204 protein-coding genes, 3 pseudogenes and 1 riboswitch (2 of these 208 only partly in view) are annotated in these 224662 nt (G+C 73.1%); of the genes and pseudogenes, 106 read left to right on the plus strand and 101 right to left on the minus strand.

Going from position 1 to position 224662, the window contains the following annotated elements:
* Window positions 1-253, plus strand: partial view of an NADPH-dependent F420 reductase gene (locus tag AB5J54_RS03820; RefSeq protein WP_369142444.1) — the 3' portion only. The gene continues 221 nt to the left of window position 1, outside the view; 253 of the gene's 474 nt are visible here — the last part of the coding sequence; its start codon lies beyond the left edge, outside the window; it ends in the stop codon at window positions 251-253.
* Between the two features lie 90 nt (window positions 254-343).
* Here the strand turns inward: AB5J54_RS03820 and AB5J54_RS03825 are convergent, their stop codons facing one another.
* Together AB5J54_RS03825 and AB5J54_RS03830 are read right to left on the minus strand one after the other, a co-directional pair.
* The gene (locus AB5J54_RS03825; RefSeq protein ID WP_369142445.1) at window positions 344-1552 is read right to left on the minus strand and encodes a pyridoxal-phosphate dependent enzyme; all 1209 of its coding nucleotides are present in this window, start codon (window positions 1550-1552) and stop codon (window positions 344-346) included.
* A 45-nt stretch (window positions 1553-1597) separates the two neighbouring features.
* A complete protein-coding gene (locus tag AB5J54_RS03830; RefSeq protein ID WP_369142446.1) occupies window positions 1598-3589 on the minus strand; it encodes a hypothetical protein in 1992 nt (663 codons plus the stop codon).
* Window positions 3590-3768: 179 nt separating this feature from the next.
* Between AB5J54_RS03830 and AB5J54_RS03835 the strand changes: the two genes are divergently transcribed.
* Window positions 3769-5244: a PP2C family protein-serine/threonine phosphatase gene (locus tag AB5J54_RS03835; protein ID WP_369142447.1), complete on the plus strand. Its 1476-nt coding sequence runs from the start codon at window positions 3769-3771 to the stop codon at window positions 5242-5244.
* 75 nt (window positions 5245-5319) lie between these two features.
* Here the strand turns inward: AB5J54_RS03835 and AB5J54_RS03840 are convergent, their stop codons facing one another.
* Window positions 5320-6810, minus strand: a complete 1491-nt coding sequence (locus AB5J54_RS03840; protein WP_369142448.1) for a hypothetical protein — start codon at window positions 6808-6810, stop codon at window positions 5320-5322.
* Window positions 6811-7043: 233 nt separating this feature from the next.
* On the opposite strand from AB5J54_RS03840, the gene AB5J54_RS03845 reads away from it, so the two are divergent.
* The 3 genes from AB5J54_RS03845 (at window position 7044) to AB5J54_RS03855 (ending at window position 12811) form a co-directional block, all read left to right on the plus strand.
* Window positions 7044-8171 carry an aminoglycoside phosphotransferase family protein gene (locus AB5J54_RS03845; protein ID WP_369142449.1) on the plus strand — a complete coding sequence of 376 codons (1128 nt, stop codon included), beginning with the start codon at window positions 7044-7046 and terminating at the stop codon, window positions 8169-8171.
* Window positions 8172-8532: 361 nt separating this feature from the next.
* On the plus strand, window positions 8533-10452 hold the full coding sequence (locus AB5J54_RS03850) for an N-acetylmuramoyl-L-alanine amidase (RefSeq protein WP_369149206.1): 1920 nt from the start codon (window positions 8533-8535) through the stop codon (window positions 10450-10452).
* A 160-nt stretch (window positions 10453-10612) separates the two neighbouring features.
* A complete protein-coding gene (locus AB5J54_RS03855) occupies window positions 10613-12811 on the plus strand; it encodes a germacradienol/geosmin synthase (RefSeq protein ID WP_369142450.1) in 2199 nt (732 codons plus the stop codon).
* A 52-nt stretch (window positions 12812-12863) separates the two neighbouring features.
* Here the strand turns inward: AB5J54_RS03855 and AB5J54_RS03860 are convergent, their stop codons facing one another.
* The 7 genes from AB5J54_RS03860 to AB5J54_RS03890 all read right to left on the minus strand — a co-directional run bounded on the left by AB5J54_RS03860 (window position 12864) and on the right by AB5J54_RS03890 (window position 18479).
* On the minus strand, window positions 12864-13229 hold the full coding sequence (locus AB5J54_RS03860; RefSeq protein WP_369142451.1) for an RNA-binding S4 domain-containing protein: 366 nt from the start codon (window positions 13227-13229) through the stop codon (window positions 12864-12866).
* 17 nt (window positions 13230-13246) lie between these two features.
* Entirely contained in the window at window positions 13247-13747 is a 501-nt protein-coding gene (locus tag AB5J54_RS03865; protein WP_369142452.1) for a hypothetical protein, read from the minus strand.
* A 229-nt stretch (window positions 13748-13976) separates the two neighbouring features.
* Window positions 13977-14387 carry an ACT domain-containing protein gene (locus tag AB5J54_RS03870; RefSeq protein ID WP_369142453.1) on the minus strand — a complete coding sequence of 137 codons (411 nt, stop codon included), beginning with the start codon at window positions 14385-14387 and terminating at the stop codon, window positions 13977-13979.
* A 32-nt stretch (window positions 14388-14419) separates the two neighbouring features.
* Window positions 14420-15586, minus strand: coding sequence for a thiolase domain-containing protein (locus tag AB5J54_RS03875; RefSeq protein ID WP_369142455.1), 1167 nt, complete (start codon window positions 15584-15586; stop codon window positions 14420-14422).
* Window positions 15579-16631 carry a thiolase domain-containing protein gene (locus tag AB5J54_RS03880; protein WP_369142457.1) on the minus strand — a complete coding sequence of 351 codons (1053 nt, stop codon included), beginning with the start codon at window positions 16629-16631 and terminating at the stop codon, window positions 15579-15581. Before AB5J54_RS03880 ends, AB5J54_RS03875 begins: the two co-directional genes overlap by 8 nt.
* On the minus strand, window positions 16628-17587 hold the full coding sequence (locus tag AB5J54_RS03885; RefSeq protein WP_369142458.1) for a Zn-ribbon domain-containing OB-fold protein: 960 nt from the start codon (window positions 17585-17587) through the stop codon (window positions 16628-16630). The genes AB5J54_RS03880 and AB5J54_RS03885 overlap by 4 nt, the downstream gene beginning before the upstream one ends.
* A gap of 91 nt (window positions 17588-17678) precedes the next feature.
* On the minus strand, window positions 17679-18479 hold the full coding sequence (locus AB5J54_RS03890) for a crotonase/enoyl-CoA hydratase family protein (RefSeq protein ID WP_369142459.1): 801 nt from the start codon (window positions 18477-18479) through the stop codon (window positions 17679-17681).
* 172 nt (window positions 18480-18651) lie between these two features.
* Between AB5J54_RS03890 and AB5J54_RS03895 the strand changes: the two genes are divergently transcribed.
* Window positions 18652-20286, plus strand: coding sequence for an acyl-CoA synthetase (locus AB5J54_RS03895; RefSeq protein ID WP_369142460.1), 1635 nt, complete (start codon window positions 18652-18654; stop codon window positions 20284-20286).
* Between the two features lie 36 nt (window positions 20287-20322).
* Here the strand turns inward: AB5J54_RS03895 and AB5J54_RS03900 are convergent, their stop codons facing one another.
* Window positions 20323-21843, minus strand: coding sequence for an alpha/beta fold hydrolase (locus AB5J54_RS03900; protein WP_369142461.1), 1521 nt, complete (start codon window positions 21841-21843; stop codon window positions 20323-20325).
* A 131-nt stretch (window positions 21844-21974) separates the two neighbouring features.
* On the opposite strand from AB5J54_RS03900, the gene AB5J54_RS03905 reads away from it, so the two are divergent.
* Window positions 21975-22790 carry a pentapeptide repeat-containing protein gene (locus tag AB5J54_RS03905; protein WP_369142462.1) on the plus strand — a complete coding sequence of 272 codons (816 nt, stop codon included), beginning with the start codon at window positions 21975-21977 and terminating at the stop codon, window positions 22788-22790.
* A gap of 3 nt (window positions 22791-22793) precedes the next feature.
* Here AB5J54_RS03905 and AB5J54_RS03910 read toward each other — a convergent pair whose 3' ends face one another.
* Window positions 22794-23798 carry a zinc-dependent alcohol dehydrogenase family protein gene (locus AB5J54_RS03910; protein WP_369142463.1) on the minus strand — a complete coding sequence of 335 codons (1005 nt, stop codon included), beginning with the start codon at window positions 23796-23798 and terminating at the stop codon, window positions 22794-22796.
* A 148-nt stretch (window positions 23799-23946) separates the two neighbouring features.
* Here AB5J54_RS03910 and AB5J54_RS03915 point away from each other — a divergent pair, with 148 nt between their 5' ends.
* Window positions 23947-24288, plus strand: coding sequence for an ArsR/SmtB family transcription factor (locus AB5J54_RS03915; RefSeq protein WP_369142464.1), 342 nt, complete (start codon window positions 23947-23949; stop codon window positions 24286-24288).
* A 5-nt stretch (window positions 24289-24293) separates the two neighbouring features.
* Here AB5J54_RS03915 and AB5J54_RS03920 read toward each other — a convergent pair whose 3' ends face one another.
* The gene (locus tag AB5J54_RS03920) at window positions 24294-25073 is read right to left on the minus strand and encodes a GNAT family N-acetyltransferase (protein ID WP_369142465.1); all 780 of its coding nucleotides are present in this window, start codon (window positions 25071-25073) and stop codon (window positions 24294-24296) included.
* A 67-nt stretch (window positions 25074-25140) separates the two neighbouring features.
* The gene (locus AB5J54_RS03925) at window positions 25141-26562 is read right to left on the minus strand and encodes a family 2B encapsulin nanocompartment shell protein (RefSeq protein WP_369142466.1); all 1422 of its coding nucleotides are present in this window, start codon (window positions 26560-26562) and stop codon (window positions 25141-25143) included.
* A gap of 302 nt (window positions 26563-26864) precedes the next feature.
* Here AB5J54_RS03925 and paaK point away from each other — a divergent pair, with 302 nt between their 5' ends.
* Together paaK and AB5J54_RS03935 are read left to right on the plus strand one after the other, a co-directional pair.
* A complete protein-coding gene (gene paaK, locus AB5J54_RS03930; RefSeq protein WP_369142467.1) occupies window positions 26865-28151 on the plus strand; it encodes a phenylacetate--CoA ligase PaaK in 1287 nt (428 codons plus the stop codon).
* 53 nt (window positions 28152-28204) lie between these two features.
* Complete coding sequence (locus AB5J54_RS03935) at window positions 28205-28588, plus strand: VOC family protein (RefSeq protein ID WP_369142468.1); 384 nt, start codon at window positions 28205-28207, stop codon at window positions 28586-28588.
* Here AB5J54_RS03935 and AB5J54_RS03940 read toward each other — a convergent pair.
* The gene (locus AB5J54_RS03940; protein ID WP_369142469.1) at window positions 28579-30090 is read right to left on the minus strand and encodes a fatty acyl-CoA synthetase; all 1512 of its coding nucleotides are present in this window, start codon (window positions 30088-30090) and stop codon (window positions 28579-28581) included. The genes AB5J54_RS03935 and AB5J54_RS03940 overlap by 10 nt on opposite strands.
* A gap of 156 nt (window positions 30091-30246) precedes the next feature.
* Between AB5J54_RS03940 and AB5J54_RS03945 the strand changes: the two genes are divergently transcribed.
* Window positions 30247-32655, plus strand: a complete 2409-nt coding sequence (locus AB5J54_RS03945) for a penicillin acylase family protein (RefSeq protein ID WP_369142470.1) — start codon at window positions 30247-30249, stop codon at window positions 32653-32655.
* On the opposite strand, the gene AB5J54_RS03950 is transcribed toward AB5J54_RS03945, so the two are convergent.
* Both AB5J54_RS03950 and AB5J54_RS03955 read right to left on the minus strand, forming a co-directional pair.
* A complete protein-coding gene (locus AB5J54_RS03950; protein ID WP_369142471.1) occupies window positions 32645-33751 on the minus strand; it encodes a calcium:proton antiporter in 1107 nt (368 codons plus the stop codon). The genes AB5J54_RS03945 and AB5J54_RS03950 overlap by 11 nt on opposite strands.
* 42 nt (window positions 33752-33793) lie before the next feature.
* A complete protein-coding gene (locus AB5J54_RS03955) occupies window positions 33794-34198 on the minus strand; it encodes a MarR family winged helix-turn-helix transcriptional regulator (protein ID WP_369149207.1) in 405 nt (134 codons plus the stop codon).
* 153 nt (window positions 34199-34351) lie between these two features.
* On the opposite strand from AB5J54_RS03955, the gene AB5J54_RS03960 reads away from it, so the two are divergent.
* The gene (locus tag AB5J54_RS03960) at window positions 34352-35185 is read left to right on the plus strand and encodes a nitroreductase/quinone reductase family protein (protein ID WP_369142472.1); all 834 of its coding nucleotides are present in this window, start codon (window positions 34352-34354) and stop codon (window positions 35183-35185) included.
* Window positions 35186-35191: 6 nt separating this feature from the next.
* On the opposite strand, the gene AB5J54_RS03965 is transcribed toward AB5J54_RS03960, so the two are convergent.
* On the minus strand, window positions 35192-35848 hold the full coding sequence (locus tag AB5J54_RS03965; protein WP_369142473.1) for a hypothetical protein: 657 nt from the start codon (window positions 35846-35848) through the stop codon (window positions 35192-35194).
* Between the two features lie 128 nt (window positions 35849-35976).
* Here AB5J54_RS03965 and AB5J54_RS03970 point away from each other — a divergent pair, with 128 nt between their 5' ends.
* Entirely contained in the window at window positions 35977-36624 is a 648-nt protein-coding gene (locus AB5J54_RS03970) for a DNA alkylation repair protein (protein WP_369149208.1), read from the plus strand.
* Here AB5J54_RS03970 and AB5J54_RS03975 read toward each other — a convergent pair.
* Both AB5J54_RS03975 and AB5J54_RS03980 read right to left on the minus strand, forming a co-directional pair.
* Complete coding sequence (locus AB5J54_RS03975; RefSeq protein WP_369142474.1) at window positions 36621-38171, minus strand: acyl-CoA synthetase; 1551 nt, start codon at window positions 38169-38171, stop codon at window positions 36621-36623. The two genes, AB5J54_RS03970 and AB5J54_RS03975, sit on opposite strands and share 4 nt — an antisense overlap.
* Entirely contained in the window at window positions 38168-39280 is a 1113-nt protein-coding gene (locus AB5J54_RS03980; protein WP_369142475.1) for an NAD(P)H-dependent flavin oxidoreductase, read from the minus strand. The genes AB5J54_RS03975 and AB5J54_RS03980 overlap by 4 nt, the downstream gene beginning before the upstream one ends.
* Before the next feature lie 117 nt (window positions 39281-39397).
* Between AB5J54_RS03980 and AB5J54_RS03985 the strand changes: the two genes are divergently transcribed.
* Window positions 39398-41197 carry a serine hydrolase gene (locus AB5J54_RS03985; protein WP_369142476.1) on the plus strand — a complete coding sequence of 600 codons (1800 nt, stop codon included), beginning with the start codon at window positions 39398-39400 and terminating at the stop codon, window positions 41195-41197.
* A 225-nt stretch (window positions 41198-41422) separates the two neighbouring features.
* Here AB5J54_RS03985 and AB5J54_RS03990 read toward each other — a convergent pair whose 3' ends face one another.
* The 5 genes from AB5J54_RS03990 to AB5J54_RS04010 all read right to left on the minus strand — a co-directional run bounded on the left by AB5J54_RS03990 (window position 41423) and on the right by AB5J54_RS04010 (window position 47129).
* A complete protein-coding gene (locus tag AB5J54_RS03990; RefSeq protein ID WP_369142477.1) occupies window positions 41423-41863 on the minus strand; it encodes a subtilase-type protease inhibitor in 441 nt (146 codons plus the stop codon).
* A gap of 298 nt (window positions 41864-42161) precedes the next feature.
* Window positions 42162-43070 (minus strand): LysR family transcriptional regulator, encoded by a 909-nt coding sequence (locus tag AB5J54_RS03995; RefSeq protein ID WP_369142478.1) that lies wholly within the window; start codon window positions 43068-43070, stop codon window positions 42162-42164.
* Between the two features lie 26 nt (window positions 43071-43096).
* Window positions 43097-44296 carry a glycine C-acetyltransferase gene (locus AB5J54_RS04000; RefSeq protein ID WP_369142479.1) on the minus strand — a complete coding sequence of 400 codons (1200 nt, stop codon included), beginning with the start codon at window positions 44294-44296 and terminating at the stop codon, window positions 43097-43099.
* A 3-nt stretch (window positions 44297-44299) separates the two neighbouring features.
* Complete coding sequence (gene tdh / locus AB5J54_RS04005) at window positions 44300-45334, minus strand: L-threonine 3-dehydrogenase (protein WP_369142480.1); 1035 nt, start codon at window positions 45332-45334, stop codon at window positions 44300-44302.
* Between the two features lie 211 nt (window positions 45335-45545).
* Window positions 45546-47129, minus strand: a complete 1584-nt coding sequence (locus AB5J54_RS04010) for a phytoene desaturase family protein (protein ID WP_369142481.1) — start codon at window positions 47127-47129, stop codon at window positions 45546-45548.
* A gap of 62 nt (window positions 47130-47191) precedes the next feature.
* Here AB5J54_RS04010 and AB5J54_RS04015 point away from each other — a divergent pair, with 62 nt between their 5' ends.
* A complete protein-coding gene (locus AB5J54_RS04015; RefSeq protein WP_369142482.1) occupies window positions 47192-47854 on the plus strand; it encodes a M15 family metallopeptidase in 663 nt (220 codons plus the stop codon).
* 21 nt (window positions 47855-47875) lie between these two features.
* On the opposite strand, the gene AB5J54_RS04020 is transcribed toward AB5J54_RS04015, so the two are convergent.
* Together AB5J54_RS04020 and AB5J54_RS04025 are read right to left on the minus strand one after the other, a co-directional pair.
* On the minus strand, window positions 47876-50113 hold the full coding sequence (locus tag AB5J54_RS04020) for a tetratricopeptide repeat protein (protein ID WP_369142483.1): 2238 nt from the start codon (window positions 50111-50113) through the stop codon (window positions 47876-47878).
* Window positions 50095-51009, minus strand: coding sequence for an oxygenase MpaB family protein (locus AB5J54_RS04025; RefSeq protein WP_369142484.1), 915 nt, complete (start codon window positions 51007-51009; stop codon window positions 50095-50097). The genes AB5J54_RS04020 and AB5J54_RS04025 overlap by 19 nt, the downstream gene beginning before the upstream one ends.
* A gap of 62 nt (window positions 51010-51071) precedes the next feature.
* On the opposite strand from AB5J54_RS04025, the pseudogene AB5J54_RS04030 reads away from it, so the two are divergent.
* The 8 genes and pseudogenes from AB5J54_RS04030 to AB5J54_RS04065 form a co-directional block, all read left to right on the plus strand.
* Window positions 51072-51359 (plus strand): annotated as a pseudogene (locus AB5J54_RS04030) (hypothetical protein); the annotation flags it as partial.
* 96 nt (window positions 51360-51455) lie between these two features.
* Window positions 51456-52364, plus strand: a complete 909-nt coding sequence (locus tag AB5J54_RS04035) for a potassium channel family protein (protein WP_369142485.1) — start codon at window positions 51456-51458, stop codon at window positions 52362-52364.
* A gap of 27 nt (window positions 52365-52391) precedes the next feature.
* Window positions 52392-52961 (plus strand): YciI family protein, encoded by a 570-nt coding sequence (locus tag AB5J54_RS04040; RefSeq protein ID WP_369142486.1) that lies wholly within the window; start codon window positions 52392-52394, stop codon window positions 52959-52961.
* 139 nt (window positions 52962-53100) lie between these two features.
* Complete coding sequence (locus tag AB5J54_RS04045) at window positions 53101-53382, plus strand: pyrimidine/purine nucleoside phosphorylase (RefSeq protein WP_369142487.1); 282 nt, start codon at window positions 53101-53103, stop codon at window positions 53380-53382.
* Between the two features lie 161 nt (window positions 53383-53543).
* A complete protein-coding gene (locus AB5J54_RS04050) occupies window positions 53544-55019 on the plus strand; it encodes an FAD-dependent monooxygenase (RefSeq protein ID WP_369142488.1) in 1476 nt (491 codons plus the stop codon).
* A gap of 235 nt (window positions 55020-55254) precedes the next feature.
* Window positions 55255-56115 carry a ScbA/BarX family gamma-butyrolactone biosynthesis protein gene (locus AB5J54_RS04055; RefSeq protein WP_369142489.1) on the plus strand — a complete coding sequence of 287 codons (861 nt, stop codon included), beginning with the start codon at window positions 55255-55257 and terminating at the stop codon, window positions 56113-56115.
* A gap of 17 nt (window positions 56116-56132) precedes the next feature.
* Window positions 56133-56975 carry an SDR family oxidoreductase gene (locus AB5J54_RS04060; protein ID WP_369142490.1) on the plus strand — a complete coding sequence of 281 codons (843 nt, stop codon included), beginning with the start codon at window positions 56133-56135 and terminating at the stop codon, window positions 56973-56975.
* 213 nt (window positions 56976-57188) lie between these two features.
* Window positions 57189-58031 carry a hypothetical protein gene (locus AB5J54_RS04065; protein ID WP_369142491.1) on the plus strand — a complete coding sequence of 281 codons (843 nt, stop codon included), beginning with the start codon at window positions 57189-57191 and terminating at the stop codon, window positions 58029-58031.
* 15 nt (window positions 58032-58046) lie between these two features.
* Here AB5J54_RS04065 and AB5J54_RS04070 read toward each other — a convergent pair whose 3' ends face one another.
* From AB5J54_RS04070 to AB5J54_RS04085, 4 genes are all read right to left on the minus strand, one after another.
* Window positions 58047-58925 (minus strand): hypothetical protein, encoded by an 879-nt coding sequence (locus AB5J54_RS04070; protein ID WP_369142492.1) that lies wholly within the window; start codon window positions 58923-58925, stop codon window positions 58047-58049.
* 136 nt (window positions 58926-59061) lie between these two features.
* Window positions 59062-59586: a hypothetical protein gene (locus AB5J54_RS04075; protein ID WP_369142493.1), complete on the minus strand. Its 525-nt coding sequence runs from the start codon at window positions 59584-59586 to the stop codon at window positions 59062-59064.
* A 182-nt stretch (window positions 59587-59768) separates the two neighbouring features.
* Window positions 59769-60947 (minus strand): acyl-CoA dehydrogenase family protein, encoded by a 1179-nt coding sequence (locus AB5J54_RS04080; protein WP_369142494.1) that lies wholly within the window; start codon window positions 60945-60947, stop codon window positions 59769-59771.
* A 175-nt stretch (window positions 60948-61122) separates the two neighbouring features.
* Window positions 61123-61323 (minus strand): hypothetical protein, encoded by a 201-nt coding sequence (locus AB5J54_RS04085; RefSeq protein WP_369142495.1) that lies wholly within the window; start codon window positions 61321-61323, stop codon window positions 61123-61125.
* Between the two features lie 159 nt (window positions 61324-61482).
* On the opposite strand from AB5J54_RS04085, the gene AB5J54_RS04090 reads away from it, so the two are divergent.
* On the plus strand, window positions 61483-62328 hold the full coding sequence (locus AB5J54_RS04090; protein ID WP_369142496.1) for a siderophore-interacting protein: 846 nt from the start codon (window positions 61483-61485) through the stop codon (window positions 62326-62328).
* A 15-nt stretch (window positions 62329-62343) separates the two neighbouring features.
* Here AB5J54_RS04090 and AB5J54_RS04095 read toward each other — a convergent pair whose 3' ends face one another.
* Complete coding sequence (locus AB5J54_RS04095) at window positions 62344-65760, minus strand: BTAD domain-containing putative transcriptional regulator (RefSeq protein ID WP_369142497.1); 3417 nt, start codon at window positions 65758-65760, stop codon at window positions 62344-62346.
* 317 nt (window positions 65761-66077) lie between these two features.
* On the opposite strand from AB5J54_RS04095, the gene AB5J54_RS04100 reads away from it, so the two are divergent.
* On the plus strand, window positions 66078-68162 hold the full coding sequence (locus AB5J54_RS04100) for a SpoIIE family protein phosphatase (protein ID WP_369142498.1): 2085 nt from the start codon (window positions 66078-66080) through the stop codon (window positions 68160-68162).
* A gap of 10 nt (window positions 68163-68172) precedes the next feature.
* A complete protein-coding gene (locus AB5J54_RS04105; RefSeq protein ID WP_369142499.1) occupies window positions 68173-69201 on the plus strand; it encodes a PHP domain-containing protein in 1029 nt (342 codons plus the stop codon).
* Window positions 69202-69213: 12 nt separating this feature from the next.
* Here the strand turns inward: AB5J54_RS04105 and AB5J54_RS04110 are convergent, their stop codons facing one another.
* The 4 genes from AB5J54_RS04110 to AB5J54_RS04125 all read right to left on the minus strand — a co-directional run bounded on the left by AB5J54_RS04110 (window position 69214) and on the right by AB5J54_RS04125 (window position 73528).
* On the minus strand, window positions 69214-70611 hold the full coding sequence (locus AB5J54_RS04110; protein ID WP_369142500.1) for an NADP-dependent succinic semialdehyde dehydrogenase: 1398 nt from the start codon (window positions 70609-70611) through the stop codon (window positions 69214-69216).
* Window positions 70612-70739: 128 nt separating this feature from the next.
* On the minus strand, window positions 70740-71906 hold the full coding sequence (locus AB5J54_RS04115) for a low temperature requirement protein A (protein WP_369142501.1): 1167 nt from the start codon (window positions 71904-71906) through the stop codon (window positions 70740-70742).
* A 124-nt stretch (window positions 71907-72030) separates the two neighbouring features.
* Window positions 72031-72450: an SRPBCC family protein gene (locus AB5J54_RS04120; protein WP_369142502.1), complete on the minus strand. Its 420-nt coding sequence runs from the start codon at window positions 72448-72450 to the stop codon at window positions 72031-72033.
* Window positions 72451-72517: 67 nt separating this feature from the next.
* Window positions 72518-73528 carry an aldo/keto reductase gene (locus AB5J54_RS04125; RefSeq protein WP_369142503.1) on the minus strand — a complete coding sequence of 337 codons (1011 nt, stop codon included), beginning with the start codon at window positions 73526-73528 and terminating at the stop codon, window positions 72518-72520.
* A 128-nt stretch (window positions 73529-73656) separates the two neighbouring features.
* Here AB5J54_RS04125 and AB5J54_RS04130 point away from each other — a divergent pair, with 128 nt between their 5' ends.
* Window positions 73657-74172: a cupin domain-containing protein gene (locus AB5J54_RS04130; RefSeq protein ID WP_369149209.1), complete on the plus strand. Its 516-nt coding sequence runs from the start codon at window positions 73657-73659 to the stop codon at window positions 74170-74172.
* Here AB5J54_RS04130 and AB5J54_RS04135 read toward each other — a convergent pair.
* The gene (locus tag AB5J54_RS04135; protein WP_369142504.1) at window positions 74114-74806 is read right to left on the minus strand and encodes a ThuA domain-containing protein; all 693 of its coding nucleotides are present in this window, start codon (window positions 74804-74806) and stop codon (window positions 74114-74116) included. The two genes, AB5J54_RS04130 and AB5J54_RS04135, sit on opposite strands and share 59 nt — an antisense overlap.
* 134 nt (window positions 74807-74940) lie before the next feature.
* Between AB5J54_RS04135 and AB5J54_RS04140 the strand changes: the two genes are divergently transcribed.
* A complete protein-coding gene (locus tag AB5J54_RS04140) occupies window positions 74941-75756 on the plus strand; it encodes a DUF3626 domain-containing protein (RefSeq protein WP_369142505.1) in 816 nt (271 codons plus the stop codon).
* A gap of 14 nt (window positions 75757-75770) precedes the next feature.
* Here the strand turns inward: AB5J54_RS04140 and AB5J54_RS04145 are convergent, their stop codons facing one another.
* Both AB5J54_RS04145 and AB5J54_RS04150 read right to left on the minus strand, forming a co-directional pair.
* A complete protein-coding gene (locus AB5J54_RS04145; protein ID WP_369142506.1) occupies window positions 75771-76127 on the minus strand; it encodes a winged helix-turn-helix domain-containing protein in 357 nt (118 codons plus the stop codon).
* Window positions 76124-76870 carry a hypothetical protein gene (locus AB5J54_RS04150; protein WP_369142507.1) on the minus strand — a complete coding sequence of 249 codons (747 nt, stop codon included), beginning with the start codon at window positions 76868-76870 and terminating at the stop codon, window positions 76124-76126. Before AB5J54_RS04150 ends, AB5J54_RS04145 begins: the two co-directional genes overlap by 4 nt.
* 182 nt (window positions 76871-77052) lie before the next feature.
* Here AB5J54_RS04150 and AB5J54_RS04155 point away from each other — a divergent pair, with 182 nt between their 5' ends.
* A complete protein-coding gene (locus tag AB5J54_RS04155; RefSeq protein ID WP_369142508.1) occupies window positions 77053-77859 on the plus strand; it encodes a class II aldolase/adducin family protein in 807 nt (268 codons plus the stop codon).
* Here AB5J54_RS04155 and AB5J54_RS04160 read toward each other — a convergent pair.
* Complete coding sequence (locus AB5J54_RS04160; protein WP_369142509.1) at window positions 77823-78485, minus strand: TetR/AcrR family transcriptional regulator; 663 nt, start codon at window positions 78483-78485, stop codon at window positions 77823-77825. The two genes, AB5J54_RS04155 and AB5J54_RS04160, sit on opposite strands and share 37 nt — an antisense overlap.
* A 101-nt stretch (window positions 78486-78586) precedes the next feature.
* Between AB5J54_RS04160 and AB5J54_RS04165 the strand changes: the two genes are divergently transcribed.
* From AB5J54_RS04165 to AB5J54_RS04180, 4 genes are all read left to right on the plus strand, one after another.
* Window positions 78587-81328 (plus strand): FHA domain-containing protein, encoded by a 2742-nt coding sequence (locus tag AB5J54_RS04165; RefSeq protein ID WP_369142510.1) that lies wholly within the window; start codon window positions 78587-78589, stop codon window positions 81326-81328.
* A 63-nt stretch (window positions 81329-81391) separates the two neighbouring features.
* Window positions 81392-82048 carry a hypothetical protein gene (locus AB5J54_RS04170; RefSeq protein WP_369142511.1) on the plus strand — a complete coding sequence of 219 codons (657 nt, stop codon included), beginning with the start codon at window positions 81392-81394 and terminating at the stop codon, window positions 82046-82048.
* Window positions 82045-83037, plus strand: coding sequence for a serine/threonine-protein kinase (locus AB5J54_RS04175; protein WP_369142512.1), 993 nt, complete (start codon window positions 82045-82047; stop codon window positions 83035-83037). The genes AB5J54_RS04170 and AB5J54_RS04175 overlap by 4 nt, the downstream gene beginning before the upstream one ends.
* 97 nt (window positions 83038-83134) lie before the next feature.
* On the plus strand, window positions 83135-85186 hold the full coding sequence (locus tag AB5J54_RS04180; protein WP_369142513.1) for a hypothetical protein: 2052 nt from the start codon (window positions 83135-83137) through the stop codon (window positions 85184-85186).
* A 75-nt stretch (window positions 85187-85261) separates the two neighbouring features.
* Here AB5J54_RS04180 and AB5J54_RS04185 read toward each other — a convergent pair whose 3' ends face one another.
* Complete coding sequence (locus AB5J54_RS04185) at window positions 85262-86500, minus strand: beta-ketoacyl synthase (protein ID WP_369142514.1); 1239 nt, start codon at window positions 86498-86500, stop codon at window positions 85262-85264.
* Window positions 86501-86567: 67 nt separating this feature from the next.
* On the opposite strand from AB5J54_RS04185, the gene AB5J54_RS04190 reads away from it, so the two are divergent.
* Complete coding sequence (locus AB5J54_RS04190) at window positions 86568-87185, plus strand: TetR/AcrR family transcriptional regulator C-terminal domain-containing protein (RefSeq protein WP_369142515.1); 618 nt, start codon at window positions 86568-86570, stop codon at window positions 87183-87185.
* A 90-nt stretch (window positions 87186-87275) separates the two neighbouring features.
* Window positions 87276-87542 (plus strand): hypothetical protein, encoded by a 267-nt coding sequence (locus AB5J54_RS04195; RefSeq protein WP_369142516.1) that lies wholly within the window; start codon window positions 87276-87278, stop codon window positions 87540-87542.
* Window positions 87543-87549: 7 nt separating this feature from the next.
* On the opposite strand, the gene AB5J54_RS04200 is transcribed toward AB5J54_RS04195, so the two are convergent.
* On the minus strand, window positions 87550-88878 hold the full coding sequence (locus AB5J54_RS04200) for a streptophobe family protein (protein WP_369142517.1): 1329 nt from the start codon (window positions 88876-88878) through the stop codon (window positions 87550-87552).
* Window positions 88879-89250: 372 nt separating this feature from the next.
* Between AB5J54_RS04200 and AB5J54_RS04205 the strand changes: the two genes are divergently transcribed.
* On the plus strand, window positions 89251-90474 hold the full coding sequence (locus tag AB5J54_RS04205) for a DUF6777 domain-containing protein (protein WP_369142518.1): 1224 nt from the start codon (window positions 89251-89253) through the stop codon (window positions 90472-90474).
* A 13-nt stretch (window positions 90475-90487) separates the two neighbouring features.
* On the opposite strand, the gene AB5J54_RS04210 is transcribed toward AB5J54_RS04205, so the two are convergent.
* Together AB5J54_RS04210 and AB5J54_RS04215 are read right to left on the minus strand one after the other, a co-directional pair.
* Complete coding sequence (locus AB5J54_RS04210) at window positions 90488-91030, minus strand: universal stress protein (RefSeq protein ID WP_369142519.1); 543 nt, start codon at window positions 91028-91030, stop codon at window positions 90488-90490.
* Window positions 91027-91209, minus strand: coding sequence for a hypothetical protein (locus tag AB5J54_RS04215; protein ID WP_369142520.1), 183 nt, complete (start codon window positions 91207-91209; stop codon window positions 91027-91029). The genes AB5J54_RS04210 and AB5J54_RS04215 overlap by 4 nt, the downstream gene beginning before the upstream one ends.
* A 111-nt stretch (window positions 91210-91320) precedes the next feature.
* Between AB5J54_RS04215 and AB5J54_RS04220 the strand changes: the two genes are divergently transcribed.
* Together AB5J54_RS04220 and AB5J54_RS04225 are read left to right on the plus strand one after the other, a co-directional pair.
* Window positions 91321-92790, plus strand: coding sequence for a PLP-dependent aminotransferase family protein (locus AB5J54_RS04220; RefSeq protein WP_369142521.1), 1470 nt, complete (start codon window positions 91321-91323; stop codon window positions 92788-92790).
* A 76-nt stretch (window positions 92791-92866) separates the two neighbouring features.
* A complete protein-coding gene (locus AB5J54_RS04225; RefSeq protein ID WP_369142522.1) occupies window positions 92867-93370 on the plus strand; it encodes an FBP domain-containing protein in 504 nt (167 codons plus the stop codon).
* 88 nt (window positions 93371-93458) lie between these two features.
* Here the strand turns inward: AB5J54_RS04225 and AB5J54_RS04230 are convergent, their stop codons facing one another.
* Window positions 93459-94640 carry an acyl-CoA dehydrogenase family protein gene (locus AB5J54_RS04230; RefSeq protein ID WP_369142523.1) on the minus strand — a complete coding sequence of 394 codons (1182 nt, stop codon included), beginning with the start codon at window positions 94638-94640 and terminating at the stop codon, window positions 93459-93461.
* A gap of 178 nt (window positions 94641-94818) precedes the next feature.
* Between AB5J54_RS04230 and AB5J54_RS04235 the strand changes: the two genes are divergently transcribed.
* A complete protein-coding gene (locus AB5J54_RS04235; protein ID WP_369142524.1) occupies window positions 94819-96000 on the plus strand; it encodes a CaiB/BaiF CoA transferase family protein in 1182 nt (393 codons plus the stop codon).
* 66 nt (window positions 96001-96066) lie between these two features.
* The gene (locus tag AB5J54_RS04240) at window positions 96067-96747 is read left to right on the plus strand and encodes a GntR family transcriptional regulator (RefSeq protein ID WP_369142525.1); all 681 of its coding nucleotides are present in this window, start codon (window positions 96067-96069) and stop codon (window positions 96745-96747) included.
* Between the two features lie 30 nt (window positions 96748-96777).
* Here AB5J54_RS04240 and AB5J54_RS04245 read toward each other — a convergent pair whose 3' ends face one another.
* On the minus strand, window positions 96778-98172 hold the full coding sequence (locus tag AB5J54_RS04245; protein ID WP_369142526.1) for a hypothetical protein: 1395 nt from the start codon (window positions 98170-98172) through the stop codon (window positions 96778-96780).
* A 173-nt stretch (window positions 98173-98345) separates the two neighbouring features.
* Here AB5J54_RS04245 and AB5J54_RS04250 point away from each other — a divergent pair, with 173 nt between their 5' ends.
* From AB5J54_RS04250 to AB5J54_RS04280, 7 genes are all read left to right on the plus strand, one after another.
* Window positions 98346-98444, plus strand: coding sequence for a putative leader peptide (locus tag AB5J54_RS04250; protein WP_369142527.1), 99 nt, complete (start codon window positions 98346-98348; stop codon window positions 98442-98444).
* Window positions 98445-98627: 183 nt separating this feature from the next.
* Window positions 98628-99752, plus strand: coding sequence for an LLM class flavin-dependent oxidoreductase (locus tag AB5J54_RS04255; protein WP_369142528.1), 1125 nt, complete (start codon window positions 98628-98630; stop codon window positions 99750-99752).
* 119 nt (window positions 99753-99871) lie between these two features.
* Entirely contained in the window at window positions 99872-100648 is a 777-nt protein-coding gene (locus tag AB5J54_RS04260) for an ABC transporter permease (protein ID WP_369149210.1), read from the plus strand.
* A gap of 75 nt (window positions 100649-100723) precedes the next feature.
* Window positions 100724-101767, plus strand: coding sequence for a glycine betaine ABC transporter substrate-binding protein (locus AB5J54_RS04265; RefSeq protein ID WP_369142529.1), 1044 nt, complete (start codon window positions 100724-100726; stop codon window positions 101765-101767).
* 22 nt (window positions 101768-101789) lie between these two features.
* The gene (locus AB5J54_RS04270) at window positions 101790-102530 is read left to right on the plus strand and encodes an ABC transporter ATP-binding protein (RefSeq protein WP_369149211.1); all 741 of its coding nucleotides are present in this window, start codon (window positions 101790-101792) and stop codon (window positions 102528-102530) included.
* Window positions 102531-102597: 67 nt separating this feature from the next.
* Window positions 102598-103191, plus strand: coding sequence for a TetR/AcrR family transcriptional regulator (locus AB5J54_RS04275; RefSeq protein WP_369142530.1), 594 nt, complete (start codon window positions 102598-102600; stop codon window positions 103189-103191).
* Window positions 103192-103332: 141 nt separating this feature from the next.
* Window positions 103333-105402: a discoidin domain-containing protein gene (locus AB5J54_RS04280; protein WP_369142531.1), complete on the plus strand. Its 2070-nt coding sequence runs from the start codon at window positions 103333-103335 to the stop codon at window positions 105400-105402.
* A gap of 67 nt (window positions 105403-105469) precedes the next feature.
* Here the strand turns inward: AB5J54_RS04280 and AB5J54_RS04285 are convergent, their stop codons facing one another.
* Window positions 105470-106720, minus strand: a complete 1251-nt coding sequence (locus AB5J54_RS04285; protein WP_369142532.1) for a YncE family protein — start codon at window positions 106718-106720, stop codon at window positions 105470-105472.
* 153 nt (window positions 106721-106873) lie between these two features.
* Between AB5J54_RS04285 and AB5J54_RS04290 the strand changes: the two genes are divergently transcribed.
* On the plus strand, window positions 106874-107491 hold the full coding sequence (locus tag AB5J54_RS04290) for a CBS domain-containing protein (RefSeq protein ID WP_369142533.1): 618 nt from the start codon (window positions 106874-106876) through the stop codon (window positions 107489-107491).
* An 81-nt stretch (window positions 107492-107572) separates the two neighbouring features.
* Here AB5J54_RS04290 and AB5J54_RS04295 read toward each other — a convergent pair whose 3' ends face one another.
* From AB5J54_RS04295 to AB5J54_RS04305, 3 genes are all read right to left on the minus strand, one after another.
* Window positions 107573-107872: a dsRBD fold-containing protein gene (locus tag AB5J54_RS04295; protein WP_369142534.1), complete on the minus strand. Its 300-nt coding sequence runs from the start codon at window positions 107870-107872 to the stop codon at window positions 107573-107575.
* Window positions 107873-107974: 102 nt separating this feature from the next.
* Entirely contained in the window at window positions 107975-108802 is an 828-nt protein-coding gene (locus AB5J54_RS04300; protein WP_369142535.1) for a maleylpyruvate isomerase family mycothiol-dependent enzyme, read from the minus strand.
* A gap of 50 nt (window positions 108803-108852) precedes the next feature.
* Window positions 108853-109287 carry a MerR family transcriptional regulator gene (locus AB5J54_RS04305; RefSeq protein ID WP_369142536.1) on the minus strand — a complete coding sequence of 145 codons (435 nt, stop codon included), beginning with the start codon at window positions 109285-109287 and terminating at the stop codon, window positions 108853-108855.
* 64 nt (window positions 109288-109351) lie between these two features.
* On the opposite strand from AB5J54_RS04305, the gene AB5J54_RS04310 reads away from it, so the two are divergent.
* Window positions 109352-110125 (plus strand): methyltransferase domain-containing protein, encoded by a 774-nt coding sequence (locus AB5J54_RS04310; protein WP_369142537.1) that lies wholly within the window; start codon window positions 109352-109354, stop codon window positions 110123-110125.
* 78 nt (window positions 110126-110203) lie between these two features.
* Here the strand turns inward: AB5J54_RS04310 and AB5J54_RS04315 are convergent, their stop codons facing one another.
* The gene (locus AB5J54_RS04315; protein ID WP_369149212.1) at window positions 110204-111154 is read right to left on the minus strand and encodes an NADP-dependent oxidoreductase; all 951 of its coding nucleotides are present in this window, start codon (window positions 111152-111154) and stop codon (window positions 110204-110206) included.
* Window positions 111155-111243: 89 nt separating this feature from the next.
* On the opposite strand from AB5J54_RS04315, the gene AB5J54_RS04320 reads away from it, so the two are divergent.
* From AB5J54_RS04320 to AB5J54_RS04330, 3 genes are all read left to right on the plus strand, one after another.
* Window positions 111244-112215: a GlxA family transcriptional regulator gene (locus AB5J54_RS04320; protein ID WP_369142538.1), complete on the plus strand. Its 972-nt coding sequence runs from the start codon at window positions 111244-111246 to the stop codon at window positions 112213-112215.
* Between the two features lie 22 nt (window positions 112216-112237).
* On the plus strand, window positions 112238-113179 hold the full coding sequence (locus tag AB5J54_RS04325) for a LysR family transcriptional regulator (protein ID WP_369142539.1): 942 nt from the start codon (window positions 112238-112240) through the stop codon (window positions 113177-113179).
* 74 nt (window positions 113180-113253) lie between these two features.
* Complete coding sequence (locus tag AB5J54_RS04330; protein WP_369142540.1) at window positions 113254-113616, plus strand: DUF952 domain-containing protein; 363 nt, start codon at window positions 113254-113256, stop codon at window positions 113614-113616.
* 7 nt (window positions 113617-113623) lie between these two features.
* Here AB5J54_RS04330 and AB5J54_RS04335 read toward each other — a convergent pair whose 3' ends face one another.
* Window positions 113624-114271 (minus strand): response regulator, encoded by a 648-nt coding sequence (locus AB5J54_RS04335; RefSeq protein WP_369142541.1) that lies wholly within the window; start codon window positions 114269-114271, stop codon window positions 113624-113626.
* On the minus strand, window positions 114256-115569 hold the full coding sequence (locus AB5J54_RS04340; RefSeq protein ID WP_369142542.1) for a sensor histidine kinase: 1314 nt from the start codon (window positions 115567-115569) through the stop codon (window positions 114256-114258). Before AB5J54_RS04340 ends, AB5J54_RS04335 begins: the two co-directional genes overlap by 16 nt.
* Window positions 115570-115719: 150 nt before the next feature.
* On the opposite strand from AB5J54_RS04340, the gene AB5J54_RS04345 reads away from it, so the two are divergent.
* The 4 genes from AB5J54_RS04345 to AB5J54_RS04360 all read left to right on the plus strand — a co-directional run bounded on the left by AB5J54_RS04345 (window position 115720) and on the right by AB5J54_RS04360 (window position 120145).
* Complete coding sequence (locus tag AB5J54_RS04345; protein WP_369142543.1) at window positions 115720-116154, plus strand: hypothetical protein; 435 nt, start codon at window positions 115720-115722, stop codon at window positions 116152-116154.
* 120 nt (window positions 116155-116274) lie between these two features.
* Window positions 116275-117744 carry a multicopper oxidase family protein gene (locus tag AB5J54_RS04350; protein ID WP_369142544.1) on the plus strand — a complete coding sequence of 490 codons (1470 nt, stop codon included), beginning with the start codon at window positions 116275-116277 and terminating at the stop codon, window positions 117742-117744.
* Between the two features lie 78 nt (window positions 117745-117822).
* Window positions 117823-119211: an FAD-binding oxidoreductase gene (locus AB5J54_RS04355; protein ID WP_369142545.1), complete on the plus strand. Its 1389-nt coding sequence runs from the start codon at window positions 117823-117825 to the stop codon at window positions 119209-119211.
* Window positions 119212-119299: 88 nt separating this feature from the next.
* Window positions 119300-120145, plus strand: a complete 846-nt coding sequence (locus AB5J54_RS04360) for a slipin family protein (protein ID WP_369142546.1) — start codon at window positions 119300-119302, stop codon at window positions 120143-120145.
* Between the two features lie 44 nt (window positions 120146-120189).
* Here AB5J54_RS04360 and AB5J54_RS04365 read toward each other — a convergent pair whose 3' ends face one another.
* Window positions 120190-120660, minus strand: a complete 471-nt coding sequence (locus AB5J54_RS04365) for a VOC family protein (protein ID WP_369142547.1) — start codon at window positions 120658-120660, stop codon at window positions 120190-120192.
* 315 nt (window positions 120661-120975) lie between these two features.
* Between AB5J54_RS04365 and AB5J54_RS04370 the strand changes: the two genes are divergently transcribed.
* The 3 genes from AB5J54_RS04370 to AB5J54_RS04380 all read left to right on the plus strand — a co-directional run bounded on the left by AB5J54_RS04370 (window position 120976) and on the right by AB5J54_RS04380 (window position 123357).
* The gene (locus AB5J54_RS04370; RefSeq protein WP_369142548.1) at window positions 120976-121500 is read left to right on the plus strand and encodes a GtrA family protein; all 525 of its coding nucleotides are present in this window, start codon (window positions 120976-120978) and stop codon (window positions 121498-121500) included.
* Between the two features lie 81 nt (window positions 121501-121581).
* Window positions 121582-122154: an antibiotic biosynthesis monooxygenase gene (locus tag AB5J54_RS04375; RefSeq protein ID WP_369142549.1), complete on the plus strand. Its 573-nt coding sequence runs from the start codon at window positions 121582-121584 to the stop codon at window positions 122152-122154.
* Window positions 122155-122226: 72 nt separating this feature from the next.
* The gene (locus AB5J54_RS04380) at window positions 122227-123357 is read left to right on the plus strand and encodes a PP2C family protein-serine/threonine phosphatase (RefSeq protein ID WP_369142550.1); all 1131 of its coding nucleotides are present in this window, start codon (window positions 122227-122229) and stop codon (window positions 123355-123357) included.
* Window positions 123358-123365: 8 nt separating this feature from the next.
* Here AB5J54_RS04380 and AB5J54_RS04385 read toward each other — a convergent pair whose 3' ends face one another.
* Both AB5J54_RS04385 and AB5J54_RS04390 read right to left on the minus strand, forming a co-directional pair.
* Complete coding sequence (locus AB5J54_RS04385) at window positions 123366-124766, minus strand: FAD-dependent oxidoreductase (protein ID WP_369142551.1); 1401 nt, start codon at window positions 124764-124766, stop codon at window positions 123366-123368.
* Window positions 124767-124791: 25 nt separating this feature from the next.
* Window positions 124792-125448, minus strand: a complete 657-nt coding sequence (locus tag AB5J54_RS04390; protein ID WP_369142552.1) for a UdgX family uracil-DNA binding protein — start codon at window positions 125446-125448, stop codon at window positions 124792-124794.
* A 214-nt stretch (window positions 125449-125662) separates the two neighbouring features.
* Here AB5J54_RS04390 and AB5J54_RS04395 point away from each other — a divergent pair, with 214 nt between their 5' ends.
* The 4 genes from AB5J54_RS04395 (at window position 125663) to AB5J54_RS04410 (ending at window position 128978) form a co-directional block, all read left to right on the plus strand.
* Window positions 125663-126781, plus strand: a complete 1119-nt coding sequence (locus AB5J54_RS04395) for a YbdK family carboxylate-amine ligase (protein ID WP_369142553.1) — start codon at window positions 125663-125665, stop codon at window positions 126779-126781.
* Window positions 126782-126786: 5 nt separating this feature from the next.
* Complete coding sequence (locus AB5J54_RS04400) at window positions 126787-127491, plus strand: HemK2/MTQ2 family protein methyltransferase (protein WP_369142554.1); 705 nt, start codon at window positions 126787-126789, stop codon at window positions 127489-127491.
* Window positions 127492-127557: 66 nt separating this feature from the next.
* Window positions 127558-127917, plus strand: a complete 360-nt coding sequence (locus tag AB5J54_RS04405; RefSeq protein ID WP_369142555.1) for a CDGSH iron-sulfur domain-containing protein — start codon at window positions 127558-127560, stop codon at window positions 127915-127917.
* The gene (locus AB5J54_RS04410) at window positions 127914-128978 is read left to right on the plus strand and encodes an iron-containing redox enzyme family protein (protein ID WP_369142556.1); all 1065 of its coding nucleotides are present in this window, start codon (window positions 127914-127916) and stop codon (window positions 128976-128978) included. Before AB5J54_RS04405 ends, AB5J54_RS04410 begins: the two co-directional genes overlap by 4 nt.
* A 104-nt stretch (window positions 128979-129082) precedes the next feature.
* On the opposite strand, the gene AB5J54_RS04415 is transcribed toward AB5J54_RS04410, so the two are convergent.
* The 4 genes from AB5J54_RS04415 to AB5J54_RS04430 all read right to left on the minus strand — a co-directional run bounded on the left by AB5J54_RS04415 (window position 129083) and on the right by AB5J54_RS04430 (window position 131319).
* Window positions 129083-129817, minus strand: a complete 735-nt coding sequence (locus AB5J54_RS04415; protein WP_369142557.1) for an SOS response-associated peptidase — start codon at window positions 129815-129817, stop codon at window positions 129083-129085.
* A 35-nt stretch (window positions 129818-129852) separates the two neighbouring features.
* Window positions 129853-130422, minus strand: a complete 570-nt coding sequence (locus AB5J54_RS04420) for a hypothetical protein (protein WP_369142558.1) — start codon at window positions 130420-130422, stop codon at window positions 129853-129855.
* 16 nt (window positions 130423-130438) lie between these two features.
* A complete protein-coding gene (locus tag AB5J54_RS04425; protein WP_369142559.1) occupies window positions 130439-130999 on the minus strand; it encodes a hypothetical protein in 561 nt (186 codons plus the stop codon).
* 122 nt (window positions 131000-131121) lie between these two features.
* The gene (locus AB5J54_RS04430; RefSeq protein ID WP_369142560.1) at window positions 131122-131319 is read right to left on the minus strand and encodes a hypothetical protein; all 198 of its coding nucleotides are present in this window, start codon (window positions 131317-131319) and stop codon (window positions 131122-131124) included.
* 147 nt (window positions 131320-131466) lie between these two features.
* Here AB5J54_RS04430 and AB5J54_RS04435 point away from each other — a divergent pair.
* Window positions 131467-131928, plus strand: a pseudogene (locus tag AB5J54_RS04435) (SRPBCC family protein); the annotation flags it as partial.
* Between the two features lie 175 nt (window positions 131929-132103).
* Here the strand turns inward: AB5J54_RS04435 and AB5J54_RS04440 are convergent.
* The 3 genes from AB5J54_RS04440 to AB5J54_RS04450 form a co-directional block, all read right to left on the minus strand.
* Complete coding sequence (locus AB5J54_RS04440; RefSeq protein WP_369142561.1) at window positions 132104-134521, minus strand: SpoIIE family protein phosphatase; 2418 nt, start codon at window positions 134519-134521, stop codon at window positions 132104-132106.
* A 121-nt stretch (window positions 134522-134642) separates the two neighbouring features.
* Window positions 134643-134825 (minus strand): CsbD family protein, encoded by a 183-nt coding sequence (locus tag AB5J54_RS04445; RefSeq protein ID WP_369142562.1) that lies wholly within the window; start codon window positions 134823-134825, stop codon window positions 134643-134645.
* Between the two features lie 116 nt (window positions 134826-134941).
* The gene (locus AB5J54_RS04450; RefSeq protein WP_369142563.1) at window positions 134942-135997 is read right to left on the minus strand and encodes a magnesium and cobalt transport protein CorA; all 1056 of its coding nucleotides are present in this window, start codon (window positions 135995-135997) and stop codon (window positions 134942-134944) included.
* A gap of 287 nt (window positions 135998-136284) precedes the next feature.
* Between AB5J54_RS04450 and AB5J54_RS04455 the strand changes: the two genes are divergently transcribed.
* Window positions 136285-137175, plus strand: coding sequence for a DUF4436 family protein (locus tag AB5J54_RS04455; RefSeq protein ID WP_369149213.1), 891 nt, complete (start codon window positions 136285-136287; stop codon window positions 137173-137175).
* A gap of 6 nt (window positions 137176-137181) precedes the next feature.
* Here AB5J54_RS04455 and AB5J54_RS04460 read toward each other — a convergent pair whose 3' ends face one another.
* The 3 genes from AB5J54_RS04460 to AB5J54_RS04470 form a co-directional block, all read right to left on the minus strand.
* On the minus strand, window positions 137182-138774 hold the full coding sequence (locus AB5J54_RS04460; protein WP_369142564.1) for an alpha/beta fold hydrolase: 1593 nt from the start codon (window positions 138772-138774) through the stop codon (window positions 137182-137184).
* Window positions 138771-140129, minus strand: coding sequence for an alpha/beta fold hydrolase (locus AB5J54_RS04465; protein ID WP_369149214.1), 1359 nt, complete (start codon window positions 140127-140129; stop codon window positions 138771-138773). Before AB5J54_RS04465 ends, AB5J54_RS04460 begins: the two co-directional genes overlap by 4 nt.
* Before the next feature lie 705 nt (window positions 140130-140834).
* Entirely contained in the window at window positions 140835-142706 is a 1872-nt protein-coding gene (locus AB5J54_RS04470) for a potassium transporter TrkA (protein ID WP_369142565.1), read from the minus strand.
* Window positions 142707-142910: 204 nt separating this feature from the next.
* Between AB5J54_RS04470 and AB5J54_RS04475 the strand changes: the two genes are divergently transcribed.
* Window positions 142911-143366 (plus strand): tellurite resistance TerB family protein, encoded by a 456-nt coding sequence (locus AB5J54_RS04475; protein ID WP_369142566.1) that lies wholly within the window; start codon window positions 142911-142913, stop codon window positions 143364-143366.
* A gap of 17 nt (window positions 143367-143383) precedes the next feature.
* On the opposite strand, the gene AB5J54_RS04480 is transcribed toward AB5J54_RS04475, so the two are convergent.
* Complete coding sequence (locus AB5J54_RS04480) at window positions 143384-144313, minus strand: M56 family metallopeptidase (protein WP_369142567.1); 930 nt, start codon at window positions 144311-144313, stop codon at window positions 143384-143386.
* 5 nt (window positions 144314-144318) lie between these two features.
* Complete coding sequence (locus AB5J54_RS04485; RefSeq protein ID WP_369142568.1) at window positions 144319-144792, minus strand: BlaI/MecI/CopY family transcriptional regulator; 474 nt, start codon at window positions 144790-144792, stop codon at window positions 144319-144321.
* A 249-nt stretch (window positions 144793-145041) separates the two neighbouring features.
* On the opposite strand from AB5J54_RS04485, the gene AB5J54_RS04490 reads away from it, so the two are divergent.
* Window positions 145042-145662, plus strand: a complete 621-nt coding sequence (locus AB5J54_RS04490) for a hypothetical protein (RefSeq protein WP_369142569.1) — start codon at window positions 145042-145044, stop codon at window positions 145660-145662.
* A gap of 217 nt (window positions 145663-145879) precedes the next feature.
* Window positions 145880-146650 carry a methyltransferase domain-containing protein gene (locus AB5J54_RS04495; protein WP_369142570.1) on the plus strand — a complete coding sequence of 257 codons (771 nt, stop codon included), beginning with the start codon at window positions 145880-145882 and terminating at the stop codon, window positions 146648-146650.
* Between the two features lie 55 nt (window positions 146651-146705).
* Here AB5J54_RS04495 and AB5J54_RS04500 read toward each other — a convergent pair whose 3' ends face one another.
* Genes AB5J54_RS04500 through AB5J54_RS04510 form a run of 3 tightly spaced genes read right to left on the minus strand, consistent with a single transcriptional unit; the run spans window position 146706 to window position 153274 of the window.
* The gene (locus AB5J54_RS04500; protein WP_369142571.1) at window positions 146706-148466 is read right to left on the minus strand and encodes a glycoside hydrolase family 15 protein; all 1761 of its coding nucleotides are present in this window, start codon (window positions 148464-148466) and stop codon (window positions 146706-146708) included.
* Window positions 148463-151483, minus strand: coding sequence for an FAD-binding and (Fe-S)-binding domain-containing protein (locus AB5J54_RS04505; protein ID WP_369142572.1), 3021 nt, complete (start codon window positions 151481-151483; stop codon window positions 148463-148465). The genes AB5J54_RS04500 and AB5J54_RS04505 overlap by 4 nt, the downstream gene beginning before the upstream one ends.
* Before the next feature lie 3 nt (window positions 151484-151486).
* Window positions 151487-153274, minus strand: a complete 1788-nt coding sequence (locus AB5J54_RS04510) for a thiamine pyrophosphate-requiring protein (RefSeq protein WP_369142573.1) — start codon at window positions 153272-153274, stop codon at window positions 151487-151489.
* Between the two features lie 322 nt (window positions 153275-153596).
* Here AB5J54_RS04510 and AB5J54_RS04515 point away from each other — a divergent pair, with 322 nt between their 5' ends.
* Window positions 153597-153875, plus strand: a complete 279-nt coding sequence (locus tag AB5J54_RS04515) for a hypothetical protein (RefSeq protein WP_369142574.1) — start codon at window positions 153597-153599, stop codon at window positions 153873-153875.
* Between the two features lie 145 nt (window positions 153876-154020).
* Entirely contained in the window at window positions 154021-155106 is a 1086-nt protein-coding gene (locus AB5J54_RS04520; protein WP_369149215.1) for a YbdK family carboxylate-amine ligase, read from the plus strand.
* Window positions 155107-155175: 69 nt separating this feature from the next.
* On the opposite strand, the gene AB5J54_RS04525 is transcribed toward AB5J54_RS04520, so the two are convergent.
* Window positions 155176-156015 (minus strand): class II glutamine amidotransferase, encoded by an 840-nt coding sequence (locus AB5J54_RS04525; protein WP_369149216.1) that lies wholly within the window; start codon window positions 156013-156015, stop codon window positions 155176-155178.
* Window positions 156016-156270: 255 nt separating this feature from the next.
* On the opposite strand from AB5J54_RS04525, the gene AB5J54_RS04530 reads away from it, so the two are divergent.
* Complete coding sequence (locus tag AB5J54_RS04530) at window positions 156271-156426, plus strand: DUF6131 family protein (RefSeq protein ID WP_369142575.1); 156 nt, start codon at window positions 156271-156273, stop codon at window positions 156424-156426.
* Window positions 156427-156626: 200 nt separating this feature from the next.
* On the opposite strand, the gene AB5J54_RS04535 is transcribed toward AB5J54_RS04530, so the two are convergent.
* The 3 genes from AB5J54_RS04535 to AB5J54_RS04545 are packed head-to-tail and all read right to left on the minus strand — an operon-like array spanning window position 156627 to window position 158217.
* Window positions 156627-157409, minus strand: coding sequence for a metallophosphoesterase (locus AB5J54_RS04535; RefSeq protein WP_369142576.1), 783 nt, complete (start codon window positions 157407-157409; stop codon window positions 156627-156629).
* On the minus strand, window positions 157406-157657 hold the full coding sequence (locus AB5J54_RS04540; protein ID WP_369142577.1) for a hypothetical protein: 252 nt from the start codon (window positions 157655-157657) through the stop codon (window positions 157406-157408). Before AB5J54_RS04540 ends, AB5J54_RS04535 begins: the two co-directional genes overlap by 4 nt.
* A complete protein-coding gene (locus AB5J54_RS04545) occupies window positions 157654-158217 on the minus strand; it encodes a DUF6328 family protein (RefSeq protein ID WP_369142578.1) in 564 nt (187 codons plus the stop codon). Before AB5J54_RS04545 ends, AB5J54_RS04540 begins: the two co-directional genes overlap by 4 nt.
* A gap of 178 nt (window positions 158218-158395) precedes the next feature.
* On the opposite strand from AB5J54_RS04545, the gene AB5J54_RS04550 reads away from it, so the two are divergent.
* Entirely contained in the window at window positions 158396-159406 is a 1011-nt protein-coding gene (locus tag AB5J54_RS04550; protein WP_369142579.1) for a DNA topoisomerase IB, read from the plus strand.
* A 44-nt stretch (window positions 159407-159450) separates the two neighbouring features.
* Here AB5J54_RS04550 and AB5J54_RS04555 read toward each other — a convergent pair whose 3' ends face one another.
* From AB5J54_RS04555 to AB5J54_RS04570, 4 genes are all read right to left on the minus strand, one after another.
* A complete protein-coding gene (locus AB5J54_RS04555) occupies window positions 159451-159687 on the minus strand; it encodes a DUF6480 family protein (RefSeq protein WP_369142580.1) in 237 nt (78 codons plus the stop codon).
* A 5-nt stretch (window positions 159688-159692) separates the two neighbouring features.
* The gene (locus AB5J54_RS04560; protein WP_369142581.1) at window positions 159693-160361 is read right to left on the minus strand and encodes an HAD family hydrolase; all 669 of its coding nucleotides are present in this window, start codon (window positions 160359-160361) and stop codon (window positions 159693-159695) included.
* A gap of 10 nt (window positions 160362-160371) precedes the next feature.
* Window positions 160372-161337, minus strand: coding sequence for an LLM class F420-dependent oxidoreductase (locus AB5J54_RS04565; protein ID WP_369142582.1), 966 nt, complete (start codon window positions 161335-161337; stop codon window positions 160372-160374).
* 129 nt (window positions 161338-161466) lie between these two features.
* A complete protein-coding gene (locus AB5J54_RS04570) occupies window positions 161467-161940 on the minus strand; it encodes a hemerythrin domain-containing protein (protein ID WP_369142583.1) in 474 nt (157 codons plus the stop codon).
* A 250-nt stretch (window positions 161941-162190) separates the two neighbouring features.
* Here AB5J54_RS04570 and AB5J54_RS04575 point away from each other — a divergent pair, with 250 nt between their 5' ends.
* The 3 genes from AB5J54_RS04575 (at window position 162191) to AB5J54_RS04585 (ending at window position 165844) form a co-directional block, all read left to right on the plus strand.
* A complete protein-coding gene (locus AB5J54_RS04575; RefSeq protein ID WP_369142584.1) occupies window positions 162191-162874 on the plus strand; it encodes a nucleotidyltransferase family protein in 684 nt (227 codons plus the stop codon).
* Between the two features lie 61 nt (window positions 162875-162935).
* Window positions 162936-165398, plus strand: coding sequence for a molybdopterin oxidoreductase family protein (locus AB5J54_RS04580; RefSeq protein ID WP_369142586.1), 2463 nt, complete (start codon window positions 162936-162938; stop codon window positions 165396-165398).
* A 98-nt stretch (window positions 165399-165496) separates the two neighbouring features.
* A complete protein-coding gene (locus AB5J54_RS04585; protein ID WP_369142587.1) occupies window positions 165497-165844 on the plus strand; it encodes an STAS domain-containing protein in 348 nt (115 codons plus the stop codon).
* A gap of 69 nt (window positions 165845-165913) precedes the next feature.
* Here the strand turns inward: AB5J54_RS04585 and AB5J54_RS04590 are convergent, their stop codons facing one another.
* The 7 genes from AB5J54_RS04590 to AB5J54_RS04620 all read right to left on the minus strand — a co-directional run bounded on the left by AB5J54_RS04590 (window position 165914) and on the right by AB5J54_RS04620 (window position 172606).
* Entirely contained in the window at window positions 165914-166468 is a 555-nt protein-coding gene (locus tag AB5J54_RS04590; protein WP_369149217.1) for an isochorismatase family cysteine hydrolase, read from the minus strand.
* A 474-nt stretch (window positions 166469-166942) separates the two neighbouring features.
* The gene (locus AB5J54_RS04595) at window positions 166943-167209 is read right to left on the minus strand and encodes a DUF4235 domain-containing protein (RefSeq protein WP_369142588.1); all 267 of its coding nucleotides are present in this window, start codon (window positions 167207-167209) and stop codon (window positions 166943-166945) included.
* Window positions 167206-167604 carry a DUF3618 domain-containing protein gene (locus AB5J54_RS04600; RefSeq protein ID WP_369142589.1) on the minus strand — a complete coding sequence of 133 codons (399 nt, stop codon included), beginning with the start codon at window positions 167602-167604 and terminating at the stop codon, window positions 167206-167208. The genes AB5J54_RS04595 and AB5J54_RS04600 overlap by 4 nt, the downstream gene beginning before the upstream one ends.
* Window positions 167601-168014, minus strand: a complete 414-nt coding sequence (locus AB5J54_RS04605) for a phage holin family protein (RefSeq protein WP_369142590.1) — start codon at window positions 168012-168014, stop codon at window positions 167601-167603. Before AB5J54_RS04605 ends, AB5J54_RS04600 begins: the two co-directional genes overlap by 4 nt.
* A gap of 157 nt (window positions 168015-168171) precedes the next feature.
* Window positions 168172-169218 carry a YihY/virulence factor BrkB family protein gene (locus tag AB5J54_RS04610; protein WP_369142591.1) on the minus strand — a complete coding sequence of 349 codons (1047 nt, stop codon included), beginning with the start codon at window positions 169216-169218 and terminating at the stop codon, window positions 168172-168174.
* A 247-nt stretch (window positions 169219-169465) separates the two neighbouring features.
* Entirely contained in the window at window positions 169466-171964 is a 2499-nt protein-coding gene (locus AB5J54_RS04615) for a DUF6185 family protein (RefSeq protein ID WP_369142592.1), read from the minus strand.
* A gap of 234 nt (window positions 171965-172198) precedes the next feature.
* Window positions 172199-172606, minus strand: coding sequence for a TetR family transcriptional regulator C-terminal domain-containing protein (locus AB5J54_RS04620; RefSeq protein ID WP_369142593.1), 408 nt, complete (start codon window positions 172604-172606; stop codon window positions 172199-172201).
* Between AB5J54_RS04620 and AB5J54_RS04625 the strand changes: the two genes are divergently transcribed.
* On the plus strand, window positions 172593-173318 hold the full coding sequence (locus AB5J54_RS04625) for a serine hydrolase (RefSeq protein ID WP_369142594.1): 726 nt from the start codon (window positions 172593-172595) through the stop codon (window positions 173316-173318). The genes AB5J54_RS04620 and AB5J54_RS04625 overlap by 14 nt on opposite strands.
* Before the next feature lie 348 nt (window positions 173319-173666).
* On the opposite strand, the gene AB5J54_RS04630 is transcribed toward AB5J54_RS04625, so the two are convergent.
* Window positions 173667-174374 carry a helix-turn-helix transcriptional regulator gene (locus AB5J54_RS04630; protein WP_369142595.1) on the minus strand — a complete coding sequence of 236 codons (708 nt, stop codon included), beginning with the start codon at window positions 174372-174374 and terminating at the stop codon, window positions 173667-173669.
* Window positions 174375-174471: 97 nt separating this feature from the next.
* Here AB5J54_RS04630 and AB5J54_RS04635 point away from each other — a divergent pair, with 97 nt between their 5' ends.
* The 3 genes from AB5J54_RS04635 to AB5J54_RS04645 all read left to right on the plus strand — a co-directional run bounded on the left by AB5J54_RS04635 (window position 174472) and on the right by AB5J54_RS04645 (window position 178344).
* On the plus strand, window positions 174472-174969 hold the full coding sequence (locus AB5J54_RS04635; protein WP_369142596.1) for a hypothetical protein: 498 nt from the start codon (window positions 174472-174474) through the stop codon (window positions 174967-174969).
* Between the two features lie 243 nt (window positions 174970-175212).
* Window positions 175213-176541, plus strand: coding sequence for an FG-GAP-like repeat-containing protein (locus AB5J54_RS04640; RefSeq protein ID WP_369142597.1), 1329 nt, complete (start codon window positions 175213-175215; stop codon window positions 176539-176541).
* Between the two features lie 369 nt (window positions 176542-176910).
* Window positions 176911-178344: an FG-GAP-like repeat-containing protein gene (locus AB5J54_RS04645; protein WP_369149218.1), complete on the plus strand. Its 1434-nt coding sequence runs from the start codon at window positions 176911-176913 to the stop codon at window positions 178342-178344.
* Window positions 178345-178788: 444 nt separating this feature from the next.
* Here AB5J54_RS04645 and AB5J54_RS04650 read toward each other — a convergent pair whose 3' ends face one another.
* The 3 genes and pseudogenes from AB5J54_RS04650 to AB5J54_RS04660 all read right to left on the minus strand — a co-directional run bounded on the left by AB5J54_RS04650 (window position 178789) and on the right by AB5J54_RS04660 (window position 180724).
* Window positions 178789-179448, minus strand: a complete 660-nt coding sequence (locus tag AB5J54_RS04650) for a hypothetical protein (RefSeq protein WP_369142598.1) — start codon at window positions 179446-179448, stop codon at window positions 178789-178791.
* A 178-nt stretch (window positions 179449-179626) separates the two neighbouring features.
* A pseudogene (locus tag AB5J54_RS04655) lies at window positions 179627-179755 on the minus strand (cation transporter); the annotation flags it as partial.
* A 15-nt stretch (window positions 179756-179770) separates the two neighbouring features.
* A complete protein-coding gene (locus AB5J54_RS04660; RefSeq protein ID WP_369142599.1) occupies window positions 179771-180724 on the minus strand; it encodes a helix-turn-helix domain-containing protein in 954 nt (317 codons plus the stop codon).
* A 248-nt stretch (window positions 180725-180972) separates the two neighbouring features.
* Here AB5J54_RS04660 and AB5J54_RS04665 point away from each other — a divergent pair, with 248 nt between their 5' ends.
* From AB5J54_RS04665 to AB5J54_RS04675, 3 genes are all read left to right on the plus strand, one after another.
* Complete coding sequence (locus AB5J54_RS04665; protein WP_369142600.1) at window positions 180973-182097, plus strand: MFS transporter; 1125 nt, start codon at window positions 180973-180975, stop codon at window positions 182095-182097.
* 139 nt (window positions 182098-182236) lie between these two features.
* Window positions 182237-183259, plus strand: a complete 1023-nt coding sequence (locus AB5J54_RS04670; RefSeq protein ID WP_369142601.1) for a zinc-dependent alcohol dehydrogenase family protein — start codon at window positions 182237-182239, stop codon at window positions 183257-183259.
* Window positions 183260-183565: 306 nt separating this feature from the next.
* Entirely contained in the window at window positions 183566-184801 is a 1236-nt protein-coding gene (locus AB5J54_RS04675) for a PP2C family protein-serine/threonine phosphatase (RefSeq protein WP_369142602.1), read from the plus strand.
* 56 nt (window positions 184802-184857) lie between these two features.
* On the opposite strand, the gene AB5J54_RS04680 is transcribed toward AB5J54_RS04675, so the two are convergent.
* The gene (locus AB5J54_RS04680; RefSeq protein ID WP_369142603.1) at window positions 184858-186183 is read right to left on the minus strand and encodes a calcium-binding protein; all 1326 of its coding nucleotides are present in this window, start codon (window positions 186181-186183) and stop codon (window positions 184858-184860) included.
* A 727-nt stretch (window positions 186184-186910) separates the two neighbouring features.
* Here AB5J54_RS04680 and dhaK point away from each other — a divergent pair.
* The 9 genes from dhaK (at window position 186911) to AB5J54_RS04725 (ending at window position 194772) form a co-directional block, all read left to right on the plus strand.
* Window positions 186911-187903 carry a dihydroxyacetone kinase subunit DhaK gene (gene dhaK / locus AB5J54_RS04685; RefSeq protein ID WP_369142604.1) on the plus strand — a complete coding sequence of 331 codons (993 nt, stop codon included), beginning with the start codon at window positions 186911-186913 and terminating at the stop codon, window positions 187901-187903.
* 28 nt (window positions 187904-187931) lie between these two features.
* Window positions 187932-188552, plus strand: a complete 621-nt coding sequence (dhaL, locus tag AB5J54_RS04690; RefSeq protein WP_369142605.1) for a dihydroxyacetone kinase subunit DhaL — start codon at window positions 187932-187934, stop codon at window positions 188550-188552.
* A complete protein-coding gene (locus AB5J54_RS04695; RefSeq protein WP_369142606.1) occupies window positions 188549-188956 on the plus strand; it encodes a PTS-dependent dihydroxyacetone kinase phosphotransferase subunit DhaM in 408 nt (135 codons plus the stop codon). The genes dhaL and AB5J54_RS04695 overlap by 4 nt, the downstream gene beginning before the upstream one ends.
* A gap of 80 nt (window positions 188957-189036) precedes the next feature.
* A riboswitch (cobalamin riboswitch) is annotated at window positions 189037-189243 on the plus strand.
* A gap of 28 nt (window positions 189244-189271) precedes the next feature.
* A complete protein-coding gene (locus AB5J54_RS04700; RefSeq protein ID WP_369142607.1) occupies window positions 189272-189970 on the plus strand; it encodes an energy-coupling factor ABC transporter permease in 699 nt (232 codons plus the stop codon).
* Entirely contained in the window at window positions 189967-190356 is a 390-nt protein-coding gene (locus AB5J54_RS04705; protein WP_369142608.1) for an energy-coupling factor ABC transporter substrate-binding protein, read from the plus strand. Before AB5J54_RS04700 ends, AB5J54_RS04705 begins: the two co-directional genes overlap by 4 nt.
* Before the next feature lie 5 nt (window positions 190357-190361).
* Window positions 190362-191111 (plus strand): cobalt ECF transporter T component CbiQ, encoded by a 750-nt coding sequence (gene cbiQ / locus AB5J54_RS04710; RefSeq protein ID WP_369142609.1) that lies wholly within the window; start codon window positions 190362-190364, stop codon window positions 191109-191111.
* A complete protein-coding gene (locus tag AB5J54_RS04715) occupies window positions 191108-192073 on the plus strand; it encodes an ATP-binding cassette domain-containing protein (protein WP_369142610.1) in 966 nt (321 codons plus the stop codon). Before cbiQ ends, AB5J54_RS04715 begins: the two co-directional genes overlap by 4 nt.
* A gap of 97 nt (window positions 192074-192170) precedes the next feature.
* Complete coding sequence (locus tag AB5J54_RS04720) at window positions 192171-194186, plus strand: FAD-dependent oxidoreductase (RefSeq protein ID WP_369142611.1); 2016 nt, start codon at window positions 192171-192173, stop codon at window positions 194184-194186.
* A 46-nt stretch (window positions 194187-194232) separates the two neighbouring features.
* Window positions 194233-194772: a PadR family transcriptional regulator gene (locus AB5J54_RS04725; protein ID WP_369142612.1), complete on the plus strand. Its 540-nt coding sequence runs from the start codon at window positions 194233-194235 to the stop codon at window positions 194770-194772.
* Between the two features lie 197 nt (window positions 194773-194969).
* Here the strand turns inward: AB5J54_RS04725 and AB5J54_RS04730 are convergent, their stop codons facing one another.
* Complete coding sequence (locus AB5J54_RS04730; protein WP_369142613.1) at window positions 194970-196976, minus strand: heavy metal translocating P-type ATPase; 2007 nt, start codon at window positions 196974-196976, stop codon at window positions 194970-194972.
* A gap of 107 nt (window positions 196977-197083) precedes the next feature.
* Between AB5J54_RS04730 and AB5J54_RS04735 the strand changes: the two genes are divergently transcribed.
* Both AB5J54_RS04735 and AB5J54_RS04740 read left to right on the plus strand, forming a co-directional pair.
* Window positions 197084-197473 (plus strand): ArsR/SmtB family transcription factor, encoded by a 390-nt coding sequence (locus AB5J54_RS04735; protein WP_369142614.1) that lies wholly within the window; start codon window positions 197084-197086, stop codon window positions 197471-197473.
* A 23-nt stretch (window positions 197474-197496) separates the two neighbouring features.
* Window positions 197497-198888: an FAD-dependent oxidoreductase gene (locus AB5J54_RS04740; RefSeq protein WP_369142615.1), complete on the plus strand. Its 1392-nt coding sequence runs from the start codon at window positions 197497-197499 to the stop codon at window positions 198886-198888.
* Between the two features lie 33 nt (window positions 198889-198921).
* Here AB5J54_RS04740 and AB5J54_RS04745 read toward each other — a convergent pair whose 3' ends face one another.
* Window positions 198922-200262, minus strand: coding sequence for a DUF2252 domain-containing protein (locus AB5J54_RS04745; RefSeq protein ID WP_369142616.1), 1341 nt, complete (start codon window positions 200260-200262; stop codon window positions 198922-198924).
* Between the two features lie 183 nt (window positions 200263-200445).
* Here AB5J54_RS04745 and AB5J54_RS04750 point away from each other — a divergent pair, with 183 nt between their 5' ends.
* Complete coding sequence (locus AB5J54_RS04750) at window positions 200446-201204, plus strand: GntR family transcriptional regulator (protein WP_369142617.1); 759 nt, start codon at window positions 200446-200448, stop codon at window positions 201202-201204.
* 77 nt (window positions 201205-201281) lie between these two features.
* Here AB5J54_RS04750 and AB5J54_RS04755 read toward each other — a convergent pair whose 3' ends face one another.
* The gene (locus AB5J54_RS04755; protein ID WP_369142618.1) at window positions 201282-202811 is read right to left on the minus strand and encodes an amino acid permease; all 1530 of its coding nucleotides are present in this window, start codon (window positions 202809-202811) and stop codon (window positions 201282-201284) included.
* Window positions 202812-202888: 77 nt separating this feature from the next.
* The gene (locus tag AB5J54_RS04760) at window positions 202889-203863 is read right to left on the minus strand and encodes a hypothetical protein (protein WP_369142619.1); all 975 of its coding nucleotides are present in this window, start codon (window positions 203861-203863) and stop codon (window positions 202889-202891) included.
* A gap of 302 nt (window positions 203864-204165) precedes the next feature.
* Between AB5J54_RS04760 and AB5J54_RS04765 the strand changes: the two genes are divergently transcribed.
* From AB5J54_RS04765 to AB5J54_RS04785, 5 genes are all read left to right on the plus strand, one after another.
* Window positions 204166-205647, plus strand: a complete 1482-nt coding sequence (locus AB5J54_RS04765; protein ID WP_369149219.1) for an FGGY family carbohydrate kinase — start codon at window positions 204166-204168, stop codon at window positions 205645-205647.
* Entirely contained in the window at window positions 205644-207068 is a 1425-nt protein-coding gene (locus AB5J54_RS04770; protein WP_369142620.1) for an FAD-dependent oxidoreductase, read from the plus strand. Before AB5J54_RS04765 ends, AB5J54_RS04770 begins: the two co-directional genes overlap by 4 nt.
* The gene (locus AB5J54_RS04775; protein ID WP_369142621.1) at window positions 207065-208270 is read left to right on the plus strand and encodes an FAD-dependent oxidoreductase; all 1206 of its coding nucleotides are present in this window, start codon (window positions 207065-207067) and stop codon (window positions 208268-208270) included. The genes AB5J54_RS04770 and AB5J54_RS04775 overlap by 4 nt, the downstream gene beginning before the upstream one ends.
* 60 nt (window positions 208271-208330) lie before the next feature.
* Window positions 208331-208807 carry an NUDIX domain-containing protein gene (locus AB5J54_RS04780; protein WP_369142622.1) on the plus strand — a complete coding sequence of 159 codons (477 nt, stop codon included), beginning with the start codon at window positions 208331-208333 and terminating at the stop codon, window positions 208805-208807.
* A 62-nt stretch (window positions 208808-208869) separates the two neighbouring features.
* A complete protein-coding gene (locus AB5J54_RS04785; RefSeq protein ID WP_189806716.1) occupies window positions 208870-209115 on the plus strand; it encodes a hypothetical protein in 246 nt (81 codons plus the stop codon).
* Between the two features lie 60 nt (window positions 209116-209175).
* Here the strand turns inward: AB5J54_RS04785 and AB5J54_RS04790 are convergent, their stop codons facing one another.
* Both AB5J54_RS04790 and AB5J54_RS04795 read right to left on the minus strand, forming a co-directional pair.
* Window positions 209176-210381, minus strand: a complete 1206-nt coding sequence (locus tag AB5J54_RS04790) for a cytochrome P450 (protein ID WP_369149220.1) — start codon at window positions 210379-210381, stop codon at window positions 209176-209178.
* Between the two features lie 203 nt (window positions 210382-210584).
* Window positions 210585-212483, minus strand: a complete 1899-nt coding sequence (locus AB5J54_RS04795; protein ID WP_369149221.1) for an NAD-binding protein — start codon at window positions 212481-212483, stop codon at window positions 210585-210587.
* A gap of 364 nt (window positions 212484-212847) precedes the next feature.
* On the opposite strand from AB5J54_RS04795, the gene AB5J54_RS04800 reads away from it, so the two are divergent.
* Window positions 212848-214116, plus strand: coding sequence for a D-alanyl-D-alanine carboxypeptidase family protein (locus AB5J54_RS04800; protein WP_369142623.1), 1269 nt, complete (start codon window positions 212848-212850; stop codon window positions 214114-214116).
* A 156-nt stretch (window positions 214117-214272) separates the two neighbouring features.
* A complete protein-coding gene (locus AB5J54_RS04805; RefSeq protein WP_369142624.1) occupies window positions 214273-214893 on the plus strand; it encodes a DUF6058 family natural product biosynthesis protein in 621 nt (206 codons plus the stop codon).
* 58 nt (window positions 214894-214951) lie between these two features.
* On the opposite strand, the gene AB5J54_RS04810 is transcribed toward AB5J54_RS04805, so the two are convergent.
* Both AB5J54_RS04810 and AB5J54_RS04815 read right to left on the minus strand, forming a co-directional pair.
* Window positions 214952-217339: an ATP-binding cassette domain-containing protein gene (locus tag AB5J54_RS04810; RefSeq protein WP_369142625.1), complete on the minus strand. Its 2388-nt coding sequence runs from the start codon at window positions 217337-217339 to the stop codon at window positions 214952-214954.
* Between the two features lie 88 nt (window positions 217340-217427).
* A complete protein-coding gene (locus tag AB5J54_RS04815) occupies window positions 217428-217673 on the minus strand; it encodes a DUF5133 domain-containing protein (protein WP_369142626.1) in 246 nt (81 codons plus the stop codon).
* Window positions 217674-217816: 143 nt separating this feature from the next.
* On the opposite strand from AB5J54_RS04815, the gene AB5J54_RS04820 reads away from it, so the two are divergent.
* Complete coding sequence (locus AB5J54_RS04820) at window positions 217817-218854, plus strand: NAD-dependent epimerase/dehydratase family protein (protein ID WP_369142628.1); 1038 nt, start codon at window positions 217817-217819, stop codon at window positions 218852-218854.
* A 58-nt stretch (window positions 218855-218912) separates the two neighbouring features.
* On the opposite strand, the gene AB5J54_RS04825 is transcribed toward AB5J54_RS04820, so the two are convergent.
* Window positions 218913-219779: a glutathione S-transferase C-terminal domain-containing protein gene (locus tag AB5J54_RS04825; protein ID WP_369142629.1), complete on the minus strand. Its 867-nt coding sequence runs from the start codon at window positions 219777-219779 to the stop codon at window positions 218913-218915.
* A gap of 459 nt (window positions 219780-220238) precedes the next feature.
* Here AB5J54_RS04825 and AB5J54_RS04830 point away from each other — a divergent pair, with 459 nt between their 5' ends.
* The 4 genes from AB5J54_RS04830 to AB5J54_RS04845 all read left to right on the plus strand — a co-directional run bounded on the left by AB5J54_RS04830 (window position 220239) and on the right by AB5J54_RS04845 (window position 224016).
* A complete protein-coding gene (locus AB5J54_RS04830; RefSeq protein WP_369142630.1) occupies window positions 220239-220694 on the plus strand; it encodes an Rrf2 family transcriptional regulator in 456 nt (151 codons plus the stop codon).
* 160 nt (window positions 220695-220854) lie between these two features.
* On the plus strand, window positions 220855-222201 hold the full coding sequence (locus AB5J54_RS04835) for an acyl-CoA dehydrogenase (RefSeq protein WP_369142631.1): 1347 nt from the start codon (window positions 220855-220857) through the stop codon (window positions 222199-222201).
* Window positions 222202-222342: 141 nt separating this feature from the next.
* The gene (locus AB5J54_RS04840; RefSeq protein ID WP_369142632.1) at window positions 222343-223215 is read left to right on the plus strand and encodes a universal stress protein; all 873 of its coding nucleotides are present in this window, start codon (window positions 222343-222345) and stop codon (window positions 223213-223215) included.
* A 138-nt stretch (window positions 223216-223353) separates the two neighbouring features.
* On the plus strand, window positions 223354-224016 hold the full coding sequence (locus AB5J54_RS04845; protein WP_369142633.1) for a CAP domain-containing protein: 663 nt from the start codon (window positions 223354-223356) through the stop codon (window positions 224014-224016).
* 18 nt (window positions 224017-224034) lie between these two features.
* Here AB5J54_RS04845 and AB5J54_RS04850 read toward each other — a convergent pair whose 3' ends face one another.
* Window positions 224035-224662, minus strand: the 3' portion of a protein-coding gene (locus AB5J54_RS04850; protein WP_369142634.1) for a sigma-70 family RNA polymerase sigma factor. The gene runs 848 nt beyond the window's last position; only the last 628 of its 1476 coding nucleotides appear in the window; the start codon falls outside the window, past its right edge; its stop codon occupies window positions 224035-224037.

Genomic DNA, 224662 nt, shown 5'->3' on the forward strand with positions numbered 1-224662 from the left:
GGACTCCCTGGCGGGCCCCAGCACCGTGTTCCTCTCGGGCGAGGACGCGGAGGCCAAGACGACGGTGCGAGGCCTGCTCGCCGATCTGGGCTGGCCCGACGACTCCGTCCTCGACCTCGGCGGCATCGCCACGGCCCGCGGTCAGGAGCACTTCGCGGACCTGTTCGTCGCGATCGCCCGGGCGACGGGGACCTACGAGTTCGGCATCCGGGTGGTACCCCCGGCGGCGGGCCAGGGCGCGCCGGGCGCCTGAACCCCGCCGGGGCCAGGACCGCCGGCCCGCCGCCGTGGACGTCGTCCTCGGCGGCCACCGCCGGGGGATCGTCGGCCCGGGACCGGACGGTCAGCGCGCCTGGGTGTCCCGGGCCGTCAGTGCCGCCTTGATCGGCTCCCAGTCCGAGGCCGTCGGTTCGAAGGACTCCTTCGCCGTGGCGATGTCCTTGTAGCCGCTGGAGGTGACCACGCAGACCACCGGGCCGTCGGCCTCGCGCGGCCCGTGGGCGCGCAGGCCGGCGAGGCCGGCGGCGGATGAGGTCTCGCACCAGATGCCCTGCGCCGCCAACTCATCGCGCGCGACCGCCATCTGATGGTCCGTCACCGTGCGGGCCGCTCCCCCGGTCGTACGGACCGCCAGGACGCCCCGGTAGCTGTTGACCTCGCAGTCGATGGCGTACGCGGTGGTCGGCCCGACGGGGACGCGCGCGACGGGCCGGCCGGTGCGCAGGGCCTCGGTGAGGGCGCCGGCCGCGGCGGGCTCGGCCGCGTAGACACGGGGGACGGAGTCGGTGACGCCGAGCCGCGCCAGCTCCTGGAAGCCCTTGGCCACACCGAACAGCAACTCGCCGTACCCGGTGGGGAGATGCACCTCCGCCGGCGCGCGTCCCAGGTCGAGTGCGAGCTCGTACGCGAGGGTCTTGTACCCCTCGGGTCCGAAGGGGTGCCCGGTGTGGGCGGTGTCCGTGACGCTGCTGACGCTCTGGAAGCCGAGCTCGTCGACGATGCGGCGCATCAGGGGACGCACCGACTCGTACGGGACGGTCAGCACCGTCGCACCGTAGGCCCGGAGGTGGGAGGCGACGGCGGGCGGTGCGTACGGGGAGGTGAACACGGCGCACGGGAGTCCGGCACGGGCCGCGTACGCGGCGGCCGCCGCACCGTGGTTGCCGGACGAGGAGACGACGATGCCCCGCGCCCCCGAGGCGACGGCGGCACTGACGGCGACCCGGTTGAGCCGGTCCTTGTGGCTCCAGGTGGGGTTGCGCGACTCGTCCTTGATCCAGACGCCGTCGGGGAGTTCGACCAGGGGCGTGTTGCCCTCTCCGAGGCCGGGCGCGGCGAGGGGCGGGAGCAGCGGGGCCCACCGCTCCAGGCCGTGGGCGGCCGGGCGCGTGAACAGGTCGGCGGGGACCTGGTCGTAGGCGTAGTCGATGTCGAGGGGGTACGCGACCTCCTCGGTGGACGTGAGGGGGCAGCCCCGGGTGAGCGGCGGCCACAACGGGTGCCGTACGGACGGATCGGCGAGCGAGCGCTGGGCGGTGGCGAGCGACGTCATGCGACGGGCCTTTCGAAAACGGGGACTGCGGACTGTCCGGGCCCTTCAGCCCATGCGGCGGGTGAGGGCCGCCAGCGCGCCGGGCCGACGGCCCGGGACCCGTTGCCGGGTCGCGATCAGGGTGGGGCCGAGGGCCTTGGCCCGGTCGCGGTCGGCGATCTGCTCCCACTGGTGGTGCGCCCGGTCCACCGCCTCTTCGACGTCGGGGTCGTCCGGGCGCTGGCCGAGGCCGAGCCGGGCCTCTGCGGCGGCGAGCCAGAGTTCGCAGCTGCGGGCCGGTTCCCCGGCGAGGCGGGCGAGGTCGGCCCGCACCTCCGTCCAGTGCACGGCCTCGATGGACCGGGGTCCGTGGCGGCGAAGGGCGTCGTGCTCCCAGGCCGCCGCGACCGCCGCCGCCTCCCCGTGCCGCCCGGCCATGGCGGCGGCGAGGATCGTGGGGTGGGGGTCCTCGACGACCACCGGCCTGGCCGCACCGACGGGCCCCGGCGGCGGAGGGGCGACGGGCACGAACCCGGGAGGAAAGGCGGGCAGGGGGGTGGGATGGGTCTTGGGCACGGGCGCCGATACGGGGGCGGGGCGGGCACCGGGCACGGGTGCGGGTCCCGCAGCGGGCGCGGGGCGGATCCCGGACGCGGGTGCGGGTGCGGGTCCGGTCGCGGGTGCGGGTGCGGGTCCGGACGCGGGTGCGGGTCCGGACGCGGGTGCGGGTCCGGACGCGGGTGCGGGTGCGGGTCCGGACGCGGGTGCGGGTCCGGTCGCGCGCTCAGCCGCCCAAGCGGGCGCAGTCGCGGGGCCGGTGGCGGACGCGGACGCCGGAGGAGGAGCCGGTGCGGTACGGGGCGCCGACGGGGGCACCACGGCAGGAGCAGGAGCAGGAGCAGTGCCGGTCGCAGGCACGGCTGCCGAAGCCGGGGCAGGCGTGCTCCCGGTCACGGGCCCCGGCAGGGACCCCGCATCCGGCACGAACGGCGGGACGGGCGCGGGCGCGGGACCAGCCAATGTCCCCGGTGCGGGCCCGGATCCCGGCACCGTCACCGAACCGCCCACAGGCCCCGGCCCCGGCCCAGCCGCCGAACCCGGATGGGGCGCCGGGGCGGGCGCAGGTGCGAGGCCCGTCGTCGAGCCCGCCATCGGACCGGCTCCCGGCGCTGCCGCCGCCCCCCGTGCCGGCGCCAGTTCCGGTGCGTACCCGGGCGTCAGGAACACCGGTTCCGGCGTCGGCGCCACCGTCATCGCCCGGGCCGCGGCCTCCGCGTGCGCGGCGGACGGTGTCAACCGGGCTCCGGAGCGCCAGAGTTCGGCCCAGGCCCGCAGGTACTCGGGCGTCGTGGGCTCGCCCCTGCGCGGGGCCGGCACCACGCGCGCGTAGAGCAGGGGGCCCGGCCCCGGGTGCAGCAGACCGGGCGTGGCGGTGAGGCGCTGCCAGACTTCATGGTCGGCTGCCAGGTCCGCGACGACGGTCGTGGTCCCGGGCTGCCGTACGCCGAGTTCGCCGACGAGCCAGTGCCAGGGCAGTGCCGTGTAGCGGAGGGTCGCCGGGGTGGTGCGGGCGAGCGCGAGATGGGGCAGTTGCTGGCGGCGGTCGAGGTGGAGCTGGCCCGCGAGGCAGACGACCAGGGGGCCGGGGCTCGCGGCCGCCGCGCGGAGCCGGGTGAGGACGGTCTGCGGGTCGAGCGGGTCGGCGAGTTCGACGACCGTGGCGGCCGTGGTGCCGGTGAGGACCCCGGGCGGTACGGCGGCGAGCGCCGGCAGGACGGAGGCGGCGTCCATCGCGCGGCCCCGTCCGGCGGGCGCGGCCGCGAGGAGCACGGCGGTACCCACCGCGGTCGTGGTCGACGCGGCCGAACCGGCCCCGGCACCCACGCCGGTGGCCGCCGCGCCCGAACCCCCGGTCACCGCGCCCGCCGCCCGAGCCCCCGGCTCACGGCTTCCCCGCTCCCCCACGTCCGCCCCCGTACGCATGTCCGACTCGCCCGTCACCACCCCGCTCGTGGCCGTCGTCGCCGCGCCCACCGTGCCGTTTTCGTCGTCGTTCACCACCCCAGCACCGTAACGGGTCGCGCCCTGTCCGATAATCGCCGGGCCTTTGGCATATGCCATAAGCACCACCGGATCGAGTGTTGCCAAATCCCTTACGGGCTCTCCCGGGCTGTGCAACAGTCGTCTACGGGCCACCTTCCACACTTGGCCGCGCCGCGCCTGTATCGGAGTACGACATGCCGTCCCCTCTCTTCGCGGACCGCCCCGCCCAGCCGCCGGAGCCGGGCGCGGTGGACGCGCTGATCTCACAGACCCGCCGCCTGCGCGGCGAGGTGGACGCCGTCCGCCGGGACGCCGTGGCGGACGAGGACGATCCCCAGCAGCGCTGGCAGCGCGCCCTGTGCGACCTCGCGGTCCATCAACTCGACGATCTGGGCGCCCAGTTGGGTCAGCTCCGGGCCGGCGTCCCGGCGAGCGCCGCCCCCGCCGACGAGGCCGAGGACGTCGTCGTCGACACCTCGCTCGCGACCGCCCCTGGCACAGCGTACGGCGTGGCCGCCCCGCCCCGGACCGGCTCGCTGCTCTCCCGGGTCGGCTCCGCCGAGTGGAACCTGCTCACCGACGAGGTCAGCTGGTCGGAGGAGCTGTTCCAGATCTTCGGGCGGTCCCGCGAGAACGGCCCGTTGTCGCTCGACGAGATGCCCACCATGGTCTTCGCCGAGGACCAGCCGGTCCTGCAGTCGATGGTGACGGACTGTCTGATCGACGGGAAGCCGATCGACGGCGAGTTCCGGATCGTGCGGACGGACGGCCGCGTGCGCACGGTGCACATGACCGGCGAGCCCGTCCTCGACACCGACGGCTGCACCGCCTCCATGTGGGCGGTGCTGCGGGACGTCAGCGAACTGCGCCGCAGCGAGCGGGCGGTCCGCGAGAGCCGGGACAGCCTGGAGCGCAGCCGCCACATCGAGATCACCGAGCGGCGGGTCGCCGTGGAGCTTCAGGAGGCGGTCCTCCCGCCCTGGCGCGGCTCCCTCCGCTTCGCCCACGACGGCCCGGCGCCGCTCGACGTGGCCGCGCACTACCTTCCGGCCGCCAGCACCGGCCTGATCGGCGGCGACTGGTACGACGCGCTCGCACTGCCCGACGGGGACGCGCTCCTGACCGTCGGCGATCTGACGGGCCACGGGGTCGCCGCGACCTCCTCCATGGCCATGCTGCTCGGGGCGCTCCGCGGCATGGCCGTCGCCGGCATCCGCCCCGCCGCGCTGATGGGCCACCTCAACCAGCTGCTCGAGACCTCCGTACAGCCCGCGCTCGGCAGCGCGATGTGCTGCAGGTACGACCCGGTGGCCCAGACCCTGGCCTGGGCGCAGGCCGGCCACCCCGCCCCGCTGCTCTTCCGCGACGGGACGGGGCACGCACTCCGGCGGCCCGAGGGCGTCCTGCTCGGGGCGACGACCGGCGCCGTGTACGGCGAGGCCGAGACCCGGCTGCTCCCGGGCGACCTGCTGGTCCTGCACACCGACGGGCTGACCCGCGGCGGTGGCCCGGCCGACGACGACACGGGCGCGCGACGACTGCTCGCCCTCGGCCCCCGGCTCGCGGCGGCACGGGACGCCCAGGACGGCGTGCGCGCGGTGGTGGAGGAGTTCGGCGAGGAGTCACGCGAGGACGACGCCTGCGTGATGGTGGTCCGGGTCACCGGCTGAACGCCGGCGCCGGCCCCCGACCCGCCGACAGGACAAGACCCTCCCGAGCCTCCCGGTCCCGCAGGACCGGGAGGCTCAGGCCTGGCCGGTCCTGGGGCGGTTGACGGGGGACCTGGGGAGGGCCAGCTCGATCTCCTCGCGCAGGTTCTCGATCCTCGAGTACCCCGCGTACTGGCCGGTGAGCCGGTACATCTCCCGCAGCCGGTCCCAGGTCCGGTGGGACGAGGTGTCCCCCATGGACATCAGGGCGAGCCGGGCGTACCGGTCGGCCTGCTCCGGGTCGTCGGCGATGAAGCAGGCCGAGGCCATCGAGATGTGGTCGAAGAGCTTCGACCGGTCGTGCCCGCCGCGCCGCAGTTCGAGCGCCATCTTGGCGTGGCGCTGCGCGGGGACCGCCGCTGCCGGGTCGTGCTCGGCGAGGGTGCGGTAGGCGAGGGCCTGCATGCCGTGCATGTCGGCCTCGTCGAAGTTCTGCATCCAGCTCGGCTTCTCGTCCTGCCGGTCGGACACGAACAGCTCCTCGGCCTCGCCGAGGGTGCGGCGCATCGCCTGGCCCCGGCCCATGGACGCCTGCGCCCAGGCCTCGATGGTGTGGAACATGGCCTGCGTGCGGGGCAGCACCCGCTCGCCCGAGCCCTCCTTGGCGAGCTTCATGAGGTCGAGGGCGTCGTCGGGACGGCCCAGGTGCACCATCTGACGGGCGGCCCGGGACAGCGCCTCGCCGGCCCGGGGCCGGTCGCCGCCCTCGCGGGCCGCGTGGGCGGCGATGACGAAGTACTTCTGCGCCGTCGGTTCGAGACCGACGTCGTGGGACATCCAGCCCGCGAGGACCGCCAGGTTGGCGGCGACGCCCCACAGGCGCCGCTGGAGGTGGTCGGCGTGACGGTAGGCGAGCATGCCGCCCACCTCGTTGAGCTGGCCCACGACCGCCTTGCGCTGGAGTCCGCCACCCCGGGAGGCGTCCCAGGCGCGGAACACCTCCACCGAGTGCTCCAGAGCCTCGATCTCCTCCGACCCGATGGGGGCGGCCTCGTAGCGGTCGAACCCAGCGGGGTCGGCGTGGAGGGGATCGGTGGCCCGCGGGGCGGCGCCCTTGCGTGCGGGGTCGGTCTGCAGCCAGTCGTGCATGGCGTTGCTGAGTACGGAGCCGGCGGCAAGCGCGGCACCCGCGCCCACCAGGCCGCGTCGGTTGAGCATGAGGTCCATTCCCGTGAATTCGGTGAGGACCGCCGCCGTACGATCGGGTGCCCAGGGCAGCCCGTCAGGGTTCTCCGTCTTCCTGACGTCCTGCTTCTTTCCGGCGCGCCCGTGTCGTACGAACCCGAGGTCCTCGATGGTCACGACACGGCCGAGTCGCTCGGTGAACAGTGCTGCCAGCACCCGGGGGACGGGATCGCGCGGGGTCTCGCCCCGGTCGATCCACCGCCGCACCCGCGAGGTGTCGGTCGCCAGCTGGGGGTGGCCCATGGCCGCCGCCTGCCGGTTGACGAGTCTCGCGAGTTCGCCCTTGGACCAGCCGGCCAGGCCGAACAGGTCTGCCAGGCGGGTGTTGGTTTGTCCGGTCACGTCTAAGCCCCCAGGTTCTCGGCTGAGTTGACAGTAGCCCTCTGTCATAGGCCTGGCGACAATTCGCCAGGCTTCGCCAGGGTGCGCGAGATGTTCCGCCACCCGCGCCCGGGTGTCAGGTAGGAACGCGCCACCCCGCCCCGCCGACCGGCCCTCATTCCCCAGGGTGCGGACCGGGGGCGGGCGGGGCGACGCACGCAACTCGTCGGCGCACGAAGGGATCTGTCACCTCCATGTACACAGCATCGTCCTCCGTGTCCGCCCCGCCCCGGCCGCAGCACCGCATCGTCCCGGCCGGTGCCGGACCGTACCTGGCCCCCGCTCCCCAGGCCGTCCGGCCGAGGCGCTGGGCGGGCGGCACCGGTACCCAGCCGGTCAGCGGGAGAATCGATCTGTCCGGCCCCCAGGGGGCGCAGTTGAAGATGGCGATCGCGTCCGTCCACCGGATCTGCCCGGAGTTCAACCCCGTGCAGGTGCTGCGGCGCAGTGGCCGTTCCGTACTGATCGTCGGGACGACCGGGCGGACCACGGCGGTCGCGAAGTGTTTACTGGACCACTCCCCCGCGTGGGTCGAGCGGTTCCGGCACGAAATAGCGTCCTACCGCTCCTTCGTCCGCCACCGTCCGCCGGTGCGGGCGCCGCGGCTGATCGCCGCGGACCCGGAGAACTGCACCCTGGTGATCGAGCGGATGCCCGGGCGGGCGGCGGCGCTGTCCCGCCACCCCGTCGAGGCCCCGCCGCGGGCGGACGTGCGGGCCGCGCTCGGTGCGATCGCCCGGCTCAACGCCTGGCGGCCGCCGGCCGGGACCTTCGACGCCCCGCTCGACTACGGCGCCAGGATCGCCCGCTACCACGAGCTCGGTCTGTTCACGGACCGGGACCGGGACGATCTGCAGAAGCTGCTGCACGGTCTGGCGCAGGCCGGCGGGCGACAGGGCATGGGCCAGTTCTGTCACGGTGACGCCCTGCTCTCCAACATCCTGCTCTCCCCGGCAGGACCGGTCCTCGTCGACTGGGAGCACGCCGGCTGGTACCTGCCCGGCTACGACCTGGCGACCCTGTGGGCGGTGCTCGGTGACGCGCCGCTGGCCCGGCGCCAGATCAGTGGGCTGGCGCAGCAGGCGGGCACGGCCTCGCGGGACGCCTTCCTGGTGAACCTGATGATCGTGCTGACGCGGGAGATCCGTACGTACGAGACGGCGGTGCAACGCACCATGAAGGAGGCTCCGCCGGCCGGTTCCGTGCCGGTGCCGTCGGGGGCGCTCGCGCCCGGCGAGGAACAGCGGCTGCTGCTGAGGCGGCTGCACGACGACTGCGCCATGGCACGGCGGGCCGTGCGCGCGGCGGTCGGGACGCGCTGAAGGGGCGGGTCCGGCCGACCACACGGGGGCGGTGCGCCGTGAGCCCGGTGCCGACACACCGGGACGCGGCGCACCGGCTTGTCCGCGCCCGGGTTTCCCGGAAGCCGCCTCCAATGGTCCACTCCAGTGACGCGTCCCAGGCCCGGGACCCGTCTCCGCGAAACTCCGCCCGATGGCCTCCATTCCCGCCCTGACGTGGGAACTTCCTTTCACGCAGGCGTGATTGACGGAACGTCCGGGAGCCGATACCCCTGTACGGGTCCGGCCCCGCACGCCCCCGTGTCACCCCCTGCCTCTGGAGGCCGCCTTGCTCCGTTCCGTATCGCGCAGACGTCCGTCACCGATCCGTGCGCCGGGGGCGGTGGGCGCGCTGGCGTCCGTCGCCCTGCTGCTTCCGCTGCTGTCCGCCGCCCCGCCCGCCGGCGCCGACGTGCCCGAGGCGGGTGTCCTGCAGGGGCAGTTCGCGCGGGCGGCCGACCGTCAGGGCGTCCCCGAGAGCGTGCTGCTCGCCGTCTCGTACCTGCAGTCGCGGTGGGACGCCCACGGCGGTGCGCCGAGCGTGACCGGCGGCTACGGGCCGATGCACCTCACGGACGCGGTGACCGCGCTCGCCCGGACCGCCCCGCACCACTCGGAGGGCGAGGAGGACGCGCGCGGCGACTCCTCGCGCCCGGCCCGCTTGGGTGCGGAGGTCCCGGTCCCCGCGCCGGAGGAGCTGCCGGAGCGGCTGCGGACCCTGGAGCGGGCGTCGGCGCTGTCCGGGATCCCGGCCGAGGAGCTGCGGACGGTGGCTGCCGCGAACATCGAGGGCGGTGCGGCGCTGCTCGCGGCGGCGCAGCGGGAGGCCGGGCTTCCGGCGAGCGCGGATCCGGCCGACTGGTACGGGGCGGTGGCGCGGTACTCCGGTGCGGACGACGCGGCGACGGCCGCGGCGTACGCGAACGACGTCTTCGACGTGATCAGGACCGGGGAGACGCGGACGACGGACAGCGGGCAGGTGGTGACGCTCCCGGCCGCCCCCGCGGTGGCGCCCGCCACCGGTCAGGTGGACGCGCTGGGGCTGCGCCGGCCCGCCGCCGGTCCGGTGGAGTGCCCGGCCTCGGTGGCCTGCGAGTGGATCCCCGCGCCGTACGAGGAGTTCGGCGACGGCGACTACGGCAACCACGACCTGGCGAACCGGCCCTCCTCCCAGTCGATCGACTACATCGTCATCCACGACACCGAGGCCGACTGGAAGACCACTCTGAAGCTGGTCCAGGATCCGACGTACGTGTCCTGGCAGTACTCGCTGCGCTCCTCCGACGGGCACATCGCCCAGCACCTCTCCCTCAAGGACGTCGGCTGGCACGCGGGGAACTGGTTCGTGAACGCCAAGTCGGTGGGTCTGGAGCACGAGGGCTTCCTCACCTCCCCGGACTCCTGGTACACGGAGGCCATGTACCGGTCGTCGGCGCGCCTGGTGCGGTACCTCGCCGCGCGGTACGACATCCCGGTGGACCGTCAGCACATCCTGGGCCACGACAACGTGCCGGGGACGACGGCGTCCACCATCAAGAACATGCACACGGACCCGGGCCCCTACTGGGACTGGGCGCACTACTTCCGGCTGCTCGGCCGGCCGATCACCCCGAGCGCCGGTCCGCACGCGGGCGTGGTGACGATCCGGCCCGACTACGAGTCCCACCGGCCGGTCTACACGGGCTGTGCGACGGCGGGGCAGGCCTGTGTGCCGCACGGCAGCGGGGCGGTGCGGCTGCACACCGCGCCGAGCGCCGACGCGCCCCTGGTGAAGGACATCGGTCTGCGGCCGGGCGGGCAGGACTCCACGACCGGGGTCAACGACACCGGGGCGCGGGCCTCGACGGGGCAGAGCTTCGCGGTGGCGGAGCGCCGGGGCGACTGGACGGCGATCTGGTACCTGGGGCAGAAGGCGTGGTTCGAGAACCCGGTGAAGGAGCCGACCGCGGTGAACGCGCGGGGTCAGGTCCTGACGCCCCGCGAGGGTCTGGCGGAGGTGCCGGTGTACGGGCGGGCGTACCCGGAGGCCTCGGCCTATCCGGCGGGTGTGCCGGTGCAGTCGGTGTCGCCGCTGCCGTACAAGCTGCTCGCGGGTCAGCGGTACGTGGTGGGTGGCCGCACCCCGGGCGAGTACTACTTCGCGCCGGTGTTCGACCCGAGCGGGCACACGGTCGTCCGGGGCCAGGAGGAGTACTACCAGATCCAGTTCGGCCATCGGGTCGCCTTTGTGAAGGCCGCTGACGTGCGGGTTTCCCAGGGCTGACGGAGGACTGTCCAAAAGGTGGGGGGGTGGTGCCGGACCCGGGGTCCGGCACCACCCCTTCGGCGTTCATCAGACTATTCGGGAGATCGCGTGCGCCGTCCGGGCGACGGGTAAGGCTGGGCCGGTCAAAGGCCCAGCTCACCGGAAGGCCCCCCAGGAAATGGCTCAGCCCTTCGTCATGCCGGATTTCTATGTTCCGTATCCGGCCCGGCTCAATCCCCATGTGGAGGCCGCCCGCACGCACACGCGTGCCTGGGCGCGGGAGATGGGGATGCTGGAGGGCTCGGGCGTCTGGGAGCAGCACGACCTCGATTCCCACGACTACGCGCTGCTCTGCTCGTACACCCACCCCGACTGCGACGAGGAGGCGCTCGACCTCGTCACCGACTGGTACACCTGGGTCTTCTTCTTCGACGACCACTTCCTGGAGGTCTTCAAGCGCACCCAGGACCGGGCCGGCAGCAAGGCCTATCTGGACCGGCTGCCGCTCTTCATGCCGGCGGACCCGGCGGCCGGCATGCCCGAGCCGACCAACCCGGTCGAGGCGGGACTCGCGGACCTCTGGCGGCGGACGGTCCCCTCGATGTCCGAGGGATGGCGGGTGCGGTTCGCGGAGGCGACCGAGCACCTGCTGTACGAGTCCCTGTGGGAGCTCGACAACATCAACGACGGACGGGTCGCCAACCCCCTGGAGTACATCGAGATGCGCCGCAAGGTGGGCGGCGCGCCCTGGTCGGCCGGTCTCGTGGAGTACGCGGCGGGGGCGGAGGTCCCCGCCCGGGTGGCGTACTCCCGGCCGCTGCGGGTGCTCAGGGACGCCTTCTCGGACGCCGTGCACCTGCGCAACGACCTCTTCTCGTACCAGCGCGAGGTGGAGGAGGAGGGCGAGAACAGCAACGGCGTCCTCGTCCTGGAGCGGTTCCTCGGCTGTACGACCCAGGAGGCGGCGAACGCCGTCAACGACCTGCTGACCTCGCGGGTCCAGCAGTTCGAGAACACCGCGCTGACCGAAGTACCGCTGCTCGCCGCCGAGAAGGGCCTCGGCCCGGAGGAGTGCGCGGCCGTCGCGGCCTACGCGAAGGGGCTCCAGGACTGGCAGTCCGGCGGTCACGAGTGGCACATGCGCTCCAGCCGGTACATGAACGAGGGCATGGTCGGCGGCCCTTCGCACCTGGACGGGATCATCGGCACCTCCGCCCTCGACATCCGCACCCTCTTCGGCCGTCCCGCCGCCGCCCGGCACCGCGCGCTCACGCACGTCCCGCACCAGCACGTCGGGCCCTCGCTGCTGCCGGAGTTCGACCTGCCGTACCCGCTGGCGCTCAGCCCGCACCACGCCGAGGCCCGCCGGATCTCCCTGGACTGGGCCGAGTCGATGGGTCTCCTGGACGACATCTGGGACCGGCCGATGGCGGAGGGCTTCGACCTGGCCCTGTGCTCGGCGGGACTCGACCCGGACGCCACCCCGGAGGAGCTGGTCCTCAGCGCCCAGTGGCTGACCTGGGGGACGTACGCGGACGACTACTACCCCCTCGCCTTCGGCCGCTCGCGCAACCTCCCGGGTGCCAAGGAGCAGACCGACCGGTTCAAGTCCTGCATGACCCTGGACGATCCGGCGGCGGGGGCGGCGCTCGCCCGGAACCCCATGGAGCGCTCGCTCGCCGACCTGTGGGCGCGGACCGCCGGCCCCATGGCGCCGGAGGCCCGCGCCCAGCTGCGCGCCGCGATCGACGCCATGCTGGACAGCTGGCTGTGGGAGCTGCACAACCAGGCGCAGCACCGGGTGCCCGACCCGGTGGACTACATCGAGATGCGTCGCAGCACCTTCGGCTCGGAGCTGACCCTGCTGATGTCCAGGCTGCGGCGGACGGAGGTGCTGCCGCCGGAGCTGTACCGCTCGGGGACCGTGCGTGCCCTGGAGAACGCGGTGATGGACTACGGGGCGCTGATCAACGACCTCTTCTCGTACCAGAAGGAGATCGAGGTCGAGGGCGAGGTCCACAACGGGGTCCTGGTGCTGCAGAAGTTCTTCGACTGCGACTACCCGACGGCGGTGGCCATGGTCCACGACCTGATGCGGGGCCGGCTGCGCCAGTACGAGCACCTGAAGCAGCGTGAAGTGCCGCTGCTGTACGAGGACTTCGGCCTCGGCCAGGAGGGCCGGGCAGCCTTCGAGGCGTATCTGCGGGAGCTGGAGGACTGGCTCGCGGGGATCCTCAACTGGCATCGGGGGGTGCGGCGTTACCGCGCCGAGGACGTCCGCGCGGGCAGCGGCACCCCGCTGATCGGCCGGGGGCCGACCGGGCTCGGCACCTCGGCCGCAAGGGTGGCCGAGCTGCTGGGGTCGGCCGCGCGCTGACGTCACGACGACGGCCCCGGAAGCCGCTCCCGGGGCCGTCGTCGACCGAACGTCAGGGGCGCCGGCCGCGCAGTTCGTCGAGCTCGCGGCGTTCGCGCTTGGTGGGGCGTCCCGCGCCCCGGTCGCGCACGGCGGCCACGGCGACGTGCTCGCGGGGCGGCGGGGGCGGGCTGTTGTCCACGTACGCCTCGGCGGCGACCGGCGGGCCGACGCGCTTGATGTGGAGCTCCTTGATCTCGACGATCCGCTCCCGGCCGCCGTGGAAGATCCGGACCTCGTCGCCGGGCTTCACGGCCTGGGCGGGCTTGACCCGCTCGCCGTTGACCTTGACGTGCCCGGCCCGACAGGCGGCCGCGGCCTGTGAGCGGGTCTTGGTCAGACGGACCGCCCAGATCCAGGCGTCGACGCGTGCGCTCATCGGCCCCCGCTCCTCCGTCAGCCCTGCTGGAACAGCTCGGCGGGCAGCGGCTTGAGCAGAGCGTACAGGTCGTCGGTGATCGGCCGGTCCCAACTGGCGATCGTCACGAGGACGTTGTCGCTGCGGTCGAACTGGACGCAGGAGATGCGGCTCTCGGAGAGCTTGAGACGGCGCACGATGAGGAGGTTGTCGCCCTGCATGACGGGCATGTCCTCGGTGTCGAGGACCTCGACCGGCTCGTCGTTCTCCAGGGCGGCGAGGAGCTGCGCCACCTCGAAGGGGATCTGGCCGTCGGCGAGCTCGCGCGCCGGGGAGCCGGCCGGGAGGTTGCCGATGATCATCGCAGGTCCGCGGCCGCCGAACAGGTCGTAGCGGAGGAACACGCCCTGGCAGGAACCGTCGGGGGCGGGCAGCAGACCGGCGCCGAGATTGCCGGGCCAGTCCCCCGGATCCATGGCCAGGACGTCGAAGTCCGGGCCCGCGGGTGTGGCGGCGCTGCGGCGGCGGAGGAAGGACATACGGCCATGGTACGTGCCCCGGCACGTACCGCGACGCGCCGGGGAGCCGCCTCGGGCGAGCCCCGGCCGGCGGCGGCCCGCTCACAGGCGGTGAGCGTCTCCGTACCGGCCGGGCGCCCGGGCGGGGGTGCGGTCGGGGCCCCTGCGCGCGGAGGGGCTCACAGGCCTCGGATGTCACCCGGAGCACCCGGCCGGTCGCGCGGTGCGCACGGCGCTCCCGCCGGGGTCGTCAGTCGACCGGACCGGCCGACCGCTCCGACAGCGCGCTCAGCACGGCCAACGCCTCGCCCGCGCGGTCGTGTTCGACGAAGAGGTGGTCGTGATGGAATCCGGCCACCACGTTGCAGCTCATGCCCGCCGCGGCCAGCTCGGTCGCGACGGCCGCCGTGAGCCCGACGGCGTCGAGCGCGGAGTGCACCCGGAGCGTGATCCGGCCCGCCACGTAGTCGTACGCGAGCCCGGCCGCGTCCGCCTCCTCCTGCCGTACGACGAGGGTGAGGCCCTCGGTCTCGGCGACGGTGACGACGGGGGCGACCCCGGCCGGGGCGGGGCCGTCCACCGTGGTGAAGACGTAGCGGCCGGGGTCGAGTTCCGGGCGCATCCCGGCGAGGAGCCTGGTCAGGTCACGTTCCGCGTTCATGGAGGTCAGGGTAGGCGTCTCCCGGGGCGGGCTCAGCCGGTGGGCGGGGTGTCCCCCACGAGCCACATGGAGAAGAACTGGGCGCCTCCTCCGTATGCGTGTCCGAGCGCCCGGCGGGCGCCCTCGACCTGGTGGGCGCCGGCGTCCCCCCGCACCTGGAGCGCGGCCTCGGCGAAGCGGATCATCCCGGAGGCTCCGATGGGGTTGGTGGAGAGCACCCCGCCCGAGGGGTTCACGGGGAGGTCGCCGTCGAGTTCGGTCACGCCGGCCTCGGTGAGCTTCCAGCCCTCGCCCTCCGCGGCGAAGCCCAGGTTCTCCAGCCACATCGGTTCGTACCAGGAGAACGGCACGTACATCTCGACGGCGTCGATCTCCCGCCGGGGGTCGGTGATGCCGGCCTGCCGGTAGACGTCGGCGGCGCAGTCCCGGCCGGCCCGCGGGGAGACGAAGTCCTTGCCCGCGAAGAGCGTGGGTTCGCTGCGCATGGCCCCGCCGTGCACCCAGGCGGGCGGCCGCGGCGGCCGTTCGGCGCCCGCGCGGTCGGTGAGGATCATGGCGCAGGCGCCGTCCGAGGAGGGGCAGGTCTCGGAGTAGCGGATCGGGTCCCAGAGCATCGGGGAGGCCTGGACCTTCTCCAGGGTGAGGTCGTGCTCGTGGAGGTGGGCGTACGGGTTCTTGAGCGCGTTGCGCCGGTCCTTGTACGCGACGAGGGAGCCGATCGTGTCGGGGGCGCCGGTGCGGCGCATGTACGCGCGCACGTGCGGGGCGAAGAATCCGCCGGCGCCGGCGAGCAGCGGCTGCTGGAAGGGGACGGGCAGGGAGAGGCCCCACATGGCGTTGGACTCGGACTGCTTCTCGAAGGCGAGGGTGAGGACGGTGCGGTGCACGCGCGCGGAGACCAGGTTGGCGGCGACGAGGGCGGTGGAACCGCCGACGGAGCCCGCCGTGTGCACCCGGAGCATGGGTTTGCCGACCGCGCCGAGCGCGTCGGCGAGGTACAGCTCCGGCATCATGACGCCCTCGAAGAAGTCGGGGGCCTTGCCGATGACGACGGCGTCGATGTCCGCCCAGGTCAGCTCGGCGTCGGCCAGGGCGCGGAGGGCGGCCTCGCGGACGAGTCCGGCGATCGAGACGTCCCTGCGGGCGGCGACGTGCTTGGTCTGGCCGATGCCGACGACGGCCACGGGCTCCTTAGGCACGGGGTTCTCCTTCCAGGACGGCGACCAGGTTCTGCTGGAGGCAGGGTCCCGAGGTCGCGTGGGCGAGGGCGCGGTCGGACTCCCCGCGGTGGATGCGGGCGGCGGCCTCGCCGAGCCGGATGAGGCCCGCGGCCATGACGGGATTGGCGGCGAGGGCGCCGCCGGAGGGGTTGATCGTCACGCCGGTGTCGAGCCCGAGGGCCTTCTTCAGGACGACTTCCTGGGAGGTGAAGGGCGCGTGGATCTCGGCGGTGTCGACGGGCCGCTCGAAGGCTCCGGCGCGTTCGGCGGCGAGGCGGGTGGACGGCGAGTCGGTGAGGTCGCGGACGCCGAGGGAGTGGGCCTCGATCCGGTGGTCCATGCCCCGGATCCAGGCGGGGCGCTCGCACAGCTCGCGGGCCCGGTCGCCGACGGCGAGGATGACGGCGGCGGCGCCGTCGCCGATGGGCGGGCAGTCGCCGGTGCGCAGGGGCTGGACGGCGTATGCGCCCTGGGGGCGGGCGCCCGGCAGCTGGGCGTGGGGGTTCGTGCGCGCGTCCTCGCGGCTGCGGGCGGCGATCGCGGCGAGGGCGGGTTCGTCGGTGTCGCCGGCGTCGACGAGGGCCTGGGCCTGGAGGGCGGCGAGGGCGACGGAGTCGGGCCAGAGCGGGGCGAGGTAGTACGGGTCGAGCTGGCGGGTGAGGACGTCGCGGACGGAACCCGGCGAGGACTTGCCGTACGAGTAGACGAGCGCCGTGTCGGCCTCTCCGGTGAGGAGCTTCACCCAGGCCTCGTAGAGCGCCCAGGCGCCGTCCGTCTCGACGTGGGACTCGGAGATCGGCGGCCAGGCGCCGACGCCGTCGAGTGCCATGGTGAAGGAGAAGGCGCGTCCGGCGAGGTAATCGGAGGAGCCGGAGCAGGTGAAGCCGATGTCGGAGGCCTTCAGGCCGGTCTGCCGCTGTACGTCGTGCAGGACGGGCATCACCATCTCGACCTCGGAGAGGTCGTCGGTGTGCCGCCGGTGGTCGCTCTGGGCGAAGGCGACGATCGCCACGTCCCGGCTCATAGCAGCTCCTTGTACGTGTCGTAGTCGGCGTCGGGCTCACCGGTGGGCCGGTAGTGGTCGGGGTAGCGGCCGTCCTCGCTCCACACGGGTTCGACGCGCAGGCCCATGCGGACCTGGTCGTAGGGGATGCCGGCGATGCGGCCGTGGAGGGCGAGCCCGGCGCCGTCGAGGGCGATGTGGGCGTAGACGTACGGGACCTCGATGTCGAGGTTCTTCGCTTTGATGTTGACGATGCAGAACGTGGTGACGGTGCCGCGGGGCCCGACCTCGACCCGGTCGGTGGTGGCCACGCCGCAGGTGGGGCAGGCGCCGCGCGGTGGCACGTACACCTTGGCGCAGGAGGGGCAGCGTTCGCCGACGGTGCGGCGCTCGGCGAGCCCCTGCAGATAGCGGGTCTGGGCGCGTCCGGGGCTGTACGTGTAGTCGAGGCGGGCGGGGGCGACGATGCCGGTCACCGGGTCCTCGAACCGGCCGTCGTGGGCCGTGGTTTCGTTCCCCGCGGTGCTCTCGTACGGCTCGAAGCAGGCGATGTCCGTGATGGCGCCAGCCCGTTCGGCGGCCCAGCGGATCCGCACCCGCAGGCCGGTGCGGACGGCGTCGGGGCCGGGGGCGTCGAGGGCGTGGAGGAGGGCGGTGTCGGCGCCGTCGAGGCGGACCAGGACCCAGGCGAAGGGGGTCGAGAGGGGCTGCCCGGGGCGGGGCTCGGGGTTCCAGGCCCAGGTGGTGACGGTGCCGGTGGCGGCCACCTCGACGAGCTCGCGGAGCTCGGCGGCGGTGGCGGGGTCGTACTCGACGGGCGGGACGAGCACCGCACCCGCCTCGGTGCGCACGCCGAGGACGGTGCGCTCGCGGAGTCCGGTGAGGAAGGCGGACTGGACCGGGCCGAGGGAGCGGGTGAAGGGGAACTCGACGACGAGGGGGGCGCGGAGGGCTTCCGGCGGTTCGGTGACGGTCATGCGGGGCTCCTTGGTGGGGTGGGCGGGGGTCGGGTGGGGGGGCGGGGCGGCTGGGCGGGGCGTCACCCCGGCCCCTGCATGAGGGCACACCTCACTCCCGGCGATACACCGGCGCCCGCTTCTCGGCGAACGCCCTCGCCCCCTCCTTCGCGTCCGCCGTGTCGAAGATCGGCCACCCCCTCTTCAGCTCGGCGGCGAGTCCCTCCGTCTCGGTCAGCTCCGCCGTCTCGTAGACGGACGCCTTGACCGCCTCGACGGCCAGCGGCCCGCACGCGTTGATGCGTTCGGCAATGTCGAGGGCGGCCTCCAGGGCGGTGCCGTCGGGGACGACGCGGCCGACGAGGCCGATGGCGGCGGCTTCCTCGGCGCTGTACGGGCGGCCGGTGAGGAGCATTTCGAGGGCGTGGGTGCGGGCGATCTGGCGGGGCAGGCGGACGGTGGAGCCGCCGATGGGGAAGAGGCCGCGCCGGACCTCGAAGAGGCCGAAGGTGGCGGAGGCGGCCGCGACCCGGATGTCGGTGCCCTGGAGGATCTCGGTGCCGCCGGCGACGCAGTACCCCTCGACGGCCGCGATGACGGGCTTGCGGGGCCGGTGGTGGCGGAGCATCGCCTTCCAGTGCAGGTCGGGGTCGGCCTTGAGCCGGTCCCGGTACTGCTCGCCCTCCATGCCCTTCCCGGCGAGGGCCTTGAGGTCCATGCCCGCGCAGAAGGAACCGCCCGCGCCGGTGAGGACGATCGAGCGGACGCCGTCGTCGGCGTCGGCCTCCAGCCAGCCGTCGTACAGGCCGACGAGCATCGGCAGTGAGAGGGCGTTCTTGGCCTCGGGCCGGTTCAAGGTGAGGACGAGCGTGGCGCCTTCGCGCCGGACGCTGAGGTGTTCGGTGCCGCCCATGGGGGTCTCCCGTCTCCAGTTCTGGAACAGGTTGCAGGAGCCGGGGATCCAGTTCAATAGTTTTCTGACACTCAGTCAGATTCTTCTGCGCACCCCCTTCCCCCCGTGACCGGTCGGCGCTCTAATGACCGCCACGTCCGTGTGAACCAGCGAACCGGGGTCAGGAGGAACGGTGGAGTACAACCTTGCCGACCTGTTCGAATCGGTCGTCGACGTGGTCCCCGACCGCGAGGCGCTGGTGTACGTCGACCATCCCGGCACGGGCGCGGAGCGGCGGCTCACCTACGCCGGGCTCGACGCCGCCGCCAACCGGATCGCGCACCACCTGATCGACGCGGGCATCCGGCCCGGCGAGCACCTCGGACTCCACCTGTACAACGGCGTCGAGTACCTCCAGACCGTCCTCGCCTGCCTCAAGGCCCGGATCGTGCCGGTCAACGTCAACTACCGGTACGTGGAGGAGGAGCTCGTCTACCTCTACCGGGACGCCGACCTGGCGGCGCTCGTCTTCGACGCCGAGTTCACGGGCCGGGTCGCGGCGGCGCTGCCGCAGACGGAGAAGCTGCGGCACCTCGTGCGGGTGGGGACCCCGGACGAGGACGCCCCGGCGCTCGACTGCGTGCCGTTCGCGGAGGCGGAGGCCGCCGGGTCACCCGACCGCGGCTTCGGCCCCCGCTCCCCCGACGACCTGTTCATCATCTACACCGGCGGCACGACCGGCATGCCCAAGGGCGTGCTGTGGCGCCAGGAGGACCTGTTCTTCGCGGGCCTCTTCGGCGGCGACCCCTCGGGCGAGCCGGTGAAGCGGCCCGAGGAGCTGGCGGAGCGGGTCGCGGCCGGCGGCGCCGGCATCACCTTCTTCCCCGCGCCGCCGCTGATGCACGGGACGTCCACCCTCACCGCGTTCATCGCCCTCAACTACGGGCAGCGGGTGGTGCTGCACCGCAAGTACGTGCCCGAGGAGGTGCTGCGCACCCTGGAGAAGGAGAAGGTCTCCAGCATCTCCCTGGTGGGGGACGCGATGCTGCGCCCGCTCGTCGACGCGCTGCGCGGACCGCTCAGGGGCACCGACCTCTCGGCGCTCTTCAGCCTCTCCTCGTCCGGCGCGATCATGTCGGAGACGGTACGGGCCCAGCTCCAGGAGCTGATGCCGAACGTCCTGCTGCTCAACAACTTCGGCTCCACCGAGTCCGGTTCCAACGGGCGCGCCACCGACGACTCCGGCCCGGCCAAGGGCTTCCGGCTGCACGTCAACGAACGCACCCAGGTCGTCGACCCGGCCACCCGGATCCCCGTCGCACCGGGCGGGACCGGCCGCCTCGCCCAGCGCGGCCACGTCCCGCTCGGCTACTACAACGACCCGGCCAAGACCGCCGAGACCTTCTTCGAGCGGGACGGGGTGCGGTGGGTACTGCTCGGCGACATGGCGACCGTGGACGAGCAGGGCGTCGTGACCGTCCTGGGCCGCGGCTCGCAGTGCATCAACACGGGCGGCGAGAAGGTCTACCCGGAAGAGGTGGAACAGGCCCTGAAGTCCCACCCCGACGTGTACGACGCCCTGGTCGCCGGTGTGCCGGACGCGAAGTGGGGCAACCACGTGGCCGCCGTCGTCCAGCTCCGGACCGGGGCCGGGCCACTGGACCTGGAGGCCCTCCAGACCCACTGCCGCCAACAGCTGGCGGGCTACAAGGTCCCCCGCCAGCTGGTCCTCACCGACCGCATCCAGCGCTCGCCCAGCGGCAAGGCGGACTACCGCTGGGCCCGCGCGGTGGCGGTGGAGGCGGACGCGGATCGCCGCCCGAGGTGACACCGCCCGAGGTGACACCGCCCGAGGTTTCACCGACTAGAGCCCGAACTCCCGGATCGCGGCCAGGAATTCGGCCGGGCGGGCGTTGTGGATGAGGTGGCCCGTCTCGATCGTGACGAGGCGGGCGTCGGGGATGGCGGCGGCGAGGACGGAGAGCTGGTCCTGGGGGACGTGGCTGGTCGGACCGCCGGCGAGGACGAGGGTGGGGGCCGTGATCGCGGAGAGTTCTTCGCGCCAGGCCGGGTCCGGGGCGTTGAGCTCGGCGTCGGTGGTCGTGACGATGCCCCAGTCGAAGGGCAGGGGCCCCTCGGGGCGCTCGGCCACCGGGCGCGGCGGGTCGAGGGGGACGAAGGCCGGAGCCTCCTCAAGGACGAGGCGGCCGACGAGCCCGGGGGCGCGCTGGGCGAGGAGGTACGCGGCGGCGGCGCCCATCGAGTGGGCGACGACGGTGGCACCGGTGAGGCCGAGCGCCTTGAGGAAGCCGCCGAGTTCGTCGCGGAAGTCCTCGAAGCCGTAGGCGCCGGGGCGGTCGCTGAGTCCGTGGCCGCGCAGGTCCACCGCGTACACCCGGTGGTCGGCGGCCAGGTCCGCGCCGATCTCCGTCCAGGTCGTGCTGTCGTTGCCGCGGCCGTGGACCAGGACGACGGGCCGGGCGTCCTCGGGTCCGGCGACCCGGTAGGCGATCCGTACGCCGTCCACGGTGACCGTGGAGACGTCGGGGTCGAGGAAGGCGGCGAGCGGGCGGACGAAGGCGTCGGCGTCGTCGACCCAGGGGAAGTGTCCGGCGCCCGGCTGGACGACGAGCTCCGCGTGCGGGAAGAGGGCCGCGGCCTCGGCCGCCTTGGCGGGCGTCGGGCTCGCGTCGTACTCGCCCGCCAGGATCAGGACGGGTGCGGTGAGCGCGCCGAGCGCTCGGCGGGTCGGCTCCGGGTCGTAGGCGCCCTCGCCGTGGTAGGCGGAGGCGGCGTCCCAGTTGGTCTCGCGCCCGTTGGCCGCCGCGTGCTCCTGGGCGGCTGCGTCCCAGCGGCCGTACGCGAAGGGGGCGGCGATCTCGTGGACGCGCCGCAGCGGGGTGTCAGGGCCGATCGTGTCCAGCGCGGCCCTGGCCTCCGGGTACCAGGGCCGGTCGGCGAAGACCTCGACGGCCTTGTCCCATTCCTCGTCGGTGGTCCCGACGCCGAGGGCGCGCCCGAGGGAGGTGACGAGGACGAGGGAACGGATCCGCTCGGGGTGGGCGGCGGCGTAGAGGACGGCGAGGTTTCCGCCCGCCGAGTGGCCGAGGAGGTCGATCCGCTCCAGGCCGAGATGGACGCGGAGCGCCTCGACGTCGCCGACCTGGCGGTCGCAGCGGTACGTGCCGGGGTCGGCGGGTTCCGCGCTCGCGCCGGTGCCGCGGGCGTCGAGGAGGACGAGGGAGCGGTGGGCGGCGAGCCCGCCGAGGTCCCCGAGGTAACCGGCGTCACGCATCGGTCCGCCGGCCAGGCAGATCAGCGGTTCCCCCTCCCCCTGGACGCGGTAGGCGAGTTCGGTCCCGTCATATGTGGTGATCGTCGGCATGCCGCCGATCCTCACGGGTCCCGGTGGATCACCGCAATCGGTTTCGCCGTGAGCGCCATGGCGGGGAGCGGCGGGACGGCGGCGCGATACGGTGGAGGACCGTCCCCGAACTGCGAAGGAACCGTTCCACCGTGCCCGAGATCCGGGATTCCGCCCTGCGGGGCGACTGCGCGAACTGCTTCGGTCTGTGCTGCGTGGCGCTGCCCTTCGCCAAGTCGGCGGACTTCGCCGTGAACAAGTCGTCGGCCGAGCCCTGCCGGAACCTCCAGGAGGACTTCCGCTGCGGCATCCACACCCGGCTGCGGCCGAGCGGTTTCCAGGGCTGCACGGTGTACGACTGCTTCGGCGCCGGCCAGCAGGTCTCCCAGGTGACCTTCGGCGGCGTGTCCTGGCGCGAGGCGCCGGAGACGGCCCGGCAGATGTACGAGGTCTTCCCGGTGGTGCGCCAGCTGCACGAGCTACTGCGCTACCTCACGGAGGCCCTGGCGCTGCGGACGGCCCGCCCGGTCCACGGCGAGCTGCGGGCGGCGCTGGCCCGTGTCGAGGAGCTCACCGGGGCCACGCCGGACGCCCTGGAGAAGCTGGACGTGGCCGCGGTCCGCGCCGAGGTCAACCCGCTGCTCCTGCGGACGAGCGAGCTGGTCCGCGCCACGGCCGGCGGCCGTCCGAAGAGCCGGCGCGGGGCGGACCTGATCGGCAAGCGGCTGCGCGGGGCGAAGCTGCGGGGCACGGACCTGCGCGGGGCGCTGCTGATCGCCGCCGACCTGACGGGGGCGGACCTGTCGCTCGCGGACCTGATCGGCGCCGACCTGCGCGACGCCGATCTGTCGGGCGCGGACCTCACCGGCGCGCTCTTCCTGACGCAGCCCCAGCTGAACTCGGCGCGCGGGAACGCCGCGACGCGTCTCCCGGAGGGCTTCGACCGCCCCGCGCACTGGACGGCCTGACACCTACCGGGGCACGGTCACGACGATCTTGCCCACCTGGTGGCCGGCCTCCATGGCCTGGTGCGCGGCGACGATGTCGTCGAGCGCGAAGGTCCGGTCGACGGCCGCTTCGACGTACCCGGTGCGCAGCCCGGACTCGACGAAGGCGCGGGCCCGGCGCAGCCGCTCCGGGTCCCTCGTCGTCTCCGGCATCGTGTAGGTGCGGAGGGAGACGGCGGGCATTCCGAGCTCGAAGCCGGGGTACGGGGTGGGCAGCCCGCTCACGGCTCCGTAGACCAGCACGGTGCCGCCGGGGGCGACGGCGCTGACGAGGCCGGTGAGACCGGGTCCCGCGACGCCGTCGAAGGCGAGGTCGGCGCCGCGCCCGCCGGTGAGGTCCCGGACGCGCTCGGCGACGTCCTCCTCGTCGGTGACGATCACCTCGGCCGCCCCGGCCTTGAGCAGGGCGTCCTTCTTGGCCCGGGTGCGGGTGGTGGCGACGGGTGTGGCGCCGATGCGGTGCGCGGTCCTGATCGCGGCCAGTCCGACGCTGCTGGAGGCCCCGGTGAGGACGACGGTGTCGCCCGCGCGCATCCCGCCGACCTCGACGAGGCCGCCGTACGCCGTGACGTACGGCATCCACACGGCGGCACCCTCGACGGGGCCGAGCCCCTCGGGGCGGGGGACGAGGGAGGACGCGGGGACGATCGCGCGCTCGGCGTAGACGCCGTGGTCGTTCATGGAGAAGGAGGGCACGACGCTGACCGACTGCCCGGCCGTGAACCCGACCACGCCCTCTCCGACGGCTTCGACGACTCCGGCGGCCTCGAGTCCGATGCGGGCGGGGAAGCTTCGGGCGGGCTCGATGTAGGTGCCCGACCGGAAGAGCGCCTCGGCACGGTTGAGGCCGATGGCCTCCACGCGCAGCAGAACCTCACCGGGGCCCGGGTCGCCCACCTCCAGGTCCTCGATCCGGAGCACCTCCGGACCGCCGTACTCGTGGAACCGCACCGTCCTGGCCTTGCTCATCGGGCTTCCCCTCCCCGCTCGGTGACGGCGGCGGGCGGACCGCTCCGCCGCCGTGCCCCAGCCAAGCGCAAGGTTCGACCGCTGTCAAACTTCGACGGTCATGGAACTTTGACGCCTGTCGTACGATGCTCCCGGAGGCGACACGACGATGAGAGCAGAGACAGGCACCGGCCGACGGGACCGCGTCCCACCCCACCCCGACCTGGGCGAGATCGGCCTGCAGCAGGTCCTGGAGGCGCTGGTCGACCCGGTCAGGCGACGGATCGTCGCCGAGCTGTACGCGGCGGGCGAGGAGCTGGCCTGCGGGACCATCGAGCTCCCGGTCGGCAAGTCCACGGCCACCCACCACTTCCACGTCCTGCGCGAAGCCGGCCTCATCCGCCAGCACTACGCCGGCACCTCACGCATGAACTCCCTGCGCCACGAGGAGTTCGAGGAGCGCTTCCCGGGACTCCTGCGGGCCGTGGTGACCGCTCACGACCAGGGGTAGGCGACTCAGACCTCGTACACGTACGGCGTCGTGGTCGTCAGCGTCAGGAAGCCGAGGCGGTGGAGGATGGGGCGGCTGGTGTCCGCCGCGTCGACCTGGACGTAGCGGAAGCCCCGGGCGGCCGCGATCCGGGCGCGGTGGGCGACCAGGGCGCGGTAGAGGCCCCGGCCGCGCCAGCCCTCGACGGTGCCGCCGCCCCAGAGGCCCGCGAAGTCCGTGCCCGGGTACAGCTCCAGGCGGGCGGCGCTGACGGGCTCCCCGGCGGCGAGGGCGACGACGGCGGTGACCGTGTCGGGGTCGGCCGCGAGCCGGTCCAGAAGCTGGCGGCCGATGTCGGAGCTGTCGGTGCCGAAGGCGCGCTCGTGGACCTCGACCACCTGGCGGACCCCGGCCTCGTCGGTGACGGCGCGCAGCTCGACGCCCTCGGGGAGCGGGACCTCCCCGGGCAGGGCGGTGGCCGCCTCGGCGGCCATCAGGGTCTCGGGCTCCTCGGGGGTGAAGCCCGCCGCGCGGAGCCGGTCGCCGAGGTCGGCGGGGGTGTCGTGCCCGTACAGCTTCCACTCGAAGGACAGCCCGGCGGCGCCGTAGTGCCGGATCTGTCCGGCGATGGCGCGGTCGGCGTCCTCGGTGTCGACGCCGGACCAGAGGACGCCGTTCCACGCGTGCGCGGGGCCGGTCTGCCGGACGACGGCGCCGTCGCGCTCGACGCGGCAGCCGGGGCCGTCGGGGCGGGCCTCCTGCCGGAGCTGGAGGTCGTACAGGTCACGCAGGTGCTGGGGTTCCATGCCGGCCACTCCAGCATCGGTGTCCGGCGCCGGGCAACGGGTTTTGCCCGGCGCCGGACACCGGCCGTCATGCGCGCGGACGCACCTCGACGTTCTCGAGGATTCCGACCGCGTCGGGCACGAGGATGGCGGCCGAGTAGTAGGCGGAGACCAGGTAGGAGATGATCGCCTTCTCGTCGATGCCCATGAAACGGCAGTTGAGGCCGGGCTCGACCTCGTCGGGCAGACCGGTCTGGTGGAGGCCGATGACGCCCTCGTTGTTCTCGCCGGTGCGGACGGCGATGATCGAGGAGCTCTGCCGGTCGGTGACCGGGATCTTCCCGCAGGGCAGGAGGGGAACCCCGCGCCAGGCCGGCAGGTCACGTCCCTCGACGTCGACGGTGCCGAGCGTGAGGCCCCGCTTGTTGCACTCCTTGCCGAAGGCGGCGATGGCCCGGGGGTGGGCGAAGAAGTAGTCGGTGTCGCGGCGCATGCTGAGCAGGTCGTCGAGGTCGTCCGGGGTCGGCGGGCCCGAGTGGGTCTGGATGCGCTGGTCGAAGTCGGTGTTGTGCAGCAGCCCGAACTCGGGGTTGTTGACGAGCTCGTGCTCCTGGCGCTCACGGAGCTCCTGGATCGTCAGACGCAACTGCTGCTCGGTCTGGTTCATCGGCTGGTTGTAGAGGTCCGCGACGCGGGTGTGCACCTTCAAGACGGTCTGGGCGACGCTGAGTTCGTACTCGCGCGGCTTGAGCTCGTAGTCCGCGTACGCGCCGGGCAGGGCGGCCTCGCCGACGTGGCCGGCACTGAGCTCGATGGCGGCCTCGCCGGCCCGGTTGACGGGGCGGGGGTGGCCGTTCGAGCCGGCGTTCAGCACATGGTCGCGGAGGTTCCCGTGCTGCTCGGCGACGGCCAGGTAGGCGGTGCGGGGCAGTGCGAGGAGGGTGACGGCGGTGACGGCCTTGGCGGTGAAGTCCCAGGCCCCGTCCCCGGCGAGCACCTGTCCGCCGAAGGTGTCGCCGTCGCCGAGCCGCCCGAGGACGGTCTCGTCGCCGTACTGCCCGGTGCCGAGCTTCTCGATCTTGCCGTGGGCGATGAGGTAGACCTGGTCGGCCGGCCGGCCGGCGTGCACGACGACCTGGCCGGGCTCGAACTCCTGCTGGACGAAGCGGTCGGCGAGGGCGCCGAGCGCGGTCGGATCGTCGAAGCCGCGGAGCAGCGGGAGTTCGGCCAGCTCGGCGGGGATGACCTCGACCCGGGAGCCGCTCTTGACGAAGGTGACGCGGCCGTCGCCGACCACGTACGAGAGGCGTCGGTTGACCCGGTAGACACCGCCGGGGGTGTGGACCCAGGGGAGCTTGCGGAGCAGCCAGCGGGAGCTGATGCCCTGCATCTGGGGTTCGGACTTGGTGGTGGTGGCGAGGTTGCGGGCGGCCTTGGTGCTGAGGCTGAGCTGGACCTGGCGGATCTCGACGGCGGGCGGGGTGGCCGCGGGCTCGGTGTCGACCGACATGGGGGACTCGCTTTCCGGGGGGCTTGCGGACTCGCGTACGTGACTCTCCGCGTCCAGATGTAACGCACAGTGGTGTACGTCATCCGGGTGCGGCGCGGGCGGGCGGGAGCGCCGGACGGCGATGGCCGCCCCGCGAGCGCCCCGCGCGCTCCGCCGTCCGGGCGGCCGCACGGACGGGAAAAGTTCGCCCGCCCCCTTGCCAAGCCCCGGGTACCTCCGGTTTTACTGACCCGGAACGGATCAACCGAATGATCGGTAGTCCGTTTTACGACGGCATTGACGACGGCGGAGGTGCGGCGCGCATGACGGAACTGCTGGACAGCGGCGAACGGCTCGGACGCGAGGAGCTGGCGGCCCTCCAGCTGGAGCGGCTGCGCGCCACCCTGCGTCACGCGTACGAGAACGTGGACTTCTACCGGCGTTCCTTCGACGCGGCCGGACTGACCCCGGACGACTGCCGTACGCTCGCGGACCTGGCCCGCTTCCCGTTCACCGCCAAGTCGGACCTGCGCGAGCACTACCCCTTCGGCATGTTCGCCGTCGACCAGTCCAGGATCCGGCGGATCCACGCCTCCAGCGGCACCACCGGCCGGCCGACCGTCGTCGGCTACACCGAGGCCGACCTGGACATGTGGGCCGACGTGGTGGCCCGCTCCCTGCGCGCCGCCGGGGCGCGCCCCGGACACAAGGTCCATGTGGCGTACGGATACGGCCTGTTCACCGGGGGCCTGGGCGCGCACTACGGGGCGGAGCGCCTGGGGTGCACGGTGATCCCGGCCTCCGGCGGCATGACGGCCCGCCAGGTGCAGCTCATCCAGGACTTCCGGCCCGAGATCATCATGGTGACCCCCTCGTACATGCTGACGCTGCTCGACGAGTTCGAGCGGCAGGGCGTGGACCCCCGCTCGACCTCGCTGAAGGTGGGCGTCTTCGGCGCGGAGCCGTGGACGGAGGAGATGCGCAAGGAGATCGAGGAGCGGTTCGCGATCGACGCGGTCGACATCTACGGCCTGTCGGAGGTCATCGGCCCGGGCGTGGCGCAGGAGTGCGTGGAGACCAAGGACGGCCTGCACATCTGGGAGGATCATTTCTACCCGGAGATCGTGGACCCCTTCACCGGCGAGGTGCTGCCCGACGGCGAGGAGGGCGAGCTGGTCTTCACCTCGCTCACCAAGGAGGCCATGCCGGTGATCCGCTACCGGACCCGTGACCTCACCCGGCTCCTGCCGGGGACCGCGCGGGTGTTCCGCCGGATGGAGAAGGTCACCGGGCGCAGCGACGACATGATCATCCTGCGTGGGGTGAACCTCTTCCCCACCCAGATCGAGGAGATCGTGCTGCGCACCCCGGGCGTGGCCCCGCACTTCCAGCTGCGGCTGACCCGGGAGGGCCGGCTCGACCGGCTGACGGTGCGGGCCGAGGCCCGTCCGGACGCGACGCCCGAGGAGCGCGCGGAGGCGGCCCGGGCGGTCGCGGCGGCGGTGAAGGACGGGGTCGGGGTCTCGGTGGGCGTGGAGGTGGTCGACCCGGAGACGCTGGAGCGCTCGGTGGGCAAGATCAAGCGGATCGTGGACCTGCGCGAGGGCTGAGAGGGAGCGCCGGGCCCGGCCGCTGCGTAGCCTGGAGGGAGGAGGTGGTAGCGATGCTGTCGGACTCCCCCATAGCCGCGATCATTCCGGTCAAGGACTTGGCCCGGGCCAAGCAGTTCTACTCGGAGACCCTCGGACTTCCGCTCGTGAAGGAGACCCCCGAGGACACCAGGTACGAGTGCGGTGGCACGACGATCGGCCTGTACGAGACCCCGCTGGGCGGCGAGGCCGGCCACACGCTGGCGAGCTGGAAGGTCGACGACCTCGACGGCGAGATGAAGGAGCTGCGCGACAAGGGCGTCACCTTCGAGGACTACGACCTGCCCGGCATCAAGACGGTCGACGGCGTGGCCGAGACGGAGACCCTGCGCGGCGCCTGGTTCAAGGACACTGACGGCAACATCCTCTGCGTGGTGGAGGAGAAGGCTCAGGGCTGAGGGGCGAAGCGGTCCCTCAGGTCGCGCTTGAGGATCTTTCCGCTGGCGTTGCGGGGAAGCGCGTCCACCAGGAAGACGCGCTTCGGCGCCTTGAAGTGGGCGAGCTTCTCGCGTGCGTGGTCGAGGAGTTCGGCCTCGGTGACCTCGCCGCGCGGGACGACGACGGCTGTGACCGCCTCGATCCACCGGTCGTCGGGGAGGCCGATGACGGCCACCTCGGCGACCCCGGGGTGGGTGTAGAGCGCGTCCTCGACCTGGCGCGAGGCGACGAGCACACCACCGGAGTTGATGACGTCCTTCACCCGGTCGACGATCGTGAGATAGCCCTCGGCGTCGCGGACGGCGAGGTCGCCGGAGTGGAACCAGCCGCCCCGGAACGCCTCCTTCGTCTCGTCGGGCTTGCGCCAGTAGCCCTCGCAGAGCTGCGGGGAGCGGTAGACGATCTCCCCCGGGGTGCCGTCGGGGACGTCCTCGCCGTCCTCGCCGACGACGCGCGCCTCGACGTGGCGGACGGGGCGGCCGCAGGAGTCCATGCGGCCCTCGTGCTCGTCCGGGCCGAGGACGGTGGCGAGCGGGCCGATCTCCGACTGGCCGAAGCAGTTGTAGAAGGCGAGCTCGGGCAGCCGGGCGCGCAGCCGCTCCAGGACGGGTACGGGCATGATCGAGGCGCCGTAGTAGGCCTTGCGCAGGGCGGAGAGGTCGCGGGAAGCGAACTCGGGGTGGTTGGCGAGGGCGATCCACACGGTCGGCGGGGCGAAGAGGCTGTCGGCGCGGCCCGCCTCGACGAGGTCGAACAGGACGGCCGGGTCGGGTCCGTCGACGATGGTGTTCTCGGCGCCGACGGCGAGGTAGGGCAGCAGGAAGACGTGCATCTGCGCCGAGTGGTAGAGCGGCAGCGCGTGCACCGGGCGGTCGTCCTCGCTCAGGTCGAGGGCCTCGATCGCGCTGGCGTACTCGTGGGCGAGGGCGAGGTGGGTCATCACCGCGCCCTTGGGGAGTGCGGTGGTGCCCGAGGTGTAGAGCAGCTGGGCGACGTCGCGAGCATCGCGGTCGGTGAGGTACTCGTCCGGCTCGGCGAGGGCGTCGAGCAGTGAACCGGGCGCGTCCCGCAGCGCCTTGACCGCGAATCCCCCGGGGATCCGGTCGGCGAGGGCGGGGTCGGCGAGCACGAGGGAACTGTCCGACTGCTCCAGGAGGTACGCCAGGTCCTCGCCGGTCAGATGGTGGTTCACGGGTACGTGGATCAGGCCGGCCCGGGCGCAGGCGAGGAACGCGATGAGGTAGGCGTCCGAGTTGTGGCCGTACGTGGCGACCCGGGCGTACTCCGGCAGGGCGATCCCGTGCTCCGGCTCGCGCAGGACGGCGGCGGCCGTGGAGACGGCGGCGTCCAGCTCCGCGTACGTCCAGGTCCGGTCGGCGTAGCGGAGGGCGATCCGGTCGGGCACGCGCCGGGCGCTCGCGCGCAGGAAGCCGTCGACGGTGCGGCTCAGGAGTCGGTCCATGCGGTGATCCTCGGCGCGGAGCGGGCGGCAGGTCAAGTACCGCGCGGCGCGCCGTACATACCCGGACCTCGGATACCGAACGGGATGTTGACAAGGGGCCGTGCAACTGCGTGCATGGTCCAACCCGTCGTGCTCATCCGTCCGTTGGGAGGCATCTTGCACCTCCGTACCCGTCTGAAACACCTCGCGCTCACCGGCGCGGCCCTCGCCGTCGTCACGGCCTCGCTGCCCGGCGCGGCGGCCGCCGACTCCGGGGACCGGGACCGTCATCCGTCCGACCGGGGCCTGTCGGCCGTCATCCGCTACACCGAGTACGGCATCCCGCACATCGTCGCGAAGGACTACGCGAACCTGGGGTTCGGCACGGGCTGGGCCCAGGCCGCCGACCAGGTCTGTGTGCTCGCCGACGGCTTCCTGACCGTGAACGGTGAACGCTCCCGGTACTTCGGCCCGGGCGCCGCCCCGGACGGCTCCCTCTCCTCCGCCACGACGAACCTCTCCAGTGATCTCTACTTCCGTGGCGTGAAGGACGCGGGCACGGTCGAGGAGCTCCTCGAAACCCCGGCGCCGACCGGTCCGAGCCGGGAACTGAAGGAGCTGATGCGGGGCTGGGCGGCCGGCTACAACGCCTGGCTGCGGAAGAACCGGATCACCGATCCGGCCTGCGCGGACGCCGACTGGGTCCGTCCCGTGACCGCGCTCGACGTGGCCCGGCGCGGCTTCGCCGTCTCGGTGCTCGGCGGCCAGGGCAGGGCCGTGGACGGCATCACGGCCGCCGCGCCGCCGGCCGCCGCGCCCACCTCGGCCGCCCGCTCGGGCGGCACCGGTCCGGAGGGCCCCGACCCCGCCCGTACGGCCGAGGCGGCGCGCGAGCTGTTCGCTCCCGAGAACGCCACCATGGGCTCCAACGCCGTCGCGTTCTCGGGGGCCACGACGGCGAACGGGCGCGGGCTGCTCCTGGGGAACCCGCACTACCCGTGGCAGGGCGGCCGCCGGTTCTGGCAGTCGCAGCAGACCATCCCGGGCGAGCTGAACGTCTCCGGCGCCTCGCTCCTCGGCACGACCGTCGTCAACATCGGCTTCAACGACAAGGTCGCCTGGAGCCACACCGTCGCCACCGGGGTGCCGCTCAACCTGCACCAGCTGACGCTCGCCCCCGGCGACCCGACGTCCTACCTGGTGGACGGCCGGCCGGAGCGGATGACCGCGCGCGAGGTGACCGTGGCGGTCAAGGACGGCGCCCCCGTCACCCGTATCCAGTGGTGGACCCGGTACGGCCCCGTCGTCGGCGGCCTCGGCGCGCAGCTGCCGCTGCCCTGGACCGCGACCACGGCGTACGCGCTGAACGACCCCAACGCCGCCAACCTGCGCGGCTCCGACACCGCGCTCGGCTTCGGGAAGGCCCGGTCCGCGCAGGACATCGCCGACACGCTGGCGCGCACCCAGGGGCTGCCCTGGGTCAACACGATCGCGGCGGACTCCGCGGGGCACTCCCTCTTCACCCAGTCCCAGGTGCTCCCCCGGATCACCGACGAGCTCGCCGCGCGCTGCTCCACCCCGCTCGGCCGGGCCACCTACCCGGCCTCGGGCGTCGCCGTGCTCGACGGCTCGCGGTCGGACTGCGCGCTCGGCTCCGACCCGGACGCGGTGCAGCCGGGGGTCTTCGGCCCGGCGCGGATGCCCGTCCTGCGGGACACCCCGTACGTGGAGAACTCCAACGACAGCGCCTGGCTGGCCAACGCCGACCGGCCGCTGACCGGTTACGAGCGGATCTTCGGCACGATCGCCGTCCCGCGCTCGCTGCGCACCCGGGGCGGGATCGAGGACGTGTCGGCGATGGCGGACCGGGGCGCGCTCACGGTGGCCGACCTCCAGCGCCAGCAGTTCGCGAACCGGGCGACCGCCGGTGACCTCGCGGCGGGCGACGCGGCGAAGGCCTGCGCGTCGGTGCTGCCGGAGGACCCGGAGGTCTGCCGGGTGATCGGGGACTGGGACCGGACGGTGAACACCGACAGCCGGGGCGCGCTGCTCTTCGACCGCTTCTGGCGGAAGTTCACCGCCACGGTGCCGCCGGCCGACCAGTGGAGGGTGCCGTTCTCCGCGGCCGACCCGGTCCGCACCCCGCACACCCTCGACACGGGGGCGCCCGGCTTCGCGCAGGCCCTCAAGGCCGCGGCGGCGGACCTGCGGGCGGCGGGCATCGCCCTGGACGCACCGCTCGGCGCCCACCAGTTCGTCGTACGGAACGGGGAGCGGATCCCGGTGAGCGGCGGGACCGAGTCGCTGGGCGTCTGGAACAAGACCGAGCCCGTGTGGAACGCGGCGGGCGGCGGCTATGTGGAGGTCGCGCACGGGACGAGCCATGTGCAGGCGGTCGGCTGGGACGGGAGCCGGTGCCCGGTGGCCCGCACCCTGCTCTCGTACTCCCAGTCCTCGAACCCGGCTTCGCCGCACTTCAGTGACCAGACCCGGCTGTTCGCGGGCGAGCGCTGGGTGACCTCCCGCTTCTGCGAGAAGGACATCCTGCGCTCGCCCGGCCTGAAGGTGGTCGTGGTCAGGGGCTGAACGACAGGAACACGAAGGCGGCGAAGATCGAGAGGTGGACGCTGCCCTGAAGGAGGGTGGCCCGTCCCGGCACCACCGTCAGGGCGCCCACCACGGCCGTGAGCACGAGCAGCACCATGTGGAGGGGCCCCAGGCCGAGGATCAGGGGCCCGTCCAGCCAGATCGAGGCGAGCGCGATCGAGGGGATCGTCAGGCCGATGCTGGCGATGGCCGAGCCGTAGGCCAGGTTCATGCTGGTCTGCATGCGGTCCCGGCTCGCCGCGCGCACGGCGGCGAGCGTCTCGGGAAGCAGCACCATCAGGGCGATGACGACACCGACGACCGCCTTGGGCAGGCCCGCGGAGGCGACGGCGTCCTCGATGGTGGGCGAGACGAGCTTGGCGTTGCCGACGACGGCGACGAGCGCGACCACGAGCAGGCCGAGGCTGAACCAGGCGTCGCGGGCGGTGGGCGGCGCGGCGTGCTCGTCCTCCGACTCCGGGATCCCCCGGTCCGGCCGTGGCACGGGCAGGAAGTAGTCGCGGTGCCGGACGGTCTGCACGGCGACGAACACCCCGTAGAGGATGAGCGAGGAGACCGCGGCGAAGGCGAGCTGTGCGGCGGAGAACTCGGGGCCGGGGTGGCTCGTCGTGAAGGTCGGCAGGACGAGCGTCATGGTCGCGAGGGTGCAGACGACGGCGAGCTCGCCTCCGGAACCCTCCGCGTTGAAGACCGCGACCCGGTTCCGCAGGGCGCCGACGAGCAGGGAGAGGCCGACGATGCCGTTGCAGGTGATCATGACGGCGGCGAAGACCGTGTCGCGGGCGTAGCTCGTCGCCTTGTCCCCGCCTCCGATCATCAGCATGACGATCAGTCCGACCTCGATGACGGTCACGGCCACGGCGAGGACGAGGGAGCCGAAGGGTTCGCCGATGCGGTGGGCGATGACCTCGGCGTGATGCACGGCCGAGAGCACCCCGGCGAACAGGCAGACGACGACGATCGCCACCGCGAAGCCCGGGAGCTCACGCCCCCAGGCGAGGGCGAGCACAAGCGCCGCCACCACCGGCCCCCAGGTGGTCCACTGCCGTGCCCTTGCCGTCACCGTCGAACTCATGATCCGCATATTGCCACAAGAGGGCCTTTACGCCCGATTCGCTCAGCCCTCGGGATCGGCAAGGCCGTTCTCGTACGCGGCGAGGGTCTCGACGAACATCCGCCGTTCGGCCGGGCCGAGGGGTGCGAGGGCCGCGCGCCAGGCGCCGGCGCTGCGGCCCAGCCAGCCGTCGATGGCGGGGCGGTGCGCCTCGGCGATGGAGACGATCTTCCGCCGGCGGTCGGCGGGGTCCTCGGTCCGCTCCAGGACGCCCTTCTTTGCGAGGTCGCCGACCATCAGGCTCACGGTGGTCGGGGCGACCTCCAGACGGGCGGCGAGCTCGTTGACGCCGAGCGGCCCGTCGAAGAGGAGGTAGGCAAGGAGGGAGAGGTGACGGGGCGCCAGGGTGAGGGACTGCAGCTCGTCGGGGATCCTGATGCGCTTGACCCGTCCGACCATCCGGGGCATGAGCAGCAGCAGCGTACGGACGGCGTCGTCGACGTCCGGCCCGTCGGCGCTCCGGTCGCCGTGGTCCGCGATTGACACCCTGCACCCTCCGATTTAGCTTTGCTTTCAAAGCAAATAGATCTGCCGTGATCGATGCTACCGAAGGGCACCGTCATGTCCGAGTTCAATCAGCGGGTCATCTTGGAGTTCCGCGCCAACGGCGGCCGCGTGGGCGGGATGTTCGAAGGCGCCTCCTTACTCCTCCTCACCACGACCGGCGCCCGCAGCGGACGGCCCCACACCAACCCCGCCGTGTACGTACGCGACGGGGCCCGGCTCCTCGTCTTCGCGTCGAACGCCGGCGGACCGAAGCACCCGGCCTGGTTCCACAACCTCCGCGCCGACGCGCACGTCACCGTCGAACTCGGCACACCCGACGGGACCGTCGAGCGCTTCGCGGCGAGGGCGGTGGTGACGGAGGGCGAGGAACGGGACCGGCTGTACGCGCAGCAGGCCGCGCGCGATCCCGCGTTCGCCGGCTACCAGGCCGGCACGGACCGGGTCATCCCCGTCGTCGCCCTGCACCGCGTCGACCTCACCGACCCCGCGCGGCACCGGGCGATCGCCGCCCACCTCGTCGAGGTCCACGACGAACTCCGGGCCGAACTCGCCGCGCTCCGCGAGGGCCTGGGCGCCCCGGCGCCCACGCTCGGCAGGCAGCTCGCCCGGCACTGCCTCGGCCTCTGCGGCGCACTCCACGCCCACCACCACAACGAGGACGGCGTCTTCGACCTCCTGGAGCGCCAGTTCCCGGACCTCGCCGACTCCCTGGACCGGATGCGCCGGGAGCACCGGGTGGTCGCCCGCACGGTCGACGAGCTGGAGGCCCTGCTGGCCTCCGACGCCGACCCGGCGACCCTGCGCACCGAGGTCGACCGCCTGGCGACGAGCCTGGAGGAGCACTTCGCCTACGAGGAGTCCCAGCTGCTTCCGGCCCTGGCGCCGTAGCACCGGTCAGACGCGCCAGTCCTCGCAGTACTGGAGGTGCAGGGCGCCCGGCACGTTCCGGCGGGTCCGGGGCCGGGTCCAGGGGCCGGAGCCGAACTCCACGCAGAAGTGTCCGGCGCCCGGATGGCGGTACCGGTGGGACGGGGCCTCGTCGAGGAGCCCGCGCAGCACGGTCCCGTGCTCGCGGAACGCGGTGGCGCTGCCCACGACGAAGAGCGTGTGCGCCGCGATGTCGAAGCCGAGGTGGTCCCGGTACGTGGCGTGGTGCCGGCGCTCGTGGTCGATGGCGCCCTCGTCCGGGAAGTCACGCTCCGGGGTGGCGGCGGTGTGCGGCCGGCCGGTTCCGAGCCGGGCCCGGACCCGCTTCCACGCGGCGGTGGGGAACTGCAGACTGTGGTGGACCAGGACCAGGTCGAGCGCCACCGGTTCGCCCTCCCCCATGACGCCGTCGGGGGCGGGGTTGGCCCGGAGCGGGAGGTGGACCAGGGAGCGCGCGGAGCGGGCGGCCAGTGCCCACAGCGCGGTGAGCCGCTCGGCGCCGTCCCGGTCCGCGTACATCGACAGCCAGTGGCCGTCGTCGCGCAGGGCGAGCCGCGCCGGGGCGGGGTCCGGTCTGACGACCCTGACCTCGTCGCCGCCCAGCCGCACCTTGTGCACCCGCACCCGCTGTTCCACACGCCCCCCGCATCGTCGATCCGCCGCACCCTAACCCGGCGCGTGTCCGGCATAGGCTGCATTTCACAGGCGACGGACAGGAGGACGAGGTGGCGGAGACGGCGTTGGCCGGGGTGATGGCCGAGCTGGCGGAGCTCGACGACCCGAAGGCACGCGAGGTCAACGAGCGGCACGGCGACGACCACGGCGTGAACCTCGGCAAGCTGCGCGCGCTCGCGAAGCGGCTGAAGACACAGCAGGAGCTCGCGGTCCGGCTCTGGGAGACGGACGACACCGCCGCCCGGCTCCTCTCCCTCCTGGTCTGCCGCCCGAAGGCGTTCGAGCGGGACGCCCTCGACCGCATGGTGCGCGAGGCCCGCGCCCCCAAGGTGCACGACTGGCTCGTGAACTACGTGGTGAAGAAGAACCCGCACGCCGAGGAGCTGCGCCTCGCCTGGCTCACCGATTCCGATCCGGTGGTCGCGAGCGCCGGCTGGGCACTGACCACCGCGCGCGTGGCGAAGCAGCCCGAGGGCCTCGACCTCCCCGGGCTGCTCGACGTCGTCGAGGCGGAGATGAAGGACGCGCCCGACCGCCTGCAGTGGGCGATGAACCACTGCCTGGCCCAGATCGGGATCGAGCACCCCGAGTACCGCGCCCGCGCCGTGGACATCGGTGAGCGGCTCCAGGTGCTCAAGGACTACCCGACCTCCCCCGGCTGCACGTCCCCGTACGCCCCCGTCTGGATCGGCGAGATGGTGCGCCGCAAGGAACAGGGGAACTAGAGCGGGCGCTCCCTGCCCTCCCAGTACGGGTCGCGGAGGCGGCGCTTGTACAGCTTGCCGTTCGGGTCCCGGGGCATGGCCGCGACGAAGTCGACCGACTTCGGGCGCTTGAAGCCGGCGAGGCGGTCCCCGCAGTGGGCCAGGATCTCGGCGGCGAGCGCGGGCCCCGGCTCGTACCCCTCGGCCGCCTCGACGACCGCCTTCACCTCCTCGCCCCAGTCGGCGTGCGGGATGCCGAAGGCGGCGGCGTCCGCGACGGCGGGGTGGGCGAGCAGCGCCGCCTCGATCTCGGCGGGGTAGATGTTGACCCCGCCGGAGATGATCATGTCGATCTTGCGGTCGCGGAGGAAGAGGTAGCCGTCCTCGTCGAGGATGCCGAGGTCGCCGACGGTGAAGAAGTCGCCGATGCGGTTCTTCGCGGTCTTCGCCTCGTCCTTGTGGTACTGGAAGCCGCCGGTGTTCATCTTGAGGTAGACGGTGCCGAGTTCACCCGGCGGCAGCCGCTTGCCGTCGTCGTCGAAGACCGCGAGTTCGCTGATGGGCCAGGCCCGGCCGACCGTCCCGGGCCGCTTGAGCCACTCCTCGGCGGTGGCGAAGGCGCCGCCGCCCTCGCTGGCCGCGTAGTACTCCTCGACGCACCGGCCCCACCAGTCGATCATCGCCCGCTTGACGTGCTCGGGGCAGGGGGCGGCGCCGTGGATGGCGTGGCGCATGGAGGAGACGTCGTACCGCTCCCGTACCTCGGCGGGGAGGGCGAGCAGGCGGTGGAACTGGGTGGGGACCATGTGGGTGTGGGTGCAGGCGTACCGGTCGATGAGGCGGAGCATCTCCTCGGGCGTCCACCGGTCCATGAGGACCAGCGGGTGGCCGATGTGGAGGGCGGCGGCCGCGAACTGGAGCACGGCGGTGTGGTAGAGCGGCGAGCAGACGAGATGGACGTTGCCGTCGGCCGGCCGGATGCCGAAGATGCCGAGGAAGCCGCCGAGATGGGTCTCCTCGGGGAGCTTGCCGGGGAGCGGGCGGCGGATGCCCCGGGGCCGGCCGGTGGTGCCGGAGGTGTAGTTCATGACCCAGCCGAGGGTGCGGTCGGCGGGCGCGGATCCGTCCTGTCTGTCGAGGAGTTCGGCGTACGGGCGGAAGCCGGGGACCGTGCCGACCGCGTACCGGTGGGTGGGCGCGAGTCCGGCCTCGTCGGCGGCGAGGGTCACGGCCTCGGCGAACCGCTCGTGGGCGACGAGGACCTTGGCGCCGGAGTCGGCGACGATCCAGGCGATCTCGGGGCCGACGAAGTGGTGGTTGACGGGTACGAGGTAGAACCCGGCCTGGGTGGCGGCGAGATGGGCGGTGAAGAACTCGGGGCCGTTGGGCAGGACGACGGCGAACGCGTCGCCGCGTTCGAGGCCGGCGGCGCGCAGGCCGCGGACGAGCCGGTTGGCCTCGGCGTGCAGCCGGCCGGCGGACCACTCCTCGCCGTCGGGTGCGACGAGGACGGTGCGGCCGGGTTCGGCGGCTGCCTGGGCCCAGAATCCGGTGGGTCCTTGTGTCACTGGGTGCTCCGTCCGGCGATGCGGTTGATGCGGTCGACGGCCTTCTCGAAGCCGCGGGTGAGCTCGTCGACGACCTGCTGGACGCTGCGCTCGGAGTTCATCCGGCCGACGATCTGCCCGACGGGGGTGCCGAGCAGCGGCTCGACCTCGTACTTCTGGATACGGGAGACGGCCTCGGCGACCAGGAGTCCCTGGAGCGGCATGGGGAGCGGTCCCGGCCCCGCCGGGTCGTCCCAGGCGTCGGTCCATTCGGTACGGAGCTGGCGGGCGGGCTTGCCGGTGAGGGCGCGCGAGCGGACCGTGTCGCCGGAGCCCGCCGCGAGGAGCTTGGCGGTGAGGGCGCGGGAGTGCAGTTCCGCCTCGGTGGTGGTGAGCCAGATCGAGCCGAGCCAGACGCCCTGGGCGCCGAGGGCGAGTCCGGCGGCGATCTGCTCGCCGCTGCCGATGCCGCCGGCGGCGAGCACGGGCAGCGGGGAGACGGCGTCGACGACCTCGGGGGTCAGGACCATGGAGGCGATCTCGCCGGTGTGGCCGCCCGCCTCGTACCCCTGGGCGACGACGATGTCGATGCCGGCGTCTGCGTGGTGGCGGGCGTGGCGGGCGCTGCCGGCGAGGGCGGCGACGAGGACGCCGTGGTCGTGGGCGCGGGCGACGACGTCGGGCGGTGGTGAGCCGAGGGCGTTGGCGAGGAGTCTGATCGGGTAGTCGAAGGCCACGTCGAGCTGGCTGCGGGCGACCTGCTCCATCCAGCCGGTGATCCGCCAGCCGGAGGCCTCGCCCTCGGCCAGTTCCGGGACCCCGTGCTTGGCGAGGGTGGCGCGGACGAACGCCCGGTGCTCCTCGGGGATCATCGCCTCGATCTCGGCCTCGCCGATCCCGTCGACCGCCTTCTTCGCGGGCATCACGACGTCGAGGCCGTAGGGCAGGCCGTCGGTGTGCTCCTGCATCCAGTCGAGGTCGCGGGCGAGGTCCTCGGGCGCGGTGTAGCGGACCGCGCCGAGGACGCCGAAGCCGCCGGCTCTGGTGAGTGCGGCGGCCACCGCGGGGAAGGGCGTGAAGCCGAAGATGGCGTGCTCGATCCCCAGTGTGCGACTCAGCTCCGTCTCCATGGGCGGCAGGATGCCGCAGCGGCGCGGCGGAGGGAAGAGGTTTTCTGACGCAACGTCAGATTCTTTGGGGCCGGTGCGTCTGCGTTTCGCCGCCGCGCCCGGTGGGAGAGGGTGGGCATGACGGAGCGAGCGAAACGAGACGGAAGGCCGAGCCGCCGCGCGTTCGGCGGCGGGGTGCTGGTCCTGGGAGGGGCGCTGATGACCGGTGCGGTGCCGGGGGCGGCGGCCGCGGAGGGCCCGCGGCCCGGGGCGGGGCCGGGAGCCGCGGACGGTGCGTCGTCCGCCGCGCGGCGGACCACACTGCGGCGCGGGTCCGCGGAGCGGGCCGGGCTGCTCGCGCCGCACCTGGACGGACTCGTGGCGGAGGCCGAACGCTTCCTCGGGCCTTCCCCCACGCACCCCTGGTACGCGGGCGCCGTCCTGCTCGCCGGGCGGGGCGGGACCGTCGCCCTGCACCGGGCGATCGGCTCGGCCGTGCGGTACGCGGCGTACGACGAGAAGACCGACACCGGTGTCGAGCTGCCGCCGGAGCGGCAGATCCCGATGACCGAGGACACGGTCTTCGACCTGGCCTCGGTCTCCAAGCTGTTCACCTCGATCCTGGCGGTGCAGCAGATCGAGCGCGGGGCCCTTGAGCTGGAGGCGAAGGTCACCGCGTACCTGCCGGAGTTCGGCGGGGGCGGGAAGCAGGACGTCACCGTGCGGCAGCTGCTCACCCACACCTCCGGCTTCCGGTCGTGGATCCCGCTCTACCGGGAGCCGACGCGGGAGGGGAAGCTGCGGCTGCTGTGGGCCGAGACCCCGGCGAACCCGCCGGGGACCGCGTACCTCTACTCCGACCTCAACCTGATCTCGCTCCAGCTGATCCTGGAGGAGATCACCGGTCTCGGTCTGGACATCCTGCTCCACGACGAGATCACCGCTCCGCTCGGGATGCACCGCACACGGTTCAATCCCCCGCCCTCCTGGCGACCGGAGATCGCCGCCACCGAGGACGCCCGGAAGCCCTGGTCCGGCCTCGACCGGGGCATGGTGTGGGGCGAGGTCCACGACGAGAACGCCTACGGCCTCGGCGGCGTCGCCGGCCACGCCGGGATCTTCTCCCGTGCCTGGGACCTCGCGATCCTCGCCCGCACGCTGCTCAACGGCGGGGCGTACGGCCGGGCCCGGATCCTCTCCCCCGCGTCGGTGGAGCTGATGTTCAGCGACTTCAACACCGCCTTCCCCGGCGACGAGCACGGACTCGGCTTCGAGCTCCACCAGCACTGGTACATGGGCGCGATGGCCACCCCGCGGACGGCGGGGCACACCGGCTTCACCGGCACCAGCCTCGTCCTCGACCCGACGACCGACTCGTTCCTGATCGTGCTCGGCAACTCCGTGCACCCGGTGCGGTCCTGGCGCTCCGGCTCCGCGCCGCGCGTCGCCACGGCGGACCGGCTGGCCAGGGCCGTGCCCGTGCGCCCGGTCCGTGGCCGCACGTCCTGGTTCTCCGGCATGGCGAGCGCCACGACCGTCACCCTGACGCTCCCTCATGTGCCGGGCGCCGCAGTCCTGGAGTGCGCGCTGTGGTGGGACACCGAGCCGGGCGCCGACCGGGTCTCCCTGGAGGCCTCGACCGACGGCGGCACGACCTGGCGGCCGGTGCCCTTCACCACCGACGGGCGCACCGAGCACCCGACGGGCACGGTCGGCGGCTGGTCCGGCCGCGTCTGGCACACCGTGTCCGCGGCGCTGCCGGAACCGAACGCCCTGCTGCGCTGGCGGTACGCCACGGATCAGCGGTACGTGGGGCGGGGCGTGTACGTCGACGGGCTGCGGCTTCTCGACGGGTCCGGGCTGCCGCTGTTCGACGAGGCGCGACCGGCGGACGGAGCGCGGATCGAGGCGAACGGCTGGGCCAGGTCCGCCGATTGAGCCCGAGCCGACGAACCGCCCGAGACGGAGCTGCGCCGCCCGCGCACCTCCGACACGCGCGTCAGTGCTCCCGGCGAGGCAGGCAACCACGCGATCATCCACGGCGGAGCGCAGCTGGGAACCTGTCCGGTCGCGACGCACGGGACGGCCGGTACCCGGGCGGGCACCGGCCGTCCTCCCGGAGCCGCGCCGCCGGGGGACGGCACGGCTCCGGGCCCCGCGCCGTCAGAAGGCGAGGGCCGCCACCGACGCCGTGCGGGCGTGCTGCTCACAGGCGTTGCCGTACGTCTCCGACCAGGAGATCCGCCGCCCCTGCCAGACGCCGTCGCCGGTGATCGTCACCGGCGCCCACTCGCGCGTGCAGGGCCGGTCGCCCGACCGGACCGTCAGGGCGCCCAGGTCACCGCCGGACGCGGCCAGTTCGGCGCACGCGGACGCGGGGCTGGGGTGCGTGCCGCCGGGCGTGGGGGCGCAGCTCAGGGTGACGGCGCGGACGATCCGGGCCGTCTCGGGGCTGTCCCCCTGCCCGAGAGTGAGGACGAGCGCCGACGGCGGGTAGAGGCGTTCGGGGGCGGCCTGGGCGGTGCCGATGAGGGCCGTGCCGATGAGGGCGAGGCCGGCGGCGGTGGCGAGCGCGGTGGCGCCGAGGGTACGGACGTGACGCACGGGGGTGTCCCTTCGCGTGGTTTCAGGAGTGCGAGCCGATCGACTGCGGAGGGGAGTCTCGTCGACGCGCAGAGTGATCGCACATCTGTCCGCACTTTCCGGCCGTCGCCGCGCAGCGGACCCGACCGATTGGTCGTTCGGGAAGCTGAGAGGGGGTGCGGGCCGTCTCCCGGCGGCCCTTCGGAGGCTGCCACCGGAGGGTCGTACAAGCTTGCACAACGCTTCCACCTGCGGCGATCCAAGACATGTTCGAGAGTGAACCACCTGAAAAGGAGCTTGATCGTCCGGAACTCTGCCGTCAGGCCCGGGGTCCGGCCGCGGCGCCGAGCGCCCCGAGGACGGGGCTGATGAGGGGGTGGTCCTCCGCTCCGCGCCGGACGGCGGCGAAGACCCGGCGGGTCGGGGCGACGCCCTCGATCGGGCGGACCTCCACGCCCGTGAGTTCCATCCCGCGCAGGGCCGAGCGCGGCACGAGCGCCACGCCGGCGGACGCCGCCGCCAGGGCGACGACGGCGCGGAAGTCGTCGGAGGAGTGCTCCGGGTTCAGGGTGAACCCGGCGTACTCGCAGGCCAGGACGGTCACGTCATGGCAGGGGTTCCCCTCGGACTGGCCGATCCAGGTGTCCTTGGCGAGGTCGGCGAGCGCGACCCGTGCGTCGCCGGCGAGGGGGTGACCGGGCGGCAGGACCGCGTCGAACGGCTCGGCGTACAGCGGGACACGGGTGAGCCGGGCGTCGTCCTCGCCCGGCGCGCCCCGGTACTCGACCGCGACGGCCACGTCGACCTGCCGATCCAGGACCATGAGCAGGCTCTCGTCGCCCTCCGCGTCGCGGACCCGGACCCGGATGCCGGGCGCGGTGCGGGCGAGCGCCGTGATGGCGGGGGCCACGACGAGCCCGATGCCGGTGGCGAACGCGGCGACCGTGACCGTACCGGCGTCTCCGGAGCCGTAGGCGGCGAGCTCGGCCTCGGCGCGCTCCAGCTGGGCGAGCACGGCGTTGGCGTGGCTCAGCAGGATCTCGCCGGCCGGGGTGAGGCGCGCGCCGCGCGCGCTGCGGTCCACCAGGCGGTGGCCGGTCTCCTGCTCCAGGGCGGCCAGCTGCTGGGAGACGGCGGAGGGGGTGAGATAGAGCGCGGCGGCCGCCGCCGTGACCGTGCGGTGGTCGGCCACCGCACGGAGGATGTGCAACCGCCGCGCTTCGATCATTCCCCTAGTGTCTCAGCCTGCGGACACTAGCCGCGCAGGGCTGCGCGGGCGTCGACGAAAGCGTCGACGGCCCGGTTCACGTCCTCCGTCGAGTGGGCGGCGGAGAGCTGGACGCGGATGCGGGCCTGGCCCTGGGGCACGACCGGGTACGAGAAGCCGATCACGTACACACCGCGCTCCAGGAGCAGCTCGGCCATCCGGCCGGCCTCGGCGGCGTCGCCGATCATGACGGGGGCGATGGCGTGGTCGCCGGGGAGGATGTCGAAGCCCTCCTCGGTCATGCGGGAGCGGAACAGCGCCGTGTTGGCGTTGAGGCGGTCGCGCAGGTCGCCGGCGGACTCCAGGAGGTCGAGGACCTTGAGGGAGGCGGCGGCGATGACCGGGGCGAGGGTGTTCGAGAAGAGGTACGGGCGGGAGCGCTGGCGCAGCAGGGCGACGATCTCGGCGCGGGCCGCGACGTAACCGCCGGAGGCGCCGCCGAGGGCCTTGCCGAGGGTGCCGGTGATGATGTCGACGCGGTCCATGACGCCGTGCAGCTCGGGGGTGCCGCGCCCGCCGGGGCCGACGAAGCCGACCGCGTGCGAGTCGTCGACCATGACCATGGCGTCGTACTGCTCGGCCAGGTCGCAGATCTCGTCGAGCGGGGCGACGTAGCCGTCCATGGAGAAGACGCCGTCGGTGACGATCAGCTTGCGGCGGGCGCCGCCCTCGACGGCCGCCTTGAGCTGCTGCTCCAGGTCGGCCATGTCGCGGTTGGCGTAGCGGAAGCGGCGGGCCTTGGAGAGGCGGATGCCGTCGATGATCGAGGCGTGGTTGAGGGCGTCGGAGATGACGGCGTCCTCGGGGCCGAGGATCGTCTCGAAGACGCCGCCGTTGGCGTCGAAGCAGGAGGAGTAGAGGATCGTGTCCTCCTGGCCGAGGAAGGCCGAGAGGCGGGCCTCCAGCTCCTTGTGCACCTCCTGCGTGCCGCAGATGAAGCGGACGGACGCCATGCCGTAGCCCCAGCGGTCGAGCGCCTCGTGGGCGGCGGCGACGATCTCGGGGTTGTCGGCGAGGCCCAGGTAGTTGTTGGCGCAGAAGTTGAGCACCTCGCCGGGGCGGCCGCCCGCGGTGACCTCGACGGTCGCGGACTGGGGGGTGCCGATGACCCGCTCGGGCTTGTGCAGTCCGGCCTGCTCGATCTCTTCGAGGGTGGCGCGGACGGAGTCGCGTACGGAATCGAACATGGGTCAGGCTCCCGTGGTCCAGTCGAGGATGATCTTGCCGCTCTTGCCGGAGGCCGCGTCGTCGAAGGCGGCTTCGAAGTCGGTGTAGTCGTAGCGGCCGGTGATGACCGGGCTGAGGTCGAGCCCGCCCTCCAGGAGCACCGACATCGCGTACCAGGTCTCGAACATCTCGCGGCCGTAGATGCCCTTGATGGTGATCATGGAGGTGACGATCTTCGCCCAGTCGACGGCGAAGTCCTCGGCGGGCAGGCCCAGCATGGCGATCTTTCCGCCGTGGGTCATGTTGGCGATCATGTCGCGCATCGCGTGCGGGTTGCCGGACATCTCCAGGCCGACGTCGAAGCCCTCCTTGAGCCCGAGGGTGCGCTGGCCGTCGGCGATGGTCTGCTCGGCGACGTTGAGGGCGAGCGAGACGCCGGTCTTGCGGGCCAGGGCGAGGCGCTCCTCGCTGACGTCGGTGATGACGACGTTGCGGGCGCCGGCGTGCTTGGCGACGGCGGCGGCCATGATGCCGATGGGGCCGGCGCCGGTGACGAGGACGTCCTCGCCGACGAGCGGGAAGGACAGGGCCGTGTGCACGGCGTTGCCGAACGGGTCGAAGATCGCGGCGACGTCGAGGTCGACGGGGACGCGGTGGACCCACACGTTGGAGGCGGGCAGCGCGACGTACTCGGCGAAGGCGCCGTCGCGGCCGACGCCGAGGCCGATGGTGGAGCGGCAGAGGTGGCGGCGGCCGGCCAGGCAGTTGCGGCACTTGCCGCAGACCAGGTGGCCCTCGCCGCTGACCAGGTCGCCGACGTTGATGTCGGCGACGTCACGGCCGACGGAGACGACCTCGCCGACGAACTCGTGGCCGATCGTCAGCGGCGTGGCGATCGTCTTCTGCGCCCAGCCGTCCCAGGAGCGGATGTGCAGGTCGGTCCCGCAGATACCGGTCCGCTTGACCTTGATGAGGACGTCCCCGGGACCCGTCTCCGGCTCGGGCACGTCCGTGAGCCAGAGTCCCGGCTCCGCGTTCAGCTTGACCAGCGCCTTCAATGCAACGGCTCCCGACGTGCGTGTCCTGTGATGTGGGGGCGCGGGCACGACTGAGTGCCCAAGATCCCTGGAAGAGAATCTTCCGTACGCGAGGCTTGCGGTCCATCGAGGATTTCTTAAGCGCGCTCGCAGATCAGCTTCACACCCCAGGCGGGAAGGCGGCGACGTCAACGGGGCCGAACGGAGATACGGCCCCGTCGACGTCGGGTCACTACCGCCCCAGGGCCGCCATCGCCGCGTTGTGGCCCGGGATGCCGCTCACTCCGCCGCCGCGGACCGCGCCCGCTCCGCACAGGAGGACGTTGGCGTGCGAGGTCTCGACGCCCCAGCGGCCGGTGTTCTCGTCCCCGTACGGGAAGGAGAGGTCGCGGTGGAAGATGTGGCCGCCGGGGAGCCGGAGTTCGCGTTCGAGGTCGAGGGGGGTCTTCGCCTCGATGCAGGGGCGGCCCTCCGCGTCGAGGGCGAGGCAGTCGGCGATCGGCTCGTCCAGGTGGGCGTCCAGCTGGGCGAGGGTCGCCGCGAGGAGCTTCGCGCGCGTGCCCTCGTTGTCGGCGGCGAACAGCCGGGCGGGGGTGTGCAGGCCGAAGAGCGTGAGGGTCTGGTGGCCCGTCGCGGCCAGTTCCGGGCCCAGGATCGTCGGATCGGTCAGGGAGTGGCAGTAGATCTCGGACGGTGGGGCGGAGGGCAGCCGCCCGGCGGCGGCCTCGGCGTGGGCGGTGGCCAGCTGTCCGTACCCCTCGGCGATGTGGAAGGTGCCGGCGAAGGCCTCGCGCGGGTCGACGGAGCGGTCGCGGAGCCTCGGCAGCCGGGTCAGCAGCATGTTGACCTTGAGCTGGGCGCCCTCCGCGGCGGGCGGGGGCGTCTCGCCGAGCAGGGCGGCGAGCTCCTGCGGGGAGGCGTTGACGAGGACCTGCCCCGCCTCGACGGTGCCTTCGCCGTCGGCGGTCCGGTAGGTGATCGCCGCGTGCTGCCCGTCGGTCTCGATCCGAAGGGCCTCGTGCCCGGTGGCGATGCGGGCTCCGGCCGCGCGGGCGGCCGCGGCGAGGGCGTCGGTGAGCGCGCCCATGCCGCCGACGGGCACGTCCCAGTCGCCGGTGCCGCCGCCGATGACGTGGTAGAGGAAGCAGCGGTTCTGGAGGAGCGTGGGATCGTGCGCGTCGGCGAACGTGCCGATGAGGGCGTCGGTGAGGACCACGCCCCGGACCAGGTCGTCGGCGAAGGTCTTCTCGACCGTGACGCCGAGGGGCTCCTCGAAGAGCATGCGCCAGGTCTCGGCGTCGTCCACGCGGGCGCGCAGCTCGGCGCGGGTGGGCAGGGGCTCCGTCAGGGTGGGGAAGAGGCGGCGGGCGGCCTCGCCGGTGCGTCCGTAGAAGGCCTGCCAGGCCTCGTACGCCCGGTCGGAGCCCGTGAGCGCCGCGAACGAGGCCCGGGTACGCCCGGGTCCGCCGCCGACCAGGAGGCCGCCGTCGCCCTTCGGGGTGTACGAGGAGATGGACCGTTTCCGCACGGCGAACCGCAGCCCGAGCTCCCGCACGATCTTCTCCGGGAGGAGCGAGACCAGGTACGAGTACCGGGAGAGCCGGGCGTCGACCCCGGCGAACGGCCGCGTCGACACGGCCGCCCCGCCGGTGGAGGCGAGGCGCTCCAGGACGAGGACGCTGCGTCCGGCACGGGCCAGATAGGCGGCGGCGACGAGCCCGTTGTGCCCGCCTCCGACGACGACGGCGTCGTACTGGGCGTCCCCTGGGGGGAGGGCGGTGGCCGGGGCCTCGGGGAGGGGATCACGGGCGCTCATGGCTCATGCTCACACGCGCCCGCGTGCCGGGGGAAGACCGCCGCATGCGTCATGATCACCACATGAATGAGATCGTTCTGATGTCGGATCCGAGGGTCGCCGCGATACCCGTGGCGGAGTGCGGCGAGGGCCTCGTCGACGTCCGCGGCGTCGGCTCCCTGCTCGTCGACACCCGCAAGCAGGACCCCGCGGACGCCTTCGCACACCTGCGGGAGGGCGTCGTCGAGCGCCTCCTCGCGGCGCAGGAGCAGCTGCCGGAAGGTCTGCGGCTGCTGTTCGTCGAGGGGTACCGGCCGCCGTCGCTCCAGCGAGCGTACTTCGAGGAGTACGCCGACAGCCTCCGCGCACTGCACCCCGAGTGGCCCGAGGAGCGGATCCGTACGGCGACGAGCCGGTACGTGTCCCCGCCCGAGATCGCCCCGCACAGCGCCGGCGCGGCCGTCGACCTCACCCTGGCCGCGGCCGACGGGCGGGAACTGGACCTGGGGACCCGGATGAACGCGGACCCCGAGGAGAGCGGCGGCGCCTGCTACACCCACGCCGAGAACATCGGCGAGGAGGCCCGCGCCCACCGGGAGCTGCTCGGCTCCGTGCTCACCGCGGCGGGCCTGGTGAACTACCCGACGGAGTGGTGGCACTGGTCCTTCGGCGACCGCTACTGGGCCCTGGCGACCGGCGCGGCGGCGGCCCCGTACGGCCCCAAGGAGCTCGCGCCGGCCCACTGAGCGACATGCCTCCGCGGGCCGTCACGCCCCCGGCGCCGAGGCCGCCTTGATGAGGAGCTCGGCCGCTTCGGCGTGGCGGCCGAGGCGCTCCAGGCTCTGGGCCTCGTCGTCGAGGGCGGCGAGGGTGTCGGGGTGCGCGGGACCGAGCAGGCGCGTGCGGGCCGTGGCGATCGCGCGGTGGCACTCCAGCGCCTCCTCCCAGCGGTCGAGCCGGCCGAGGGCGACGGCCGTCTCCCACCGGCTGAGGAGCGTGTCCGGATGGTCGGCGCCGAGTACCCGCGCGCGATCGGCGTGCACGCCCTCGGACTCGGCGAGCGCCTCCGTCCAGCGGCCGAGCCGGCCGAGGTTGACGGCGAGGGCCTGTCGGGCGCGCAGCGTCTCGGGACCGTCGGGGCCCTGGGCGCGGGTCCGGGCGGCGACGAGGTCGCGGCAGACGGCGAGGGCGTCGGCGGCCTGGCCGAGCCGGCCGAGACAGACCCCGGTCTCGTAGCGGGCGGCGAGGGTGTCCGGATGGTCGGCGCCGAGGGCGGCGGCGCGCGCGTCGGCGACCGCCCGGTACTGGACGAGCGCCTCCTGTCCGCGTCCGAGCCGGGTGAGGGTGAACGCGACCTCGTGGCGGGTCAGGAGGGTGTCGGGGTGGTCCTCGCCGAGCAGCCGGGCCCGGGACTCCGCGACCTCGTGCGCCGTGCGGTACGACTCCTCCAGGCGGCCGAGGCTGCCGAGGGTGAAGGCGAGGTTGTGGCGGCAGCGCAGGGTGTCGGGGTGGTCGGCGCCGACGGTGCGCTCGCGGGCGGCGAGGACCTCGGCGTACACCTCGTACGCCTCGGGGTGCCTGCCGAGGCGGCCCAGGGCGTAGGCCCGCTCCTGACGTGCCGCCAGGGTGTCGGGGTGGTCGTCGCCGAGCACGCGGGCGCGGGCCTCGGCGACCTCGCCGAAGACGTGCAGGGCGTCGGCGGGGCGGTCGAGGCGGGCGAGGGCGAAGCCGACCTCGTAGCGGCTGGTGAGGGTGTCGGGGTGGTCCTCGCCGAGGGTCCGCGCGCGGTCCCGGGCGACGGACCGGTGCACGGACTCGGCCTCGTCCCAGCGGCCGAGGCGGCCGAGGCCCATCCCCGCCCGGAACCGGCCGGCGAGCACCGCGATGAGCTCCGCCGGAGGCGCGGCGGCGGGTGACGGGGGGCTGTCGGGGGCCGAGGTGGTCCACTCGGTGGTGAGGACGGCCGCGGCGGGATCGTGGGCGGCCGGGCGCGGCCCGGTGAGGGCCGCCGGGCGGTGCCCGCCGCTCATCCCCCGGACCCACGCGGGCGCGGGGGCGCTCTCACCTGCCGGGGGCTCGGGCGGGGGTACGGGCATGGGCACCGTGACCGGCAGCGCGGGCGTCTCGGCGGGCGGCGGGAACGCGGGCGCGCCGAAGCGGCCCGAGACGATGCGGCGGCGCAGGTCACCGGCGTCGGCCGGCCGCTCCTCGGGCACCTTCGCGAGCAGGTCGACGACGATCCGGTCGAAGTAGTCGGGCAGCTCGGCGCGGAGCGCGCGCGGCGGGCTCGGCACCGTGTCCCGGTGGCCGATGAGGATGGCCCAGGAGTCGCCGAGGTCGAAGGGCGGGGCGCCGGTGGCCAGCTCGTACAGCACGCACCCCAGCGAGTAGAGGTCGCTGCGGTGGTCGATCTCCCCGCCGCCGCCGATCTGCTCGGGGGACATGTAGTGCGGCGTCCCCATCGCGATGCCGGTCCCGGTGAGCTTGGAGGTGAAGCCCATGTCGGTGCCGAGTCGCGCTATCCCGAAGTCGCAGATCTTCACCGTGCCGTCCCGCAGCCGCATGATGTTCGCGGGCTTGAGGTCGCGGTGGACGATCCCCTGCCGGTGGGTGTACGCGAGGGCGTCGGCGACCTGGTCGGCGATCTCGACGACGTCCTCGACGGGCAGCGGCTGCTGGTCGTTGGAGACGAGCAGCTGACTGAGGTTGCGCCCCTCCAGGAGCTCCATGACGAGGAACAGCACGCCCTCGTACTCGCCGAAGTCGTGCACGACGGTGATGCCGCGGTGCTGGAGCGCCGCCGCCACCCGGGCCTCGCGGCGGAAGCGCTCGCGCACCACGGTGAGGACCTGCGGGTCCTGCTGCGGTCCGAGCGGTTTGAGGCACTTCACGGCGACACCGCGCCCGAGCGCCTCGTCGGTGGCGCGCCACACCTCGCCCATGCCCCCGCGACCGATGACCTCGTGCAGGCGGTACCGGCCCTGGATCAGTCTGGAGTCCCCCATCGTGTGCTGCCGCCCCCGTCGATTCCGTACTGCCTCCTCGGCTCCTCCAGTATGGCCGCCGGGTCGGACAGTGAATACGGGGCGGGGTACGCGTACGGGTCGGGGCGGGTCTCCGGGCCGAGCCGGTCCATGGCGCGCAGGATGTGCCGGGGCGGCAGCCGCCAGCGCAGGCGTGCGGGGACGCAGCGCAGGAGGTTGGCCGTCGCGACGAGCCGGCGGGTGACGGTCTCCGGAGGCGGGGCGGGGCGGCCGTAGAGGGCATGGGCGTACGGGGGCAGGGTGTCGTAGGCGAGTGCGCTGACGCGCCGCCAGATCACCTCGCGCGCCGGGACGAGGACGGGTTTCACGGGCGGGCGGCGCAGGAAGTCCGCGACGGCCCGGGCGTCCGGTCCGGCGGCGAGGCCGGGGCGCACCGCGTCGAAGTAGGCGGCGAGCTCGGCCGTGGACGCCGGGACGGTGTCCGGGTCGAGGCCGACGAGCCGGGCGGAGGTGCGGTGCTCGTCGACGTACCGGTCGGCCTGGGCGTCGGTGAGCGGGATCCCGGAGCGGCGCGCGACCGAGAGGTACGAGTCGGTCTCGGCGCAGTGGACCCAGAGCAGCAGTTCCGGGTCGTCCACGGCGAGCAGCCGGTGGATGCGCCGGACGCGGGCGCCGGCCGCCTCGGCGGCCTCGCCGGTCCCGTAGCTGAGGGTCCCGACGAAGTTCGCGGTCCGCATCAGCCGGCCCCAGGGGTCCTCCCGGAAGCTGCTGTTGATCATGACGCCGCGGACGGCGACGGGGTGCAGCGCCTGCAGCCAGAGGGCACGGACTCCGGCGATCCACATCACCGGATCGCTGTGCACCTGCCAGGTGACGGAGCGGGGACCGAAGAGCCCGGGGTCGGCGTCCTGCCTCATGGCGCTCAGGCTACGCCGGAACCGTCCCCTCGGAACCGGTCGGGAGGCGTCGTCTTCGGCGCCGGCTCCCCGCCCGCGGCGCGCTCGGCCTCGCCGCCGAGGCCGCGGTCGACGAGGGCCACGCCGACGCCGTCACCGGCTTCCGTACGGAGGCGTCGAGCGCACGGACGCGGACGCGGGCGCGGACACCGGCGCGGACACCGGCGCAGGCGCAGCAGCGGAGGTGGACGCGGCCAAGGACGCGGGCGCCGGCGATCGCCGGCGACCACGAGTCCGCCGAGCGCGTCGAGCTCGTGCTCCCCGAGACCGGGGTCTGCGGCGGCGCCGGCCTCTTCGACCGGCCGCCGTCCCCGTGCGGGGCGGCGCCCGGCCGCGCATGCTCGAAGCATGTCCTGCAAGCGTGACGACCGGTCCGCACGGACGGGCGCGGGACGGGCGGTGCCGGGATGACGTGGCCGCTCGTCCTCGCCGGAGCGGCCCTGATCCTGTTCATCCTGCGGGACGTCTTCCACACCATCTGGCACCCCACCCGGCACGGCGGGCTGAGCAGGCTGGTGATGCGTCGCGTGTGGCGCCTCTCGGCCCATCGAGGGGCGCGGTGGCGGCCCGTCGGTCTGGCGGGGCCGGTGGGCATGATGACGGTCGTCACCATCTGGGCGTTCGTCATCGCCGTCGGCTGGGGGCTCATCTACTGGCCGCACATGCCGGACGACTTCTCGTACTCCACCGGGCTCACCCCCTCCGAGCACGCGGGCCCCGTCGACGCGCTGTACGTCTCGCTCGTCACCCTGGCCACCCTCGGTCTAGGCGACATCGCGCCGGCCTCGGGGTGGCTGCGCATGCTCGCGCCGATCGAGGCCCTGGTGGGCTTCGCCCTGCTCTCGGCGACCGTCGCCTGGGTCCTCGGCGTCTACCCGGCCCTCGCCCGCCGCCGGGCGCTCGCCCTGCGCCTGTCCCATCTGAGCCGCAGCGACGGCACGACCGAGGCCCTCGACTCCGCCGGGGGTGCCGCGATCCTGGACGGGGTCGCCTCGGCGCTCTCGACCGTCACCGTCGACTTCCTGCAGTACGCCGAGTCGTACTACTTCTACGACGGGGACGAGAACATCTCCCTGGCCGGACGGCTCGAATTCGCCGTCGTCCTGGCGGACCGGGCGGAGCGCGCCCGCCATCCGGACGTCCGGCTCTCGGCCTCGGTCCTGCGCACCGCACTGGAGGACCTGGCCACCGTCCTCGACGAGCGCTTCCTGCGGAAGGGAGGGACTCCGCGGCAGGTGTTCAGGGTGTATGCGGCGGACCACGGACGTCCCTGGAACGGCGCGGGTGGCGACGAGGACGATATCCCCTCGACATGATCACTCCGGCGGCACATCCTGAGCCCCATGGAATTCCTCTGTTACCACCGTGACCGGTCCGGGTCCATGCCCCTGCGGCAGGCCCTCCTGGAGGCGCACTGGGCGTACATGGACGGCTTCGCGAAGCAGCTGATCGCGCGCGGGCCGACCTTCGACGCGGCGGGCGAGACGTGCACCGGGAGCGTGCACATCGTGGACCTGCCCGATGCCGCCGCGGCCCGGGCGTTCGCCTTCGACGAGCCCAACTACCAGGCCGGGGTGTACCGGGACGTCCTGCTGCGGCGGTGGCGCAACACGCTGGGCCGGACGATGTGGGAGTTCCCCGGCGGCCGCGAGGGCGGCAACCGGTACCTGGTCCTGGGCCTCGGGGAGGGCGAGCCCGTCGACCTCACCCCGCCGGCCGGCCCCGCGGACGGGGACGACCTGATCGCCTACGGCCCCCTGCTGTCGGACGACGGCACCACCTGGGTGGGCACGGCGGCCCTGGTGCGCGCCCCGGACGCGGCGACGGCGGCGGCCGTCCTGCGGACCCCCGGCCGGTACGCCGACATCGAGGTCCACGACTGGTCCTTCGGCGGCCGCCCGCCGACGAGCTGACCAGCGCCGACCCGGTCCCGTCCAGCACGTGAGACCGGCCGTGGAGACGGCCCGCACCGCGGCTAAGGTGCCCCTGCCCGTGGCCGGTGCACGAGGTCCGGGCCACCCCTTCCGCTCGATCTCCACGAGGACGACGCCCATGTTTACGGTCAACGAGTACTTCGACGGCGCGGTCAAGTCGATCGCGTTCACCCAGGAGCAAGGCCCGGCGACCATCGGCGTCATGGCTCCGGGTGAGTACGAGTTCGGCACGGCCGCTCCGGAGGTCATGCACGTGGTCAGCGGCGCCCTGACGGTCCTGCTGCCGGGCGCCGCCGAGTGGGCGACCTTCGCCGCCGGGGAACAGTTCGAGGTCCCCGGGGAGAGCAGGTTCCAGCTCAAGGTGGCGGTGGACACCGCCTACCTGTGCGAGTACCGCTGACCGTCCGGGGACCCTGACCACCGAACGCAGCCGTCCTGCCACTAGATTCGACCATGACGGCTGAACGGGAGTCCCGGAGAAGGCCCGGCGGAACGGCCGGAACCACGAGGGAAGGGCCCGCCACCGCCGTACCCATCGATCGGCGGAGGAGCGAACCTGCCATGCGCACTACTACGCACACCGAGATAGTCGTCGTCGGAGGCGGGCCGGTCGGCATGCTGATCGCCGCCGAGCTGGGGGCGTACGGGATCGACGTCGTGGTGCTGGAGGAGAAGCGGGCGACGCCCGATCAGCCCAAGGCCGGGACCGTCCACGCCAGGGCCGTGCAGGCGCTGGCCCGGCGGGGCTACCTCGGGCTGCCGCGGTTCTCGGACGCTCCGGTGACCGAGCAGTTCCACTTCGCCGGAATGCCCGGGCTGACGATCACGGTTCCCGCGGCCGAGCCGGAGCCCGTCCTCAAGCGCGCACAGGCCGATCTGGAGCGGGAGTTCGAGGAACGGGCCCGGGATCGCGGGGTGACCGTGCTCCGCGACCACCGGGTGACCGCGCTGCGCCAGGGGCCCGACGGGGTCGAAGTGGTGGCCGAAGGGCCCGGGGGCGAGCACACGTACAACGCCGGCTTCCTGGTCGGGGCCGACGGCGCGCGCAGCACCGTGCGCCGGGAGGCCGGCTTCACCGAGGACACCCACCCCGCGACGGTCTCGGCGATGATGGGCCTGGTCCGGCTGATCGAGCCCGACAAGGCGCCGCGGGGCTGGTGCCGTACCGAGCGGGGCTGGGTCGTCGCGAAGCCCGTTCCCGACGGGCACTCGCTCGTACGCACGCTCGACTGCGACGGGCCCCATCCTCACCGGCGCACACAGGCGACCGTGCAGGAACTGCAGGCCGAGGTGTCCCGGATCGCCGGATACGACATCCCGATGGAGGATGCGCTCTCCGTGACGCGGTTCAGCGACTTCACCCGGCTGGTGCGCCACTACCGCAAGGACCGCGTGTTCCTGGCGGGGGACGCCGCGCACGTGCACTTCCCGATCGGGGGGCAGGGGTTGAGCACCGGACTGGTCGACGCGCTCAACCTGGCCTGGAAGCTGGCCCACGCCGTGCGCGGAACGGCGGGCGAGGGGCTGCTCGACACGTACGACGACGAGCGCAGACCCGCCGCGCAGCGGGTCATCGACAACACCCGCGTCCAGCTGACCCTGATGCGTCCCGCCCCCGAATTCGACCCGCTCCGCGCGATGGTCTCCGAGCTGCTGACGCTGGAGCAGACCCAACGGCACATGGGCGACTTGATCAGCGCGCAGGAGACGGTGTACCCGGCTCGCTCGGGCTTCGCCTCCCGGTGGGAGGGGCGGTTCCTGGAGAACGTCACGGTGACGGACGGCGCGGAGCCGCAGGACGTCACGGGGCTGCTGTCCGGCAGCCGGCCCCTGCTTCTCCTGTCCGGCGAGCAGGCTGCGGCGTACGGCGAGTCGGCCCGGGGCTGGGCCCATGTCCTGAACACCGTCACCGCCTCACCGGATGCCGCCCTCCCGTGCGACGCGGTGCTGGTGCGTCCTGACGGCCATATCGCCTGGGCACCGGACGCGGGTGACCTCACCGACGCGCTGCGCCGGTGGTTCGGCGAGCCCCGGTAGGCGCCGGCGGGCGGCAACCCGTCTGCGGATCGAGCCCCGGTCGCCCGTGACGTGGATCTCCTCGTCGAGCAACGACATGATCGACACAGGAGATCACCGTCTGGTTGGATCTTGTTCCGGGCGCGGTTCGCCTGTCGCCGCGCCGGAAACCACGGGGGATTTCATGAACACGACGACGATCGACGAGGGAAGCCTCCGGTCGCCCAGCGGGCCGTTTCCCGCGTCACTGGCTCAGGTGCATCGCGCCAGGGAGGCCGACGCCTTCCCGGTCAGCTGGACGCGGACGGGGGACGACCACTACTCGGTCATCGCCCACTGGCCCGCTGAACACCCTTACTTCATACCGGCACACGGGCACCGCTACGATCCGCTGCTCGTCACCGAGACCATGCGCCAGGCCACCCTGCTCGTGTTACACGCCGGGTACGGCGTCCCGGTGGGACACCACTTCCTCCTGGAGGAACTGCAGTTCACCTGCCGCATGGACGAGCTCGCCATCGACGACGGGCCCGGGGAGGTGGAGGTGCGGGTGGTCTGCTCCGATGTGAAGCGGGCCCGTGGGCACGTCTCCCGGCTCAGGGTCGACATGGTCGTGCGCCGCGCGGGATCGGTCGCGTCCACGGGCGTCATCCTGGGGCGGATCATCGGCCCGGAGGCCTACCGGCGCATACGGGGCGACCGTGCCGTCCCGGGATTCGAGGTCCCGCGGACACCTCCGGTGACGGCCTCGCTCGTCGGCCGGTCGTACGCGGAGGACGTCCTGCTCTCGCCCACGCCGCAGGACCGGATGTGGCGGCTGCGGGTCGACACCAGGCACCCGATCCTGTTCCAGGGCGAGAAGGACCACGTGCCCGGGATGCTGCTCCTCGAAGCAGCCAGGCAGGCGGCCGAACTGGGGACGCCGTCCCAGCCGTTCGTCCCGTCCTCGGGACGTATAAGCTTCCAGCGCTACGCGGAGTTCGGTACCCCCTGCTGGATACGGGCCCAGGCCCTGCCCCCATCGAGCGCCGGAACGACCGGCGTCACCATCACGGGGAGCCAGGACGACGGCGCGGTGTTCCTCGCCGAGCTCTCCTCCTCCCTTCCCGCCTGCTGACGGACGGTAACGCAGACATGATCCTTGTCACCGGAGCAACCGGCACGGTGGGGCGCGAGGTCGCCCGCCTGCTCGCCCCCAGCCGACCGCTGCGCATCCTCACGAGGCGGCCCGAACTCGCCGGCTTCCAAGGGCCCGACGTCACCGTGGTCCGCGGCGGCTTCACGGACCCCGAAAGCCTCCACCGGGCGCTCACGGGAGTCCACGCCGCCTTCCTGGTCACCAACCGGGTGGCGGAGGAGGACGACGCGCGGTTCATCGACGCGGCCCGGGCCTGCGGCGTACGGCACCTGGTCAAGCTCTCCGCGGCAGCCGTGGAGGATCCGGAGGCGGACGACCTCATCACCCGCTGGCAGCGCGACAACGAGCGGGCCGTGCGGGAATCGGGACTGGCGTGGACCTTGCTGCGCCCCCGGTCCTTCATGTCCAACACGCTGTCGTGGGCGCCGGCCATCCGTTCCGAGGGCGTCGTCCGCGCGCTCCACGGGGAGTCCGCCAACACCTGCGTGGACCCGCGCGACATCGCCGAGGTGGCGGTGCACGCGCTGACCCAGGACGGGCACGAGGGCCGCGTGCACACGCTGTCCGGTCCGGAGGCGGTCACCGCGCTCGAACAGACCGCGGTGCTCTCGAAGGTCCTGGGGCGACCGCTGCGCTTCGAGGAACTCGGTCCGGAGCAGGCCCGCTCCGCCCTGCTGCGCCGCTATCCCGAGGCGATCGCCGAAGCGCTCCTGCACAGCGCCGAGCGCCAGCGGGCCGGCGCGAAGACACGGGTGGAGTCCGCGGTGCCCGCGGTACTGGGACGCCCCGCACGGACCTTCGCCGCCTGGGCGGCGGACCACGCGCAGGCGTTCGCCTGACCGGTCCGCCCCCGCCACGACGGTACGGGCCGGCCGCACTCCTCGACGGAGCGGCGCGAGCACCCGCGGGGAGGACCGGCCCGCGCATCCCACGCCCCAATCGAGTGCGGCACACGCGGAGTGTCCGGGGCCGTCGCTCTCCCCCTCGCTGTGAGGATGGTGCCGTCGGCCCGGGGACCTCTTCGCCCCGCCCTGTCCTCTCCCCCTCCCGCTGTGCGAGTCGCCGTGATCGCTCTCCTCGTCCTCCTGACTCTGCTGTTCCTGTGGACCGTCGTGTCCGACCGGCTGGCGCGGTGGAGCATCACCGCCCCGATCGCCTTCGCCCTGGCCGGGATCCTCCTCAGCGGTCAGGACCACCCGGTCGTACCGCTCGACATGGACACCCACACCTTCCAGCGGACCATCGAACTCGTCCTTGCGGTGATGCTCTTCACCGACGCCACGGAGGCCCGGGACTACGCCCGCCTGCGGGGCCCGGTCGGCGAGGGAAGACTCCTCGGAATCGCCCTGCCTGCCTCGGTCGTGCTCGCGACACTGGCGGGTGCCCTCGTCTTTCCCGGCAGGAGCTGGTGGCTGCTGGCCGTCGCGGCCCTCGTCGTCATGCCCATGGACCTCGCCCCGGTCCTGATGATCCTGCGTGACGAGCGCGTGCCGCTGCGGGTGTGGGCCGCGCTCAACATCGAGGGCGGGTTCAACGACGGTCTGATCTCCCCGCTCTTCGTCTTCTGCGTCGCCAACCTGGTCTCCGCCGGGGGCGAGACCTTTGGCGACCTCCTCCTCAACGCCCTCAAGGGCGCGGTGTACGCGGCGATCATCGGCAGCGTCCTCGGGTATCTGGCCTGTCTTCGCGGTCCTCGCGTACCTCCAGCTCCCCAAGGAGGAAGCGGACTTCGTGGTGAACGTGACCGCCGCGACGGTCCTGCTCAGCGTGATCCTGCACGGCGTCTCGGCGGAACCGCTCGCCCGCTGGTTCGCACGGCATCCGCAGCCCGAGGAGCCGGCGGCTCCGACTGTCCCCGGCCGATGAGGATCCTGGAGGCATCAAGCAGCCCATGATCAGCCCGGCTGCGGTCATCCCGCCTCGGATCGAGCCGGGGTGGTCTGTGGACGGGTGACCTGGGCACGGTTGCGGGCCCGGACAGCCCGGCGCTCCCCGGCCTCGGCGAGCATCGCCGCTCTGGCTTCCTCTCCGGCGTCGAACGCCGCCGGAGAGAAGCGGTCGTCGGCTCTGACGTGCCGTTCCCATGCGTCCTGCCAGAACTCCACCGTCCAGCCCGGCCACACCTCTGGTACTCGGTAAGCCTGTGGCGAGGAGTAGAGGGACCACCAGCCCAGGTGGCGGCGTTCCGGGTCGAGGTGGATGCCGGAGTTGACGTGCAGGTGGCAGCCTCCGTGCCCGGGGGCGTCGGCCAGACGGTCGAGCAGGGCGGCACCCTCGTGGACAGGGTGGTCGAAGGCGTCAGAGGCGACGTGGCAGCGGCCGGTGCTGACCGTGATCACCACACCGCCTGGGTCGGGCCCGGCCAAGTCCTCGTCGTCGGGGGCGAGGAACGGGGCCGAAGAAGGGTCCGAATCGCGGCAGCGGACGTGCTCCGGGTCCAGTCCGACGTACTCACGCAGTTCGGCCGGGCCGTCGTACAGCCAGCGGACCTCCCAGCCCGGCCACGCGGCTCGGATCAGCTCGAACATGGCCGCGCGGTGGCCGAGCTCAGTGCTGGGCCCCTCCCAGGCGAAGAACAGGAGCGCCTTCCGGCCGAGGTCGAGCAGTATCCCGCCCTGGGCCATGGTGTCGTCCAACCACCAGCCGTCCTGGCGGAGTCCGGGAAGCATGGCGAGAAACGGCGTCGGCCCTTCCAGCAGGTCGAGGTCGATTCCGACCGCCCAGCCGGTCCGGTACAGCTCATGTGTGCCGTCCTCGCGGACCACGATGACGTTGGCTCTGTCTCCCATCGGGTCAGGATGACCGGGCGGAAGGATGTCGGCCATCCGTTTTCTGCCGGTGCCGGCCAGCAGCGCAGGTCGCCCCACACGAGCACGATCGGACCCATCTGACTTGGCATCGCGCGCCAACTCGGCCGCTCGGCTCTCAGGGCACCAGGTTGCAGCGTCGCGCGATTGCCTTGAGGCGTTCGAGTTCGCGTCGCGCTGCCGTCGGGTGGGCGAGATCAAGGGCCATCCCGGCGCGGGCCGAGATGTAGAGGATGTCCTGGCGCGTGGCGGCGTCGAGGCCGGGGGCGGCCTGGAGGCGGCGGCCCGCGACAAGCAGGTAGATCGCGATGCTGTCGAGATCCTCGCGCAGCTGCACGGGAAGCACGTGCCGCAGTTCGTCCTTGGCGTAGTCGCGCGCCTGCGAGTCCGCCGTGCAGGGTCCGGGCTGCACGGGAGCCCAGTGAAGGCCGGCGTCCCGGGCGTCGTCGTACATCTCCGTCACCAAGGCGCGTGCAGACGCGAGATCGCCCTCGGCGGCTGCCTCGCGAGCCGACTGCAACGTGGAGCACAGTCGCGCACGGACCTGGGGATCCTCGCCGGTCCGGGCGTTCAGATAGCCGGACCACACGTCGAACGCCTTACTCAACTCGGCATCCAGCATGATCTTGTACACGTCCGGCACTCGGCCGCCCCTTCGTCGAGCCCGTCCCGGCATGGACGGCAGCGGAAAGGATAGGACGACCGCCGGACGGGATGCCTGGAATTTACCCAGTGCAGCGTGCAGGAGCCCCCGTGCCGACCGAAATGCGTACTGCTGCCGAGCCACGTGCGTAGCTGCCGACCAAGCAGCTCAGTCTCATCGGGTTAGCGGCGGACGCGGGGCATGCCCAGGCCGATCCAGGAGATGATCTCGCGCTGGATCTCGTTGTTGCCGCCGCCGAAGGTGAAGATGACGGCCGAGCGGTAGCCGCGCTCCAGTTCGCCGTGGAGGACCGCGCCCGCCGAGCCCTCCTTCAGGGCGCCCGCCGAGCCGACGACCTCCATGAGGGCGGCGTAGGCGTCGCGGCGGGCCTCGGAGCCGTACACCTTGACGGCGGAGGCGTCCTGCGGGGTGAGGGTGCCGTGCTGGACGGCGTTCACCATCTGCCAGTTGAGGAGCTTCATCGCGTCGAGGCGGGCGTGGGTGCGGGCCAGGGAGCGGCGGACCCACGGGAGGTCGATGACGCGGCGGCCGTCGGAGAGCGGGGTGCCGGCGGCCCAGCGCTGGACGTCGTGGAGGGCGCGGATCGCCATCGTGCCGTGGGCGGCGAGGGTCACGCGCTCGTGGTTGAGCTGGTTGGTGATGAGCCGCCAGCCCTTGTTCTCCTCGCCGACGCGGCGGGAGACGGGGACGCGGACGTCGTCGTAGTAGCTCGCGGTGGTGTCGTGCGAGGCGAGCGTGTTGATGATCGTGCAGGAGTAGCCCGGGGCGCTCGTCGGCACGAGGAGCATGGTGATGCCCTTGTGGGGCGGGGCGTCGGGGTCCGTGCGGACGGCGAGCCAGACCCAGTCGGCGGTGTCGCCGTTCGTCGTCCAGATCTTCTGGCCGTTGACGACGTACGTGTCGCCCTCGCGCACCGCGCGGGTCTTGAGGGCCGCCAGGTCGGTGCCCGCGTCGGGCTCGCTGTAGCCGATCGCGAAGTCGATCTCGCCGGAGAGGATCCGGGGCAGGAAGTACGTCTTCTGCTCGTCCGTGCCGTACCGCATGATCGTCGGGCCGACGGTGTTCAGCGCCATCAGCGGCAGCGGTACGCCGGCCTGCGCGGCCTCGTCGAAGAAGATGAACTGCTCCATCGGGGTCAGCCCGCGGCCGCCGTACTCGGTGGGCCAGCCGACCCCGAGCCAGCCGTCGGAGCCGAGGCGTCGCACGGTCTCGCGGTAGAAGCGCTTCTGGGCGGCCGGGTCCTCGTAGCGGGTGTGGACGTCGTCCGGGACCAGCTCGGCGAAGTACGCCCGCAGCTCGGCGCGGAGGCTGTTCTGTGCGGGCGTGTACTCGAGGTGCATGGCGTCCTCCCGTGGCGGCGTCCTGCGGCGGCCGCGGCGTCCTCGTCCGCGACGCGCGACGGCGCACACGGTAGAACGTGTTCCACAAATGCGGAAGGCTCGCGACTCCGCCGGAACGCCCGCGACCCCGGTTCGGAACGACCGATCCGGGGCCCACGAGAGGATGGCGTGCGTCCTACGGCAGGAGCTCGTCCATGCAGGCACGTCCCTTCTCGGCCATGCGGCGTTCCGCCCAGGCGAGATTCTTCGGATTCAGGTCACGGCCGGAGGCGAGGACCACGTCCTCCGGACCGTATTCGCCCTCCGACCCGGTGTGCAGCAGCCGGTCGGGCGTCGGGATGTCCCCCGGGGACGTCTTGTCGGGCTCAGCGTTCATGCCGCCTCCTACGTGTTCGTCCGGCACTCGCCATTCTCGTGTCCGGTCCCCGTGAGCGCATCCGGGGCCGCCGTCGCCCCCTGTCGACGCGGTGTCGGTGGCGTGTCGACCGGGACGGGGACGGTAGGACCCGGCCCCGCCGTCCCCGAGGAGTACCCGATGCCCCAGCCCCTCCCCCTGCACCGCCTCCACGTCACCGCCGTCCGCCCGGTGACCCCGCGCATGCGCCGGGTCACCCTCGGCGGCCCGAGCCTCGACGGCCTCGTCCTGGCGGGCCCCGACCAGCAGGTGAAGCTGTTCTTCCCCCGGCCGGACCAGGCCGAGCCGGTCCTGCCGGTGCCCGGGCCCGACGGTGACGCGATGCGCTGGTACGGGGCCTACGCGGCGCTCCCCGAGGAGGAACGGCCGTGGATGCGGAGCTACACCCTCCGGGCGCACGACCCGGGCGCCGGGACGGTCGACATCGACTTCTTCCTCCACGGGGACGCCGAGGACGCGGGTCCCGCGACCCGCTGGGCGCGGTCGGCGCGGCCCGGGGACGTCCTGGGCATGTTCGGTCCTTCGGCGGAGTTCGCGGTCCCCGTCGATCCGGGCGCGGGCGACTGGACGCTGCTGTACGCCGACGCCTGCGCGCTCCCCGCGCTCGCCACGGTCGTCGCCGCACTGCCTCCGGGGCAGCGGGCCCTGGCGTACGTCCAGCTGCCCGACGCGGCCGAGGAGCAGCCGCTGCCGACGGCCGGGGACCTGACCGTGCGCCACCTTCGTGACGGCGCCGCGCCGGCCGAGGCCGTACGGGCGGACACCCTGCCCGCCGGCCGGCCGTACGTCTGGCTCGCGGGCGAGGCCTCGGCCGTGCGGGGGCTGCGGCGGCACCTCGTCGAGGAGCGGGGTGTCGACCGGCGCTCGGTGCACTTCACCGGGTACTGGCGCCGCCGCCTCACCCAGGACGACGCGCCGACCCCGGAGGACCTGGCCGAGGCACGCGAGCGCCTGTCGCTCGGCTAGGGGGCGTCCTGTCGATCAGGCCGGATCGGGGTCGGCCAGGCCCTGGCCGCGGACGAGGGTGGCGGCTTCCCTGAGGGAGAGCCCGGCGCCCTCCTCGTACCGGCGGGTGTACGTCTCCGCCGGCAGGGCCCGGCGGAGCACCTCCTCGGCGCGGGCCCGGATCGCGGCCTCGGTCTGCGGGGTGAAGGGGCGGAAGCCGCCGCCCGTGTCGGAGCCGACGTGGGCGTCGTACCCGCCGAGGAGCCGCGCTCCCGTCTCGGCGTCGTCCGGTCCGCCGAGGCCGCCACGGGCCCAGGCGGCGGTCGCGAACTGGGCGACGACCAGGTGCGGGGCGACCAGGTGGGCGAGGGTCTCCACGTCCGCGACGGCCCGGGCGAGCCGCTTCAGCGCCCGGTCGTAGGCGCCGTCGAGGCAGTCGAGCCACGCCCAGGTACCGCCGACGAGACCCCAGAAGAGCGCCGGGGTGACCTCCCCGAACTCTCCCTCCAGGAGGGAGAGCTGCGCGCGTGCGAGGCGGGTGCGCCCGGTGTGGCCGTAGTGCTGGGCGAGCAGCAGCCGGCCGGCGCCGGCGGACTCGGCGCCCCACTGCCCGGCCTCGTCGGCGGCCTCGGCCAGCAGGCGTTCGGCCTCCGGGTCTCCCGCCGGGGCGAGCCGGAGCCGTACGGCCGCGAGGCGGGCCGTGAAGACGGGCACCTGGGAGCGCGCGCCGACGCGGGCTGCGGCGTCGGTGGCCCGCTCGAAGTCGGCGGCGGCCTCGGCGAGCCGGCCCGCGCGCTCGTTGGCCTCGCCGCGCGCGGCGAGGGACTCCGCGATCCCCCAGGAGTCCCCGGCCGCCTCGAAGAGGGCGAGCGCCTCGGCCGCGTCGCCGCCGTGGCCGGCGAGCTTGGCCCGCATGAGGAGCGCGAAGCCCAGGTCCCAGCCGGGGCCGTGCGCGCGGCAGGCGTCGACGATCAGGGTCAGGGTCTCGTCGAGACCGGTGAGCTCCCCGGTCATCAGCCGGGCGAAGTACCACATCGTGCCCGGCTGGCGGCAGGTCTGCGGGAGGCCGGGGCGGTACGCGGCGACGAGGGCGGTGAGGCGGGTGCGGGTCTCGGGCCGTTCGAGGGCGGTGGCGCCGCCGTCGCCGCCCTCGGTCGCGAGCGCGTACAGACGGCCGCCGCGCCGGGCCTCCCACAGCCGCTCGCCGGTCCACGGCGGGGGCACGTCCACGCACCGGCCGTCCAGCGGCTCGGCGGGGCGCACGGGCTCCTCGAACGGGTCGGGGCCGAGGCGGCCGGTCTCGGCGGCCCAGGTGCGGGCGTCGACCTGGTGGTTGCGGAGCTGCCAGAACCAGCTCAGCACATGGACGAGGCAGAGCAGCTCCTGCTCGTCGCCGAGCGCCACGGCGGTCCGGAGGGCGCCGCGCAGATTGCCGTGCTCCCGCTCGAAGCGGGCGATGGCGGCGATCTGACCGGGACCGCGCAGCTCCGGATCGGTCCGGCGGGCGAACTCCCGGTAGTACGTGAGGTGCCGGCGCGCGACGGCCACGCGCTCCCCGGCCTCGTCGAGCCGCTCCCCCGCGTACTCAGCGACGGTCTCCAGCAGCCGGAAACGCATCCCGCCGTCGTCCGGGGCGGTCACCACGAGCGACTTGTCGACCAGGGCGCCGAGGACGTCGAGGACGTCGGCACCGGATACGCCGAGTCCGTCGGCCCCGGACACGCCGGGACCGTCGGCACCGTGCCACGGCGGCGCACCGGCGCCGGGCCCACCCGGCACGCCGCCGCCCGGCTCGCCCGGCTCGCCCGGGGCAGCGGCGTCCGGCGTCGTCCCGGCCCCGCACACCGTCTCCGCCGCCGTCAGGTCGCAGCCGCCCGTGAAGACCGCCAGGCGCCGCAGTACCGCCCGCTCGGGCTCGTCGAGGAGGTCCCAGGACCAGTCGACCACCGCGCGCAGGGTCTGCTGGCGCGGCAGTACCGTGCGGGCGCCCGAGGTCAGCAGGCGGAAGCGGTCGTCGAGGCGGTCCGCGATCTGGCGGGCCGACATCATCCGCAGCCGCGCCGCCGCCAGTTCGACGGCCAGCGGCAGCCCGTCGAGCCGGCGGCAGATCTCCTCCGCCGCCTCCGGGTCCTGCGCCACGTCGAAGCCCGGGCGCGCGGCCGCGCCCCGTTCCCCGAGGAGCCGGAGCGCCATGTCCACCGGCAGCGGGCCCAGGGGCCGCACCTCCTCCCCCGGCACCCCCAGCGGCTCCCGGCTGGTGGCGAGGACGGTCACGCCCGGGCAGCGGGTGAGGAGCGCCTGCGCGAGTTCCGCCGCCTCGGCGACGACGTGTTCGCAGTTGTCGAGGACGAGCAGCATCCGGCGCCCGGCGCAGTGCTCGACGAGACCCGCGAAGCGGTCCTTCGGTCCGGCCGGGGCGACGGCCGGGGTCGGCCAGAGCTGGGTCTCACGGGCGCCGAGTGCGGTGAGGACGGCGGCGGCGACCGTGGACTCCTCGCGTACGGAGGCGAGTTCGGCGAGATGGACGGGGCCGTCGTACGTCCCGGCCGCCTCCAGGGCGAGCCGGGTCTTGCCCACGCCGCCCGGACCGGTGAGGGTGACGAGCCGGCGTCCTTCCCAGGCGGCGGCGAGCGAACCGAGTTCCTCGGCCCGGCCGATGAACGACGTCAGGCGGGCGGGAAGGGTCCGGGGCGGGGCGGGTACGGGCCCGTCCTCCGCGAGCAGTTCGGCGTGCAGGGAGCGCAGTTCAGGCCCCGGGTCCGTGCCGAGCCGCTCGGCGAGGGCCTCGCGCACCTCCTCGTACGCCGCGAGGGCCTCGGCGGGCCGCCCCGCCGCGCGCAGGGCGCGGATGCGCAGGGCCTGGAGGGGTTCGTCGAGGGGCTGTCCGGCGGCGAGCGCGGCGAGGGGCGCGAGGACGTCGGCGGCCCGCCCGAGGGCCAGGTCGGCGGCGAGCCGGTCGCGGCGGGCCTGGGCGTGCCGCTGTTCGACCCGTACGACCAGGGGGTCGGTGTCCCGGCCGGGCAGGTCCGCGAGCGCCGGCCCGCGCCAGAGCCCGAGGGCCTCGTCGAGGAGCGCGGCCGCCCGCTCGGCGTGGCCGTCGGCGAGCGCGGCGGCGCCTCCGGCGGCGAGCCGTTCGAAGACGTGCAGGTCGACGGCGTCCGGCCCGGCGGCGAGCCGGTAGCCGCCGGGCTCCGAGACGACGGCTTCGCGGCCGAGGGCGCGGCGCAGGCGGCCGACGAGGGCCTGGAGCGCCGCCGTACGGTCCTGGTCGTCGGCCGGGTCGCCGTCGGCCCAGACCTGGTCGATCAGCGCGCCGGGTCCCACCGCGCGTCCGCCGGCGGCGGCGAGGGCGGTGAGGAGGGCCCGGAGCCTGGCACCGCTCAGGGCGACCTCCGTCCCGTCGTCGGTACGGAAGGCCTGGCACGGACCGAGAACACGGTAGGGCGGCTGCACCGGCCCATTCTGCCCCGGCACGGCGGCCGTGGTCCCACGGGTCCGGGCACCGGGGTCTCCTGGGTCCGGCACCCTGGTCCCCCGGGTCCGGCACCCTGGTCCCCCGGGTCCGACACCGCGGTCCCCCGGGTCCGGGCACCCGCTGGAGACGGGCCGGCCGGGGGGAGGCCCGCCCCGCAGCGTCCGCGCCGAGTCCGGGAAGGGCCCGCGCGGCCGGCTGCCGGTGGTCGTCTCCGAAGCCGCCCGTCGCGGCGAACTCGCGCCACGCCGTGTCACCGCCATGGCGTCCGCGGGGTGCGGGTTCGACAATGGGGAGGATGACCGATGACGACCGGCGTACGCGCAGTGGCGAGATCGGGCCCGCCGAGTGGCTCGCCATGAACCGGACCGGCAGCTTCGACTGGGATCTCGACACGGGCACCATCGATGTCGACGAGTCCGGGCTGCTGATCTTCGGCGTGTCCCCGGACGCCTACGACGGGCGACCGGGGTCGATCGTGACGCGGCTGGCCCCCGATGAGCGGGAGAAGCTGGACGGCGTCGTACGGCAGGCCGTCAAGAGCGGCGCGGCCTCGTACACGACCCACTTCCCCATCCCGCAGGCCGACGGCTCACCCCACTGGACGCATGTGCAGGCGCGGATCCTGCGCTCGCCAGACGGCCGGGCCCGGCGGATCGTCGGCGTCGTGCGGGACACGACGGCCGAGGTCGCCCACTTCGCCTTCGTGCAGGAGCTGGAGAAGCGGCGCGAGGTCCAGACGAGCATCGTCGAGCGGACGACGAACGCGCTGTCGCGCGCGGTGACCGTGGACGACGTGACGGCCGCCCTGACCGGCCCGGGCGGTCTCGCCCGGCTGGGCGCGGACGGTCTCGCGCTCGGTCTCGTCGAGAACGGCTCGCTCAACATCATCGCGCTGAGCGGTGAATCCCTCGACGTGCTCAACGACTTCCGCAGCCGCCGCCTCGACCGGAAGCTGCCGCTGGCCGAGACCGTGCTGAGCGGGCGGCCCCGGTTCGTGTCCTCGTTCCCGTCCCTGGGGCGGGACTTCCCCGAACTCGCCCCTTATCTGTCCCGCCTCGAGTTCCGGGCCGCCTGCTACCTGCCGCTGGTCGCGCAGGCGCGTTCGCTCGGCGGGATGGCCCTCTTCTACCGGGGCCGCACCTCGTTCAACGCCGACGAGCGCAACCTCGCCCTCGGTCTCGCCGCGATCGTCGCCCAGTCGCTCCAGCGGGCGATCCTCTTCGACGAGGAGCGGGAGCTGGCGACCGGACTCCAGGCGACGATGCTGCCGCGCCGGATCCCGCAGTTCACCGGCGGCGAGATCGCCGTCCGCTACCACGCGGCGTGGAGCGGACGACAGGTCGGCGGCGACTGGTACGACGTGATCCCGCTGCCCCGCGGCCGGGTCGGGATCGTCGTCGGCGACGTCCAGGGCCACGACACGCACGCCGCCGCCATCATGGGGCAGCTGCGGATCGCCCTGCGCGCGTACGCCGGAGAGGGCCACGCCCCGTCGACCGTCCTCGCCCGCGCCTCCCGCTTCCTCGCCGAGCTGGACACCAACCGCTTCGCGACCTGCACGTACGCGCAGGTGGACCTGGCGAGCGGCACCCTGCGCGCCGTACGGGCCGGGCATCTGGGTCCGCTGATCCGGCACACCGACGGCCGGGTCGGACAGCCCAAGCTGCGGGGCGGGCTCCCGCTCGGTCTGGCGACCGTGTTCGGGGACGAGGAGTTCCCGGAGACGCGGCTCGACCTCGTGCCCGGCGAGACCCTGGTGCTCTGCACGGACGGGCTCGTCGAGCAGCCCGGCTCGGACATCGAGTCCGGTCTCGCCGCCCTGTCGGGCGCCATCAGCAGCGGCCCGCCGCAGGCGGAGGCGCTCGCCGACCACCTCTCCGAGCGGCTCTGGGAGCGGTGGGGCTCGGGCGACGACGTGGCGCTGCTCGTACTGCGGCGCAGCCCTGACCCGGGCACGCCCAGGGCGCCGCGGATCCACCAGTACATCCACCAGGCCGACCCGCAGGGCCTCTCGGACGCGCGCGCGGCCGTCGGGCTGGCGCTCCGCGACTGGGGCATGCCGGAACTCGTCGACGACGCCGAGCTGTTGACGGGCGAGCTGCTCGTGAACGTACTGCTGCACACCGAGGGCGGAGCGGTCCTGACTCTGGAGGTGCTGCCGGAGCCGGTGCGGCGGGTACGGCTCTCGGTGCAGGACCGGTCGAGCGCCTGGCCCCGGCGGCGTACTCCCGGCGAGGCCGCGACATCGGGCCGGGGGCTGCTCCTGATCGACGCGCTGGCGTCCCGGTGGGGGGTGGAGCCGCGCGGCGAGGGCAAGGCGGTGTGGTGCGAGATCGGGCCGGAGCCGGTGGCGGCCGAATCCGCCTCCGGCGGTGGGTGAGGAGGGCGTCGTGGACCCCGTGGCCGCCCTGAACCGCATCGCGTTCCTCCTTGAGCGCGGCCAGGCGCCCGGCTACCGGGCGCGCGCCTTCCGCACGGCGGCTTCCGCCGTCGCGGCCCTGCCGGAGGGCGAGGCGGCCCGGCGTGCGGCGGCGGGCACCCTGGAGTCCCTGAAGGGCGTCGGACCGAAGACGGCGGCGGTGGTGCGCGAGGCCCTGGAGGGGCGGGTTCCGGAGTATCTGGCACATCTGGAGGAGGAGTTGGAGGCCTCGCTGGGCCCGGGAGAGTCGGACGGCCACCTCGGCGAGGAGCTGCGGGCGGCGCTGCGCGGCGACTGCCACCTGCACTCGGACTGGTCGGACGGCGGCGCCACGATCGAGGCCATGGGGCGTACGGCCGCGGCGCTCGGGCACGAGTGGGCGGTGCTCACCGACCATTCGCCCCGGCTGACGGTGGCGCGGGGCCTGTCCCCCGAGCGGCTGCGGGAGCAACTGGACCTGGTGGCACGGCTGAACGAGGAGTGGGCGCCCTTCCGGCTGCTCACGGGAATCGAGTGCGACATCCTGGAGGACGGCTCGCTCGACCAGGAACCGGAGCTGCTCGACCGGCTCGACCTGGTGGTCGGTTCGGTCCACTCGAAGCTGCGGATGGACGCCCGGTCGATGACCCGCCGGCTCGAACGGGCCGTGCGCGATCCGCTGATGGACGTGCTCGGGCACTGCACGGGACGTCTGGTGGCGGGCGGGCGGCTGCGGCCGGAGTCCGAGTTCGACGCGGAGCGCGTCTTCGCCGCGTGCGCCGAGTCGGGTACGGCGGTGGAGATCAACAGCCGTCCGGAGCGCCTCGATCCGCCGCGCCGGCTGCTGCGGCAGGCCGTCGCCGCGGGCGCCTACTTCGCCGTCGACACGGACGCCCACGCGCCCGGCCAGCTGGAGTGGCAGATCCTGGGCTGCGCGCGGGCCGAGGAGTGCGGGGTTCCGCCGGACCGGGTGATCAACACCTGGCCGGCGGAACGGCTGTTGGAGTGGACGGCGGGCTGAGCCCCCGATGGGTCAGGCCCGCTGCCAGACCGTCGTCGCGTTGCAGAACTCGCGGATGCCGTGGCCGGAGAGCTCGCGCCCGTACCCCGAGCGCTTGACCCCGCCGAAGGGGAGCGCCGGGTGCGAGGCCGTCATGCCGTTGACGAAGACACCGCCGGCCTCCAGGTCGCGGACGAAGAACGCCACGTCCTCCTGGGAGCGCGTCCAGACGTTGGAACTGAGTCCGAACGGCGAGTCGTTGGCGACCGCCACGGCCTCCTCGATGTCGCTGACCGGGTAGACCGTGGCGACCGGGCCGAAGGCCTCCTCCTGGTGGATCCGCATCTCCGGGGTGATGCCGGTGAGGACCGTGGGCCGGTAGTACCAGCCGTTCCGGAGCGCCGGATCCTCGGGACGGTGTCCGCCGCACAGGACGGTGGCGCCCCGCCCCACGGCGTCGTCGACGAGCACCTCCAGGTCGGCCCGGCCCTGCTCGGTGGCGAGGGGGCCGACGTCGGTGGACTCGTCGAGGGGGTCGCCGACGGTGAGGGCGTTCATGGCGGCGGTGAAGCGCTCCGAGAAGTCGTCGTACACGTCCTGGTGGACGATGAACCGCTTGGCGGCGATGCAGGACTGCCCGTTGTTCTGCACGCGCGCGGTGACGGCGGTCTTCACGGCCCCGACGACGTCGGCGGAGGGCATGACGATGTACGGGTCGCTGCCGCCGAGCTCCAGGACGGTCTTCTTCACCTCGTCGCCCGCGACGGCGGCGACGGACCGGCCGGCCGGCTCGCTGCCCGTGAGGGTGGCGGCCACCACCCGGGGGTCCCGGAGCACGCCCTCGACCTCGCGGGAGCCGATGAGGAGGGTCTGGAAGCAGCCGTCGGGATATCCGGCGCGGCGGAAGAGGTCGCCCAGGTAGAGCGCGGTCCTCGGCACGTTGGAGGCGTGTTTGAGGAGGCCGGTGTTGCCCGCCATGAGCGCGGGCGCGGCGAAGCGGATCACCTGCCAGAGCGGGAAGTTCCACGGCATGACGGCGAGGACCGGGCCGAGGGGCCGGTAGTGGACCCGGGCCATGTCGGCCCCGGAGTCCTGGACGTCGCTCTCGGCCGGGTGCTCGTCGGCGAGCAGCTCCTCGGCGTGCTTGGCGTACCAGCGCATGGCCTTGGCGCACTTGCCGGCCTCCGCGCGGGAGGCGGCGATCGGCTTGCCCATCTCGATGGTCATGGTGCGGGCGATGTCCTCGGTGTCCTCGTCGAGGAGGGTCGCGGCGGCGCGCAGGAGCCGGGAGCGTTCGGCGAAGGAGGTCGTGCGGTACTGCCGGTACGCCTCGTGGGCGGCGGCGATGCGCCGCTCGACCTCCTCGGGCCCGTGGGCCTCGTACGTACGCAGCGTCTCGCCGGTCGCGGGGTTCACGGTGGCGATGCCCATGACGTGCCTCCTCCTGCCATCGGCCCCCGTCTTCCTGCTGTCGGCCCCCGTCCGTAACCTTCCGCTCTCCCGGGGGCGGGGCGCAACAGGGGTGACGCGGTGGGGTGACCCGGCCACCACCGGTCCGCTCAGGTCCCCTCGGCAACCGGCATCGTGACGAGGACCTTGCGGTGCACCTGTTCCAGTACGAGGACGAGCACGACGAGGATCGCGTCCAGGATGAGCACGGAAACCAGCGGCGGCAGCCACCGCGCCGCGACTCCGCCGATGGCGCAGGCCAGGCAGGCGAGCAGCCGGGTGCCCCAGGCCTGTCCGGTGGAGGTGTAGTACCACCAGGCCTGGGTGATCACGTACAGGATCGGCCCGCCGAACAGGAGGAGGCCGACTGCGGTGCTGCCGTGGCCGGTGGGGTGGCTGATGGCGAGTTCGGCGCCGACGGCGAGGGCGACGAGCCCGGCCAGGGTGGAGTACTGGCCGCTGACGGCGTGGCGGACCGGCAGCAGAGGATCGGCCGTGGTCGCGACGTGCCGCGCCAGGATGTCCTCACCGCCCCTGAAGTAGCTGCCGCACAGGCACACCAGCGCGACGAACACGCCGAGGCCGGCGGTCACGGTGGCGGCGTCGACCGGGGCGGCGGAGATCGCCGTGCCGATGGTCAGGACGGTCTCGCCGAGCTGCAGGATGATGAACAGCCGGATCCGTTCCACCATGTGCTCGGCGTCGAAGACGAGGTTCCGGGAGGACAGGACGTCCCGGGGCAGGGGGTGCGCCAGCCACACGCCGGTCATGTCGACGGCCGCGGCGGCGGCCCACCAGGTGAGCCTCGGCCCGTGGTCCGCGGCGGCCCCGAACAGCCACAGTGGGACCGAGACGGCCGCCCACACCGTCACACGGCGGTAGTGGTGACGCAGGAAAGGCGTCGGGGCGGTCACGGCGGCGGTGATGTCGGTCAGGAGGAGGATGGCGACCAGCGGCACCACGAAGGCCCACGGCCGGTCCGCGAAGGCGTGCGGGATCTGGGCGTTCATGAAGAGTCCCAGACCCATCACCAGCAGGACGAGCCGCCGGGTGAGGGGCCGCTCGACGTCCAGGAAGGTGGCGTCGAAGCTGGTCAGCGCCCAGGTGCTGAGCACCGCCACCAGCATCACCGTGGTCTCCGCGGCGCCGCGCCAGGAGAGTTCGGCGTGCAGGTGCTCCGCCAGCTGGCCGACGGCGAAGACGAAGACCAGGTCGAAGAACAGCTCCAGCGGGGAGACGGCCCGGCGCAGGCGGGACGGCGGCGCGGTGCTCGACATGCGTTCACGATCCGGCCGCGGGACGGGGTGCGCAATCGGGGGCCACGCACGAGGACCCACGACACGCCCGACGGCCGGCCGGAGGCGCGTGGGGCGCGCCCGGGCCGGCGGTCGTGAGGGGGTGTCAGGCGGAGAGGGCCTGGTGGAGGGCTTCGAGGCCGTCACGGTAGATGCCGGCGAACAGCTCCTCGGCCTCGGCGTCGGTCACGGTGTCCGGGTTGAAGCGGCCGGACCACTGGACCTCGGAGACGTCCTCGCGGCCGGGGACGGCGTGGACGCGGAGGGTGGAGACGTAGCCGGTGACGGGGAACGGCGCTTCGAGGATGGCGTAGCTGTAGCGGCGCTCGGTCTCGTTGAAGTCGACGAGGCGCTCGATGATGACGTCGCCGTCGGGGTTGGTCAGGCGGCGGACACGGCCGCCTTTGAGCGCGGTGCTCTGCGGGATGTAGGGAAGCCAGTCGGGCAAGGCGTCGAAGCCGCCGATGAGGTCCCAGACCTTCTGTGGCGTTGCGGGGACGACGCGGCTGACGGACGTGGAGGCCATGGTTCTTCTCCTGCTGTGGTGTGGGGGGATGCGCTGTGGGGGATGCGCGGCGTGGGGGTGGTACGGGTCAGGCGTTGTTCGGGAGCAGGGCGGCCGGGCTGACCAGGCCGGCGGCGCGGAGGTCCGTCCAGAACGCGGCCGGGACGGCCTCGTTCAGGGCGGCGGTGTCCTCGGCGATGCGGCTGGGCCGGGTGGCACCGGGGATGACGGCGGCGGAGGCCGGATGGGCCAGGGAGAACTGCAGGGCGGCGGCCTTGATGGAGACGCCGTGCTTCTCGGCCAGGGCCTTCAGCTTCCCGACGCGCTCGATGATCTCGGCCGGGGCCTGCTGGTACTCGAAGTGGGTGCCGCCGGCGAGGATGCCGGAGCTGTACGGGCCGCCGACGACCATGTCGACGCCCTGCGCCTGGGCCATGGGGAGCAGCCGGGTCAGGGCGTGCTCGTGGTCGAGGAGCGTGTAGCGGCCGGCGAGGAGGAAGCCGTCGGGCTGCGGCTCGTCGAGGCCGAGGGTGAGCTCGATCGGCTCGGTCTTGTTGACGCCGAGGCCCCAGGCCTTGATGACGCCCTCGTCCCGCAGCCGGGACAGGACACGGAAGGCGCCGGTGCGGGCCTCCTCGAACTTGCCGAGCCAGGCGTCGCCGTGGAAGTCCTGCGCGATGTCGTGGACCCAGACGATGTCGAGACGGTCGGTGCCGAGGCGCTTGAGGCTGTCCTCGATGGAGCGCTCGGTGGCCTCGGCGGTCCACTCGTGGAGCATCTTGTTCGGGTTGCCGTGCTCGAACAGGCCGCCCTTCTCACCGAGGTCGCGGGCGGCGCTCTCGTGCTCGTCGAGGATCACGCGGCCGACCTTGGTCGACAGGACGTAGGAGTCGCGGGGCTTGGTGGCGAGGACCTCGCCGAGACGTGTCTCGGCCAGGCCGGCGCCGTAGAAGGGGGCGGTGTCGTAGAAGCGGATCCCGTGGTCCCAGGCGGCCTCGACGGTGTCGCGGGCCTCCTCGTCGGGGATCGCGCGGAACATGTTGCCGAGGGGGGCGGTGCCGAAGCCGAGACGGCCGGGAAGGATGTTCTTGAGCGACATGACAGTGCCTTTACGGGGGATGACCGGCGGAAAGGGACCACCGGTTGCGCGAGCGCCGCACCCGAACCATCTAGATGCAAGCGCGCCTTACTTCCATAGACAATATTTGCATGCGCGGGCTAATGCAAATGCCTCCGCTCAGGACCCCTCCCGGACGCAGCGCGCTTCTCGTCGGGGGCCGGTTCTCCTCCGGGTACCGCGTGCGGGAACTACTGCCCGACCGACCGCCCCCGGTCATCCACATCCCGGCCGACTCGCCGCACGCGGAGACGGTGCGGTGGGCGCTCGCCGCGATCGAGCGGGAGCTCGCCTGCCGGGCCCCGGGTCGTCGGCTGCTGGGCCGTCGACCGGCCCAGGACCTGCGGCCTCGTCACCGAACAGCGCGCCGTCGTCATGCTCGTCCACGTCCCGCGCCTGCACCTCGCCCGCGAGCCGCAGGCCGTGACGGGGTGGCTCGCCGGCCTCGCCGACCCGGTGACGGCCACGGCCCTGACGGCTCTGCACCGGGCCCCGGCGCGGGCATGGACCATCGAAAGCGCGCCGAGCGTCGCCTTCGAGCGCGTCATGGGCGCACCCCCCGGGCGACTACCGAAGGCGTCCGTTGCCGTCGTGATCGGCCGTCAGCCAGGTCAGGGCTCCCCTGAGGTGGGCCCGGAGGACGGGAGTGCCGTACGCCTCCGGCGCGTGACCCAGGGCGGTGAAGAAGACGCGGCCCCGGTCGATCCCCCGGCACCAGACCAGCGGGTGGTCGGCGCCGTGCGTGCCGCCCCGGTAGGTGGTCTCGTCGGCCCGGGCGAGGACCCGTACGGAACCGCCCGAATCCCGGGGGTGCGAGGTGAAGTTGTACCACTCGTCCGTCCAGAGCCAGCGCTCCGGGAGCGGCGCGGTCGCCGGGTGGTCCCGGTCGTCCACGAGCACCGCGCCCGGCTGGACCTCCGGGTGGCCGTCGAACCGGGTGCCGAGCAGTTCGCCGTAGAAGGGCCAGTCGGGTTCGGCGTTGGCGGCGGCGTGCACGGCGAGGAGCGAGCCGCCGCCCCGGAGGTAGGCCTCGAAGGCGGTGCGCCCCTCGGGCGTCAGGACGTTCCCGGTGGTGGACAGCAGGACGACGGCGGCGCACCGGCCGAGCCGCTCGGGGGTGAAGACGGCCGGGTCCTCGGTGATCTCGGCCGCCCTCCCGAGCTCCTGGGCGAGCTCCGTGAGGGCGGTGGCGCCGGCGGGGATGGAGTCGTGGCGGTATCCCGCCGTGCGGGTGTAGATCAGGACGTCGGCGGTGGGCACGCGGTGGACTCCAGGGGCGGTACGGGACGGGCCGGGCGGCGGGACAGCAGGGAGAAAGCGCTTTCTCCACCACCTCGACCGTAGCCACCGAAAACCCCGGGCCGCAACCCCCGCCGCTCCGGCACACTGCCCCGATGACACCCCTTCATGATCACGCCCTGAGGGCCCTCGCCCATGTGACCGACCGCTCCACGGGGGAGCCGCTCGCCCCGGACCTGCGGGTCACCCTCAACTTCCACCCGCATTTCCTGCCCCGGCTCGCGGACGAGGGGGTCTACCGCTCCCAGTTCGCCACCGGCACCAGCAACGGCGGCCTCACCGCCCGTCCCGGTGGGGACCGCTGGCGGTGGGAGAGCCGCATCTTCGGCGGGGCGTACGACGCGGCCCCGGCGGAGACGCGCCCGGTGTACGGCGCCCTCGACTTCCGCCGCCGCCCCTTCGGTGCCGCTCCCCGCTTCGGCTCGGCCCATCTGCGGCTCACGGCGACCGCCCTGCACCGGGCGACCTTCTGCTACCCGGACAGCTTCCTGGAGCCGGAGGACTTCGGCGTCGCCACCCGGATGCGGCTGATCGCGCTCGCCGAGGCCGACGCGAAGGATCCGCTCGACGACTACATCGAGGCCCAGGTTCACGGCCCGGTCGTGATCGGGCGGGACGTGGAGGCGCTGGTCCTGGACCCGAGCCACCGGGGCACGGAGGTGGAGGAGGCGGCGCGGCGGCTGCCGTGCCCCGTGGAGTGGCACGGCGGTTTCCGCGTCTCCGTCGACGAGCTGTGGCGGTACCCCGAATTCCGGGGACCGGAGTACGTGGAGCTCGCGGCCCGGATCGCGGTCGACGGCCTCCTGGACGCCCGGATCGTGCAGGAGGCGGACCTGTCGGGGCGGTACGACCGGCAGGACGTGAAGAAGGTCTGGCACTACCTGGCCCGCTTCGGAGCGCCCACCGTCTGACCCCCGTCCTCCGCTCAGGACTCGGGGGCGGATCCCCCGTGTTCGATCCGGTGGATGAGTCGCTTGAGCTGGGTGACCTCGTCCTGGAGGGCGCGACCGCCGGCGGGGGTGAGGGAGAGCCAGGTGCGGGGGCGTCTGCCCTCGTACCCCTTCTCGATCTCGACGAGTCCGGCCTGCTCCAGGACGGCAAGGTGCCGGCTGAGGTTTCCCGCGGTGAGGCCGAGGGCCGTGCGCAGGAAGCCGAACTCGACGCGGCGCGCCTGGTGGGCGACGGTGAGGATGCCGAGGCGGACGCGCTGATGGACGACGTCGTCCAGGCCGATGGCGGGGTGCTGGTCGGCCGGTCCGGCCGTTTCGTTCTCGTGGTTCACGGGCGGGTGCCCCTGTCGGACCGCTCGGCCAGGCGGAAACCGAGGGCGCCGAGCAGGAGCAGCACGCCGGGCACGCCGAGGGCGGGCAGCGCGGACCACGGCGAGGAGGCGGCGATCCCCGACCAGCCGCTCGTGAGCGGCACCAGCTCGATGGCCAGGTACGCGACGGCGAGCAGCAGCAGGGCCCGGCTGCGTTCCACCCAGGACAGCACGAGCAGCGGCAGGCCCACGGCGGTCGCCGGGCCGACCATCCGTGTGAGGAAGGCCGTCACCCCGGAGGCGGGGTCGAGGCGCAGACCCCACAGGTCGACCGTCTCGCCGGGCTGCGGCGTCCCCTGGCGGAGGGTCCAGAGGGTGGTGGCGGCCCCCAGGCCGACCAGGGCGATCCCGGTGAGGACGTACGGCCCGACCGGTGTGCCGACGCCGCGCTTGCGGGAGCGGCGGATGTAGAAGAAGGCCGTCGCGGCGTAGGCGAGGGCGAGACCGAGCGTCCAGTAGACGGGTGAGCCCTGACTCGTCAGGGTGCATCCGTCGGCCGCGGCGGCGCGGCCCGGCGGGCAGGGCACGGTCTCGACCCGGAAGGTGAGGCGGCCGACCAGGATGCCGCCCATCGTGAGTGCGCCGAGGAGCAGGAGCGGGAACCAGGTGCCGCGCTGGGCGGCGCGGACCCGGCGGGTCAGTTCACCGAGGCCGGCGAGGACTTCCTGGGGCGTGCCCGGCGAGGGCACCGATGCGTTTGCCATGCGCATCAGCTTTGCATCGCAAACCAGTTGGGGCAAGAGACTCCGCGAAGGCGGTTCGGATCCGTTGTCGCATCGGATACATCTCTGTATCTTTTGGCGCGCCGTACGCGTCCGCCCGTACGCGTCCGCCCGTGCCCGCCCGCCGTGCGCGCCCGCCCGCAGAAGCCCATCGAGGAGCCGTCATGAGCACCGTGCCGCCCGCCATCGCCGCCGCCGTCGGGCCGCTGCCCGAAGGCGCGATCGTGCCGCTGCCGCCCACCTTCGATTCGGTCGAGGAGGAGCGCCGCCACCGCAAGGAGCAGCTCGCCGCCGGGTTCCGGATCTTCGGGAGGTTCGGCTTCTCGGAGGGCGTCGCCGGGCACATCACCGTGCGCGATCCCGGCGACCCGAACGCGTTCTGGGTCAACCCGTTCGGCATGAGCTTCACCCAGATCAAGGCCTCGGACCTGATCCTGGTGGACCACGAGGGGAACGTCCTGGAAGGGCGCCGGCCGGTGAACCGCGCGGCGTTCGTCATCCACTCGCGCGTGCACGCGGCCCGCCCCGACGCGGTCGCCGCCGCGCACTCGCACTCCCTGCACGGGAAGGCCTTCTCCAGCCTCGGCGTCCCGCTCGACCCGATCACCCAGGACGCCTGCGCGTTCTTCGAGGACCACGGGATCTACGACGACTACCGGGGCGTCGTGAACGAGACCGAGGAGGGCGAGCGGGTCGCCAAGGCCCTCGGCGACTTCAAGGCCGTCATCCTGAAGAACCACGGGCTGCTCACGGTCGGCCACTCCGTCGCCGAGGCCGTGTGGTGGTTCGTCACCATGGAGCGTTCCTGCCAGGCGCAGCTCCTGGCGATGGCGGCGGGCACCCCGCAGCTCATCGACCGCGAGACGGCCCTGCTCACCCGGGGGCAGATCGGCGGGCACCTGGCCGGCTGGTTCCAGGCACGCCCGCTGTGGGATCAGATCACCGCGTCGGACCCCGACCTGTTCGACTGAGCCGCGGGCCCCCGGCCGGGGATCTCGCGCGTCGTCGCCTCCAGGAGCGGAGCGAGGAACTGCCGCTCCAGGGTGCCGGGCGGCAGCTCGTCCGGCTCCACGTAGCTCTGCGCGAGTCCGCCCTCGCGCAGGGCGATGAGGAGGCGTGCGAACCGGTCGGCCTCCACGGTCAGCTCGCGTCCGGCCCGGCGCAGGACGAGGGTGAGGCCGCGGGCGATCTCGGCCCGCAGCCGCTCGTCGTGGCGCGCGAGCACCCAGGCGGCCTGGGGGTCGCGGATGGCGTGCAGGGTGAACTCGGTGGTGACGAGGTACCACTCCCGCTCGTCCGGTTCGACGCGGGCGGCGAGCTCCGCGAGCCGGGTCAGGGTGTACTCCTCGGGGGTGAGCGCGTCGATGGACTCGGCGAGGCGCCGTACGGTCCGCTCGCTGTGCTCGTCGAAGAGGGCGAGGAAGAGCTCTTCCTTGCTCGCGAAGTTCGAGTAGTACGCGCCCCGCGTGTAGCCGGCGCGCTCGCAGATCTGCTCGATCGTCGTCGCGTGGAAGCCGTGCTCGGCGAAGGTCTCCAGGGCTGCCTTCAGGAGCGCCGCGCGGGTGCGGGGCCGTCGCCTGGTGACACCTTTCGGCACGGGTGCGTCCTCCTCGTTCGGGCCGCTCGCGCGGCGGACGCCCACCTTACCGGCGTCCTCTTCCCGGGCGGCGATCAGCACCGGCGGATAAAATTCGACGCATGGCAGAGCGGCCCTTCGTGCCCGCGGCGCCCGATCTGGTCCTCGAGATCGACGGGGACGCGACGCTCATGAACCCGAGCCGCGTCTATCGCATCGGGCGCGACCCCACCAGCGACATCGTGCTCGCGGACGCCCGGGCGTCCTGGCACCACGCGGTGCTGAGCGCCGCCGGCGGCCACTGGACACTTGCGGACGAGGGCAGTACGAACGGCACCTTCGCGGACGGTCTGCGGGTGGCCCGGCCGCGGGAGGTCGGTCCCGGCACGGTCGTACGGTTCGGGCATCCGGTCGACGGGCCGCGCGCGGTCCTCCTGACCGGCGCCCCGGCAAAGCCCCGTGCCGTACCGGAGGTCCCTCCCGAGTTCCCGCCGGAGCCCGTACCGGAACCCTGGCCCGTGCCGGAGCCGGAGGCCCCGCCCCTGCTGCCTCCGCCACCACCCCCGGAGGCCGTACGGGACCTGCCGCCCTCGCCACCCCCGGAGGCCGTACAGGACCTGCCGTCCTCGCCGCCGCCGGAGGCCGTACAGAACACTCCGCCGCCACCGCCCCCGGAGGCCGTACAGGAACTTCCGCCTTCGCCCGACGCCGTACCCGACCTGCCGCCGGAAGCCGCGTTCGCGCCCCTCCGGGAGCCCGCGCCCGAGGCCCCGCCGCCGCTGCCCCTGCCGGAGCCTCCCGGGACGGGTCCCGGCCGCCCCGTGACGCCGCGGCCGCCCTCCGTGGAGCATCCGGCCGCGACCGGCACCTTCCGGCAGCCGACCGCCGTGCGGCCGCTGCCCACCCACAGCATCCGGATCGGGCGCGCCCCCGACAACGACGTGGTCGTCGCCGACCTGGTCGTCTCCCGGCGGCACGCCGAGCTCCGCGCCCACCCCGACGGCACGTACTGGATCCACGACCTCGGCAGCCACAACGGCACGTTCCTCAACGGCGCCCCCGTCGTGGACGCCCGGGTGACGACGGAGGACATCGTCGGCATCGGCCGGGCCGCGTTCTGTCTGATCGGCGGGCAGCTCGTCGAGTTCACCGACACCGGCGAGGTGTCCCTCGACGTCCGCTCGCTCGCGGTGACCGTCGACCACGGGCGCAAGACCCTCCTCGACGAGGTGTCGTTCCCGGTGGGCCAGAAGTGCCTGCTCGCGGTCGTCGGCCCGTCCGGCGCCGGGAAGTCGACCCTCCTGGGCGCGCTCACCGGTCAGCGCCCGGCCGACCGGGGCACGGTGCTCTACGACGGCCGTGACCTCTACCGGGACTACGCCGAGCTGCGCCAGCGCATCGGGCTGGTCCCCCAGGACGACATCCTGCACCTCCAGCTCACCGTCCGCCGGGCCCTCGGCTACGCGGCCGAACTCCGCTTCCCCGAGGACACCGTGGCGGCCGAACGGCGGGCCCGGGTCGACGAGGTGATCCGGGAGCTGGGGCTCGTGGAGCGCGCCGAGCAGCCGATCCACAGCCTCTCCGGCGGTCAGCGCAAGCGGGTGAGCGTCGCCCTCGAACTGCTCACCAAGCCGTCCCTGCTCTTCCTCGACGAGCCGACCTCGGGTCTCGATCCGGGCATGGACCGCTCCGTGATGCACATGCTGCGCGGGCTCGCGGACGACGGCCGCACGGTCGTCGTGGTCACGCACAGCGTGCTCAGCCTCGACGTGTGCGACCGGCTGCTCGTGCTCGCTCCGGGCGGCCGGGTCGCGTACTACGGCCCGCCCGCCGACACCCTCGGCTTCTTCGGCTTCGAGCAGTGGCCGGAGGCCTTCGAGGCCTTCGAGAACGACAAGGACCGCGACTGGGCCGAGCAGTACCGGACCTCCCGCTTCCACCGCCGGTACATCGCCGACCCCATGGCCCACCCCGACGTCCCCGCGCCCGCCGGCGCCCCCGTGCGCGCCGCCGGACGGCCCGCCGTGGAGCCCGCACCGCCGCCGAAGGCGCAGAGCTGGGGCTCCCAGCTGCGGACGCTCGTACGCCGGTACGCGGCGGCGCTCTCCGCCGACCGGACCTTCCTCGCCATCATGATCGCCCTGCCGTTCGTGATGGGCGCGATGGCCCGGGCCCTGTCCGAGGGCAGCCTCAACCCCGAGTCGACGCTGAACGTGCTGCTGATCCTCTGCGTCGGCGGTGTCCTCACCGGCGCGGCGAACGCCGTGCGCGAGCTGGTCAAGGAGCGCACGATCTACCGGCGCGAGAGAGCCGTCGGCCTGTCCCGCTCCGCCTACCTCGCCTCCAAGGTGGTGGTGCTCGGTCTGATCACGGTCGTGCAGGCGGTGGTCCTCACCCTGGTGGCCCTGATCGGCGTGCCGCTGAACGTGCCCGGCGGCAAGGGTGTCCTGATGCCGCCGCTGGTGGAGATCACCCTCGCGGTGGCGCTCCTCGCGTTCACGGCGATGATGCTCGGCCTGCTGGTCTCGGCGCTCGTCCGCAAGGAGGAGGTGACGATGCCGCTGCTCGTCCTCCTCGCGATCGTGCAGGTGGTGTTCTGCGGGGCGCTGCTCAAGGTGCGCGGCACGCCCGTCCTGGAGCAGCTGGCCTGGCTGGTGCCCTCGCGGTGGGCGTTCGCGGCGATGGGCGCGACGATCGACATCGGGAAGATCGCGCCGAGCGAGAAGACCGCCGATCCGCTGATGCGGCACACGGCGGAGGCCTGGCTGTTCGACATGGGCATGATGGTGGTGCTCTGTCTCGTCCTCGGCCTGATGGTGGCGCGGCTGCTGCGCCGCCACGAGCCGGTCGTCATGCGGAGGTAGGCCGGTGAGCGTTCCCGAGGCGGAGGTGAAGCCGGTGAGCGTCCCCGTGGTGGAGGTGAGGCCGTGAGCGTTCCCGTGCCCGAGTACGTGCCGGACTTCCGGCCCACCCATGTGGTGCCGCGTTCCGGGCTGCCCGCCTGGGAGGCGCCCGATCCGGAGCTGCCCACGGTGCCCCTCGACGCCTTCCTGCCCGTACGTCTTGAGGAGCGGACCGGCGACTGGGGCCGGGTGCTGTGCTCCAACGGCTGGACGGCGTGGGTCGACGCGCGCCTGCTGGTGAGCGTGCCGGAAGACCCTCCGGCGGCGGGCCGGCCGCTCACCAGGACCGCCGATCCCCGGCCGCTCATCGCCCGCGCCGAGGACGCGCTGGGCCGCTACCGGCGGGCGGCGGAGGAGCTGGGCGCGGGCCGGCTCGACGGCGAGGGCTTCCGGCTGCGGACGCGGGGGCTGCGGGTCGGCATGGTCGTCGACGGCGAGTCGGTGTGGCTGTACGACGCGGAGCACGAGCGCTGGGTGTACTGCGACGGGGTCGGGCTCAGTACGTACGCGGCGTCGGCGGCGCCCTCCCCCGAAGCCGACCGGACGGCCGAGGAGCCCGCGGCGGCGCCTCCCGGCTACGAGCCGACGCAGGTCGTGCCCCAGGTGGACCCGGCGGGTTCGGCCGGGCCGCCGCCGACGCAGGTCGTGGGGCCGTCGGGACCGGCGGGTGACGAGCGATGACCACCGGTGGGGCGCACGGGGACCCGGAGATCCCGGCGGGCCGGCCCTCGGGGCTGCTCGGCAAGGAGATCGCGGGCTACCGCGTGGAGAGCGAGATCGGTCGCGGCGGCATGGCCGTCGTGTACCGGGCGCGGGACCTGCGCCTCGACCGGACGGTGGCGCTGAAACTCCTCGCGCCCGAGCTGGCCCGCAACGACACCTTCCGCAAGCGCTTCGCGCACGAGTCGCGGGTCGCCGCCTCGATCGACCACCCGCACATCGTGCCGGTCTTCGACGCGGGCGAGACGGAGGGCGTCCTGTACATCGCGATGCGGTACGTGGCGGGGCAGGACCTGGTGGCCCTGCTCGACCGCGAGGGGCCGCTTCCGCCGGTGAAGGCGGGGCGGATCGCGGTGCAGGTGGCCTCGGCCCTGGACGCGGCGCACGCGCACGACCTGGTGCACCGGGACGTGAAGCCCGGGAACATCCTGGTCGCGGAGGGCACCGACGGCGACCACCCGGAGCATGTGTACCTGACCGACTTCGGGCTGACGAAGAAGTCGCTGTCCCTGACGGGTTTCACGACGGTGGGCGAGTTCGTCGGGACGCTCGACTACGTGGCGCCCGAGCAGATCTCCGGCAAGCCGGTGGACGGCCGGTGCGATGTCTACAGCCTGGCGTGCGTGGTCTTCGAGACCCTGGTGGGGGTGCCGCCGTTCCGCCGCGACACGGACTGGGCGGTGCTGTGGGCGCAGCAGTATGATCCGCCGCCCCCGCTGTCCGAGGTGCGGCCGGGGCTGCCGGCGGCGGCGGACGCGGTGTTCGCCAAGGCGCTGGCGAAGACGCCCGAGGAGCGGTACGGGACGTGCCTGGAGTTCGTCGCCGCGCTGCGCGCCGTCCTGGCCGACGCGGGCGGCGGCGGTCCGGTGGTGCCTCGGGGGCCGCGGCGGCTCGGCGCGCCGCCCGCCCCGCCCGCCTGGGCGCGGCCGGTCTTCCGGGAACTGGACTAGCACGTCTCGCGGGGCTGTCGGTGGCGTGTGCGAGGGTGATCGTCGAGGGCGTCGTTCCACACGCCCGGAAGGCCCGTACGTCCAGGGGGAGCAGCACATGGCCAGTCGTCGCGCGCGTTCGGACCTCGCCGGGGTCAAGGCGTGGTGGCGGACGCTCGGCGCAGACGGGTTCGTGGTCCTTCCGCCGCCGACGCGGAGCCGGTACACCCAGAGCGACGGGCACGAGGACGCCGCCGAGCTGATCGGGACCCGGGGTCTCGGCGACGGGACGTCGTTCGCGTACTGGCACTGGCAGGCCCATCAGGCCTTCGACCGGTCCGGGGCGCTGACCCGGGAGCTGATGCTGTACTGGGGCGGCGACCACGCGACCGTCGCCGCCGGGCTCGGCGACGGGCCGGCCGGGTTCCGTGTCGTCGACGGCGGGCCGCAGGGGGCCTTCCGGCTCGACCGGGTGTCGGGTCGGGACGAGGCGGGGCTGCCCGACCCCGCGGATCCCACCGGGGTACGGCAGTTCCTCGACGGCCTCGACGAGCCGCTGGACCGCGGCGAGTACCCCCTCCGCCGCCGTCCGCTGACTGCGGCCGAAGCCGGCTGGCTGCACGAGCGGCTGCGGGACCCCGTGGAACTGCCGGGCGCGGCCCGGTTCGTGACCTGCCTCGAACGCCGGGACGGGCTCTCGTACGAGGAGACGGTACGGCTCTCGCGCGCCTGGCTCGCGGCGTACGAGGGGCGGCTGGCGGAGTGGGACGGCTGGCGGGCGCTGCTCCACGCGCTGCTGCGCCACGACCGCGCCGAGGCCTGGGACGCGGTCGCCGCAATCGGGAGCCGGGCGGCCGAGGTGGTGCGCGAGGTTCCGTCCGAGCGGGGGCTCGCCGTGCTGCGGGAGTTCGCGCAGGCCGGGGACCGTGCCGCGATCGGCGCCTGGCTCGCGGTCCACCGCGCGGTCCGCGAACCCGACGCGGTCCTGGCGGCGGCCGCGCTCGCCGCGGAACTGGACGCGCACCAGGCCCCGGAGGCGTCGCTGCGAGGTCTGTCCGGGGCGCTCTCCGCGGCCGTCACGGCCGACCGGCGGCGGGAGTCGGGGGTCGGCCACCGGGCGGGCCTGTCCTTCGCCGCGCTGTCGGCGGTCCGTTTCTCCACCGACGCACGTCTGCCGCGCGCGCTGCGCGTGCTCGCCGCCGACACGGCACGCGACCAGGTCGCCCATGTACGGGAGGAGGCCCGTCGGCTCGGCCCCGGCTACGCCGACGTCACCGGTGTCGACGCGGCGGACGCGCTGGCCGCCGCCGACCGCTACGAGGCCGTCCGCGACGAACTGCTGGCCGGCTCCGGCCCCGACCTGACCGCCTACGAGGGCTCGCTGTGCGACGTCCTCGACCGGTACCGGACCCTCACCGAGTCCGACGTCCACTGGCTGCGGGCGCGGGTGGCCGACCCCGGCACCGGCATGCAGGGGCTCGGCTTCTGCCTGGAGCTGCTGTACGCCCACGGCTCGGCCGGCGCGGCGGAGGTCGAGGCGCTGCTGCCCCGCTGGAAGAAGGACCTCACCAAGCGGTACCGGACCACGTACACGGAATGGCGCCATCCACTCGTCACCCTCACCTGTCTGGCCCTCGACCTGGGGCACCCGGCCGCCGGGGAGCTGCTGGCCTGGTGGGCCAGGCCGCGGCCGCTGTGGAAGGACGAACTCCGGCTGCTCACCCACCTGGGGGCCCCGGACGAGGCCAAGGCGGCCGAGCTGTGGGACTTCGTCACCTCGGGCGCCCATGACGTCGGACAGCTCCTCACCTGGGTGCTGGTCCGTGCCCGGCTCGACGGCGAGCCCCCGCTCCTCGTGGCCGACCGCCTGCTGCGCGCGCGGGACCTCCCCGCGCATGTCGCGCGGCGACTGCTCCTCGCGGCGGTGGACCCGGCGCAGCCGCTGTGGCACTACTCCTTCGATGGGCTGCGCCGCAGCTGGTGGCAGCGCGCGAGGGAGGTCGCGGACCATCCGGGGCTCTCCCCCGAGGCCCGTGCGATCGGCCTGCGGGCGGCCCGGGAGCACGATCTGATCCGCCGTCCGGACCAGGTGCGCCCCGCCGCGACCGAGGCCGAGCGGACGGCGGCCCGCGCGTGGCTCGACGGGCACGCGGACACCGACGTGGCCTGACCGCTCCGGCCCGGGGGCGACGGGGGCTCGGCCGCCCCGGCCCTCCCTGATCCGGCCTGATCCGAAAGCCAGGCCCTAGCCGCGGTGCCGTGCGTCGGTGACGACGAGTGAGACGTTCTGTCCGCCGAAGCCGAAGGAGTTGCTGAGCACGGCTTCCTGGGGGACGTCCCGTCGCGCGGTGACGACATCGAGGTCGATGTCGGGACCGACGCCGGCCGCCGTGAGGTTGCGGGTCGGCGGGATGACGCCGTGCTCAACGCTGAGGACGGCGATGAGCGCCTCGATCGCACCGGCCGCGCCGAAGAGATGACCGAGTGCCGCCTTGGGGGCCGTCACGGTGGCGCGTCCGAAGACCTCCCTGATCGCGTGTGCCTCGGCGACGTCGCCGACGGGGGTTCCGGTGGCGTGGGCGTTGATGTGGCCGATCCGCTCGGGAGCCAGACCGGCCTGCGCGAGGGCCTTCCGCATGGCGGAGACCTGACCGGAGCCGTCGGGGGCGGGGGCCGTGATGTGGTGCGCGTCGGCGGCGATGCCGGCGCCCGCGAGCACCGCGTGGACGTGCGCGCCTCGGGCGGCGGCGTGCTCGGCGCTTTCGAGCACCACGACGGCGGCGCCCTCGCTGAGGACGAATCCGCTGCGGTCCGCGGCGAACGGCCGTGACGCCGAGGCCGGTTCGTCGGCATGCCGTGACAGTGCCTGCGCCTGGACGAAGCCGGCGACGGTGATCGGGGTGATCGCGGCCTCGGTACCGCCCGCGATGACCACGTCCGCCTCGCCGGCACGGATGAGCCTGGCGCCCAGGGCGATCGCCTCGGCGCCGGAGGAGCACGCCGAGACGGGCGTGTAGACCCCGGCCCGTGCGCCGTATTCGATGCTGATCAGCGCCGCCGCAGCATTGGGCATGAGCATCGGGACCGTGCGGGGCGAGACGCGCCGAGTGCCGGCCGCCTCCAGCGCGTCGTCCTCCTTCAGCAGCGTCCGTACGCCACCGATGCCCGTGCCGATCGCGGATGCGAGCCGGTCCGGGTCCACCTGCGGGGCGCCCGCGTCGGCCCAGGCCTCGGCCGCCGCGACGAGGGCCGCCTGCTGCGAGCGGTCGAGCCGCCTGGCCCGCACCGGCGGCAGCGACGCGGCCGGGTCGACCGCCATCGTCCCCGCGACGGTGTCGGGAAGGCCGGGGTCCTCGTGGCCGCGCAGGGCTCCGCCGTGAATGCCGGACTCGCCGGCGAGCAGGGCCTCCCATGTGGACAGCACGTCTCCGCCGAGTGGCGTGATCGCGCCGAGTCCGGTCACGACGACTTCCGTCCGGTGCATGAGCTTCCACCTTTCTTGTATGCGATACAAGTCAACAGGGCCATGTTGTATCACATACAATTGCGGCGTGGAGAAGAAGCCGACCGAAGCCCGATCGACCTCGGCCCGGTCGCGTGACCGCGGTCGCGCGACGAGGCGCCGACTGATCGAGGCGACCGCACAGCTCTGCGAGGAGCGGCCCGGCGCGGAGGTGAGCGTCGCGGAGATCGCGCACGCGGCAGGCGCCTTCCCGAACCAGGTCACCTACTACTTCGGCTCCAAGGACGCGCTGCTCGTGCACGCCGCCTTCCTCGGCCTGCTGCACGACGCCCGGCGGATCGAGCGCATCGGCCGCCAGGCCTCCGACGCGGCCACGTTCCGGCGCAACATCGCCCGCGCCGTGCTGGCCATGCCCTCACTCCCGTCGGTCGCGCGAGCACTCGCCGCCGGGATCTCCAAGCCCGAACTCGCCCCCGTGGTGGACCGACACCTCCAGCTGCTGTTCCGGCAGTCCGAGCGCTTCGTGGGCCGACTCGTCGAAAGCCGCGGCTGGAAGGCCCGACGCCCGCTCGCCGCGGAGGTCAGGACGTTCTGGAGCACCGCGCTCGGCGCGGTCCTCCTCGTCCGCGCCGGGGCCCACGGCACGGTCGCCGACCTCGACCTGGCCGGAGCCCTGACCCTCCACGACGAGACCGAGCGCGACTAGCGTCGTCGCAGGTCAGCGGCGTCAGGCCGTTCGGTCCCGGCCGGCGGGCGTGTTCGTCGGAAACGTTTGCCCTGCGTGTACGGTCAGCCCATGGATGCCAGCCACCAGCCGACGCTCGACGAGATCGAAGAGCGCTTCGTCGGGCTTGTCGAGGGTCGTCTGCCCCGGGAAGAGGCCGATCGCTGGGCCGGGCGGTGGGTGGTCGACGACGGGCTCGACTGGGACGACGTCTCCTGGTGGGCACTGAGCCTCCTCCACGGAATCGACCTTCCCGCAGACGAGAGCGGCGCCTACCTGCACGACGACGAGCAGCTGCGTTCATGGCTCGCCGAGCTGAGAAGACGCCGGACGATGTGACGCGGCCCTAGGGCTGGTCGACGACCTCGCCCCTGCGGTGGACGCGGGAGGCGAGGAGGCCGCCGAGGAAGCCGAGGGCCAGGCCCCAGAGCAGTGCGAAGCCCGTCGTCTTCCAGACGTCCGGGCGGAGCACCACCTCGCCGCCGAGCGAGGCGAGGTCGCCGATGCCGAGGACGGAGAGGCCGAAGCGGGCCTCGACCAGGGTGAGCGGTGCGGCGACCAGCATGGCGAGTGCGAAGGCGATGCCCAGGTGCAGGGAGTGCTGCCAGAGAGAGATGCGGGCCGGGGAGCGGACGGCCGCCACGAACGCGGCGGCGAGCACCAGGACGGCGGCGACGGGCAGCAGCCACCACGCGCGCGTGTCCTGCGCTGCGAGCGAGGACAGGTCGACCGTGGAGAGGTCCGGACTGTCGCCGTTGCCCCGCAGGACGGCGTCGAGGATCTGCGGCATGGGAAGACCGAAGGGCCCTTCCGCCTTGCCCTGCCAGGAGCCGCCGATGCCCACGCCGAGGGCGAGCCAGGTGATGTTGGGGAGGCCCAGGAGGAGCACGGCGAGGGTCTCCGCGGTGTGGCCCTTGGTCGCGGCGACGACGATCCCGATGACCAGGCCCACGACGACGTACGCGAGGAGGAGCAGGAGCATCGCGAAGGCCGCGGGCCGGACGGGCTCCTGGTAGCGGACGAGCCGGGGCGGCAGCGGGGTCCTGCGGGAGACGAGGAGGGCCACGACGAGCACGCCGAGGATCCACAGGAGCCCGTAGAAGAGCGTGGGCCCGAGGTCGGTGCGGAAGCCGACGGTCGGGTTCGTGGCGTCCAGGAGCTCGCCGAAGATTTCCATGAGGGACCCTTCGGAGGTGCCGCCGCCGAGGGTGAGCGGGAAGTCGTGGCGGGCGAGGGCCGAGAGGCCCGCGAGCGCGACCAGCCAGAGCACGGTGACGCTCGCCGCGCGGAGCAGGAGTGAGCGCGTACTGGTCACCGCGTGGTGCCGCAGGGGGCGCAGGAAGCAGTAGCCGGTGACCAGTGCGCCCACCAGGGTGACGGTGAGCGGCATGGCGGCCAGTTCGGCCTGGGTGCCGGCGAGGGCGCCCGCGTCGCCGGAGAGTTCGATCTTGCCGCCCGAGGCCATGACGACGACCGCGGCGAGGACGGCGGTGAAGCCGCCGGGGAGGTCGGCGGCGCCCGCGGCCCAGAGGCCGAGCCCGGCGACGACGGCCATCGCGACGAACCCGGCGATCACGGCGGCCAGGGCCTGGAGGACGACACGGGCGTAGGGCCCGGTCGGGGTCGTGGATGTCCGCGCGGAGGCGGGGAGCCGACTGCTCGTCACCCGGCCCACGCTAGTACCGGGGCCGGTGCTCCGCTTGCGGACGGGTACCGTTCGGCGCACACAATGGGCGCGGAACGGAAGAAAGGGAAAAAAGTGACTTCCCACCCGCCGTCCGGCCCTCCGTCGGTTCCCCCCGCAGGTCCCCCCTCGGGCCCCCTCTCGGGTCCGAGCACACGCCCGGGAAGCGCCGGCCCTCCACCACCGCCCGGACCGCCCCACGGCGGTCCGGGGGGCGGCGGTTCGTCCGGCGGCGGCTCGTCCGGCGGCGGCTCCGGCCCGGGCGGCGGCTCGTCCGGCGGCGGCGAGGGGCCGGGCGGGGACGGGGGCGGTGGAAAGGGCGGTGGCGGCCCCTGGTGGCGCTCCGTCCCGAAGGTCGCCTCGGTGACCGCCGTACTCGTCGCGGCGGCGGCGCTGGCCGTCGTCCTCACCAACCGCCCCGACGGCACGAGCGACACCACGGGTTCCGGCGGCGGCGGCGAGGTCTTCCTGCAGAACGCCGCCGCGACCGGTCCGGACCCGTTCACCCGTTCGACGGCACGCGCCGACGGCGGCTCCGCCCCACCGGCGTCCCTGCCGCCCCGTACCGCCCCGGCCCTACCGGAGGTGTCCGGGTCGACACCCGGCCTGTACGGCGGGACGAAGTCGGTGTCGAGCTGCGACGTCGAGCAGCAGGTCCGCTACCTCTCCGGCGAGCCCGCCAAGAACACGGCCTTCGCCAAGGTCGTCGGTGTCTCGCCGAACGACGTGCCGGGCTATCTCCGCTCCCTCACCCCGCTCCAGCTCCGCGTCGACACCCGGGTGACGAACCACGGCTTCCGCGACGGCGCGGCCACCTCCTACCAGGCGGTGCTCCAGTCCGGGACGGCGGTCATGGTGGACGGCCACGGGGTGCCCCGGGTGCGCTGCGCCTGCGGCAATCCGCTGACCGTCCCGGTGGCGCAGAAGGCGCCCCGCACGACGGGTACGCCGTGGCAGGGGTACAGCTCCCAGCAGGTGGTCGTGGTGGCGCCCTCGGTGACGGTCGTGAACGTCTTCGTGGTGTACGACCCCCAGGACGACGGCTGGTTCGCGCGGATCCACGGCGACACCGGCAAGCACGACAAGCCGGCTCCGCCCCCTCCCCCGCCGCCCACGATCCCCCCGTCCACCCTCGTGCCGCCCTCGGCGTCCACGTCCAGCTCGTCCCCGTCGGTCTCCCCGTCGTCGCCGGTGCCGTGCGTGACGGTGACGGGCACGGAGACCCCGACGCCGAGCAACGGGATCACCCCGTCGCCGTGCCCCTCGACGCTCTCCCCCTCCGCGTCGACGTCCTCGCCGGAGTCCCCCTCCGACTCCCCTGGTCCCTCGGACTCGTCGCCGTCGACGGCGTCGTCAAGCCCGGAGTCGGGGCCCGCGTCGGACGGTTCGTCGGACGGTACGAGCGGGCCGCCGGACCAGCAGGCCGACCGGCAGAACCAGTCGGCCGCGGCCGACTCCCTCTCCCCGCCGGCATCGAAGGTGCCGTCGGGTTCGGCCTCGGCTCCGGCCTCGGCGTCGCGGTCCTCCTCGGCCTCCGCCTCGGTCTCGGCCCCCGCGCCCGGCCCCGGGTCCGCGCCCGTCGTCTGATCGCGGTCGCCCGTCAGGGCGTGCAGGCGGTCCTTCCCTCCGGTACGGAGGTACGGGCGTTCCGCCGCAGGACGCGGGCCTCGCCGGGAAACAGGAGCGGGCCCGGCACGGTCAGCACCGGCCCGGTCGCGCGGCGCAGGACCGCGCGCAGCACCGGCCGCCGCCGGAGTCGTGCGAACCGGCCCCGGCCCGGGGCCGAGCCGAGGACCGGCAGGTCCCCCGGGCGGTCGGCCAGCGCGCACAGCGCCGAGGCGGGGGCGCCCCTGACCACCCTGCCCTCGAAGGCGAGGCCCGGCGGGACGCCGCCGAGCCCGTCGACGAGCGCGTCCTCCAGGCGCCGCCGGGCGTCGTCGCCCCACAGCCGCGCCCAGGCCCGGTCGGGCATCCGGGCGAACAGCCCCTCTCCTTCCGGGGGCTCCCAGACCAGCACCGCGAGAAGCGGTCTGTTCTCGCGGCGGGCGAGGGCGGTCGCGTACCGCAGGGCGGCGAGCGAGGCGAGCGAGCCCGTCACCCCGACGACGACCCGGCCACCGCCCTGCGGCAACGGGCCGCTCATGCCGGTTCGCAGGCGTGGGCGCGAGGCGCCGGCTTCGCGGCGGCGTGCTCCACGCGGGTGCGTGCCGCCCTGCGGCGCAGGGCCCGGAACCATGCTCCGATCGGCAGGGGGCGGGCCGCCCGCTCCTCGGCGCGCTGCTGCCACATCCGCTCGTCACGGTCGGTGAAGTGTCCGGACATCGGTCGTCTCCCTTCCCTGAAGACCATCTGAAGACCATGGCCACCAGGCCACTGGGAAGGAGTCTGTAACCTTATTGGCCCGGACAGCAGAGCCAATAAGGAGTGATTGGCATGGCAGTGGCACGTGTGGTCCATACAGCGGACCGGACCCTGACGGGCCGCCAGCTCGCATCGCTCCTCACCCCGCCCCCGGAGGGCCGCTTCGGGTACCGGGAGCTGGCGCGTGCCGTGCGGGAGGCGCTGCTCGACGGCCGGGTGGCGCTGCGTCTGCGGCTGCCGGCCGAGCGGGAGCTCGCCGCCGTCCTCATGGTGAGCCGGACCACCGTGACCGGGGCGTACGACCTGCTGCGGGAGAGCGGGTACGCGCACAGCCGGCGCGGCGCCGGTACGTGGACGGCGCTGCCGGACGGGCAGGCGCCCACCGTGCTCGGCGCCTTCCACGACGACGCGGGCGAGACGATCGACCTGGCCCTCGCCGCGCCGCACGCGCCCGAGGAGGAGCTGTCCGCGGCCCTCGCGGCGGCCGCCGCGGAGCTGCCGCGCTACGCCGGTGCGCAGGGCTACCACCCGTACGGGCTGCCCGCGCTGCGCGCCGCGATCGCCGAGCGCTACACGGCCCGCGGCCTGCCGACCCTCCCGGACCAGATCCTCGTCACCACCGGCGCGCAGCAGGCCGTCTCGCTGGTGCTGACGCTGCTCGGCCGGGCCGGCGACCGGGTGCTCGCCGAGAACCCCTCGTACCCCAACGCCCTCGACGCGATGCGCGGGCGCATGCTCCGCGTCACGCCGGTGCCGGTGACCGAGACCGGCTGGGACAGCGGGCTCGTCGACGCGGCGCTCCGGCAGACCGCGCCGCGGCTCGCCTATCTGATCCCGGACTTCCACAATCCGACCGGGCGGCTGATGCCCGCGGAGCAGCGCCGGGAGCTCGCCCGCTCGGCGCGGGCCACCGGGACCTGGCTGGTGGTCGACGAGACGCTGACGGACATGGCCCTGGACGTACCCGCGCCGCTGCCGTTCGCGGCGGCGGCCGGCGGGGGCGACGGCGAGCAGATCGTGTCCGTCGGCTCGCTGAGCAAGAGCTGCTGGGGCGGGCTGCGGGTCGGCTGGGTGCGGGCCGCGTCCCGTGTCGTGACCGAGCTGGCCCGGGTCCGCATCACCGCCGACCTGTCCGGTTCCGTACTCGACCAGCTGGTGGCCGTCGCCCTGCTCGACCGCCTGGGCGTGATCCTGCCCCGGCGCCTCGACGAGCTGCGGCAGCGCCGGACCGCGCTCACCGAGGCGCTCGCCCGCCATCTGCCGGAGTGGCGGTGGACGGAGCCGCCGGGCGGGATGTGCCTCTGGATCGACCTGGGCCGGCCGGTCGCCTCCTCCCTCGCGTCCCGGGCGCTGCGGCACGGGGTACGGGTGGAGGGCGGCGCCCGGTTCGGCGTGGACCCCGGCACGCACGAGCACCGGCTGCGGATCCCGTTCACACTGCCCGTGGACGTCTACGAGCCGGCGGCCGAGCGCCTGGCCGCGGCCCTGAACGGCGCCCCTGGCCACGTCGCCGACCCGGCCCAGCCGGACTGGGTGGCCTGAGACGCGCGGGGTGGGCGGGGCCGGTGGGACCCATATTCGGATGCCCGCCCCCGGCGGTCCGTGTACGGTCCACCGAGTGGAACCACTGACCGACAAACAGATCCGCTCGTCCTTCGTGAACTGCACCAAGGGCGAGGCGGCGCGACTCAAGCTGCCACTCGACTTCGCCGAACTCCCCTGGGACGACCTGGACTTCCTCGGCTGGGTGGACCCGGGTGCGCCGCTGCGGGCGCACCTGGTCGTGCCGCGCGAGGAAGGGCCGCTCGGTGTGACCCTGCGGGTCCCGGCCACGAGCCGGACCAGCGCCGTGAAGTCGAGCATGTGCCAGGTCTGTCTGACCGCGCACGCGTCCTCGGGCGTCACGCTCCTGGTGGCACCGCTGGCCGGCAGCCGCGGCCGCGAGGGGAACACGGTCGGCATCTACGTCTGTGCCGACCTGGCCTGCTCCCTCTACGTCCGGGGCCGCCGGCAGCCGAAGCTGCGCCACCGGCGCCACGAGGAGTCCCTCAGCCTCGACGAGCAGGTCGCCCGTCTGACGGGCAACCTGGACGCGTTCCTCGACCGTGTGACGGCGGGCTGAGGGACCGGGACGGCCTCCCGGTCCCGAGGGACGGGACGGCCTCCCGGTTCGGCGGTTCGGCGGTTCGGCGGTTCAGCGGTTCAGCGGTTCAGCGGAAGGCCTGCTCGCCGGTGAGCGCCTTGCCGATGACCAGGGAGTGCACCTCGCTCGTTCCCTCGTAGGTGAGCACCGACTCCAGGTTGTTGGCGTGGCGCAGCACCGGGTACTCCAGGGTGATGCCGTTGGCGCCCAGGATCGTGCGGCACTCGCGGGCGATCGCGATCGCCTCGCGGACGTTGTTCAGCTTGCCCACGCTGACCTGCTCGGGGGTGAGCGCGCCCGCGTCCTTGAGCCGGCCGAGGTGGAGGGCGAGGAGCATGCCCTTGCCGAGTTCGACGGACATGTCGGCGAGCTTCTGCTGGGTCAGCTGGTAAGAGGCGAGGGAACGGGCGAAGACGATCCGGTCCTTCGCGTAGGAGATCGCCGTCTCCAGACAGTCGCGGGCGGCGCCGAGCGCGCCGAAGACGATGCCGAAGCGGGCCTCGTTGAGGCAGCCGAGCGGGCCGGAGAGGCCGCGGGCCTCGGGCAGCATCGCGTCGGCCGGGAGGCGGACGTCCTCGAAGACCAGCTCGCTGGTGACGCTCGCGCGCAGCGAGAGCTTCATCTTGATCTCGGGGGCGCTGAAGCCGGGGGTGCCGGCCGGGACGAGGAAGCCGCGGACGCCGTCCTCGGTCCGCGCCCAGACGACGGCGACGTCGGCCACCGAACCGTTGGTGATCCACATCTTGGTGCCGTTGAGCACCCAGTCGGACCCGTCCCGCTTGGCGTTGGTCCGCATGGCGCCCGGGTCCGATCCGGCGTCCGGCTCGGTGAGACCGAAGCAGCCGATGTACTCGCCGGCCGCCATCTTCGGCAGCCAGCGCTGCTTCTGCTCCTCGGAGCCGTACTTCCAGATCGCGTACATGGCGAGCGAGCCCTGTACGGAGACGAGGGAGCGGAGTCCGGAGTCGACGGCCTCCAGTTCCAGACAGGCGAGGCCGTACGCGACGGAGTTGGTGCCCGCGCAGCCGTAGCCCTCCAGGTGCATGCCGAGCACGCCGATGCCACCGAGGGTGCGGGCGAGCTCACGGGCGGGGATCTCGCCCTTCTCGAACCAGCCGGCGACGTGCGGCCGCAGCTCGCGGTCGGCGACGGCGCGCACGGTGTTCCGGATCTCCCGCTCCTCGTCGGTCAGGAGTCCGTCGACGGCGAGCAGGTCGAAGGGGTGGACGGGGGTGGACGGCGACTTCACGGACGGCCTCCTGGCGACTGTGGCAACTCGGCGAGCCGAAGCGTAGCCCCAGATCGGATATTGGATCCAGTATTGAAAATCCGAGATCCGGCCCTTACGGTCCGATTGGATCCAATCTCCTGTCGCATGGATCCCATCTCCAGTCTTCGACATCTCCATCGGGAGCGAGGGAAGCCGAATGCGCGCAGACCAGGGCGGCGCACTGTCCGGGATCGTCGTCGCCGATTTCGGGCGGGTGCTCGCCGGGCCGTACATGACGATGCTCCTCGCCGACCTGGGCGCGGACGTGATCAAGATCGAGCGGCCGGGCTCGGGGGACGACACGCGCGCGTGGGGCCCGCCGTTCGCCGACGGCGAGGCCACCTACTTCCTCGGGGTGAACCGGAACAAGCGCTCCGTGTCGCTGGATCTCACGGACCCGGGGGACCTGGCCACGGCCCGGGCGATCGTGGACCGCGCGGACGTCCTCGTCGAGAACTTCCGCCCGGGCACCATGGAGAAGCTCGGCCTCGGGTACGAGGACGTGAAGGCGGGCAACCCCGGGCTCGTCTACTGCTCGGTGACCGGTTTCGGCACCGCCGAGGGCGCCCGGCTGCCGGGCTACGACCTGCTCGTCCAGGCCATGGGCGGCCTCATGAGCGTGACGGGCGAGCCGGGCGGACAGGGCACGAAGGCCGGGGTCGCCCTGGTCGACGTCATCACCGGCCTCCACGCGGGCATGGGCATCCTCGCCGCCCTGCGGCACCGGGAGCGCACCGGCGAGGGACAGCGGGTCGAGGTGTCCCTGCTCACCTCCCTCCTCTCGGCGCTCACCAACCAGGCCGCCGCCCATCTCGCGGCCGGAGTCGTGCCCCGCGCGATGGGCAACAGACACCCGAGCATCGCCCCGTACGAGGTGTTCGAGGCGCAGGACCGGCCGCTGGTCCTCGCCGTGGGCAACGACCGGCAGTTCGGGGCCCTGTGCGCGCGGCTCGGCCGGGCGGAGCTCGCCGAGGACCCTCGCTTCGCGACGAACACGGCCCGGGTCGCCCACCGGGATGAGCTGGTCGAGGCCCTCGCCGGCCCGCTCGGCACCCGTACCGCCGACGGCTGGTTCGAGGAGCTCACCGAGGCCGGTGTGCCCTGCGGGCCGATCAACGATCTGGCGGCCGCCTTCGGGCTGGCCGACCGGCTGGGGCTCGCCCCTCGCGTCCCGGAGGCCGCGGCCGGTCCCGGGCAGGTCGCCAACCCGATCCGGCTGGACGCCACCCCGGCCTCGTACCGGACGGCTCCCCCGCGTCTCGGCGAGCACACGGACGACGTCCGGTCGGAGCTGGGCGGAGTTGTCCACAGGGGGTCGGCGGCGAACGGCCCCGCGTAGGAAGATGGTCGCCACCGGCGGAGGGATCGGCCGGTGGCGACACGAGGGAACGGAAGGTCACAGGCGATGAGCAGCGCGGTGCAGAAGCGGCGGCCGCAGACCGCCCAGCAGTTCGTCCTGGAGGAACTGCGGCGCGCCATCACCAGCGGCGAGCTCAGGCCCGGCGGGCCGATCCGGCAGGAGGCCCTGGCGGCCCGGTTCGAGGTGAGCCGGGTGCCGCTCCGGGAGGCCCTGAAGGCCCTGGAGGCCGAGGGCCTGGTGGTCCATCACGTGCACCGGGGCTACTTCGTCGCGGAGCTCTCCCTCGACGACCTGGAGGAGATCTACCGGATCCGGGAGCTCCTGGAGACCGAGGCGGTCCGCATGGCCGTCCGGTGGATGCCGGACGGCACGGTGGCCACGCTCGAACGGATCCAGCGAGAGGTGGAACGGGCCGCCGGCGACGGGGACGTGGCGGCGATGGCGGCGGCGAACCGGCTCTTCCACTTCACCCTCATCGACGCCTCCGGGATGCCGCGCCTCGTCCGCCTCATCACGACCCTGTGGGACGCCACCGACGCGTACCGCTCGCTGTACTACACCGAGCCGACGCACCGGAAGCAGGCCGTACGGGAGCACCGCGCCGTGATCTCCGCCCTCCGCCACGGCGACGAGGAGGCCACCGTCCGCTGGCTCGACGAGCACCGTGCCCACGCCGTGGCAGCACTTCGCGAGGTCCTGGGCCAGGAGCACCAGGACCGGGACTGACCTCACGAAGGCCGCGGTACGGGACCGGCCTCAGCCGGACACGGCCGACCCCACGCCCGCGCGCCGGACCGCGCCCGCCCCCACGAGGACCACGGCCACGACCGCCAGGCCCCAGGGGGCACTGTCGGCCGCGTACGACGGGTCCGCGAACATGCTCGCGGCCACGAGCCCCAGGAACACGCCCGCCGCGAGGAACCCGGTGCCGGCGGGCATGGCGTCCGCCGTCCGCCAGTCCCTGCGCGGGATCCACAGTCGCAGCAGCTCCGCCGTCATCAGCAGCGCCACCAGGCGGCCCGAGACGACGAACCACATCGGCGTCGCGTCCGTCACGCCCGCACCGAACAGCGCGGTCATGGCGAAGAAGGCGACCGGTACGAGCCAGCCGAGGCCGGCCCGGACGCCGGGCACGGGCAGGGCCTCGGCGGTCGCCGTCGCGGACCCGGACAGCGGCTCCGGCTCCGCCTCCGGTGCGCGCGGGGCCGGGATCACCGGCGGCGCGGACGGCACCGGACGCAGGGCCCGGGAGCGCGCCCGGCGGTCGCGGAAGCCGAGATCGCCGTACTGCTCGACGTGGGCGGCCAGTTCGACCCGGAGCGCGAGCAGCCGCTCCGCCATCTCGTCGAACCCGGCCCTGCGGAGCGCGGCCTCCTCCCCCGCCTCGCGCTCGGCGGCGGCCAGCGTCGCCAGGCGCTCCGCGTGGAGCTGTTCGGCTTCGGCGCGGGCGGCCTCGGCGGTCTTCGGGACCTCGGCGAGCTCCGCCTGGAGGCGGGCCCGTTCGTTCTCGATGATCTCCTCGATGCGGTGCCGCTCGTCCGGGGGCAGTTCCTTCGGCGCGCGGGCCTCCGCGCGGGCGACGGCGGCTCGCCGCCACTCCATGAGGGGCCTGCCGCGGTGCTCGCCGATGCCGTTGATGTGGACCTTGCGGCCCTGGGTGCGGTGGATGTAGAGGACGTCGCCGCCGCGGCCGTTGGGGGCCTTGCCCCAGCTGACCCTCTGGAAGTCGGCGGCCGTCCTGATGCCCTGTGCCGCGAGGTCGCGGGCGAGTCCGCTGCCGATGCCGTTCACCTCGCTCGACGTCAGGCGCGTCCCGCGGAGCGAGCGTTCGATCGATTCCCGCCGCAGTACGACGAGCGCCTGGCGTTCGCGTCCGGCGCGCTTCCCGTCGAGGCCGTTCAGCCGGCCGGTGAGCGACCGCTCGCTCCTGGCCCGCCTCTCGTGGATGCGCTGCACGGCCTTCCCGTGCCGCGCCTGGGCGCGGGTCCGGGCCCCGGCCTCGCGGTTCAGCCGCCGGCGGTCCGCGAGCTCGAACGGCCTTCGTGCGGCCAGGAGTCGGCGCTGGGCCCCGACCGCCTCGACGAGGCGTCGTCGTTCGGCACGTATCTCGGCCGGATCGGTGGCCTTGAGGGGCGTGGTGCTGTCGATCACAGGTGGCTCTTCGGGGACTCGTGAGAACAGGAGGCCTCATTATCGCCAACCATGCGTCACCGGCCCCGAGGCCATGCGCGGGGGCTGCGGTAGTGTCCCGAGGAACGAGACGACACCGTCCGTATCACGGACGCGACTTGTGGGCCCGTGCTCGCCGCGGCAAGGATGCCCGCATGACTCCCGCCCTCGTCTCCCGCCGCCACGTGGATCTTCTGCGTGTCGCGGGGATGCTGTGTCGGTCCGAGTCGTGTCGCCACGCGGCCTGTTGCTGAGCCCCTTCCCGGCGTTCCGCACCTCCTCACACCGTCGGCCGTCGTCCTGCGACGCCGGCCGTTCCCGTCGCCGCCGACACCTCCCACAGCCCTGAACCCACGGGCCTCCCTTCACGCTCCGCGCGCCTGACGGGGTGCCGCGCGCACCCGTCCCGGCTCCGCTCTTCCCCGAGGTACGTCCGCATGTCCTCTTCCCGTACTCCCGTCCTGCACTGGTTCCTGCCCACCGGCGGCGACGGCCGCGACCCCGGCGGGGTCACCGCCGTCCAGGCCCGTTCCGCCACCGCGACCCGCCGCGGCGCCGACCTCGGCTATCTGGCGCAGGTGGCCCGCGCGGCCGAACAGGCCGGTTTCGCCCGCCTGCTGACGCCCGTGGGGCTCGGCTGTGTGGATCCCTGGGTGCTGACCTCCGCCGTCGCGGCGGTGACCGAGCGGATCGGTTTCCTCGTCGCGTTCCGCGCGGGGCTCGCCCAGCCGACGCTGATCGCGCAGCAGGCGGACACGTTCCGGCGGCTCTTCGGCGAGCGCATCGCCCTGAACGTGGTCACCGGCGGCGACCCGGTGGAGCAGAAGGCGTACGGCGACCACCTCCCGAAGGACGAGCGGTACGTCAGGACGGGCGAACTCATGGGCGTCGTCCGCGCCTTGCTCGACGGCTCCGACGTCACCCTGAACGGGCGTCACGTGCGGGTGGAGGAGGCCCGGCTGACCGCTCCCGTCGTCGGGACTCCCGTCCCCCTCTACTTCGGCGGCGCCTCCCCCGAGGCCGAGGACGTCGCGGCGCGCCACGCCGAGGTGCAGCTGCTGTGGGGCGAGCCGCCGGCCGCCGTCGCGGAACGCGTCGCCCGGGTACGGGCCAAGGCCGCGCGGGAGGGCCGCACCCTGCGCTTCGGCATCCGTCTGCACGTCATCACCCGGGACACCTCGGCCGAGGCCTGGCAGGAGGCCGACCGCATCCTCGCCGGCTTCGACCCCGAGGCGGTCCGCGCCTCGCAGGAACGGTTCGCCCGTATGGACTCCACCGGCCAGGCCCGGATGACCGCGCTGCACGGCGGCTCCGCGGAGAGCCTGATCGTCGCGCCCAATCTGTGGGCGGGCATCGGACTCGTCCGCGAGGGCGCCGGGACGGCGCTCGTCGGCTCGCACGACGAGGTCGCGCTGCGGCTCTTCGAGTACGGGCAGGCCGGCATCGACGAGTTCGTCCTCTCCGGCTACCCGCACCTCGAAGAGGCCTACCGCGTCGGCGAGGAGGTGGCGCCCCGACTGCGGGCGCTCACCGGGGCGGCGGCCGCGAAGGCGGCGGCGTGACCGTCCTCGGCAAGACGAACGCCCCCGCGACCGGCGCCGCGGACGCGACGGGCAGGACCGCCCGCACCGTCCCCGCCTCCGCGCGCCCGGCCCGCCGTGCCTGGGCCGGGGTCGCCGCCCTGCGCTGGGCAGCGCTCCGGCTCCTCGCCCTCGTGGTGCTCCTCTCCGCCTGGCAGGCCGTGGTCTCCGCCGGCGTCTGGCCCCGGGTCCTCGTCCCTTCCCCGGGCGACGTGTGGCAGGCCTTCGTACGGGCGTCGACCGTCCACGACGGAGTGCGCGGCATCAGCGACCACCTGCTCGTCGAGCATCTGGCGGTATCCCTGCGCCGGATCGCCATCGGCACGGGCTACGCGGCGCTCGTCGGCATCCCCCTGGGGCTGCTGATCGGCGTGGTGAAGCCGCTCGCCGTGGTCCTGGAGCCGGCCGTCACGTTCCTGCGCACGCTGCCCCCGCTGGCGTACCTCTCCCTGCTGGTCATCTGGTTCGGCATCGACGAGTCCCCGAAGATCTGGCTGCTGCTCATCGCGGCGCTTCCGCCCATCGCGGCGGCCACCGCGGCCGCCGTACGGGGGGTCCCCGCCGACCTCGTCGAGGCGGGGCGGGCCCTGGGCGCGGGCCCGGTGGCGCTGCTGGTGTCGATCCGGCTGCCCGCCGCGCTGCCGGAGATCCTGACCGGTGTACGGATCGCCGTCGGCATCGCGTACACCTCGGTCGTCGCCGCCGAGACCATCAACGGCGTCCCCGGCATCGGCGGCATGATCCGTGACGCCCAGCGCTACAACCAGACCGACCTCGTCATCGCGGGGATCATCGCGATCGGCCTCTCCGGCATCCTCCTCGACGCGCTGTTCAGGGGCCTGGAACGGGCCGCCGTCCCGTGGCGCGGCCGCGCCTGAGAACCCCGGACGCCCGAGATCCCCAGACGCCCGAGAACCCACACGAAGACACCTGCTCTCTCCGAAGGAACCGTCATGCCCTCGTCCCGCCGCGGCGCCGTCCTGGCCGCCTCCACCACTGCCCTGCTGCTCGCCCTGTCCACCACCGCCTGCGGCACGGGCGCCGACGACGCCGAGGGGAAGGGCGGGAAGGTCCGGGTGCGCATCGCGTACCAGGCGATCCCCAACGCCGATCTGGTGGTGAAGAACCAGAAGCTCCTGGAGAAGGCCCTGCCGGACGCCGAGGTGTCCTGGGTGAGGTTCGACTCGGGCGGCGACGTCAACACCGCCGTGATCGCCGGGTCCGTGGACCTGGGGCTGCTCGGTTCGAGCCCGGTGACCAAGGGTCTGTCGGCGCCACTGGACATCCCGTACAAGGTGCTGTGGATCCACGATCTGATCGGCGACAACGAGGCCCTCGTCGCCAGGAAGGACATCGCGTCCGTCGCCGCCCTCAAGGGCCGGAAGATCGCCACGCCCTTCGGATCGACCTCCCACTACTCCCTGCTCGTGGCGCTGGAGTCGGCCGGTCTGAAGGCCTCCGACGTGACGCTCGTCGACCTGCAGCCGCAGGACGCGCTCGCGGCCTGGCAGCGCGGCGACATCGACGCCGCCTATGTGTGGACGCCGAGCCTGACCGAGCTGAAGAAGGACGGGAAGGTGCTCGTCACCAGCCGTACGATCGCGGAGCGGGGCAGGCCGACGGCCGACCTGGGGGTGGTCACCGACGCGTTCGCGGCCAAGCACCCGGAGATCGTCGACGCCTGGCTGAAGGCGGAGGACCAGGCGGTGAAGCTGGCGAAGAGCGACCCCGCGAAGGCGGCCGGCGCCATCGGCGCCGAGCTGAACCTCTCCCCCGACGAGGCCCGGAAGCAGCTCGCCGAGCTGGTCCTGCTCACCGCGAAGGAGCAGCAGGGCGCCCCGTACCTCGGCAGGCCGGGGGCGCCGGGCGCGCTCGCCGCGAACCTGCGCGACGCCGCCGTCTTCCTCAAGGGCCAGAAGGCCATCGACGCGGTGCCGGAGCAGGCCGAGTTCGCGAAGGCCCTCGCGGTGAAGGAGCTCGCCCGTGTCGCCCGCTGACACCGCCGCGCGCCTCGCCGACATCGAGCTCTCGGACGTCGGTGTCCGGTACGGGACGGCCAAGGCGCCCGTCGTCGCGGTCGCCGGTGTCTCGCTGGCCGTGGAGCCCGGCGAGTTCGTGGTCCTGGTCGGCCCCTCGGGCTGCGGCAAGACGACGCTGCTCCGCCTGGTGGCGGGCTTCGAGCGGCCCGCGACCGGAACCGTGGAGGTGCGCAGGAAGGTCGGCGTCGTCTTCCAGCAGCCGCGTCTCTTCCCGTGGCGGACGGTGGGCGGGAACCTCGCCTTCGCCCTGGCCCGGCACGGGGTGGCCCGTGCCGGCCGGGCGGCCAGGATCGAGGAGCTGCTCTCCCTGGTGGGTCTGTCCGGCATGGCGGGACGGCGGACCTGGGAGCTGTCGGGCGGGCAGCAGCAGCGGGTCGCGATCGCGCGGGCGCTGGCGGCGGAGCCCCAGATCCTGCTGATGGACGAGCCGTTCGCCGCGCTCGACGCGCTGACCCGCGAGCGTCTTCAGGAGGAGGTGCGCACGCTCGCGGCCACGACCGGCACGACCGTCCTCTTCGTCACGCACTCCGCCGAGGAGGCCGTCCTCCTCGGCTCCCGGGTCCTGGTGATGGCGGCCGGCCCCGGGCGGGTGGTCGCCGAGGTGCCGGTGCCCCTCCCCCGTGACGCGGGCACGGATGTCGCCTCGCTGCGCGGCGACCCCGCGTTCGCCGCCCTGCGGGCGGAGCTGGCGGCGGCGACGCGGAGCTCGGCGGCGTCCTGACGGGCTCGCGTGCGGCGCGGGGTGCGGAGGCTGCGGTTACCCTGTGCGCCGGACGCGAGGAGGAACCATGGCGCGGATGCCGTCGGCCGAACGACGCAGGCAGCTGGTCGAGGCGGCGATCAGGGCGATGACCAGGGACGGTGTCGCCCGGACCACCACCCGGTCGATCTGCGCCGAGGCGGGGGTCTCGCTGAGCGTCTTCCACTACTGCTTCGACTCCAAGCAGGCGCTCCTGGAGGCCGCCATCGAGTCGATCAACGACACCTACGTCGTCCACGTCATGTCGGCGGTCGAGCCCAGGGCGACCCTGCACGACACGGTCCGGGGCGCCCTCGGCACGTACTGGAAGCACGTCATGGCGCATCCGGCCGAGCACATGCTGACGTACGAGCTCACCCAGTACGCCCTGCGCGAGGAGGGGTTCGAGCAGCTGGCGCGGGCGCAGTACGAGCAGTACGTCGCCTCGGGGACCACGCTGATCGAGCAGGTCTGCGCGGTGTGCGAGGTCGAGCCGAAGGTGCCCGTGGGCCTGCTCGCGCATCTGCTCGCGGCGATGATCGACGGGCTGACCCTTCAGTACCTGGTGCTTGGCGACGAGCGGACGGCCGCGGCGCTGCTCGACGCGACGGCCGAACAACTGGTCACGCTGATGGGCGGCTGACACTTCATCAACAGGTCATTTGACCCGGACTCTTGACTCACTCGGCGATCCTCGCGATCCTCGGGCCGAGCCGCTGTTACCGCAGGAAACATTCGGCGGCCCACGCCCGGTACTCCCCCATGACCGAAGGCATCGCTGACCATGAATCGACCAACAACGCGCGGAGCGAGCGGGCGGTTCGCCCTCGTCTCGCTCTTCATCGCCCTGGCCACCGTCGTCTTCGGCGCGGGGCCGGTCCCCGCCGCCGACGCCGGTTCGTGGTGGGACGCCACCTCGCGGCCCGCCCCCGACTCCCAGATCAACGTCACGGGCGCCCCCTTCAAGGGCACCGACGCCCAGGGCAAGGTGCGCGGGTTCGTCGACGCGCACAACCACCTGATGTCCAGCGAGGGGTTCGGCGGCCGGATGATCTGCGGGGCGCCGTTCTCGCAGGCGGGTGTCGCCGACGCCCTCAAGGACTGTCCGGAGCACTATCCGGACGGCTCGGGGGCGCTCTTCGAGCACCTCACCGGTGGTGACAACGGGAAGCACGACCCGGTCGGCTGGCCCACGTTCAAGGACTGGCCCGCCAACAACTCGCTGAGCCACCAGCAGAACTACTACGCCTGGGTCGAGCGCGCCTGGCGCGGCGGCCAGCGGGTGCTCGTCAACGACCTGGTGACGAACGGTCTGATCTGCTCGCTCCTGCCCCGGGACCGCAGCTGCGACGAGATGACGGCCATCCGTCTGGAGGCCCGCAAGACGTACGAGATGCAGGACTACATCGACGGGATGTACGGCGGCCCCGGCAAGGGCTGGTTCCGCATCGTCACCAGCGCCGACCAGGCCCGCTCGGTGATCAAGGAGGGCAAGCTCGCCGTCGTCCTCGGCGTGGAGACCTCGGAGCCCTTCGGCTGCAAGCAGATCCTCGACATCGCCCAGTGCGGCCAGGCGGACATCGACAAGGGCCTCGACGAGCTGTACGCGCTCGGCGTGCGCAGCATGTTCCTCTGCCACAAGTTCGACAACGCGCTCTGCGGCGTCCGCTTCGACAGCGGGACGACGGGCGTGGCGGTCAACATCGGCCAGTTCCTCTCGACGGGCACCTTCTGGACCACCGAGAAGTGCGCGGGCCCGCAGCACGACAACCCGATCGGTCTCGCCGCCGCGCCCGCCGCGATGGCCGAGAAGCTGCCGGCGGGGGTGAGCGTCCCCTCGTACGCCTCCGACGCCAAGTGCAACACCCGGGGGCTGACGCGGCTCGGCGAGTACGCCCTGAAGGGCATGATCCAGCGCGGCATGATGCTGGAGCTCGACCACATGAGCGTCAAGGCCGCCGGTCGGGCGCTCGACATCCTGGAGTCCCAGGAGTACCCCGGCGTCCTGTCCAGCCACAGCTGGATGGACCTGGACTGGACCGAGCGGCTCTACCGCCTCGGCGGGTTCGCCGCCTCGTACATGCACAGCGCCGAGGGCTTCGTCGGCGAGGCCTCGCAGAAGGCGGAGCTGCGGAAGAAGTACGGGGTCGGGTTCGGCTACGGCACGGACATGAACGGGGTCGGCGGCTGGCCCGGCCCGGTCGGGCCGGACGCGCCGAACGCGGTCAGGTACCCGTTCCGCAGCTTCGACGGAGGCTCGGTCCTCGACCGCCAGGTCACCGGCGAGCGCACCTGGGACCTCAACACGGACGGCGCCGCGCACAACGGTCTCGTGCCGGACTGGATCGAGCAGATCCGGCTCACCCCCGGCGGCCAGGGCGTCGTGGACGAGCTGTCGCACGGAGCGGAGTCGTACCTGACGACGTGGAAGAAGACCGAGGACCACGAGCCGGGTGTGAACCTTGCGGCCGGGCGGCCGGCGTCGGCCTCGACCACGGAGTGGTGGAACCCCTTCGTGAACTTCTCGCCGGGGCTCACGGTCGACGGCGACACGGGGACCCGCTGGGCGAGCGAGTGGAAGGACGACCAGTGGCTCCAGGTGGACCTGGGCTCGGTGCGCCCGGTCGGGCGGGTCACGCTCGACTGGGAGCGGGCCTACGCGCGCGGGTACCGGATCGAGCTGTCGGAGGACGGCACGACCTGGCGTACCGCCTGGTCCACGGACGCGGGTGACGGTGGCTACGACACGGCGACCTTCGACTCGCAGCCGGCCCGCTATGTGCGCGTCCACGGCGTGAAGCGCGCCACGGACTGGGGCTACTCGCTCTACGAAGTGGCCGTCAACAGGTCCTGAGCACAGCGGAACGAAGGGCTGCCGGATCCAGGGACGGATCCGGCAGCCCTTTTCCGTGTACGGGGCGTCAGCCGGCCGCGGGGCCGGTCCAGTCGGCGGGAACGCGGGCGAGCCGGACCCGCTGGGGGTGGTCGCCGACGTCGACGGAGGCCACCCGCTGCCCGGTGGCGAAGTCGATCGCGGTGACCCGGTCGGCACCGCTCTCGGAGATGACGCAGGCCTTGCCGTCGCCGCTCACGGTCGCCCAGTAGGGCTTGGAGGCGGGAACGAGGGGGCCCTGCTGGAGGGTGGCGCGGTCGACCACGGTGGCGTAGTCGTCCATCGTCCCGGCGACGCAGAGCTTGTCGCCGTCGGGGCTGATCGAAAGACCGTGGTGACGCGAGTCGTTGACCCAGGTGGTGCGGTCCGGGTCGGTCGCCGGGTTGCCGGGCAGGTTCTTGAGGCGGGTGACGCGGTCGGAGTCGACGTCGTACTCCAGGAAGCCGTTGAAGAAGGAGACCTGGAAGTAGATCCTCTTCTCGTCCGGGGTGAAGACGAGCGGGCGGACGGCGTCGGAGAGGTCGCCGCGCCCGAAGGCGTCGAGGCGGTCGCGCATGTCGATGACGCGGACCGTCTCGAAGGTGCGGGCGTCGACGACGGTGATCTTCCGGTCGCCCTTGGTCCAGTCGAGCCAGGGGGCGTCGAGCGCGGTGGTGACCTCGCCGATCGACATGTTCCAGAGCAGGCCGTCGGAGGTGAAGACGTTCTCGTGGGGCTTGTCGCCGGTCTTGAAGGAGCCGACCTGGCGTCCGGTGGCGATGTCCAGGACGTGCACGGTGTTCGCGGTGGAGGCGGAGACCGCGACGCGGGTGCCGTCGGGCGAGACGGCCATGTGGTCGGCGCGGTGACCGGCCACCGGGAAGCGCCAGTTGATGCGTCCGGTCCGCAGGTCGAGGGAGACGACGTCGGCGAAGCTGGGGCGGGAGACGACCATGGCGGAGCCGTCGGGGGTCGCGTACATGTCGTCGACGAACTGGTCGTGACCCTCGCCCGGTCCGCTGCGGACGCCGAGGAAGAAGGCGAGCTTGACGGGGTTCAGATAGATCTCGCGGAGGCGCTCCTCCTTGTCCGGGATCACGTTCACGCGTCCGAGGCGGTGGAGGTCGCCGCGGGAGGCGATGACGTCGGCGGTTCCGTCCCAGTTGTTGCCGACGAACATCACCTCCTGGAGTCCGGCGGGGGCGGCGGCTCCGGTGCCGCCCGAGGTGGTGACGAGCGCGAGGGCGGCGGCGAGGGCTCCGAGAAAACGGCGGGTTCCGGACGGGCGGGGAGAGGGCATGGGGGGTCCTTCTTCCATGGCACGACGACGACTTACCGGAGGTAACCATGGTCACGTCGAGCCCACAAGCCCTCCGGACGCACCCCGCCGCACCACCCGTCACGCCCGGTGCGGGATCATGGAAGCAAGCAGGCAGAAGGGACGGAACGGACGATGAGGCACCGCAGTGTCGCGGACCTGATGACGCCCACCGCGGTCGCGGTGCAGCGCGGGACCTCGTTCAAGGAGATCGCGCGGATCCTCGACGAGTACGGCATCACCGCGGTCCCGGTGGTCGACGAGGAGAACCGGCCGGTGGGCGTCGTCTCCGAGGCGGACCTGCTGCGGCGGCACACGGCGAAGGACGGGCCGAGCTCGGCCGAGGCCATGATGTCGAGCCCGGCCGTGACGGCCCGGCCCTCCTGGACCGCCGTCGAGGCGGCCCGTCTGATGGAACGCCACCGGGTGAAGCGGCTCCCGGTCGTGGACGCGGACGGCCGGCTGATCGGGGTGCTCAGCCGCAGCGATCTGCTCCAGTTGTTCCTGCGGAGGGACCGCTCGATCCAGGAGGAGATCCGCGAGGACGTGATCGTGCGCATCCTGCGCCTGTCCCCCTCGGCGGTGCACATCGACGTCGACGAGGGCCGGGTGACACTCAGCGGCACCCTCGAACGCCCGGGCGTCGGCCCGGTCCTGGTCCGCCTGTGCGAGACGGTGGACGGGGTGGTGGAGGTCGTGGACCGGATGGCGTACGGGGAGGGGCACGGCGCGCCCGATGGTGACGCTCTTTAGGCGGACCTGCTCAGGGCGTGCACCGGGAGCCCGGCCGCGCGTCGTCCGCCCGTCGGGCTCCCGGTGCGGGAGGCGGTTCCGTCAGGAGACCGCCTCCGGCCAGCCGTAGCCGGGGCCGGTGTGCTGGGGTACGGTCCCCGCGCCCACCGCCTCCATCTCCCGGTTGGCCTCCCGCATGAGCTTGCCGGCCAGGTCCTTCATGGCCCGGCTCGCGGCGAGTTCGTCGCCGATCGCCGGCACGTCCACGTCCGCCGGGTTGCACCGCGCGGAGCCGTGGCCCGTGAGGGTCGAGGTGCCGGTGCTCAGCGTGGCCTCGGCCTTCGTCCTGCCGCTGTCCTCGGTCAGTTCCAGCCCGACCGTCCATTCCAGCGTGCGGCTCATGGTCCGCCTCCTCGCATCGCCGGGCCACGCGAGAACCGGGGCGCGGCCCCTTCCCTTGTCTCCAGGATCCATCGGCGGGGACGTAAACGCGCGGGGACGGGGTCAGGGCGCGCGGAAGAGTCGGGGGAAGCGGGGCGCGAGCCAGGGCTTGCGGCCCCAGCCGAGCGCCTTGCCGCGGGCGATCACCGGCCAGGGGTCGAGCCGGCCGAGGCCGAGGAGGAGGAAGGCGACCGGTTCGGTCAGGATCGTGCAGTCGGGTCGGGCAGGCGGCTCGTGGCCGGTGCTGACCGCGCCGTCCGTGACGGTGACGCCGAAGCCCGGGCCGCCCCGGAGCCGTACGGCGAAGCTCGCGGTCAGACCGGCGACGGCGGCCGGGTCCGCGACCCGGGGCATCGCCTCGACCATGAAGGGCAGGGTGAGGACGACCCGGCGGGCGTCGAGCATGTGGGGGCGGTTCAGCGCGAGGGCGAGGTCGTAGCCGTGGCCGAGCATATGGGTCAGCAGGTACGAGCCGAGGACGGCCGGGCTCATGCGGCCGAGCGGCGTGGAGAGCGGCTCGGCCGGGTCGCGTTCCTCGACGTCCGCGAGGAACGCGGCGGCCTGGGCCGTGATCATCTCGGCCAGCGGGCCGGGAGCCCGCTCGCCGAACCCGGCGAGGGCGGCTTCGTTGGCCTCGGCGAGGCTGCCGGGGGTGCCGTCGCCGTAGGGGCGTTCACGGCCGGCGGCCAGGTCGGCCATGAGGGCGTTGGCCTGCGCCAGGTGGGCGGCGGCCTCTCCGACCGTCCAGGTCGAGCGCGGCACGGGAAGGGCCTCCGCCGGCCGTCCGCCCGGCGCCGGTGTGCGCAGGACCGCCGCGATGTCCTCGGCGGTCCCGCGTATCGCCTCGGCGAGCCCTTCGGGAAGCACCCCTGCCGTCCGCTGTGTCGTCATCGATCCGCCCCTCGCCGACTCCGGCGGCTCCCGCGTGGAGCGCCGGCTGGTCAGGGACCGTACCAGCGAGTAGCCCCGTTCGTACCGGTCGCGGCGGGAAGCTCTTCTCCACCGGCCGTGGTGGCGACGACCTCGCGGAACCGGGGACAGTCGGCGAGGTCGTCGTGGGCGCAGCCCAGCGCGCATTCGACCAGGTCGAGGCAGGCCTGTGCCTCCGCGACCCGGCGCCGGAGCTCCTCGCGGTGCGCTTCGAGCCGCCGGCGGCGGGCCCCCGGTTCCCCGGCCCGCAGCACTTCGCGGATGTCGTCGAGGGCGAGGCCCGCCCGCTTGGCCCGCAGGACGACGGCGACGCGGGTGATGTGGCTGTCGTCGTAGCGGCGGCGGCCGTGGGGGTCGCGGGCGGGTGCGAGGAGACCGGCGGACTCCCAGTGCCGCAGCACATGGGTGGCGAGACCGAACCGACCCGCGAGTTCGCCGATGCTCATCGTGGGAGGAGGGGGAGGCGTACCGCTTGACTTCATGTCGGCATTAACCACGAGCGTGGTCGCCATGTCCACCACGCCTGCGGCCGGTTCGGGCCGCGACCACCGTCCTGCCCTGCTCGCCGTCCTCGACGCCGTCGACCGCGCCCCGGGAGCGGCCTCGCTGCGCGACCGCTCGTACGAGCTCCTGGGGGTGACCGCGGGGACCCGGCTGCTCGACGTGGGCTGCGGCGGAGGGCTCGCCGTCGCGGAGGCCGGCGCGCTCGGGGCCCTCGCCGCCGGTGTCGACCGGGACGGGGAGATGATCGCCGCGGCCCGGCGGCGCCACCCGGGGCACGCGTTCGCCGTCGCCGAGGCGACCGCGCTGCCCTACGAGGACGGCGCCTGGGACGCGTACCGCGCGGACAAGGTGCTGCACGAACTGCCCGATCCGGCGGCGGCGCTCGCGGAGGCGCGCCGGGTCCTCGCGCCGGGCGGGCGGGCCGTGCTCACCGGACAGGACTGGGACACCTGCGTCCTCGACGCCGAGGACGGCGCCCTGACCCGGAGGATCGTGCACGCGCGCGCGGACCTGGTGACCGGACCGCGCGTCGCGCGTCGCTTCCGCGGCCTGCTCCTGGACCACGGCTTCGAGGACGTGGCGGTGGAAGTCTCCACCGCCGTCCTCACCGACGCCCACTGGCTCCCCCTGGCGACCGGCCTGGCGGAGTCGGCGGTGCGGACGGGTGCGATCACCCCCGAGCAGGCGGCGGCCTGGACGGCGGACCAGGCCGCCCGGGCGGCCGGGGACCGCTTCTTCCTGGCCGTCCCCGTCTTCACCGCGTCCGGCACCCGGGCGTAGGGCTCACACCCCGGCGTCCCACGCCCCGGCGTCTTACACCCCGGCGTCTTACACCCCGGCGTCTCACTCCCCGGCGTCTCACTCCCCCGTCTGTCCGCCGTCCACCGTGAGGACGAGCTTGCCGGTGGTGCGGTCGGTCTCGCCGAGGGCGTGGGCCTTGGCGGCTTCGGCGAGGGGGAAGACCGCCTCGATGTGGGGGCGGAGGGCGCCCGAGGCCACGAGGGCGGCGATGGCGTTCATGCCGGCGTGGTCGGCCTCGACGAGGAGGGTCTCCGCGCGGACTCCCTTCGCCGCCGCCCTGGCCGCGTCGTCCGGGTCGGTGGGAGGCAGCAGGGAGACGAGCGTGCCGCCGGGGCGGAGGACGTCGAAGGAGCGGGTGCGGGTGTCGCCGGAGAGCGGGTCGAGGACCATGTCGACGTCCTGGACGGCCTCGGCGAAGTCGGTGGTGCGGTAGTCGATGACCTCGTCCGCGCCGAGGGAGCGGACGAACGCGTGCTTCGCCGCGCTCGCGGTGCCGATGACGTACGCACCGCGGGCCTTGGCGATCTGGACCGCGAGGTGGCCGACGCCGCCGGCGGCCGCATGGATCAGGACCCGCTGGCCGGGGCCGACCTGGGCCGTGTCGACGATCGCCTGGTGCGCGGTGAGCGCGGCGAGCGGCAGGGCGCCGGCCTGCACGTGGTCGATCTCGGCCGGCTTGTGGGCGAAGGCGCGGGCGGGGGCGGTCACGTACTCGGCGTGGGAGCCGACGCCGTGCGGGTACGGCAGCATCCCGAAGACCTCGTCGCCGGGCTTGAACAGGGTCACGCCGAAGCCGACGGCCTCGACGACGCCGGACACGTCCCAGCCGAGGACGAGGGGCAGGCGGTCGAGGAAGAGGGAGGAGGAGCGGTGCTTCCAGTCGGTCGGGTTGACGCCGGCCGCGCGGACGGCGACGAGGATCTGGCTGGGGCCGGGCACGGGTCGCGGGACCACGGCCTCCCGGAGGACCTCGGGGGTGCCGAGGGTGTCCTGGCTGATGGCGCGCATGGTGGGCTGATTGCTCATGCCGTCCAGACTCGCCGCCCGCCCGCTCCGCGTACCATGGCACGATTGCCATCTTTCGAAGGGATCCTGCCATGGCTGCTGTCACGGGTGACCGTCATCGTGTCGTCGTCCTCGCCCTGGACGGGGTCTACCCCTTCGAGCTGGGCATCCCGAGCCGGGTGTTCGGCACGGTCTCCGAGCACTACGAGGTCCTGACCTGCTCGGTCGACGGCGGGCCCGTCCGTACCAACTCCGACTTCTCGGTGACCGTCGAGCACGGACCCGAGGTGCTCGCCACGGCCGGCACCGTGATCCTTCCGCCCTTCGACATGTCCCTCCTCTCCCGCGAGCTCCCCGCCGCCCTCGCCGAGGCGCTGGCCTCGGTGCCCGCCGGAGCACGGATGGTGTCCATCTGCACGGGCGCGTTCGTCCTCGCGGCCGCCGGGCTCCTGGAGGGCCGCCCCGCCACCACGCACTGGGCACTGGCCGCCGTCTTCCGGGACTGGTTCCCGCAGGTGGCCCTCGACGCCGACGTGCTGTTCATCGACGACGGCGAGGTGCTGACCTCGGCGGGCGCCGCGTCCGGCGTGGACGTCTGCCTGCACCTCGTACGGAAGGACCACGGCACCGCCGTCGCGAACTTCGTGGCCCGGGTGTGCGTCGTTCCGCCGTGGCGGGACGGCGGGCAGGCCCAGTACATCGAGCAGCCCGTGCCCGACACCACCGCCAACGACACCTCGGCCACCCGGCAGTGGGCGCTGGAGAACCTGCACGAGCCGCTGGCGCTCAGCACGCTCGCCGAGCACGCCCGGATGAGCCTGCGGACCTTCGCGCGCCGGTTCAACGAGGAGGTCGGCATGAGCCCCGGCCGCTGGCTGATCCAGCAGCGGGTGGCCCGCGCCCGGCACCTCCTGGAGTCCACGGACCTCGCCGTGGACGACATCGCGGGCCAGGTCGGCTTCGTCACCGGCACCTCGCTGCGCCAGCACCTGCACGCGGCGATCGGCGTCACCCCGCTCGCCTACCGGCGCACCTTCCGGGGCGGGACCGCCGTCCTCCCATAGGTCCTGGGTAGGCTTGGCGCCCGTGAGGCATAAGGATTCCGATGGCGTGGCGGGCGGCGCGGGCCAGCCGCCGGCCGACCTGAACCTGCTGCGGACCTTCCTGGCGGTCTACCGCTCGGGTTCGTTCACCGCAGGCGCCGGGCTGCTCGGTCTCTCGCAGCCGACGGTGACCACCCAGATCCGCGCCCTGGAGCGGCAGACCGGCCGCGAGCTGTTCGAGCGGCTGCCGCGCGGTGTCGCCCCGACCACCGTCGCCCACGACCTCGCGGCCCGGGTCGCCGGGCCGCTCGACGCGCTGGCCGCCGCGACCGGGCACGAGGCCGCGCCGCACGAGCGGACCGCGCCCGTCCATCTCGCGGGCCCCGCCGAGCTGCTCTGCACGCGCGCCCTGCCCGCCCTCGCGCCGCTGGCGGCCGAAGGCGTACGGCTGAGGGTCAGCCCGGGCCTGACCGAGCCGCTCCTCGACGAGCTGCGCGCCGGCCGGCACGACCTGGTGATCGCCACCTTCCGGCCGCGCGGGCGGGCACTGACCGCCGTACCGCTCACGGACGAGGAGTTCGTCCTGGTGGCGGCCCCCGGGTGGGCCGAGCGCGTCAAGGAACGCCTCGCCCTGGAGGGACCGGCGGCGCTGCATCGCGTCCCCCTGGTCACGTACGCCGAGGATCTGCCCATAGCCCGCCGCTACTGGCGGCACGTGTTCGGGGCGCGGCTGTCCTGCCCCGCCGCCGTGACGGTCCCCGATCTGCGCGGGGTGCTCGCCGCGGTCGTCGCCGGAGCGGGGTTCAGCGTCCTGCCCCGCTACCTGTGCCAGGCCGAGCTGGCCTCGGGCGCCCTCGTGCCGCTGCACGAACCCGAGGACCCGCCCATCAACACCGGCTACCTCGTCCAGCGCCCGGGCCGCCCCGACAACCCCGACGTCACCCGCGTACGGGATGTGCTGATCGAGGCGGGGCGTGCCTGGTGACCGTCGGCGCAGCCGGTGACCGTCGGCGTGCCCGGTGACCCGGGGCCACCAGCGGCTCCTGCTATAACCGGCACATGATCTACCACGTCGTGACGTCCGCCGAATGGTCCGCCCGGCCCGAGGAGCCGTACGCCCCCGCCTCCCTCGCGGAGGAGGGTTTCGTCCACTGCTCCCCCGACGAGCCGACCACGCTCGCCGTCGTCAACGCCTTCTACCGCAGCGCCTCCCGGCCGCTCCTGGTGCTCCTCCTCGACGAGAGCCGGCTCACGGCCAGGACCGAGTGGGAGGCCGCCGCGCCGACCCCGCCGCCCGGCGTCTCCGGGGAGACGCTCTTCCCGCACGTGTTCGGGCCGATCGACCGTGCCGCCGTCGACGGGATCCTGGAGATCACCTGGGACGCGGACGGCCGGGCGACGGGTCTCGCGAAGACCGGCTGATCGGCCGTCAGTCCTTGTTCAGATAGGCCAGGACGGCGAGGACACGGCGGTTGTTGGTGCCGTCGTCGACGATGCCGAGCTTGCCGAACAGGGAGGTCGTGTACTTCCCGATGGCGCTCTCGCTGAGGAAGAGGCGCTGGGCGATGACCTGGTTGGACAGTCCTTCGGCCATGAGGCCGAGCACCGAGTGCTCGCGTTCGGTGAGCTTCTCCAGGCGCCGGTTGGAGGGACCGCCGGACAGCAGCTTGGCGATGACGGCCGGATCCATCGCGGTCCCGCCGGCCGCGACGCGTTCCAGGGCGTCGATGAACTGGTCGGCGTCGAACACGCTGTCCTTGAGGAAGTAGCCGATGCCGCCGGAGCCGTCGGCGAGCAACTCCCGGGCGTAGAGCTGCTCGACGTACTGGGAGAGGATCAGGACCGGCAGTCCCGGCAGTTCGGCCCGGGCCGCGATGGCCGCCCGCAGGCCCTCGTCCGTATGGCTCGGCGGCATGCGGACGTCGACGACGGCGACGTCGGGCCGCCAGGTGCGCAGGGCCTGCAGCGTCTCGGGTCCGGTGGCCGCCGTCGCCACCACCTCGTGCCCGTAGGCCTCGATGAGGCGGACCATCCCGTCGCGCAACAGGTACAGGTCTTCGGCTACGACGATGCGCATGGCACCTCCAGGGTCACGCGGGTCGGGCCGCCCGCCGGGCTGATGATCTCCAGGGTGCCGTCGAAGACGGCGAGCCGGCGGCGCAGCCCCGCCAGCCCGCCGCCGTCCCGGACGAGTGCTCCACCGCGGCCGTCGTCCTCGACCGCGACGACGATGGCGGTGCCTGCGCCGGTTCCGGTGCCGCTGCCTGTGCCCGTTCCAGTGCCGGTTTCGCCCCAGGTGAGGGAGACGCGTACCCGGGTCGCCCCGGCGTGCTTGACCGCGTTGTTCAGGAGTTCCGCGACGGCGAAGTACAGGGCCGATTCGACGGGCGCGTCCGGGCGGTGCGCGAGGTCCGCGTCGACGGTGACGTCGAGCGGGCTGTCCAGGGCGAGCGCGCGGACGGCGTCGACGAGGCCCCGGTCGCTCAGGACGGGCGGGTTGATGCCCCTGACCAGTTCCCTGAGTTCGGTCAGGGAGGCCGTGGCGCCCGCCCGTGCCTCCTTCATCAGGGCCTTCGCGCGCTCGGGATCGGTCTCCATCAGTTTCTCCGCCGTCGCCAGGGAGAGCCCGAGGCCGACCAGGCGGGCCTGCGCCCCGTCGTGCAGGTCACGCTCGATCCGGCGGATCTCCGCGGCCTGAATGTTCGTCATATCGGCCCGCTGGACGGTCAGTTCCTCCACCCGCTCCGCGAGAGCCATCGCGGACGACGGACGCAGGAAGCGCACGGCGACCGGCTCGATCGTGCGCCAGGCGTACGGTGACACGGCGACGGCCGTCAGCAGGCCGAGCAGGCCGGCGAGGCGGCCGGCGGTCCCCCCGGCGCCGAGCCCGAGTCCGAGGACGGCCGCGGCCGCCCCGGTCGGCGGGAGACAGGCGACGAGGCCCGCGGTGAGGGGCAGGATCGCCGTGAAGCGCAGGTCGCGCAGGGTGGCGGGGTCGTTCCACCGGATGCGCCACTTCTGGTCCATGAGGGCGTCGCGGCGGGTGCGTTCGTACCCGAAGCCGTTCCACCAGTGGCCGGTGGCCATCCGCGTGACCGGCGGGGCCTCCCGGTAGCCGGCGGGGACGACGGTGCCGGTCCACCGGGCGACGAGGTGGCGGACGGCCCGGCAGACCGGCCGGGACAGGGCGAGCGTGCCCACGGCCACGATCACGACCGGTGCGAGCCACGACCAGGGGTTGCCCGGTCCCCACCGGACGCCCAGCGCGATCGCGGCGGCCCACACGGCGGGGATCACCGTGCCGACGGCCGCCACGGCGCACGCCCTTGAGAACCCCACGCCGATCCGTGCCGACCACGTACGCAGCTGTCTCATGCCTCCGCCTTCGTCTTCCGTCCGGTGCGTCCACTCTGCCCCGGACGTGGCCCCGCGCTCCCCCGGTCGGCCGAGGAGTGTGGCCGGCCCCACCCCCTCGTACGCCCAGACGGATACCGGCCCCACCGGCCGCCCGGCAGGGTTCTGGCCATGGAAACCAACCTGAACTCCCCGTCCACGGCCGCCCCGCTCGACAGCGACCTCACCCGGCGAGCCTTCGGCACGGCGACGACGAGCGTCAAGATCTTCGGCGCACTCGCCGGTCTCTCCCTCCTCGCGGTCGCCGTCGTGGCGGGCAGCGGTCACCAGGTGAACACGTTCATGTGGGTACGGGCCGTCCTGCTGCCCCTGGTCGCCGTCCTCGTCCACCGGCTGACCGTGTCCGCCTCCCGGGGATCCGGGCGGGCCTTCGAGCGGGTGCGGGGCCTCGCCGTCGTCCTGCCGATCGCGATCATCGGCGTCGACCTGATCCCGGGCGTCTGCCCGCCGTGGTACGCCGTGACGCAGACCGTCTGCATGCTGCCCGTGATCCGTCTCGCCCTCCTCACCCGCGGCCCGGCGCTGCGTACCGCCTTCCCCCGGTAAGGCCAGCGCCGTGTGCGGTTCGCCGCGCTCTCGGTTAGACCTGGATCACAGGGTGTCGGCCGGCCCGCCGGAAGCCACCAGTCCGGCGTCACGTGCCGCCCACCACCCGGGAGGAAGCCGATGATCACCCGTCGCAGCGTGCTGGGCGGGGCCGTCGCCGCCGCAGGCCTGCCGCTCCTCGCCCCCGGCACCTTCGCCGGGGGCGAGGCGCACGCGGCGCGGACCCTGCCGCCGGCCGGTCCCCGCCGCGCGTCCGATCCCGTACCGCCCGCCTTCTCCACGGCCATGCCGGTCCCGCCCGTACTGCGTCCCCTCAGCTCGTCGGGCGGCGTGGACGTCTACGAGCTGACCATCCGCAGGGCCCGAGCCCAGATCCTCCCGGGCACCGCCACCGAGGTCCTGACCTACGACGGACACTTCCCCGGCCCCGTCATCCACGCCCGCTCCGGGCGCCGGGTCCTGGTCCGCCACCGCAACGGCCTCGACATGCCCGTCTCCGTCCACCTGCACGGCGCGAGCGTCCCGCCCTCCTCCGACGGCAACCCGATGGACGTCTTCGCCCCCGGCGCCTCGCGGACGTACGTCTACACCAACCGGCAGCCGCACGCCTCGCTCTGGTTCCACGACCACGCCCACCACATGGAGGCCGAGCACGTCTACCGCGGTCTCACCGGCAGCTATCTGCTCACCGACGACCTCGAACAGAGCCTTCCGCTGCCCAAGGGCCAGTACGACGTTCCCATCACGATCCGCGACGCCCGCTTCGACGAGAACGGGCAGCTGGCGTACACGATGGCCGACCGGAACCGCACCACCATCCTCGCCAACGGCAGGCCCACCCCGTACTTCCGGGTCGCGGCCCGCAAGTACCGCTTCCGTCTGCTCAACGGCTCCAACCTGCGCCTCTTCGCGCTGAGCCTGTCCGACGGGACCCCGCTCACCCAGATGGCGTCGGACGGCGGACTGCTCGAACGCCCGGTCGCCGTACCCGTCCTCACCCTCTCGCCCGGCGAACGCGCCGACGTGATCGTCGACTTCTCCCGCCATCGCGTGGGCACCCGGCTGGTGCTCACCAACAGCGGGCCCGGAAATCCCGCACAGATCGGCAAGGTGCTCCGCTTCGACGTCGTGCGCACCGCCGACGACCCCAGCAGCGTCCCCCGGGTGCTCCGCACCCTGCCGCCCGCCGCCGCCCTGCCCAAGGCGGCCGTCACCCGCCACATCGAGCTCAGCATGGACGAGGACGGGCGGCCCGATCCGCGGGGATTCGTCAACGGGCAGATGTTCGACCCCGATCGCATCGACACCACCGTGGCCTTCGGGTCGTCCGAGATCTGGCAGGTCACCAACGCGAACAAGCGCGTCCCGCACAACTTCCATCTGCACCTGGTCCAGTTCCGCGTCCTGGAACGCGGCGGAAAGCCCGCGGGGCCGACCGAGGCGGGGCTGAAGGACACGGTCCGGGTGCTGCCGGGCGAGACGGTGAAACTGCACGTGACCTTCGACGCGTTCCGCGGCGACTACGTCTACCACTGCCACATGCTCGATCACTCGGCCATGGGCATGATGGCCACCTTCCGGGTCCGGTGAGCTCGCGGCCTCCTCGCGGCGGGGGGAGACTGAAGGGGTAGCGCGGCCGGCAGTCAGGGGTGCCCTGAAGGAGTGGCCATGGGCGGCACGGCGGTGGAGACCCTGCGCGAGGCGTTGCGCGGTGAGGTGATCGGCCCGGAGGACGCGGGGTACGACGAGGCCCGTCAGATCTACAACGCGATGATCGACCGGCGGCCGGCCGTCATCGCGCGGTGCGCGGACACCACGGACGTACGGGCGGCGCTGCGGTACGCCCGCGAGAGCGACATGGACCTGACGGTGCGCTGCGGCGGACACAGCGGCGGCGGTCTGTGCCTGACCGACGGCTCGCTGATGATCGACCTGTCCGGCATGCGCTGGGTGCGGGTCGACCCCGCGAAGCGGACGGCGCTCGTCGGTGGCGGGAGCCAGCTCGGGGACCTGGACCACGAGGCGCACGGCTTCGGCCTCGCGACCCCCGCCGGGATCATGTCGACGACGGGCGTCGGCGGACTGACCCTGGGTGGCGGGCACGGTCATCTGACCCGCGCGTACGGGTTGACCATCGACAACCTCCTCGCGGCGGACGTGGTCCTCGCGGACGGCTCGGTCGTCACCGCGTCGGCGGACGAACATCCCGATCTCTTCTGGGCGTTGCGGGGCGGTGGCGGCAACTTCGGCGTGGCGACGGCCTTCACGTACGCGCTGCATCCGGTGGAGAACGTCGGCCTCGGCGTCACGCTGTGGGAACCGGAGCACATCGGGGCCGTACTGCGCTGGTACCGGGAGTTCCTGCCGGCGGCGCCGGACGACCTGAACGGCTTCTTCGCCACGCTGACGGTCGCTCCGGGACCGCCGTTCCCGGAGGAGATCCATCACAGGAAGATGTGCGGCGTGGTGTGGTGCAGCACGGGCGCGACGGACGAGGAGAGCCTCGGCAAGGCGTTCGCCTCGGTCGCCGATCCGGCCCCGCCCGCCTTCCACTTCGCGACGCCGGTCCCGTACCCGGCGCTCCAGGCGATGTTCGACGAGCTGATCCCGAAGGGCCTCCAGTGGTACTGGCGCGGTCACTTCTTCGACCGCATCACGGAGGACGCGATCGATGTGCACCGCACCTTCCTGGAGAACATCCCGACCGAGCTGTCGACGATGCACCTGTACCCCGTCGACGCCGCGGCGCACCGCGTGGGCCCCATGGACACGGCCTGGGCCTACCGGGACGCGGTCTGGTCCGGCGTGATCGGCGGCATCAGCCCCGAACCGTCCGAGGCGGAGACCATCCGCAGCTGGGCGGTGGACTACTGGGAGGCCCTGCTCCCGCACTCGATGGGAGCCGGGTACGTCAACTTCATGGGCGCGGACGAGGGCCAGGACCGGGTCCGGGCCACGTACCGCGGACACTACGACCGGCTGGCCGAGGTGAAGCGGACGTACGACCCGGACAACGTCTTCCACCACAACCAGAACATCGCCCCTGCGGACTCTTGACGGCCCCTTGACGGTCGGCGGGGATCCGGCGGGCCCCGGACGGTGTCATCTTCGGTGTCTACTCACCGTTCGGGGAAGGGTGGCCGCCGTGGAAGGCGCCGTCGCAGGGTTCTTGGTCGTCGTGGTCTGTGTGCTGCTGGTACTGCGCAGTGGGATGCGGATCGTCAATCAGGTGGAGCGGGGGGTGGTCTTCCGGCTGGGCAAGGCGCTGCCCGGTCACCGTCAGCCGGGGATCACCTTCCTCGTCCCGTTCGTCGACCGGATGCGCAAGGTGAACGTGCAGGTGGTCACGTTGCCGATCCCGACGCAGGAGGGCATCACCCGGGACAACGTCTCGGTGAAGGTGGACGCCGTGGTGTACTTCCGCGTCGTCGACCCGGTCCGGGCGGCGATCGAGGTCCAGGACTACGTCTTCGCCGTCGGCCAGGTCGCGCAGTCCTCGCTGCGGTCCATCATCGGCAAGAGCGACCTGGACGACCTGCTGTCCGACCGTGAACGGCTGCACGAGGGGCTGGCGTTGATGATCGACAGCCCGGCGGCCGGCTGGGGCGTGCACATCGACCGGGTCGAGATCAAGGACGTACAGCTGCCGGAGTCGCTCAAGCGGTCGATGTCCCGTCAGGCGGAGGCCGAGCGGGAGCGGCGGGCGCGGGTGATCACGGCGGACGGCGAGTTCCAGGCGGCGCAGCAGCTGGCCAACGCGTCGCGGATCATGGCCGACACCCCGGAGGCGATGCAGCTGCGGCTGCTGCAGACGGTCGTCGAGGTGGCGGCGGAGAAGAACTCGACCCTCGTGATGCCGTTCCCGGTGGAGCTGCTGCGCTACTTCGACCGGGCCGCGCGGAACCTCGGCGCTTCGGACGACGCGCCGGCCGCCGAGGCTTCGCCCGCCGTGCGCGGCGACAAGCTCCCGGAGCCGCGTACCGAGTCGTAGGCGGTGTGAGCGGACGCGGTCCGCTCACCAGCCACCCGGCGACCTCAGTCGCCCATGGCGCGCATGGCCTCTTCGGCCCGCTTCTCCATCTCCTCCGGAGGCACGTCCTCGACGTGCGTGGAGACGTTCCAGCGGTGGCCGAAGGGGTCCTCCAGCTGCCCGGTGCGGTCGCCGTAGAACTCGTTCTTCACCGGCGACAGCTCCTTGGCGCCCCGGGAGAGGGCCTCGGCGAAGACCGCGTCGACGTCCTGGACGTACACGTGCAGCGTGATGGGCGTGCCGCCCACCGCCTTCGGGGAGCGGAAGTTCATCTCCGGGAACTCGTCCGCGAGCATGATGAGCGAGTTCCCGAGCTCCAGCTCGGCATGGCCGATCCTGCCATCGGGCGCCGGCATCCTCATCCGCTCCGTCGCGCCGAGCACGGAGACGTAGAAGTCGATCGCCGCCGCGGCTCCGTCGACGCAGAGGTACGGGGTGACCCGCGGATATCCCTCGGGAATGGGCTGGACGGTCATGGGGGCTGGCCCCTTTCGGACAGTGGCGATCAACGCCGACCGCCGCGTGCGACCACTGATATCCCGAACCCGCGGGCCGCGTTCCGACGCCGCGCGGCGGCCCGGCGCCGATTGCCCTGAAGGGGCGACCGCGCCCTTGTCGCGCGGCCCTCGACGAAGACCGGCCGACTCGCCCCGCGCCCCGGAGACGGGCCCGTCACAGCATCGACGCCACCGGTGACACCGTAAAGGGGTCGCCATGGCGCCAAAGATGCGCCATGATGGCACCACGAGCGGCGCGCGCTCGGCTGACGATGTCATCGACGGGGGCGGATCATGGACACAGCACGGAACCGGGAGCGGGCGGCGCCCGGCGCCTTCACCGCCTTCGCCCGCTTCGTGCTCTGCGGCGGCGGGGTGGGCATCGTCGCCGGTCTCACGGTCGCCGCCCTCGGCCACTGGATGCCCTGGGTCCTCGCCAACGCCCTGGTCACCGTGGTCTCCACACTCCTCGCCACCGAGCTGCACGCCCGTTTCACCTTCGGCGCGGGCGGTCGCGCGACCTGGCGCCAGCACCTGCAGTCGGCCGGGTCCGCCGCGGCCGGATACGTGGTCACCTGCCTGGCGATGCTCGCGCTGCAGCTCCTCGTGGAAGCGCCCGGCGCGCTGCTCGAACAGGCCGTCTACCTCTCGGCCTCCGCGCTCACGGGTGTCGCCCGGTTCGTGGTGCTGCGCCTCGTCGTCTTCGCCCGCAACCGCTCGCGGTCCGCGGCCACCACCCGTACCGCCAGCCCCCTGCCCGCGACCGTGGCCCGCACCCCGGCCCCGGCCGACCCGGCCGCCCTCTGCCGGGCCGCCTGACCCTCCACCGGGTCTGCGCCGACCCCGCCCGTACCACGCCGTAGAGTGGGGGCGGGCGCGGCGTGATCACGAGGAGTATCTGTGACCGCGGTCGACCTTGAGCACACCACCGTCCCCGCCGACACCGGCGAGGTGACCCTGTTGATAGCCCGCCGCGTGGAGCCCGGCCACGAGGCGTCGTTCGAGCGGTGGGCGAAGGGCATCCTCGACACGGCGGCCGCGTTCCCCGGCCACCTCGGATACGGGCTCTTCCGCTCCTCCGGCGGCGACGCCCCCTGGTTCCTCGTGCACCGTTTCCGGGACGCGGAGGCCTGCCGGACCTGGCAGGAGTCCCCCGAGCGGGCCGCCTGGTTCGCCGACTGCCAGGGGCACCACCACACCGAGATCGCCCGGCGCAAGCTCACCGGGATGGAGACCTGGTTCGCGAAGCCGGGCTCCACCCGGCCCGCACCGCCCCGCTGGAAGATGGCGATCAGCGCGACGCTCGCGATCTACCCGATCTCCGTGCTCGGCACCCTCTTCCTCACCCCGCACCTCACGGCGCTCCCCGTGCCGCTCAGCAGCGCCGTGATCGCCTGCGTCTTCAACGTGCTCATGACGTACGTGGCCATGCCGGCCGTGAGCCGGGTCCTGCGCGGCTGGCTCACCCCGTAGCCCTCGCCCCGGCGCAGGGCGGGGACGGCCCCGCGACAGGACATGGCCCCTCACCTGAGGTATGCCTTTTTCATGGATCTCCGCCGGCGAGCCCTCGTCCCCCGCGCCTCGCGGACCCGCGGGCGGCTGCTCCTCGCCGCGCCCTTCGTGCTGATCGCGGCGGTCACGGTGGTGGACGTCCTGTCGCCGCCGGACGTCCACCTGGGGCCGTTCCTGATCGCCGCGCCGGCGGTGACCGCGTCGTTCGCGGGTCCGCGGATGACGGCCTTCGTCGGTGCGGTCGCGGTCGTCGCCCAGTCGGTGGTGGCCGTCGCGCGGACCAGCATCACGGACCTCAACCACACGTACCAGATCGTCGCGCTGGTCCTGATCTCCGTCATCGCGACCTTCTTCGCCCACCTGCGCGAGCGGGACGAGAACAGGGTGATCCGGCTGCGCTCGATCGCCCAGGCCGCGCAGAGCGTCGTGCTGCGCCCGCTCCCCCACCGGGCCGGGCCGCTGCACATCGCCTCGGTCTACCTGGCGGCCGAGGAGGAGGCGCAGATGGGCGGTGACCTGTACGCGGCGGCCCGTACGGCGTCCGGGACCCGGCTGCTGATCGGGGACGCCCGGGGCAAGGGGCTCGACGCGATCAGCGAGGCCTCGCTCGTCCTGGGCGCCTTCCGGGTCACGGCCCCTCGCGAGCAGGAGCTCCCGGAGCTGATCGGTCACCTGGAGGAGGGCGTCGGCACGACGGAGGATGCCGAGGGCCCGGCCGCGGCGGGAGCCGGCATGGACGACACGGACGAGGCCTTCGTGACCGCCCTGGTCCTCGACATCCCGGACCACGAGCCGGTGGTGCGGCTCGTGAACTGCGGGCACCCGCCGCCACTGCTCCTGCGGCAGGGACGCGTCGTCCCGCTCGACACCGCCGACGCGAGCCCGCCGCTGGGCCTCGCGGACGTCCTGGCCCCGGAGGTCACGGTGGAGACCTTCCCCTTCGAGGCCGGCGACGTGCTCCTGCTGTACACGGACGGAGTCGTCGAGGCCCGCGACCACACGCGCGCCTTCTACCCCCTGACCGAGCGGCTCACCACCTGGGCCGGGGCCGACCCCCAGACCCTCCTCGACCAGCTGCGCGCCGACCTCCAGGCGTACGCGGGCGGGCACCTCGGCGACGACGCGGCCCTCGTCGCGGTCGAACGGCTCGCCCCGGACCCGTAGCGGGTCGATCAGTCCTCCAGCGGGCGGGTGGCCGGGCCCTGGAGGACGGTGCCGTCGGAGGCGAAGCGCGAGCCGTGGCAGGGGCACTCCCAGGTCTGCTCGGCCTCGTCGAAGCCCAGTTCGCAGCCCATGTGGGTGCAGCGGCGGCCGGTCCGCAGGCCGGTGAGGTAGTGCCGGGCCACGGTCGTCTGCCGGCGGACGACTCCGGGGAGTTCGCGGGCCGGCAGCCGGCGGCGCGGGTCGAAGAGTTCCGTCCAGGCCGGGCGCGGGGCGCCGGTCAGGTGCGCGGTGAGCAGGCGGCCCGCCGCGACGCCGTTGGTGAGGCCCCAGCCGCCGAAGCCGGTGGCGAGGTACACGTGCTGGGTGTCGGGGTGTTCGTGGCCGACGCAGGGCAGTCCGTCGGCGGTGTGGACGTCCTGGGCCGCCCACCGGTGGACCGCCCGGGTGTCGGCGAAGCCCGGCAGCCGGTCGCGCGCCCAGGCCTCCAGGCGCGCGTACCTCTCGCGTACTCCCCCGCTGCCGGGTACGAACGCCTCTCCCGCGACGATCAGCAGCCGCCGGCCCTCGCCGAGCGGGGCGGTCCGCACCGAGCGGATGCCCTGTTCGAGGGTCAGGTACATGCCGTACGGGGCCCGGTGCTCCTCCACGGGCGCGGCGACGACCAGTTCGCGGCGCACGGAGAGCCTCATGAGCAGGGTGCTGTGGCAGCGGAGCGGGAAGTGGGTGGCGAGCACGACGTCCCGGGCGTGGACCGTACCGCCGCCCTCGAGGCCGAGGCGGCATTCGGCGCCCTCCCGCAGGCCGGTGACCCGGGTGCCCTCGTGGATGCGGCCGCCGAGCGCGATCACGTCGGCCGCCGCGGCGAGCAGGAAACGGCGCGGATGGAACTGGACCTGGTCCTCGACCCGTACGGCCGCCACGACCGGGTACGGAAGGTCCGTGGCCGTCACCGCGGTGGCCCGCAGACCGGCCGAGGCGGCGGCCTCCGCCTCGGCCCGGATGGCCCCGGCGCCCGCCTCGTCGAGGGTGTACGTGTAGGCCGGCCGGCGCTCGATCTCCGCGTCGACGCCCCGCTCCCCGCAGAAGCGCAGCACCTGCCGCAGGGCGTCCTCCTGGGCCTCGGCGTACAGGGCGGGCGCCTCCGCTCCCTGGCGGCTGCGCAGGCGCTCGTAACAGAGCCCGTGCAGGGAGGTCAGCTTGCCGGTGGTGTGTCCGGTGACCCCGGCGGCGATCCGGCCCGCTTCGAGGACCACGACCTCGCGCCCGGCGCGGGTCAGCTCACGGGCGGTCCACAGTCCGGCGACCCCGGCTCCCACGACGACCACGTCGGCGGAGAGATCGCCCTCCAGGGGCGGCAGGGCGTCGGCGGGCGGCGCCGATTCCATCCAGTACGAGCTTCCGCGCATCATCGCTCCTCCCTGCGGGCCGGGGGTCTCACAAGGCGTCCACCGCGGTACGGAGGTCGGCGACCAGGCCCGCGTACATCTCCTCCCGGTCCCTGGCCCGCAGGACGGCCGACGGGTGGACGGTCGCGAGGACCCGGGTGCCGTTCCCCGCGTCCGGCAGCGGCCTCGGTACGCCCCGGTCGGTACCGACGCGGAACGAGGGGCCGAGCAGGGCGCGGCCCGCCGTGGCGCCCAGGGTCACGACCAGCTCGGGTCGCACGAGACGGAGTTCCGCCATGAGCCACGGCCGGCAGGCGAGGGTCTCGCGCAGGCTCGGGGCCTTGTGGATGCGGCGTTTCCGGGTCTCGTCGCGGGTGAACTTGAAGTGCTTGACCGCGTTGGTGACGTACAGGTCCTCCTCGGCGATCCCCGCCTCCTCCAGGGCCCGGCGCAGCAGCCGTCCGGCGGGCCCCACGAAGGGCACTCCCTCGCGGTCCTCCTGGTCTCCGGGCTGCTCGCCGACCAGCATCAGCCGCGCATCGGCGGCGCCCCGGCCGAAGACGGTCCCGGTCGCGTCGCGGTGGAGCGGGCACCCCCGGCACTCCGCCGCCGCCCGCCGGTGCGCCGGCAGACCGCCTCGGCCCGGCAGATAGGGAGTGGCGTCGTACGCCTCGGAGGCGGTCCTCCCGTCGCCGTCACCGGCCATCGCGCACCTCCCGGCAGCGGACGATCCGGCGAGTGCACGCGCGCGCGTGTGCCGGTGCGCGCCGCTGACGCGCGGACGTCTGCCCGGGAGGACCGGGTCCCAAACGCCCCTGACCGCAGGAGCTGACACCGCGGCCGCGGAGGCGCATCCCGCCGCGCCCCTGGCATGGGGCGGCCGGGGGCGGGTAGTCGCGCGGCGAGGCGAGGAGCCCGCGATGAGAATCCTGACGATGGGTGTCGAGGAAGAGTTCGTGCTGGTCGACCGTCGGACACGGGCACCCGTCAACCGGGCCCCCGAAGTCATCCGGCGGGCGGCCCACGAGCTCGGCGAGCAGGTCCAGACCGAGTTCTTCAACGCGCAGATCGAGATCTGCACCAGAGCCACGGCCGACCGCGAGGACCTGCGCGCCGAACTGGCCCGGCTCCGCTCCGTGGTGGGCAGGGCCGCCCAGGAGGTGCGCTGCATGCCGGTCGCCTGCGGCACCCCCGTCCTGCCGCCCGAGGAGCCGTTGACGGTGACGGACACGGAGCGGTACCGGCTGATGGCCCGGCGCTTCCCCTCCCTGGTCACCCACCCGGACGGACGCGCGCGCGACGACGGGCTCGTCTGCGGATGCCACGTCCACATCGGCACCCTCGACCGCAAGCACGCCCTCGCGCTCGCCCAGCACATGCGGCCGTGGCTGCCCGTGCTCCAGGCACTGGCCGGGAACGCGCCCTACGCCCGCCGGTACGACACCGGTCACCAGAGCTGGCGCGCCGTCGAGCACGCCCGGTGGCCGACCGTCGGCCCCACCCCCGTCCTCGACGAGGCCCAGTACCTCGCCCACGTCGCCCGGCTGGTCCGTGAGGGCACGCTGCTCGACAACCGGATGGTGTACTGGCACGCCCGCCCCTCCGAGCACGTGCCGACCCTGGAGATCAGGGTCGCCGACACCAACGCGGACCTCGACACGGTGGTCCTCCTCGCCCTCCTCGTGCGCGGGCTCGCCGCCACCCTGCTGCCCCGCGTCGAGGCCTCGGTCCCCGCGCCCCCGATCCCCGGCCCCCGGCTGCTCCGGGCCCACCGGCTCGCCGCCGCCCAAGGGATCACCGGCCTCGGCCTCGACCCGGTCGACGGCCGGGAGCGGCCCGCCCTGATGCTCCTGGACGCGCTGATCTCCCTCGCCCGCCCGGGTCTCGACGCGACCGGCGACACCGACTGGGTGCGCGAGCAGACGGCGCGGATCCGCGCGGACGGCGGCGGTGCCGCCCGTCAGCGGGCGGTCTTCCGCCGGCACGGCCGGTTCAGCGCGGTCGTCGACGCGCTCGCCGCCACCACGGCGAGGAGCTGAGCCCCATGGCCTTCACCGCCTCGCTCCCCCAGGACTCGGCACCCGGGAGCGCGGGCGCCGTCCGGGTGTGCCGACTCCCCGGCGTGTACGCGCCCCAGGCCGACACCCGGCTCCTGCTGGCGCAGTTGCGGCGCGAGGAGCTGTGGCCCGGGATGCGCTCGCTCGACCTGTGCACGGGCACGGGCGTCCTCGCCGTCATCGCCGCGCTGCGCGGCGCGCGGGCCACCGCCGTCGACATCTCGCGCGCCGCGATCGCCGCCTCCCGGCTCAACGCCCTGCTGCACGGCTGCCGGATCCGGGCGCTCCGCGGCGACCTGGACGCGCCCGTGGCCCGCGAACGCTTCGACCTCGTCACCGTGAACCCGCCCTACGTGCCCAGCGACGACACGGAGGCGCCCGCCCGCGGCGCACGGCGGAGCTGGGACGCCGGTCCCGACGGCCGTCTGCTCCTCGACCGCGTCTGCGCACGGGCCCCGGGTCTGCTGACGCCGTCCGGGGTCCTGCTCCTCGTCCAGTCCTCGCTCTCCGGGGTCACGCACACCCTGGACGCGCTCGCGGGCGGCGGGCTGCGGGCCCGTGTCGTCCGGAGGCGCACCGAGCCCTTCGGCCCCGTGATGTCGGCCCGGGCGGACTGGTTCGCGACGCACGGGCTGATCCCCCGGGGCGTGCGCACCGAGGAGCTGGTCGTGATCCGCGCGTGCCGACCGTGATTCGGGACCCGAGCGGCGGGGCAGTCGCGCGGTACCGGCGCAGTCCGATGCGATGGGTGGTGTGTGATGTCTGCTTCCCCGAACGAGAGCACCCCGCTGGTGAGGCCCCAGGAGGCCGGTGAACCGGACGGCCCGGAAAGCACCCGGTCCCGGACGCCCGTGCCCCGGCTCCGGCCGCTCCCCGAAGGTCCGCTGCTCGTCGAGGGGCCCGCGGACATCGTCATGCCGGACGGCTCGGTCATCCGCTGCGAGCGGCCCGTGATGGCCCTGTGCACCTGCCGGCGGAGCCTGCGGGCGCCGTTCTGCGACACGAGCCACCGACCGCGGCTGCGGCACCGCACCGGCCCGACGAAGACGAGAGCGAAAGCGCCGGTCGCGGGGGACGAGGCGCCGAGCGGTCCTGCCGAGGAGGCGGATACGTCATGACGACGCTGCTGCGCACCGAGCTCGCGACGCGGCCCGAAGCACCCGAGGCCCGCGGCGAGGTGTCCCACGCGGTACGGAGCCGGCTGCTCGGCGGCGGCCCCGCCCGACTCCCCCGCCCCGCCGACATGGCGCGCTGCTCCCCGTACGGGGAGGATCTCCAGCTCGCCCTGCACCTCTGCTACGAGCTCCACTACCGGGGCTTCGCGGACGTCCCCGACACCCTGGAGTGGGACCCCGACCTGCTCAGGGTCCGTGCCGTCCTGGAGCACCGCTTCGAGAGCGCGCTGCGCCACGACTGCCGTCACCTCCCCGGCGTCGACGAGGCACTGGCGCTCCTGGTCGTGGAACCGGCCGAGGGCACCGGCGTCTCCCACTTCCTGATGTCCTCGGGCGAGCTGTGGCAGCTGCGCGAGTACGCCGCGCTGCGCTCCGTGCACCAGCTGCGCGAGGCCGACGCGCACCTGTGGGTGGTCCCCCGGCTGCGCGGCCGCGCCAAGGCGGCGATGGTGGCCGTCGAGTACGACGAGTACGGCTGCGGGCGGGCGGAACGGATGCACTCCCGGCTCTACGCCGACCTCATGACCGATCTGGGTCTCGACCCGTCGTACGGGCGGTACGCGGACGCCGCCGGGGCCGAGCTCCTGGCGGCCTCGAACCTGATGTCGATGTTCGGCCTGCACCGGAGGCTGCGCGGGGCGCTCGTGGGTCACTTCGCCGTCCTGGAGACGACCTCGCCGCCCGCCGCCTCCCGCATGGCCGCGGCGATGCGCAGGACCGGGGCCGGACCGGCGGCGGAGCGGTACTACGACGAGCACGTGGAGGCCGACGCCGTGCACGAGCAGGTGGTACGCCGGGAGGTCGTGGCCGGCCTGCTCGACGACGAGCCGGAGCTCGCCCACGACGTGGCCTTCGGCATCGCGGCGACCGGGCTCGTGGAGGACCGGCTCGGCAGCCACGTGGTGGACGCCTGGACCCGGGGCGAGAGCGCCCTGCGGACACCCTCGGACGGCGGTACGTCCCTGCTGGTGGCGCCCTCGTCTCCGGCCGGCGACGAGCGGTGAGACGCAGAGCGCGGTGAGATTCGGAGCGGTGAGACCACCAGGGCCGCGCCGCGCGGCCGGCCCGGTGACGGACAACCGTCGGCGGAGGGGGCGCGGGCGGCCGGTCAGCCGGCCGCGTCGAGGAGGTGGGCCCCGTTGTTGCGGACGTTGTTGACGGCGGTGGAGACGGGCCGGGTGGTGAGCCGGCCGTCCGCGGGCCGGGTGAGCAGGGCGCGGAGGTCGTCGGTGTCCTGGTGGTGGGGGTCGAGCCAGGCGTCGTAGTGGTCCGGGCTGAGGGCGAGCGGCATCCGCGGGTGGACGCGGCCGGCCTCGTCGGTGGCCTCGGTGGTGAGGATCGTGCAGGTCGTCAGCCAGGCCTCGGGGTCGTCGTCGCCCTTGACGTCGGGGTTGCGCCAGTACTCGTACAGCCCGGCCATCGCCATGACCTGCTCGTCGGAGGGGTGGATGAAGTAGGGCTGCTTGCGGGTCCTGCCCGTCGCCTCGTCCTTCACCTGCTCCCATTCGTAGAAGCCGTCCGCGGGCAGGAGGCAGCGGCGCTTGGCGAAAGCCCGCCGGTAGGCGGGCTTCTCGTGGACGGTCTCGACCCGGGCGTTGATCATCCGGGAGCCCACCTTGGGGTCCTTCGCCCAGGACGGCACCAGACCCCAACGCAGCGCCCGCAGTTGACGGCGCACCTCGTCGCCGTCGTCGCGCCCGGCGCGTTCGAGAACCGCGTAGACCTCGTCGGTCGGCGCCACGTTCCAGCTGGGCGCGAGCGTCTCGGCGGGGCGCCAGTCGGTGACCTGGAAGAGACGGGTCAGGTCCTCAGGACTGCGAGTCGAGGTGTAACGGCCGCACATGGCAACACTCTGCCACGGTCCTCCCGCCGATCACGTCAGGTGGTGAGGAGCCGGTGGAAGAAGGAGCGGTACTGGCGCAGGGCCATGCGCAGGTTCTCCGTGTCGACGTCCTCGCCCTCGCTCCACTGTCCTTCCAGGTCCTTCTTGCGGTCGGCGAAGGTGTCCGCCAGCTTGCTGATCACGTCGGTGACCAGCGCGTCGGCCTCGTGGACGGCGTCGCGGGGATCGTCGACGAACCGGCTCTGGATCTCGTGCCAGCGGGAACGGAAGGTCTCCTCGTCGTCGGGGTCCAGCAGGCGCGGGGCCTCGTCCTCGGCACCGGCCCCTTCGGCCCGCTCGGTGCCGGCGGCGGTGCCGTCGCCGGTGTCACGCGCCGTGTCCGTGTCGGTTCCGGTGTCCGTGTCCGTGTCCGTGTCGGTGCCGACGCCAGCGCCAGCGCCTGCGTCGGCTCCGGCTCCGGCTCCGGCTCCTGCCCCGCTCCGGGTCTCCGTACCGGTGTCCGTACCACCGCCGTCGATCGCGGTGCTTTCACCGGGGTACACCGGCGGCGCGTCCGACCCGCCGCCGGCCTGCTCCGGCCTGTCGTACTCATCGTGCCCACGCATGTCACGCCCTCCTCGTTCAGGTCCGGTCGCGACGGGGCGCGTCGCCGTCGGAGAGAAGTTCGTCGAAGAGGGCCCGGTAGTGCACCATCGCTCCCCTCAACTGCTCGGTGGTGGCCTGCTGGGAGGAGCTGAGGGTGTTGATCTCGTGCGCCGCCCGGTAGTGCTCCAGCGTGCGGCCGTGCTCGACCGAGAGGTCCCGCGCCCGCTGCTCGAAGCCCTCCGTGGGGTAGCCGCGCTCGTGCATCAGCGAGCTCACCAGGCTGTCCGCGTCGTGCACCGCGCCCTCGGGGCGGTCCACGAACTCCTCCTGGACTCCGCGCCACCGCTCGGCATAGCGCTCCCTCGCCCCGCTCGACAGCGGCTTGATGTCCAGCGCCTCGTGGCGCTCCTCACGGGCCCCGAGGTCGTACTCGGCGGCCCGCCGGCTTCCGGCGTCCTCGACCGTGCGGTCGTACTCGGGTCCGAACCGCTCGCGCAGCCGCCGCCGGCGCCTTCTGTCCAGGGCGATGGCGAGCGCGATCACCGCGAGCACCACCACGACGGGTATGACGATGGCGAGAATCGTTCCTGTCGACATCGGCCTCGCTCCCTTGGGTCTCGTCCCCGTGCCCCCGTGTCCACGGCGGCTGCCCGGCGGCTTCGGCCTGAAACGGCCGTACCCGCGCGGGGTGCGCGGGTACGGGGGGGGGGCGGGCACCGTCAGTGGGCGGCCGCGCCGAACTCCGCGTGCTGGGTCCTGAGGGCGAAGTCGGGCTCGCCTGTCCGCGGAGCACCGAGGGAGCGCCGCTGCGCCTCGGCACGGGCCTCGCTCATCAGTGCCCTGAACTCGTCTTCCGTGAGCGCCAGTCGGTCGTATCCCGTCCGGCTGGGCTCCCTGCCCTGGGCCGTCCCGCGCATCGGGGGCCACCTCCGCACTGTCGCTGTGCCGACCGGGCGCCTACCCGCTCGGGCGGCGCTCAGTCGTCCTCGCGCGTGAGGGCGCCGATACGGGGTAGTCGCTGACGTCGAGGGGCCCCGCCCGGACGAGGGCAGTAGGAGGACACCATGAGCATGGTGCAGGAGACGATCAGGGTGGACGCCCCACTGCGCATGGTCTACAACCAGTGGACGCAGTTCGAGGAGTTCCCCCGCTTCATGGACGGCGTGGAGCAGGTGCAGCAGCTCGACGACCGCCTCTGTCACTGGCGCGCCCGCGTCGCGGGCGTCTCCCGGGAGTTCGACACGGAGATCGTCGACCAGCTTCCCGACGAGCGGATCTCCTGGCGCACGGTCGGCGGGAGCGAGGTGACGCAGAAGGGTGTGGTCACCTTCCAGCGCCTCGACGACATGCACACCCGGGTGAGCCTGGCGCTGGACGTGGAGCCCCAGGGCGTGGTCGAGAAGACCGGTGACGCCCTCGGCTTCCTGGAGAGCCGTGTCCAGGGCGATCTGCAGCGGTTCAAGGACTTCATCGAGGACCGCGACGACGCGACGGGCGGCTGGCGCGGCCGGCTGCGTCCCGCCGACAGTACGGGCAAGGGCATGAGCGCGGACATGGACACGGACACGGGCACGGGCGGCTCTCCCCGGCGCGAGCCCGAGCGGCCCGGCCCCTACCCCGGCCCGCTGCCGAGCGATCCCGCCGAGGAGCCGCAGGTCTGAACGGGCGCGGGCGTCCGCATGGCACCGACCGGCGCGGCGGTCAGGAATCGTCGGGGGCGTGGATGTCCAGGACGCAGATGTCGTCGCGGTTCCCCGTCCGCTGCGCGGCCAGGGTGCGGGCCAGCATGTCGCTCCCGCCCTCCCGCAGGAGCCGGCCGGCGGTCTCGGCGAGCCGCCCGAGGCCTACCTCGATGTCCTCGCCCGGCTCCTCCACGAGGCCGTCCGTGTAGAACAGCAGGTGGTCCCCGGGCAGCAGGTCGAGCGTCTCCTGGCCGTACTCGGCGTGGAAGGCGGCGCCGAGCAGGCAGCCCTCGGGCAGGGGCAGGTAGCCCGGCGTACCGCCGCGGAGGAGCAGGGGCGGCAGATGTCCGGCGCGTACCCAGGTGAGGCGGCGGTCCCAGGGCTGGTAGCGCCCCATGACCATGGTGGCGGTGGCGCCCTCCCGCTCCGTCGCCGTGTGCAGCAGGAGCGTGTTGAGCCTGCCGAGTACGTCGGGGAGGGCGGATCCGGTGACGGACATGCCCTTCGTGTAGAACCGCAGCTGTGCCATGGTGCCGACGGCGGTCAGCCCGTGGCCGGCCACGTCTCCGACGACGAACAGGGCGCTCTTGTCGGGGAGTTCGATCGCGGAGTACCAGTCGCCGCCGACGTTCACGCCGGTGTCGGCGGGGACGTACGCGACGTCGACGCACAGCCCGGCGAGTTCGAGCGACTGCTCGGGGATCGGCAGCAGCGCCTCCTTGAGCCGGGCGCCCAGCGCGCGTTCGGCCTTGAGCATGCCGCGCTGGACGAGGTTGGCGCGCTCGCTCTCGACCAGGGCGAGTTCGGCGTCGCGCAGGGCGGTGAGGTCCTGGAAGAAGCCGTGCACCTCGACGGGGGCGCCGTCCGCGTCGGTGCGGGCCTCCGCGACGAGCCGGAGGTGGCGTATCCCGTTCCTCGTGGGGACGCGGAACGGCTCGTCGACGGCCCGGCCGTCGCCGAGGAGTCGCCGCACGGCGGAGGCGAGCCTCGGCACGTCGTCGGCCACCAGATGTCCGGGCAGGTCGGCCATCCGTATCGGCCCCCGTGCGGGGTCGCGGTCGAAGACGGCGTAGACCTGGTCGGACCAGGTGATCGCGTCCGTGACGAGGTTCCAGCCCACCCAGCCGAGGTTGCCGAGGCGCTGCAGTTCGGCGAGCCTGCGGGCCTCGCGCTCGCTGGTGTCGTGGCGGATCCACGACACGACGAGGCGGTCTCCCAGCCGGGACACCCGGACCGAGTACACCGACTGGCGCGGGACTCCCGCGGTCACCTCGTCGTAGGTGAAGGGGTCGCTCTCGTACACCGTCCCGGTGGTCAGCGTCTCCCGGTACCCGTCCCACAGGGGCGTGCCCGCCACCGTGGGGTACGTCTCCAGGATCCGCCGTCCGACCAGCTCCCTGCCGCGCCGGCCGGCCACGTCGACGGACTCCGGTGCCGCCGCGTCGATGCGGTAGTCCTCCACCTCGCCCGTCTCCGACCGTAGCGGGGTGAGCAGGGCCATCGGCCCGGACATGGTGTCGAAGATCGTCTGGACGGCCTCGGCGTCCTCGTGGAGCGGGCCGGTTCCATGGCGGCCCCGGTCCTCCCGGAGGACGACGCCGCAGAGCCGGACGACCCGCCGCAGCAGGGTGCGGGTGGGCGGGTCGAAGGCACCCGCCCGGGTGCGGAAGAACCCCACGACCGTCGTCGCGGGCGGGCTTCCCGGGACGGGGAGCCAGGCGCGGGAGGGCCATCGCTCGGGGGGATCTCCGATCAGGAGGTACTCCAGGGCGTCCGCCTCCGGGTCTTCGAGCCAGATCCCCTCGCGGGTGGCGGTCGCCTCCAGGGCCGCGACGCCGCTGAGCGGCGGGATGTGGCTCCACTGCTCGGCGAGCGCCGCGTCGACGCCGGCGCGCCCCGCCAGCTCCAGGCTGCCGGTGGCGGACAGCCGGTAGATCATGACGGCGTCCACGTCCTCCGGGTCGCCGAGGACCGCCAGCAGGAGGTCCGCGACGTCGTCCGCCGTGCGGGCGTCGGCAAGGCTCTCGGCCAGCCGCGCCAGGAGCGCCCTGGACGCGCCCGGCCGGCGCTCGGCGAGGACGTCGCCGCCCGCGGGGAGGGACGATGCCACCGGCGGCGGCACGTCCTGCTCGGCCCCCGCGCCCTGCGGCTTCGGCCGGGGACGCGGGCCGATCCGGCTCAGGACGATCCAGCACTCCTCCAGGAGGGTCCCCCGCCGCTGCTCGGCCCGGTCGAGCAGCAGCTGGTACGCGGCGTCCGCCGACACGCCCGCCTGGGCCATCAGCACGCCCTTGGCGCGCTCCACGACGGCCGCCATCGAGGTCTCGGCCTCCAGGTCGGCGACCTCGGCACGGAGCCTCGTCACGACCTTGGCCAGCGCCAGGACCTCGGGTGCCGTGCCGCTGCCAGGGTCGGGAAGGGCGGGGTCTCCCTCCATACGAAAGAGCATCGCACGCCGGGGCCGCGCCCTGCCTGTCCACCGGGCGGACCACCCTTTCCCCGTACCGGCATACGGCAGCGGGCGCGGCACGCGTGCCGCGCCCGCTGCGGCGGGCCGGTCACCTCTTCTTCTCGCCCATCCTCCGCATCCGCGTGCCTGCGTCCGCCGCGGACTCCTCGACCCGTCCCTTGACCTTCTGCGCCTTTCCCTTCATTTCCATGCTCTCGTCGTCGGTCATCGAGCCGACTTCTTCCTTCGTCTTGCCCTTGACCTGATCGGCCTTGCCTTTGAGCTTGCCCATGGAGATTGCCTCCCGGATGACGGGTACCGACCGGGGCGGGGTACCGATTGCCTGGCGGTTACCCCCGAAGGGGGACGTCATGCTCCGCGGGGCGGCGGTGTTCGGCGCCGGCGGTCTCATTCCTCGGGGGCCGCCGCTTCGTGCCGTGCGGTGTCGGTCGCCTCCGACACCCGTGGTGGCGGATGTCTGCGGCGGCGGCGGAGCCAGACATAGAGCATCAGGCTGGGCAGCAGCATGCCGACGGCGGTGAGGACGAGGAAGGTCGTGAAGCCGTCGAGGTGGCTGACCAGCCAGTCGAAGTTCTGGCCGAAGAAGCCGACCACGAAGGACAGCGGGAGGAACACGCTGGCGAGGATGGTGAGCCGCTCCATCGTGGCGCTCTGGCGGAGGTTGATCTTGTTCTGCTCGACGGAGATCACCGCGATGTTCGCCTCCAGGACGGTGGTCAGGAGGTCGCGCTGTGCGGCGACCTCCTCGTTGACCAGCAGCAGGTGGTCGTGCACGTCGCGGATGTACGGCTGGAGCGCGGGGGGCGACTTGCCGGGCTGCAGGCGCCGGCCGAGGACGGCGAGGAGCGGGTGCACGGCGCGGTAGAAGTCCGTCGCCTCGCGGCGCAGGAAGTAGATCCTCTCGGTCGGGGCGACCGCCCCGGAGAACACGGTGGCCTCGATCTGCTCGATGTCGCGTTCGAGCTCCTCGACGACCGGCGCGTAGCTGTCGACGACCTGGTCGAAGATGGCCCACAGCGTGGAGGCGCTGCCGGTCTTCAGGAGCTCGGGGCGGCTTTCGAGCCGGCTCCGGGCCTCGTGCAGCTCGCTCGCGATGCCCTGGCGGACGGTGATCACGAAGTGTTCGGCGAGGAAGATGCTGATCTCGCCGGTGTCGATCTCCTCGCGCTCGTCGTCGTAGCGTGCCGTGCGCAGGATGATCAGCTCCGTGCCGTCCTCGTACTGCTCGGCCTTCGGCCGCAGGTGGAAGGTCCGGGCGTCCTCGACGGCGAGCTCGTGCAGTCCGAAGACCTCACGGACCCGTCTCAGTTCCTCGGGACCCGGTTCGAAGACGCCGAGCCAGACGAAGCCGCCCCGCTTGCAGCGCGCGGCCGCCTGCTCCAGTGCCATCGCGCCCTCGTCCTGGCGGCGCCCGTCCCGGTAGTGTGCACAGTCGACGATCATGGCCTTCTCCTCGCGGCCGACCGACGTGCGCCGTGTCCTGCCCGCCGTCTCCTGCCCACCGCCGGCGTGGCGCGCCGTACCGGCCCCACAGCAATAGATGCTCCTCCGAGTCGTCGGAAATGTCTCACGGTCGGCGACGGCGGCCCCGCCCCCGTATCGGTGGTCCGGTCGGCGCCGACACACCCGCCGGGATGACCCGGTTCGGCGGCCCGGTCGACGAGGATCACACTGCGGCCACCGCCCCGCGTCCCGGAGAAGAGCCGTTCCCCCAGCTCGTCGGAGTCACCATGGCCCCACCGTCGGAGTCACCTCGCCCACCCCGTTCGGGGGCGTGGGTCCTCCTCCCGATCCTGGTCCCCATCGCGGTCCTGATCGTGGTGGCGGTGGCCGTGGGGTCATGGCTGCAGTTCTCCGAGCGGCAGGCGCTCGACACGGTCCACACGGTCGGCTCCGAAGCCGCCGACCGTGTGGACGTGGAGGCCACCGTCCAGCGCGTCGACGCCGCGGCCAGAGAGCTGGTGCTCCGGGTCCGTGTCACGCCGCGCGGGTCCCTCGGCGAGGAGGACGGGACCGCCCCGGTGGCCGGTCTCGTCCTCCAGACCTCCGCGGCGACCCTCGGCGACCTGGCGTTCAAGGCGCACGAGCGGCTCTCGACCAGGGATGTGCAGGTCGCGATCACGGGGGGATCGATCAGCGACTACCCGTTCGACGCGTACGAGACCGATGTCGAGTTCTGGGCGGTGCTGGGCGGTGAGCAGGTGCCGGTGCGGGTGCTGTTCTCCAACAACGACACGCTCTTCTCGTTCTCCGCGACCCCCACGGCCTCCCCGCAGGAGGCGGTCGTGGGGCTGCGGGTGGTCCGGTCGAGCAGCCTGCTGGTGTTCGCGGTGTTCATGATGGTGGTGATGTGGGCGCTGGCGTCGTCCGTACTCATCGGTGCCTGGTATCTGAGCACCCGTGGCGAGGGCCTGGTCTGGCCGGCCCTCGCCTGGATGGCCGCCACTCTGTTCGCGCTCTCGGCGTTCCGCAACACGGCCCCCGGCACTCCGCCGATCGGCTGCGTGCTGGACTGGTTCGCCTTCCTGTGGGCCGAGACGATCATCGCTCTCTGTCTGATCGCCGTGGTGATCACCGGCGTCCACAGGGCCCTCGGGCCGGACGGCACCCGCCTCCCGTAAGACGGCTCAGGGGGCGATCTCGAACTTCGGCGGCTGGAGCCCCGCGAGGCATCCCAGGTCCGGCGCGTCCGGACGGTCGAAGAAGGAGACGGTCATCGTCTGCGCGCACTTCGAGTCGGCGAAGACCACATGGGCGACGTAGGGGACCGTGACGGCGATGGACCGGCGCAGTGTGGCGGCCGCGTACGCCCCGCTGCTCGGCGCGGTCTGGGCGTCGAAGCCGCCGGACAGGACGAAGGTCGGGATGTCGCTGTAGGTCCGCTGCCGGACCGAGGGGTCCGCCGGGGGGACGTCCCAGGCGCGGCAGTCCGGGTGGAGCCAGGTGAGGAACGGGGCGTTGGCGAGGACCGAGCGGGGGAACGTCGGGAACAGACGCCGCCCTGCCCGGACGATGTCGGCCTCGCTCTCGTACGGTGTCCACTCCCTGCAGAAGATCCCGTACGCGAGCCCGTGCGAGGTCCGCCCGATGGCCTGCGGGCTGAGCTTGCCGCCCGCCCACTGCTCGGCGACCCGCTGCGGGTTGCCGTGGGCCAGCTCGTCGATGGAGCGGGGCACTCCGGCCGCCACATGGGTGGCGGAGGCCAGCCAGTTCACCAGGACGCCGCCGTCCAGCACGACCTTCACCGGTGCCGGCCGGCCCGGGACGGTGACGGTGGTGGTGATCGGCCGGGCCTCGGCCTCGCTGACGAGGCGCTCGAAGGTGGCCTTGAGGTTCGGATAGCGGGTGTTGCAGGCGGGCTGGTCGGCGCAGGCCTTGAACAGGCCGTCGTAGCCCTCCCGTGCGGCCTTCCAGGTCACGGCGCCGCCGGCCAGGGCCGGCGGCAGGACGCCGTCGATGCCGACCGACCGGATGCCCTTCGGGTGCAGGCGCATGTAGTGGAGCGCCAGGTTGGTCCCGTAGGAGATGCCGAACACGTTCCACTTCTTGATGCCCAGCGCCTTGCGCAGGTCGTCGTAGTCGGCGGCGCTCTCGGGGCCGTAGTAGGCGCTGGGATCGGCCCCGCGGCTCACCACCCTGTCCCGGCACTTCCGCGTCTCCGCCACGTGCAGTCGCCCGGTGGACGGTGCGCCGAAGACGAGGCCGAGGGAGTCGGCGGCGAACTGGTCGACGTTCGGGCAGGTGAGCTGCGGGTCGGCCGTGTAGGTCCCGCGCTGGGACATGAAGATGACGTCGCGGTCGCGGTTGAGGCCGCCGGCGACCGCCATCGGGATCTCGCCGACCGCGTCGTCGCCGGGCCCGCCGGCGAGCCACACGATCGGGTCGGACGCCGGCCTGTTGGTGTTCGCGGGGATGATCGCGACCGCGAGGGTGATCCTTCGGAACGTGCGGTGGGAGCGGTTCTCGGGGACGGTGAGCGTTCCGCAGCGGGCGCGCTCCAGGTCGGGGACCGGGTCCGCCGTCGTCGGGCAGGGGCCGGGTTCGAAGTGGGCGCCGCCCGTCGTCCGGGCGACCGTGCCGAGCGGGGTTCCGGCGCCGGACTCGGCTCGGGCGGGCAGCGCGGCCAGGCCGACGAAGAGGGCTCCGGCGGTGGCTCCGGCCAGTGCGGCCGGGAGCCGGCGCGCGGGGCGCCGGTGTCGGGGTGGGCTGAGGGACATCATCGGGTCTCCAGTTCCGGGGTGATGGTGAACGGTTCCGGCGCGAGTCCTGCCACGCAGCCGGTGTCGGGCGCGGTGGGACGGGTGAGGAAGGAAGCCAGGACGCGCTGTGCGCAGGGCGACTGCGGGACCACGAAGTGCCCGATCCCGGGAATCCGCACGGCGGTGGAGCGGGGCAGCGTGCGGCCGGTGTACGGGCCCCAGCTCGCCCCCGTCTTCGCGTCGAAGGTGCCGGAGACGATCAGCGTCGGCACGTTGCTGTACGTGGCCACCCGCTGGATGGCGGTGCGGTCCGGGACGTCCCAGGCACGGCACAGGTCGTGTTCGAAGGGGAGCTGCGGGGCGTGGGCCAGGACCGTGTCGGGGAATCCGGGGAACGCCCGGCGCCCGGCTGCGAGGACGTCCGCCTTCGAGTAGCCCGGCGCCCACTCGCTGCACGCCACCGAATGCGTCAGACCGTGGGCGAACTCGCCGATGGCCGGCGTCGCTCCGGCGGCCTGGGCCTGCGCGAAGCGCTCCGGGTTTCCGTGGGCGAGTTCGTCGAGCGCGGCGGGGACGTCGACGGCCGGCATCCCGCCACCGTCGGCGACCAGCAGGTTGACCAGCGTGCCGCCGTCGAGGACGACCTTCACCGGGCTTCCGCCGCCGGGCGGCTGCACCGTGAGCCTCAGGGGGTTCGCCTCCAGGCGCCGGACCTGCTCGGTCAGCGTGCGCGAGAGGTTCGGGTAGCGGCTCTTGCAGGCGGGCTGGGCCTCGCACGCCGCGAAGATCGTGTTGATCCCCTCCTGGGCGCTGTCCCAGGCCCAGGGCAGGCTCACGATCTGCGGCGGCACGACCGAGTCGATCGCCACGGAGCGGATCCCCTGGGGGTGCAGGCGCAGATAGGTGAGGGCCAGATCGGTGCCGTACGAGTAGCCGTAGACGTTCCACCTCTTGATGCCGAGCGCCCTGCGCAGATCGGCGAAGTCGGCGGCGTTCTCGGTGGTGTTGTAGCTGCTGAGCCGGATTCCTTCGGCCGTCAGCCGGTCCCGGCACTGCTTCGCCGCGCGGACCAGGCCCCGCCCGGTGGAGGGCGCGTCGTAGGGCAGTCCCACGGCGGCGGCGTTGAACCGGTCGATCTCCGGGCAGGCGAGGTTCGGCTGCGAGTGGAGCGCGCCGCGCTGGGTCATGACGATCAGGTCGCGGTCCCGGTTCACGCCGGAGGCGACCAGGAAGGGGATGGCGCTGATCGCCTCGCCGCCGGGACCGCCCTCCATGAAGACCACCGGGTCCTGGGCCGGCCTCGACGATGCGGCCGGAACGATGGCGACGGTGAGCTTGACGGTCCGTCCGCCGCGGTGGCCCCGGGTCTCGGGCACCTCCAGGAGGCCGCAGTGGCCCGGGATCGGCTCGGGCGTGTCCGGGCAGGGGCCGGGTACGAACCGCGCCGGACCTCCCGGACGGGGGTCGGCGAGGAGGGGTGGGGCGGCACCGCTCGCTGTCGGAGCGACCGCGCCGAGGAAGGCCAGACCGGCCGCGACGAGCGCCACACCGCCGGGCGAGCGCCGGGAGCGCCGTGGCGCGTACGGTCTCCGTGGCCGCCTTCGTACGGACCTGCCGCTCCCGCGAGCGAACGGCAGGCAGCCTGCTCTGATGCCCTGTTCCGTCATGTGATCCCGTCTCTGTGATGACCTCGGCCGCGCCGAGACCGACGACGATGCTGCGCGGCTCCGCGCGTCCCCGTACGCCCGTGTGCGTCGGGTGGCGGCCACCGCGAAGGCCAGCCTCTGCCGGGGGAAGGACGTCCACCACCGGGGAGCTCCACTCGGAGCAGTCGTCGCCCACCCGCTCGGGAGCCGCCGCGTCAGCCGAACGGCCGATACGCGGCCGTGGCCGGCTTCCGCGCACGACGACACGGCCCACGCCGTGAGTACGTCGCGGGGGTGGCGTCACCTGGGGGGCGCCGTGCGCCGACGACATGGTTGACGATCGAACGACGCTGCGCGGCGGGCCACTTGAGGCTCCGCCCCCACGGGCCACGACCGATGGAGGATCCGGGTGCCGCACCGGGAGGGACGGTGACGCTACCCCTCGGCGAAGACGACCACCGCGTCGCCGGGGCCGAGCACGAGCGGCGCGGTCCTGGGCGGGTTGAGGAAGATCCCGTACATCGGCGGTGTGTCGCCGTGCCGCGCGAGGCGGTAGCCGATCGCCGTCTCTCCCCTGCGCCGGGCGGACTCGATGACCGTGGCGAAGTCGGCCTCGACCCCGGGAAGCACGTAGTCGGTCGCCGGCTTGAGGTAGATCTCCGAGCCCTCCGGGTCGAAGAGATCGGTGAACACGGCGTAGAGGGCCTGGTTCTCCGTCAGCTGGGTGAGCAGCAGGCTGATCACCTTGGTGCTGACGATGAAGTCGTCGGCCTTGGTGACCTGGGCGACCTCGCGGTTGGCGTCGTCGTTCATCTCCGTGACGATCGAGTACGGGTCGCCGAGCCGTTCCTCGATGTCCCGGAGGTGGAGCAGGGTGACCAGCGTCCGGTCGTCGGCGGGCCCGGGCGCGAAGGTGTCGTCGGAGAGGACGACGATGTGCTGGTAACTGCCCAGGTTCAGGGCCTCCAGTGACGACCTCCTGGTCGGCTCGCAGTGGGTGTGGCCGACCGTGAGGTTGACCAGGGCCCCGTGCAGGGCGGACTCCGGGCGGCGCGGGGCCGCGATGTCCAGGGTCGAGCCGGGCTCGACGAAGCTGTCGAGCAGGGTGACGAGCTTGGCCGTACGGGAGTTCTCGCCGATCAGGAGGGTGCGGTCGACGGCGGGCGGCTGGGCGGGGGCCGAGGTGATCGCCGACTCGTTGATCGGCGGCCGGGTGCCGGCGAGCCGGATGAGCAGGTCGTCTCCGGCGACCACGAGCATCTGGTCGCCGGGCGCGACGACCGTGTCCATCGGGGGATTGACGAGGACCGTGCCGTCGGCCCTGCGGATGCCGACCGGGACGCCGAGCTCGTACGCGTGCAGCGTGTCTCCGAACGTCCCGCCGGCCAGGGAGGGTTCGTCCCTGAAGTAGAACTCGTTGCCGACGAAGCTGAGCAGTTCGTTGAAGACGGTGGAGAGCCCGGTCTGCCGGTGCGCCTGCGCGATGAGGCGTACGGCGATGTCCTCGGCGTCGATCACCAGGGCGGTCCCTCCGGCGGCCAGGCGGGCGGCGGCGAGGTTCTCCGAGTCGTGCACGGCCGCCACGACATGGGGACGCGTGCCGCTCCACCGGCGGCTGCTCAGCAGCAGCAGCACCTTGATGACGTCCACGTCGCGGTCGTCGCCGACCGGCGGCAGCACCATGATCGACTTGGCCGTGTCCGGGCTGACGAGTTCCAGGTCCGCCCGCACGAGGGGGTTGCCGGAGCGGCAGATGACGCGCGTGCTGCCCGTGTCGGGGATCCGCGCGCGGATGGCGTCCTCCATGGAGACCTTGTCCCGGTCGGCGAGGATCACCACACACGAGCGTCGTTCGCTCTGGTTCGCCTCGACGAGCTCGGCGACCACGGTGAAGACCTGGTCCGACCAGCCGAGGACGATCGTGTGCCCGCGCTCGATCAGTTGGGAGCGGCCCTTGCGCAGTTCCTGGATCTTCTGGTTCAGGCCGGTGGTCAGGACGCCGATGAGCGCGCTGACGATGAAGATCCCGCCGATCGTCACCGCCAGCATGAGGGCGAGGAACACGGGCCCGCCCGTGTCGCCGCCCATGGTGCCGGCGTCGAGGGTGCGCAGGAGGCTCATCCACGCCACCCCCGGCCAACCGCCGTTGTTCTCGGCGTCGGTGTCGGTGAAGGCGACGACCAAGGTCGAGGCCAGGCCGATCAGCAGGAGCGAGGCGAGCCCCAACCAGCTGATCAGGGCTGGGGTTCCCCGGTCCATGGTGCCGTCGAACCAGTACCGAAAACGGGTCCGCAGCCTCTTCCACATCGCCGAAATCCCCTCCCCCGCTGCAGCGCCCGCCGGGTCGGACGGGCACGCGACCAGCCGGACCACGGCAGACGCAGTCGATCATTCTCGCAGCAACTTCCGGCGCGGCCGCCTCCGTCGAATCGGCGGGAACCTCCCGCCGCACTGATACGTTCTACAAGAACGTAGAAGCAATGGACCGCTCGACGTCTGGAGTGCTCAGCCATGGCCCTGTGGGACCGCATCAAGGAGTCCGCATCGACGATGCAGACCCAGCTGGTGGCGAAGAAGAACGACCTGAAGAGCGGCGCGTTCCGCGACGCGAGCATGGCCATGTGCGCGCTCGTCGCCGCCGCCGACGGCACGGTCGACCCCGCCGAGCGCCGCCGGGTCGCCCAGCTCATCGCGAGCAACGAAGTACTGCAGAACTTCGACGCGACCGACCTCCAGCGCCGCTTCGACGCCAATCTCGACAAGCTCACCGCCGACTTCGACTTCGGCAAGGTGAGCGTGCTCCAGGAGATCGCCAAGGCGAAGAAGAAGCCGGCCGAGGCCCGCGCCGTCGTCCAGATCGGCATCGTGATCGGCGGTGCCGACGGCGACTTCGACAAGACCGAGCAGGCCGTCGTGAGGGAGGCGTGCTTCACCCTCGACCTGCCGCCCCACGAGTTCGACCTCTAGGACCTTCTGAACTCGGGCTACATCGGGGTGGCCGCGCGCAGGACGAGGACGAGCGTGACGGCGGAGTTCGCGGAGGACAGCGCCGACACGGCCGTGCCTGCCGCGGCACCCCAGACGGCCACACCGGCGGCCGTGAAGACCGACGGCCACGCACGGACCGCCGGGGCCGGCCTCAGGAGCGCCGCCACCCGGCGGGGCACGGGGCCGGCCACGGCGAGCGCGGGAAGCATGGCCGCGAGCGGCCCCCGGGAGGTGAGGGCCGCCTTGCCGATGGCTCGCGCGACGGTACGCCGGCTGCCGACGGCGACGGCCGCCTCCTCGTCCGCCCACCGCTCGGCGGTGTACGTCACGGCCGTGCGCAACGGGCGCAGGAACGGGTTCGCCCGGGCCGCCAGGTGCACCGCCGGCAGATGACGGTGGTGACGGCCGTTCAGATGGGCGCGCTCATGGGCGAAGAGCGCCCTGCGCTCGGCGGAGCTCAGCCCGGCCGGCATCCCCGTGCTGGCCACCACCCGAGCATGGCGGCCGTGCAGCGCGTACGCGTAGGGATCGGCGTCGGGCAGCACCGCGACGGACCTCGTCGGCAGCCCGGCGAGCGCCGCCTCCGCACGCCGACGCACCCGCGCATGGCGCCAGGCCGTCCACCCGCACGAGACGAGCACCGCGAGCAGCGCGGGGATGGCCGCCCTGCCGGCGATCTCGTCGTACGGGACGGCCGCGCGCACCTCGGGGTCCGACCACCCGTCGGGCAGCGGGTTGCCCGGCAGTCGGGCCGTTCCCACGATCACGAGGAGCCCCAGGCACAGGGTGCTGCACACGGCGAGGACGGCGGCGACCGCGACGAGCAGCCGGGTCGCGGTGCGCGGATGCAGACGCTGCTCCGCGAGGCGGGCGACCGGCCAGGCGGTGAGCGGGAGAACCAGCGGCAGGAAGACGAAAACCCCCATGGCGGTCAGTCTTCCCCCTCCTCCGGGGCCTCCTCGGAGACCTCGGCGAGGAGTTCACGCAGCAGTCGCTCGTCGTTCGGCGACAGCGCGGTCACGAAGCTCGCGAGCACCGCCTCCCGGTCCGCCTCCGCGTCGAGCACCCTCCGCATCCGCAGCGCGGCGAGACCGGCCTCGTCCGCGACGGCCGTCCACACGAAGGACCTCCCGACGCGTTCCCTGGCGACCGCGCCCTTCGCGTGCAGCCGGGTCAGGATCGTGATGACGGTCGTGTAGGCGAGGTCGCCACCGAGGCGCTCCTGCACCCACGCCACGGGCACCGGCTCGGCCGCGCCGCGCAGTACGCCCAGCACCTGGGCCTCCAGCTCGCCCAGCCCTCGTCTGCGCGGAGCGGGATCCGCCCCACCGCCGTTCCGCTCGACCACGCCGCCCGTCCTCCCGTCCACCGCACCCGGGCCGCCCGCCAGGAGGCGGCGGCCCATCGTACTGACCGGCCTCGGGACCCCGTCATGCCGATCGCCGCCGTCCTGGTCCTCGGCGCCGAGAAGCTGCCGGAGCTCGCCCGTGCCCTGCGGGGACGGACGATGTCCCGCGGCGCCTCGTTCCCCCACCCGGCCCCGGAAGTCTCCCGCCCGGCCCCGGAAGCGGATCGCGCAACTCCCCTTCCCCTGCTCCCGGATTGCCGCATTCACCCCGAGATCCGATCCCGCTTCGGTCATGATGGTCGGGTCATGCCGACTCACCGCGCCCTCGACCGCCACCGCTCGGCCCGGCGTCGTCCCGCGGGTGGCGCTGCCGTCCGGGCGATCGTCCTCGCGCTGGCCGGCACCGCACTGGCCGCAGGACCGCACCATGCGACGACCGACTCCGCCGTCTCCCGGCCCGCTCCGCTCGTCGCCGCAGTGGCCCTCGGCGCGTGCGCCTACCCGGCCCTGCGCTCCGAGGCGCGTCGCGCGAGCACCGTCGCCGTCACCGCCGCGCAAGCCCTTCTGCCCGGCTGGCTGCAGCTGACCGGCGCGGAGGTGCCCGCCGCCCGGCTGGACGACCACCCGCGACTCCCGGCGGCCTGGCATCACCAGCCGCCGGCCATGGCCGCGTTGAACCTTCTCGCCGGCCTCGCTCTGATCCTCCTCGTCCGCGGCTCGGCCGGTCTGCCCGCCCGTCCGACGTATGCGGCGGCCGGCACCGCGCGGCACTGGTGGACGTACGTCCCGTACGCCATCAGCCTCATCGTGCGCCGCACGGACGTGCCCCTGCCGATGCCGCGACGGATCCCCCGGCCGGCCGTCGCACTGCCGCGACCGCACGCGCTCGTGGCCCTGCTGCACCGCGCGCAACCCTGCGCCCCGTGACCCCCGCGGAGCGCTCCTCCGCACCCTGCCCTCACGCACGCCTGCGACGTCGGCGTGCTCTCACCGACATCGGAGTGTCTGCTGTGTATGCCGCACCGGCCGTGCCCGCCGTTCGAAAGCCCTCCGGATCGCTCCCGGCCCCCTCCCCGCACGACGCGAGGACCCGACCCGACGACCACGACGGGCTCATCGGCCCTCGCACGGAAGGCCACGGCGCATGAGGACCGAAGGAAAGGGAGCGGCGGTGTTGAGGTCGGGGATCAAGCGGCTCCTGGGACGCACCGGATTCGACATCGTGCGCAGCACCAACAACCGGGGCGGAGTCGACGATTTCATCCCCTTCGAGGCGACCATGCGGGCTGCGCGGGCAGCCGGGCTCCCGGTCGGGGACTACCTCGACGAGGTCATGAACGGCACCCCCGGCGCCACCCAGTTCACCGTGGACGAGCTGCGCGCCCTCGGCGTCTTCGCCGCCGCTCCGGAGACGGTGCTGGAGATCGGCCCCGGCTCGGGCCGGTACCTGGAGAAGACGCTGAAGGAGTGTTCGCCCGGCCGCTACGAGATCTACGAGACGGCAGCGCCCTGGGCCGACTATCTGGTGGACACGTTCAAGGTGCTCGCCCAGCCGACGTCGGAGTGCAGTCTCGCCCCGACACCCGACGGGAGCGTCGACCTCGTCCAGGCCCACAAGGTGTTCAACACCGTGACCTTCCTCAGCGCCTCCCGCTACTTCTTCGAGATGGCACGGGTCACGCGACCCGGTGGCCGGATCGTCTTCGACGTCATGACGGAGACCTGCCTGGACCCGGCCACGATGCACGCCTGGGCCACACAGGGCGGCGCCGGGCACGACTCCTACCCGGCCGCCATGCCCCGCCAGACGTGCGTGGACCTCTTCGCGAGCCTCGGCTGCGGCCTGGAGGCCGGCTTCCTGGCCCCCATGGGCTTCGCCTCCACCGAGGTGCTCGTCTTCAGGAAGGAGGCCTGACGCACGGCCGGCTCCCCACCACCCTTCGTCCGTACGGGTCTGTCACCAGTCCCCCTCACTTCCTGGTCCGCCCGAGGCGGGCGGCTGTCTCGAGCATCAGCGCGTGGACGAAGGTCTGGGGCAGGTTGCCGCGCAACTGCCGCTGCGCGACGTCGAACTCCTCCGCGTACAGGCCCGGCGGGCCGCAGGCGGCCCTGTTGCGTTCGAACCACCGCACCGCCTCGACGTCCTCCCCCTGCTGGAGCTCGGCCATCGCCAGGGCGAAACCGCACAGCAGGAACGCCCCTTCGGCGTCCTCCAGCGGCCGCCGGTCATGGCGGAACCGGTAGACGAAGTGGTCGCGGGCCAGGTCGGTACGGACCGCTCGCAGGGTCGCGAGGGTGCGGGGGTCGTCGGCGGGCAGGGCGCCGCGCAGGGCGGGGAGCAGCAGGGCCGCGTCCACACCGTCGTCCGTGGGGGAGCGCTGCCACCGTCCTGTCCGGTGCAGGCATGCGGCCGAGGTCTCGGCGACGATCGCGTCGGCGAGGGCCTCCCAGCCGGCAGCGCGTCCGCCGCTCGCCCGGGGTGCCACGGCGGCGATCGCCCGCAGACCGGCCGCGCACACCAGGCGGCTGTGCGTCCAGTGGTCGGCGTGCAGCTCCCAGATCCCGGCGTCCGGCTCCGCGCGGCGGGCCGCGATGGCGTCGGCGGCGGTGAGCGCCGCGCGCCAGCCGTCCGCGTCCAGCCGGTCGTGCCGGGCGCCCGCGGCGAGGAGCAGCAGGACCTCGCCGAACACATCGAGCTGGAACTGGTGGCCGACGCGGTTGCCGACGACGTCGTAGCCACCGGGGTAGCCCGGCAGGTCCAGGTCGCGCCGCTCGGGCACCGCCCGGCCCGCGGCGGTGTAGGCGGGGGCGAGTCGGGAGCCGTGTTCCAGGAGGCGGGCGGTGACGAAGCGCAGCGAGTCGTCGAGCAGCCGCTGCCCGCCGGTCGCGGCGGCGGCCTGGCCGACGAAGGCCTGGTCGCGGAGCCACACGTACCGGTAGTCGTAGTTGCGGCCCTGCTCGGCCCGTTCGGGCAGGCTGGTGGTGGCGGCGGCGACCGTGCCCCCGGCCGTGGAGGTCAGACCGGCCATGACCGCGTACGCGTGCCGGGCATCGCGCCGGCCGAGCGTGCCGGCGAGGTCGGGCACGCATCCGTCCCAGCCCGCCTCGGTGGCTCGCCACAGTCCGTCGGCCGTCTCCGGTGCCGGCGGCGGCAGGTCGGAGACCTCCAGGACGAGGTCGTGGTGCGCCCCCGCCTCCAGGGTGACGGTGGTGCACAGTCCCCCCTCGACGGGCCGCGCGTCGGGTGCGCCGCTGAACCGCACGTACAGATCGCCCGCGCGGCCCGTCCAGCGCCCCTGGTCGTCGCGGCGCGTCTTGCGCATCGGCGCCCTTCCGAAGCCCGCCGCCAGGCTCAGCTCCACGTTCAGCCGGGCTTCGCAGTCGACGGCCAGGATCCGGCGCAGCACCACGGCGCGATGCGGGTCACCGGGGTGGAGCAGGGCCTCGCGGCATTCGACGATGCCGTCCAGGGTGATCCAGCGGCTGCGCCAGATGAGGCTGCCCGGCTCGTAGTAGCCGCCCCACACGAAGGGACCGTCGGGGGTGACGCTGTACCAGCCGTCGCCGCCGATCAGCGCGGCGAAGACGGCATCGTCGTCCCAGGCGGGTGCGCACATCCACACGATGTCGCCGCGCGGCCCGACCAGGGCGCCGCGCTCGCCGTCCGCGAGCAGGGCGTAGTCCCGCAGCGCGTGCGGGTCGGGTCGACCGCGACGGGCGGGCGAGGTCATCGGCGCATCCCTTCCGGTCCCGCCGCCCGGTGCCACCCACCGACTCGGTGCCGGTGCTTCCGGAGCCGGGGACGCGGGACCGCCTTCTCGGGATGGTCGGCGGGCAGCGGCCCGTCCAGTGCCAGGGCGAGTGCCTCGGCCAGGTGCAGGGCGCGGCGGCCGGTCGCGGCTTGCTCGATCTGGGTGCGGCAGCTGAATCCGTCGGCCAGGACGAGGGCGCTGGGCGGCGTGTCGCGCACGGCGGGCAGCACACCCTGCTCGGCGATGGTCTGCGACAGGTCGTAGTGCCCTCGCTCGAAGCCGAAGTTGCCGGCCAGGCCGCAGCAGCCCTCGTCGAGCACGTGCGCGTCCAGACCCGCCCGGCGCATCAGTTCCCGGTCCGGGTCGGTGCTCAGGACGGCGTGCTGGTGGCAGTGGGTCTGCACGGTCGCCGCCCGGGCGATCGCGGGCGGCCGCCAGCCGTCGGGGGCGTGGCCGAGAAGGTGTTCGGCGAAGGTCCGGGGCTGCGCCGCGAGGCGGGTGATGTCCTGGTCGCCGGAGAGCAGCTCCGGGGCGTCGGCCCGGAAGACGGCCGTGCAGGAGGGTTCGAGGCCGATGACCGGCGTCCCGGCCTCCAGCCAGGGCCGCAGCACGCGCGTGGTCCGTCTCAGGACGCGTCGTGCGGTGGCGAGCTGCCCGGTGGAGATCCACGTCAGACCGCAGCACACCGGCCCGTCCGGCACCGCGACCCGGAAGCCCGCGTCGTCGAGGACCTTGATCGCGGCCTCGGCGATGTGCGGGTGGAAGTGGTTGGTGAAGGTGTCCGGCCAGAGCAGCACGGTGCGGGCGTCACGCGGGTCGGGCCGGGTGCCGCCGGAGCGGCGCCGGGCCGCCTGGAACGACTCGGCGGCGAAGGGCGGTACGTCGCGGCGCGGGTCGACGCCCGCGAGCAGCTTCCCCGCCCGGCCCAGGCCCGGTGCGTGCAGGACGGCGTTCACGAACGCCGGTGCCGTGCGGGCCAGCCGCGCCCACAGCGGCAGCCAGCCCATGGAGTAGTGGGCGGGTGGGCGCGGCCGCCCCCGGTAGTGGTGGGCGAGGAACTCGACCTTGTAGGTGGCCATGTCGACCCCGACGGGGCAGTCGGACGTGCAGCCCTTGCAGGACAGGCACAGGTCGAGCGCGTCGCGGACCTCGGTGGAGCGCCAGCCGCCGGTGACCGGTGAGTCGTCGTGGCCGCCGAGCATCTCGAACAGCAGCCGCGCCCTGCCGCGGGTGGAGTGCTCCTCCTCACCGGTGGCCCGGTAGGACGGGCACATGACGCCGCCCCGGTGGCTGCGGCAGTTGCCGATGCCCACGCAGCGCAGCACCGCCCGGCCGAAGTCGTTGCCGTCGTCGGAGTACGCGAAGTGCGTCTCCCGCGGCTCGGGCCGCCAGGCAGCGCCGAGGCGCAGGTCTTCGTCGACGCGGTGCGGGCGGATGACCTTGCCGGGGTTCATCCGGTCACCCGGGTCGAACAGCGTCTTGACCTCGCCCATCGCTGTCATCAGGGCCGGACCGAACATGCGCGGAAGGAGCTCGCCGCGGGCCTGCCCGTCGCCGTGCTCGCCCGACAGCAACCCTCCGTACGAGGCCACGAGGTCGGCCGCGTCGAAAAGGAACGCCCGGAACGTCTCGACGCCCTTGCCGTCGCGCAGCTCGAACGGGATACGGGTGTGCACGCAGCCCTGCCCGAAGTGCCCGTACAGGGAGGCCTGTCGATAGCCGTACCGGTCGAAGAGCCGTTCCAGATCACGCAGATAGCCGCCCAGCCGCTCCGGGGCCACCGCGGAGTCCTCCCAGCCCTCCCAGGTCTCGGAGCCGTCGGGCGGGCGGGCGGTCACTCCCAGGCCCGCCTCCCGGGCCCTGAGCATCTCCCGTTCCCGGGCGGGGTCGTCGGAGAGCACCACCCGCGGGTCGTCCTCCTCCCGGCCGAGCGCCCGCAACAGCGCGTACGCCTGCTCGTCCGCCTGCTCCTTCGTGTCGCCGGTGAACTGGACGAGCAGCCGGCTGTCGCCCTCGGGCAGTCTCGCCAGCGAGTCCAGATGGGCGTGTTCCTCGCGCATCAGCTGGGCCATGCGCCCGTCGATGGCCTCCAGCCGGGTGGGGCGACTGTGTCCGAGGAGGGCGGGGACGGCGTCGGCGGCGGCGTGGATGTCGTCGAAGCCCAGGACGAGGAGCGCCTCGGCGGCCGGTACCTCCACCAGCTCCAGCTCGGCCCGCAGGACGGTCACCAGCGTGCCCTCGCTGCCGACCAGCGCCCGGGCCAGGTCGAAGCCGTTCTCCGGCAGCAGCGAGTCCAGGTTGTATCCCGAGACCCGGCGCGGGATCTTCGGGTAGCCCTCGCGGATCTCGGCCAGGCAGCGTCCGACGATGTCCTTCAGGTCCTGGTACAGCCGGGCGCGGCCCCCGCCCGCGGCCGTGATCCTCGCGAACTCCGCCCGGTCCGTACGACCGGCCCAGAACCGGGTTCCCCCGTACGTGAGGACCTCCAGGCGGCGGACGTTGTCGGCGGTCTTGCCGTAGGCCTGCGCGGAGGCCCCGCAGCTGTTGTTGCCGATCATCCCGCCGAGCGAGCAGTGGCTGTGCGTGGACGGCCTCGGTCCGAACATCAGCTTGTACGGGGCGAGTCGCCGGTTCAGTTCGTCCAGGACGATGCCCGGCTCGACCACGCAGGTCCGCGCCTCGGGGTCCACCGAAAGGAGCCGGTGGCAGTACTTGGTCCAGTCGACGACCACCGCCTCGTTGGTGCACTGGCCCCCGAGGCTGGTCCCGCCCCCGCGGGACAGGACCGGCGCGTCGAACCGGGCGCACACGCCGAGGGCGACGGCGCCGGCCTCCACCGTGCGCGGCACGACCACCCCGAGGGGGACCTGGCGGTAGTTGGAGCCGTCGGTCGCGTACGCCCCGCGGCTCCCCGGATCGAAGCGGACCTCACCGTCCACCTCGGCCCGCAGGGCTCGTTCGAGTGCGACGAGGTCGACCTCCTGGCTGTGGGGCATGGGTCAGCTCCGTCCGCCGCCGGGCAGGAACTCCTGGATCTTCGCCTTCACGCCCTGCCGCACCATCGACGCCCGGTCGCTGTCGCCCTTGAGGACCGACTGCGCCGCGGCCTTGATCTGGTCCCAGGTGGCGTGCGGCGGGATCGGCGGCACCGCCGGGTCGGTGCGGAAGTCGATGACGAACGGCCCGTCCGCCGCCAGGGCCTGACGCCAGGCCGGCTCCACGTCCTCCGGCCGCTCCACCCGCACCCCTTCCAGACCGAGCAGCCCCGCGATGTCGGCATAGGGCAGATCGGGAAGGCCCTGCGAGGCTTCGAACTGCGGGGCGCCCTGCATGGCGCGCATCTCCCAGGTGACCTGGTTGAGGTCCTGGTTGTTGAGCACCGCGACCACCAGGCGGGGGTCGGACCACTCCCCCCGGTACTTCGCGGCGGTGACCAGCTCCGCGAGGCCGTTCATCTGCATCGCGCCGTCGCCGACGATCGCGATCGCCGGACGGTCGGGGTGCGCGAACTTCGCGCCGATCACGTACGGCACCCCCGGGCCCATGGTCGCGAGCGTGCCCGACAGCGAGCCGCGCATGCCGTCACGCATCCGCAGGTGGCGGGCGTACCAGTTCGCCGCCGACCCGGAGTCCGCGGCCACCATCGCGTCCTTGGGCAGCAGCGCGTCCAGGGCGTGCACGACGTACTCGGGGTTGACCGGGTCCGCGGAGACCTCGGCGCGGCGCTCCATGACCTCCCACCAGCGCGCCGTGTTGTCCTCGATCGTCTTGCGCCAGGCGCCGTCCGTCCTCGGTTCGAGCAACGGGATCAGCCGGCGCAGCGTCTCGCGGGCATCGCCGACGAGGTTCACCTCGAACGGGTAGCGCAGGCCCACCATGGACGGATCCAGATCGATCTGCACCGCCCTGGCCTGATCGAACTCGGGCAGGAACTGGGTGTACGGGAAGCTGGAGCCCACCACGAGGAGGGTGTCGCAGTCCCGCATCATCTCGTACGAGGGGCGGGTGCCGAGCAGGCCGATCGACCCGGTGACGTACGGCAACGTGTCCGGCAGCGCGTCCTTGCCGAGCAGGGCCTTCGCCACGCCCGCGCCGAGCAGCTCGGCGACCTGTTCGACCTCCGGGCGGGCACCGCGCGCACCCTGCCCGATCAGCATGGCCACCTTCTCGCCGGCGTTGAGGAGCTCCGCCGCCCTCGCCAGCTCCTCCTCGGCCGGGATCGGCGCGTAGCGGGGGGCGCCGAGGCTGGAGGGGACCTGCTTGAACGCGTGCGCCGGCGGCTCGTGGTCCAGCTCCTGCACGTCCGCCGGGATGATCACCGCCGTGACCGTGCGCCGGGTCGCGGCCACCCGCAGCGCCCGGTCCAGCACGTTCGGCAGCTGGGCGGGCACGGTGACCACCTCGCAGAACTCCGAGGCCACGTCCTTGTACAGGGCGGCCAGGTCGACCTCCTGCTGGTAGGAACCGCCCATCGCGCTGCGGTCGGTCTGCCCGACGATCGCCACGACCGGCACATGGTCGAGCTTCGCGTCGTACAAGCCGTTCAGGAGATGGATCGCGCCCGGCCCCGACGTGGCCGCGCACACTCCGGTCCGTCCGGAGAACTTCGCGTACCCGACCGCCTCGAACGCCGACATCTCCTCGTGCCGCGCCTGGACGAACCGCGGCCGGTCCTCCGCACGGCCCCAGGCGGCCAGGAGGCCGTTGATGCCGTCACCGGGGTAGGAGAAGACGTACTCCACCTCCCAGTCACGCAGGCGTTCCAGCACGTAGTCGGAAACCTTCATCAGCCGACTCCTTCCCTGTGCGGCTCTGGGCGTCCGGCCTCGGGGCGGGCCTACAGGCGCGGCTAACCGCTGCCGACGCGATGAAACCCTCCGTGCCGGCGTCACCCCCGGAGAGCACCCGCTCCTCCCGCGACAGGAGCGACCACCCGGCTCCGGCACACCCGCGGCGCCCTTCGAGGCGTGGGCAAACGCCCTGCCACATCCGGCGGAGCTGCGTACGGACCGCGCCGCCTCGATAATGGATGCCGCACCCATCGTCGTACTCTCCGCCCAGAGCGGCCTGGCGCCGGGGGTGGCTCCTCGTCCGCGGAAGGAGACGGGCATGCTGTTCAGCCACGAGTTCGAGGACGGCGTCCTGCACCTCTCTCTCCATCGCGATCTCGACGTCACCAGTCGCGCGGCTGTCGCCGCGCACGCCGAGATGCTGCTGTCGGCCCACCGGCCACGCCTCGTCCGCTTCCAGCTCCCCACGGCTGACCCCTCACCCGCGTCCCTCAGCGTGCTCGCCCGCCTCCGACACCTGTGCGAGGCTCTCGGCACCCCCATGGCCGTCTGTGCACGCACCGCTCCCTCTCCGTCGCCGCGACCGGCTGCCGCCTAGCGTCCTGGCGGGCGAGCCGGCTCCGGCTCGCTGCCGCCCAGGGGCGAAGGACCTTTCCATGTGCCCCGAGCCGATCCCCCGGACCGATGCGGTCGAACGCGCACACGCACCCCTGCGACCGGGTGGCCAGGGGCTGACGGTGGGCGTGGAAGAGGAGTTCCTGCTCGTCGACCGGTGCACCGCTTTGCCCGTGTCCCGCGGTCCGCTCGTCGTGAACGCCGCGCACCGGCTCTTGGGCGATCAGGCACAGACGGAGTTTTTTGATGCCCAAGTGGAGGTCTGCACCCGGCCCACGGCCGAACTCCAGGAAATGAGAGCGGAACTGGCCCTCTTGCGGCGGACGATGGCGGAGGCCGCAGCCGGTGAGGGCTGTCTCCTGATCGCCACCGGCACCCCTGTCAGCCGCCCGGAGAGCTCGCCCGGGATCACCCCCGGCGAGCGATACGGGCGGATCGCCGCGCGCTGGCCCTCCCTGGTGGGTTCGTACGACGGCCTGGTGTGCGGCTGCCACATCCACGTGGGTGTGACCGGCCGTGACCAGGCCCTCGCCCTGGCCAACCACATGCGTCCCTGGCTGCCGACGCTGCAGGCTCTCGCCGCGAACTCGCCCTTCGCGCTGGGGCAGGACAGCGGCTGGGCCAGCCGGAGGGCCGTGGCGCACGCACGCTGGCCCGGAGTCGGGCCCGCCCCTCTGCTCGACGCAGCCGGTTACGAGCGCCTCGCCGCGCACCTGGTGCGGACCGGCGCCCTGCTGGATCGTCGAATGATCTACTGGCACGCACGCCCTTCCGAGCACGTACCCACCCTGGAGATCCGGGTCTGCGACGTGAACGCCGACCTCGACGTCGTGGTGCTGCTCACCGCTCTGGTCCGGGGCCTTGCGGACGCCCTCCTGTCGGACATCGACGAAGGACGGCCGCCTCACCCGCTCTCCCCTGCGCACCTGCGGGCCGCGCACCGCATCGCCGCGCGCCAGGGAATGGAGGGCGAGGGACTCGACCTGGTACGGGGAGACTGCGCACCGGCCGGGACCTTGGTGGAGCAGCTGCTGGTGCGAGCGGCGCCCGGGCTGACGGCGGCCGGCGACCTCGACCTGGTGGCGGAACTCCTCGACCGCGTGCGGAGTTTCGGCGGCGGGGCGGCACAACAGCGTGCCGCGTATCTGCGGCGGGGGCGTCTGAGCGATGTCGTCGGCGATCTGGCCCGCACCGTCCTCACCCCTGGGGCGTGAGGGCCGAGGACGCGTTCGTCCCGGCCTGCCCCACCCGGCCGGGGCAGGTCTCCCTTCGGGACCGGCGCGTCACGGGAATCTCGGGGAGAACGCGAGGTAATCGGCATGCGCGCCGGAAGGTACCACCGCGTAGCTGGCCTCGGGCAGTTCGTTCCACACGCCGGGCAGATCACCCAGGGGCTCGGAGACCACGATGCGGGTCTCGTCGGAGATCTCCCTCAGGTACTCCAGCTCCGGGTACAGATGGCGGACGGTATCCGCCCTGCTGCTGTAGAAGAGCGAGCGGGATCTTCCCTCGCTGGAATAGCGGAAGGCCCACACGCGCTCGCCGTCGCTCACGGCCACCGTCATCTGCAGCGGATCCGGTACGCCGTGTTCCTTGCCGATGCGCTCGATCAGACCCGCCATGCCGGCCACCGCTCCCGGAACGTCCTGGTCGAGACCGAAGGTCACGGCCAGGTAGAACATCACCTCGGAGTCCGTCGATCCTTCCATGGAGGGAAAGAGCACCGGATCGACGGCCATGCAGAGGTCGCGCTGCAACCGGGGGAAGTCCGCGATGGCCCCGTTGTGCATCCAGAGCCAGCGGCCGTGGCGGAACGGGTGGCAGTTCGTCTGCTGGACCGCGGAACCGGTCGAGGCGCGGACATGGGCGAAGAACAGGCGAGAGCGGACGTGCGCGGCGAGTTCGCGCAGATTGCGGTTGTTCCAGGCCGGACCGACATCGCGGACGACCGCCGGCGTTCCGTCGCCGTCCGAGCTGTACCAGCCCACTCCGAAACCGTCGCCGTTGGTCGACTCGACGCCCATCCGCGCGTGGAGGCTCTGGTTGATGAGTGAGTGCTCCGGGCGGTAGAGCACCGCGTCGAGCAGCAAGGGCGAACCCGAGTACGCGAGCCAGCGGCACATACGCACCATCCCCTTCAGTGCATGATCCGAGCCTACGCCGGAGCGGGCTCCACCCCCACGCCGCTCCCCACGGCCGACCGTGGGCGCCGGGCCTTGGTTCTGCGCGGGCGGCAGAACGTGGCGATTAGTACGACGGATGCCGGGCATTCGACCGGTTGTCCGAAATTGCACCCGAGGAGCTGACCGCTCTGCGCCGCGACCGGAAGCAGGTCGCCGACCGTGACATGTGAAGCACTCATAGAATCGGAGGACACCATGATCGTCCTCGGTATTATTTGCCTCGTGATCGGCTTCGTGGCCGGAATCAGCATCCTCTGGACCATCGGGATCATTCTCGTGGTCATCGGTGCCATCCTCTGGGTGCTCGGTGCGGTCGGTCATGCCGTCGGTGGACGTCGGCACTACTGGTAGACCGTCGCCCCTCGGAGTGGCAGGCGCTGCGGCCCATGGCAGTGCGCTTTCGGAGACGGACGAGCCGACCCGGCTGGGTCCGTCTCCGGCTTCCGGCCTGGTTCCGTCGCCGAAATCGGCCGGTGGGTCGTGGCAGCCCCAGGCCCGGCCGAATCGACCCGACTGCAACATGAATTGGCCGCCGCCCGGCCGGACAGGACTCAGACGATCGGACCCGACCCGGCGAGCGGCAGGTGGTACAGCGCGAAGGCCCTGCCGATGACGGGCTGGGCCACGTTCCGTACCCGCACCCCGCCCGCCGTCATGCCGTGCTCCGTGCCGAGGTGGGCATGGCCGTGCACCGCGAGGTCGGCGCCCGCGCCGTCGATGGCCTCCGCGAGGAGATAGCTCCCCAGGAAGGGATAGATCTCGACCGGTTCGCCCGCGAGCGTGTCGGGGACGGGAGCGAAGTGGGTCAGGGCGATCCTGGCCCCGCAGCCGTCGGCGGACACGTCGACCAGGGCCCGGTGGAGTCCCTCGGCGCCGCGGCGGGCGCTGCGGACGAAGTCCTTCATCTCGCGCTCACCGAACTCCCCCGCGCTGCGGCCCGCGAATCCGCCGCAGAAGCCCTTCGCCCCGGCGACGCCGACCTTGCCGCCGGCGACCGGCAGAACCACTCGGTCCCCCTCCAGGACCGTGACTCCGGCGTCGGTGAGAACGCGGGTGACGTCCGCCTCGCGCTCGGAGTGGTAGTCGTGGTTGCCGAGCACGGCGACCACGGGGACGCCGAGGTCCCGGACCTCCCCGGCGACCACCTCCGCCTCCTGGACGGTGCCGTGCCTCGTGAGGTCGCCGGCGAGGAGGAGCAGGTCCGCGCAGAGCGGCAGCGTCTCGAAGGACGGGCGCAGGAGGCCTCGGCAGTCCGGGCTCAGGTGGATGTCGCCGACGGCCGCCACGCGGACGACGGCCCCGTTCCTGTCACCCCTGTCACCGTGGGAGGTCACGGCAGTTCCTCGGGCCTGTCGGGAGGGTCGGCGCACGCGATCAGGAGGTCCGCGTGGACCGGCATGCCGATCAGCTCCGCATCGGCGATCCGGAGGACCTCGTCGCGGCGGTCGGCCGTCGGGAGGGTGCCCGTCAGGAGGACCGCCGCGCCCCGTACCTCGACGCGCACGCCGAGCTCGGCCACGTCCTCGCGCGCGAGCCGGTCCCTGAATCGGGCTATCCGGTACTCGCTCTCGTCGCCGCTCATCGTGGTCCTCCGTCCGGGGGTCGCGCCAGCGCCTTGCGCCGGAGGCGGTACGGGGTGACGTACCAGCAGAGCGCGAACCACAGCATCACGCCGCCGACGACGATCCCGGCCGCGAGCGTGCCGCCGAGGACCACGTTCAGGATGAGCATGAGCGTGCAGGCGACGGTCAGGGCGAGGAGGACCATGCCGCAGACCATGAGCCGTCCGGCGGCGGTCACCACCTCCTCCTTCAGGCGCAGCCCGGAGAGGCAGCGGTGGAGGGACACCGGTGCGATCAGAGCGGCCGTCGAGGAGGCCGCGAGGACGACGGTGACGACGTACAGGCCGCGGTCGAAGCCGTCGAGTTCACGAAAGCGGGCGGTGAAGGCGAGGCTCAGCAGGAAGCCGAACAGGATCTGGACACCGGTCTGGGCGACCCGGGTCTCCTGGAGGACCTCCTGCCACCGTCTGTTGACCCGCTCCCGGGCTCCTTCCGGTGGACGTGGGGCCTGTGGCCGCGGCGCCGTCTCCTCCGCCACGATGCGCCACTCGGCCTCCGTCAGGCGTCTCGTCGCGGTCATGACGTCCTCCTGGGCTCGGCACGTCCCGTTGTGCGAGGTGCGGTTGCCCGGAGGGCGACTCCGCAAACGTCCGTTCAGTCCGGCGACGCCTGGCCCCACGACCACCACGTCGGCGGAGGGATCGCATCCGCGCGCGGGGGCGGGGGCGGGAGGAACCGTACGGCGGCACAGTGGAAAGGTGCGGCTCAGGACGAGCGATCCCGACCGGCCGGGCTGGCGGCGCGTCCGCCACGGCCGGGGTTTCCGCTACCTGGACGCCGACGGCGCCCCTCTGGGCACGGAGGACCGGGCCAGGGTCGTCGCGCTGGTGATTCCTCCGGCGTGGCGGGACGTCTGGGTCTGTCCCTGGCCCAACGGCCACATCCAGGCCGTCGGCACGGACGCGGCCGGCCGCAGGCAGTACCTCTACCACGAGGACTTCCGGCGGCGGCAGGAAGCCGCGAAGCACGAGCACGTGCGGCAGGTCGCTTGCAGCCTGCCCCGGTTGCGGCGGGCCGTCGCGCACGATCTGGACCGGCGCGGGCTCTGCCGGGAACGGGTGATCGCCTGCGCGGTGCGCCTCCTCGACCTCGGTTTCTTCCGTGTCGGCGGCGAGCAGTACCGGCGCGACAACGCCTCGTACGGCCTCACCACCCTGCTGCGCGAGCACGCCCACTGCGCGCGCGGGGAGGTCTGCCTCGGCTACCCGGCGAAGTCGGGCCGCCGCCAGACCAGGGCCCTCGTCGACGAGCCGGCGTACGGAGTGGTCCACGCGCTGCTGCGGCGGCGTGGCGGGGGCGACCGGCTGTTCGCGTACTGGGAGGGCCGGGCCTGGCACGACGTCCACGCGGAGGATCTCAACGCGTATCTGCGGGAGCACGCGGGGAGCGACATCACGGCGAAGGACTTCAGGACCTGGCACGCCACGGTCCTCGCCGCCGTCGCCCTCGCGGTCTCGTCGCCTGTGGCGGACGATTCGCGCACCGCGCGGTCGAAGGCGGAGCGGCGGGCGGTCCGGGAGGTCAGCGACTACCTCGGCAACACGCCCGCGGTCTGCCGGGCCTCGTACATCGACCCGCTCGTCGTCGACCGCTTCGAGGACGGTGTCACGATCGCCTCGGCGCTGGAACGCCTGGGCGAGAAGGGCCGCTTCGGTCACCCGGCGACCCGGGGCGCGGTCGAACGCGCGGTGCTGCGGCTGCTCGGCTGAGGACGACGTTCTTCCCTCAGCCCCTCCCCGCGCCCCTCTCGGATTCAGTGGGTCGCCAGGACGATCGCGTACACGAGGAAGAACAGGGCGCACGCGATGACCAGCAGCCACACGACGAGCAGCGGGCCGGCCGCCCAGCCGCGACGGGGCGGCCGGTGGGGCCCGGTGGCCGTGCCCGTCCCGGACTCGGCCGGTGGTGTCCTTCCGGCGGGGACGCCCCCGCCGGCCTCGACTCCAGGAATGCGACGGGGATCGGGATCCGGGTTACTGGCTCCGGTCATGTCGTTCATCTCCCTACGGTCATGAAGGGGCTGGATTTCAGTTGGGTGAGAAGGTCCGCCGGGTCGTCGTACACGGCGGCGGCGCCCGCCTCGACGAGGTCGGCGCGCGGGATGCCGCCGCACAGCAGACCCGCGCGGGCCACCCGGGCGTGCCGCGCGGCCTGCATGTCCCAGACGCTGTCGCCGACGAACACGGCCCGGTCGGCGGGCACGCCGACGAGCTGGAGGGCGTGTTCGACGGGGTCGGGGGCGGGCTTGCCCTCCTCGACGTCGTCGGCCGTGGCGGTGTCCGCGAGGGCCTCGTCGGCGTCGACCGCGCGGCGCAGCGCGGCCAGCTCCCGGTCCTTGGCCGAGGTGACCAGGACGACCTTCCAGCCGTCGTCCGCGAGCGTCCGCAGCAGGTCACCGGCCCTGTCGAAGGCCTGGAGGCGTTCGAAGAAGGTGCTGTAGAGGGTGTCGTGCGCGGCGCCGAGCCGGTCGTCGTCCGACCGGTCGCGGTCCCCGCCGAGCAGGTGGTCGATGAGCTGCTCGCCCGGCAGGCCGATGGCGCGGTGCACGGCGTGGGTCGGCACCTGGTGGCCGTTCTGCCGGAAGGCCTCCCACCAGGCGACGACGTGCAGGTGGTTGGAGTCGACGAGGGTTCCGTCGATGTCGAAGAGTGCGGCGCGGTCCACGTCGGGCTCCCTACAGGTCGCGGAGGGCGGGCAGCAGGGCCGTCTCCGCCCAGTGGAGGAAGGGCAGTTGGTGGGCGCCGCCGATCTGGACGAGGGCGAGGTCGGTGAAGCCGGCCTCGGCGAAGGGGCGGGCGGCGTCGAGGACGGCGTCCACGTCGTCCCCGCAGGGGATGCTCTTCGCCACGTCCTCCGGCCGGATGTGCTCGGAGGCCTGGTCGAACCCCGCCGGGAGCGGGAGCTCGGCGTTGAGGCGCCAGCCGCCCAGCGCCCACCGGAACTGTTCGTGGGCACGGGCCGTGGCCGCGTCCCGGTCGGTGTCGTAACAGACGGGCAGCTGCCCCATGCGGGGTTTGCCCGCACCGCCCTGGGCGTCGAAGGCGTCGATGAGCTCGCGTTTCGGCTCCGTGGTGATCACCAGGTCGGCGTGGCGCCCGGCGAGCGCGCAGGAGCGGGGCCCGGACACGGCGATGCCGAGGGGCGGTGGCGTGTCGGGGACGTCCCAGAGCCTGGCGTCGTCGACCTGGAAGTGGCGGCCGTGCCGGGTCACGTACTCGCCCGTGAACAGGGCGCGGATGATCTCGGCGGCCTCGTCCAGCATGGCCAGGCGTACGCGTGCCGAGGGCCAGCCCCGGCCGACGACGTGTTCGTTGAGGTTCTCGCCCGAGCCGAGGCCGAGCCGGAACCGGCCTTCGGAGAGGAGCTGGAGGGTCGCGGCCTTCTGGGCGATCACCGCCGGGTGGTAGCGGAAGGTCGGGCAGGTCACGAAGGTCATGAGCGGAATGCCGGAGGTCGCCTGTGCCGCCGCTCCCAGGACGCTCCACGCGTACGGAGCGTGTCCCTGCGAGGTCAGCCAGGGGAAGGAGTGGTCCGAGATCACGGAGAAGTCGAACCCGACCTTTTCCGCCTCGACCACGTGTCCGACCAGCTCACGCGGGCCTGCCTGCTCGGTCATCATGGTGTACCCGATGTGCATCATGTCCCGCGACTTGCCACGACCGGGGCGTCCGAAACGGGAACGGGCCGGCTCCGAGGAGCCGGCCCCCGCGCCACGGCGCGGAACGGTGCGTTCACCGCGTGCTTCGTTTCCGCCGCCTTCCGGCAGGGCCTACTCGTCGGCGCTCGGCACGTCGAGGGGGCTCTCCGGCGCATCCTTCCTGGCCGCCTCCATGCGGTCGCCGAGTGCGAGCAGTTGCTTGCGCCCCATCGCCTTGCGCACGTCGGGGAACCAGTCCTGTTCCTCTTCCTCGACGTGGTGGCGCACGTTCTCCATCAGGACGGTCATCTTCGCGTCGAACCGCTCGTCCGCGGCATCGAGCCCGTCCAGCTCGGAGAGCATCCACAGCACGGCGTGGTGTTCCTCGACGCTTTCGAGGACGTGATCCTTGGTGTCGGGGGCGGCTTCACGGGCCGCCGGATAGAAGACCTTCTCCTCGATCCAGGCATGCGTGGTGAGCTCCCTGATCACCTTGTCCGCGAGCTCGCGTTTCCGCTGGAGGTCGTCGTCACCCGTCCGCTCGAAACCCTTGAACAGCTTCTCCACCGTCTTGTGGTCGTCACGGAGCAGCACGATTCCGTCCATCACGGCTCCCCTCTCCGTAGGTGGCCGCCCGGCGGCTCGCCGGGCCGGTCCGCACCGGCGACTGCCCACTGCGGCGCACCCGAATCCGCCTGCGCCGGCCCGACCGGGCGTGCGAACTCCCGCCCTGGTCGCCGAGCAGCGCGACGCCCGCGCCCTGCTCGGCGACGGCACGGGTGGGCTCCCCGCGGGTGGGTAGACGCAGGTCCCGCCACGAGGCCGTCGTCACCGGCTGCGAGGAGAGGAGCAGGCCATGAATCTCACGGAGGGCCCGGCCGCACAGCCGGCGGTGGGCGCATCGGCAGTCCTCCCGCACGGCGCGCCGCACGGCGGGGCTCCGCGTGCGCCCGACACGCCGCCTCCTGCCCTGCCGCTCGACCACACGCAGGCGATCCTGGAGACGACGAAGGAGGTCGGGGCCGCGCTCAAGGCGTCCGGGCGCCCGTTCGCCCTGGTCGGCAGTGTCGCCGCGTACGCGCACGGCATCCCGGTCCGGCTCCAGCACGACACGGACTTCGCGGTCCTGCGCGAGGACGCCGAGGTCGTCGCGGAGTCCTTGCGGGAACGCGGCGTCCGGATCGTCGACCCGCCCGAGGACTGGCTGGTGAAGGCCCGTGCGGGCGGGGAGGAGATCGACCTGATCTTCTCGCTCGCCGGGCGACCCGTCACGGCCGAACTCCTGGCCCGAGCCCAGACGCTGCCGGTGGACTCCGTGCACATGCCCGTGCTCGCGCCGACGGACCTCCTGGCCTCCCGTCTCCTCGCGCTCTCCGAGCACCACTGCGACTTCGGTCCTCTGCTGCCGTTGGCACGGGGACTGCGCGAACGGATCGACTGGGAGCGGGTGGGCGAGGACACCGCCGGCGCGCCGATGGCCCAGGCCTTCCTCTACCTGCTCGAACTGCTGGACGTGCTGCCCCGGCGGAGCGGCTCGTGACGTTCGGGAGGGGAGGCGCCCCTCGGGCCCCGAACAACGGATCTCGGAGGTGGCCATGGCCATGAGCACTTCGGTGGACAGGATCGCGCACCCCTGGGGCAACCGCACGCCCTACGCTCGACACGGTCACTGGCCCGCGCGTCGGGACACGTCACTCGCCGCCGGGGTCGGACCGGCCGATGTCCAGCGGTGGGTGCAGACCGCCTCGCTGCTGCACTCGGACGGGGACGCCATGGACATCGCCGTGCGGGACGGTGTCATCGTCGGCGTCAGGGGGAGGGCCGTCGACCGGGTGAACCGCGGCCGGCTCGGGCCGAAGGACGCGTTCGCCTGGCAGGCCAACGCTTCGCCCGACCGGCTCACCAGGCCGCTCGTACGTGCGGGCAGGGGGCTCGTCGAGACGGACTGGGACGGGGCGATGGGCCAGGTCGTCGCTCGCTCGCGCACGCTGCTCAAGGAGCACGGCCCGGGCTCGATCGCCTTCTACACGTCGGGACAGTTGTTCCTGGAGGAGTACTACACCCTCGCCGTCCTGGCCCGGGCGGGCATCGGCACCCGCCACCTCGACGGCAACACACGCCTCTGTACGGCGACCGCGGCCGAAGCCCTCAAGGAGTCCTTCGGCAGTGACGGGCAGCCCGGCAGCTTCGAGGACATCGACCACGCGGACGTCATCGCGCTGTTCGGCCACAACATCGCCGAGACGCAGCCGGTCCAGTGGATGCGCATCCTCGACCGGCTCGACGGCCCCGACCCGCCGCGCCTGGTCTGCGTGGACCCCCGTCCGACGCCGGTGGCCCGGCGGGCCGCGGTCCATCTCGCACCGCGTGGTGGAACGAACCTGGCCCTCCTCAACGCCCTCTTGCACGAGATCATCCGGACGGACCGCGTGGACCACGCGTACGTCGACCGGCGCACCGTCGGATTCGAGGATCTGACCGCCCGGGTCGCCGACTGCACCCCTGAGTGGGCCGAGACCATCTGTGACGTGCCCGCGTCCAGGATCCGCTGCGCCGCCGAGCTGCTCGGCTCGGCCGACCGGCTTCTGTCGACGGTGCTCCAGGGTGTCTATCAGGCGCACCAGGCCACGGCGGCGGCGGTCCAGGTCAACAACCTGCACCTGATCCGGGGCATGCTCGGCCGACCGGGCTGCGGCGTGCTCCAGATGAACGGGCAGCCGACCGCGCAGAACACCCGTGAGTGCGGCGCCGACGGCGACCTGCCCGGTTTCCGCAACTGGGCGAACGGTGAGCACGTCGCCGAACTCGCGCGCCTGTGGAACGTCGACGCCGAGACGATCCCCCACGACGCCCCTCCCACCCACGCCATGAAGATCTTCCGCCTCGCCGAACGAGGCGCCGTCCGCATGCTCTGGATCAGCGGGACCAACCCCGCCGTCTCCCTGCCGGAGCTGTCCCGCGTCCGCGCGATCCTCGCGAGGAGCGGGCTGTTCGTCGTCGTCCAGGATCTGTTCCTCACGGAGACGGCACAGCTCGCGGATGTCGTGCTGCCCGCGGCGACATGGGGCGAGAAGACGGGCACCTTCACCAACGCGGACCGCACCGTGCACCTGTCCGACAAGGCCGTCGAGCCGCCCGGGGAGGCGCGGACCGACCTGGACATCTTCCTCGACTACGCCCGGCGGATGGACTTCCGGGACCGGGACGGCGGCCCGCTGATCGACTGGCACGACGCCGAGTCCGCCTTCGAGGCATGGAAACGCTGCAGCGCAGGCCGGCCCTGCGATTACACGGGGCTGACCTACGACAAGCTCCGCGGAGGGAGCGGCATCCAGTGGCCGTGCACGCCGGACGCGCCCGACGGTACGCCCCGTCTCTACGACGCGGGCATCACCTGGGCACGCCCGGATGTCTGCGAGTCGTACGGGAAGGACCTCGCCACCGGCGAGGCGGCATCGGAGGAGGCGTACCGGAGGCTGAACCCGGACGGGAAGGCCGTGATCAGGACGGCCGCGTATGTGCCGCCCCGCGAGAACCCGACGGACCGGCGGCCCTTCCAGCTGACGACGGGGCGGACCGTGTACCACTTCCACACCCGCACCAAGACCGGCCGCACGCCGCAGCTGAACGCGGCGGCCCCCGACGTGTGGGTGGAGATGTCACCGCCCGACGCCGCCGCGCAGGGCTTGGCGGAGGGTGATCTCGTCGAGGTCATCGGTGTGAGCGGGACCCTCCGATGCCGCGTGCGGGTCACGGACATCCGGGCCGGCATGCTGTTCGTGCCGTTCCACTACGGGTACTGGGACACGCCCTCCGGCTCGGGCCCGGACGGGGCCGTACCCGGGCGAGCGGCCAACGAGGCCATCGTCAACGACTGGGACCCCGTCTCCAAGCAACCCCTCTTCAAGACCGCCACCGCAGCCGTCCGGCTCATCGAGAAGAGCTCGGGCCGCCCGTCGCCGGCCCCCACCACCACCGCGTCCGCACCCTCGGCAAAGGCTCGCACGGGCCCGCTCCCTCCCACCGAGGGCGGCAGCGCGGCCCACGTCTCGGAAGCTTGGTGAACCCTCGGTGGCGCGGTTGTCACGGCATCGGCATGGCCTGCACAGGCATAGGTGCACGCGCACAGGGCAGAAGCCTGGCGTCACACAGGAGGTGCACCATGGCCACCGACACCGCGCACACACGTGGCCCGACCACACCCGCTGAACCTGGTCGGAACGTGGTTCGCGTGAGCGGCGAAATGGACCTGGAACACGCGGAGGAACTGCGCGCCTCGCTCAGGGCGGCCCTGACCCGGGCCCCGGCGGGCTCGGACGTCGTCGTCGATCTGCAGAACTCCTCCTTCTGCGACTCCTCGGGACTCAACGTCCTCCTGTCGGCCAGACTGTGGGCGCTGGAACGGGGACAGAACCTGATCCTGGCGGCGCCCAGCCACCAGATGATCAGGATCCTGGAGCTCACCGAGGCGGACCGCCTGTTCACCTACGTCCCCGGGATCCCGGGCTGACATACCGTCATGGACGCCGTTCAGGCCGCCGCAGCCGTCCTCACCCGGCCGGCGTCCTGAGCGGTTTTGTCACGCTGGAGGAACACCCTCCAGGGCGATCTCGTGGCTCGCGCGAAGCTCGGCCGACATGTTGCGTTCCATCATGCGCAGGGCCGCCTCGGCGAGACCGGCGTCGATGTGGGCGACCGCATCGAGGGCGACGACGACGTCGAGGTGGCGGATGTGAGCATCCAGGGCCGAGTAGAGCACGCACTGCTCGGTCACCTGCCCGCACAGCACCACCCGCTGGACGCCCAGTTGATCCAGCAGGTAGGCCAGGGGCGTCTCGAAGAAGACCGAGTGCCGCGCCTTGACGACGAACAGGGATTCCTCGTCCGGGGCGATCGGCTCCACCAGGTCGGAGTAAAGGCCGGCCAGGGCGGCTTCGAGGATCTCGCCGTGGTGGGAACGCCAGCGGCCGAAGTTGTCGTTCACGTAGATGACGGGCGCCCCGGCGTCCCGCGCCCGCTCGAGCAGCGCCCTGATGCCCGCGAGAGCTTTGCGGACGGACCGCACCAGCACCTCGGCGTCCTCGTGGTCGTAGGTGTTGAGCATGTCGATCACGATGAGTGCCGTGCGGCCCACGCCGCGGCCGTCCGCCTCGTGGCCGAGCCGACCGCCGCTCACCGGCGTTGCGCCGGCGTAGGGGCGGTACGGACGATGAGGACGCTTTCTTCAGGAGGGTGAGGCAGCGGCATCGCGGGGTCCTTCATCCGGGCAAGAAGACAAGGTGGCCGTGGAGGCAGTCTCCTGCCTCGGCTGAGGTCGGGTACGTCGGCCACGCCGCAACGGCCCGGGCCGCTACGTTTCTTCCGCCGCGCGGAGCCCGGATCTTCCGACCAGTAGCCCCATCGCCACCGCCCTCGCCGGCCGTGCTCTCGTCGTAGCGGCGGTCATGGGCGCGGCCCAGCGCGTCCACCAGGTCCTGCCACGAGGCGGCTTTCATGGTCCCCGCGATGTCGGCCTTGACGCGGACCGAAAAACAGCACCCACAGAGTCAGCAGGCGGTACAGCGGCGGTGCCGGCCGGATCGGGAAGGGTGGTCGGCACCGTGGCTGGTCAGCCCGGCCAGGTGCCTGTCAGGCGCCGTATCGCTACGGCCCCCGACCGGTCGACCGAGGCCCTGACCACGGCGAAGATCGCCCCCTGGATGGCTGCGGCGAGCAGGATCTGTCTCCACGTCCGGTCCTCGTCGGTGGCACCGGGCGCGTCGCCCTCGCCGTCGAAAATCTTCCAGGTCCGCTTGAAGGCGGCGCCTGCGATCACGCCGCTGAGGGTGCCCAGGGCCAGCCCGACGGGCTTGTAGGCGATCTTGGATGTCTTCATCGGTGATGTCCCCGGCTGCGGCGGACCAGCAGAAGGACGGCTACGGCGGCTCCGACCACCAGGAGCGTGGTGCGGCCGGCGCGTGCGGCCGTCGTCGCCCGGCCGGCCTTGCCCAGGAGCGGACGGGGCGTCATGTCCTTCACCTGTCGTGCAGCGTGCCCCGCCGTCTCGCGGATGTGTTCGGAGACCAGCGCTGCCTTCTCGGCGGCCTGGTCCTTGATGGCGACCGTCCTCTCCTTGGCCTGGGCCTTGATGTCGGCCTTCGCGGCGAGGGCCTCGACGGTCTTGCCGAGCTCGTCGCGGGTGCGCTCGACCTGATCGCGCAGTTCGGCAGAGCTGGGGCCGACAGGGGTAGGGGCGGGGGTGCCGATGTCGGTTCGGGGGTCGTCGTTCATCGGTGTGCCTTCTCCTTGATCTCGGCCAGGTCGGCCTTGACGCTGTCGATGGTCTGCTCGGGAGCCGGGGCACCGGCCTGGGCGATCTGCTTCTTTCCGGCCACCGCGGTCCCGGCCGCCACGATCCCCAGAACCGCGGTGATGATGCAGGCGGACGCCCACACCGGCAGGACCAGCGCGAGAGCGGCGATGCAGGTCGCGGTCAGAGCCTGGAGTGCCAGAAGGCCGATGATTCCCGTGGCGCCGAAAAGGCCGCCGCCCTTGCCGTAGCGCTTGCCCTTCTGGGTCATCTCCGCCCGGGCCAGTCGCATCTCCTCGTGTACCAGCTCGGATATCTGCTGGGAGGCGCGCGAAACCAGGACGCTCACCGAGTCGTCGGCGGCTTGGGGCTGCCGCTCTACCCTGCTCATGCTGGGACACCTTGCCTTGGTTCGAGGGCGGTCATGTCGTCGTCACGGCGCGTGTACCCCGTAACCGCGTCGGCAGCCGCGCGGCAACCAGCTTGGTGCGAAAGGTGGCTCGGCCCCAGGCCCGGGGCGGCCAGGGCGAGCCGTACTCGCGCATGGGTCAGTGCTCCGTCCGGTGGCGATCGCCGTCGCTCCACGCACGAGTGTCGCGGGGCTCGACGTAGGGTTCCTCGTCCTCGGGCAGTCCGCCGGCGATCGCGCGCTGCCGGGCCATTTCCGCGTCGAATTCCAACCCGAGGAGGAGGGCGAGGTTGGTGATCCACAGCCACACCAGGAAGATGATCACGCCTGCGAGGGTGCCGTAGATCTTGTTGTAGGAGGCGAAGTTCGAGACGAAGAACGCGAAGACCGCCGAGGCCGCCATCCAGATCGCCAGTGCCAGGAAACTGCCGGGCGTCACCCACTTGAAGCCGCGGCCCTTCGCGTTCGGAGCGGCCCAGTACAGAATTGCGATCATGACCGTGCCGAGGAGGACCAGTACCGGCCACTTCGCGATCGACCACACGGTCAGGGCGGTGTCCCCGATTCCCAGGGCGTCACCGGCCTGCCGGGCGAGTGAGCCGGAGAAGACGATGATGAGGGAACTGGCGCAGGCCAGGACCATCAGCGTGACGGTGAGTGCCAGCCGCAGCGGGAGGACCTTCCACAGGGGGCGGCCTTCGGGCATGTCGTAGACGGCGTTCGAGGTGCGGATGAACGCGGCGATGTAGCCGGACGCCGACCACACGGCGACGACGATGCCGACGACGGCGAGGAGCGATCCGACGCCGGCGTGGCCTTGGAGCTGCTGCACGGCGTCGATGATCACGCCCCGCGCCGAGCCGGGTGCCAGTTTTCGCAGGGTGTCCAGGATCTGGTTCGTCACGGACTCCCCCGCGATGCCCAGGAGGGACACCAGCACGAGCAGGGCGGGGAAGACGGCCAGGACTCCGTAATAGGTCAGCGCTGCGGCCCGGTCGGCGAGCTCGTCGTCCCTGAATTCCTTCACGGTGCCGCGCATGACGGCCTTCCACGACCGTTTGGGCAGCTCGGTGGGCCCGTCGGGTTCCCGCTCCTTCACCTGCGGGCCCGGGCCCGCCGAGTTCTCGTGGCCACTGTCTCCGCGATCGTCGGCCCCGCCCGGTCCTGACTTCGGTGTGCGTGTCATACCCTGCGGCTTTCCACCGCCGCGCCACTCATGTCCGCGAGGGCCCACGAGAACCCGGGCCCTGCCCGCGGGGGCGGCCGGGACCGCCCGCGGCACGAGGCGAGGGCAGGGATGCGTCGGGGCCGGACCGGCCCCCGGTGCAGGCTTCTACAGCCGGCCGTTGCGGCCGAAGGCACGGTAGGGGGCACCTGCCGCGACGCCCTGGCTTGCTGCGGAAAGACACCCCCAGGCCGTTCGGCGGGGGCGGCTATCGGCCGGGCGCGGAAGTACTCACGTCCGCGAAGGTCTTCCAGAGGGTGACGAGCGCGAGCAGCTGAGCCACGATGAACGCCAACGAGGCGAAGCGCATCTGGTAGACGTAGGCGACGAGACTGGCGTTGGTCGGCCAGTAGCGGCGCTCGTCCTGGAAGGTCTGCAGGTCCATCATCAGGCCGGTGCACGTCATCACCGAGCCGAACGCGGCGATCTGGCCGATCAGCGAGGGCAGGGCCCCGCCGAGCGCTTGGACGATGAGGAAGTCGGCCGTCGCCGGAACGGCGAACGCGATCGTGACGAAGAGGGCCTTCGTCGGCCCGTGGCGGCCCGGCAGGTCACGCCAGAGCCCCCCGAGGAAGACTCCCCCGACGATCCAGAAGACCTGCCAGATGAGGATCGTCTCCATGATCCAGACGAATCCCGACGCATTCTCCGCGTTCACCTTCCAGGAGTCTCCCTTCACGACGTAGACCCAGTACAGCAGGCCGGTCGCGGGCAGCCCGATGAAGCACGCGTTGACGGCTCCCCGGCGGGCGTTGCCCCACCACGTGGGCATCGGGCCACACGCGAAGGGAAGATCGGCGGGTCTCACTCCGGCCGGCAACGCCTGGTCCAGTCGGTCGATCTCGGCCTCGATCGACTGCCGCTCGGCGGAACGCTCCCCCGGGTTCGACGTGCTGAGTTGGCCGAGGCGCGTCTGGAGCTCCCGGAACCGGCGCGCCAGGCGCAGCACGTCGGCTCTGTCGGTCAGCGAGATCGTCCTTCCCAGCGGCGCGTTGTCGGCGAAGGGCTGTTCCAGTACGGAGAAGGACGCCCCGAGCGCGAGTACTCCCCAGGCGGTGCCCAGGCACAGCAGCAGGGTGAGGGCGTAGGCGGAGAAGCCGAAGTAGTACGCGGGGGGCGCGAAGGTGATGGCGAAGAGGACCGCGAGCAGGAACTTCTCCGCAGGCGCGGGTGTGAACGCGCCCTCCTCGTGCTGTTCGACCCGGCAGACCCGCAGGACGCCCAGCACGGGCAGCGGCGCCAGGATGCTGACGAGGACCAGCAGCGGATCCAGAATGCTCGCCGGGAAGTACTGCCACCAGGAGTCGAGCGTGTCCACCCACAGCGCCCGGTGATCAGGCGACCGTGGATCGGCGAGCCAGCTGATCCGCCCCCAGTAGCGGTCGAAGGCGAGATAGGCCCACAGGAGGGTCGCTGCCGCTGCCGCCACGGCAATGGTGACCATCAGGCGAGCCGGGATCCGTGTCTCTCTGATCAGGAGCATCCGCTGCCCTGCTGCGATGACACCGATCCAGCACACTGCCGTCAGTGCCGCGCAGGCCACGGCCGCCACGGTCCAGCCCGGAGTGGACAGGTACTGGTCGGCTGTCGGGAGCAGGGTCCAGTCGAGCACCTCCGCAGCCACGTACCAGCCCAGTACTCCCAGGACGAGTGCGCCCACACTGAGGAGGAGACGCTTCGACCGACTGCCGAACAGACACAGCGCGGGTCCGAGGAGAGCCAGAACGAAGACCGCGACGGTCGGTTCGTAATCGTGGTACCAGCCCCCCAACTTCTGGAACCACCGGTAGAGGTTGTCATGGAGATAGACGAGCACGCCCAGGAACATCAGGAGGATCGCCCACCACCGCAGATAGCGCAGTGCGCTCGACTCCACGGCTGTCGTCGGACCGGCCAGAGTGCGCCTCAATCGCCGACCCGCGACGAGCAACAACGCACCTGAGGCGACGTACCAGAACGCTGCCGAGGCACTGTAGATGCCCCACGTCTCCCAAACCTGCCAGGGTTCCTCCGTGGTGGTCGTGATGAAATCCCAATGCTGCACCGCGGGTGGGCGGAAAGTGACCGTGGGATTCTGGTCCGGCTGCTTGTGCTGCCAGCTCAGTCTCGTTCCGCCCTCGCCGAAGGCCGGCCGAGGGCTGGCCGTCAGGGCGCCCCGTCCGCCCAGGTCGACCTGAACCCTGTCCCAGTCGGCGCCCTTCAGAGCATCGGAAGGGCGCAACGCGATGCGCCAGTTCTCCTTCGAGACGGTCAGCACCCAGGGGCCGACAGCGTCGGAGGAGTTGAACTGGACCCACGTGGAAGCCTCGTAGTGAACCTTGACCCGCTGACCGTCGGCCTTCACGGTCACCGGCTTGAACCGCCACTCGTCATCACGGAAGTCGTTCCACTCGTCCGTGGGCTTGCCCACCAGGCACGCCAGGGCTGACCGATAGGCCGGTGAATGGGCGTCCAGGAGCAGGTCGGAGGCGTGCGTCCAGCCGGCGGGCACGCTGATGTCCATGGTGCTCGTGACCATGCTGAAGTCGTTGCCACGGTGCTGGAACTCGGCCAGCGCCGTGACCTCAGCCGTCTTGAGCTGGTCGGCTCGGCAGCCCGTCGGGGTGCCCTCAGCAGCGGCGGCTACCCCCACCGCGGGCAGAACGAGACAGAGAAGCAGCAGAAGAACACGCAGGCAGCGCGGAGCGGACCAGCCGGAACGGATCACCGTGCCAGGATCCCCCGCAGCGGCGCGCACGATGCCGCGCGACGCCTCGACGCGCAGGAACGTCCACTCCAGCGGCCGTGTGGCGTCAGCTCGCTCGGAATCAGCCCTGCCCCCGTGACCTTCGCGGCGGCAGCGTCGATACTGCCGAGGACGGGAAAGGCTGTCCGCCCCCAGCAGGGCCGAGTGCCAGGGGGCGCACGGAGCGTCGGGCCGCCCCTCGCCGGAGCGTGCTGCTCATTCCGTGTATTGGCGGCATTCGCCGGTGAAGACGACGGCGATCTCGGCTTCGAGCAGGGGAACGTCGAATCGGGTGACGGCTTGTCCCGCGGCGCCCTCGGGTTCGCGGTAGACCTGGAGTGCGAGCCCTTCCCTCACGGCTGCGAGGCGTACCGCGGCGGACTGCGGGTCCAGGTGCTCATCGACCTCGCCGCACTCCTTGCCGTTGTGGACGACGCGGGCGATGTCCTCGCGCAGCCGCCGGGCGCTCTCGGTGTCGACCTCGGCCAGGGCGGGGGCGTCCGAGGGCGCGGGCCACGCGGTACTCGGAGCGGCGGAGCCCGTCCAGAGGGCACCGGCAGAGGCGAACCCACCTGCTCCGGCGAAGCGTTTCGCGGCCATGGACGCGTACGTGCGCGAACGCATGCAGGGCACCCGAACCCCCGGGCTCGCCTACGCCGTGGTCGGCCCCGACGGCCCGGTCCACGCGCGGTCCTGGGGTACGGACGGGAACGGCGAGCCGGTCACGGCCTCCACCCCCTTCCTGTGGGGATCGGTCGCCAAACCGATCACCGCCAGCGCCGTGATCACGCTCGTGCAGGACGGACGGCTCCGGCTCGACGACCTGGCCGTCGACCACCTGCAGGCCTTCCGCTTCGGCGGACCGGACCACGCCACGGCCTCCTCCACGACAGCGCCGTCATGGACGTCGGTTTCGGCGCGGCCCGCATCCGCGCCGAGGGAAGGAACCGCCCCCGAACCCCCCTCCGCCACGATGTACTACGCGACCGTCTGGGGTCTCACCGCCCTGGCCCTCGTCCTCCTCGCGGAAGCTCTCCACTCGTTCCGCCTGCTCCGCCGTGGGGGTTCGCGGCGTCTCGCCCCCACTGTCCTGTGGTGTCTCGCCGGTGGCGCTCCCTCGGCCGCTCTGGTGGCGGCCCTCGGCCGCGTCGGTTCCGGGGCACTGTGGACCTGGACGCCTGACGCGTTCACCGTGGTCTGTGTGGCGTCCGCCGCAGGGGCCGCCGTCATCGCCCTGCGGCTCGGGGCTGCCATGCGTGCCGGCAGAGGCGGTACAGGGCGTCGTGCCCTGTCGATGCGCGGATCGACCGAACGACGCAGAGCGCTCAGGCGGTGATCGCGAAGACAGGCATGGCGATGCAGAGGGCGAGGAGGCCGATGCGTCCGCGCGGCGTCCGGCCCGGCCACCCGCGTGACCGTGACCTCGAACGCGACCGAACAAGTCGCAGCCTCGCTGGCCTGGCCGACGCCCGTGGTCGGCGCGGCCCCTCGAGGGCGGCCACGGTCAGGGCACCGGCGCCGAGTCTTCTTCGGAGTGAAAGGGACATGGCTCCGATCCCTTCTGCCCGGTTGATCGAGGCACAACCGAGCCCCGAGAGCGGGTGGTTGCCCAGGCAGTCAGATCCAGGGTTGATCCATTCCGAGCGGCTCGATCAATGAGTCGACCGCGGGTCCCAGGACCCGGTCAGGTCCCGTACACCCGCGAGCCCTGGCCCTCCGTCAGGCACCGTGCACTCCACCACAGGCGTAGCTCGAACCCCGCGGGCGGCTCGACGAAGCGTGCAGCGGAAGGGCGTACGGCAGCCAGCTCTGCCAGGGCGTACGCCCGGATGTCGTGGCCGCAGCCCGCCACCGTGTGCCAGTGGCCGGCCTCCAGCACGATTCCGTACGGCATCAGCGTCCGTTCCGTCCCGTCCGAGCATGCGGCCCGTACCGCCGTCGACTCCTTCACCGCCTGGGTCAGTGCGGGGAGAAGCTCCGTGCCGGGGGCCGCCGGCTCCCACGACGTCGCGTCCAGCAGGAAGCGCTGGCCTATTCGGGCGGCCCGCTCGCCCATTCCCGGCGGTAGCGCCGCGGCCATCTTCAGGCGGGCGGCCATCGCCTCCGCGCCGAAGCCAAGGTCCGTCGCCGGTCCCTGAGGCGGGAGCATGAACAGCGTCTCCGCCTCGCAGTCCGTGAGGCCGGTCAGCCTGCTGCGGTAGCCGTCCACCAGCCGGTAGCCGCCGTCCAGCCCGCCGTGGCCGTACACCGGCACCCCAGCCGCCTGCAGCGACGCGATGTCGCGGTACACCGTCCGTACGGACGTCTCCAGCTCCTGCGCGAGCTGCCGAGCCGTCATCCGGTCCCGGGTCTGCAGCAGGAGCTGCATCGACAGCAGACGGCTCGCCCGCACCCTGAACTCCCCTCACCGGCCGACAACCGGTAACCCGTCCCCTGACCACGCTCCAGACTGACACAGGATGGCAGTCGGTCCCGCCTACCGTCCAAACATGACCTACCACCCGAAGCACATACGCTCCCTCCCCCCGCTCACGCTCCGCGGACGGCAGATGAAGCTCTACCACGTGACCAACGAACCCGGCACCGAACTCCCCGCCGAGATCACCGACGCCGCTCATGCCGCGGCCGCGGAGATGGTCGTCGCACCCGACGACGGAACCCCGCCGGTGGGCTGGCTGGTCCTGCACCAAGGGCGCGACGCGATGTACCTGTGCGTCTACAGCTGGGTCTGGGACAACGTCGTACTCACCCGTACCGCCTCCGCGGGCGAGCCCCATCTCGGCGGCACCGCTGGCGATTTGAGCCGTTACGTCGTCAACACCGAGCCGTACACCGGCTGCGTCTGGGAGCTGCCGGTCCTGGGCCACGAGCGCACGTCCTTCGTCCGGCACATTCTGCAGCCCCCGGCCCCCGACATCGCGGCCTACCTCGCCGATGCCCTCGCGGACGGGCCGACGGACCAGCCGCTGGCCGACACGGTGCGCTGACCGGGCCGTCTTTCGGATCTTGCCGGATCCCACGTCGTCCCGCACGCCGATCGCTCACACCGGACGACGCTTCTGAGGCGTACGGCTCCGGCGGCGACGGATTCGCCGTGCAGGATGCCAACAACCTCGTCATCTGGCCGTTTCCGCGCCGGCATAGCCCGCAGCTGACCGAACTCGGCTCTCGCCGAGGGGACTCTGCTCGCATCGACGTATGCGCCATTCGCCCGTCTTCTGAGAGGAATCATGCAAAAGATATCGAGGCTCTTCGCCTTCATCGGTGCCATCGCCCTGGCCATCGGCATCACTGTCATCGGCAGCAGCCCGGCGTCAGCCTGGGAAGGGGTCGGGTACCAGATCCAGAACAAGGCGACCGGCCTGTGCCTGACCGGGACGTCCGACACACCGACCGCCATCAACCCGGTGTACGAGGCACCTTGTGGCAGCAAGCCTACGCAGTACTGGGGCAACTGGACGAACATGCTGGTCCTGCTGGACTCCGGCGCGTACAACATCTGCCTGACCGCGAACAGTTACGGCGACCTGTACACCACGGGCTGTCAGGCCGACGGTGACACGGGTTGGAGCTACGGTGGCCAGGGATGGAAGTACGGGACGCTCGAGGGCGACTACACCACGCTCTACAGTGGCGGCCCGGGTTGCTACGTGCAGGCACTTTCCGGCCCCGCCTACTGCATGAAGGGCTTCACCGGAGACGACAAGCAGTTCCGGTTCATGGAGATCAACCTCAAGTACATCACCGACTCGGATGACAACGGGCGGGTGCGGTTCGCGGACTTCGACGGTGACGGCAAGTCCGACTACATCACCCTCGCGAGTGGTGGCGCGGTGTCGGTGTGGCTGAACCGGGGCGGCGACGGGCACGGCGGCTGGCAGGAACTCGGACAGATCGCCACCGGCGCCACCAACGACCGGACCCGGGTGCGGTTCGCGGACTTCGACGGTGACGGCAGGGCCGACTACCTCGTGATCGCCGACAGTGGCGCGGTGTCGGTGTGGCTGAACCGGGGCGGCGACGGGCACGGCGGCTGGCAGGAACTCGGACAGATCGCCACCGGAGCCACCAACGACCGAAGCAGAGTCAAGATCGCGGACTTCGACGGTGACGGCAAAGCCGACTACATCAGGGTCGCCGACAGTGGCGCGGTGTCGGTGTGGCTGAACCGGGGCGGCGACGGGCACGGCGGCTGGCAGGAACTCGGACAGGTCGCCACCGGAGCCACGCGCTACCAGACCCGCGTGCGGCTGGCCGACTTCGACGGGGACCGCAAGGCCGACTACGCCACCATCGGCGCGAACGGTTCTGTGCAGGTGTACCTCAACCGGGGCGGCGACGGCCGCGGCGGCTGGCAGGAGCTCGGACAGGTCGCCGCCGGCGTCACCACCGAGCAGAGCCGGGTCAGGTTCGCCGACTTCACCGGCGACGGCCACGCCGACTTCATCCTCACCGACGTCAAGAGCGGCGCCACGAGCGTCTGGGCCTGGAACGGCGGCGACGGCCGCGGCGGCTGGCAGCAGCTCGGACAGGTCGCCACCGGCGTCGCGATCGGCTGATCGGGCGCGCGAGGCCAGGTCCGAAGAAGCCCGTGGCCTCCACCCTGCCGGCGCCGGCATCCGTGTCGCTCGCTACCACTTTGCCGGCGTCGGCGGACGACTGGTTCGGGATCGCAACGACGTCATCAACCCCAACGGCTCCCTCACCACCGACCTCAACAACGACGGTGACGGACACGGCGGCTGGAGCGATTACGGCCGGACCGCCACCGGAGCATCAACCACCAACCCCGCCTCTCCCAATCATGGAATCATCACATGAGACGTACGATCCCGCTCGGCTGGGCGGTTGCGATCACAGGGGCCCTTGTGTCCTTCGGCTCTCCGGCCTCGGCCGCCACCCCGCCGCCGCCCGCGCCACTGAGGGTGATGCCCCTCGGCGACTCCATCACAGCCGGCACCGGCAGTGAGACCGGAGCCGGGTACAGGCTCCCGCTGTGGAACATGAGTGCGACGCAGTCCCGCTACACAGTCGACTTCGTCGGCTCGGCCGGGTCGGCCGGCGTACCCGACCCCGACAACGAGGGACACAGCGGAGCGCGCATCGGTGACATCCGCGCCTCGGTCGACACCTGGCTCACCGCCGCGGCTCCCGACGTTGTCCTGCTCCACATCGGCATCAATGACCTCGACAAGGACCCGGATCCCGACAAGCAGCGCGCGGTCACCCGGGCGGCCAACGCCTTCTCCGATCTCGTCACGCGCATCGTGCAGGACAAGCCGAACGTCACCGTCCTGGCTCAAGGCCTGATCCCGACCACTGGCGGGCTGCAGGAACAGGCCGCGAGCTTCAACACCAAGATCAAGGCACTGCAGTACACCACCTTCGCCGGCAAGAAGTACCGCTACCTCGAACCCCCCGCTCTGTCGGGGAACGAGATGTTCGACCGGCTGCATCCCAGCGACTTCGGCTACGCACGCATGGCCGGCATCTTCCACGACGGACTAGAGAACGCGGTCACCGCCGGCTTGGCCGAACGCCCCACCGCCCCGCGTGCAGGTTCCGAGGCCGGCTGGGGCCGGGTCAAGTGGGCCGACTTCGACGGCGACGGCCGCTCCGACTACATCACGGTCAATACCCTCGGCGCGGTAAGCGTCTGGCTGAACCGTGGGGGCGACGGTCACGGCGGCTGGGAGGAGTACGGGCAGGTCGCCACCGGCGTGACCGGCGACTCCACGCGTGTACGTTTCGCCGACTTCGACGGCGACGGCAGAGCCGACTACATCCTGATCGGTGACACCGGTTCGGTCACCGTGCACCTGAACAAGGGCGGTGACGGTCACGGCGGCTGGAAGAAGATAGGCCAGGTCGCCACCGGCACCACTTCCGATGCCGACCACGTCAGGTTTGCGGACATCGACGGCGACGGCAAGACCGACTACACCACCTTCAGCCCACGCGGGGCGCTGTCCGTCTACCTCAATCGCGGCGGCGACACCTCCGGCAGCTGGACGCCCTACGGACAGATCGCCACCGGAGTCACCGGCGACCTCAGCCGCGTCCGCATCGCCGACTTCGACGGCGACGGCCGCGCAGACTACAACGTCATCAACACCAGCGGATCGCTCACTACGTACCTCAACCGCGGTGGCGACGGCCATGGCGGCTGGGACGAATACGGCCAGGTCGCCACCGGCGTCACCAACGATCAGAACTCGGTCGTCCTCGCCGACATCACCGGCGAAGGCCGCGCCGACTACCTCCACACCAACCCCGACGGCTCCATCGAGGCGTACCTCGACGACGGTGGAGACGGCCACGGCGGCTGGATCCCCTACGGCCAAATTGCCACTGGAGCATGAACCCAGCAGTGCTCGTCGCGCACATACGTGACGGCCACTCACCTGCGCGGCTGGGGCGGAAGCGCGGTCCCTGGGGCATGGGATTCCGGGGTTGGTGGCCCCGTACCGACGACGCCCAGTTCGGACCTGCCCCGCGCCGGGTCTTGGCGCGGGGCAGGTCCCGTGCACGACTTCCGTGAAGTCGAGCCGATCCTCGGCGTTCGAGGTCGGCGCTGCTGGTGAACCGGCAGGTCGGCGGCTCACATCAGAGGCGGGTGCGAGGCAGGCCGGCGTCGTTTCACGGAGACCGTGCCAGAACCATCTCTCGCGAACAAAGCCAGAGCGGCTTCGCACGAGTTTGGGGCAGCGTTTGTACACCACTCCGGGAGGCGCTCTTGGACCAACACGTCGGTGCCCGCCGAGACGGCTCAGCGGACACCGATCCAGATGTGCGACTGCGTGGATTCAGGAGGCTGCGGCGGCCTTCTGAATCCGGGGGACGAAGACCTGCGCGAGAGAATGGGCCGTGGCGGGGTCCAGGGAGCTGCCTTCGCCTTCCAGCGTGATCTCGGCGACGACCGTGCCCAGGCACATGGTGAGGTGGAGACCGTCGAGGCCGCCGGCGTTTCGGTAGTACGCGTGGCTCTCGACGCCGGGAACCGGCGGTACCTGCGCCTTGGTGTACTTGGCCGACCAGTTCTTCTCCTTGCGGCAGGCGTCCTGGGCGGCCTTCTTGTCCGCGAAAGCCGTGATCTCGAAGTCGGCTTCCTCACCGAACGCCTCGAAGTTCGCATCGCCGCGCGCGATTCTGGCGCACTCCCAGTCGGTGTCCGAAGCGCACTGCCCCGCAGGCTTGGGCTCCTCTTCGATGCGTGCGCTCGCGTCTCGCGGAGTCCAACCAGCCATCGACGCCGGGTCGGGCAGCGCCTGCTTGAACCTCTCTTCGGTCGTGAAGACGGTGCCGAAGTCCGCCTTGCCGCCTGCCGAGCCGCCCGAGCCTGATCCGGTTCCGGCACTGTCCCCGGCGGGCGGTTTCGTCGTCGTGTCGGAGCCGGCCCCACAACCGGTGGCGAGGGCCGCCAGCGTCACCAGCACCACTGCACCCGAACCCATGCGAAACCTCAAGACTGCACTCCCCGTTATCCGTTGCTCACCAGACCACCGATGCGACGGTCTACCGCTACAGCGGATGATCTTGACAGCCGGATTCTCGGCGATCAAACACACGTACCCTTGCACACCCGCTCTTGGACGAGCCGGAACACGACTGTGCCCCCGCAGGTCACTTAGGTTCTAGTGGGGCGGAGCGGTCGGTCTCGCCGGTGCCGGCCAGGGCCCGGCTGGCGTCGAAGGTGACGTAGGCGGCGAGGGCGAAGAAGGAGATGGTGGTGATCCGCGGTGTGGACTTCTCGCGGGCACCGCGCACAGCGTGGCGGCCCCGGCGCCCTTACTGAGGTGAGTCGCCGGCGTTGGCAGCCCTGTCCCGGCGGTCTGCGAGGGTGGCGGGGGAAGGTTGTGCCTGGGGGCCGGCGGGGATGGCTGCCAAGCTGGCGAGGAGCTTGAGCCGGTCTTCGTCGGGAGAGCCCGGTTCGGCGGTGTAGATGGTCAGGGAGTGCGCCTCGCGGGTGGACAGGGGCAGGTCCAGCGGCTGGTAGGTGAGTTCCAGGGGCCCGGCGTCGGGGTGGTTGAAGGTCTTGACGCCGCCGTGGTGGATGCGGACGTCGTGGGCGGCCCAGCGGGTGCGGAACTCGGTGCTCAGGGTGGACAGCTCTCCGATGAGTTCCCGCAGTGCCTTGTCGTTCGGGTAGCGGCCGGCCTCGGCGCGCAGCAGGGCGGTGGTGAGGGTGACGGCTTGGTCCCAGTCGGCGACGAAGTGCCGCGCGCCCGGGTCGAGGAAGTAGTAGCGGGCGCAGTTGGGGCGGCCGCGGTCGTCGGCCGTGTCGCTGTTGAACATGGGTGACAAGACTGCCCGGGCGAGTGCGTTGGTGGCGACGATGTCGAGTCGTCCGTTGGTGACAAAGGCCGCGGACAGGGTCATGGAGTCAAGCAGCCACTGGACGCGGGGCGGGACGTCGACGGCCTTGCGGCGCCGGGGTGCGCGGCCGGCCGGCTGGGCGGCTCGGGCGAGGTCGAACAGGTAGGTGCGTTCGTCGTCGTCGAGGTGGAGTGCGCGGGCGACCGCGTCGAGGACGTCTTCGGACACGCCGTTGATGTGGCCCTTCTCCAAGCGGGTGTACCACTCGGTGCTGACGCCGGCGAGAACAGCGACTTCCTCCCGCCGCAGGCCGGGCACACGGCGCCGACCGCTGGTGGGCAGCCCGGCCTGCTCCGGTGTGATCCTGGCGCGTCGGCTGGCCAGGAAGTCCCGGATGTCGGAGGCGTTGTCGGGTCGCTTGTCCATGCCTTCCACGGTAGGCACGCGGCGTGGATATGGGAGGTGGAGCTTGTACCCCCTATAACCGCGACCTTCCTGACCTGCGTGAATACGGGTTCTCTGGGATGCACGACCCCGCAGTGACAACCCTTGGAGACCCCACCATGCAAGGAGCGACCCTCCACGCCCCCATCGACGAACGTGTCGCGGAACGGCCACCTGCCTCGCGCCGGCTTCCCGGCGTGGTCTACGTACTCGCTCTGGGGACGTTCCTGATGGGTACGACCGAGTTCGTGGTGGCGGGTCTGCTGCCGGAGATCGCGGGCGACCTGCAGGTGAGCGTGGCCCGTGCGGGTCTGGCGATCACCGTGTTCGCGGTCGGGATGATCATCGGTGCGCCGCTGATGTCGATGCTGACCCTGCGACTGCCCGCCCGGTGGACGCTGGTGCTGGCCCTGGGCGTCTTCGCCGCAGGACACGTGATCGCCGCCGTCGGTGACGGCTTCGGGCTGCTGCTGGCCGCGCGGTTCCTGACCGCGCTGGCGACCGGGGCGTTCTGGGCGGTGGCGAACGTCGTGGCCACCAGGGCGGCCGGCCCGGCCGCGAGCTCGCGCGCCGTGGGCGTGGTCGGGTCCGGTGCCATGCTCGCCAACGTCGTCGGCGTGCCGCTCGGCGCGTTCGCCGGACAGCTGATGGGCTGGCGCGGACCCTTCTGGATACTGGCCGTCCTGGCGCTGGCCGCGATGGCGCTGATCGCGCGTTCGGTCCCGAACGGGCCCCGCGGCGGTCAGCCGGCGTCGATCCGCGCGGAGCTGTCCGCGCTGCGCTCGGGCCGGCTCTGGCTGGTGCTGGCGGCCTGCGCCACCACGAGCGCCGGCGTGCTGGGCACGTACACCTACATCGCTCCGCTGCTGACCGACCGGGCGGGGATCGCCGCGGGTCTCGTGCCGCTCGTCCTCGTCGGATTCGGCGCCGGAGCCCTGGCCGGCTTCCTCGTCGGCGGCCGAGCCGGCGACGCCCGCCCGTACGCGACCACGATCAAGGCCGCGGCGTCGGCCGCAGTGGTCCTGCTGGCGCTCGGCCTGCTGTCTGCCTTCGCCGTCCCGACGGTGGTGCTGGTCGCCCTGCTCGGCCTTGCCGGGTTCCTCGGCACTCCGGTCCTGATCGCCCTCGGCGTCCGTTTCGCGGGCAAGGCCCCCACCCTGGGCTCGGCCCTGACCGTGTCGGCGTTCAACCTCGGCACGGCGGCCGGTTCCTGGATCGCCGGGCTCACCCTCGACACGCCCTTCCAGGCCGCCGGGCCGGCCGTGGTCGGCGCCGTCATGGCCGCTCTGGCCCACGTCCCCACGATCACCATCGCACTCATCCAGCAGCGCCGCAGCCGCCCCGCCCTCGGCTAGCGCACCAGCTGCGAGACCGCAGGACGGCGACACCGCAACGCCACACGGGAACATTTCCCTTCATTTCGCAGGAAGCCGTGCCTTCCTGATCACACACAGGCGCCCCAGGCGCCGGAAACACGAAGCAAGGAGAACCACCATGCGTGGAGTAGTCATGCACACCGCCGGAGACGTCCGGGTCGAGGACCGCGACGACCCGCAGATCATCGAGCCGACCGACGCGATCATCCGGCTGACCGCGACCTGCGTCTGCGGCTCCGACCTGTGGCCCTACCGCGGCATCGAGCCCGCCGACCGCACGGCCATGGGTCACGAGTACGTCGGCGTCGTCGAAGAGGTCGGATCCGAGGTCGAGACCGTCAAGGCCGGTGATTTCGTCGTCGGGTCGTTCGTCATCTCCGACAACACCTGCGAGATCTGCCGCTCGGGCTACCAGTCCGGCTGCGTCCACCGCGAATTCGTGGCGGGCACGATCGGCACCCAGGCCGAGAAGGCCCGCATCCCGTACGCGGACGGCACCCTCGTCGCCACCCCCGGGCAGCCGGACGAGGACCTGATCCCCTCGCTGCTGGCCGCCTCCGACGTACTCGGCACCGGCTGGTACGGCGCCGTCGCCGCGGAAGCCGGCCCCGGCAAGACCGTCGCGGTCGTCGGCGACGGAGCCGTCGGCCTGATGGCGATCCTGGCCGCCGAGCAGCTGGGTGCGGAGCGCATCATCGCCATGTCCCGCCACCCCGAGCGCCAGAAGCTGGCCCGCTTCTACGGCGCCACCGACATCATCGAGGAACGCAGCGACGCGGGCGTGGCAAAGATCAAGGAGCTCACGGGCGGCCTCGGCGCGCACTCGGTCGTCGAGGCCGTCGGCACCCGCGAATCCACCATGCAGGCCATCGGCGCCACCCGCCCCGGCGGCCACATGGGCTTCGTCGGCGTCAACTACGACGTCCACATCCCCGGCTTCGAACTGTTCCTCGCCGGCATCCACATGGAAGGCGGCCCCGCCCCCGTCCGCCGGTTCCTGCCCGAACTGATCCAGCTCATCTGGGACCGCAAGATCGACCCCGGAAAGGTCTTCGACCTCGAACTCCCACTGGAACAGGCCGCCGAGGCCTACAAGGCCATGGACGAGCGCCGCGCCATCAAGGCCCTCCTGCGCCCCTGAGTCTTCCCGGGCGGCGCCTTCCGGCGGGGGCGCCGGACAAGTCTTCCGGCACGCCTGGACGTGGCGCCCCAGCGTGCGGCTGCTTCGAGCTGGAGCAGGTTGAGTCCGGTTTCCTTGACGAGCTGTTCCTGGTCGAGGCAGCTGCCGTCCCATCGGGTGCCGTCGGGTCCGCCCTGGGACAATTGAGCTCGGGAGTCGACCGAACGCCGAACGCCTCTCCTCCGTCGTGATCGCCAGCACCCGCCAGGGTTTCCGCCGAGTCGGCGACGGCTCCGTTGAGCAGCGGAAAGGACGGACGCCAAGCCGATGGAACCGAGCATTGACTACAAAGCGTTGTTCGTGGCGACGCCCAGTCCGTATCTGGTGCTGGATCCGGGCCTGGTGATTGTCGACGTCAACGAGGCGTACCTGCAGGCCACCGGGCGGAGCCGACAGGACCTGGTCGGCCAGTACGTGTTCGATGCCTTCCCGGACAATCCGGCGGATGCGAATGCGGACGGGGTGCGGAACCTGAACGCCTCGCTGCGCCGGGTCCTGGAGTCGAGACAGCCGGACACGATGGCGGTTCAGAAGTACGACATCCCCGTGCCGTCCCGAGCCTGGACGTTCGAGGAGCGGTGGTGGTCGCCGATCAACACCCCCGTCCTCGGGCCGGATGGGCAGGTGGCGTGGATCATCCACCGGGTGGAGGACGTGACTGAGTTCGTCCGTTCCCGCTCACCCGGTTCTGTGGGAGGACCTCTGGGACGGCGGGAGGCGATCGAGGCCGAGCTGTACGCGCGGGCGAGGGAGCTGCAGCGGCTGAATGCGGAACTGCGGCAGGCGCACGCGCGGGAACGGCGGGTCGCCGTCACCCTGCAGGAAGCCATGCTGCATTCGCCCGACCTGAACCGGCACCCCGATATCGCGGTGCGCTACGTGCCGGCGGTCGGGTCGCTGAACGTGTGCGGCGACTGGTACGACGTCGTCGATCTGCCCGACGGCGCCGTCGCCGTCGCCGTCGGCGACGTTGTGGGCCACGGTCTGGAGGCCGCCACCGTCATGGGCATGCTCCGCAGCGCGCTGAGCGCCGCCGTCAGAGCCCTGCACGAACCGGCCAGGGCACTGGAGGTGCTCGGCCTCTACTCCCGCTCCGTCGAAGGCGCGCTGGCCACCACCGCCGTCCAGGCCGTCATCGACACCAGCCGCCATCAGATCGCCTACAGCAGCGCCGGCCACCCACCGCCCGTCCTGCTCCACCCCGACGGCACCTGCGACCTGCTCGACCAGGCCACCGACCCCCCTCTCGGCGCGCGCCCCGACCACGTCCCGCGCCCGCAAGCCGCCCTGCCCTACACCCCGGGCGATCACCTGGTGCTGTACACGGACGGCCTCATCGAACGCCGCGACCGTGACATCGACGCCGGCCTGCAACAGCTCACCGACACCCTCGCCAGCCATGTCGGCATGAGCCCCGAGCGCCTCGCGGACGCCGTCCTGGCCCGCCTCGGCGTCGCCGGCGGCGTCCGCGACGACATCGCCCTCATCACCGTGCGCCTCTGACCGCGCCAGAGGCGGCGCGATCAGTCGGCCGGCGTCCCACGGTCTTGGTGGTGTGGTCACGCTCTGCAGTTGGATGCGCCGGTCTGGCCGGGACCGGGGTTGGTGCAGCTGTTGTTTCCGGCGCCGCCATCGTTGGTGTTCGTGCCGGCGCCGCCGTCGAGGACGTCGTTGCCGTTGTTGCCCTGGAGGGTGTCGTTGCCGTCGCCGCCGAGGATCCGGTCGCGGCCGTCGCCACCGATGAGGGTGTCGTCGTCGCTGCCACCGTTGATGTCGTCGTTGCCACCGCCGCCTTCGATGCGGTCGTTGCCGGCACCGCCGTTGAGCGTGTCGTTGCCCGAGCCGCCGCAGATGAGGTCGTTGCCGCCTTGGCCGTTGACGACGTCGTTCCCGCCGAGCGCGAAGATCACGTCGTCCATCGGGGTGCCGGTGAGGACGTCGTTGCGGCTGGTGCCGGTGATGGTGGGCGTGGCGGTCGCACAGTCCATGGGGGGCACCGTGTAGGTGATGGTCACCTGCGCCGGGCCCGCGGCGGGTCCGGAGTTACCGGCCGGCGGGACGAGGTTCGACCCACCCCCGCCGCCGCCGGGCCCGAAGGTGCCGTCGCTGTTGATCTGTACGCAGCCCCCGCCCCCGCCGCCGCCGAACCAGCCGCCTCCGCCTGCGCCGCCGTAGGGATCACCGCCGGTGCCGCCGGTGCCGGCCACACCCGGGCCACCGGCCGTGCTGCCCGCGGCGCCGCAGGCGGCTCCGCTCGCCCCGCCTGCGGTCTGGGTTCCGCCGCCTCCCCCTGCGCCGCTGTTCGGCCGGTCGCCGCCGGCCTGCCCGCTGTCTCCAGCGGCTCCGCCGGTGGCCTGGGGAACGGAGAACACCCCGCCTTCGCCGCTTCCGCCGCCACCTCCGCCGCCCGCGACGATGAGGCGGGGGTCGGTGGCGGGCACGCCGGTCAGGACACAGGCCATATCGGTCGAGCTACAGGTGCGGACGTCGCTGGAACCGCCGCCGGCACCGCCCGGGGGGAAGCCGGCGGGGGTGCCCGCGCCGGTGGCGACGTTGACGTAGAGGGTGGTGCCCGGCGTGGCGGCGACGGTGCCGCTGACGGTGGCGCCGATCCCGCCCGCGCCGCCGCCGTTGGACCCGTTCTGACCCGTGGCGCCGGTGGCGGTGATGTCGAGCTGGGTGACACCGGCCGGGACGGTGAAGGTCTGATTGGCGCCCGCATTGAAGGTGACGGTCACGGGCGCCGCCGCGGCGGTCGTCGCCGTGGGCACCACCAGCGCCACCGCAGGAAGGGCCGCCGTGGCGAGCAGGAGCGCAGCGCGTCGCCGCCGCGGTCCTCCGCTTCCGTCTCGTCGGAACGCCGCGTGGAGCGGGGTCAGTCTCACGATCGTGACTCCTCGACAAAGGCCGCAGCGCCAAGGGGGCGCCGCGGACGCCGGTTGATGCTCCCGCCCCAGTGCGGGACCACCCGCCGATCAAGCCACACCGCCCCACGGCAGCCCATTGACACACCGCCACACGACGCCGCCGTCCACCAGCCAGCCGTCAAAGACTCACCCAGGCGGCCCGCCCGGGCGATCTCCGGGCCGCGCGCTCAAGGCCAAGGGCGTCCCCGCCCCGGAGATCGCCCGGAAGCCTGTCATCAAGTCCGGCAAGAACGCCGGGAAGGCCCCTCGCTGCCCCCGTCTACCGCGCGTTCGCCGCCGCCGAGGAAACCACTGCCGCTGGCCAGGCCGGGCAGGACGAGGACGGCACACAGCCCCGGCGCCCGCTCGCTCAGGGCCCGCACGTTGCGGCATCTCGCATCGACAGCCGAGGCCCCCGGTCCGCCTGGGCCGGCGAGAGCGCGCTCGCTCGGAATCAGCCTTGCCCACGTGACCTTCGCGGCGGCAACGTCGATACTGCCGAGGACGGGAATCCCCACCACCACCTACGGAATCACTACGAGTAGCTGACATACCGTCATTGAAGTCAGCATCAGGTCAGCGCCAGTATCGGCAGAAGGCTCCCTCGGTCGCTACTCACCTCCAAGATCATCTATTCCGCTGAACACGATCTGACCTGCGACGACCCAATAAGTGCACCCCTCCACCCAATCCCGAGGAGACACCCGTGAGGATGCTGATCAACGTTCCGGAGACCGTCGTCGCCGATGCCCTGCGGGGGATGGCCGCGGCGCATCCCGAGTTGACCGTGGACGTGGAGCGGCGTGTCGTGGTGCGGCGGGACGCGCCCGTGGCGGGGAAGGTGGCGCTGGTGTCCGGTGGCGGGTCCGGGCACGAGCCCTTGCACGGGGGGTTCGTGGGGCCCGGGATGCTGGCGGCCGCCTGTCCCGGCGAGGTGTTCACGTCGCCCGTACCCGATCAGATGGTGCGGGCCGCGGCCGCCGTCGACAGCGGGGCGGGGGTGTTGTTCGTGGTCAAGAACTACACGGGTGACGTGCTGAATTTCGAGATGGCCGCGGAGCTCGCCGAGGACGAGGGCATCCAGGTCGCCAAGGTCCTGGTCGACGACGACGTGGCGGTGACGGACAGCCTGTACACGGCGGGGCGGCGCGGGACCGGGGGCACCTTGTTCGTGGAGAAGATCGCCGGGGCCGCCGCCGAGGAGGGGCTGCCGCTGGAACGGGTCGAGGCGATCGCCCGGCGGGTCAACGAGCGGTCCCGCTCCTTCGGGGTGGCCCTGAGCGCCTGCACCACCCCCGCCAAGGGCAGCCCGACCTTCGATCTCCCCGAGGGGGAACTGGAGTTGGGGATCGGCATCCACGGCGAGCCGGGCCGGGAGCGGCGGGCCATGATGACCTCGCGGGAGATCGCCGACTTCGCCGTCGACGCCGTCGTGGAGGACCTGCGCCCGTCCGGGCCGGTCATCGCCCTCGTCAACGGCATGGGAGCGACCCCGCTGCTGGAGTTGTACGGGTTCAACGCCGAGGTGCAGCGGGTGCTCGCCGAGCGGCACGTGCCGGTGGCCCGCACGCTCGTCGGGAACTATGTGACCTCGCTCGACATGGCGGGCTGCTCGGTGACCCTGTGCGAGGTCGACGAGGAACTGCTGCGCCTGTGGGACGCTCCGGTGCAGACGGCCGCGCTGCGCTGGGGCCGGTGAGACGGGGATGGTCATGGGGAGTGACGGTATGACGGAGACTTTCGGCGCCGGGTTCCTGGTGCGCTGGCTGGCCGCGGTGGCCGAGGACGTCGACCGGGAGGCCGACCGGCTCACCGAGCTGGACTCGGCGATCGGCGACGCCGACCACGGCGCCAATCTGAAGCGGGGGTTCGCCGCTGTGAGGGAGGCCCTCGAAAAGGAGCCGCCGAGCAGTCCCGGCGCGGTGCTCACCGCCGCCGGACGGCAGCTGATCTCGACGGTCGGCGGCGCTTCGGGTCCCCTGTACGGGACGCTCCTCCGGCGCGCCGGGAAGACACTGGGCGAGGACGCCGAGGTCACCCGGGCGCGGCTGGCGGAGGCGCTCGACGCCGGTGTGGCGGCCGTGTCGCAGCTGGGCGGTGCCCAGGTGGGCGACAAGACGATGCTGGACGCGCTCGTGCCGGCCGTGGCGGGGCTGCGGAGCTCGTACGGGGCGGCCCGCGCCGCCGCCGAGGAGGGCGCCCTGGCGACCGTACCCCTCCAGGCGCGCAAGGGCAGGGCCAGTTACCTCGGGGAGCGGTCGATCGGGCATCAGGATCCGGGCGCGACCTCGTCGGCGCTGCTGTTCGCCGCGCTCGCCGAGACGGCCGGGGCGGAGGGAGTGGCATGAGCCCGTCCCCCGTCGGCATCGTGCTCGTCTCGCACAGCGCGGCGGTCGCGGCGGCCGTCGCCGAACTGGCCCGGGGCCTCGCGGGCGGCGGCGACCTGGCGCCGGTGCTGCCCGCGGGCGGCACGCCGGACGGTGGGCTCGGGACGAGTGCCGAGCTGATCTGCGAGGCGGCGAAGGCCGTCGACCGGGGGGCCGGGGTGGCGCTCCTGGTCGACCTGGGCAGCGCGGTCCTCACCGTGAAGGCGCTCCTCGCGGAAGGCGACGAACTGCCCGAGGGCTGCCGCCTGGTGGACGCGCCGTTCGTCGAGGGCGCGGTCGCCGCGCTGGTGACGGCGAGCGCCGGAGGGGACCTCGACGCGGTGGCGGCCGCGGCCTCGGAGGCGTACGCCTATCGCAAGGAGTGAGGGCGCCGCAGGCGTGTGCGGGGAGTGACCGGGAGGCCGCGCCGGGTGGCGACCGTGTTGTGATCGAGCAGGTCAACGCATTAGTGTCGCAGGGCCTTGGTGTACGGGAAACCGGTGCAGTACCGGTGCGGCCCTCGCCACTGTGATCGGGAGGTCCGGCTCCACCCCCGCGGGGAACACCGCGGGGAAGCCACTGGACCGTCGCGGGAGACCGCGGCGGTGTGGGAAGGCGGAGTCGGGCCGTATGACCGTCAGCCAGGAGACCGGCCAGGGTGCGTTGTCCATCCACGAGGTGCTGGAGAGGGTCTACCCACCATGCATATAGCCGAGGGGTATCTGCCCCCTGTGCACGCCGCCGCCTGGGGCGTCGCGGCCGCGCCGTTCGTCGTCCACGGGGTGCGCGCGCTCACCCGCGAGGTGCGGTCGAACCCCGAGTCCACCCTGCTCCTCGGCGCCTCCGGTGCCTTCACCTTCGTTCTGTCGGCGCTCAAGCTGCCCTCCGTCACCGGTAGTTGCTCCCATCCGACCGGTACGGGTCTGGGCGCGATCCTGTTCCGGCCGCCGATCATGGCGGTCCTCGGCACCATCACCCTGCTCTTCCAGGCCCTGCTGCTCGCGCACGGCGGGCTGACCACGCTCGGTGCGAACGCCTTCTCGATGGCGATCGTCGGGCCGTGGGCGGGGTACGGGACGTACCGGCTGCTGCGGCGGTTCGGCGCGCCTCTGATGGTGGCCGTCTTCTTCGGCGCGTTCGTCGCCGACCTGTCCACGTACTGCGTCACCAGCGTCCAGCTGGCCCTGGCGTTCCCCGACCCCGGCAGCGGGGTGCCCGGCGCGCTCGCCAAGTTCGGCGGGATCTTCGCCGTGACCCAGATCCCCCTCGCGGTGAGCGAGGGCCTTCTCACGGTGCTCGTGATGCGGCTGCTCACGCAGTCCAGCAAGGGAGACCTGACCCGGCTCGGTGTGCTGGGCGGGGCGCGGACGGAGCGACACGAGGAGGCGGCGGCGCGATGAGCCGGAACGCGAAGATCAACGCGCTGCTGCTGCTCGCCGTCGCCGCGCTCGCGGTGCTGCCGCTGGCGCTCGGGCTCGGCGACCACAAGGAGCAGCCCTTCACCGGCTCCGACGGCGAGGCAGAGACCGCGATCACGGAGCTCCAGCCGGACTACAAGCCGTGGTTCAGCCCGCTGTACGAGCCGCCGTCGGGCGAGATCGAGTCGGCGCTGTTCGCCCTCCAGGCGGCGCTCGGCGCCGGCGTCCTGGCGTACTACTTCGGCCTGCGTCGCGGCCGCCGGCAGGGCGCGGCCGCGGCCGAGGCAGCCCGAGCGGCGGGACCGGACGGGGCGCCCAAGGACGACGGTGCTTCCAAGGCCCCCTCCTCCGACGGTTCGGACGCGTAGCGCCGATGCTTCCGATCGACGCGGCGGCGCACAGCAGCCGCTGGCGCCGCCGTCATCCCGTGGAGAAGGCGCTCCTCGGCTTCGGTCTGACGCTGTGCGCGGTGAGTCTGCCGCCGTGGCCCGGCGCGCCGCTCGTGGCGGCGGCCACGCTCGCGGTGCTGCTCGGTCCCGCCGGTGTGCCGGGCCGTCAGTTGTGGCGGGCGTTCCGCATCCCGCTCGGCTTCTGCGTCACGGGGGCGGTACCGCTGCTCTTCGAGGTGGGCGGTACGCGGGGGCTCGTGGCCCTCGCGCCCGGCGGCCCCGTCCACGCGGGCGAGCTGCTCCTGCGCACCGCCTCGGCCTCGCTCGGGGTGCTGCTCTTCGCCTTCACGACACCGGTGTCCGACGTCCTGCCCCGGCTCGTCAAGGCCGGCGTGCCCGCCCCCGTGGTGGACGTGGCGCTCGTCATGTACCGGATCATCTTCCTGCTCCTCGACTCGCTGACGAAGATCCGGCAGGCGCAGGCGGCCCGGCTCGGGCACACCACCCGGGCCGCAACCTGGCGCTCGCTCGCCGGGCTCGGCGCGACGACCTTCGTGCGGGCCTTCGACCGGGCGCAGCGCCTGCAGTCGGGGCTCGCCGGGCGCGGTTACGACGGGACGCTGCGGGTCCTGGTGCCCGTCTGCGCGGTCTCCCGGCGGTTCCTCACGGCGACGGGCGTGCTCCTCCTGGGGCTCGTCGCCGTCACTCTCGTACTGGAAAGGTTCCTTCCGTGACGTCTCCGACGCCGACGACCCCCGTCGTGGAGCTGGTGAAGGCGGGTTTCGCCTACGAGGACGGGCCCGCGGTCCTGTCGGGCGTGGACTTCGCGGTGGCGGAGGGGCGTGCGATCGCGCTCCTCGGCCGCAACGGCAGCGGCAAGACGACGCTGCTGCGGCTGCTCAGCGGGGGGCTGCGGTGCGGGAGCGGGTCGCTGCTCCTGGACGGGGCGGAGGTGTCGTACGACCGGAAGGGGCTGACCCGGCTGCGGACGACGGTGCAGCTGGTCGTGCAGGATCCGGACGACCAGCTGTTCGCGGCCTCGGTCGGCCAGGACGTGTCGTTCGGCCCGATGAACCTGGGGCTGCCGGAGGAGGAGGTACGGCTACGGGTGCGGGAGGCCCTGGAGGCGCTGGACATCGTGGCCCTGGAGGACCGGCCGACGCATCTGCTGTCGTACGGGCAGCGGAAGCGGGCCGCGATCGCGGGCGCCGTCGCGATGCGCCCCCGGGTGCTGATCATGGACGAGCCGACGGCCGGGCTCGACCCGCACGGGCAGGAGCGGCTGCTCGACGCGCTCGAACGGCTCCGGGCGGGCGGGACGACGGTCGTGATGGCGACGCACGACGTGGACCTCGCGCTGCGCTGGGCCGACGAGGCGGCCGTGCTCTCCCCCGCCGGTCTGCGCACCGGCCCGGTCGCCGAGCTCCTGGCGGACGACGAGCTGCTGGCGGCGGCCCGGCTGCGCCGGCCCTGGGGCACTTCGGTGGCGCGCCTCCTGCGGGCCCACGGGCTGCTCGGCGAGGACGCGGCGGAGCCCCGGACCCCGGAGGACCTGGACGCATGGGCCGGGACGGTGGGGACGGGGACGGGGACGGCGGGGACGCGGACGGCGGGGGCCGGGACCGCAGGGGGCGGGACGGCGGGGGCCGGGACCGCAGGGGGTCCTCTCGTGCCGGCCCGGCAGGCTACCGAGTAGTAGACATCACTCCCGGATTCTTCTGCAACTAGTTGCAGAAGGTCCTCGCGGTCGCCTAGAACAGAGGTCGACGACCCCTGCGCGAGGAGACGCCCCCATGACCCCGTACCCGCACCTGCTGAGCCCGCTCGACCTCGGGTTCACCACCCTGCCCAACCGGGTGATCATGGGCTCGATGCACGTCGGCCTGGAGGAGACCGAGCACGGCTTCGAGCGCATGGCCGCCTTCTACGCCGAGCGAGCCCGGGGCGGCGTCGGCCTCATCGTCACCGGCGGCATCGCGCCCAACGAGGCCGGCCGCCCCTGGGACGGCGGGGCCAAGCTGACCACGGCCGAGGAGGTCGCCGAGCACCGGCTGATCACCGACGCCGTGCACGCCGAGGGCGGCCGGATCGCGATGCAGATCCTGCACTTCGGCCGGTACGCCTACCACCCGGGACTCGTCGGCCCCAGCCCGATCAAGGCGCCCATCAGCCCCTTCGTACCGAACGAGCTGTCCGACGCCGAGGTCGAGCAGACCGTCGAGGACTACGCGCGCTGCGCCGAGCTCGCCAAGGAGGCCGGCTACGACGGCGTCGAGGTGATGGGCTCCGAGGGCTACCTCATCAACGAGTTCATCGCCGCCGCCACCAACCGGCGCACCGACCGCTGGGGCGGCTCGTACGAGAACCGGGTCCGCTTCCCGCTGGAGATCGTCCGCCGGATCCGCGAGCGCGTCGGCGAGGACTTCATCCTCGTCTACCGCCTCTCCATGCTGGACCTCGTCCCCGGCGGCTCCACCCTGGAGGAGGTCGTCCAGCTCGCCAAGGAGATCGAAGCCGCCGGCGCGACCATCATCAACACCGGCATCGGCTGGCACGAGGCGCGCATCCCCACCATCGCCACCTCCGTGCCGCGCGGTGCCTACACCTGGGTGACGAAGAAGCTCATGGGCGCGGTCTCCGTGCCGCTCGTCACCTCCAACCGCATCAACACCCCCGAGGTCGCCGAGGAGATCCTCGCCGACGGCCGCGCCGACCTGGTGTCGCTGGCCCGCCCGTTCCTCGCGGACCCCGCCTTCGTCGCCAAGGCGACCGCCGGCCGCGCCGACACCATCAACACCTGCATCGGCTGCAACCAGGCGTGCCTCGACCACACCTTCAACCTGAAGATCACCTCCTGCCTGGTCAACCCGCGCGCCTGCCACGAGACCGAACTGGTCCTCTCCCCCACCCGCCTCGCCAAGCGCGTCGCGGTCGTCGGCGCGGGCCCCGCCGGTCTGGCCTGCGCGGTCTCCGCGGCCGAACGCGGCCACTCCGTCACCCTCTTCGACGGCGCCGCCGAGATCGGCGGCCAGCTGAACATCGCCAAGCGGGTCCCGGGCAAGGAGGAGTTCGACGAGACGCTGCGCTACTTCCGCGTCCAGCTCGCCGAGCACGGCATCGACGTCCGCCTGAACACGTACGTCTCCGCCGCCGACCTGGAGGGCTACGACGAGGTCGTCGTCGCCACCGGCGTCACCCCCCGCACCCCCGGCATCGCCGGCGAGGACCACCCGAGCGTTCTCAGCTACCTCGACGTGCTGCGCGACGGCGCGCCCGTCGGCGAGCGGGTCGCGATCATCGGCGCGGGCGGCATCGGCTTCGACGTCGCCGAGTTCCTCACCGACGGCGGCGAGGGCGCGAGCCAGGACCCCGAGACGTACTTCCGCCAGTGGGGCGTCGACACCTCGTACGAGAACCGTGGCGGACTGCGCGCGCCCGAGCGGAACGCGCCGCCGCGCCAGGTCCACCTGCTCCAGCGCAAGACCTCCAAGGTCGGCGCGGGCCTGGGCAAGACGACCGGCTGGATCCACCGCACCGAGCTCAAGCACCGCGGCGTCACCATGGTGGCCGGGGTGTCGTACGAGCGGATCGACGACGCGGGCCTGCACGTCACCATCGACGGCGAGGCGCAGCTCCTGCCGGTCGACACCATCGTGCTCTGCGCGGGGCAGGAACCCCGCCGCGACCTGTACGAGGAGCTGGTCGCCGCCGGCCGCCCGGTGCACCTCATCGGCGGTGCCGACGTCGCCGCCGAGCTGGACGCGAAGCGGGCGATCGACCAGGGCACGCGGCTCGCCGCCACCCTCTGACCGCCGTCCCGTGATCACCCTGGCCGGCCGAACCTAGGATGCGAGCATGTCCCTCCCGCACGCGATCCTCACCGCGCTGCTCGAAAAGCCGTCCTCCGGCCTCGAACTGACGCGCCGCTTCGACAAGTCGATCGGCTACTTCTGGTCGGCCACGCACCAGCAGATCTACCGCGAGCTCGGGAAACTGGAGCAGGCGGGGCACATCCGCGCCCTGCCCGCCCCGGTGCCCGCGCGGGGGCAGAAGAAGGAGTACGAGGTGCTGCCCGCGGGCCGGGCGGAGCTCACCGACTGGGTGGGCAGGGCGGAGGACCCGAAACCGCTCCGGTCGGCGCTGCTGCTGCGGATGCGGGCGGCGGCGATGGTGGGGGCGGCGGGGCTGCGGGCCGAACTGCGCCGCCATCTCGCTCTCCATCAGGCGCAGTTGGACGAGTACCTGCTGATCGAGGCGCGAGATTTCCCTGCGGAGCGCCGCCGGACGGAACCGGACCGGTTGCGGCATCTCGTGCTGCGGGGCGGGGTGGATCTGGAACGGTTCTGGGTGAGCTGGCTGACGAGCGCGCTGGCGGAACTGGGCGCGGAGGAGTAGGGCCGGCACGCTGGGCGGTGCCCTTCCGCCACCCGCCGTGTGGGCAATCGTTCCGCAGGGCGATGGGGGTCCCCCCTGCTCGAGCGAAGCCGAGAGCTTGGGGGAGGGTGGGCACACGGGACGGCGCCCTCTCGCGGCGCCTCCGCGTTCCGCGCCTGGACCCGCACCCCGAGCCGCGGCGCACATCCGGTGCGGGTTCAGGCGCGGAAGCCTCTGGCGCCGGCATCGGCGCCGTCCGGGCGGGTGGGCACCGCCCCAGCGGAACGATTGCCCACAACGGGGTGGGCGCCGGCGGAACGCCCGCCCACAACGGGGGACGCCCGCCGCCACGCCGCATCCCGTAGCAACCGCAGGCCGTTCAGGCCCACCAGGACCGTCGAGCCCTCGTGGCCCGCGACGCCCAGGGGGAGCGGGAGGTGGCCCGCGAGGTCCCACACGACGAGCGCGCCGATGCAGACGCCGGCGATCCACAGGTTCTGGACGACCAGGCGTCGGGCACGGCGCGAAAGGGCCACGACCGCCGGGATCGCGCGGAGTTCGTCGCGGACCACGACCGCGTCGGCGGTGTCCAGGGCGAGGTCGGAGCCGGCCCGGCCCATCGCGATGCCGGTGTGGGCGGCCGCGAGGGCCGGGGCGTCGTTGACGCCGTCGCCGACGAGCAGCACCCGAGCGCCCGCCCGCTCCCACTCCCGTACCGCCTCCGCCTTCTCGTGCGGCAGAAGACCGGCGCGGACGTCGTCGATCCCTGCCTCGGCGGCGATGCGCGCCGCCGCGCCCGCGTTGTCGCCCGTCAGCAGGGTGGGGGCGCGGCCGGTCAGTCGGGCCAGGGCCGCCACCGCCTCGGGGGCGCCGTCCCGGAGGCGGTCGGAGAGGTCGAGGACGGCGGCGACGGCGCCGTCGACGACGACCTCGACGGCCGTGTCGGCGTGGTGCCCGGCCGCCCGCCGGACCCGCACCTCGCGGCCGCCGACCACCGCCCGTACCCCTCGGCCCGGTTCCGCGTCGAACGCGCTCGCCTCGGGGATGTCCAGGCCGCGGGCGCGGGCCTCGGCCACCACGGCGCGGGCGAGGGGGTGTTCGCTGGGCAGCTCGGCCGCCGCGGCGAGGGCGAGGGCGGAGGCGTCGCCGTGGACGGCCGTCACCGTCGGGGTGCCTTCCGTGAGGGTGCCGGTCTTGTCGAGGGCCACCCGGTCGACCGCGCCGAGCCGTTCCATCACCACGGCCGACTTGACGAGGACGCCGTGGCGTCCGGCCGTGGCGATCGCGCAGAGCAGCGGCGGCATGGTGGCGAGGACCACGGCGCAGGGCGAGGCGACGATCATGAAGGTCATCGCGCGGAGGAGGGCCTCGGTGACGTCGGCGCCGAGGGCGACGGGAAGGCCGAAGAGGGCGAGGGTGGCGACGACGACGCCGACCGAGTAGCGCTGTTCGATCTTCTCGACGAAGAGCTGGGTGGGGGCCTTGGTGGCGCTCGCCTCCTCGACGAGGGCGACGATCCGGGCGATGACGGAGTCGGCCGCGTCCTTGTCGACGCGGACGCGGAGCGCCCCGGAGCCGTTGAGGGTGCCCGCGAAGACGGTGTCGCCGGCCGCCTTGGGGACGGGGAGCGGTTCGCCGGTGATGCTCGCCTGGTCGACGTCGCTCGTGCCGCGCAGGACGGTGCCGTCGGCGGGGAGCCGTTCCCCGGGCCGTACGAGGACGGTGTCGCCGACCGCGAGGTCGGCCGCCTCGACGGTCTCCTCGTGTGCGGAGTCCCCGGCGGTGAGCCGGACCGCGGTGGCGGGGGCGAGGTCGAGGAGGCCGCGGACGGAGTCGGCGGTGCGGCGGGTGGCGAGGGCCTCCAGGGCGCCGGACACGGCGAAGATGACGATGAGGAGCCCGCCGTCGAGGTACTGACCGATGGCGGCGGCACCGAGCGCGGCGACCACCATCAGCAGGTCGACGTCGAGGGAGCGTTCGCGCAGCGCCTGGAGCCCCGCGCAGGCGGGTTCCCAGCCTCCGGCGGCGTAGCAGATCGCGTAGAGCGGGCCCAGGAGCCAGGCCGGGGCGCCGGCCAGGTCGAGCGGGAGGGCGGCGAGGAAGGCCAGGGCGGCGAGGGCCGCCCAGCGCACCTCGGGCAGGGTCGTGGCCCGGGTGCGGTGGGTCGGCGCCGGTGTGCGGACGGAGGCCGGGGCCTGGGGGGTGGCGAGCTCCGGGAGGGCCATGGGAGGGACACCTCTTTCGAGGGCGGCGGGGAGGAGGGTCACCACCATACTCGAATACATGAAGAGGTCTTCACATATTGACATACGAGCGCCGCTACGATGAGCGCATGGGACACGGAGCGAACGGCGAGACCACCCCCGCAGCCCACCTGGACGCCGAGTCCGCGGCCACCATCGCCGCCACCCTCCAGGCCCTCGCCACCCCGTCCCGGCTGATGATCCTCACCACGCTCCGCCAGGGCCCGTGCGGCGTCACCGAACTGGCCTCCGCCGTCGGGATGGAGCAGTCCGCCGTCTCCCACCAGCTCCGGCTGCTCCGGGCGCTGGGTCTGGTCACCGGCGTCCGGCAAGGGCGGCGCATCGAGTACAGCCTGTACGACAACCACGTCGCCCAGCTCCTCGACGAGGCCGTCTACCACATCGAGCACCTGAGGCTCGGGGCGCGCGACGGCGCCCGCGACGCGGCCCGCACCGACGTGGATACTGGTCAGTTGTAGTTCCACGACACGAAAGGGCGGGTATGGCCGACGACTTGGGGCACCGCGCGACACGTCACGCGGTGGTCATCGGGGGAAGTCTCGCTGGGCTGCTGGCGGCTCGGGTGCTCGCCGAGCACGCCGAGAAGGTGACGGTCGTCGAGCGCGACCGCTTCCCGGAGGGGCCCGAGGCGCGGCCCGGCGTCCCGCAGGGCCGGCACCTCCACGTCCTCATCGCGGGCGGGCAGCAGGCCTTCGACGAGCTGCTCCCCGGCTTCATGAAGGAGCTCGGCGAGCTCGGCGCCCCCAAGGTGGGCGTCCCGGAGGACATGGTCCAGTGGCAGAACGGCAAGTGGTTCCGCCGGACGCCCGCGAGCGCGCACTTCTACTCGGGCGCACGCCCGCAGCTGGAGTGGCTGGTGCGGCAGCGGGTGTTCGCCGACCCGCGCATCGAACTGGTCGAGGGCCACGAGACGGTGGGCCTGACCGGTGACTCCTCGCGCGTGCGCGGCGTACGGCTGCGTGAGCGCGGCGCGGGCGCCGAGAAGGAGACCCGGGTCCTGGAGGCCGATCTGGTCGTGGACGCGTCCGGGCGCTCCACCAGGTCCGCGGACTGGCTGGCCGGGATCGGCGCCGAGGCGCCGCACGAGGAGACCATCGACACCGGTCTCGCGTACGGCACGCGGGTCTACCGCGCCCCGGCCGGGGTCCTGGGCAGCGACGCCATGGGCTACTTCATCGTGCCCAACCCCGAGCAGGAGTACGGGGCCGTCGTGCTGCCCGTCGGCGACGGCACCCACCTCGTCACCCTCTCGGGGCTGCGCGGCAACGAACCGCCGACCGAGGAGGGGGCGTTCGAGGAGTACGCCCGGCGGATGCCGCACTCCGTGATCAGCGACTGGCTGGCGGAGGCGGAGCCGGTGTCCCCGGTGTACGGCTTCCGCAGGACCGCCAACATCCGGCGCCGGTACGACCGTCCGGGCCGCCGCCCGGCCGGTTTCCTCGCCACCGGCGACGCGCTGTGCGCCTTCAACCCGATCTACGGGCAGGGCATGGCCGTCGCCGCGCTCACCGCCCTCGCGCTGCGCCGGGCGCTGGCCGACCCGAAGCGCACGCCCACCACGTGGAACGTGCAGAAGGCACTGCTCGCGGCCTCGCAGCAGGCCTGGGACATCTCGACGGGCGCCGACAAGAAGATGCCCGGCGCCGTCGGCGGCGGGGCCGCTCCCGGCGCCCTGGACAAGGCGGTCGGCTGGTACCTGAGCCGGGTGCAGGAGCGCGCCGCGGGCGACCCGGTCGTCGGCATCCCCTTCCGCAGGGCGCTCACCCTCACCGCCCCGATGACGGCGCTGTTCGCCCCCGCGGTGGCACGGGCGGTCCTCTTCGGGCCGGTCCACGAGACCCCGGCCGAGCCGCCGCTGCGCCGCGACGCGTAGAGCCGTACGGGTGACGGCGGCCTCGCGGCGCGTTCAGGCGCCCGGGGCCGCCGTCACCATGCCGGCGGCTATGGCCGCGCCGAGGGCCGCGTAGTCGTCGGCGTTCTGCCCGGCGTAGGCGAGCGCGAAGTCGGCCACCGCGCGGTCGAAGACGTCCGAGCCGCCGAGGTAGGCGGCGATGGCGATCCGGTCGCCGGTGCGGGCGTGCGCGCGGGCCAGGGCGCGGCCGCAGAGCCGCGCGTAGTCCCGCAGGGTGGCCGGGGACATGGTCTCCACCTCTGCGGAGCCCTTCATGTCGCGCAGCTGCCGCCAGTAGAAGTGGCGCTGTTCGGGTCCGGTCATCCAGCCGAGGAAGATGTCGCTCGCGGCCTGGATGAGCCGCTGTCCGCAGACGACGCGGTGGCCCTGGTGGGGGTAGGAGGACGGCGCCAGATACGGTTCGAGGGCGGAGCGGCCGGCTTCCTTGATCTGGAGGATGAGGGGGTCGCCGTCGTCCCGGCCTTCGAGGAGGAGCACGAAGCAGCGGGTGCCGACGCTGCCGACTCCGACGACCTTCCGTGCGGCCTCGACGTAGTGGTAGCGGTCGAGGAGGACGCGGCGCTCCTCGGGGAGGGAGCTGCGGTAGTCGCTGAAGATCTTGCCGAGGGTGGCCCGGTCGATGTCCGTGACGCGTTCGAGGAGCGGCGGGTCGTCGACGATGTGCCGGTTCCCGGCCTCGTCCCGCTCGGTGAGCTTGCCGAGGGCCTGGAGGCTGGTGCGGCGGCGGGCGCCGGCGAGCCGTTTGGTGAGGCGGGCGCGGTCCTGGCCGCGTACGACGTGAAGGATGTCGTCGGCGGAGATCCGCTCGTACCAGACCTCCAGCTCCCCCAGGTCGGCGAGGCGGCGCATGGCCGTGCGGTACGCCTCGACGGCGACGAGCGCCGCGCGGTGGGCCTTGGGCTTGGCGCTGCCGTTCTGGAGGGCGGCGACGGTGACGCTGGCGGCGAGCCTCTTGACGTCCCATTCGAAGGGGCCGGGGAGGGTCTCGTCGAAGTCGTTCACGTCGAAGAGGAGCGTCCGTTCGGGTGAGGCGTACACCCCGAAGTTGAGCAGATGGGCGTCGCCGCAGAGCTGCACGGTGAGCCCGGTGTGGCGCTGGGCGCCGAGGTCGGCGGCCATGACGCCGGCCGCGCCGCGCAGGAAGGCGAAGGGGGAGACCGCCATCCTGCCGTACCGGAGGGGGACGAGGTCGGGCAGCCGGTCCTGGGACTCGCGCTCCAGGACGTCCAGCGGGGCGGGGCGCTGTGAGCTGGGTATCCAGCGCCCGTGGGAGGAGCGGGGGACGCGCTTGCGGGCCGCCCGGCCCCTCGCGGCCCGTTCCGAAGGAGTCGTCATCCGGCCTCACCCGCTTCTGTCCGCAGCCGTGCCACCGGCCCGTCACCTGTGACCTCATTACAAGGCGCCTCGCTCGTTTCGGCCACTCTGCCGGACCGGTCTGGCGAAATGGTTTAGACCAATGATAGGAATTGATCACCCAGGGGCCCCCTGCTGTCACGCTGAGCAAAGAGAGGGTTGATCATGGCCGAGCCCGAATCCGGGGCGGCGGCGGAAGTGCCGCTCTATCTCCGGGTCGCCGCCGCCCTGCGCGAGGACCTCGCCCAGCGGCGCATCTCCCCCGGCAGCCGGCTCCCTTCGGAGCGATCGCTTTCCCAGCGCTACCACGTCAACCGGCAGACCGTCCGCAGCGCTCTCCAACTCCTCAGGGAGGAACGGCTCGTGGTCACCGACCGGCGCGGCACCTTCGCCGCCGCCGACTCGTCCGCGTCCGAGCCGGCCGCGCCCGCCCTGACGGCCCGCCGGCCGACGTTTCCCGGGGGGCCGCGGGCGGCGGAGGCGCTGGTGCGGGCCTCGCTGACCTGGGAGCCGCCGCCCGCTCCCCTGGCGGCCCGGCTCCTGCTCACTCCCGGCGAGCCGACGCTGGTCCACCGGCACACGGTGCTCGGGCCGCAGGGGGCGGCGCTGCAGCGGGCGGTGTCGTGGTTCTCCCGGCCGGCTCTCGCCGAGATCCCCCAGCTCTCCCGGTACCGGCGGGCCAGGGACTGCCGCCAACAGCCGGACCTGCGGCTCCTCTACCACTGGATGCACCAGGCGGGGCTGCGGATCACCCACCGGGAGTCGGTCGGCGTCCCGCCGGGCCCCGCCACGACGACGCAGGGCGGTGCGGCCCGGCTGGTCGTCCACCGGGTCGTCAGCGACCAGCACGGGCACGCCCTGGAGATCACCGACATCGACTTCTCGGCCCAGTCGGCGGCCTGGACCTACGAGTTCAGCGCCTGACGGCGCTCCGGCTCCCGTCCGGGACGAGGACGGGAGCCGGGCGAGCCCGGCAGGATCCGAAAGACAGGCCCCAGTGGTCAGATGATGCCCTCGGAGATCTCCGCCTCCTCGCGGGCGCTTCCGTACGTGGTCGGCGTGCCGTACGAGCGGCGGGCGACGTACCACCAGACGCTGGCGAGGACGAGCACGACGGCGAGCGCGATGACGGCGTAGTTCATGGTGTCGACGTTCACCGGGGACTTCTGCGGCAGGCAGAAGAGGACGGTCACGAGCGCCACCCAGACGACGGCGGTCCAGCCGACCGGCCTGCTCCAGCGGCCGAGGCTCCACGGGCCGGGCACGAAGCGGTTCCCGGCGCGCAGCCGCAGGTAGATCGGGATGGCGTACGCGGGGGTGATGCCGATGACGTTGATCGCGGTGACGGCGCCGTAGGCCGTGGCCGAGTACAGCGAGGGGACGGCGAGCAGCGCGGCCACGGCGACCGCGAGCCAGACGGCGGGGACGGGCGTCTGGGTGCTGCTGTTGACCTTGCGCCAGAGCGAGGAGCCGGGAAGGGCGTTGTCGCGGCTGAAGGCGAAGACCATGCGGCTGGCGGCGGCCACCTCGGCGTTGCCGCAGAAGAGCTGGGCGACGATCACCACGAGCAGCAGGGCGGCGGCGCCGCCGGAGCCGAGCGCGTCCAGGAAGATCTGGGCGGGCGGGACGCCGGTGGCGCTGTTCTGCGTGGCCGCGTAGTCCTGGATCGCGAAGGTGAGTCCGGCGAGGAGCGCGAAGCCGGCGAGCCAGGAGACCCAGATGGCCCGGACGATGCCCTTGGCTGCGGTGACGGAGGCGTTGGAGGTCTCTTCGGAGAGGTGGGCCGACGCGTCGTAGCCGGAGAAGGTGTACTGGGCGAGGAGCAGGCCGATAGCGGCGACGTAGAACGGGTTGGCCCAGCCGGTGTCGTTGACGAACTCGGTGAAGACGAACTCGACGGACTGGTGCCGGTCGGGGACGAACGCGAGCGCGCCGACGATGACCGCGACGCCGATCAGGTGCCACCAGACGCTGACCGAGTTGAGGACGCTGACGAGCCGCACGCCGAAGAGGTTGAGCCCGGCGTGGAGCAGCAGGATCGCGAGGAAGATGAGGAAGGTGGAGCCCGGGGTGGGCACGAAGCCCCACTGGAGGTTGAGGAAGGCTCCGGTGAAGAGGGCGGCGCCGTAGTCGATGCCGGCGATGGCGCCGAGCAGGCCGAGCAGGTTCAGCCAGCCGGTGTACCAGCCCCAGCGGCGCCCGCCGAGCCGGTCCGCCATGTAGTAGAGGGCGCCGGAGGTCGGGTAGGCGCTGGTGACCTCGGCGAGGGCGAGGCCGACGCACAGGACGAAGAGGCCGACGCCGACCCAGCCCCACAGCATGACGGCGGGGCCGCCGGTGCCCAGGCCGAAGCCGTAGAGGGTCATGCAGCCGGAGAGGACGGAGATGACCGAGAAGCTGATCGCGAAGTTGCCGAAGCCGTCCATGCGGCGGGCGAGGACGGGCTGGTAGCCGAGCTCTCTCAGTCTCGCCTCCTCGTCCTGGGAAGGTGGCTCGTGTGTCGTGTCGATCGGGGCTTCGGTGCGGGACATGGGGACCTCCGGGGACGGGGGGGGGGCGGGGGGGGGGGGGTGGAAGCTCGGGGGCGCGGGGGGGCGCGGCGGGCGTGTCAGCCGCCGAGACAGCGGGCGCGGGCGCGCAGGAAGACTTCTTCGGCGAGGGCGCGGTCGTCCGGGTGAGCGGTGCGGTAGGCCCAGGGGAGGGTCGTGTAGTACGGGCCGAGGGCCTCGAAGACCCGGGCGGCGTCGGCGAAGCGGAGGGCGCCGAAGAGGGCGTGCGCCAGGTGGTTGAGGTCGAGCAGGGAGGCCTCGTCGGTGGCGCAGAAGAGGAACCAGGTGTCCAGGGCGCGCTGGGCGTCGCGTACGGCGTCCTCGGCGACCCAGTGCAGGTCGAGGGCGCGCTCGTGGCCCCGCTCGCGCCGGTAGCGCTCGACGCGGACGTAGAGCGGGAGGGCGTGCAGGGCGGAGCCGACGGGTGCCGAACTGGCGGCCCAGTAGCAGTAGTTGACGGCCTCGGACAGGGGTCCGGAGTGCCGGGAGTAGACGAACTGGAGCATGCGGTGGTGCGCCTCGCGGTTGTGCGGGTCGCGCTTCTCCACCTCGGCGAGCAGACCCCAGGGGCCGGGCGGCAGCATGGGCGCGGGCGGGGTCAGCCGGTGCTCGGCCATGCGCTGGCGCGCGTCGAGGGAGGCGAGGGCGAGCAGGCCGACCCAGGGCACGGGATCGGCGGGCGAGCGCTCGGAGGCGTCGCGGCAGGCGGTCCAGGCCTCCTGCCAGAGTTCCCGGGTCCGGGCGTGGCCGGAGCGGTGGGCGCGTACGGCCCGCTCGACGGCGACCCGGCTGTGCATCACGGTGGCGGCGAGGCTCTCGGGCTGCTCGGCCCGCCAGGCGGGGACGACGTCACTGCCCGCGGCGACGGCGGCGAGGACCTGGGTGCGCCGGGTCCAGGCCTCCCAGTCGGAGGTCTCGTCGAGCAGCCTGGCCATGGACACCCAGCGGCCGGTGCGTAAGTCCTGGACGGCGTTGCGCAGGGCGTGGTCGTGGCCGGCGGGGTGGTAGACGGGCCGGAATCCGTGTCCGGCCATCAGGGGGTGGGGCGTGGTGTGGATGACATGGGTCCTCGGTGGATGGAGGGGGTGGTCAGTCCCCCGGCGGGCGTCCCGGCCGTTGATCGGCGATCACTATAGAGGGCTCTGGACGCGACCGGTCCACTTTCTTTTGCGACGGTAACTATTAGGCCAAAGACCGAATTTGACTTACTGTCAGGTACGTCAGGAGACCTGACGTGCTCGGCCGCGGAGGCTTGACGAAGCCCCCGGGCGGCGGCACCCTGACCCTTTTCGGTGATCGGATGATCACGGAGCGGTCGAACGACGGGAGCAGCGGGATGACGGGCGGAGCGGTACTCGCCGTCGACCAGGGAACGTCCGGCACGAAGGCCCTCGTCCTCTGCCCCGAGCGCGGAGTCCTCGGCACCGGGACGGCCCCCGTCCGGCCCCGCCACCTCCCCGGCGGCCTGGTGGAGGTCGACCCGCGTGAGTTGTACGACTCGGTGGTCACGGCCGGCCGCGCGGCGCTCGCCGAGGCGGACACGCCCGTGGTCGCCGTGGGCCTCGCCAACCAGGGCGAGACGGTGCTCGCCTGGGACCCCGCCACCGGGGAACCGCTCACCGACGCCCTCGTCTGGCAGGACCGCAGGGCGGCCTCCGTCTGCGCCGGGCTCGACGCCCACGCCGAGGAGCTGCGCCGCATCAGCGGGCTTCCGCTCGACCCGTACTTCGCGGCGCCCAAGATGGCCTGGATCCGCCGCCACGCCGCCGGCGCCGGTGTGGTCACCACCAGCGACGCGTGGCTCGTCCACCGGCTCACCGGCGCGTTCGTCACCGACGCGGCCACCGCCGGACGCACCGGGCTCCTCGACCTCGACACGCTCGCCTGGTCGGAGACCGCCCTCGACCTGTACGGACTCGGCGGCGAGGCACTCCCCCGCGTCGTGGACTGCGACGCCCCGGTCGGCACCACGACCGCGTTCGGCCCCGCGCTGCCGCTGACCGGGCTCATGGTGGACCAGCAGGCGGCGCTGCTCACCCAGAGCGCCGACGACCCGGCCGCCGCCAAGTGCACCTACGGCACCGGCGCCTTCCTCCTCGCGCAGACCGGCCACGAGCCCCGGCGCGCCTCGTCCGGACTGGTCAGCTGCGTGGCCTGGCGGCTCGGCGGGCGCGTCACCCACTGCCTCGACGGCCAGGTGTACACGGTCGCCTCGGCCGTCCGCTGGCTCACCGACCTGGGCGTGATCGCCGGGGCCGGGGAGCTCGACACGGTCGGCGGGGGCGTGCCGGACGCGGGCGGCGTCACCTTCGTCCCGGCGTTCGCGGGACTCGCCGCGCCGTGGTGGCGGGGGGACGTGCGCGGCTCGCTCACCGGCCTCGGCCTCGACACCGGGCCCGGCCATCTGGTGCGCGCCCTGTGCGAGGGCGTCGCCGCCCAGGTCGTGGAGCTGGCCGCGGCCACCGCCGCGGACCGGGGGGCGCCGCTGACGGCGCTGCGCGCCGACGGCGGGCTCACCCGTTCGGCCCTGCTCATGCAGACCCAGGCCGATCTGCTGCAACTCCCCGTCGAGGTCGCCTCGTTGCCGGACGCCACGGCCCTCGGGGTCGGCGCGGCCGCCCGGCTCGGCCACCACCCGGGGCTCACCCTCCGCGAGGCCGTACCGGAGTGGAAGCCGTCGGCCGTGTACGAGCCCCGGATCTCGGCCGACGAGGCGGCGGAACGCCTGGGACGCTTCCGTACGGAGGTGGCGGCGCTGGTGGAGCGGTCGGGAGGCGCGGCCCGCGCGGGGGACGACGCCGGCGGCGGGGCCGCATGAGCGTCACGCGGACCGGGCCGCTCCCCGCCGGGGAGGCCGCGGAGTACGACGTCGTGGTCGTCGGCGCGGGGGTCGTCGGTTCCGCGATCGCCCGCGCCCTGGCCCGTCACCCGCTGCGCATCGCGCTCGTGGAGGCGGCCGACGACGTCGGCGACGGCACCTCGAAGGCCAACACGGCGATCCTCCACACCGGTTTCGACGCCGCGCCCGGCACCCTGGAGGCCCGCCTCGTGCGCGAGGGACACCGGCTGCTCACCGCGTACGCGCGCGAGGCCGGCATCCCCGTGGAGCCGCTGGGCGCGCTGCTCGTCGCCTGGAACGAGGAACAACGGGCGACGCTCCCCCGCCTCGCGGAGAAGGCCGAGCGCAACGGCCACCGCACCACCCGCCTCCTGACGCCCACCGAACTCGCCGCTCGTGAACCGCACGTGGGGCCGGGCGCCCTGGGTGCGCTGGAAGTGCCGGGCGAGTCGGTGATCTGCCCGTGGACGACCACCCTCGCGTACGCCACGCAGGCCGTCCGCTCCGGGGTGGACCTGCATCTCGACTGCCGGGTGGAGAAGGTGCGTCCGGGCGATCCGTACCACCGGCTCGTCACCCGGCGCGGGGTGCTCCGGGCCCGCCACCTCGTCAACGCCTGCGGTCTGCACGCGGACGCCTTCGACGCGCTCGTCGGCCGGGAGGACTTCACCGTCACCCCGCGCCGGGGCCAGCTGCTCGTCTTCGACAAGTTCGCCCGCGACCTCGTCCGCCACATCCTGCTGCCCGTACCCGGGCCGCTCGGCAAGGGCGTGCTCATCTCGCCGACGGTGTACGGGAACGTCATGCTCGGGCCCACCGCCGAGGACCTGGACGACAAGACCGCCACGGGCACCACGGAGGAGGGGCTCGCCGGCCTGCGCGAACAGGGCGGCCGGATCCTCCCCGCGCTGCTCGACGAGGAGGTCACCGCCGTCTACGCGGGGCTGCGGGCCGCCACCGGCCAGGAGGACTACCGGATCGCCGCCCATCCGGAGCTGCGGTACGTGACGGTGGGCGGGATCCGCTCCACCGGGCTCACCGCCTCCCTGGCCATCGCCGAGCACGTCCTCGGCCTCCTCGCGGACTGCGGCCTCGATCCGGGGCCGGCCCGTCCGCTCGCCCCGGTCCGGATGCCGAACCTCGGCGAGTCCTTCCCCCGCCCGTACCGCGACGCCGGACTCATCGCGCGGGACCCGGAGTTCGGGTCGATCGTCTGTCACTGCGAGCGGGTCACCCGGGGCGAGATCCGGGCCGCGCTCGCCTCCACGATCCCGCCCGGCGGCCTCGACGGGCTGCGGCGCAGGACGCGCGCCCGCGGCGGCCGCTGCCAGGGGAACCACTGCGGCGCCGAGGTGCGGGCCCTGTTCGAGGAGCGACCGTACGGGGAGGGGGCACGGTGAACCGAACGGTCGACGTCCTCGTCGTGGGCGCGGGACCCGCCGGGCTCGCCGCGGCCGCCCGGCTCGCGGCGGCCGGTGCGGGCCGCGTCGAGGTCCTGGAGCGGGAGGCGACGGCGGGCGGGGTGCCGCGCCACTGCTCCCGGCCGGGGTTCGGCGCGGACGCCCGCGGGCGCGCCCTGGACGGCCCGGCGTACGCGCGGCGCGCGCTGCGGGAGGCCCTGCGGGCGGGCGCGGTCGTCCGCACCGGCGTCTCGGCCACCGGCTGGGCGGGGCCCCTCACCCTGGACGTCACCGCCCCGACCGGCCTCGAACGCGTCCGGGCCCGGGCGGTGGTCCTCGCCACGGGGGCCCGCGAACGGCCCCGCAGCGCCCGGCTCGTGCCGGGCACACGGCCCGCCGGAGTGCTGACCACGGGCGAACTCCAGCGGACCCTCGCGCGGTTCGGGCCGCGCCGGGAGTCCGTCGGGCGGCGGGCGGTGGTCGTCGGCGGCGACCCGGTGGCCCGGGGCGCGGTGCGGACGCTGCGGGCGGCGGGGGTGGCGGTGACGGCCGTCGTCACCGGTCCGCCCTCCCCCGCGGTCGCCTTCGCGGGGGTCCCGGTCCTCGTCGGCACGGTCGTGACGGAGCTGCTCGGACGCGGCCGGCTGACCGGGGTCGCGGTGCGGGGCCCGGACGGGCGGACGGCCGTGCTGCGCTGCGACACGGTGGTCTTCTCCGGCGACTGGATCCCGGAGCACGAGCTCGTCCGTGCCCGCGGCCTCCCCCTCGCCCCGGGCACCCGGGGCCCCGTGACGGACCATGGCTACCGCACCACCGAGCCCGGGGTCTTCGCCGTCGGCAATCTGCTGCGCGGCGTGGAGCCCGCGCTCGTGGCCGCCGCCGAGGGGCGCGCGGCGGCGCGGGCGGTGCTCGAACGGCTCGGCGGCGCTCCCTGGCCGGCCGCCGGGGTGCCCGTGACGGCGACGGCCCCGCTGCGGTGGGTGACGCCCGGTCTCCTCGGCCCGGAGACCGGCCCCTTGCTCCTCCGTCCGGAACGGCGGCTCGTGCGGCCGGTCCTGACCGTCGCCCAGAACGGCGTCACGCTGCGGCGGGAGCGGCTGGGCGGGACGCTCGTCCCGTGGCGGTCGGTGCGGCTCGGGGAGCAGTGGACCGCCGGCCTGGACCCGGCGGGCGGACCGGTGACGGTCGACGCCGAGGAGTAGCGGCGGGACCACGCGCGCGGGGGGCTGCGGCGGCCGGGCCCTTCGGACACACTGGTGCGCATGCCGGACAAGCGCAGCGCGGGTCTTCTGGTCTTCCGCCGTACGACCGACGGTGGCGTCGAGGTCCTCATCGGTCACATGGGCGGGCCCTTCTGGGCCTCCCGCGAGGAGTCGGCCTGGTCGATCCCCAAGGGGGAGTACGAACCCGACGAGGCTCCCGAGGCCGCCGCCGCCCGGGAGTTCCTGGAGGAGCTGGGTCTCCCGGCCCCGGACGGCGAGTGGTTCGCCCTCGGCGAGTCCCGCCAGCGGAACGGAAAGCTCGTCACCGTGTGGGCCGTCGAGGGCGATCTCGACCCGGCCGAGGTGGTGCCGGGGACCTTCGTCATGGAGTGGCCGCCCCGGTCCGGGATCCGGGAGGAGTTCCCGGAGATCGACCGGGTCGGCTGGTTCGCCCCGGAGGCCGCCGCTCCGCTGCTCGTCTCCGGCCAGCGGGTCTTCCTTGAACGGCTGTCGGACCACCTCGACGGGCGGGCCTGAGCCCGATTGTCAGACCCGTACGAGAGGGTGGTGAGCGCCGAACTGTCGAGAGGGAGCCCGACATGACCACGATCACCGCCAGCGAGCGCGCGGCCGCCCAGGCGTACCTGCGGCTGCTCGAATCCACTCAGGCCGTGCTGACCGACCCGCAGCTCGCCCCGTACGCCGGGGTGATGCTCACCCATCCGATGGCGGAGGCGGACGAGGCGCTGCGCGCCGCGGGTCTCGCGGGGAACGAGGACCGGCTGCTGCGCCTCGTCTCCTCCCTGCGCGCCTCCCCCGCGACCGCCTGGGGGCGCACCGGTTGACGCGGCGGGCCCCCGGGGCCGGCCCCCGGGCCCGGGGGCCGCTCTTCGGCGCCGGTGGCGTCAGACGCCCGGGCGGACGGGGAGGGCCCGGACGCTGTTGCCGACGAAGCCGGAGTGACGGGTCAGCTCGGTCTCCGGGACCGCCAGGTCCAGGTCGGGGAAGCGGGTGAAGAGCGCCTCCAGGGCGATCGCGGCCTCCATCCGGGCGAGCGGGGCGCCCAGGCAGTAGTGGGGGCCGTGCCCCAGCGAGAGGTGCTTCACCGTCGCGGCGCGGGTGATGTCGAAGCGGTCGGCGTCCGGGCCGTGGACCTTCGTGTCGCGGCCCGCCGCCGAGTATCCGGCGAGGACGGGGGTGCCCTTCGGGATGACCGTGCCGTCGACCGTCAGGTCGCGGGTGGGGTAGCGGAAGGGGAAGTAGCTGACCGGGCTGTCCCAGCGGAGGGTCTCCTCCACCACGTCGGCCCAGTCGGCGCGGCCCTCGGTGACCAGGGCCAGCTGGTCGCGGTGGGCGCAGAGCGCCCGGACCGCGTTGGTGACGAGGTTCAGGGTGGTCTCGTGGCCCGCGATGATCATCAGGAGCAGGGTGCCGATGAGCTCTGGCTGGCTGAGCCGGTCGCCGCCCTCGTCACGGGCGGCGATGAGGGCGCTGGTGAGGTCGTCGCCGGGGGCGGCGGCCTTGGCGGCGGCGATGGAGGCCAGGAGCTCGACGAGTTCGCGGTTGGCGGCGACCGCCCGGGCGGGCTCGGTGTCGGTGGCGACGACCAGGCTGGAGAGGTGGTGCAGCCGGTCCTGGTGCGCCGGGTCGACGCCGAGGAGTTCGCAGATGACGCCGAGGGGCAGCGGAAGCGCGTAGTGGCGGCGGAGATCGGCGACGCCGTCGCCGGCGCGGGCGGCCTCGGCGAGTCCGTCGAGGAGTCCGGCGGTGACCGTCTCGACGCGCGGGCGGAGCTCCTCGACCCGGCGGGCGGTGAAGGCGCTGCTGACCAGGGTGCGCAGCCGGCGGTGGTCGGCTCCGTCGGCGGTGATCATGCCGGGCACGGTGGCGAAGGTCAGCAGCGGCCAGCCCTCGGGTATGCGGCCCTCGGCGAGGGCGGTGAAGTGCTGGGGTCCCTTGGCGACGTCGGGGTGCGAGAGGAAGTCGCGGAGCGCGTCGTGGCCGAGCACCGCCATGCCCTCGATCTCGCCGGGCAGGACCACCGGGGCCACCGCGCCCTCGGCGAGCAGCCGGGCGTTCGCCGCGTGCGGGCAGCCGCCCGCGGGGTCCATGCGGTACGGCGGGCGGCCGGCGGCGGGGGTGGTGGTGTGCGGTGTGTTCAAGGAAGGGCTCCTGACTGCGGATGCGGGCCGTCGCGGACACGTGCGGGCTCTGTGCGGGCCCTGGCAGGCCCGTGCGGGCCGTTGACGGCCGTTGGGGGGCCGCTGCGGGCCCCTGCCGGCCGTTTCGGCACGTGAGTGGTCAGATCCTACGGTCAACCCCGCTCCGTTCGTACGGAGTTGTCCGGCGCTCTGCGCTCGTCCCGGCCGCCGCGGCCGAGGAGTTCGGCGAGGCCGCGGCGGGTGGCGGCCACCACGACCCGGTCCCCGACCCCGAGCAGCCGCTCCGGCCGCAGGCGCCAGCCCTCGCCGGAGCCGGCCGCGCGTCCGTCGAGGGCGATGACCCGCCAGGCGCCCGGGCGGAAGGCCTCGGCGACCGTGCGGCCGTCCAGGAGCGGGTGGTCGGCGACGTCCACGGCGGCGAAGAGGAGGACCCGGCGCTCGACGGGAACGGCGCCGAAGACCTGGCGGCCCATCATGGCGCCCGCGAAGGCCGGTGCGGCGAGGTGGGAGACGCTGCGGCTCCGGGTGAGGGCCCCGGGGTGGGCGGTGCGCAGGGTGCGGAAGACGGCGGTGGCGAAGTCGTCGTCGTACAGGCGCAGCACGACCCGCAGGTCGGGCGTGACGGCTCGGGCGGAGAGCGCGGCCTCCAGGTTGGTGATGTCCACGCTGGTCAGGGCGAGGAGCGCGTGGGCGCGGTGGATGCGGGCCGCCTCCAGGACGCCTTCCTCGGTGACGTCGCCGATGACGGTGGGGACGCGCAGCCGGCGGGCGACCGCGATGCCCCGGGCCTCCGGGTCGGATTCGACGCACACCACCGGGATGTTCAGTCGGCGGAGCCGGGCGAGGACGCGGGTGCCGACCTTGCCGAGCCCGAGGAGGACGACGTGGCCGGAGAGTCCGCGCGGCGGACGGCGCAGGGTGGTCGCGGTGCGGAAGGTGCCGAGGCCTTCGAGGAGGGCGGCGACGATCACCGGCAGCAGGAGCAGGCCGACGAACCCGGCGAGGATCTGGAGCAGCTGGCGGCTGGTCGGTTCGCCGACGGCCGGGTCGCCGATGGCGAAGATGTCGAGGAGCGTCAGATAGGCGGCGTGCAGCGGGTGGTCGCCTGTGGTGAAGGTGGAGGCGAGGGCGAGCGCCAGGACGGCGGCGACGGCGCCCGCGAGGGACCAGCGCAGCCGGCGGGAGAAGAGCGAGGCGACGGGCAGCGCGGAGGCGGCGAGCCGGCCCGCCGGCAGGGCCGGGCCCGCCGGGGTGACCGCTTCGAGGGTGACGGCGGCCCGTCCGGTGGCGGCGGCCACCGTCCGGTCGTCCGGCAGGAGCCGCGGGCCCGCGTCCCCGCTGTGCTCGGAGCCCTCGCAGCCGGCGGGGTCGCCGGCGGTGGCGGAGAGCAGGGCGAGCGTGCAGAGCCCGGGGTCGGGTGCCTGGCCCGCGACGGGCGGCCGGTCGACGGCGTGCAGCAGCAGTCCCCCGGCCTGGACCACCTTGCTGGTGCCCGCGACGGCGGCCGCGGCCAGGCCGGGGGCGGCGGTGTCGACGTCGGACAGGACCGTGGTGGCGGCGTCGAGCTTCTCGGGATCGAGACCGGGTTCGGCGACGGCCGCGGCCTGGTCGAGGAGCGTTTCCAGGTGCTGGCCGAGCTTGCGGTTGTAGAGCCGGATCACCAGGCGGAGCCGGGGGTTGAGGCGGCGGGCGGTGAGCGCGGCCCGGATGTTGGTCTCGTCGTCCTCGTGGACGAGGGCGAGGGCTGAGGCGCGCTCCGCCCCGGCGTCCCTCAGGGCCCGGTCGTCCGCCTCCGCCGACTCGACGACCCGCAGGGTGCCGGTCGGTTCGGCGCCGTCCTCCGAGGGCGCCGCCGGAGCTCCGGTCCCGGTGGTGCGGGTGACGGCGGCGGTGACCCGCCCGAAGAGGGCGAGGGCCCGGCCGGTGCGGCCGGCGGGTGTGCGGGGTGTGTCGGGCAGCGCCGGCACCAGGAGGGTGACCTGCTCCCCGTACACCTCGTGGAGCTCGCGCGCGAGGCGGTGGGCGAGGGCGTCGTCGCCACACACGATCATGTGCCCGACGGGGGCCGTGCGGGACTGCCGGTCGGTCCGGAGCGCGGGCGCGCCGAAGGGACCGGCGGGGCCGGGAACGGACCGGGCCGCCGGCTCGGCGGGGGCCGCGGCGGGGGTCCCGTCCGGAACGGCGTTGCTCTGATGCGGGTATGAGGGCACGTCACAAGGATGCCCTGCGCCACCGACAGCGGGTCCGGCCCCGCTCGGCGGTGATGCCGAGCGCCACCGACAGCGGGTCCGCACCCGCTCGACGGGGCGGGCACCACCCGGGCGGACGCACGACGCGCCGCCGAACGCCACACCCGCTACGCCGGTCGGCGCACTTCGATCTGCGGGGTCCGCACCTCCTTCCTACGGTGGCTGAATGATCGTCACGTCAGCTGTCCGTCATGCCGCCGCCGGTTCCGCGGCGCTGCTGTTCGTGCTGCCCGTCCCGGCGGCCGCCGCCTCTGCCGTCTCTCCCGTCTCCCGGGTCGCGACCGCGCTCGGGGAGCCCACCCCGCCCGCGCGCCAGTACGTCGACCCGGCACGGCTCGACCGGAAGGGCACGCAGGTGCAGCGGCTGCCGGGCGCGCCCTCCGTGCCCTCGGTGTCCGCCCTGTCGTGGGTGGTGGCGGACGCCTCGTCGGGCGAGGTGCTCGCCGCGCGGAACGCGCACCGGAAGCTGCCGCCGGCCAGCACCCTCAAAGCCCTGTTCGCGCTCACCGCGCTCCCCCACCACAAGCCCTCCGAGCTGCACACCGTGGCCGATGCCGAGCTGACCGGGATCGGGGCCGGGAGCAGCCTGGTCGGGGTGAAGGAGGGGTACACGTACAAGGTCTCGGACCTGTGGAACGGGGTCTTCCTGAGCTCGGGGAACGACGCCGTGCACGTCCTGGCGGAGATGAACGGCGGCTGGGAGTCGATGACCCGGCAGATGCAGGAGAAGGCCCGCGCCCTGGGCGCCGAGGACACCCATGTGGTCTCCCCGGACGGCTACGACGCCCCCGGTCAGGTGTCCTCCGCGTACGACCTGGCGGTGTTCGGCCGCACGGGGCTCCAGGACCCCGCGTTCGCCCGGTACTGCTCGACGTCGTACGCGGACTTCCCGGCGGGCTCCTGGTCGTACGGGATCGCCAACACCAACCGGCTCCTGACGGGCGCGGACGGCGTGGAGCGCTACCCGGGGATCCTGGGGATCAAGAACGGCTACACGAGCAACGCGGGCAACACCCTGATCTCGGCGGCCCGGCGGGGCGACCGGACGCTCGTGGTCTCGGTGATGAACCCTCAGGAGGGCGGCGGGTTCGCCGTGTACGAGGAGGCGCGGGAGCTGCTCGACTGGGGCTTCGAGGCGGCGGGGCGGGTGCAGCCGGTGGGCTCGCTCGCCCCGGTACGGGCGAAGGCGGCGGCCGACGCGGGCACGCGGGCGGTGTCGGTGGCCCGTGAGGGGCACGGGAGGAAGGCGGCGCCGGTGGCGCCCCGGGTGGGCGCGGGGCTGGGGGCGGAGGCAGTGGCCGCGCCCGGCGGGAAGGCTCCGGAGGCGGCGGCGTCGAGCCCGTCGGCCGGGCTTCCGCTGACCCTGGTGGGCTCGGCCTGCGCAGCGGCGCTCGCCCTGTGGGGGTGGCGGCGCAGGACGGCCCGCAGGGCCTGAACGTCCCGTTTCGAGGGCCGCAGGTCGTGCGGTGTCACGGGAGACGCAGGACCCGGCCGGGCCGGCGACGGTTCGGCGGGCGCCGCACGATCCGGCTTCTAGCCTGCGGGAACACCGTCCGGGACCGGCCCGGGCGGACTTCCCGAGGAGTGCCCGATGACGGACAGTGCGCCCGCCGCCGTACGGATCGCCGAGATCGCCGAGCGGTTCCGCGAGGTGAACGGCGAACATCCGATGACCGCCGAGGACGACGCGTACGTCTCCGCCCAGTTCGTCCCGCTGGAGACGCTGTGCGGCCGGTGGGGCCGGGACGCCGACGAGGTCCGGGGGCTGATGCTCGCGGGTCTGCTGCCGCTGCCGGGCTATCTGCGGTCGGACGGCGCCGAGATGGTGCCGCGCGATCTGTTCGCGCTCACCGAGGCGGCCGGTGGTGCCGACCTCCTGCGCGCCTGGTTCACCGGGCACTGGGAGGACCCGGTCCGGGGCGAGGAGGAGTGGACGGCGTATCTGAGCGGCCGGTACGTGTGCCTGCACCAGGTGACTCCGGCGAACATCCGCCGCAAGGAGCGGCTGACGGCGGAGATCACCGAGCGTCTCGCGGCGGCGGGGCCGGATCCCTCGCCGGAGTGGCGGGGCGCCCTCCACGCGTGCGTGGACGCGCTCGACGCCCTGGAGCCGGCGTTCACGGCGTACGACCGGCTGCGCTTCGGCGGCCCCACCTCGCGGGACACCTGCGTGGACGCGCCTCGGGCGCTCTTTCCCCGTCCACGGGACTGAGCGGCGGCCCGGTGACCGAGGCCACGGACCGCCGCCGTCGAAGGGTCGGACGCCGGGGTCAGGCGCCGACGTACTCCGCGAGGTGCTCGCCGGTCAGGGTGGTGCGGGCCGCGACGAGTTCGGCGGGGGTGCCCTCGAAGACGATCTTTCCGCCGTCGTGGCCCGCGCCGGGACCGAGGTCGATGATCCAGTCGGCGTGCGCCATGACCGCCTGGTGGTGCTCGACGACGATGACGGACTTGCCGGAGTCCACGAGCCGGTCGAGGAGGCCGAGGAGCTGCTCGACGTCGGCGAGGTGGAGGCCGGTGGTCGGCTCGTCGAGGACGTAGACGCCGCCCTTGTCGGCCATGTGCGTGGCCAGCTTGAGCCGCTGCCGCTCGCCGCCGGAGAGGGTGGTGAGCGGCTGGCCGAGGCTCAGGTAGCCGAGTCCGACGTCGGCGAGCCGGGCGAGGATGCGCTGCGCGGCCGGGGTGTGCGCCTCGCCGGAGCCGAAGAACTCCTCGGCCTCGGTCACCGACATCTCCAGCACTTCGCTGATGTCGCGGCCGCCGAGGAGGTATTCGAGCACCGAGGGCTGGAAGCGCTTGCCCTCGCAGTCCTCACAGGTGGAGGAGACGCCGGCCATCATGCCCAGGTCGGTGTAGATGACGCCCGCGCCGTTGCAGGTGGGGCAGGCGCCCTCGGAGTTGGCGCTGAACAGCGCCGGCTTGACGCCGTTGGCCTTGGCGAAGGCCTTGCGGATCGGGTCGAGGAGCCCCGTGTACGTGGCGGGGTTGCTGCGCCGGGAGCCGCGGATCGGGCTCTGGTCGACGGAGATCACCTCCTCGCCGGCGGGGATCGAGCCGTGCACGAGCGAGCTCTTGCCGGAGCCGGCGACCCCGGTGACGACGGTGAGCACGCCGAGCGGGATGTCGACGTCGACGTCGCGCAGATTGTGCGTGGACGCGCCGCGGATCTCCAGGGCGCCGGTGGGCGTGCGCACCGACTCCTTGACGGCGGCCCGGTCGTCGAGGTGGCGGCCGGTGACGGTGCCGGCGGCCCGCAGGCCGTCGACGGTGCCCTCGAAGCAGACGGTGCCGCCCGCCGTGCCGGCGCCGGGGCCGAGGTCGACGACGTGGTCGGCGATGGCGATGGCCTCCGGCTTGTGCTCGACGACGAGCACCGTGTTGCCCTTGTCGCGCAGCTGGAGCAGCAGGTCGTTCATCCGCTGGATGTCGTGCGGGTGCAGGCCGATGGTGGGCTCGTCGAAGACGTACGTGACGTCGGTGAGCGAGGAGCCGAGGTGGCGGATCATCTTGACGCGCTGTGCCTCGCCGCCCGACAGGGTGCCCGACGGCCGGTCGAGCGAGAGGTAGCCGAGGCCGATCTCCACGAAGGAGTCGAGGGTCAGCTGGAGCGCGGTCAGCAGCGGCGCCACCGAGGGCTCGTCGAGGCCGCGGACCCAGTCGGCGAGGTCGCTGATCTGCATCGCGCAGGCGTCGGCGATGCTGACCTTCCTGATCTTCGAGGCCCTGGCGCCCTCGCTGAGCCGGGTGCCGTCGCAGTCGGGGCAGGTGGTGAAGGTGACGGCCCGCTCGACGAAGGCACGGATGTGGGGCTGCATGCCCTCCTTGTCCTTGGCCAGGAAGGACTTCTGGATGCGCGGGATCAGACCTTCGTAGGTCATGTTGATCCCGGCGATCTTCATCCGGACGGGCTCGTGGTGGAGGAAGTTCTGGAGTTCCTTCTTGGTGTACTTGCGGATCGGCTTGTCCTGGTCGACGAGGCCGGACTCGCTGTAGAGCCGGTAGTTCCAGCCGCCCGGGGTGTAGCCGGGGATGGTGAGGGCGCCCTCGGCGAGCGACTTGGAGTCGTCGTAGAGCTGGGTGAGGTCGATGTCGGAGACGGTGCCCCGGCCCTCGCAGCCCGGACACATGCCGCCGGTGCGCTCGAAGGTCGCCCGCTCCGTCTTCTTGTTGCCGCGCTCGACGGTGATGGCGCCGCTCGCCCGGACCGAGGGGACGTTGAAGGCGTAGGCGCTGGGCGGGCCGATGTGCGGCTCGCCGAGGCGGCTGAAGAGGATCCGCAGCATGGCGTTGGCGTCGGTGGCGGTGCCGACGGTGGAGCGGGGGTCGGCGCCGAGGCGCTGCTGGTCGACGATGATCGCGGTCGTCAGGCCTTCGAGGACGTCGACCTCGGGGCGGGCGAGGGTCGGCATGAAGCCCTGGACGAAGGCGCTGTACGTCTCGTTGATCAGCCGCTGCGACTCGGCGGCGATCGTGTCGAACACGAGGGAGCTCTTGCCCGAGCCGGAGACGCCGGTGAAGACGGTGAGGCGGCGCTTCGGGATCTCGATGCTCACGTCCTTGAGGTTGTTCTCGCGCGCGCCGTGCACGCGGATCAGGTCGTGTCGGTCGGCGGCGTGGGGCGCGGACGCCTGCTTGTCCGCCCTCGGGGCCCTGCTCATCGTGTCTCCAGCCTTCGCGCGGTTCCTGACGGTGATCCTTCGCGCCCGTGGCCGAGCGCGTCGAGCACGTGAGCGAAGGTCATGGGTGTCACGCTAGTGGCGGCACGATGGCGATGCTTCTCGATTCCTGATCTCCTCCCGAGGTCACGTACCGCTCGGCGGCGAGGACGGCCTCGCGCGCGGTGCGTTCTCCCATGAGGACGCACAGGGTGTACGCCGTGTCCTCGAAGCGCCGGCGGGCCGACAGGTCGCCCGGCCTGTCCAGCACGCTCCGCTCCTGGGCGCGGAAGTGCCGGAGCAGCCGTTCGACGGTGTTCCTGTCGGGCAGCAGCATGGCCGTTCTCCTGTCTCCTGAGTCGCTTCATAGTCGCGGTCGTCGGCCGCACTCGCGAACCGTACGGACACGCTCCGTGAGCGGGGCTGTACGGGGAGGCCGCCGGAATGCGCTTCCTCCGCCGATGGCGGAGGGTCGGAGACATGAACGCGAGCACGCTCGGACGCGTCGTCGTCACGGGCGCCACCGGCAACGTCGGAACGAGCCTGGTCCGGATCCTGGCGCGCGATCCGGGCGTCGGCTCGGTCCTCGGTCTCGCCCGGCGCAGGCCGGGACTCGAACTCCCGGGGGTGGAGTGGGCGGAGCTGGACCTCTCCCGGGAGGGGGACGAGCCGCGGCTCGCGCAGTACGTGGCGGACGCCGACGCGGTGGTGCACCTGGCCTGGCGGTTCGGGCCGACGCACGACCCGGTGGAGACCTGGCGGACCAATGTCCTGGGCGCGGTCCGCGTCTTCGACGCGGTGGCGGCGGCGCGGGTGCCGGTCCTGGTGCACGCCTCCTCGGTGGGGGCCTACTCCCCCGGTCCCGAGGGCGGCGCCCCGGTGTCCGAGGCGTGGCCGACGCACGGCTGGCCGGGCGCCGCGTACACCCGGGAGAAGGCCTATCTGGAGCGGGTCCTCGACACCTTCGAGCGGGACCATCCGATGACCCGGGTGGTACGGATGCGTCCGGCGTTCCTCTTCAAGGAGGAGTCGGCGAGCGGGCAGCGGCGGATCTTCGCCGGGCGGTTCTTCCCGGGGCAGCTGGTGCGGCCCGATCTGCTGCCGCTGCTCCCGGAGTTCGACGGGCTGCGCTTCCAGGTCCTGCACACGGAGGACGCGGCGGACGCCTATCGCCGGGCGCTCCTGAGGGACGTCCGGGGCGCGTTCAACCTGGCCGCGGAGCCGGTGATCGACGGCGCGACGCTGGGTGAACTGCTGCACGCCCGGCCGGTGAAGGTACCGGCGGGCGCGGTACGGGGTGCCTTGTCGGCGGCCTGGCGGCTGCGGCTCGCCCCGGCCTCCCCGGGTCTCTTCGACGCGCTGCGGCACCTGCCGCTCCTCGCCACCGAGCGGGCCCGGCGCGAACTGGGCTGGGAGCCGGAGGCGAGTTCCCTGGAGGCCCTGGAGGCGTTCCTGCGCGGGGTCCGCGCGGGCTCGGGCGACGACACGGGGCCGCTGGCGGGACACCGCATCGGCTGACGCCTCGCACGCGTCGGCGCGATGCGGCGCCCGGCCGTCCGGCCGGGCGCCCGCCGCGTCAGCGCGGTGCCGCGGCGGTCCAGTCGACGAGGCCTATCCCGGCGCCCGCGGCCTCGCGGCCGCGGCAGTGGGCGCGGTGGCGGCGCAGGAGGGCGTCGATGTCGAGGTGGCGGGCGAACTCGGGGCGGGCGGCGAGGCGCTGGGCGTAGGCCCACAGGGCGGGGTGTCCGGCGACCCGGTCCATGGCGGCGGCGTCGAGGTGCCAGCGGTGGACGGTGTCGAGCTGGACGAGGGTGACCCAGACGTGCACGTCGGCGGCGGTGGGCGCGTCGCCGAGGACGTACGGCCCGCGGGCGAGGCGGCGCTCGAGGGAGCCGAGCGCGGCGAAGAGGACGGTGAGCGGGTCGTGGTGGGCGGCCTCGCCGTCGAGGCCTAGCTCGCCGGCGCGCTGGGCGGCCCGGTTGACGCTCCGCTCGCACAGGTCGGCGATCGCGTCGACGGCGTCGCGGTGCTCCTCGGGCAGCAGGTCGGGGCCGTCGCCGCGGAAGCGCAGGGCGAGGTCCCGGAGGATGTCGGGGACGTGGGTGCTGACGATCCGTCCGGTCCATCCGTCGCTGAGTACGGGCGCGGCGGCCGGGCCGGCGTAGAGGTGGGCGCTCGCCTCGTACAGCGGGCGGAGCACGGCGTATCCGCCGTCGGGGGTGTCGGGGGTGCCGGGGAGCACGGTCAGCGGGAGCGTGTCGTCGAGTCCGAGGAGGCTGTGGGTGAGGGCGATGCTCAGACACCGGGGGTCGGACGGTTCGACGTGGAGGCGGTAGCGGTGGGGCACGGCGTAGTGGCCGCTGCACGCGTCGCGGCCGATCCGGCCGCGGAAGGCGGGCACGGCGGAGGCGGGCAGGAGCGAGGACGGGACGACGACGGACATGCTTCTCCCTCGGGGGTGCTCGGTGCTGGGCCGGGCGGCGGGCGGCGTCCCGGTCACGACGGTGTGACGCGGAGGCCGCGCGGGGCCCGGAGGCAGCAGAGGTACGGGAAGAGGAGACGGGCGGACCGCGGCGGGCGCCCGGGGCCGGTCCGGCGGATCAGGCCTCGGCGGACGGGACGCCCGGGCGGGAACGGCGACTCGCGGCGCTGCAGACCCGCAGCAGATCGATGTGCCTGCGGGACGTGAGGGGCAGCGAGCGCGGGAGGGGCACGGCGGGTGAGGTGTCCCTCCGGCCGGTGCGTCCCATGGTTTCCTACCTGTTCGCTCGGTTTCCCGTCCATGAGTGTCCGGCGGGTCACGGGTGACGTCAAGGGTGCGGTACGACCCGTCTCACGGCGCGGAACGGACCGGCGGAACGGGTGCACGGATCCGGTCACGTCCGTGCGGAATAATGCGCGCATGCGCATTTCAGCCAGGGCCGACTACGCGGTGCGGGCCGCCCTCCAGCTCGCCGCCGCCCAGGACGCGGGGCCGCTGAAGGCCGAGGCCATCGCGGTGGACCAGGACATCTCGCACAAGTTCCTGGAGGGCATCCTCGGCGACATGCGCAAGGGCGGTCTGGTGCAGAGCCAGCGCGGCGGCAACGGCGGCTACTGGCTGGCCCGGCCGGCCGAGACGATCTCGGTCGCGGACGTCATCCGCTGCGTGGACGGCCCACTGGTCTCGGTGCGTGGGGAGCGGCCGCCGGAGCTGTCGTACACGGGTCCCGCCGAGTCGCTGCTGACGCTGTGGATCGCGCTGCGGGCGAGCGTCCGCGGAGTGCTCGGGGTGTCCCTCGCGGAACTCGCGGCGACGAAGCTGCCGGCGGAGATCGTCGCGCTCGCGGACGATCCGGAGGCCTGGACCAACCCCTGACCCGGACGAGGTCGACCCTCCGTCACCTGCGCGCATCCGACACGGTCTCGCCCACCAATACGGGTCTGTCCAACTCGTGGACGCCTCTTGGGACCTGAGGGCCACCTCTGTCAGTATCCCTACTATTCCAGTGGGGATACTAGGGATCGGGTGAGGTGACGTGAGTACGCCGAGGAAATCGCCGAAGAGACCAGCGATACGCACCGCCGCAGCACCACCCGACCGGCCCGCCGACGACGAGATCTGGCCCCGTGTCACCCGCGAGCTCGCCGACGACCTCGCCGTCGACGCCCTCGCCAGGGACCGGGCCGGCAAGGCCCCCTTCGACGAGGTCGCGCGGCTTCAGGAGGCCGGCCTGCCCGCCCTCCTCACCGCGCCGGGACCGACCCGGCGGGGCGCGGACTGGCGGGCCGCCTGTGCCGTCGTACGGGAGATCTCGGCCGCCGACAGCTCGGTCGGCGAACTCCTCGCCCACCACTACGCGCTGTCCTGGAGCAGCCGCTTCTTCGGCCCCGCGCACGAGGCCGGGGACGCGGACTCCCCGGCACCGGCCCCCGCGCTCTCCCTCGACGTGTGTACGGCCGAGGAGCGCTGGCTGCTCGCCGGCGGCGTCGAACCGCCGCGCGCCGAGACCGGCCCCGGGCTCACGCTCACCCCCGCCGACGGTCCCGGCGGCGGCTGGATCCTCGACGGGCGCCGCACCTTCGCCTCCGGCGTGACCGTCGCCGACCGGCTCGTCGTCGGCGCCCGGCCCGGCGGCACCGGCGACCTGCTCGTCGTCCTCGTGGACCCGGCCCACCCGGGGGTGTTCACGGACGCCGGCACCGACCGGGTCGGTCAGCGTCTGGCCGGGGCCGGCACCGTCACCTTCGACCACGTCCCGGTCGATCCCGGGCACGTCCTCGGGGTCCTCCCGCACGACGAGCACGCCGTCGCGCCCTTCACCACCCTCGCACCGCTGGCCCTGCGGCTGCTCCTCGTCCAGGTCGGGCTCGGCATCGCCGAGGGGGCGCTCGCCGAGGCCCGGGACATCAGCCGCGCCGGGCAGGCGGGCCCCGTCCTCGCCGACCGCCCGGGAGGCCCTTCGGCCGCGGACGCCGTCGCGGCGGCCGGAGCCGGGGACGACCCGTACCTCCTCCTCGCCTACGGGGAGCTGGCGACGGCCGCGCACGCCGCCGCCGCGGTGGTGGAGCGGGCGACGGACGCCCTCGCCCGGGGGCTGCTCGCCGAGTGGTCGCTGGGCCTGGAGGAACGCGCCGACATCGCCGTCCTCGTGGCGGCGGCCGAGACCGTCACGGGCCGGGCGGCCGTCCACATCACCACCCGCATCCTGGAACTCGTCGACGGCACCGCGGGCGCCGACGTCCGGGGCGGCGGTCCGGGCTTCGACCGCTTCTGGCGCAACGCCCGCGCGCTCACCGCGCCCACCCAGGCGGCCCACCGGCTCCGCGACATCGGGGACCACTACCTCAACGGCACCCACGCCCGGCTCACCCTGCTCGCCTGAGCAGCGATACGGCCCGAAGGGCCGGAAGGACCGGCATGTCGGGACGTCCGGCCCTCTCGTCGCACCGCCGTAGGGCCCAAGCTGGAGGGAGCAGGGCCGGCCGCCCGGCGGGCCCGTCACCGCACCGACGGAGGCAGCCTGATGAGTCGTGAGATCGTCGCAGGAGTGGACGGTTCCCCGGAGAGCCTCGCCGCGGCCGACTGGGCCGCCCGCGAGGCCCTGCACCGGGGCCTCCCGCTACGGCTCGCGCACGCGTGGCGCTGGGAACCGCTCGACATCCCCCTGGCGCAGGACCCCGAGGAGCAGCAGCGCGCGGCGTACGCGGTGCTGCGCGAGGCCGAGGCCACGCTCGCCGAGCGCCACCCGGGGCTCGACCTCACGACCGAGCTGCTCCCCGACACCCCGGTCGCCGCGCTGCTCGGCGCCGAGGAGCGGGCCGAGCTGCTCGTCATCGGCTCGCGCGGCCACGGCGCCGTCACCGGCTTCCTGCTCGGCTCGTACGGGCAGCAGATCATCGCCGGCGCCACCCGCCCCGTCGTCGCCGTCCGGTCCCGTGACGGCGAGCAGGCCGAACCGCCCTCGGGGTACGTGCTCGTCGGTCAGCTGGGCAGTCCGGAGGACAGCGCGGCCGCGCTCGGCTTCGCCTTCGGGACCGCCGCCGCGCGCGGGGCGGCGGTGCGGGCCGTCCGCGCGTGGAGCCTGCCGCCCCTGTACGCGTACAGCCCGGCGTCGATGCGGCTCGCGGACGAGGCCGGCGGGCTCGTCCCGTACGAGGAGAAGGCGCTGCGCGAGGCGCTCGCCCCCTGGCGCGAGCGGTACCCCGACGTGCCTGTCACCGAGCACGTCGAGCTGGGCAGCGCGGGCCAGGTGCTCCTGTCCGGCTCGGGCGGCGCCCAGCTCCTGGTGGTCGGCCGGCGTGCCCGGCGCGGGGCCGTCGGGCCGCGGATCGGTTCGGTGGCGCACGCGGCGCTGCACCTCGCGCCCTGTCCGGTGGCGGTGATCCCGCAGGGCTGAAAGGCTCGGACGTGGGTTGACACACCGCGTTGACGAGGAGTGTCGGGGCGGCGGGAGCCGGAAAGTCTTACCGCCGTCGCCCCGGTGGCTCTCCGAGCGCCGGACCGAACGGCGACCCCGGCGAGAGAGCGGAGCTCCATGCGGCACCACGACCGTCCCGGCCAGCCCGAAGAGCGCGACCCCACCGACCGCTTCGCGAGCCCTCGGCCTTCCGCCGCGGGCAGGCACCGGAGAACGGGCGGGACGCGGCGGCACGTTCCGCGCCGGCCGTCGTTCCGTACCGCCGTCACCCTCGGCGGAGCCGCGGCCGTGGTGCTCACGGTGGCGACCGGGATGTACGTGGCCACTCCCGCGACCGGCACGACGGCCACCGCGGCCGCCGCCCCGGACCGGCCGACGGCGGCCGCCGGGAAGGCCGCCCGGTTCGTGCGGGACGTCGTGGAGCTCGCCAACGCCGAGCGCGAGAAGGCCGGTTGCGACCCGCTCCGCTCCGAGGGGCACCTGCGGGCCGCCGCGCAGGGGCACGCCGACGACATGGCCGCCCGCGACTACTACGAGCACCACAGCCCGGAGGGCCGGGACGCGGGCGACCGGATCACCGGCGCCGGGTACGCGTGGTCGACCTGGGGCGAGAACATCCACCGCGGACCGAAGACCCCGGCCCGGGCCATGGCGGACTGGATGGACAGTCCCGGCCACCGGGCGAACATCCTCAACTGCTCCTTCAAGGACATCGGCGTCGGGGTGACCCTCGCCGCCAACGGCCCCTGGTGGGTGCAGGACTTCGGAGCCAGACGCTGAGCAGCCGCCGTCTCCCGTTCAGGAGGCGGGGGCGGCCAGTTTCTGCACCCAGATCCGTCCGCTCGGACCGGGCACCGACGCGACGCCGGTGTCCCGGTACCGGCAGTCCAGCATGTTCTGCTCGTGCATCGCCCCGTCCTGCCAGTCCTCGACGACGCTCTCCGGGTCGGCCGCGCCGCGCGCCAGGTTCTCGGCCCAGGCACTCCAGTCGTATCCGGCGGCGGTGATCCGCGCGTCCGCGAACTCGCCCTCGGGGCTGCTGTGCCCGTAGAAGCCGCGCGCGACCATGTCCCGGGCGTAGCCGCGGGCCGCCTCGACGAGCCGGGGGTCGGTGCGCAGCGGGGCGCAACCGGCCTTCGCCCGGAGGCGGTTGACGAGCGCGGTGACCCGCTCCCCCGGGTCGGCGGCCGGTGTCGGGCGCGGGGTGCGCCGGGGTGTGGGGGCGGCGGTGGTCGGCGCGGGGGCGGCGACGGTGGCCACCGGGCTCGGGGAGACCGTGGCCGGGGCGGTCGTCGCCGGGGGCCCGGCGAGGGGCCGCTCGGGCCTGGCCCGTGCCTCGGGCCGCGGCGGTACGAGGAGGGCGACGGCTCCGAGGACTGCGACGGCCGCGACGCCGGCGACGGTGGCGCGGCGGAGGGGGGTCCAG

The sequence above is a fragment of the Streptomyces sp. R44 genome, from assembly GCF_041053105.1.
Classification (GTDB): Bacteria; Actinomycetota; Actinomycetes; order Streptomycetales; family Streptomycetaceae; genus Streptomyces.

Excerpts from the sequence above, each read along its gene's own strand:
- AB5J54_RS03825 (WP_369142445.1), bottom strand. The coding sequence starts at position 1,552 with ATGACGTCGCTCGCCACCGCCCAGCGCTCGCTCGCCGATCCGTCCGTA.
- AB5J54_RS03835 (WP_369142447.1), top strand. The coding sequence starts at position 3,769 with ATGCCGTCCCCTCTCTTCGCGGACCGCCCCGCCCAGCCGCCGGAGCCG.
- AB5J54_RS03845 (WP_369142449.1), top strand. The coding sequence starts at position 7,044 with ATGTACACAGCATCGTCCTCCGTGTCCGCCCCGCCCCGGCCGCAGCAC.
- AB5J54_RS03855 (WP_369142450.1), top strand. The coding sequence starts at position 10,613 with ATGGCTCAGCCCTTCGTCATGCCGGATTTCTATGTTCCGTATCCGGCC.
- AB5J54_RS03860 (WP_369142451.1), bottom strand. The coding sequence starts at position 13,229 with ATGAGCGCACGCGTCGACGCCTGGATCTGGGCGGTCCGTCTGACCAAG.
- AB5J54_RS03865 (WP_369142452.1), bottom strand. The coding sequence starts at position 13,747 with ATGTCCTTCCTCCGCCGCCGCAGCGCCGCCACACCCGCGGGCCCGGAC.
- AB5J54_RS03870 (WP_369142453.1), bottom strand. The coding sequence starts at position 14,387 with ATGAACGCGGAACGTGACCTGACCAGGCTCCTCGCCGGGATGCGCCCG.
- AB5J54_RS03880 (WP_369142457.1), bottom strand. The coding sequence starts at position 16,631 with ATGAGCCGGGACGTGGCGATCGTCGCCTTCGCCCAGAGCGACCACCGG.
- AB5J54_RS03885 (WP_369142458.1), bottom strand. The coding sequence starts at position 17,587 with ATGACCGTCACCGAACCGCCGGAAGCCCTCCGCGCCCCCCTCGTCGTC.
- AB5J54_RS03890 (WP_369142459.1), bottom strand. The coding sequence starts at position 18,479 with ATGGGCGGCACCGAACACCTCAGCGTCCGGCGCGAAGGCGCCACGCTC.
- AB5J54_RS03900 (WP_369142461.1), bottom strand. The coding sequence starts at position 21,843 with ATGCCGACGATCACCACATATGACGGGACCGAACTCGCCTACCGCGTC.
- AB5J54_RS03910 (WP_369142463.1), bottom strand. The coding sequence starts at position 23,798 with ATGAGCAAGGCCAGGACGGTGCGGTTCCACGAGTACGGCGGTCCGGAG.
- AB5J54_RS03915 (WP_369142464.1), top strand. The coding sequence starts at position 23,947 with ATGAGAGCAGAGACAGGCACCGGCCGACGGGACCGCGTCCCACCCCAC.
- AB5J54_RS03920 (WP_369142465.1), bottom strand. The coding sequence starts at position 25,073 with ATGGAACCCCAGCACCTGCGTGACCTGTACGACCTCCAGCTCCGGCAG.
- AB5J54_RS03925 (WP_369142466.1), bottom strand. The coding sequence starts at position 26,562 with ATGTCGGTCGACACCGAGCCCGCGGCCACCCCGCCCGCCGTCGAGATC.
- paaK (WP_369142467.1), top strand. The coding sequence starts at position 26,865 with ATGACGGAACTGCTGGACAGCGGCGAACGGCTCGGACGCGAGGAGCTG.
- AB5J54_RS03935 (WP_369142468.1), top strand. The coding sequence starts at position 28,205 with ATGCTGTCGGACTCCCCCATAGCCGCGATCATTCCGGTCAAGGACTTG.
- AB5J54_RS03940 (WP_369142469.1), bottom strand. The coding sequence starts at position 30,090 with ATGGACCGACTCCTGAGCCGCACCGTCGACGGCTTCCTGCGCGCGAGC.
- AB5J54_RS03950 (WP_369142471.1), bottom strand. The coding sequence starts at position 33,751 with ATGAGTTCGACGGTGACGGCAAGGGCACGGCAGTGGACCACCTGGGGG.
- AB5J54_RS03955 (WP_369149207.1), bottom strand. The coding sequence starts at position 34,198 with ATGCCCCGGATGGTCGGACGGGTCAAGCGCATCAGGATCCCCGACGAG.
- AB5J54_RS03960 (WP_369142472.1), top strand. The coding sequence starts at position 34,352 with ATGTCCGAGTTCAATCAGCGGGTCATCTTGGAGTTCCGCGCCAACGGC.
- AB5J54_RS03970 (WP_369149208.1), top strand. The coding sequence starts at position 35,977 with ATGGCCGAGCTGGCGGAGCTCGACGACCCGAAGGCACGCGAGGTCAAC.
- AB5J54_RS03980 (WP_369142475.1), bottom strand. The coding sequence starts at position 39,280 with ATGGAGACGGAGCTGAGTCGCACACTGGGGATCGAGCACGCCATCTTC.
- AB5J54_RS03985 (WP_369142476.1), top strand. The coding sequence starts at position 39,398 with ATGACGGAGCGAGCGAAACGAGACGGAAGGCCGAGCCGCCGCGCGTTC.
- AB5J54_RS03995 (WP_369142478.1), bottom strand. The coding sequence starts at position 43,070 with ATGATCGAAGCGCGGCGGTTGCACATCCTCCGTGCGGTGGCCGACCAC.
- AB5J54_RS04000 (WP_369142479.1), bottom strand. The coding sequence starts at position 44,296 with ATGTTCGATTCCGTACGCGACTCCGTCCGCGCCACCCTCGAAGAGATC.
- AB5J54_RS04010 (WP_369142481.1), bottom strand. The coding sequence starts at position 47,129 with ATGAGCGCCCGTGATCCCCTCCCCGAGGCCCCGGCCACCGCCCTCCCC.
- AB5J54_RS04015 (WP_369142482.1), top strand. The coding sequence starts at position 47,192 with ATGAATGAGATCGTTCTGATGTCGGATCCGAGGGTCGCCGCGATACCC.
- AB5J54_RS04020 (WP_369142483.1), bottom strand. The coding sequence starts at position 50,113 with ATGGGGGACTCCAGACTGATCCAGGGCCGGTACCGCCTGCACGAGGTC.
- AB5J54_RS04025 (WP_369142484.1), bottom strand. The coding sequence starts at position 51,009 with ATGAGGCAGGACGCCGACCCCGGGCTCTTCGGTCCCCGCTCCGTCACC.
- AB5J54_RS04035 (WP_369142485.1), top strand. The coding sequence starts at position 51,456 with ATGACGTGGCCGCTCGTCCTCGCCGGAGCGGCCCTGATCCTGTTCATC.
- AB5J54_RS04040 (WP_369142486.1), top strand. The coding sequence starts at position 52,392 with ATGGAATTCCTCTGTTACCACCGTGACCGGTCCGGGTCCATGCCCCTG.
- AB5J54_RS04045 (WP_369142487.1), top strand. The coding sequence starts at position 53,101 with ATGTTTACGGTCAACGAGTACTTCGACGGCGCGGTCAAGTCGATCGCG.
- AB5J54_RS04050 (WP_369142488.1), top strand. The coding sequence starts at position 53,544 with ATGCGCACTACTACGCACACCGAGATAGTCGTCGTCGGAGGCGGGCCG.
- AB5J54_RS04060 (WP_369142490.1), top strand. The coding sequence starts at position 56,133 with ATGATCCTTGTCACCGGAGCAACCGGCACGGTGGGGCGCGAGGTCGCC.
- AB5J54_RS04070 (WP_369142492.1), bottom strand. The coding sequence starts at position 58,925 with ATGGGAGACAGAGCCAACGTCATCGTGGTCCGCGAGGACGGCACACAT.
- AB5J54_RS04080 (WP_369142494.1), bottom strand. The coding sequence starts at position 60,947 with ATGCACCTCGAGTACACGCCCGCACAGAACAGCCTCCGCGCCGAGCTG.
- AB5J54_RS04085 (WP_369142495.1), bottom strand. The coding sequence starts at position 61,323 with ATGAACGCTGAGCCCGACAAGACGTCCCCGGGGGACATCCCGACGCCC.
- AB5J54_RS04090 (WP_369142496.1), top strand. The coding sequence starts at position 61,483 with ATGCCCCAGCCCCTCCCCCTGCACCGCCTCCACGTCACCGCCGTCCGC.
- AB5J54_RS04100 (WP_369142498.1), top strand. The coding sequence starts at position 66,078 with ATGACCGATGACGACCGGCGTACGCGCAGTGGCGAGATCGGGCCCGCC.
- AB5J54_RS04110 (WP_369142500.1), bottom strand. The coding sequence starts at position 70,611 with ATGGGCATCGCCACCGTGAACCCCGCGACCGGCGAGACGCTGCGTACG.
- AB5J54_RS04115 (WP_369142501.1), bottom strand. The coding sequence starts at position 71,906 with ATGTCGAGCACCGCGCCGCCGTCCCGCCTGCGCCGGGCCGTCTCCCCG.
- AB5J54_RS04120 (WP_369142502.1), bottom strand. The coding sequence starts at position 72,450 with ATGGCCTCCACGTCCGTCAGCCGCGTCGTCCCCGCAACGCCACAGAAG.
- AB5J54_RS04125 (WP_369142503.1), bottom strand. The coding sequence starts at position 73,528 with ATGTCGCTCAAGAACATCCTTCCCGGCCGTCTCGGCTTCGGCACCGCC.
- AB5J54_RS04130 (WP_369149209.1), top strand. The coding sequence starts at position 73,657 with ATGCCTCCGCTCAGGACCCCTCCCGGACGCAGCGCGCTTCTCGTCGGG.
- AB5J54_RS04140 (WP_369142505.1), top strand. The coding sequence starts at position 74,941 with ATGACACCCCTTCATGATCACGCCCTGAGGGCCCTCGCCCATGTGACC.
- AB5J54_RS04150 (WP_369142507.1), bottom strand. The coding sequence starts at position 76,870 with ATGGCAAACGCATCGGTGCCCTCGCCGGGCACGCCCCAGGAAGTCCTC.
- AB5J54_RS04155 (WP_369142508.1), top strand. The coding sequence starts at position 77,053 with ATGAGCACCGTGCCGCCCGCCATCGCCGCCGCCGTCGGGCCGCTGCCC.
- AB5J54_RS04165 (WP_369142510.1), top strand. The coding sequence starts at position 78,587 with ATGGCAGAGCGGCCCTTCGTGCCCGCGGCGCCCGATCTGGTCCTCGAG.
- AB5J54_RS04175 (WP_369142512.1), top strand. The coding sequence starts at position 82,045 with ATGACCACCGGTGGGGCGCACGGGGACCCGGAGATCCCGGCGGGCCGG.
- AB5J54_RS04180 (WP_369142513.1), top strand. The coding sequence starts at position 83,135 with ATGGCCAGTCGTCGCGCGCGTTCGGACCTCGCCGGGGTCAAGGCGTGG.
- AB5J54_RS04185 (WP_369142514.1), bottom strand. The coding sequence starts at position 86,500 with ATGCACCGGACGGAAGTCGTCGTGACCGGACTCGGCGCGATCACGCCA.
- AB5J54_RS04195 (WP_369142516.1), top strand. The coding sequence starts at position 87,276 with ATGGATGCCAGCCACCAGCCGACGCTCGACGAGATCGAAGAGCGCTTC.
- AB5J54_RS04210 (WP_369142519.1), bottom strand. The coding sequence starts at position 91,030 with ATGAGCGGCCCGTTGCCGCAGGGCGGTGGCCGGGTCGTCGTCGGGGTG.
- AB5J54_RS04215 (WP_369142520.1), bottom strand. The coding sequence starts at position 91,209 with ATGTCCGGACACTTCACCGACCGTGACGAGCGGATGTGGCAGCAGCGC.
- AB5J54_RS04220 (WP_369142521.1), top strand. The coding sequence starts at position 91,321 with ATGGCAGTGGCACGTGTGGTCCATACAGCGGACCGGACCCTGACGGGC.
- AB5J54_RS04235 (WP_369142524.1), top strand. The coding sequence starts at position 94,819 with ATGCGCGCAGACCAGGGCGGCGCACTGTCCGGGATCGTCGTCGCCGAT.
- AB5J54_RS04240 (WP_369142525.1), top strand. The coding sequence starts at position 96,067 with ATGAGCAGCGCGGTGCAGAAGCGGCGGCCGCAGACCGCCCAGCAGTTC.
- AB5J54_RS04250 (WP_369142527.1), top strand. The coding sequence starts at position 98,346 with ATGACTCCCGCCCTCGTCTCCCGCCGCCACGTGGATCTTCTGCGTGTC.
- AB5J54_RS04255 (WP_369142528.1), top strand. The coding sequence starts at position 98,628 with ATGTCCTCTTCCCGTACTCCCGTCCTGCACTGGTTCCTGCCCACCGGC.
- AB5J54_RS04265 (WP_369142529.1), top strand. The coding sequence starts at position 100,724 with ATGCCCTCGTCCCGCCGCGGCGCCGTCCTGGCCGCCTCCACCACTGCC.
- AB5J54_RS04275 (WP_369142530.1), top strand. The coding sequence starts at position 102,598 with ATGGCGCGGATGCCGTCGGCCGAACGACGCAGGCAGCTGGTCGAGGCG.
- AB5J54_RS04280 (WP_369142531.1), top strand. The coding sequence starts at position 103,333 with ATGAATCGACCAACAACGCGCGGAGCGAGCGGGCGGTTCGCCCTCGTC.
- AB5J54_RS04285 (WP_369142532.1), bottom strand. The coding sequence starts at position 106,720 with ATGCCCTCTCCCCGCCCGTCCGGAACCCGCCGTTTTCTCGGAGCCCTC.
- AB5J54_RS04290 (WP_369142533.1), top strand. The coding sequence starts at position 106,874 with ATGAGGCACCGCAGTGTCGCGGACCTGATGACGCCCACCGCGGTCGCG.
- AB5J54_RS04295 (WP_369142534.1), bottom strand. The coding sequence starts at position 107,872 with ATGAGCCGCACGCTGGAATGGACGGTCGGGCTGGAACTGACCGAGGAC.
- AB5J54_RS04300 (WP_369142535.1), bottom strand. The coding sequence starts at position 108,802 with ATGACGACACAGCGGACGGCAGGGGTGCTTCCCGAAGGGCTCGCCGAG.
- AB5J54_RS04305 (WP_369142536.1), bottom strand. The coding sequence starts at position 109,287 with ATGAGCATCGGCGAACTCGCGGGTCGGTTCGGTCTCGCCACCCATGTG.
- AB5J54_RS04310 (WP_369142537.1), top strand. The coding sequence starts at position 109,352 with ATGTCCACCACGCCTGCGGCCGGTTCGGGCCGCGACCACCGTCCTGCC.
- AB5J54_RS04315 (WP_369149212.1), bottom strand. The coding sequence starts at position 111,154 with ATGCGCGCCATCAGCCAGGACACCCTCGGCACCCCCGAGGTCCTCCGG.
- AB5J54_RS04320 (WP_369142538.1), top strand. The coding sequence starts at position 111,244 with ATGGCTGCTGTCACGGGTGACCGTCATCGTGTCGTCGTCCTCGCCCTG.
- AB5J54_RS04330 (WP_369142540.1), top strand. The coding sequence starts at position 113,254 with ATGATCTACCACGTCGTGACGTCCGCCGAATGGTCCGCCCGGCCCGAG.
- AB5J54_RS04335 (WP_369142541.1), bottom strand. The coding sequence starts at position 114,271 with ATGCGCATCGTCGTAGCCGAAGACCTGTACCTGTTGCGCGACGGGATG.
- AB5J54_RS04340 (WP_369142542.1), bottom strand. The coding sequence starts at position 115,569 with ATGAGACAGCTGCGTACGTGGTCGGCACGGATCGGCGTGGGGTTCTCA.
- AB5J54_RS04345 (WP_369142543.1), top strand. The coding sequence starts at position 115,720 with ATGGAAACCAACCTGAACTCCCCGTCCACGGCCGCCCCGCTCGACAGC.
- AB5J54_RS04350 (WP_369142544.1), top strand. The coding sequence starts at position 116,275 with ATGATCACCCGTCGCAGCGTGCTGGGCGGGGCCGTCGCCGCCGCAGGC.
- AB5J54_RS04355 (WP_369142545.1), top strand. The coding sequence starts at position 117,823 with ATGGGCGGCACGGCGGTGGAGACCCTGCGCGAGGCGTTGCGCGGTGAG.
- AB5J54_RS04365 (WP_369142547.1), bottom strand. The coding sequence starts at position 120,660 with ATGACCGTCCAGCCCATTCCCGAGGGATATCCGCGGGTCACCCCGTAC.
- AB5J54_RS04370 (WP_369142548.1), top strand. The coding sequence starts at position 120,976 with ATGGACACAGCACGGAACCGGGAGCGGGCGGCGCCCGGCGCCTTCACC.
- AB5J54_RS04380 (WP_369142550.1), top strand. The coding sequence starts at position 122,227 with ATGGATCTCCGCCGGCGAGCCCTCGTCCCCCGCGCCTCGCGGACCCGC.
- AB5J54_RS04385 (WP_369142551.1), bottom strand. The coding sequence starts at position 124,766 with ATGATGCGCGGAAGCTCGTACTGGATGGAATCGGCGCCGCCCGCCGAC.
- AB5J54_RS04390 (WP_369142552.1), bottom strand. The coding sequence starts at position 125,448 with ATGGCCGGTGACGGCGACGGGAGGACCGCCTCCGAGGCGTACGACGCC.
- AB5J54_RS04395 (WP_369142553.1), top strand. The coding sequence starts at position 125,663 with ATGAGAATCCTGACGATGGGTGTCGAGGAAGAGTTCGTGCTGGTCGAC.
- AB5J54_RS04400 (WP_369142554.1), top strand. The coding sequence starts at position 126,787 with ATGGCCTTCACCGCCTCGCTCCCCCAGGACTCGGCACCCGGGAGCGCG.
- AB5J54_RS04405 (WP_369142555.1), top strand. The coding sequence starts at position 127,558 with ATGTCTGCTTCCCCGAACGAGAGCACCCCGCTGGTGAGGCCCCAGGAG.
- AB5J54_RS04410 (WP_369142556.1), top strand. The coding sequence starts at position 127,914 with ATGACGACGCTGCTGCGCACCGAGCTCGCGACGCGGCCCGAAGCACCC.
- AB5J54_RS04415 (WP_369142557.1), bottom strand. The coding sequence starts at position 129,817 with ATGTGCGGCCGTTACACCTCGACTCGCAGTCCTGAGGACCTGACCCGT.
- AB5J54_RS04420 (WP_369142558.1), bottom strand. The coding sequence starts at position 130,422 with ATGCGTGGGCACGATGAGTACGACAGGCCGGAGCAGGCCGGCGGCGGG.
- AB5J54_RS04425 (WP_369142559.1), bottom strand. The coding sequence starts at position 130,999 with ATGTCGACAGGAACGATTCTCGCCATCGTCATACCCGTCGTGGTGGTG.
- AB5J54_RS04430 (WP_369142560.1), bottom strand. The coding sequence starts at position 131,319 with ATGCGCGGGACGGCCCAGGGCAGGGAGCCCAGCCGGACGGGATACGAC.
- AB5J54_RS04440 (WP_369142561.1), bottom strand. The coding sequence starts at position 134,521 with ATGGAGGGAGACCCCGCCCTTCCCGACCCTGGCAGCGGCACGGCACCC.
- AB5J54_RS04445 (WP_369142562.1), bottom strand. The coding sequence starts at position 134,825 with ATGGGCAAGCTCAAAGGCAAGGCCGATCAGGTCAAGGGCAAGACGAAG.
- AB5J54_RS04450 (WP_369142563.1), bottom strand. The coding sequence starts at position 135,997 with ATGATCGTCGACTGTGCACACTACCGGGACGGGCGCCGCCAGGACGAG.
- AB5J54_RS04455 (WP_369149213.1), top strand. The coding sequence starts at position 136,285 with ATGGCCCCACCGTCGGAGTCACCTCGCCCACCCCGTTCGGGGGCGTGG.
- AB5J54_RS04460 (WP_369142564.1), bottom strand. The coding sequence starts at position 138,774 with ATGATGTCCCTCAGCCCACCCCGACACCGGCGCCCCGCGCGCCGGCTC.
- AB5J54_RS04470 (WP_369142565.1), bottom strand. The coding sequence starts at position 142,706 with ATGTGGAAGAGGCTGCGGACCCGTTTTCGGTACTGGTTCGACGGCACC.
- AB5J54_RS04475 (WP_369142566.1), top strand. The coding sequence starts at position 142,911 with ATGGCCCTGTGGGACCGCATCAAGGAGTCCGCATCGACGATGCAGACC.
- AB5J54_RS04480 (WP_369142567.1), bottom strand. The coding sequence starts at position 144,313 with ATGGGGGTTTTCGTCTTCCTGCCGCTGGTTCTCCCGCTCACCGCCTGG.
- AB5J54_RS04485 (WP_369142568.1), bottom strand. The coding sequence starts at position 144,792 with ATGGGCCGCCGCCTCCTGGCGGGCGGCCCGGGTGCGGTGGACGGGAGG.
- AB5J54_RS04490 (WP_369142569.1), top strand. The coding sequence starts at position 145,042 with ATGCCGACTCACCGCGCCCTCGACCGCCACCGCTCGGCCCGGCGTCGT.
- AB5J54_RS04495 (WP_369142570.1), top strand. The coding sequence starts at position 145,880 with ATGAGGACCGAAGGAAAGGGAGCGGCGGTGTTGAGGTCGGGGATCAAG.
- AB5J54_RS04500 (WP_369142571.1), bottom strand. The coding sequence starts at position 148,466 with ATGACCTCGCCCGCCCGTCGCGGTCGACCCGACCCGCACGCGCTGCGG.
- AB5J54_RS04505 (WP_369142572.1), bottom strand. The coding sequence starts at position 151,483 with ATGCCCCACAGCCAGGAGGTCGACCTCGTCGCACTCGAACGAGCCCTG.
- AB5J54_RS04510 (WP_369142573.1), bottom strand. The coding sequence starts at position 153,274 with ATGAAGGTTTCCGACTACGTGCTGGAACGCCTGCGTGACTGGGAGGTG.
- AB5J54_RS04515 (WP_369142574.1), top strand. The coding sequence starts at position 153,597 with ATGCTGTTCAGCCACGAGTTCGAGGACGGCGTCCTGCACCTCTCTCTC.
- AB5J54_RS04525 (WP_369149216.1), bottom strand. The coding sequence starts at position 156,015 with ATGTGCCGCTGGCTCGCGTACTCGGGTTCGCCCTTGCTGCTCGACGCG.
- AB5J54_RS04530 (WP_369142575.1), top strand. The coding sequence starts at position 156,271 with ATGATCGTCCTCGGTATTATTTGCCTCGTGATCGGCTTCGTGGCCGGA.
- AB5J54_RS04540 (WP_369142577.1), bottom strand. The coding sequence starts at position 157,657 with ATGAGCGGCGACGAGAGCGAGTACCGGATAGCCCGATTCAGGGACCGG.
- AB5J54_RS04545 (WP_369142578.1), bottom strand. The coding sequence starts at position 158,217 with ATGACCGCGACGAGACGCCTGACGGAGGCCGAGTGGCGCATCGTGGCG.
- AB5J54_RS04555 (WP_369142580.1), bottom strand. The coding sequence starts at position 159,687 with ATGACCGGAGCCAGTAACCCGGATCCCGATCCCCGTCGCATTCCTGGA.
- AB5J54_RS04565 (WP_369142582.1), bottom strand. The coding sequence starts at position 161,337 with ATGATGCACATCGGGTACACCATGATGACCGAGCAGGCAGGCCCGCGT.
- AB5J54_RS04570 (WP_369142583.1), bottom strand. The coding sequence starts at position 161,940 with ATGGACGGAATCGTGCTGCTCCGTGACGACCACAAGACGGTGGAGAAG.
- AB5J54_RS04575 (WP_369142584.1), top strand. The coding sequence starts at position 162,191 with ATGAATCTCACGGAGGGCCCGGCCGCACAGCCGGCGGTGGGCGCATCG.
- AB5J54_RS04580 (WP_369142586.1), top strand. The coding sequence starts at position 162,936 with ATGAGCACTTCGGTGGACAGGATCGCGCACCCCTGGGGCAACCGCACG.
- AB5J54_RS04585 (WP_369142587.1), top strand. The coding sequence starts at position 165,497 with ATGGCCACCGACACCGCGCACACACGTGGCCCGACCACACCCGCTGAA.
- AB5J54_RS04595 (WP_369142588.1), bottom strand. The coding sequence starts at position 167,209 with ATGAAGACATCCAAGATCGCCTACAAGCCCGTCGGGCTGGCCCTGGGC.
- AB5J54_RS04600 (WP_369142589.1), bottom strand. The coding sequence starts at position 167,604 with ATGAACGACGACCCCCGAACCGACATCGGCACCCCCGCCCCTACCCCT.
- AB5J54_RS04605 (WP_369142590.1), bottom strand. The coding sequence starts at position 168,014 with ATGAGCAGGGTAGAGCGGCAGCCCCAAGCCGCCGACGACTCGGTGAGC.
- AB5J54_RS04610 (WP_369142591.1), bottom strand. The coding sequence starts at position 169,218 with ATGACACGCACACCGAAGTCAGGACCGGGCGGGGCCGACGATCGCGGA.
- AB5J54_RS04620 (WP_369142593.1), bottom strand. The coding sequence starts at position 172,606 with ATGCGTTCGCGCACGTACGCGTCCATGGCCGCGAAACGCTTCGCCGGA.
- AB5J54_RS04635 (WP_369142596.1), top strand. The coding sequence starts at position 174,472 with ATGACCTACCACCCGAAGCACATACGCTCCCTCCCCCCGCTCACGCTC.
- AB5J54_RS04640 (WP_369142597.1), top strand. The coding sequence starts at position 175,213 with ATGCAAAAGATATCGAGGCTCTTCGCCTTCATCGGTGCCATCGCCCTG.
- AB5J54_RS04645 (WP_369149218.1), top strand. The coding sequence starts at position 176,911 with ATGCCCCTCGGCGACTCCATCACAGCCGGCACCGGCAGTGAGACCGGA.
- AB5J54_RS04660 (WP_369142599.1), bottom strand. The coding sequence starts at position 180,724 with ATGGACAAGCGACCCGACAACGCCTCCGACATCCGGGACTTCCTGGCC.
- AB5J54_RS04665 (WP_369142600.1), top strand. The coding sequence starts at position 180,973 with ATGGGTACGACCGAGTTCGTGGTGGCGGGTCTGCTGCCGGAGATCGCG.
- AB5J54_RS04670 (WP_369142601.1), top strand. The coding sequence starts at position 182,237 with ATGCGTGGAGTAGTCATGCACACCGCCGGAGACGTCCGGGTCGAGGAC.
- AB5J54_RS04675 (WP_369142602.1), top strand. The coding sequence starts at position 183,566 with ATGGAACCGAGCATTGACTACAAAGCGTTGTTCGTGGCGACGCCCAGT.
- dhaL (WP_369142605.1), top strand. The coding sequence starts at position 187,932 with ATGACGGAGACTTTCGGCGCCGGGTTCCTGGTGCGCTGGCTGGCCGCG.
- AB5J54_RS04695 (WP_369142606.1), top strand. The coding sequence starts at position 188,549 with ATGAGCCCGTCCCCCGTCGGCATCGTGCTCGTCTCGCACAGCGCGGCG.
- AB5J54_RS04700 (WP_369142607.1), top strand. The coding sequence starts at position 189,272 with ATGCATATAGCCGAGGGGTATCTGCCCCCTGTGCACGCCGCCGCCTGG.
- AB5J54_RS04705 (WP_369142608.1), top strand. The coding sequence starts at position 189,967 with ATGAGCCGGAACGCGAAGATCAACGCGCTGCTGCTGCTCGCCGTCGCC.
- cbiQ (WP_369142609.1), top strand. The coding sequence starts at position 190,362 with ATGCTTCCGATCGACGCGGCGGCGCACAGCAGCCGCTGGCGCCGCCGT.
- AB5J54_RS04720 (WP_369142611.1), top strand. The coding sequence starts at position 192,171 with ATGACCCCGTACCCGCACCTGCTGAGCCCGCTCGACCTCGGGTTCACC.
- AB5J54_RS04725 (WP_369142612.1), top strand. The coding sequence starts at position 194,233 with ATGTCCCTCCCGCACGCGATCCTCACCGCGCTGCTCGAAAAGCCGTCC.
- AB5J54_RS04730 (WP_369142613.1), bottom strand. The coding sequence starts at position 196,976 with ATGGCCCTCCCGGAGCTCGCCACCCCCCAGGCCCCGGCCTCCGTCCGC.
- AB5J54_RS04735 (WP_369142614.1), top strand. The coding sequence starts at position 197,084 with ATGGGACACGGAGCGAACGGCGAGACCACCCCCGCAGCCCACCTGGAC.
- AB5J54_RS04740 (WP_369142615.1), top strand. The coding sequence starts at position 197,497 with ATGGCCGACGACTTGGGGCACCGCGCGACACGTCACGCGGTGGTCATC.
- AB5J54_RS04745 (WP_369142616.1), bottom strand. The coding sequence starts at position 200,262 with ATGACGACTCCTTCGGAACGGGCCGCGAGGGGCCGGGCGGCCCGCAAG.
- AB5J54_RS04750 (WP_369142617.1), top strand. The coding sequence starts at position 200,446 with ATGGCCGAGCCCGAATCCGGGGCGGCGGCGGAAGTGCCGCTCTATCTC.
- AB5J54_RS04755 (WP_369142618.1), bottom strand. The coding sequence starts at position 202,811 with ATGTCCCGCACCGAAGCCCCGATCGACACGACACACGAGCCACCTTCC.
- AB5J54_RS04760 (WP_369142619.1), bottom strand. The coding sequence starts at position 203,863 with ATGGCCGGACACGGATTCCGGCCCGTCTACCACCCCGCCGGCCACGAC.
- AB5J54_RS04765 (WP_369149219.1), top strand. The coding sequence starts at position 204,166 with ATGACGGGCGGAGCGGTACTCGCCGTCGACCAGGGAACGTCCGGCACG.
- AB5J54_RS04770 (WP_369142620.1), top strand. The coding sequence starts at position 205,644 with ATGAGCGTCACGCGGACCGGGCCGCTCCCCGCCGGGGAGGCCGCGGAG.
- AB5J54_RS04780 (WP_369142622.1), top strand. The coding sequence starts at position 208,331 with ATGCCGGACAAGCGCAGCGCGGGTCTTCTGGTCTTCCGCCGTACGACC.
- AB5J54_RS04785 (WP_189806716.1), top strand. The coding sequence starts at position 208,870 with ATGACCACGATCACCGCCAGCGAGCGCGCGGCCGCCCAGGCGTACCTG.
- AB5J54_RS04790 (WP_369149220.1), bottom strand. The coding sequence starts at position 210,381 with ATGGACCCCGCGGGCGGCTGCCCGCACGCGGCGAACGCCCGGCTGCTC.
- AB5J54_RS04795 (WP_369149221.1), bottom strand. The coding sequence starts at position 212,483 with ATGATCGTGTGTGGCGACGACGCCCTCGCCCACCGCCTCGCGCGCGAG.
- AB5J54_RS04800 (WP_369142623.1), top strand. The coding sequence starts at position 212,848 with ATGATCGTCACGTCAGCTGTCCGTCATGCCGCCGCCGGTTCCGCGGCG.
- AB5J54_RS04805 (WP_369142624.1), top strand. The coding sequence starts at position 214,273 with ATGACGGACAGTGCGCCCGCCGCCGTACGGATCGCCGAGATCGCCGAG.
- AB5J54_RS04810 (WP_369142625.1), bottom strand. The coding sequence starts at position 217,339 with ATGAGCAGGGCCCCGAGGGCGGACAAGCAGGCGTCCGCGCCCCACGCC.
- AB5J54_RS04815 (WP_369142626.1), bottom strand. The coding sequence starts at position 217,673 with ATGCTGCTGCCCGACAGGAACACCGTCGAACGGCTGCTCCGGCACTTC.
- AB5J54_RS04820 (WP_369142628.1), top strand. The coding sequence starts at position 217,817 with ATGAACGCGAGCACGCTCGGACGCGTCGTCGTCACGGGCGCCACCGGC.
- AB5J54_RS04825 (WP_369142629.1), bottom strand. The coding sequence starts at position 219,779 with ATGTCCGTCGTCGTCCCGTCCTCGCTCCTGCCCGCCTCCGCCGTGCCC.
- AB5J54_RS04830 (WP_369142630.1), top strand. The coding sequence starts at position 220,239 with ATGCGCATTTCAGCCAGGGCCGACTACGCGGTGCGGGCCGCCCTCCAG.
- AB5J54_RS04840 (WP_369142632.1), top strand. The coding sequence starts at position 222,343 with ATGAGTCGTGAGATCGTCGCAGGAGTGGACGGTTCCCCGGAGAGCCTC.
- AB5J54_RS04845 (WP_369142633.1), top strand. The coding sequence starts at position 223,354 with ATGCGGCACCACGACCGTCCCGGCCAGCCCGAAGAGCGCGACCCCACC.